Annotated in this window: 215 protein-coding genes and 14 pseudogenes (2 of these 229 cut by a window edge); 93 read left to right on the top strand and 136 right to left on the bottom strand. The window is 71.4% G+C overall.

Annotation, left to right across the window (positions count from 1 at the left end):
- The 6 genes and pseudogenes from ACQEV2_RS39265 to ACQEV2_RS39240 all read right to left on the bottom strand — a co-directional run.
- On the bottom strand, positions 1–321 hold the 5' portion of the coding sequence (locus ACQEV2_RS39265; protein ID WP_433053012.1) for a GTP-binding protein. It extends 285 nt beyond the left edge of the window; the window shows 321 of its 606 coding nt (coding positions 1–321); it begins with the start codon at positions 319–321; its stop codon lies beyond the left edge, outside the window.
- Entirely contained in the window at positions 302–673 is a 372-nt protein-coding gene (locus ACQEV2_RS39260) for a DUF742 domain-containing protein (RefSeq protein ID WP_433053009.1), read from the bottom strand. Before ACQEV2_RS39260 ends, ACQEV2_RS39265 begins: the two co-directional genes overlap by 20 nt.
- Entirely contained in the window at positions 670–1080 is a 411-nt protein-coding gene (locus tag ACQEV2_RS39255) for a roadblock/LC7 domain-containing protein (RefSeq protein ID WP_433053006.1), read from the bottom strand. The genes ACQEV2_RS39260 and ACQEV2_RS39255 overlap by 4 nt, the downstream gene beginning before the upstream one ends.
- Before the next feature lie 3 nt (positions 1081–1083).
- On the bottom strand, positions 1084–2808 hold the full coding sequence (locus ACQEV2_RS39250) for an ATP-binding protein (RefSeq protein WP_433053003.1): 1725 nt from the start codon (positions 2806–2808) through the stop codon (positions 1084–1086).
- A gap of 263 nt (positions 2809–3071) precedes the next feature.
- Positions 3072–3516: pseudogene (locus ACQEV2_RS39245) on the bottom strand (hypothetical protein); the annotation flags it as partial.
- 125 nt (positions 3517–3641) lie between these two features.
- The gene (locus ACQEV2_RS39240) at positions 3642–4616 is read right to left on the bottom strand and encodes a GlxA family transcriptional regulator (RefSeq protein ID WP_433053000.1); all 975 of its coding nucleotides are present in this window, start codon (positions 4614–4616) and stop codon (positions 3642–3644) included.
- A gap of 71 nt (positions 4617–4687) precedes the next feature.
- Between ACQEV2_RS39240 and ACQEV2_RS39235 the strand changes: the two genes are divergently transcribed.
- Positions 4688–5638 (top strand): NADP-dependent oxidoreductase, encoded by a 951-nt coding sequence (locus ACQEV2_RS39235; protein WP_433052997.1) that lies wholly within the window; start codon positions 4688–4690, stop codon positions 5636–5638.
- A gap of 1 nt (position 5639) precedes the next feature.
- On the opposite strand, the gene ACQEV2_RS39230 is transcribed toward ACQEV2_RS39235, so the two are convergent.
- Both ACQEV2_RS39230 and ACQEV2_RS39225 read right to left on the bottom strand, forming a co-directional pair.
- On the bottom strand, positions 5640–6746 hold the full coding sequence (locus tag ACQEV2_RS39230) for an NAD(P)-dependent alcohol dehydrogenase (RefSeq protein WP_433052994.1): 1107 nt from the start codon (positions 6744–6746) through the stop codon (positions 5640–5642).
- A gap of 25 nt (positions 6747–6771) precedes the next feature.
- Entirely contained in the window at positions 6772–8223 is a 1452-nt protein-coding gene (locus tag ACQEV2_RS39225; protein ID WP_433052991.1) for an aldehyde dehydrogenase family protein, read from the bottom strand.
- A 103-nt stretch (positions 8224–8326) separates the two neighbouring features.
- On the opposite strand from ACQEV2_RS39225, the gene ACQEV2_RS39220 reads away from it, so the two are divergent.
- Together ACQEV2_RS39220 and ACQEV2_RS39215 are read left to right on the top strand one after the other, a co-directional pair.
- A complete protein-coding gene (locus ACQEV2_RS39220) occupies positions 8327–8764 on the top strand; it encodes a MarR family winged helix-turn-helix transcriptional regulator (RefSeq protein ID WP_433052988.1) in 438 nt (145 codons plus the stop codon).
- 170 nt (positions 8765–8934) lie between these two features.
- Positions 8935–9315, top strand: coding sequence for an anti-sigma factor antagonist (locus ACQEV2_RS39215; protein ID WP_433052986.1), 381 nt, complete (start codon positions 8935–8937; stop codon positions 9313–9315).
- Between the two features lie 26 nt (positions 9316–9341).
- Here the strand turns inward: ACQEV2_RS39215 and tuf are convergent, their stop codons facing one another.
- From tuf to ACQEV2_RS39200, 3 genes are all read right to left on the bottom strand, one after another.
- Positions 9342–10535, bottom strand: a complete 1194-nt coding sequence (gene tuf, locus ACQEV2_RS39210; RefSeq protein ID WP_433052983.1) for an elongation factor Tu — start codon at positions 10533–10535, stop codon at positions 9342–9344.
- A 77-nt stretch (positions 10536–10612) separates the two neighbouring features.
- Positions 10613–11566, bottom strand: a complete 954-nt coding sequence (locus ACQEV2_RS39205) for a ribose-phosphate diphosphokinase (protein ID WP_433052980.1) — start codon at positions 11564–11566, stop codon at positions 10613–10615.
- A gap of 101 nt (positions 11567–11667) precedes the next feature.
- A complete protein-coding gene (locus ACQEV2_RS39200) occupies positions 11668–12858 on the bottom strand; it encodes a cytochrome P450 (protein ID WP_433052977.1) in 1191 nt (396 codons plus the stop codon).
- Positions 12859–13002: 144 nt separating this feature from the next.
- Between ACQEV2_RS39200 and ACQEV2_RS39195 the strand changes: the two genes are divergently transcribed.
- Complete coding sequence (locus tag ACQEV2_RS39195; RefSeq protein WP_433052974.1) at positions 13003–13665, top strand: DUF4230 domain-containing protein; 663 nt, start codon at positions 13003–13005, stop codon at positions 13663–13665.
- Positions 13666–13680: 15 nt separating this feature from the next.
- On the opposite strand, the gene ACQEV2_RS39190 is transcribed toward ACQEV2_RS39195, so the two are convergent.
- From ACQEV2_RS39190 to ACQEV2_RS39165, 6 genes are read right to left on the bottom strand one after another with little or no spacing between them, the layout of a single operon-like run.
- Positions 13681–15441 (bottom strand): complex I subunit 5 family protein, encoded by a 1761-nt coding sequence (locus ACQEV2_RS39190; protein WP_433052971.1) that lies wholly within the window; start codon positions 15439–15441, stop codon positions 13681–13683.
- On the bottom strand, positions 15441–15788 hold the full coding sequence (locus ACQEV2_RS39185) for a sodium:proton antiporter (protein WP_433055139.1): 348 nt from the start codon (positions 15786–15788) through the stop codon (positions 15441–15443). Before ACQEV2_RS39185 ends, ACQEV2_RS39190 begins: the two co-directional genes overlap by 1 nt.
- 10 nt (positions 15789–15798) lie before the next feature.
- A complete protein-coding gene (locus tag ACQEV2_RS39180; protein ID WP_433052968.1) occupies positions 15799–16539 on the bottom strand; it encodes an MnhB domain-containing protein in 741 nt (246 codons plus the stop codon).
- Positions 16536–16787 carry a Na(+)/H(+) antiporter subunit B gene (locus tag ACQEV2_RS39175; protein ID WP_433052965.1) on the bottom strand — a complete coding sequence of 84 codons (252 nt, stop codon included), beginning with the start codon at positions 16785–16787 and terminating at the stop codon, positions 16536–16538. The genes ACQEV2_RS39180 and ACQEV2_RS39175 overlap by 4 nt, the downstream gene beginning before the upstream one ends.
- Positions 16780–17232, bottom strand: a complete 453-nt coding sequence (locus ACQEV2_RS39170; protein WP_433052962.1) for a monovalent cation/H+ antiporter complex subunit F — start codon at positions 17230–17232, stop codon at positions 16780–16782. The genes ACQEV2_RS39175 and ACQEV2_RS39170 overlap by 8 nt, the downstream gene beginning before the upstream one ends.
- Positions 17229–17411: a hypothetical protein gene (locus ACQEV2_RS39165; protein WP_433052959.1), complete on the bottom strand. Its 183-nt coding sequence runs from the start codon at positions 17409–17411 to the stop codon at positions 17229–17231. Before ACQEV2_RS39165 ends, ACQEV2_RS39170 begins: the two co-directional genes overlap by 4 nt.
- Positions 17412–17636: 225 nt before the next feature.
- On the opposite strand from ACQEV2_RS39165, the gene ACQEV2_RS39160 reads away from it, so the two are divergent.
- Positions 17637–18170 (top strand): VanZ family protein, encoded by a 534-nt coding sequence (locus ACQEV2_RS39160; RefSeq protein WP_433052956.1) that lies wholly within the window; start codon positions 17637–17639, stop codon positions 18168–18170.
- Here the strand turns inward: ACQEV2_RS39160 and ACQEV2_RS39155 are convergent.
- Positions 18167–18943 carry a sulfite exporter TauE/SafE family protein gene (locus ACQEV2_RS39155; RefSeq protein ID WP_433052953.1) on the bottom strand — a complete coding sequence of 259 codons (777 nt, stop codon included), beginning with the start codon at positions 18941–18943 and terminating at the stop codon, positions 18167–18169. The two genes, ACQEV2_RS39160 and ACQEV2_RS39155, sit on opposite strands and share 4 nt — an antisense overlap.
- A 199-nt stretch (positions 18944–19142) precedes the next feature.
- On the opposite strand from ACQEV2_RS39155, the gene ACQEV2_RS39150 reads away from it, so the two are divergent.
- Entirely contained in the window at positions 19143–20372 is a 1230-nt protein-coding gene (locus ACQEV2_RS39150; RefSeq protein WP_433052950.1) for a ricin-type beta-trefoil lectin domain protein, read from the top strand.
- 9 nt (positions 20373–20381) lie between these two features.
- On the opposite strand, the gene ACQEV2_RS39145 is transcribed toward ACQEV2_RS39150, so the two are convergent.
- Positions 20382–20618: a hypothetical protein gene (locus ACQEV2_RS39145; protein ID WP_433052947.1), complete on the bottom strand. Its 237-nt coding sequence runs from the start codon at positions 20616–20618 to the stop codon at positions 20382–20384.
- 263 nt (positions 20619–20881) lie between these two features.
- Between ACQEV2_RS39145 and ACQEV2_RS39140 the strand changes: the two genes are divergently transcribed.
- From ACQEV2_RS39140 to ACQEV2_RS39130, 3 genes are all read left to right on the top strand, one after another.
- The gene (locus tag ACQEV2_RS39140) at positions 20882–21892 is read left to right on the top strand and encodes a PHP domain-containing protein (protein WP_433055136.1); all 1011 of its coding nucleotides are present in this window, start codon (positions 20882–20884) and stop codon (positions 21890–21892) included.
- Between the two features lie 334 nt (positions 21893–22226).
- A complete protein-coding gene (locus ACQEV2_RS39135) occupies positions 22227–23189 on the top strand; it encodes an SDR family NAD(P)-dependent oxidoreductase (protein ID WP_433052944.1) in 963 nt (320 codons plus the stop codon).
- A gap of 90 nt (positions 23190–23279) precedes the next feature.
- The gene (locus ACQEV2_RS39130; RefSeq protein WP_433052941.1) at positions 23280–24308 is read left to right on the top strand and encodes an SDR family oxidoreductase; all 1029 of its coding nucleotides are present in this window, start codon (positions 23280–23282) and stop codon (positions 24306–24308) included.
- Positions 24309–24407: 99 nt separating this feature from the next.
- On the opposite strand, the gene ACQEV2_RS39125 is transcribed toward ACQEV2_RS39130, so the two are convergent.
- The 4 genes and pseudogenes from ACQEV2_RS39125 to ACQEV2_RS39110 form a co-directional block, all read right to left on the bottom strand.
- Positions 24408–24647 carry a hypothetical protein gene (locus ACQEV2_RS39125; RefSeq protein ID WP_433052938.1) on the bottom strand — a complete coding sequence of 80 codons (240 nt, stop codon included), beginning with the start codon at positions 24645–24647 and terminating at the stop codon, positions 24408–24410.
- A 62-nt stretch (positions 24648–24709) separates the two neighbouring features.
- A complete protein-coding gene (locus ACQEV2_RS39120) occupies positions 24710–25999 on the bottom strand; it encodes an ROK family protein (protein WP_433052935.1) in 1290 nt (429 codons plus the stop codon).
- Between the two features lie 56 nt (positions 26000–26055).
- Positions 26056–27030, bottom strand: a complete 975-nt coding sequence (locus ACQEV2_RS39115) for a phosphotransferase family protein (protein ID WP_433052932.1) — start codon at positions 27028–27030, stop codon at positions 26056–26058.
- Between the two features lie 25 nt (positions 27031–27055).
- Positions 27056–27239 (bottom strand): annotated as a pseudogene (locus tag ACQEV2_RS39110) (hypothetical protein); the annotation flags it as partial.
- A 46-nt stretch (positions 27240–27285) separates the two neighbouring features.
- Between ACQEV2_RS39110 and ACQEV2_RS39105 the strand changes: the two are divergent.
- A pseudogene (locus tag ACQEV2_RS39105) lies at positions 27286–27473 on the top strand (diguanylate cyclase); the annotation flags it as partial.
- On the opposite strand, the gene ACQEV2_RS39100 reads toward ACQEV2_RS39105, so the two are convergent.
- The gene (locus ACQEV2_RS39100) at positions 27404–28336 is read right to left on the bottom strand and encodes a DUF3626 domain-containing protein (RefSeq protein ID WP_433052929.1); all 933 of its coding nucleotides are present in this window, start codon (positions 28334–28336) and stop codon (positions 27404–27406) included. The pseudogene ACQEV2_RS39105 and the gene ACQEV2_RS39100 sit on opposite strands and share 70 nt — an antisense overlap.
- Positions 28337–28428: 92 nt before the next feature.
- Here ACQEV2_RS39100 and ACQEV2_RS39095 point away from each other — a divergent pair, with 92 nt between their 5' ends.
- Complete coding sequence (locus tag ACQEV2_RS39095) at positions 28429–28923, top strand: FBP domain-containing protein (RefSeq protein WP_433052926.1); 495 nt, start codon at positions 28429–28431, stop codon at positions 28921–28923.
- A gap of 4 nt (positions 28924–28927) precedes the next feature.
- Here ACQEV2_RS39095 and ACQEV2_RS39090 read toward each other — a convergent pair whose 3' ends face one another.
- Positions 28928–30259, bottom strand: a complete 1332-nt coding sequence (locus ACQEV2_RS39090) for an erythromycin esterase family protein (RefSeq protein ID WP_433052923.1) — start codon at positions 30257–30259, stop codon at positions 28928–28930.
- Between the two features lie 264 nt (positions 30260–30523).
- Between ACQEV2_RS39090 and ACQEV2_RS39085 the strand changes: the two genes are divergently transcribed.
- From ACQEV2_RS39085 to ACQEV2_RS39075, 3 genes are all read left to right on the top strand, one after another.
- A complete protein-coding gene (locus tag ACQEV2_RS39085) occupies positions 30524–31777 on the top strand; it encodes an FUSC family protein (protein ID WP_433052920.1) in 1254 nt (417 codons plus the stop codon).
- Positions 31778–31823: 46 nt separating this feature from the next.
- The gene (locus ACQEV2_RS39080) at positions 31824–32882 is read left to right on the top strand and encodes a hypothetical protein (protein ID WP_433052917.1); all 1059 of its coding nucleotides are present in this window, start codon (positions 31824–31826) and stop codon (positions 32880–32882) included.
- Between the two features lie 134 nt (positions 32883–33016).
- On the top strand, positions 33017–34243 hold the full coding sequence (locus tag ACQEV2_RS39075; protein WP_433052914.1) for a lactonase family protein: 1227 nt from the start codon (positions 33017–33019) through the stop codon (positions 34241–34243).
- Here the strand turns inward: ACQEV2_RS39075 and ACQEV2_RS39070 are convergent.
- Positions 34211–34936 (bottom strand): DUF2470 domain-containing protein, encoded by a 726-nt coding sequence (locus tag ACQEV2_RS39070; protein WP_433052911.1) that lies wholly within the window; start codon positions 34934–34936, stop codon positions 34211–34213. The genes ACQEV2_RS39075 and ACQEV2_RS39070 overlap by 33 nt on opposite strands.
- 103 nt (positions 34937–35039) lie before the next feature.
- Complete coding sequence (locus ACQEV2_RS39065; RefSeq protein ID WP_433052908.1) at positions 35040–35648, bottom strand: TetR/AcrR family transcriptional regulator; 609 nt, start codon at positions 35646–35648, stop codon at positions 35040–35042.
- A 107-nt stretch (positions 35649–35755) separates the two neighbouring features.
- Between ACQEV2_RS39065 and ACQEV2_RS39060 the strand changes: the two genes are divergently transcribed.
- Positions 35756–37279: a cytochrome P450 gene (locus ACQEV2_RS39060; protein ID WP_433052905.1), complete on the top strand. Its 1524-nt coding sequence runs from the start codon at positions 35756–35758 to the stop codon at positions 37277–37279.
- Here ACQEV2_RS39060 and ACQEV2_RS39055 read toward each other — a convergent pair.
- A complete protein-coding gene (locus ACQEV2_RS39055) occupies positions 37241–38071 on the bottom strand; it encodes a pentapeptide repeat-containing protein (protein WP_433052902.1) in 831 nt (276 codons plus the stop codon). The genes ACQEV2_RS39060 and ACQEV2_RS39055 overlap by 39 nt on opposite strands.
- A 169-nt stretch (positions 38072–38240) precedes the next feature.
- Here ACQEV2_RS39055 and ACQEV2_RS39050 point away from each other — a divergent pair, with 169 nt between their 5' ends.
- Positions 38241–38441 (top strand): DUF5999 family protein, encoded by a 201-nt coding sequence (locus ACQEV2_RS39050; protein WP_433052899.1) that lies wholly within the window; start codon positions 38241–38243, stop codon positions 38439–38441.
- 1 nt (position 38442) lies between these two features.
- Here ACQEV2_RS39050 and sigJ read toward each other — a convergent pair whose 3' ends face one another.
- From sigJ to ACQEV2_RS39000, 10 genes are all read right to left on the bottom strand, one after another.
- A complete protein-coding gene (gene sigJ, locus ACQEV2_RS39045) occupies positions 38443–39345 on the bottom strand; it encodes an RNA polymerase sigma factor SigJ (protein WP_433052896.1) in 903 nt (300 codons plus the stop codon).
- A 31-nt stretch (positions 39346–39376) separates the two neighbouring features.
- A complete protein-coding gene (locus ACQEV2_RS39040; RefSeq protein ID WP_433052893.1) occupies positions 39377–40120 on the bottom strand; it encodes a PIG-L deacetylase family protein in 744 nt (247 codons plus the stop codon).
- A 28-nt stretch (positions 40121–40148) separates the two neighbouring features.
- The gene (locus ACQEV2_RS39035; RefSeq protein WP_433055133.1) at positions 40149–41450 is read right to left on the bottom strand and encodes an alpha/beta fold hydrolase; all 1302 of its coding nucleotides are present in this window, start codon (positions 41448–41450) and stop codon (positions 40149–40151) included.
- A 101-nt stretch (positions 41451–41551) separates the two neighbouring features.
- Complete coding sequence (locus ACQEV2_RS39030) at positions 41552–42577, bottom strand: LacI family DNA-binding transcriptional regulator (RefSeq protein ID WP_433052890.1); 1026 nt, start codon at positions 42575–42577, stop codon at positions 41552–41554.
- 87 nt (positions 42578–42664) lie between these two features.
- Positions 42665–44095, bottom strand: coding sequence for a BNR repeat-containing protein (locus tag ACQEV2_RS39025; RefSeq protein WP_433052887.1), 1431 nt, complete (start codon positions 44093–44095; stop codon positions 42665–42667).
- A gap of 69 nt (positions 44096–44164) precedes the next feature.
- A complete protein-coding gene (locus ACQEV2_RS39020) occupies positions 44165–44485 on the bottom strand; it encodes an L-rhamnose mutarotase (protein WP_128435934.1) in 321 nt (106 codons plus the stop codon).
- A gap of 17 nt (positions 44486–44502) precedes the next feature.
- Positions 44503–45585: a rhamnose ABC transporter substrate-binding protein gene (gene rhaS / locus ACQEV2_RS39015; RefSeq protein WP_433052884.1), complete on the bottom strand. Its 1083-nt coding sequence runs from the start codon at positions 45583–45585 to the stop codon at positions 44503–44505.
- Positions 45586–45710: 125 nt separating this feature from the next.
- Positions 45711–46697, bottom strand: a complete 987-nt coding sequence (locus ACQEV2_RS39010) for an ABC transporter permease (RefSeq protein WP_433052881.1) — start codon at positions 46695–46697, stop codon at positions 45711–45713.
- Positions 46690–47730, bottom strand: a complete 1041-nt coding sequence (locus tag ACQEV2_RS39005; RefSeq protein WP_433052878.1) for an ABC transporter permease — start codon at positions 47728–47730, stop codon at positions 46690–46692. Before ACQEV2_RS39005 ends, ACQEV2_RS39010 begins: the two co-directional genes overlap by 8 nt.
- Positions 47727–49244, bottom strand: a complete 1518-nt coding sequence (locus ACQEV2_RS39000; protein WP_433052875.1) for a sugar ABC transporter ATP-binding protein — start codon at positions 49242–49244, stop codon at positions 47727–47729. Before ACQEV2_RS39000 ends, ACQEV2_RS39005 begins: the two co-directional genes overlap by 4 nt.
- A gap of 283 nt (positions 49245–49527) precedes the next feature.
- On the opposite strand from ACQEV2_RS39000, the gene rhaI reads away from it, so the two are divergent.
- From rhaI to ACQEV2_RS38970, 6 genes are all read left to right on the top strand, one after another.
- Positions 49528–50688: an L-rhamnose isomerase gene (rhaI, locus tag ACQEV2_RS38995; RefSeq protein WP_433052872.1), complete on the top strand. Its 1161-nt coding sequence runs from the start codon at positions 49528–49530 to the stop codon at positions 50686–50688.
- Between the two features lie 113 nt (positions 50689–50801).
- Entirely contained in the window at positions 50802–52841 is a 2040-nt protein-coding gene (locus tag ACQEV2_RS38990; protein ID WP_433052869.1) for a bifunctional aldolase/short-chain dehydrogenase, read from the top strand.
- Positions 52842–52849: 8 nt separating this feature from the next.
- A complete protein-coding gene (locus ACQEV2_RS38985; protein WP_433055130.1) occupies positions 52850–54301 on the top strand; it encodes a rhamnulokinase in 1452 nt (483 codons plus the stop codon).
- A 122-nt stretch (positions 54302–54423) separates the two neighbouring features.
- Positions 54424–55179, top strand: a complete 756-nt coding sequence (locus ACQEV2_RS38980; RefSeq protein WP_433052866.1) for a (Fe-S)-binding protein — start codon at positions 54424–54426, stop codon at positions 55177–55179.
- On the top strand, positions 55176–56654 hold the full coding sequence (locus tag ACQEV2_RS38975) for a LutB/LldF family L-lactate oxidation iron-sulfur protein (protein WP_433052863.1): 1479 nt from the start codon (positions 55176–55178) through the stop codon (positions 56652–56654). The genes ACQEV2_RS38980 and ACQEV2_RS38975 overlap by 4 nt, the downstream gene beginning before the upstream one ends.
- Positions 56651–57337, top strand: coding sequence for a LutC/YkgG family protein (locus ACQEV2_RS38970; RefSeq protein WP_433052860.1), 687 nt, complete (start codon positions 56651–56653; stop codon positions 57335–57337). The genes ACQEV2_RS38975 and ACQEV2_RS38970 overlap by 4 nt, the downstream gene beginning before the upstream one ends.
- On the opposite strand, the gene ACQEV2_RS38965 is transcribed toward ACQEV2_RS38970, so the two are convergent.
- The 3 genes from ACQEV2_RS38965 to ACQEV2_RS38955 form a co-directional block, all read right to left on the bottom strand.
- A complete protein-coding gene (locus ACQEV2_RS38965) occupies positions 57310–60444 on the bottom strand; it encodes a family 78 glycoside hydrolase catalytic domain (RefSeq protein ID WP_433052857.1) in 3135 nt (1044 codons plus the stop codon). The two genes, ACQEV2_RS38970 and ACQEV2_RS38965, sit on opposite strands and share 28 nt — an antisense overlap.
- 169 nt (positions 60445–60613) lie before the next feature.
- Entirely contained in the window at positions 60614–61540 is a 927-nt protein-coding gene (locus ACQEV2_RS38960) for a hypothetical protein (protein WP_433052854.1), read from the bottom strand.
- Positions 61541–61634: 94 nt separating this feature from the next.
- The gene (locus ACQEV2_RS38955) at positions 61635–62225 is read right to left on the bottom strand and encodes a hypothetical protein (RefSeq protein WP_433052851.1); all 591 of its coding nucleotides are present in this window, start codon (positions 62223–62225) and stop codon (positions 61635–61637) included.
- A gap of 172 nt (positions 62226–62397) precedes the next feature.
- Here ACQEV2_RS38955 and ACQEV2_RS38950 point away from each other — a divergent pair, with 172 nt between their 5' ends.
- On the top strand, positions 62398–63183 hold the full coding sequence (locus tag ACQEV2_RS38950; RefSeq protein WP_433055127.1) for an ABC transporter ATP-binding protein: 786 nt from the start codon (positions 62398–62400) through the stop codon (positions 63181–63183).
- Between the two features lie 3 nt (positions 63184–63186).
- The gene (locus ACQEV2_RS38945; RefSeq protein ID WP_433052848.1) at positions 63187–64497 is read left to right on the top strand and encodes an FtsX-like permease family protein; all 1311 of its coding nucleotides are present in this window, start codon (positions 63187–63189) and stop codon (positions 64495–64497) included.
- A 145-nt stretch (positions 64498–64642) separates the two neighbouring features.
- Here ACQEV2_RS38945 and ACQEV2_RS38940 read toward each other — a convergent pair whose 3' ends face one another.
- Complete coding sequence (locus ACQEV2_RS38940) at positions 64643–65212, bottom strand: TetR/AcrR family transcriptional regulator (RefSeq protein ID WP_433052845.1); 570 nt, start codon at positions 65210–65212, stop codon at positions 64643–64645.
- A gap of 149 nt (positions 65213–65361) precedes the next feature.
- Between ACQEV2_RS38940 and ACQEV2_RS38935 the strand changes: the two genes are divergently transcribed.
- Positions 65362–66219, top strand: a complete 858-nt coding sequence (locus ACQEV2_RS38935) for an AAA family ATPase (protein WP_433052842.1) — start codon at positions 65362–65364, stop codon at positions 66217–66219.
- Positions 66216–67574, top strand: coding sequence for a vWA domain-containing protein (locus ACQEV2_RS38930; RefSeq protein ID WP_433052839.1), 1359 nt, complete (start codon positions 66216–66218; stop codon positions 67572–67574). The genes ACQEV2_RS38935 and ACQEV2_RS38930 overlap by 4 nt, the downstream gene beginning before the upstream one ends.
- Positions 67575–67601: 27 nt before the next feature.
- Here the strand turns inward: ACQEV2_RS38930 and ACQEV2_RS38925 are convergent, their stop codons facing one another.
- Positions 67602–68303 carry an SDR family oxidoreductase gene (locus tag ACQEV2_RS38925; RefSeq protein WP_433052836.1) on the bottom strand — a complete coding sequence of 234 codons (702 nt, stop codon included), beginning with the start codon at positions 68301–68303 and terminating at the stop codon, positions 67602–67604.
- A gap of 184 nt (positions 68304–68487) precedes the next feature.
- On the opposite strand from ACQEV2_RS38925, the gene ACQEV2_RS38920 reads away from it, so the two are divergent.
- Positions 68488–69462 carry an NAD(P)-dependent alcohol dehydrogenase gene (locus ACQEV2_RS38920; RefSeq protein ID WP_433052833.1) on the top strand — a complete coding sequence of 325 codons (975 nt, stop codon included), beginning with the start codon at positions 68488–68490 and terminating at the stop codon, positions 69460–69462.
- Between the two features lie 24 nt (positions 69463–69486).
- Here ACQEV2_RS38920 and ACQEV2_RS38915 read toward each other — a convergent pair whose 3' ends face one another.
- The 3 genes from ACQEV2_RS38915 to ACQEV2_RS38905 all read right to left on the bottom strand — a co-directional run bounded on the left by ACQEV2_RS38915 (position 69487) and on the right by ACQEV2_RS38905 (position 71677).
- The gene (locus tag ACQEV2_RS38915) at positions 69487–69843 is read right to left on the bottom strand and encodes a cupin domain-containing protein (protein ID WP_433055124.1); all 357 of its coding nucleotides are present in this window, start codon (positions 69841–69843) and stop codon (positions 69487–69489) included.
- A 143-nt stretch (positions 69844–69986) separates the two neighbouring features.
- The gene (locus ACQEV2_RS38910) at positions 69987–70964 is read right to left on the bottom strand and encodes a pyridoxal-phosphate dependent enzyme (protein ID WP_433052830.1); all 978 of its coding nucleotides are present in this window, start codon (positions 70962–70964) and stop codon (positions 69987–69989) included.
- A complete protein-coding gene (locus tag ACQEV2_RS38905; RefSeq protein WP_433052827.1) occupies positions 70961–71677 on the bottom strand; it encodes a helix-turn-helix transcriptional regulator in 717 nt (238 codons plus the stop codon). Before ACQEV2_RS38905 ends, ACQEV2_RS38910 begins: the two co-directional genes overlap by 4 nt.
- 237 nt (positions 71678–71914) lie before the next feature.
- Between ACQEV2_RS38905 and ACQEV2_RS38900 the strand changes: the two genes are divergently transcribed.
- The 3 genes from ACQEV2_RS38900 to ACQEV2_RS38890 all read left to right on the top strand — a co-directional run bounded on the left by ACQEV2_RS38900 (position 71915) and on the right by ACQEV2_RS38890 (position 76355).
- The gene (locus tag ACQEV2_RS38900) at positions 71915–73087 is read left to right on the top strand and encodes an MFS transporter (RefSeq protein ID WP_433052824.1); all 1173 of its coding nucleotides are present in this window, start codon (positions 71915–71917) and stop codon (positions 73085–73087) included.
- Positions 73088–73175: 88 nt separating this feature from the next.
- On the top strand, positions 73176–74942 hold the full coding sequence (locus ACQEV2_RS38895) for a glycoside hydrolase family 35 protein (RefSeq protein ID WP_433052821.1): 1767 nt from the start codon (positions 73176–73178) through the stop codon (positions 74940–74942).
- Between the two features lie 345 nt (positions 74943–75287).
- The gene (locus ACQEV2_RS38890) at positions 75288–76355 is read left to right on the top strand and encodes a LacI family DNA-binding transcriptional regulator (protein ID WP_433052818.1); all 1068 of its coding nucleotides are present in this window, start codon (positions 75288–75290) and stop codon (positions 76353–76355) included.
- 243 nt (positions 76356–76598) lie between these two features.
- On the opposite strand, the gene ACQEV2_RS38885 is transcribed toward ACQEV2_RS38890, so the two are convergent.
- The 10 genes and pseudogenes from ACQEV2_RS38885 to ACQEV2_RS38840 form a co-directional block, all read right to left on the bottom strand.
- Positions 76599–78575 (bottom strand): heavy metal translocating P-type ATPase, encoded by a 1977-nt coding sequence (locus tag ACQEV2_RS38885; protein WP_433052815.1) that lies wholly within the window; start codon positions 78573–78575, stop codon positions 76599–76601.
- Positions 78576–78621: 46 nt separating this feature from the next.
- Positions 78622–78924, bottom strand: a pseudogene (locus ACQEV2_RS38880) (metal ABC transporter permease); the annotation flags it as partial.
- Positions 78923–79531 (bottom strand): annotated as a pseudogene (locus ACQEV2_RS38875) (metal ABC transporter substrate-binding protein); the annotation flags it as partial. The pseudogenes ACQEV2_RS38880 and ACQEV2_RS38875, both read right to left, overlap by 2 nt.
- A gap of 127 nt (positions 79532–79658) precedes the next feature.
- Positions 79659–80417: an SOS response-associated peptidase gene (locus ACQEV2_RS38870; protein WP_433052812.1), complete on the bottom strand. Its 759-nt coding sequence runs from the start codon at positions 80415–80417 to the stop codon at positions 79659–79661.
- Positions 80418–80451: 34 nt separating this feature from the next.
- A pseudogene (locus tag ACQEV2_RS38865) lies at positions 80452–80632 on the bottom strand (hypothetical protein); the annotation flags it as partial.
- Between the two features lie 180 nt (positions 80633–80812).
- Positions 80813–81508, bottom strand: a complete 696-nt coding sequence (locus tag ACQEV2_RS38860; protein WP_433052809.1) for a DUF6766 family protein — start codon at positions 81506–81508, stop codon at positions 80813–80815.
- Positions 81509–81595: 87 nt separating this feature from the next.
- Positions 81596–82003: a hypothetical protein gene (locus ACQEV2_RS38855; RefSeq protein ID WP_433052806.1), complete on the bottom strand. Its 408-nt coding sequence runs from the start codon at positions 82001–82003 to the stop codon at positions 81596–81598.
- Positions 82004–82301: 298 nt separating this feature from the next.
- Positions 82302–82721 (bottom strand): arsenate reductase ArsC, encoded by a 420-nt coding sequence (locus ACQEV2_RS38850; protein ID WP_433052803.1) that lies wholly within the window; start codon positions 82719–82721, stop codon positions 82302–82304.
- Positions 82722–82746: 25 nt separating this feature from the next.
- The gene (locus ACQEV2_RS38845; protein ID WP_433052800.1) at positions 82747–83481 is read right to left on the bottom strand and encodes an aquaporin; all 735 of its coding nucleotides are present in this window, start codon (positions 83479–83481) and stop codon (positions 82747–82749) included.
- On the bottom strand, positions 83478–83873 hold the full coding sequence (locus ACQEV2_RS38840) for an ArsR/SmtB family transcription factor (protein WP_433052797.1): 396 nt from the start codon (positions 83871–83873) through the stop codon (positions 83478–83480). The genes ACQEV2_RS38845 and ACQEV2_RS38840 overlap by 4 nt, the downstream gene beginning before the upstream one ends.
- Before the next feature lie 106 nt (positions 83874–83979).
- On the opposite strand from ACQEV2_RS38840, the pseudogene arsM reads away from it, so the two are divergent.
- The 3 genes and pseudogenes from arsM to ACQEV2_RS38825 all read left to right on the top strand — a co-directional run.
- Positions 83980–84726 (top strand): annotated as a pseudogene (gene arsM / locus ACQEV2_RS38835) (arsenite methyltransferase); the annotation flags it as partial.
- A 330-nt stretch (positions 84727–85056) separates the two neighbouring features.
- A complete protein-coding gene (locus ACQEV2_RS38830; protein WP_433052794.1) occupies positions 85057–85392 on the top strand; it encodes an ArsR/SmtB family transcription factor in 336 nt (111 codons plus the stop codon).
- Positions 85392–86126 carry a cation transporter gene (locus ACQEV2_RS38825; protein WP_433052792.1) on the top strand — a complete coding sequence of 245 codons (735 nt, stop codon included), beginning with the start codon at positions 85392–85394 and terminating at the stop codon, positions 86124–86126. Before ACQEV2_RS38830 ends, ACQEV2_RS38825 begins: the two co-directional genes overlap by 1 nt.
- Positions 86127–86261: 135 nt before the next feature.
- Here ACQEV2_RS38825 and ACQEV2_RS38820 read toward each other — a convergent pair whose 3' ends face one another.
- Entirely contained in the window at positions 86262–86831 is a 570-nt protein-coding gene (locus ACQEV2_RS38820) for a DM13 domain-containing protein (RefSeq protein WP_433052789.1), read from the bottom strand.
- Positions 86832–86976: 145 nt separating this feature from the next.
- Between ACQEV2_RS38820 and ACQEV2_RS38815 the strand changes: the two are divergent.
- Positions 86977–87233 (top strand): annotated as a pseudogene (locus ACQEV2_RS38815) (transcriptional regulator); the annotation flags it as partial.
- A gap of 406 nt (positions 87234–87639) precedes the next feature.
- On the opposite strand, the gene ACQEV2_RS38810 reads toward ACQEV2_RS38815, so the two are convergent.
- Together ACQEV2_RS38810 and ACQEV2_RS38805 are read right to left on the bottom strand one after the other, a co-directional pair.
- The gene (locus ACQEV2_RS38810) at positions 87640–88071 is read right to left on the bottom strand and encodes a DUF4240 domain-containing protein (protein ID WP_433052787.1); all 432 of its coding nucleotides are present in this window, start codon (positions 88069–88071) and stop codon (positions 87640–87642) included.
- 300 nt (positions 88072–88371) lie between these two features.
- Complete coding sequence (locus ACQEV2_RS38805) at positions 88372–89388, bottom strand: zinc-dependent alcohol dehydrogenase family protein (protein ID WP_433052784.1); 1017 nt, start codon at positions 89386–89388, stop codon at positions 88372–88374.
- A gap of 391 nt (positions 89389–89779) precedes the next feature.
- Between ACQEV2_RS38805 and ACQEV2_RS38800 the strand changes: the two are divergent.
- Positions 89780–90057: pseudogene (locus ACQEV2_RS38800) on the top strand (ABC transporter substrate-binding protein); the annotation flags it as partial.
- 227 nt (positions 90058–90284) lie between these two features.
- On the opposite strand, the gene ACQEV2_RS38795 reads toward ACQEV2_RS38800, so the two are convergent.
- Entirely contained in the window at positions 90285–90773 is a 489-nt protein-coding gene (locus ACQEV2_RS38795) for a flavin reductase family protein (RefSeq protein ID WP_433052781.1), read from the bottom strand.
- A gap of 592 nt (positions 90774–91365) precedes the next feature.
- Positions 91366–92562 carry a transaldolase gene (gene tal, locus ACQEV2_RS38790; protein ID WP_433052778.1) on the bottom strand — a complete coding sequence of 399 codons (1197 nt, stop codon included), beginning with the start codon at positions 92560–92562 and terminating at the stop codon, positions 91366–91368.
- An 844-nt stretch (positions 92563–93406) separates the two neighbouring features.
- Between tal and ACQEV2_RS38785 the strand changes: the two genes are divergently transcribed.
- From ACQEV2_RS38785 to ACQEV2_RS38760, 6 genes are all read left to right on the top strand, one after another.
- Positions 93407–94579: a 3-deoxy-7-phosphoheptulonate synthase gene (locus ACQEV2_RS38785; protein WP_433052775.1), complete on the top strand. Its 1173-nt coding sequence runs from the start codon at positions 93407–93409 to the stop codon at positions 94577–94579.
- A gap of 73 nt (positions 94580–94652) precedes the next feature.
- On the top strand, positions 94653–95423 hold the full coding sequence (locus ACQEV2_RS38780; protein WP_433052772.1) for a 2,3-dihydro-2,3-dihydroxybenzoate dehydrogenase: 771 nt from the start codon (positions 94653–94655) through the stop codon (positions 95421–95423).
- 38 nt (positions 95424–95461) lie between these two features.
- A complete protein-coding gene (locus ACQEV2_RS38775; protein ID WP_433052769.1) occupies positions 95462–96085 on the top strand; it encodes an isochorismatase family protein in 624 nt (207 codons plus the stop codon).
- On the top strand, positions 96082–98025 hold the full coding sequence (locus tag ACQEV2_RS38770) for an anthranilate synthase family protein (RefSeq protein ID WP_433052766.1): 1944 nt from the start codon (positions 96082–96084) through the stop codon (positions 98023–98025). Before ACQEV2_RS38775 ends, ACQEV2_RS38770 begins: the two co-directional genes overlap by 4 nt.
- A complete protein-coding gene (gene aroC, locus ACQEV2_RS38765; RefSeq protein WP_433052763.1) occupies positions 97994–99178 on the top strand; it encodes a chorismate synthase in 1185 nt (394 codons plus the stop codon). The genes ACQEV2_RS38770 and aroC overlap by 32 nt, the downstream gene beginning before the upstream one ends.
- On the top strand, positions 99175–99696 hold the full coding sequence (locus ACQEV2_RS38760) for a shikimate kinase (RefSeq protein WP_433052760.1): 522 nt from the start codon (positions 99175–99177) through the stop codon (positions 99694–99696). Before aroC ends, ACQEV2_RS38760 begins: the two co-directional genes overlap by 4 nt.
- 109 nt (positions 99697–99805) lie before the next feature.
- Here the strand turns inward: ACQEV2_RS38760 and ACQEV2_RS38755 are convergent, their stop codons facing one another.
- The 11 genes from ACQEV2_RS38755 to ACQEV2_RS38705 all read right to left on the bottom strand — a co-directional run bounded on the left by ACQEV2_RS38755 (position 99806) and on the right by ACQEV2_RS38705 (position 116767).
- Positions 99806–100663, bottom strand: coding sequence for an arylamine N-acetyltransferase family protein (locus ACQEV2_RS38755; protein WP_433052757.1), 858 nt, complete (start codon positions 100661–100663; stop codon positions 99806–99808).
- Positions 100664–100763: 100 nt separating this feature from the next.
- Positions 100764–102617 carry an asparagine synthase (glutamine-hydrolyzing) gene (asnB, locus tag ACQEV2_RS38750; RefSeq protein ID WP_433052754.1) on the bottom strand — a complete coding sequence of 618 codons (1854 nt, stop codon included), beginning with the start codon at positions 102615–102617 and terminating at the stop codon, positions 100764–100766.
- A 155-nt stretch (positions 102618–102772) separates the two neighbouring features.
- The gene (locus ACQEV2_RS38745; protein WP_433052751.1) at positions 102773–104239 is read right to left on the bottom strand and encodes a carboxylesterase family protein; all 1467 of its coding nucleotides are present in this window, start codon (positions 104237–104239) and stop codon (positions 102773–102775) included.
- A gap of 126 nt (positions 104240–104365) precedes the next feature.
- Entirely contained in the window at positions 104366–105628 is a 1263-nt protein-coding gene (locus tag ACQEV2_RS38740) for an FAD-dependent oxidoreductase (RefSeq protein WP_433052748.1), read from the bottom strand.
- Positions 105625–107016 (bottom strand): FAD-dependent oxidoreductase, encoded by a 1392-nt coding sequence (locus ACQEV2_RS38735; RefSeq protein WP_433052745.1) that lies wholly within the window; start codon positions 107014–107016, stop codon positions 105625–105627. Before ACQEV2_RS38735 ends, ACQEV2_RS38740 begins: the two co-directional genes overlap by 4 nt.
- An 8-nt stretch (positions 107017–107024) precedes the next feature.
- Positions 107025–109118: a molybdopterin oxidoreductase family protein gene (locus tag ACQEV2_RS38730; RefSeq protein WP_433052742.1), complete on the bottom strand. Its 2094-nt coding sequence runs from the start codon at positions 109116–109118 to the stop codon at positions 107025–107027.
- Positions 109111–110514 (bottom strand): nitrate/nitrite transporter, encoded by a 1404-nt coding sequence (locus ACQEV2_RS38725; RefSeq protein WP_433052739.1) that lies wholly within the window; start codon positions 110512–110514, stop codon positions 109111–109113. The genes ACQEV2_RS38730 and ACQEV2_RS38725 overlap by 8 nt, the downstream gene beginning before the upstream one ends.
- A gap of 133 nt (positions 110515–110647) precedes the next feature.
- Entirely contained in the window at positions 110648–112216 is a 1569-nt protein-coding gene (locus ACQEV2_RS38720) for a class I adenylate-forming enzyme family protein (protein WP_433052736.1), read from the bottom strand.
- A 154-nt stretch (positions 112217–112370) separates the two neighbouring features.
- The gene (locus ACQEV2_RS38715) at positions 112371–112913 is read right to left on the bottom strand and encodes an SRPBCC family protein (RefSeq protein WP_433052733.1); all 543 of its coding nucleotides are present in this window, start codon (positions 112911–112913) and stop codon (positions 112371–112373) included.
- 106 nt (positions 112914–113019) lie between these two features.
- On the bottom strand, positions 113020–114003 hold the full coding sequence (locus ACQEV2_RS38710; RefSeq protein ID WP_433055121.1) for an NADPH:quinone reductase: 984 nt from the start codon (positions 114001–114003) through the stop codon (positions 113020–113022).
- Positions 114004–114133: 130 nt separating this feature from the next.
- Complete coding sequence (locus tag ACQEV2_RS38705) at positions 114134–116767, bottom strand: ATP-binding protein (RefSeq protein ID WP_433052730.1); 2634 nt, start codon at positions 116765–116767, stop codon at positions 114134–114136.
- Positions 116768–116913: 146 nt separating this feature from the next.
- Between ACQEV2_RS38705 and ACQEV2_RS38700 the strand changes: the two genes are divergently transcribed.
- From ACQEV2_RS38700 to ACQEV2_RS38690, 3 genes are all read left to right on the top strand, one after another.
- Positions 116914–117987 carry an alkene reductase gene (locus tag ACQEV2_RS38700; RefSeq protein ID WP_433052727.1) on the top strand — a complete coding sequence of 358 codons (1074 nt, stop codon included), beginning with the start codon at positions 116914–116916 and terminating at the stop codon, positions 117985–117987.
- Positions 117988–118157: 170 nt separating this feature from the next.
- Positions 118158–119408: an MFS transporter gene (locus ACQEV2_RS38695; protein ID WP_433052725.1), complete on the top strand. Its 1251-nt coding sequence runs from the start codon at positions 118158–118160 to the stop codon at positions 119406–119408.
- Positions 119409–119855: 447 nt separating this feature from the next.
- Entirely contained in the window at positions 119856–121820 is a 1965-nt protein-coding gene (locus ACQEV2_RS38690) for a helix-turn-helix domain-containing protein (RefSeq protein WP_433052722.1), read from the top strand.
- On the opposite strand, the gene ACQEV2_RS38685 is transcribed toward ACQEV2_RS38690, so the two are convergent.
- On the bottom strand, positions 121808–123022 hold the full coding sequence (locus tag ACQEV2_RS38685; RefSeq protein ID WP_433052719.1) for an IS701 family transposase: 1215 nt from the start codon (positions 123020–123022) through the stop codon (positions 121808–121810). The two genes, ACQEV2_RS38690 and ACQEV2_RS38685, sit on opposite strands and share 13 nt — an antisense overlap.
- Before the next feature lie 359 nt (positions 123023–123381).
- On the opposite strand from ACQEV2_RS38685, the gene ACQEV2_RS38680 reads away from it, so the two are divergent.
- Both ACQEV2_RS38680 and ACQEV2_RS38675 read left to right on the top strand, forming a co-directional pair.
- On the top strand, positions 123382–124089 hold the full coding sequence (locus tag ACQEV2_RS38680) for a DsbA family oxidoreductase (protein ID WP_433052716.1): 708 nt from the start codon (positions 123382–123384) through the stop codon (positions 124087–124089).
- Entirely contained in the window at positions 124082–124300 is a 219-nt protein-coding gene (locus tag ACQEV2_RS38675; RefSeq protein WP_433052713.1) for a hypothetical protein, read from the top strand. Before ACQEV2_RS38680 ends, ACQEV2_RS38675 begins: the two co-directional genes overlap by 8 nt.
- 224 nt (positions 124301–124524) lie before the next feature.
- Here the strand turns inward: ACQEV2_RS38675 and ACQEV2_RS38670 are convergent.
- Positions 124525–124691: pseudogene (locus ACQEV2_RS38670) on the bottom strand (pirin family protein); the annotation flags it as partial.
- 489 nt (positions 124692–125180) lie between these two features.
- Positions 125181–125756 carry a hemerythrin domain-containing protein gene (locus tag ACQEV2_RS38665; RefSeq protein ID WP_433055118.1) on the bottom strand — a complete coding sequence of 192 codons (576 nt, stop codon included), beginning with the start codon at positions 125754–125756 and terminating at the stop codon, positions 125181–125183.
- 253 nt (positions 125757–126009) lie between these two features.
- Here ACQEV2_RS38665 and ACQEV2_RS38660 point away from each other — a divergent pair, with 253 nt between their 5' ends.
- The 8 genes from ACQEV2_RS38660 to ACQEV2_RS38625 all read left to right on the top strand — a co-directional run bounded on the left by ACQEV2_RS38660 (position 126010) and on the right by ACQEV2_RS38625 (position 132586).
- Positions 126010–127671 carry a RecQ family ATP-dependent DNA helicase gene (locus ACQEV2_RS38660; protein ID WP_433052710.1) on the top strand — a complete coding sequence of 554 codons (1662 nt, stop codon included), beginning with the start codon at positions 126010–126012 and terminating at the stop codon, positions 127669–127671.
- Positions 127672–127933: 262 nt separating this feature from the next.
- A complete protein-coding gene (locus ACQEV2_RS38655; RefSeq protein WP_433052707.1) occupies positions 127934–128146 on the top strand; it encodes a hypothetical protein in 213 nt (70 codons plus the stop codon).
- A gap of 396 nt (positions 128147–128542) precedes the next feature.
- Positions 128543–129034: a DUF2243 domain-containing protein gene (locus ACQEV2_RS38650; protein ID WP_433052704.1), complete on the top strand. Its 492-nt coding sequence runs from the start codon at positions 128543–128545 to the stop codon at positions 129032–129034.
- A complete protein-coding gene (locus ACQEV2_RS38645; protein WP_433052701.1) occupies positions 129031–129987 on the top strand; it encodes a cytochrome c oxidase assembly protein in 957 nt (318 codons plus the stop codon). The genes ACQEV2_RS38650 and ACQEV2_RS38645 overlap by 4 nt, the downstream gene beginning before the upstream one ends.
- Positions 129988–130030: 43 nt before the next feature.
- A complete protein-coding gene (locus tag ACQEV2_RS38640; protein ID WP_433052698.1) occupies positions 130031–130486 on the top strand; it encodes a hypothetical protein in 456 nt (151 codons plus the stop codon).
- The gene (locus ACQEV2_RS38635) at positions 130483–130731 is read left to right on the top strand and encodes a hypothetical protein (RefSeq protein ID WP_433052695.1); all 249 of its coding nucleotides are present in this window, start codon (positions 130483–130485) and stop codon (positions 130729–130731) included. The genes ACQEV2_RS38640 and ACQEV2_RS38635 overlap by 4 nt, the downstream gene beginning before the upstream one ends.
- Positions 130732–130812: 81 nt before the next feature.
- Positions 130813–132015 (top strand): hypothetical protein, encoded by a 1203-nt coding sequence (locus tag ACQEV2_RS38630; RefSeq protein ID WP_433052692.1) that lies wholly within the window; start codon positions 130813–130815, stop codon positions 132013–132015.
- A gap of 1 nt (position 132016) precedes the next feature.
- Positions 132017–132586 carry a hemerythrin domain-containing protein gene (locus tag ACQEV2_RS38625; RefSeq protein WP_433052689.1) on the top strand — a complete coding sequence of 190 codons (570 nt, stop codon included), beginning with the start codon at positions 132017–132019 and terminating at the stop codon, positions 132584–132586.
- A 698-nt stretch (positions 132587–133284) separates the two neighbouring features.
- Here the strand turns inward: ACQEV2_RS38625 and ACQEV2_RS38620 are convergent.
- Positions 133285–133833: a phosphatase PAP2 family protein gene (locus ACQEV2_RS38620; protein WP_433052686.1), complete on the bottom strand. Its 549-nt coding sequence runs from the start codon at positions 133831–133833 to the stop codon at positions 133285–133287.
- Between the two features lie 52 nt (positions 133834–133885).
- Positions 133886–134864, bottom strand: a pseudogene (locus ACQEV2_RS38615) (YihY/virulence factor BrkB family protein).
- Between the two features lie 494 nt (positions 134865–135358).
- Between ACQEV2_RS38615 and ACQEV2_RS38610 the strand changes: the two are divergent.
- The 4 genes from ACQEV2_RS38610 (at position 135359) to ACQEV2_RS38595 (ending at position 137166) form a co-directional block, all read left to right on the top strand.
- On the top strand, positions 135359–135643 hold the full coding sequence (locus tag ACQEV2_RS38610) for an ANTAR domain-containing protein (RefSeq protein ID WP_433052683.1): 285 nt from the start codon (positions 135359–135361) through the stop codon (positions 135641–135643).
- 428 nt (positions 135644–136071) lie between these two features.
- The gene (locus tag ACQEV2_RS38605) at positions 136072–136443 is read left to right on the top strand and encodes a phage holin family protein (protein ID WP_433055115.1); all 372 of its coding nucleotides are present in this window, start codon (positions 136072–136074) and stop codon (positions 136441–136443) included.
- On the top strand, positions 136440–136895 hold the full coding sequence (locus tag ACQEV2_RS38600; protein WP_433052680.1) for a DUF3618 domain-containing protein: 456 nt from the start codon (positions 136440–136442) through the stop codon (positions 136893–136895). The genes ACQEV2_RS38605 and ACQEV2_RS38600 overlap by 4 nt, the downstream gene beginning before the upstream one ends.
- 4 nt (positions 136896–136899) lie before the next feature.
- Positions 136900–137166 (top strand): DUF4235 domain-containing protein, encoded by a 267-nt coding sequence (locus tag ACQEV2_RS38595; RefSeq protein WP_433052677.1) that lies wholly within the window; start codon positions 136900–136902, stop codon positions 137164–137166.
- A gap of 306 nt (positions 137167–137472) precedes the next feature.
- On the opposite strand, the gene ACQEV2_RS38590 is transcribed toward ACQEV2_RS38595, so the two are convergent.
- Together ACQEV2_RS38590 and ACQEV2_RS38585 are read right to left on the bottom strand one after the other, a co-directional pair.
- Positions 137473–137676, bottom strand: a complete 204-nt coding sequence (locus ACQEV2_RS38590; protein ID WP_433052674.1) for a transposase — start codon at positions 137674–137676, stop codon at positions 137473–137475.
- Between the two features lie 299 nt (positions 137677–137975).
- Positions 137976–138620, bottom strand: a complete 645-nt coding sequence (locus tag ACQEV2_RS38585; protein WP_433052671.1) for a hypothetical protein — start codon at positions 138618–138620, stop codon at positions 137976–137978.
- 208 nt (positions 138621–138828) lie between these two features.
- Between ACQEV2_RS38585 and ACQEV2_RS38580 the strand changes: the two genes are divergently transcribed.
- On the top strand, positions 138829–139362 hold the full coding sequence (locus ACQEV2_RS38580; protein ID WP_433052668.1) for a hypothetical protein: 534 nt from the start codon (positions 138829–138831) through the stop codon (positions 139360–139362).
- Positions 139363–139548: 186 nt separating this feature from the next.
- On the opposite strand, the pseudogene ACQEV2_RS38575 reads toward ACQEV2_RS38580, so the two are convergent.
- The 6 genes and pseudogenes from ACQEV2_RS38575 to ctaD form a co-directional block, all read right to left on the bottom strand.
- Positions 139549–139741: pseudogene (locus tag ACQEV2_RS38575) on the bottom strand (cytochrome c oxidase subunit II); the annotation flags it as partial.
- Positions 139742–139820: 79 nt separating this feature from the next.
- Positions 139821–140225: a hypothetical protein gene (locus ACQEV2_RS38570; protein WP_433052665.1), complete on the bottom strand. Its 405-nt coding sequence runs from the start codon at positions 140223–140225 to the stop codon at positions 139821–139823.
- 47 nt (positions 140226–140272) lie between these two features.
- Entirely contained in the window at positions 140273–140902 is a 630-nt protein-coding gene (locus ACQEV2_RS38565; RefSeq protein WP_433052662.1) for a hypothetical protein, read from the bottom strand.
- 13 nt (positions 140903–140915) lie between these two features.
- Positions 140916–141650 (bottom strand): YqjF family protein, encoded by a 735-nt coding sequence (locus ACQEV2_RS38560; RefSeq protein ID WP_433052659.1) that lies wholly within the window; start codon positions 141648–141650, stop codon positions 140916–140918.
- Between the two features lie 215 nt (positions 141651–141865).
- On the bottom strand, positions 141866–142231 hold the full coding sequence (locus ACQEV2_RS38555) for a hypothetical protein (protein ID WP_433052657.1): 366 nt from the start codon (positions 142229–142231) through the stop codon (positions 141866–141868).
- Positions 142228–143943, bottom strand: a complete 1716-nt coding sequence (gene ctaD / locus ACQEV2_RS38550) for an aa3-type cytochrome oxidase subunit I (protein WP_433052654.1) — start codon at positions 143941–143943, stop codon at positions 142228–142230. Before ctaD ends, ACQEV2_RS38555 begins: the two co-directional genes overlap by 4 nt.
- 204 nt (positions 143944–144147) lie before the next feature.
- Here ctaD and ACQEV2_RS38545 point away from each other — a divergent pair, with 204 nt between their 5' ends.
- Positions 144148–144423 carry a hypothetical protein gene (locus tag ACQEV2_RS38545; RefSeq protein WP_433052651.1) on the top strand — a complete coding sequence of 92 codons (276 nt, stop codon included), beginning with the start codon at positions 144148–144150 and terminating at the stop codon, positions 144421–144423.
- 15 nt (positions 144424–144438) lie between these two features.
- Here ACQEV2_RS38545 and ACQEV2_RS38540 read toward each other — a convergent pair whose 3' ends face one another.
- From ACQEV2_RS38540 to ACQEV2_RS38530, 3 genes are read right to left on the bottom strand one after another with little or no spacing between them, the layout of a single operon-like run.
- On the bottom strand, positions 144439–144696 hold the full coding sequence (locus tag ACQEV2_RS38540; RefSeq protein ID WP_433052648.1) for a hypothetical protein: 258 nt from the start codon (positions 144694–144696) through the stop codon (positions 144439–144441).
- A 32-nt stretch (positions 144697–144728) separates the two neighbouring features.
- On the bottom strand, positions 144729–145205 hold the full coding sequence (locus ACQEV2_RS38535) for an N-acetyltransferase family protein (protein ID WP_433055112.1): 477 nt from the start codon (positions 145203–145205) through the stop codon (positions 144729–144731).
- A gap of 45 nt (positions 145206–145250) precedes the next feature.
- Positions 145251–145457, bottom strand: a complete 207-nt coding sequence (locus ACQEV2_RS38530; RefSeq protein ID WP_433052645.1) for a hypothetical protein — start codon at positions 145455–145457, stop codon at positions 145251–145253.
- A gap of 420 nt (positions 145458–145877) precedes the next feature.
- Here ACQEV2_RS38530 and ACQEV2_RS38525 point away from each other — a divergent pair, with 420 nt between their 5' ends.
- Together ACQEV2_RS38525 and ACQEV2_RS38520 are read left to right on the top strand one after the other, a co-directional pair.
- Positions 145878–146834: a Rieske 2Fe-2S domain-containing protein gene (locus ACQEV2_RS38525; protein WP_433055109.1), complete on the top strand. Its 957-nt coding sequence runs from the start codon at positions 145878–145880 to the stop codon at positions 146832–146834.
- 16 nt (positions 146835–146850) lie between these two features.
- Positions 146851–147411 (top strand): DUF1360 domain-containing protein, encoded by a 561-nt coding sequence (locus tag ACQEV2_RS38520; protein ID WP_433055106.1) that lies wholly within the window; start codon positions 146851–146853, stop codon positions 147409–147411.
- 24 nt (positions 147412–147435) lie between these two features.
- On the opposite strand, the pseudogene ACQEV2_RS38515 reads toward ACQEV2_RS38520, so the two are convergent.
- Positions 147436–147637: pseudogene (locus ACQEV2_RS38515) on the bottom strand (alpha/beta hydrolase family protein); the annotation flags it as partial.
- Between the two features lie 686 nt (positions 147638–148323).
- Positions 148324–149289 carry a pirin family protein gene (locus tag ACQEV2_RS38510; RefSeq protein WP_433052642.1) on the bottom strand — a complete coding sequence of 322 codons (966 nt, stop codon included), beginning with the start codon at positions 149287–149289 and terminating at the stop codon, positions 148324–148326.
- Positions 149290–149402: 113 nt separating this feature from the next.
- Here ACQEV2_RS38510 and ACQEV2_RS38505 point away from each other — a divergent pair, with 113 nt between their 5' ends.
- The 3 genes from ACQEV2_RS38505 to ACQEV2_RS38495 all read left to right on the top strand — a co-directional run bounded on the left by ACQEV2_RS38505 (position 149403) and on the right by ACQEV2_RS38495 (position 150772).
- A complete protein-coding gene (locus tag ACQEV2_RS38505) occupies positions 149403–149894 on the top strand; it encodes a MarR family winged helix-turn-helix transcriptional regulator (RefSeq protein ID WP_433052639.1) in 492 nt (163 codons plus the stop codon).
- On the top strand, positions 149891–150337 hold the full coding sequence (locus ACQEV2_RS38500; RefSeq protein WP_433052636.1) for a MarR family transcriptional regulator: 447 nt from the start codon (positions 149891–149893) through the stop codon (positions 150335–150337). The genes ACQEV2_RS38505 and ACQEV2_RS38500 overlap by 4 nt, the downstream gene beginning before the upstream one ends.
- A gap of 87 nt (positions 150338–150424) precedes the next feature.
- Positions 150425–150772, top strand: coding sequence for a tetratricopeptide repeat protein (locus ACQEV2_RS38495; protein ID WP_433052633.1), 348 nt, complete (start codon positions 150425–150427; stop codon positions 150770–150772).
- Between the two features lie 89 nt (positions 150773–150861).
- Here ACQEV2_RS38495 and ACQEV2_RS38490 read toward each other — a convergent pair whose 3' ends face one another.
- Positions 150862–152265 carry a PepSY-associated TM helix domain-containing protein gene (locus ACQEV2_RS38490; protein ID WP_433052630.1) on the bottom strand — a complete coding sequence of 468 codons (1404 nt, stop codon included), beginning with the start codon at positions 152263–152265 and terminating at the stop codon, positions 150862–150864.
- Positions 152266–152427: 162 nt separating this feature from the next.
- Between ACQEV2_RS38490 and ACQEV2_RS38485 the strand changes: the two genes are divergently transcribed.
- Positions 152428–153075, top strand: a complete 648-nt coding sequence (locus ACQEV2_RS38485) for a peptide deformylase (RefSeq protein ID WP_433052627.1) — start codon at positions 152428–152430, stop codon at positions 153073–153075.
- Positions 153076–153129: 54 nt separating this feature from the next.
- Here ACQEV2_RS38485 and ACQEV2_RS38480 read toward each other — a convergent pair whose 3' ends face one another.
- Entirely contained in the window at positions 153130–154563 is a 1434-nt protein-coding gene (locus ACQEV2_RS38480; RefSeq protein WP_433052624.1) for a dihydrolipoyl dehydrogenase family protein, read from the bottom strand.
- A gap of 131 nt (positions 154564–154694) precedes the next feature.
- On the opposite strand from ACQEV2_RS38480, the gene trxA reads away from it, so the two are divergent.
- On the top strand, positions 154695–155081 hold the full coding sequence (gene trxA / locus ACQEV2_RS38475) for a thioredoxin (protein ID WP_433052621.1): 387 nt from the start codon (positions 154695–154697) through the stop codon (positions 155079–155081).
- Positions 155082–155117: 36 nt separating this feature from the next.
- On the opposite strand, the gene ACQEV2_RS38470 is transcribed toward trxA, so the two are convergent.
- Genes ACQEV2_RS38470 through ACQEV2_RS38455 form a run of 4 tightly spaced genes read right to left on the bottom strand, consistent with a single transcriptional unit; the run spans position 155118 to position 159585 of the window.
- Entirely contained in the window at positions 155118–156554 is a 1437-nt protein-coding gene (locus ACQEV2_RS38470; RefSeq protein WP_433052618.1) for a benzaldehyde dehydrogenase, read from the bottom strand.
- A gap of 30 nt (positions 156555–156584) precedes the next feature.
- Positions 156585–157763, bottom strand: a complete 1179-nt coding sequence (locus ACQEV2_RS38465; RefSeq protein WP_433052615.1) for a 4-hydroxybenzoate 3-monooxygenase — start codon at positions 157761–157763, stop codon at positions 156585–156587.
- Between the two features lie 54 nt (positions 157764–157817).
- Positions 157818–158864, bottom strand: coding sequence for a LacI family DNA-binding transcriptional regulator (locus ACQEV2_RS38460; RefSeq protein ID WP_433052612.1), 1047 nt, complete (start codon positions 158862–158864; stop codon positions 157818–157820).
- A 46-nt stretch (positions 158865–158910) separates the two neighbouring features.
- Positions 158911–159585, bottom strand: coding sequence for a TetR/AcrR family transcriptional regulator (locus tag ACQEV2_RS38455; RefSeq protein ID WP_433052609.1), 675 nt, complete (start codon positions 159583–159585; stop codon positions 158911–158913).
- Positions 159586–159684: 99 nt separating this feature from the next.
- On the opposite strand from ACQEV2_RS38455, the gene ACQEV2_RS38450 reads away from it, so the two are divergent.
- Positions 159685–160248, top strand: coding sequence for an NAD(P)H-dependent oxidoreductase (locus ACQEV2_RS38450; protein ID WP_433052606.1), 564 nt, complete (start codon positions 159685–159687; stop codon positions 160246–160248).
- 63 nt (positions 160249–160311) lie between these two features.
- Here ACQEV2_RS38450 and ACQEV2_RS38445 read toward each other — a convergent pair whose 3' ends face one another.
- Positions 160312–161217 carry a LysR family transcriptional regulator gene (locus tag ACQEV2_RS38445; RefSeq protein ID WP_433055103.1) on the bottom strand — a complete coding sequence of 302 codons (906 nt, stop codon included), beginning with the start codon at positions 161215–161217 and terminating at the stop codon, positions 160312–160314.
- 116 nt (positions 161218–161333) lie between these two features.
- On the opposite strand from ACQEV2_RS38445, the gene ACQEV2_RS38440 reads away from it, so the two are divergent.
- Entirely contained in the window at positions 161334–161552 is a 219-nt protein-coding gene (locus ACQEV2_RS38440; RefSeq protein WP_433052603.1) for a hypothetical protein, read from the top strand.
- Here ACQEV2_RS38440 and ACQEV2_RS38435 read toward each other — a convergent pair.
- On the bottom strand, positions 161528–162409 hold the full coding sequence (locus ACQEV2_RS38435) for an LLM class F420-dependent oxidoreductase (RefSeq protein WP_433052600.1): 882 nt from the start codon (positions 162407–162409) through the stop codon (positions 161528–161530). The two genes, ACQEV2_RS38440 and ACQEV2_RS38435, sit on opposite strands and share 25 nt — an antisense overlap.
- 199 nt (positions 162410–162608) lie before the next feature.
- Positions 162609–163622: a TerC/Alx family metal homeostasis membrane protein gene (locus ACQEV2_RS38430; protein WP_433052597.1), complete on the bottom strand. Its 1014-nt coding sequence runs from the start codon at positions 163620–163622 to the stop codon at positions 162609–162611.
- A gap of 234 nt (positions 163623–163856) precedes the next feature.
- Between ACQEV2_RS38430 and ACQEV2_RS38425 the strand changes: the two genes are divergently transcribed.
- Positions 163857–164831 (top strand): alpha/beta hydrolase, encoded by a 975-nt coding sequence (locus tag ACQEV2_RS38425; protein ID WP_433052594.1) that lies wholly within the window; start codon positions 163857–163859, stop codon positions 164829–164831.
- 161 nt (positions 164832–164992) lie between these two features.
- Positions 164993–165985: a helix-turn-helix domain-containing protein gene (locus ACQEV2_RS38420; protein WP_433052591.1), complete on the top strand. Its 993-nt coding sequence runs from the start codon at positions 164993–164995 to the stop codon at positions 165983–165985.
- Positions 165986–166003: 18 nt separating this feature from the next.
- Here ACQEV2_RS38420 and ACQEV2_RS38415 read toward each other — a convergent pair whose 3' ends face one another.
- Positions 166004–166357, bottom strand: coding sequence for a hypothetical protein (locus ACQEV2_RS38415; protein WP_433052588.1), 354 nt, complete (start codon positions 166355–166357; stop codon positions 166004–166006).
- 145 nt (positions 166358–166502) lie between these two features.
- On the opposite strand from ACQEV2_RS38415, the gene ACQEV2_RS38410 reads away from it, so the two are divergent.
- Both ACQEV2_RS38410 and ACQEV2_RS38405 read left to right on the top strand, forming a co-directional pair.
- Entirely contained in the window at positions 166503–166961 is a 459-nt protein-coding gene (locus ACQEV2_RS38410; RefSeq protein ID WP_433043597.1) for a MarR family winged helix-turn-helix transcriptional regulator, read from the top strand.
- A 93-nt stretch (positions 166962–167054) separates the two neighbouring features.
- The gene (locus ACQEV2_RS38405; protein ID WP_433052585.1) at positions 167055–168248 is read left to right on the top strand and encodes a CaiB/BaiF CoA transferase family protein; all 1194 of its coding nucleotides are present in this window, start codon (positions 167055–167057) and stop codon (positions 168246–168248) included.
- Positions 168249–168276: 28 nt separating this feature from the next.
- On the opposite strand, the gene ACQEV2_RS38400 is transcribed toward ACQEV2_RS38405, so the two are convergent.
- On the bottom strand, positions 168277–168984 hold the full coding sequence (locus ACQEV2_RS38400) for an SDR family oxidoreductase (protein WP_433052582.1): 708 nt from the start codon (positions 168982–168984) through the stop codon (positions 168277–168279).
- Positions 168985–169087: 103 nt separating this feature from the next.
- Here ACQEV2_RS38400 and ACQEV2_RS38395 point away from each other — a divergent pair, with 103 nt between their 5' ends.
- On the top strand, positions 169088–169924 hold the full coding sequence (locus ACQEV2_RS38395) for a helix-turn-helix transcriptional regulator (RefSeq protein WP_433052579.1): 837 nt from the start codon (positions 169088–169090) through the stop codon (positions 169922–169924).
- A 91-nt stretch (positions 169925–170015) separates the two neighbouring features.
- The gene (locus ACQEV2_RS38390; RefSeq protein ID WP_433052576.1) at positions 170016–170879 is read left to right on the top strand and encodes a hypothetical protein; all 864 of its coding nucleotides are present in this window, start codon (positions 170016–170018) and stop codon (positions 170877–170879) included.
- A 36-nt stretch (positions 170880–170915) separates the two neighbouring features.
- On the opposite strand, the gene ACQEV2_RS38385 is transcribed toward ACQEV2_RS38390, so the two are convergent.
- From ACQEV2_RS38385 to ACQEV2_RS38365, 5 genes are all read right to left on the bottom strand, one after another.
- A complete protein-coding gene (locus ACQEV2_RS38385; RefSeq protein ID WP_433052573.1) occupies positions 170916–172067 on the bottom strand; it encodes a low temperature requirement protein A in 1152 nt (383 codons plus the stop codon).
- A 73-nt stretch (positions 172068–172140) separates the two neighbouring features.
- Positions 172141–173007, bottom strand: coding sequence for a fructosamine kinase family protein (locus ACQEV2_RS38380; protein ID WP_433052570.1), 867 nt, complete (start codon positions 173005–173007; stop codon positions 172141–172143).
- 37 nt (positions 173008–173044) lie between these two features.
- A complete protein-coding gene (locus ACQEV2_RS38375; RefSeq protein WP_433052567.1) occupies positions 173045–173500 on the bottom strand; it encodes a (2Fe-2S)-binding protein in 456 nt (151 codons plus the stop codon).
- Between the two features lie 42 nt (positions 173501–173542).
- Positions 173543–175645, bottom strand: coding sequence for a molybdopterin cofactor-binding domain-containing protein (locus tag ACQEV2_RS38370; RefSeq protein WP_433055100.1), 2103 nt, complete (start codon positions 175643–175645; stop codon positions 173543–173545).
- A gap of 120 nt (positions 175646–175765) precedes the next feature.
- Positions 175766–176938 (bottom strand): FAD-dependent oxidoreductase, encoded by a 1173-nt coding sequence (locus tag ACQEV2_RS38365; protein ID WP_433052564.1) that lies wholly within the window; start codon positions 176936–176938, stop codon positions 175766–175768.
- A gap of 225 nt (positions 176939–177163) precedes the next feature.
- Here ACQEV2_RS38365 and ACQEV2_RS38360 point away from each other — a divergent pair, with 225 nt between their 5' ends.
- The gene (locus ACQEV2_RS38360) at positions 177164–177748 is read left to right on the top strand and encodes an AMIN-like domain-containing (lipo)protein (RefSeq protein WP_433052561.1); all 585 of its coding nucleotides are present in this window, start codon (positions 177164–177166) and stop codon (positions 177746–177748) included.
- A gap of 86 nt (positions 177749–177834) precedes the next feature.
- Here the strand turns inward: ACQEV2_RS38360 and ACQEV2_RS38355 are convergent, their stop codons facing one another.
- Positions 177835–179550 carry a helix-turn-helix domain-containing protein gene (locus ACQEV2_RS38355; protein ID WP_433052558.1) on the bottom strand — a complete coding sequence of 572 codons (1716 nt, stop codon included), beginning with the start codon at positions 179548–179550 and terminating at the stop codon, positions 177835–177837.
- 199 nt (positions 179551–179749) lie between these two features.
- Here ACQEV2_RS38355 and ACQEV2_RS38350 point away from each other — a divergent pair, with 199 nt between their 5' ends.
- The 5 genes from ACQEV2_RS38350 to ACQEV2_RS38330 all read left to right on the top strand — a co-directional run bounded on the left by ACQEV2_RS38350 (position 179750) and on the right by ACQEV2_RS38330 (position 184914).
- Positions 179750–181489, top strand: coding sequence for an FAD-dependent oxidoreductase (locus ACQEV2_RS38350; RefSeq protein ID WP_433052555.1), 1740 nt, complete (start codon positions 179750–179752; stop codon positions 181487–181489).
- A 65-nt stretch (positions 181490–181554) separates the two neighbouring features.
- The gene (locus ACQEV2_RS38345; RefSeq protein ID WP_433052552.1) at positions 181555–182412 is read left to right on the top strand and encodes an intradiol ring-cleavage dioxygenase; all 858 of its coding nucleotides are present in this window, start codon (positions 181555–181557) and stop codon (positions 182410–182412) included.
- Complete coding sequence (locus ACQEV2_RS38340) at positions 182409–183491, top strand: maleylacetate reductase (RefSeq protein WP_433052549.1); 1083 nt, start codon at positions 182409–182411, stop codon at positions 183489–183491. The genes ACQEV2_RS38345 and ACQEV2_RS38340 overlap by 4 nt, the downstream gene beginning before the upstream one ends.
- Before the next feature lie 52 nt (positions 183492–183543).
- Entirely contained in the window at positions 183544–184446 is a 903-nt protein-coding gene (locus tag ACQEV2_RS38335) for a YceI family protein (protein WP_433052546.1), read from the top strand.
- Positions 184447–184533: 87 nt separating this feature from the next.
- A complete protein-coding gene (locus tag ACQEV2_RS38330) occupies positions 184534–184914 on the top strand; it encodes a luciferase family protein (RefSeq protein WP_433052543.1) in 381 nt (126 codons plus the stop codon).
- Between the two features lie 9 nt (positions 184915–184923).
- Here ACQEV2_RS38330 and ppk2 read toward each other — a convergent pair.
- From ppk2 to ACQEV2_RS38310, 4 genes and pseudogenes are all read right to left on the bottom strand, one after another.
- Positions 184924–185818 (bottom strand): annotated as a pseudogene (ppk2, locus tag ACQEV2_RS38325) (polyphosphate kinase 2).
- Positions 185819–185869: 51 nt separating this feature from the next.
- Positions 185870–186814: a pectate lyase gene (locus tag ACQEV2_RS38320; RefSeq protein ID WP_433052540.1), complete on the bottom strand. Its 945-nt coding sequence runs from the start codon at positions 186812–186814 to the stop codon at positions 185870–185872.
- A 97-nt stretch (positions 186815–186911) separates the two neighbouring features.
- On the bottom strand, positions 186912–187376 hold the full coding sequence (locus tag ACQEV2_RS38315; RefSeq protein ID WP_433052537.1) for an SRPBCC domain-containing protein: 465 nt from the start codon (positions 187374–187376) through the stop codon (positions 186912–186914).
- A 69-nt stretch (positions 187377–187445) separates the two neighbouring features.
- Positions 187446–187874, bottom strand: coding sequence for a MarR family winged helix-turn-helix transcriptional regulator (locus tag ACQEV2_RS38310; RefSeq protein WP_433052534.1), 429 nt, complete (start codon positions 187872–187874; stop codon positions 187446–187448).
- A gap of 70 nt (positions 187875–187944) precedes the next feature.
- Here ACQEV2_RS38310 and ACQEV2_RS38305 point away from each other — a divergent pair, with 70 nt between their 5' ends.
- Entirely contained in the window at positions 187945–188391 is a 447-nt protein-coding gene (locus ACQEV2_RS38305; RefSeq protein ID WP_433052531.1) for a PaaI family thioesterase, read from the top strand.
- Between the two features lie 189 nt (positions 188392–188580).
- Positions 188581–188916 carry an amidohydrolase family protein gene (locus tag ACQEV2_RS38300; RefSeq protein ID WP_433052528.1) on the top strand — a complete coding sequence of 112 codons (336 nt, stop codon included), beginning with the start codon at positions 188581–188583 and terminating at the stop codon, positions 188914–188916.
- A 166-nt stretch (positions 188917–189082) separates the two neighbouring features.
- Here ACQEV2_RS38300 and ACQEV2_RS38295 read toward each other — a convergent pair whose 3' ends face one another.
- From ACQEV2_RS38295 to ACQEV2_RS38285, 3 genes are all read right to left on the bottom strand, one after another.
- Positions 189083–190411, bottom strand: coding sequence for an enolase C-terminal domain-like protein (locus ACQEV2_RS38295; RefSeq protein WP_433052525.1), 1329 nt, complete (start codon positions 190409–190411; stop codon positions 189083–189085).
- 63 nt (positions 190412–190474) lie between these two features.
- On the bottom strand, positions 190475–191812 hold the full coding sequence (locus tag ACQEV2_RS38290) for a gluconate:H+ symporter (RefSeq protein ID WP_433052522.1): 1338 nt from the start codon (positions 191810–191812) through the stop codon (positions 190475–190477).
- A gap of 185 nt (positions 191813–191997) precedes the next feature.
- On the bottom strand, positions 191998–192444 hold the full coding sequence (locus ACQEV2_RS38285) for a TIGR03668 family PPOX class F420-dependent oxidoreductase (RefSeq protein ID WP_433052519.1): 447 nt from the start codon (positions 192442–192444) through the stop codon (positions 191998–192000).
- A 78-nt stretch (positions 192445–192522) separates the two neighbouring features.
- On the opposite strand from ACQEV2_RS38285, the gene ACQEV2_RS38280 reads away from it, so the two are divergent.
- Complete coding sequence (locus ACQEV2_RS38280) at positions 192523–192828, top strand: hypothetical protein (RefSeq protein ID WP_433052516.1); 306 nt, start codon at positions 192523–192525, stop codon at positions 192826–192828.
- Positions 192829–192856: 28 nt separating this feature from the next.
- The gene (locus tag ACQEV2_RS38275; protein ID WP_433052513.1) at positions 192857–193312 is read left to right on the top strand and encodes an archease; all 456 of its coding nucleotides are present in this window, start codon (positions 192857–192859) and stop codon (positions 193310–193312) included.
- A 171-nt stretch (positions 193313–193483) separates the two neighbouring features.
- On the opposite strand, the gene ACQEV2_RS38270 is transcribed toward ACQEV2_RS38275, so the two are convergent.
- A complete protein-coding gene (locus tag ACQEV2_RS38270) occupies positions 193484–194896 on the bottom strand; it encodes an RtcB family protein (RefSeq protein ID WP_433052510.1) in 1413 nt (470 codons plus the stop codon).
- A gap of 154 nt (positions 194897–195050) precedes the next feature.
- Here ACQEV2_RS38270 and ACQEV2_RS38265 point away from each other — a divergent pair, with 154 nt between their 5' ends.
- Both ACQEV2_RS38265 and ACQEV2_RS38260 read left to right on the top strand, forming a co-directional pair.
- Positions 195051–196175 carry a CapA family protein gene (locus tag ACQEV2_RS38265; protein ID WP_433052508.1) on the top strand — a complete coding sequence of 375 codons (1125 nt, stop codon included), beginning with the start codon at positions 195051–195053 and terminating at the stop codon, positions 196173–196175.
- Positions 196172–196804, top strand: a complete 633-nt coding sequence (locus ACQEV2_RS38260) for a hypothetical protein (RefSeq protein ID WP_433052505.1) — start codon at positions 196172–196174, stop codon at positions 196802–196804. Before ACQEV2_RS38265 ends, ACQEV2_RS38260 begins: the two co-directional genes overlap by 4 nt.
- 33 nt (positions 196805–196837) lie before the next feature.
- Here ACQEV2_RS38260 and ACQEV2_RS38255 read toward each other — a convergent pair whose 3' ends face one another.
- Positions 196838–197479, bottom strand: a complete 642-nt coding sequence (locus tag ACQEV2_RS38255) for a phosphoribosyltransferase (RefSeq protein WP_433052502.1) — start codon at positions 197477–197479, stop codon at positions 196838–196840.
- A gap of 118 nt (positions 197480–197597) precedes the next feature.
- Between ACQEV2_RS38255 and ACQEV2_RS38250 the strand changes: the two genes are divergently transcribed.
- Positions 197598–197810 (top strand): hypothetical protein, encoded by a 213-nt coding sequence (locus tag ACQEV2_RS38250; protein WP_433052499.1) that lies wholly within the window; start codon positions 197598–197600, stop codon positions 197808–197810.
- Here the strand turns inward: ACQEV2_RS38250 and ACQEV2_RS38245 are convergent.
- The 5 genes from ACQEV2_RS38245 to ACQEV2_RS38225 form a co-directional block, all read right to left on the bottom strand.
- The gene (locus ACQEV2_RS38245; protein ID WP_433052496.1) at positions 197768–198121 is read right to left on the bottom strand and encodes a hypothetical protein; all 354 of its coding nucleotides are present in this window, start codon (positions 198119–198121) and stop codon (positions 197768–197770) included. The two genes, ACQEV2_RS38250 and ACQEV2_RS38245, sit on opposite strands and share 43 nt — an antisense overlap.
- Positions 198122–198240: 119 nt before the next feature.
- Positions 198241–198531, bottom strand: coding sequence for a hypothetical protein (locus ACQEV2_RS38240; RefSeq protein WP_433052493.1), 291 nt, complete (start codon positions 198529–198531; stop codon positions 198241–198243).
- A gap of 591 nt (positions 198532–199122) precedes the next feature.
- Positions 199123–199575 carry a YbhB/YbcL family Raf kinase inhibitor-like protein gene (locus ACQEV2_RS38235; RefSeq protein ID WP_433052490.1) on the bottom strand — a complete coding sequence of 151 codons (453 nt, stop codon included), beginning with the start codon at positions 199573–199575 and terminating at the stop codon, positions 199123–199125.
- A gap of 99 nt (positions 199576–199674) precedes the next feature.
- Entirely contained in the window at positions 199675–200565 is an 891-nt protein-coding gene (locus ACQEV2_RS38230; RefSeq protein WP_433052487.1) for an SDR family oxidoreductase, read from the bottom strand.
- Positions 200566–200684: 119 nt separating this feature from the next.
- A complete protein-coding gene (locus ACQEV2_RS38225; RefSeq protein WP_433052484.1) occupies positions 200685–201080 on the bottom strand; it encodes an SseB family protein in 396 nt (131 codons plus the stop codon).
- Between the two features lie 196 nt (positions 201081–201276).
- On the opposite strand from ACQEV2_RS38225, the gene ACQEV2_RS38220 reads away from it, so the two are divergent.
- Positions 201277–201930: a phosphoribosyltransferase gene (locus ACQEV2_RS38220; protein WP_433052481.1), complete on the top strand. Its 654-nt coding sequence runs from the start codon at positions 201277–201279 to the stop codon at positions 201928–201930.
- Positions 201931–201945: 15 nt separating this feature from the next.
- Here the strand turns inward: ACQEV2_RS38220 and ACQEV2_RS38215 are convergent, their stop codons facing one another.
- Both ACQEV2_RS38215 and ACQEV2_RS38210 read right to left on the bottom strand, forming a co-directional pair.
- Positions 201946–202965 carry a sigma-70 family RNA polymerase sigma factor gene (locus ACQEV2_RS38215; protein ID WP_433052478.1) on the bottom strand — a complete coding sequence of 340 codons (1020 nt, stop codon included), beginning with the start codon at positions 202963–202965 and terminating at the stop codon, positions 201946–201948.
- A gap of 115 nt (positions 202966–203080) precedes the next feature.
- A complete protein-coding gene (locus ACQEV2_RS38210) occupies positions 203081–203515 on the bottom strand; it encodes a PPC domain-containing DNA-binding protein (protein ID WP_433052475.1) in 435 nt (144 codons plus the stop codon).
- A 69-nt stretch (positions 203516–203584) separates the two neighbouring features.
- On the opposite strand from ACQEV2_RS38210, the gene ACQEV2_RS38205 reads away from it, so the two are divergent.
- Positions 203585–204157 (top strand): GNAT family N-acetyltransferase, encoded by a 573-nt coding sequence (locus ACQEV2_RS38205; RefSeq protein WP_433052473.1) that lies wholly within the window; start codon positions 203585–203587, stop codon positions 204155–204157.
- Positions 204158–204171: 14 nt separating this feature from the next.
- Here the strand turns inward: ACQEV2_RS38205 and ACQEV2_RS38200 are convergent, their stop codons facing one another.
- The 3 genes from ACQEV2_RS38200 to ACQEV2_RS38190 form a co-directional block, all read right to left on the bottom strand.
- Positions 204172–204951: an SDR family NAD(P)-dependent oxidoreductase gene (locus tag ACQEV2_RS38200; protein ID WP_433052471.1), complete on the bottom strand. Its 780-nt coding sequence runs from the start codon at positions 204949–204951 to the stop codon at positions 204172–204174.
- Between the two features lie 262 nt (positions 204952–205213).
- Positions 205214–206665: an FAD-dependent oxidoreductase gene (locus tag ACQEV2_RS38195; RefSeq protein WP_433052468.1), complete on the bottom strand. Its 1452-nt coding sequence runs from the start codon at positions 206663–206665 to the stop codon at positions 205214–205216.
- Positions 206666–206740: 75 nt separating this feature from the next.
- Positions 206741–207976, bottom strand: coding sequence for a polysaccharide pyruvyl transferase family protein (locus ACQEV2_RS38190; protein ID WP_433052465.1), 1236 nt, complete (start codon positions 207974–207976; stop codon positions 206741–206743).
- 343 nt (positions 207977–208319) lie between these two features.
- On the opposite strand from ACQEV2_RS38190, the gene ACQEV2_RS38185 reads away from it, so the two are divergent.
- Complete coding sequence (locus ACQEV2_RS38185; RefSeq protein ID WP_433052462.1) at positions 208320–208514, top strand: hypothetical protein; 195 nt, start codon at positions 208320–208322, stop codon at positions 208512–208514.
- A gap of 361 nt (positions 208515–208875) precedes the next feature.
- On the opposite strand, the gene ACQEV2_RS38180 is transcribed toward ACQEV2_RS38185, so the two are convergent.
- The 10 genes from ACQEV2_RS38180 to ACQEV2_RS38135 all read right to left on the bottom strand — a co-directional run bounded on the left by ACQEV2_RS38180 (position 208876) and on the right by ACQEV2_RS38135 (position 219595).
- Positions 208876–209856, bottom strand: a complete 981-nt coding sequence (locus ACQEV2_RS38180; RefSeq protein WP_433052459.1) for a glycosyltransferase family 9 protein — start codon at positions 209854–209856, stop codon at positions 208876–208878.
- A 115-nt stretch (positions 209857–209971) separates the two neighbouring features.
- A complete protein-coding gene (gene rfaE2, locus ACQEV2_RS38175) occupies positions 209972–211426 on the bottom strand; it encodes a D-glycero-beta-D-manno-heptose 1-phosphate adenylyltransferase (RefSeq protein ID WP_433052457.1) in 1455 nt (484 codons plus the stop codon).
- Positions 211423–212178: a D-sedoheptulose-7-phosphate isomerase gene (locus ACQEV2_RS38170; protein ID WP_433052454.1), complete on the bottom strand. Its 756-nt coding sequence runs from the start codon at positions 212176–212178 to the stop codon at positions 211423–211425. Before ACQEV2_RS38170 ends, rfaE2 begins: the two co-directional genes overlap by 4 nt.
- On the bottom strand, positions 212175–213410 hold the full coding sequence (locus ACQEV2_RS38165; protein ID WP_433052452.1) for a glycosyltransferase: 1236 nt from the start codon (positions 213408–213410) through the stop codon (positions 212175–212177). The genes ACQEV2_RS38170 and ACQEV2_RS38165 overlap by 4 nt, the downstream gene beginning before the upstream one ends.
- Complete coding sequence (locus ACQEV2_RS38160) at positions 213407–214369, bottom strand: glycosyltransferase (protein WP_433052449.1); 963 nt, start codon at positions 214367–214369, stop codon at positions 213407–213409. The genes ACQEV2_RS38165 and ACQEV2_RS38160 overlap by 4 nt, the downstream gene beginning before the upstream one ends.
- Positions 214366–215373 (bottom strand): glycosyltransferase family 9 protein, encoded by a 1008-nt coding sequence (locus ACQEV2_RS38155; protein WP_433052446.1) that lies wholly within the window; start codon positions 215371–215373, stop codon positions 214366–214368. The genes ACQEV2_RS38160 and ACQEV2_RS38155 overlap by 4 nt, the downstream gene beginning before the upstream one ends.
- The gene (locus ACQEV2_RS38150) at positions 215370–215951 is read right to left on the bottom strand and encodes a D-glycero-alpha-D-manno-heptose-1,7-bisphosphate 7-phosphatase (protein WP_433052444.1); all 582 of its coding nucleotides are present in this window, start codon (positions 215949–215951) and stop codon (positions 215370–215372) included. Before ACQEV2_RS38150 ends, ACQEV2_RS38155 begins: the two co-directional genes overlap by 4 nt.
- The gene (locus ACQEV2_RS38145) at positions 215948–216937 is read right to left on the bottom strand and encodes a glycosyltransferase family 2 protein (protein ID WP_433052441.1); all 990 of its coding nucleotides are present in this window, start codon (positions 216935–216937) and stop codon (positions 215948–215950) included. The genes ACQEV2_RS38150 and ACQEV2_RS38145 overlap by 4 nt, the downstream gene beginning before the upstream one ends.
- Positions 216934–218568 carry a carbamoyltransferase family protein gene (locus ACQEV2_RS38140; protein WP_433052438.1) on the bottom strand — a complete coding sequence of 545 codons (1635 nt, stop codon included), beginning with the start codon at positions 218566–218568 and terminating at the stop codon, positions 216934–216936. The genes ACQEV2_RS38145 and ACQEV2_RS38140 overlap by 4 nt, the downstream gene beginning before the upstream one ends.
- A 40-nt stretch (positions 218569–218608) precedes the next feature.
- Positions 218609–219595 carry an NAD-dependent epimerase/dehydratase family protein gene (locus ACQEV2_RS38135; RefSeq protein WP_433052435.1) on the bottom strand — a complete coding sequence of 329 codons (987 nt, stop codon included), beginning with the start codon at positions 219593–219595 and terminating at the stop codon, positions 218609–218611.
- 357 nt (positions 219596–219952) lie between these two features.
- Here ACQEV2_RS38135 and ACQEV2_RS38130 point away from each other — a divergent pair, with 357 nt between their 5' ends.
- On the top strand, positions 219953–220516 hold the full coding sequence (locus ACQEV2_RS38130) for a hemerythrin domain-containing protein (protein ID WP_433052432.1): 564 nt from the start codon (positions 219953–219955) through the stop codon (positions 220514–220516).
- A 367-nt stretch (positions 220517–220883) separates the two neighbouring features.
- On the top strand, positions 220884–221773 hold the 5' portion of the coding sequence (locus ACQEV2_RS38125; protein WP_433055097.1) for an MFS transporter. The gene runs 373 nt beyond the window's last position; 890 of the gene's 1263 nt are visible here — the first part of the coding sequence; its start codon is at positions 220884–220886; the stop codon falls past the right edge of the window.

The raw sequence follows: 221773 nt of genomic DNA, 5'->3' as shown, positions 1-221773 counted from the left end.
CTTGAACAGGCCGTTCCACAGGAACCAGAACCGCTCCTGGCCCGGGGTGCCGAACAGGTACAGCATCAGGCTGTCGTTGATGCTGATCTTGCCGAAGTCGAGACTGACGGTGGTCTCGGTCTTGTCGGCCACACCGATCAGGTGGTCGACGTCGGCGCTCGCCTGGGTGAGGGTCTCCTCGGTGGTGAGCGGCTTGATGTCGCTCACCGAGCGGACCATGGTGGTCTTCCCGGTGCCGAACCCGCCGGCGATCATCACCTTCACCGAGCGGGTGCCACCGGAGGCCGGCCCACCCTGGTGGTCAAAGCCTTTCAAGTCCACTGAGTACCTCCTCAAGGAGCGCGAGGTCGGGCCCGCGGCCGGCGCCGTGCACCGGGATGGGGTCACGGGCTTCGACGCGGCCTGCCTCGAGCAGATCCGCCAGCAGCACCGCGAGAATGTTGAAGGGCAATCCGAGATGGGCACCGAGTTCGGCCACCGACAGCGGATCGCGGCAGCGCCGGAGGATCTCCTCGTGCTCGTGCTGCATGCCCGGTAAGGGCGTCGTGAGGGACACGATGAGGGTCGCCACGTCGAGGCTCGACGCCGAACCGCCCGGTCCGCTGCGCCCCTTGGTGAGGACGTAGTAGCGCTCGAGACCGGACGGGTCCGTGGGCCGGCGGGGAGCACTCATCCAGAGTGCTCCTCCAGGCGCGGAGTGGTGCCGAGCAACTCGCCCATCCTGCGCGCCAGGTCCCTCATCTGATGGCCGAGCAGGCCCTGGTCGAGGCCCTCCCGGGCGAGGACGCCGAGATAGGTCTCGACACCGGCCCGTACGACGAAGAGGTGACCGCCGTCGACCTCGATCATCGCCAGCCTGAGCTGCCCCGCGTACTTGGGGAACTGCTCGGCGACCGGCTGGGCCAGCGCCTGCAGTCCGGCCACCACGGCGGCGAAGCGGTCCACGTCGTCGGGGTCCTCGGCGCCGAAGGCGGTGATGGCCTTGCCGTCACTGGAGGCCACGAGGGCGAAGTTGATCTCCGGGATACTCTCCACCAGGTCGCGGAGCGCCCAGCTCACGTCGGTTCCCTGTTGCGTCATGGACTAGTCGCTCTCTTCGGTGCGGTGCTGCTCGGTGGACTCGCGGCCGTCGCCCGTCGTGCCGTCCTCGCCGGGCTCGCGGCCCGCGGTGGCGAAGGCGGCCAGACCGGCGAAGGACGCGTCGGGCGGAACGGCGGAGACGGACGTCGTCTCCTCGCTCCGCTCCGGACGCGGGGCCGGCTCGTGGCGTGCCGCCTCGTGCCGCTTGCTGCGGCGCCGGGGCAGGCCGCCGGGCGTGGTGTCCACGGCGTCGTCGGTGTCGGCCGGGGCCGCCGCCGCGACGCGCTGCTCGCGGGCCGGGGCGGACGCGGTGGCCGGGGCCGTCGGTGCGGTCGCCGCCGGGCTGGCGGAGGCGGCGGGCAGCGGGCTGAAGTACTTGTGCGGGACCACGACCACCACCGAGGTGCCCAGCCACGGCGAGTCCGCGAAGGTGACGCGGATGCCGTACCGGCGGGCCAGGATGCCGACGACGCGCAGACCGATGTTCGCGTCCTCCGAGATGCCGCCGAGGCCCGCGCCGGGGGCGGTGCCGGCGAGGGCGTGCTCGGCCTCGCGCTTCTTCTCCTCGCTCAGGCCCTTGCCGGAGTCCTGGATCTCGATGCCGACACCGTTGGGGACCTCCTTGCCGGAGACGAGGACCGGCTCGGTGGGCGGCGAGTAGCGGGCAGCATTGTCCAGCAGATGCGCGAAGATCAGCGTGAGGTGGTCCACCAGGCCGCCGTCGACGCCGAGTTCAGGCAGATGGCGTACGTCGATCCGGTGGAAGTCCTTGATCCGGCCGATGCCGCCGCGGACCACGCTGAGCAGGCGCTGCGGCTCCTGCCACTGCCGGCCGGGCCGGTCCGAGCCGCCGAGGACGCTGATGCTGGCGGCGAGACAGTCGGCGGGGCCGATCGCCTGGTCGAGCTCCATCAGGCCGCGGGCGACGGCGGGCAGCCGGCCGTGCTCGCCCTGGAGTTCGTGCAGTCGGCCGCGCAGCTTGCTGGTCAGCACGTGGATACGGTTGCCGATACCGACCACGGCCTGCTCGGCGGAGGTGGAGCGGTTGAACTCCTCCTCGACGCCGATCAGCGCGGTACGCAGGACCTTGCGAAGGTTGGCCTGGAGTTCGGCGCTGACCTTCGCGCACTGGTTGACCGCCGGCAGGACGTCGTCGATGGCCTCGCCCTCGCGCAACCGGCGCAGCGCGTCGGGCAGTTGATCGTCGGCGAGCCGGGTGACGGCGGCCAGCTGGTGGGACAGCTGCTCCTGCCAGATCTCGGCCTGGTCGGCGAGCTGTGCTTCGTAGGACGTGGCCTGGGCGGCGATCCGCTCCTCGTAGGAGGTGCTCGCCTCGGCGATCCGCTCCTCGTACGCCCGGGCCTGCTCGACCAGTCGGCTCTCGTAGGCGCCGGACTGCTCGGCGAGGCGGCTCTCCAGGGCGGCGCGCTCGGCACTGAACTTCCGCTCCAGGCCCGCCACATGCTGCTGCCACTGCTGCGAGTGCTCGGCCTGCGAGGTGCGGAACTCACCCTCGGACTTGGTCAGTTGCACCCGGGTACGCAACAGGAGGCGTACGCACACGGCGCTGGCCGCGGTCGCCGCGACACCGGCGACGCCTGCGGTTATTCGCTCCGAGCTCATGAACGTGGCGGCAACCGTCCCACCTCCTAAAGCCAGTGGCATCAGCCACCAGCTGTACCAGGCGACAGGGGGCCGCGCCGCCGGCGGCGGAGTGGCGAGTTCCATCTGCATCCTTCGAGGCAACGATCGATCAAGGGGGGGTGTGCAAGGCGATCGCACTCATGAGTACGCACCGCAAGATGACCGATCCGGATCGAGTCAACTCGCAGCGCCGAACGGGAGCTTATCGGGTTTGAACGCAAAAGGATCAAACTCGCAGCTCGGCGGAAGTGAGGGTTCCATCACTCTCCGCCAGGAGCACAAACATCGACAAATACCCTTACTGACCTGCGGAGTTGGAGAAAACGACGCCGGGGTTCACTCAGGGTTCACTTGCAGCCGACGCCGTCCTTCACGCGGGGCCAGGCCTCGACACCGTCGGGCGTGCGGACAAACGCCATCGACTTGTCATCTGTCAGCCACAACCGCCAGTCACCGCGCCGGTATCCGGTGTCGTGCGCGTCGCCGGGCATGGGTACGTCGCCGTCGTACGGGGCGTTCAGCATGCCGGGTTCGAGGACACCGTCGGGATCGCAGGCGTACATCGTGCGCTCCCGATACTCGCCGATTTCGAGGAAGTGGGCCTTCTGCCAGTCGCAGTGGGCCGCTCCCACGGAGCTGCTGATCTCGGTGACCGGCACGCGGCGGCCGTTCCGGTCGGTCCAGAGCCGGGCGGTCCTCACGGTCCTTGGCGACGACGACCGCGACCTTGGTGCACCCGTCGACGTCGTAGGAGAACAGGACGCGGCCGTTCCCCTCCCGCTCCACGCGGTAGCGCATCCCATGGCCGCCGTCGCCACGAGCACCGCCACGGCCACAAGCCCTCTGCGCATTCCTGCCCCCCTGTTCCCTTTGCTGTGTTGATCCTTTGACGCGACGGTGGGCAGGAACCTTCGCGCCTAACGGGCGGCAGCCGCCTGGAACGTGCGCCGGTACGCCTGCGGCGACACCCCGATCGCGGCATGCAGATGCTGGCGCAGGGAGGCTCCCGTGGCGAAGCCGACCTGTCCGGCGATCTGGTCCACCGACAGGTCGCTGGACTCCAGCAGATGCCGGGCGCGGGCGACGCGCTGCTGGATCAGCCAGCGGCCGGGGCTGAGGCCGACCTCGTCGTTGAAGCGGCGGGCGAAGGTGCGCAGACTCATCCGGGCGTGGGCGGCGAGGTCGGTCAGGGTGAGGGGCTCGTCGAGGTGCTCCAGGGCCCAGGCGCGGGTGGCCGCCGTGCCGGCGGCCCCGCTCTCGGGGACCGGCTGCTCGATGTACTGGGCCTGGCCGCCGTCCCGGAAAGGCGGCACGACGCAGCGCCGGGCCACCGCGTTGGCGAGTTCATGGCCGTGGTCGGTGCGGACGATGTGCAGGCAGACGTCGACTCCGGAGGCGGCGCCGGCCGAGGTGAGGATGCGGCCGTCGTGGACGAAGAGGACGTCCGGGTCCAGGTCGACGTGCGGGTAGCGGCGCCGGAACCAGTCGGTCACCTGCCAGTGCGTGGTGGCCCTGCGGCCGTCGAGGAGGCCCGCCGCGGCGAGGACGAAGGCAGCGGTGCAGATCGACACGATGCGTGCGTCCGGACGGATCAGCGCGAGCGCGGCGGCGACCTCGTCCGGCAGCTCCGTGGGGATGTACGGGACGGCCATGGAGGCGACCACCACGGTGTCGGCCGTGGCGAGGATCTCCGGGCCGTGCTGGACGCCGATCGTGAAGTCGGCGTTGCTGCGCACTGGGCGGCCGTCGACACTGCAGGTCAGGACCTCGTAGTGGCCGTCGGCCGCCCCGAAGATCCGGCTGGGGATGCCCAGCTCGAAGGGGTAGACGCCGTCCAGGGCCAGCACCACGACCCGTTCCACCTGTCGCGCGCCGCTTCGCTCTCCGCTCATGGCACGATCCTATCGAATGTTGGCCATCGTGCCATTTCCCCGGGCGACGGCTCCCGGCAGGCTGTTTCACCATGAGCACTGTGAACACGATGCGAGCCATCAGCCAGGACGTCCTCGGCGGCCCCGAGGTCCTCAAGGAAGTGGAAGTCGAGCGCCCGGCCCCGCGCACGAACGAGGTACTGGTCCGCGTCCGCGCCGCGGGCGTCAACCCGACCGACTGGAAGCACCGCGCGACCGGCGGCTTCCTGGGGAAGCCGCCCTTCGTCCTGGGCTGGGACGTCTCCGGTGTGGTCGAGGCGGTCGGGATCGGCGTCGCCCGGTTCAAGCCCGGCGACGAGGTCTTCGGCATGCTGTCCTATCCGTTCGGGCACGGCTCGCACGCCGAGTACGTCACCGCGCCGGCCCGCGCCTTCGCGCACAAGCCGGCCTCGATCGACCACGTTCAGGCGGGCGCGCTGCCGCTGGTGTCCCTCACCGCCTGGCAGGCCCTGGTCGAGTACGCCGACCTCCAGCCCGGGCAGCGCGTGCTGATCCACGCCGCCGCCGGCGGAGTCGGGCACGTGGCCGTGCAGATCGCCAAGGCGCGGGGCGCGTATGTGATCGGCACGGCGAGCGCGGGCAAGCACGACTTCCTGCGCGGAATCGGCGTGGACGAGGCGATCGACTACCGGGAGACGGACTTCGCCGAGGCCGTGAAGGACGTCGACGTCGTCCTGGACACGATCGGCGGCGAGACCTCGACGCGCTCGCTGCGGGTGCTGCGTCCCGGTGGGCTCGTCGTCTCGATCCTGCCGGTCGGTTCGGACGACTTCTACGAGGAGGCCGAGCGGCTCGGTGTCCGGGCGCTGCGGATGCTCGTCGACGCCTCGCACAGCGGCATGCAGGCGATCGCGGAGCTGGTCGAGGCGGGGAAGCTGCGCGCCACGATCGCCGGTATCTTCCCGCTGGCCGATGCCGCCGAGGCACATGCGCTGGGCGACACCGGCCGGACGACGGGGAAGCTGGTCCTGACGGTCGACTGACTCAGAACGTCAGGACGGGCTTGATCGCCTTGCCCGCACCCATGTCCCGTACCGCCTGGTCGATGTCCGCGAACGGATAGGTGCTGACCAGGCGGTGCAGCGGGAGCCGCCCCTCCTTCACCAGCCGGACCAGGGAAGGGATGAACGTCTGCGTCTCGGCGTCCCCGAGGGTGAGGCCGACGACCTGCTTGCCGCCGAGCAACCCGTTGACGTCCAGGGCGACTTCGGTGCCGAAGGGCGGGGCGCCGACGACGACCAGGGTGCCGCGGGCGGCGAGCGCGTCGACGCCCTGGCGCAGGACGGCCACGTTGCCCGTGGTCTCCACTACGCCGTCGGCGCCCTGGCCGCCGGTGATCACGGCGAGCGCGTCGCCGAGATCGGCCTCGGCGGCGTTGACGGTGTGGGTGGCGCCCAACTCCTTTGCCAGCGACAGGCGTTCGCCGACCCGGTCGACGGCCACGATCGTGGTCGCGGGGGTGAGGGCGGCCGCCATCACCGCGGACAGGCCGACGGCTCCGGCGCCGAGCACGACGACCGTGCTGCCGGTGACCGGCTTCAGTACGTTCCAGACGGCGCCGACTCCGGTCTGCACCCCGCAGCCCAGCGGGGCGATCGACGCGAGCGGCACCTCCGGGTCGACCTTCACCAGGCTGCGCTCGTCCACCAGCGCCCGCTCGGCGAAGGAGGACTGCCCGAAGAAGTGACCGCCGAGGGCCTCGCCGTCCCGGCTGAGGGTGCTGGTGCCGTCGGCCCGGCGTCCGCCGATGAGGTTCAGCGGCAGCCAGGTCGCGCAGTACGCGGGGTGGCCGCCCCGGCAGTTGCGGCAGTCCCCGCAGGAGGTGAAGGACAGCACGACGTGGTCGCCCGGCGCGACGCAGGTCACGGACGGACCGACGGCCTCGACGACGCCCGCGCCCTCGTGGCCGAGGACGCCGGGGAGGGGGAAGGGCAGTCCGCCGCTCGCCACGCCGAGGTCCGTGTGGCACAGGCCGGTCGCCACCATGCGGACGACGGCCTCGTGCGGTCCGGGCTCGTCGAGCTCGACGTCGGAGAGGGTGAAGGGTGCTCCGCCGGACTCGACGACGGCTGCACGGGTGGGGATGGACATCTGACGGATCTCCTTCGCAGTGCGCTCAGTCGAGCGAGACGACGACGGACTTGGTGGTGGTGTAGGCGTCGAGCGCCTCGGGCCCGTACTCGCGGCCGAAGCCGGAGTCCTTGACGCCGCCGAAGGGGACCGCGGGGTCGAGCATCGCCCAGTCGTTGACCCAGACGATGCCGGCCGCCAGCCGGTCGGCGACACGATGCGCGCGGGCCAGGTTGCCGGTCTGGACGCCCGAGGCCAGGCCGTACGGCGTGGAGTTGGCGAGCTCGACGGCCTCGTCCTCGGAGTCGAAGGGCTGGACGGTGAGGACCGGGCCGAAGATCTCCTCCTGGACCACCCGGGAGTCGTTCGCGAGGTCGGCGATCACCGTCGGCCTGTAGTAGTAGCCGCCGTCCAGGTCGAGCCGCTCACCGCCGCAGACGATGCGGCCACCCTCCTTGCGGGCCAGGTCGACGTACTCCTCGACCTTGCGCAGGTGCCGCTCCCCCGCCATCGGGCCGACGACGGTCTCGGGCTTGCGCGGGTCGCCCAGCGGGACGCCGGGCACGGCGTCGGCGAGGATGCCGAGCACGGTGCTGTAGACCTGCCGGGCCACCAGCAGCCGCGGTCCGCCCATGCAGAACTGTCCGGTGTTGAAGACGAAGCCCTTGATGATCGCGCCAACGGCCTTCTCCAGGTCGGCGTCCTCGAAGACGAGGTGGGCCGCGTTGCCGCCGAGTTCCATGGTGACCGGCTTGAGCGACTCCCCGGCGATGGCCGCGACCTTCCGGCCGACCGTGGTCGAGCCGGTGAAGGCGACCTTGTCGACACCGGAGTGCCGCAGCAGTGCCTCGCCGGCCGCGGGACCGCCGGTGACGACGTTGACCACGCCGTCGGGGACCCCGGCCCGCTTGAAGAGATCGGCCATGTAGAGGGCGCTGAGCGGAGTCTCCTCGGCCGGCTTGTGCACCACCGTGTTGCCCGCCGCGAGCGCCGGGGCGATCTTCGAGCCGGCCAGGATCAGCGGGAAGTTGTACGGCGTGATCGCCGCGACCACGCCGATCGGCCGGCGCCGCACGTAGGCGAGGGCGTTCATGGGGGTGTCGCGGACGGAGCCGTCCAGGGAGTGGGCGAGGGCGGCGAAGTGCTCGTAGTCGTTGGCCGCGTTGGTGACGTCGACGGCGTGGGCGAGGGTGATCGGCTTGCCGACGTCACGGCTCTCCACCTCGGCGATGGTGTCGGCGTTCTCCCGGATCAGCTCGGCGATACGGTGCAGCACCCTGCCGCGCTCGCGGCCGCTCAGCCCGGACCAGGCACCGTCGTCGAAGGCGTCCCGCGCGGCGCGCACGGCCGCGTCCACATCGGCGGCACCGGCGTCCGCGACGGTCGTGACGACCGCGCCCCGGGACGGGTCGACCACCTCGGTGCGGGCTCCGTCGGCGGCCTCGCGCCACTGGCCCCCGATGAACAACCGACCGGGTTCGATCTCGAAGGTGGTCATCGCCACTCCTCAGCCTCATTGCCAAGATTTCAATCAACAGGATTCCTGTTTGTCCGCAGTCTCATTACAGACAGGATTCCTGTCAATGCTCTAGGCTGAACTCATGCTCGACGCCCAGGCAACCAAGGCACCACCGTCGCTTCTCTACATGGTGAAGCAGGTGGAGCTCGTGGTGCGCTCCCACCTGGACGAGCTGGTCAGACCGTCCGGGATCACCGCGCTGCAGTACACCGCGCTCACCGTGCTGCAGCGGCACGACGGACTGTCGGCCGCCCAGCTGGCGCGCGACTCCTTCGTCACGGCGCAGTCGATCGCCGATCTCGTACGGAGCCTGGAGACCCGCGGACTCGTCCGCCGGGAGCGCAACCCGCGCAACCGCCGCGAGCTGCTGATCCTGCTGACCGACGCGGGCCGCGAGCTGCTCGCACAGTACGAGCAGTCCGTGCGGGAGCTGGAGGAGCGGATGGTGCGTGACCTCACGGCCCATCAGACCGAGCAGTTCCGCCAGGCACTCTCCAAGGCCTGGCACGCCCTGTCGTAGCCACGTTCCGCTCGTGGCCGAGTCCCGCGCGTCACGCGAAACCTCTGTCGCAATTCAAAGACATATGTCAATCGAACATGCTCAGATTCGCTCAATCGAGGGTAACTTGCAGTGCGGGGGCCGCATTTGGGCACCCCGCCGCAAGTGAACAGGTTGGAGGCGATGTCGTCGTGCAGCAGGATCCTGCGCCGTTCAGCCGGCATCTGCGCGTCCACCGGCACCGGGACCACACGGTGCTGGAGTTCCGCGGCGAGATCGACATCGCGGCGGCGGTGGAGATCGCCCCGTACCTGGACCGGGTCACGACCCGCCCCGACGCCCGGATCGTCATCGACCTCAGGAGCGTCGAGTTCTTCGACTGCTCCGGACTGCGTCTGCTGTACCGGGCCCGCAGCCGGGTCCTCGACCACGGCGGGCAGCTGCACCTGGTCTGCACCCACCCGCTCACCCTGCGCGTGCTCAGGATCACCGGCCTGTCCCGGCTGCTGCCCCCGCATCCGACGCCGGACGCGGCCCTGGACCAGCCCGAGACCACGTCCGGCACCTTATGACGCCGTCAACCGCCTTGTGAGGGCGGCTACTTGAGGATTCTGGTGACCTGACCGGCCCCCACCGTCCGGCCGCCCTCGCGGATGGCGAACTTCAGCCCCTCCTCCATGGCGATGGGCTGGATCAGCTGGACGTGCATGCCGGTGTTGTCGCCCGGCATGACCATCTCGGTGCCCTTCGGCAGGGTCACCACGCCCGTCACATCCGTCGTACGGAAGTAGAACTGGGGGCGGTAGTTCTGGAAGAACGGCGTGTGCCGGCCGCCCTCGTCCTTCGACAGGATGTACGCCTGCGCCTCGAACTCCGTGTGCGGGGTGACCGATCCGGGCTTGATGACGACCTGGCCGCGCTCGACGTCCTCCCGCTTCACGCCCCGCAGCAGCAGACCGACGTTCTCGCCGGCACGGCCCTCGTCGAGGAGCTTGCGGAACATCTCGATGCCGGTGACCGTGGTCTTGGTCTTCTGGTCGTGGATGCCGATGATCTCGACCTCGCTGTTCACGAGCAGCCGGCCGCGCTCGATCCGGCCGGTGACGACCGTGCCGCGACCGGTGATGGTGAACACGTCCTCGATGGGCATGAGGAACGGCTTGTCGACATCGCGCTCCGGCTCCGGGACGGCCGTGTCGACGGCCTCCAGCAGATCCAGCACCGACCGGGCCCACTCCGGGTCCCCCTCCAGCGCCTTGAGCGCGGAGACCCTGATCACCGGGACGTCGTCGCCCGGGAACTCGTAGTCGGTCAGCAGCTCGCGCACCTCCAGCTCGACGAGCTCCAGGATCTCCTCGTCGTCGACCATGTCGGCCTTGTTGAGCGCGACGACGATGTACGGCACTCCCACCTGCCGCGCCAGCAGCACATGCTCCTTGGTCTGCGGCATCGGCCCGTCGGTGGCGGCGACGACCAGGATCGCGCCGTCCATCTGGGCCGCGCCGGTGATCATGTTCTTGATGTAGTCCGCGTGCCCCGGGCAGTCGACGTGCGCGTAGTGCCGGCGCTCGGTCTGGTACTCGACGTGCGCGATGGAGATGGTGATTCCGCGCTGCCGCTCTTCGGGCGCCTTGTCGATCATGTCGAACGGCGTGAACGGGTTCAGGTCGGGATACCTGTCGTGCAGCACCTTCGTGATGGCCGCCGTGAGCGTGGTCTTCCCATGGTCGATGTGACCGATGGTCCCGATGTTCACATGCGGCTTGGTCCGTTCGAACTTCGCCTTCGCCATGGCGAGCCCTCCTGAGCATCCGGTGATGCCGAGCCGTGCATCCGGGTCGTGCCGAGCGTTGCTCCGCTCCCTCCTGTCTATTCGGTTCCCGGCGCGTCGAACAGGGCGCTGACGGACTCCCCGTTGTGAATGCGGCGCACGGCCTCGGCGAGCGCGGGGGCGATGGAGAGGATCCGCAGCTTCTCGGTGCGCTCCTCCGCCGGGACCGGCACGGTGTTGGTGCACACGATCTCCAGTACGTCGGGCTGCTCACCGATCCGCTTCAGCGCCCCGGACGCGAACAGGCCGTGCGTACAGGCGACCCGGATCGAGCGCGGCCCCAGCTCCCGCAATCGGTCGAGGAGTTCGAGGACGGTACTGCCCTTGGCGATCTCGTCGTCCAGGATGATGACGTCCCGCCCGGTCACCTCGCCGATGACGGTGTTGATGCTGACCCGGTCGTCCGCGAACCGCTGCTTGGCGCCTGCGGCCACCTGGGCGCCGAGCATCCGGGCGAACGCTGCGGCCTCCTTGGCGTTGCCGAGGTCCGGCGAGACGACGGTCGTACGGGACAGGTCGTACTGCCGGAAGTGCGCGGCGAGCTCACGCAGCGCGTGCAGGTGGTCGACCGGCACCGTGAAGAAGCCGTGCACCTGGGGCGCGTGCAGGGTCATGGCGAGGACGCGGCTCGCGCCGGCCGCCACCATCAGGTCGGCGACGAGGCGTCCGCCGAGGGAGATACGGGGTGCGTCCTTCTTGTCGGAGCGGGCGTAGGAGTAGTGCGGCATGACGACGGTGATCCGGCGTGCGGACGCGCCGCGCGCGGCGTCGCACATCAGCAGCAGCTCGACGAGGTGCTCCTGCACCGGTCGGACCAGCGGCTGGATCAGGAAGACGTCCCGTTCGCGGCAGTTGGCCTGCAGCTGCACCTCCAGGCAGTCGTTGGCGAACCGGCTGACCCGGCTGGGGCTGAGCGGCACCCCGAGGTGAGCGCAGACCTCCGCCGCCAGTTCGGGGTGGGCACTACCGCTGAACACGGCGATCTCTCGCACGAACCGCTCCTCGCATGATCATTCCGGGTGGCGGACTCATGCTACTGACCTCGGCAGAAACGTTGCGGCTCAGACGAGGACGCGGAGGTGTGGCGAGGGCCTCACCAGGACACGGGCAACCGCCGCGGGCTCCGCGTCATCCGCCCCTCCCGCCACTCGATGGTCTCCGGTGTGAACTCGGCACACAGGCGCGGGAAGCGGACGGCGAGGCGGTGCAGGGCGAGTTCGAGTTCCAGGCGGGCGAGCCAGGCGCCCAGGCAGTGGTGGGGTCCGGCGCCGAAGGCGATGCTGGGCGAGGTCAGGGGGGCGAAGAGGTCGGGGTCGCCGGGCGGGAAGACGTCCGGGTCGCGGCCGGCGGAGTTGGTCTGGACGGCGACGACGCTGCCCGCCGGGATCAGCACGCCGCCGACCTCGGCGTCCTCGACGGCGCGGCGGATCAGGCCGGGCAGGACGCGGCCCTCGCTGAGCGGGATGGTCCGCAGCAGCTGCTCGGCAGCGGTGGCCGCCGCCTCTACGTCCTCGGCGAGTCCCTTCCAGGCGGCCCGCCCGTCGGTGAGGAGATAGACGACGGCGTTGCCGAGGGCCGTCATGGTGGTCTCGTGCCCGGCGACGACCAGGCCGCAGACCAGGGTGACCAGTCGGCGCTCGTCGATCCCGAGGTCGTCTCCCGCCGCGACCAGCCCGCTCACCAGGTCGTCGGCCGGCGACTTCCGGCGTTCGGCGACCAGTTCACCGGCGAACTCGCCGAACTCGCGCATCGCCGCGCGGACTTCCTCGGCGGTGTGGGCGCCACCGGACAAGGCGTGGTCGGCCCAGTGCCGGATGCGGTCGCGATCCACGTGCTCCAGGCCCATCAGGCGGCAGATCACCGAGACGGGCAAAGGGCGCGTGAAGCCTTCGATGATGTCGGCGGGCCGGTCCTGTCCGGCGAAGTCGTCGAGGAGTGATTCGACGACCGTGGCCACCCAGGGCCGCCACCGGGCGATCGCCCGGGGCGTGAACGCTCGCTGGACCGTGCCGCGCAGCCGCTGGTGGTCGGCGCCGTCCTGGTTGATGAGCCCGTCGGGGGCGTCGAGCAGGTTCGGTACGACGAGCAGCGGCGGGGCATCCGGAGCGTGCAGCGCACTGCGGTTGAACCGGGGGTCCATGAGCACCTGCCGCGCCTCGGCGTACCGGGTCACGATCCACACCGGGGTGCCGGTGGCGAGGGTGCCGAGCCGGGGCGGCCCGGGCTCGGGGAGGGTGATGCGGTGCATGGGGCGAAGCGGCCGGGAGGTGCTGTCTGCGCTCATCCGGGTCTCCAGACGCGCCGGTACGGACGGTTTCCCACGCTAGTGCGCCGCCCCTGCCCCAGTCAGGGGCGGCAATCGGCCAACGGACAGGTCCGGCAAGGGATTTGGGGGTACTTGGTTGAACAGGGAAGGAGGAACGTCGACATGACGACTCCCATCAAGCGCATCAACAAGCGCATGCCCGGCTGGGCGAAGGCGGTGAGCGCCCTCGTGCTGGTGCTCGTCGTCTTCTTCGCCGGGATCCGGCTGAGCGTGCTCCCCGGCCTGAAGGACCTGTTCGGCACCGAGACCGAGGACCGCTCGGGTCCCGCGCTGCTCCAGTCCATCCAGGACATGAGCCGCTACGACGCCGCCTCCGGCAACTTCCAGATCGTCGTGGATCTGGAGAAGGACGCCAAGTTCCTGCCCGACGCGATCCGCGGCAGCCGCACCCTGTACGTCGGCGCGGGCACCGTGGACGCCTATGTCGACCTCGGAAGGGTCGATAAGGACGACGTCACGGTCAACGACGACCGTACGTCCGCCACGCTCCGCCTGCCGCACGCCGTCCTCGGCAAACCGTCCCTGGACCCCGACCGCTCCTACGCCGTGTCCAAGCAGCGCGGTCTCCTCGACCGCCTCGGCGATCTCTTCTCCGACAACCCGAACAGCGAACAGGCCGTGCAGAAGCTCGCGGTGAAGCACATCGGCGAGGCGGCCAAGGACAGCGAACTGACCGCGCGCGCCGAGACCAACACCACCGACATGCTCGAAGGCCTGCTCCACTCCCTCGGTTTCAAGGAGGTGAAGGTGATGTACGGGTCCTGACCCGCCAGAGCCGGCCTACGAACGCAGGCCTGGCAGGGCCAGCGCCCCGAGCACGGTGGCGCCCACCAGCACCCAGGCCACGTAGTCCCCGACGTGCCCGGACTGCAGGCGCCGCAGCGGCAGCGCCCGGTCCGGGGCGGCGAGGAGCCTCGGCCGGGTGACGGCCAGGGCCGCGAGGCCCAGGGCCAGCGCGGTCGAGGCGAGGTCCAGCAGCACACCGGCCGGGCTCCAGTGCGGTGCGGCGACCACCGCACCGCCGGACCCGGCCTCGTTGACGGCTCGCGCCACCACCTCACCGAAGCCGGGGGCCACGCCGACGGCGAGGGAGCCCGCGAGCAGCAGGGCGGGGACGGCGGTCATGGTGTCGGGGATCCGGCGGAGCCGGTGCCGGGTCTCGGGCCGCTCGCCGGCGCCGGTCGTCTCGTATCCCGCCTTGTCGTACGGCCTGGGCCCGAGCCCGAGGAACACCCGCGCGGCGACCCGCAGCACCGCTCCGGCGGTGACCGCGGTCGCCGCGACGTACAGCACGGTGAGCGGGCCGCCCACGGCCTCCTCCGTGACCGCCTTGCCGAAGGCCGTACCGAAGGGCGGCAGTCCCGCGAGCGCCAGCCCGGCCACGGCGAACAGCACGGCGACGCCCCGCAGTTCCCGGGCGCGTCCGTGCAGCGCGTGTTCGTCGACGCTGCCGTACCGGTCGAGGAGGATGCCCGTGCAGGCGAACAGGGCGGCCTTCACGCCGGCGTGGCCGAGGACGTACAGGGCGATCCCGTCGTCGGCCTCGGGTGTCAGGGCACCGATGCCGATGAGGAACAGCCCTGTGTGGGCGACGGTCGAGTACGCCAGCAGCCGTTTGATGTGCCGCTGGTACCAGCACATGACCGCGCCGATCAGCGCCGTCACCGCGCCGAGCACGAGGAGCACCCGCTCCAGGTCGGCCGCCGGGATGCCGCCGGGTCCGGCGAAGACCGTGCCGTACACCCGCCAGACGCCGTACGCGCCGAGTTCGACCATGACGCCCGACAGCAGCATGCACACCGGGGTGGGTGCGACGGCGTGCGCGTCCGGGAGCCAGAAGTGGAAGGGAACCGCGGCCGCCTTGACCAGCAGGCCGGTCAGGAGGAGGACGAAGGCGGCGAGGACCAGCGCGTCCGGCGGGCCCTGCGCGTCGAGGCCGCGGCCGATCTGGGCCATGGCGAGCTCGCCGGTGCGGGCGTAGAGCAGGCCGATGCCCATCAGCATGGCGTACGCGCCGAGGGAGGTGACGACCCCGAAGGTCAGCGCGCCCTGTACGGCCTTGGCCTCCTCGACCCGGGTGCCGGTCAGGGCGTAGGCGACGACGCTCATCAGCTCGAACCACACGAACGCGTTGAACAGGTCGCCCGCGACCGCGAACCCGCACATGCCGGCCTGGAAGAGCAGTATCAGTGCGGGGAACGAGCCGGCGTGCCGGCGCGGGGGCTCGTCGAAGTAGTGCCAGGAGTACGCCAGCGCCGCCAGGGTCAGCAGGGAGGCGAGCGCGGCCATGCCCAGGCCCGGGCCGTCCCCGACCAGGACGATGCCGACGCTGCGGCCGTCGACGGGCGTCCAGCCGCCGACCCACTCGGTCATCGGTGGCGAGGAGTTCAGCAGCAGCACGATCGCGAGTCCGGCCGTGCCCGCCGAGACGGCACAGCCCACGGACTCGGCGAGGACGCGGGGCACCCGGCGTCCGCCCGCGACCAGGAGGGCGGCCCCGAGGAGCGGTACGGCGACGAGCAGCGGCAGCAGGTCGTTCATCAGCCGCGCAGCTCGGAGAGTTCGTCTGGGTCGACCGTCCCGTGCCGTTTGGAGACCTGGATGACGAGCGCCAGGAGGAGGGCGGTGACCGTGGCGCCGACGACGACGTCCGTCAGGGCCAGGGCCTGCACGACCGGGTCGACGACGGGGCGGGAGCCGGGGTCGATGTCGGAGAACACGGGCGCGGTGGCGCCGTCGCGGTAGCCGACGGCCAGCAGCAGGACGTACGTCGCGGACTGGCAGACGGAGAGGCAGCCGACGGCGTGGATGAGATTGCGGCTGGTGGCGAGGCCGTAGCAGCCGGCCAGGAAGATCCAGGCGGAGACCAGGTAGGGCAGTACATCCATCACGGCGCTCTCACTTCCCGTTCTCCTCCTCGATCTCGACGGCCTGGTCCAGGAAGCGGGCGAGCAGCACGACGACCGCGCAGGTGACCTCCATGCCGATGGCCGCGTTCAGCAGCGGCACGGTGCCGCCGGAGGACAGCGTGTTGAACGTGCCGTACGGCAGCAGGGTGTTGGCGAGGAACGCGGTGCCGCCGATGAGGCCCGCGAGGCCGGTGACGAGGTAGGCGGAGGCGGACAGGGCGTCGCCGACCTCGTACAGGCCGACCGGGCGGATGCGTTCCAGGGCGCGGTAGTCGGCGCCGAGGTAGAGCAGGTGCAGGGAGGTCGCGGCGACGACGCCGCCCTGGAAGCCGCCGCCCGGGCTCAACTGGCCGTGCGCGATGACGTACAGGCCCGTGGCCAGGGCGACCGGCAGGACGATCAGGGCGTACCGGCGTACGGGCGGGTCCACGTCGGCGGGTGCGGGCCGGGCGCGGTGTTCGTCGCGGGTCTGCCGCAGCAGGACGACACAGCCGACGACGGCCGCGAACAGGATGGTCATCTCGCCGAGGGTGTCGAAGGCGCGCTGGTCGAAGTTGACGGAGGCGACGGTGTTGGCGGTGTGCCGGGTGAGGGACGCGTGCACGGCGCGGTCGCCGTACGGGTGGCGGTCGCCGCCGAAGCCGGGCAGGCTCAGGCAGGCGGCGACGAGGAGCGCGGCGAGGCCGGCGCCGCCGACCGCGACGAGCCAGAGCCGGGTGCGCGGGCTCATCCGTCACGTCCCTTGCGGCGCTTGACCTTGCGGACCGACAGGAGCAGCAGCAGCGGGGTGAGGGCGCCGCCGACGGCCAGTTGCGACAGGGCAACGTCGGGAGCCTGCACCACGGTGAACAGGACGGCGAGGACGACGCCGAGGACGGCCAGCACGAGGGCCTGGCGCACGGGGTCGCGGACCAGTACCGCCAGGGTCGCGGCGAAGGCGACCAGCAGCAGCGCGACGACGATCACCGCGTCAGCCACCGCGCACCCCCGCCAAACCGCCGGACAGCGCGCGGGAGGCGACGATGTTCCCGCCGATCAGCAGCGCGCCCGTGACCAGGAGCTTCACCATGGCCCGGCTCGGCCCGACCGCCACGCACAGCACCAGGACCACCGCCGCGCCGAGCCCCGCGGCCGCCCAGGTCACGCCCCAGGCGCGCGGCCGGTCATCGGCCAGCTCGTCGCTGAGCAGGCGGGCGAAGACGAGGGTGCCGACCGGACCGAGCAGGGCCAGGACCAGGGCGAGATCGACGTAGGACGGGCGGTCGTATCCCTGCGCGAGCAGCAGCAGTCCGGGGCAGGCCAGCGCGGTGGACAGGTTCTGCGCCACGACCCGGCGCCGCAGCGGTCCGGTGGCGACGCCCCAGAGGGTGGCGCCCACTCCCCCGCCGAGCACGACGGTCGCCGCGAGGAGCCAGCCGTTCACCGTCCGGTCACCGCCCGTCGTGCGGCGACCGCCGCGAGCGCGGCCACGCCGGCGACGCCCGCGCCGACCGCGAGCTCCAGGGTGTCCACGGCGCTGATGAGGACCAGCCACAGCAGGGCGAGCGCGGCCCACCAGGCCAGGAACTCGGCCGCCGCGAGAAGCGTCGTAGGCCGGTTCATGCGCCACCTCCGCGGGCCAGTTATCCGTTACGTCCGTTCCGCGTCATCCAAACACCACCCGTGATGACAGGGGCGGCGGCGCGCGCGGGCCTCCGGCCGGAGTGCCCCGACAGCGTGAAGGGAAACCGGGCGCGGCCACGGCCGGATGCGGCCCGCGGCGGCATCGCAACGCCGTGCGGGGGTAACCCGCTTACTACGAAGGGAAGTTGAAGACTGGAGGACCGCATGGCCCGTGGAACCTCACGTTCGCGTGCCGCGTCACACCCCGGCACTTCCAAGCCCACCCCGCGATCCGAGCGACGTCCGCTGCGCGTCCTCGCCCGCCTCCTGGCGATGCTGTGCGCCTTCGCGTTCATGGTCGCCTTCGCCGTCGTCCTGGCGAAGCTCACCCTGCAGCCCTCCCCCGCGTCGGAGGCCCTGACGCACACCAACCTGCATCCGGGCCGCTCCCTGCGGGCCTATCTGGACCAGCCCGAACTGCGCGACGCCGTCCGGCAGATCGGCGGGAACCTGCTGCTCGGCGTGCCGTTCGGCATCCTGGTTCCCGTCCTCGCCCCGCGGACGCGCGGCATCCTCCGGGTGCTTCTGCTGACGGCGACCGTCATGCTGCTCGTCGAGTTCGCGCAGGGTGCGCTGGTGCGGGGGCGCGCTTTCGACATCGACGACGTCATCCTCAACACGACCGGCGCCCTGATCGGTTACCTCCTGCTGGGGCGGCGGCTGAGCCGGGCCGTGCACGCGAAGGAGCGTCGCTCCTAGCGCAGCACCAGCTGGACGATGGCCACCGTGCCGACCACGACGATGAGCCCACGCAGGACAGCGGGAGGAAGACGGCGGCCCGTCCTGGCTCCGAGGTGGCCGCCGGCCGCGGAGCCGGCGGCGAGGAGGGCGACGGCCGTCCAGTCGAAGTGCGCCACGACGAGGAAGAAGAGCGCGGCGACGGAGTTGACCACGGCGACGAGCACGTTCTTGACCGCGGTGAGGCGTTGCAGGCCGTCGTCGAGGAGCATGCCCATCAGGGCGACGTAGATGATGCCCTGGGCGGCGGAGAAGTAGCCGCCGTAGACGCTGGCCAGGGTCAGTCCGGCGAGCAGCAGGGGGCCGCCGTCGGGGCGCGCGGATCTGCCCTTCCGGGCGCGGCGGCTGCGCAGCCTCCTGCTGATCAGCGGCTGGAGAACGACCAGCACGAGGGCGAGCCCCACCAGGACCGGCACGATCCGTTCGAACGCCGAGGCGGGCAGGGCCAGCAGCAGCGTGGCACCGGTGAGTCCGCCGAGCAGGGCACCGGCGCTCCACTTCAGGATGCGCCGGCGCTGCCCGCGCAGTTCCCCGCGATACCCGAGGGCACCGCTGATCGAGCCGGGGATCAGGCCGAGCGCGTTGGAGACCGCGGCGGTGACGGGCGGCAGGCCGGTCGCGAGCAGGACCGGGAACGTGATCAGCGTCCCCGAGCCGACTACCGCGTTGACCGCGCCGGCGGCGATGCCCGCGCCCAGGACGGCGAGCAGCTCACCGAGGTGTGCGGCGTTCATGGCGACGAGCCTAGGAACCGAACGCTTCGGCGGCGGCCGCATCATGCCGGGCGGGGGCGATGGAGCCCAGTCAACTTCTGGTCCGTACCAAGGTATTGACGGCCTCTTATCTCACTCCTTAAATCAAGTGGCGACACCTTCACCCCCCACCTCGGTCGGCACACCCCGTCCCCCGGGTCGCCGTACGGAAGGGAGCACGATGGCTTCCCCACGCCTGCTCCGCACCGCTCTCCTCGCCGCTCTGTCGGCGGTCCTGGTCGCCTCCGCCGCGATCGGCCCCGCACAGGCCGGACCACCGGACGTCACGGCCGCCGCGGTGACGTTCTCCGACAGCTTCGACGGGCCCGCCGGTGCCGCGGTCGACGCGTCGAAGTGGCAGATCGAGACCGGCGACAATGTCAACAACCACGAGCGGCAGTACTACACGTCCGGCAACAAGAACGCGGCGCTGGACGGCCAGGGCCACCTGGTGATCACGGCCCGGCGCGAGAACCCGGCCAACTACCAGTGCTGGTACGGCACCTGTCAGTACACCTCGGCCCGGCTGAACACGGCCGGGAAGTTCACCGCCCAGTACGGGCACGTCGAGGCACGGATGAAGGTGCCGCGCGGGCAGGGCATGTGGCCCGCGTTCTGGATGCTCGGCACACCGGTCAACTGGCCCGACTCGGGCGAGATCGACATCATGGAGAACGTCGGCTTCGAGCCCTCGACGGTGCACGGCACGATCCACGGTCCCGGCTACTCCGGCTCCGGCGGCATAGGCGCCGCCTACTCCCTCCCGAACGGGCAGGCCTTCGCCGACGCCTTCCACACCTTCGCCATCGACTGGGCGCCCGACTCGATCACCTGGTCCGTGGACGGGAACGTCTACCAGCGGCGGACGCCTGCCGACCTGGGTGGCCGGCAGTGGGTGTTCAACAAGCCGTTCTTCCTGATCCTCAACCTCGCGGTCGGCGGCTACTGGCCCGGCGACCCGGACGGCTCCACCGTCTTCCCGCAGCAGCTGGTGGTGGACCACGTCTCGGTGACCACCGGCGACAGCCCCACCGGTGGGGCGATCAGGGGGCTCGCCGGAAAGTGCGTGGACGTGGCCGGGGCGAGCTCCGCCAACGGCACACCCGTGCAGCTCTACGACTGCAACGGCACCGCCGCCCAGCAGTGGACCGCCGGCTCCGACGGCACCCTGCGCGCGCTCGGCAAGTGCCTGGACGCCACCGGCAACGGCACCGCGGACGGCACGACCGTCCAGCTGTGGGACTGCACGGGCGGCCCCAACCAGAAATGGACGGTCACCGCGGCGCGCGACATCGTCAACCCGCAGGCCGACAAGTGCCTGGACGTGACCGGCAACAACCCGGCCAACGGCACCCGGCTGCAGATCTGGACCTGCACGGGCGGCGCCAACCAGAAATGGACGGTCGGCTGACCCGGCCGGCTAGCGGTGGTGCCAGGTGAACTTGTCGCCGCCCACCCAGCGGACCACGTCCGGGTCGTCCAGGTCGTGGACCGTGATGCCGAAGGCGGCGGCGGTCTCCAGGACGTCGGTGATGGTCCTCGCCTCACCGACGACCACACCGTCGATCTCCATGATGCGGAACGGAGGCGTGCCCGGCTGAACCCCGAGCACCATGATCCGCGGGTGTGAGATGTGCGGGCTCGCGATTTCGGTCATGAATAGAGCGTAGAGCGCAACCCGCGTCAACGGATCCTTCCGGGCAAACAGGTACTTCGGGCCATCTGCCGACGCCTGGCGGCGGGGTGTCCCGGGCACCCCGGGTGGGTCCGCCTGCCGCTGCCGATCGGGAAGAGGCGCGGATGCGGACGAGGTGCCCGGGAGCGGTGAGGTCCTGCCGTCCAGGTCCAGGTAGCAAACCGTCCACCACCGTGCGAGGGCGGCGGGGCCGGGGAACCCTGGAGCTGGAGGTGGAGGTGGTGATGGATCCCGTCGAGGCCCTGAACCGGATCGCCTTTCTGCTGGAGCGGTCCCTGGCGCCGACGTATCGCGTACGGGCCTTCCGTACGGCCGCCCGGGCGCTGTCCGAGCTGCCCGCGGAGGAGGTGCGGGCGCGGGCGGAGGCCGGGACGCTGGAGTCGCTGCGGGGCGTCGGCCCGAAGACGGCCCAGGTGGTGCGCGAGGCGCTGGCCGGTCAGGTGCCCGGCTATCTGACGGACCTGGAGGGCCGGCCCGCGGCCTCACCACCCGAGGCGGGCCGGCGGTTGTGGGAGCTGCTGCGCGGGGACTGTCATCTGCACTCCGACTGGTCGGACGGCGGCAGCCCGATCGAGGAGATGGGCCGCACGGCGGCCGAGCTCGGTCACGAATGGGCGGTGCTGACCGACCACTCGCCACGGCTGACCGTCGCACGGGGGCTGTCGGCCGACCGGCTGCGGGAGCAGCTGGAGGTGGTGGCCGAGCTGAATACGACGTGGGCGCCGTTCCGGCTGCTCACCGGCATCGAGTGCGACATCCTCGAGGACGGCTCGCTCGACCAGGAGCCCGAGCTGCTGGAGCGGCTCGACGTCGTGGTGGTGTCCGTGCACTCCAAGCTGCGGATGGACGCCCGCACGATGACCCGCCGTATGGTCGCCGCCGTACGCAATCCGCACGCGGACATCCTCGGTCACTGCACCGGCAGGCTGATCACCGGGCGTGGCCGGCCGGAGTCGGAGTTCGACGCGGACGAGGTGTTCGCCGCGTGCGCCGAGTCCGGTACGGCGGTGGAGATCAACAGCCGGCCCGAGCGGCTGGACCCGCCCCGGCGGCTGCTGCGCCGGGCCGTGGAGGCGGGCGTGCTGTTCTCCATCGACACCGACGCGCATGCGCCCGGCCAGCTCGACTGGCAGCGGTACGGCTGTGCGCGGGCGGAGGAGTGCGGGGTGCCGGCCGAGCGGGTGGTCACCACCTGGAGCGTGGACGAACTGCTGTCATGGACGCGCAACAAGTGAAGGCCATCGGGGCATGAGAGGGGTGAAATCCAAGGTGCGTGATGCAGATCACCTCACATCGTGGCAAACCCAGGAACACTCGCAGGTGGTTTCCCGTTGAACCAGCCGTGGGTGCGGATGGGACAGTGTCCCCGGGCCTCACCTTTTGCCCACAGGGACGATCGTTCGGCTGAAGCCCTGTGGAGCCTTTCGCCGAGAGGCGACCGCCATCCGCGCCCACCACTGACCGCCCCGATCGCGAATCCCCCGTCGCGGTCGGGGCTTTTCTCTGCCCCCCTCGCTGCGCGAGTGTCTTCTTGACTTCGAGAGCGCTCCAATTCGTAGCGTGCCGCGCATGACCACTGCACAGCACAAGATCGGCTCCGGTTTCGGGGCCACCACCACCGCCGACGACGTCCTGCACGGCATCGACCTGACCGGCAGGCTCGCGATCGTCACCGGCGGCTACTCGGGCATCGGTCTGGAGACCACCAGGGCACTCACCAACGCGGGCGCCCACGTGGTCGTCCCAGCCCGCCGCCCGGCCACCGCCGAGGCGGCGCTGTCCGGCCTGGTCGGCGTCGAGGTGGATGAGCTTGACCTCGGCGACCTGGAGAGCGTGCGCGGCTTCGCCGAGCGGTTCCTCGCCTCCGGCCGCACCATCGACTTCCTGATCAACAGCGCCGGAATCATGGCCTGCCCGGAGACCCGGGTGGGGCCCGGCTGGGAGGCACAGTTCGCGACCAACCACCTCGGTCACTTCGCCCTCGTCAACCGTCTCTGGCCGGCTCTCGCACCGGGCGGCGCACGGGTCGTCTCCGTCTCCTCCGGCGGACACCATCTGAGCGGCATGCGCTGGGACGACGTCCAGTGGCAGCGGGGCTACGACAAGTGGGCGGCGTACGGGCAGGCCAAAACCGCGAACGTACTGTTCGCCGTGCACCTGGACCGGCTCGCCCAGAGCTCCGGCGTGCGCGCCTTCGCCCTGCACCCCGGCGCCATCCTCACCCCCCTCCAGCGGCACATGGCCAAGGAGGAGATGGTGGAGCGCGGCTGGATCGACGAGAACGGCACCCCGCTGAACCCCGAGGGCTTCAAGAACCCGCAGCAGGGTGCGGCCACCCAGGTCTGGGCGGCGACTTCGCCCCAGCTGGACGGCCTGGGCGGCCTGTACCTGGAGGACTGCGAGGTCGCCGAGCCCGCTCCGGCCGACGGTGCGATGCGCGGGGTGAAGGACTGGGCGGTCGACCCTGAGCAGGCCGCGCGCCTGTGGCAGCTGTCGGCGGAGCTGACGGGCGTGAACGCGTTCGCCACGTAGTGCGGGCCCGGGTAGTGCGGTTCCGGAGGGTGCGCGTGCCTTGGACGGGTACTCGGACGTGCCCGTCCCCCCTCCCGAAAGGAGCCGCAGGTGAGCAGCGAACCGGACCGCAGGATCGTGGTCACCGGGGCCACGGGCAATGTCGGTACGAGTGTGGTGCGGCTCCTCTCGGAGGATCCGGAGGTGGGTTCCGTGCTGGGGCTGGCCCGCCGGACTCCCGAGTGGTCGCCGCCGAAGACGGACTGGGCCGAGGTCGATCTGGCGTCCGAGGAGGCCGGTCTCGTCGACCTCTTCGAGGGCGCCGCCGCCGTCGTCCATCTGGCCTGGGCGTTCCAGCCCACCCATGATCCGGCGGTGACGTGGCGGACGAACGTGCTGGGCGGCATCCGTGTGTTCGAGGCGGTGGCCGCCGCGAGGGTGCCCACGCTGGTGCACGCGTCGTCGGTCGGCGCGTACTCGCCGGGGCCGAAGGACGAGGCCGTGGACGAGTCGTGGCCGACGCACGGCTGGCCCGACGCCGCGTACTGCCGGGAGAAGGCCTACCTGGAGCGGGCACTGGACACCTTCGAGGGGCTGCACCCCTCGGTCCGTGTGGTGCGGATGCGGCCCGCCTTCCTGTTCAAGCGGGAGTCGGCGAGCGAGCAGCGCCGTATCTTCGGCGGCCGCTTCCTGCCGGGGCCGCTGGCGCGTCCCGAACTGCTGCCGTTCCTGCCCGACATCCCGGGACTGCGGGTGCAGGCCCTGCACACCGACGACGCGGCCGCGGCGTTTCGGCTCGCCGTGAAGTCCGACGCCCGCGGCGCGTTCAACCTCGCGGCGGAACCGCCGGTCGACGCGGCACTGCTGGGCGAGATGCTGGGTGCCCGCCCGGTCCGGCTGCCGCGTGCGGCGGCCCGGTCGGCGATCGCCGCCGCGTGGGGGCTGCACCTGCTGCCAGCTTCGCCGCATCTCTTCGACGCGGTCCTCAGGCTGCCGCTGATGGACTGCAGCCGCGCGCACACAGAACTGGGCTGGCGCCCGGAGCGTACGGCGCCCGAGGTGCTGGAGGAGTTCCTCCAGGGCCTCCAGCACGGGGAAGGCGCGGCGACGGAGCCACTGCGGGGCCGCAAGGTGGGCTGACCCGGCCGGAGGGTGGCCTGGCCCGACCGCTGACGTGACCTGCGCCCTGCCTCTGTGGCCCTCGCCCGCCTACAGCCCTCGTCCTGCCTGCGGCCTGTCTCAGCCGGTCGGCTCCTCGGGTTCCGGGTGTTCGGGATGGACCGTGCCCGACTGCGGTGCCCCCTGCCGGCCCGTGCCCGCCTCGTCCACGTCCGGGACGTCGTCCGCCTCGGTGGTGTCGTCCACGGGCTCGACGGGCACCTCCCACGGGTCCTCCCCCGCGTCCGCCTGCTGGTCCGGCAGGTCCCTCGGTACCGGCTCGCCGGTCTGGTCCGGCGCCTCGCGACGGTCCTGGGCCATGGTGCACCTCCTTCGCGTCGTCCGAGCGCACCGCGAGTACCGCCTGCCTCACCGGCGAAACCTCAGGGCACCACCCGCTCCGCCAGGGCTGTGCGCCAGGCCGGTGCCGGGTCCTCGGGGCCCGGTTCGGCGCGGCGGCCGCCGCAGGCGAAGAAGTCGTTGAGCGGCAGGACCGCGGCGCCGACGGTGACCGCGTCGGGGCCGAGCCTGCCAAGGTCGACGGTGACCTTCCGGGCCGGATGCCGCAGTGCGTACGAGGCCGCGTGGCGGCGTACGGCGGGCAGGAACCGGGCGCCGAGCTGGAGCCCCGCCCAGCCGCCGATCAGGATGCGCTCGGGCTGGAAGAGGTTGATCAGGTCGGACAGCCCCGCACCCACGTACTCGGCCGTCTCCTCCAGTACGGCGAGCGCCCCCGGGTCGGCCGCCCGGCCCTCGGCCGCATACGCGCCGGCCAGCATCGCCGCGAGCGCGGTCTCCTCGTCGGCGCTCTCCGGCACGCGCCCGCCCTCCTCGCCCCAGCGTTCCAGCAGCGCCTCCGCGCCCGCGTAGGCCTCCAGGCAGCCGAGCGCACCGCACCGGCAGCGGCGCCCCCGCACTCGGACCGTCAAGTGCCCCCACTCGACCGCCCGCCCGTGCTCCACGTCCGGGGTGACCAGGCAGGCGCCGACGCCGGAGCCGAAGAGCACGACGACCGCGCTGCGGGCGCCGCGTCCGCCGCCGAACCACATCTCGGCCTGGCCCATGGTCTTGGCACCGTTGTCGATGAAGTACGGGACGGTGTCCGGGAGCGGGGAGCCGTCGCGCAGGAGCTGCTCCAGCGGTACCGCGTCCCAGCCGATCGTCTGCCCATGCACCACGGCACCGTCCTGCGGCGTGTGCTCGACGATGCCGGGGACGCCGATGCCGACGCCGAGGAGCCGCTCGGGCCCGATGCCGGCGCCCGTGAGCACCTCGCCGATGCCGTCGCGGACATGGCCGACGATGCCGTCCACCTCGTAGCGCTGCTGCTCCAGGGGCCGTTCCGCGCGGGCGAGTTCGGTGAGGGTCAGGTCGAACAGCCCGATCCGCACCCGGGTCTCCCCGACGTCGACGCCGATCATGTGGCCACTGCCGGGAACCACCCGCAACAGGATGCGCGGGCGGCCGCCGTCGGAGTCGACGCTGCCGGCCTCCTCGACCAGCCCGTCGGCGATCAGTTCGGCGACGACGTTGCTGACGGAACCGGAGCTCAGCCCGGTCGCCGGGCCGAGCTCGAAGCGGCTGAGGGGGCCGTCGAAGTAGAGGCGCCGCAGTACGGCCGTACGGTTGCCCCGCCTGAGGTCCCGTACCGTGCGCCCGTTCCGCCCCGCCATGTGGCTCCCTTCGGACCAGCCCTGTTCCCCACCTGTTCGAACGCCCCCATTGTGGACTACGCCGTGAGGTCCTCGACCTCGGCCAGCGCCGCCACCAGCTCAGGGGCGACCGTCTCCTGCACCCAGCGGTCCTGTGCGGGGTCGACGGCCCGCGGGATCGTCTCCGTGAGCATGATCAGGTAGAGGTAGCACCGGTAGAGGGCCAGCCGCAGGAGTGCCGGTACGTCGAAGTCGGCGCTCCCTCCGGCCTCCCGGTACCCCGCCAGGAACGCCTCGTCCTTCTTGATGTCGCCGAGCAGCGCCAGGGAGACGAAGTCGGCCAGCGGGTCGCCCCAGAACATGCGCTCCCCGTCGATGAGCCCGCCGATCCGGACCTCCCCCTCCCCCGGCCCCGACGCGCGGTCCACCAGGATGTTGCCCGGCCACAGGTCGAAGTGGACCAGGCACGGGACGGTGACCTCGTCGAGCGCGTCGTAGCCGGCCCGCAGCGTCCGGGCGACGGCGTCCGCGGGGCGGGGCAGCCGGGCCCCGTACCCTCGGGCGTCGTCGAGGACGGCGTCGAGCATCCCGGTGAACGCGGTGCGCCAGTTGGGGGCGAGCGGGCCGAGGGCGCCGGACGGATAGCCGAAGCCCGGTCCGGTGATGGTGTGCAGTCGGGCGACCTGACGGCCCAGCTCCGCGCGCAGGGACGTCTTCTCGGTGTCGGTGAGCGAGCCGTTCCAGGCGTCGCCCGGGACGGCGGTCATCAGCAGGTTGCTCCCCAGGGCCACGACGCGCGGCGCGGGGACGTCCGCCTGCGCGGCCGCCCGGTAGAACTCGGCCTCGGACACGAGGAGGTTGCTCTCGTGCGTCAGGCCGGGGACGGTCGGCGCGGGCGGCACCTTGAGCACGTACCGGCGGCCGTCGGTGAGGAGCAGTTCCTCCACCGTGTTGTAGGTGCCGCCCGACAGCGGGCGCAGGGTGGCGAGGTGTCCCGGCGGTATGCCGGCCTCCTCCAGGACCTGCCGCGCCCGTTCCCAGGAGTCCACCACCGTGCGCCCACCCCTCCCCAACGGTTCAGCCGGCCGCGTAGACGTCCTCGACGTAACGGCCGTCCGCGATCAGCCCATTCGAGCCACCGCCCGGCCACCGCGTCGTCGGCGCCCGGCGTGCGTTCGCGGTACAGCGTACGGAACGCCTCCCGAACGCCCGGCGCCATCCGGGAACCGTCGCCGCAGACGTACACCCGGGCGCCCGCGCCGTGCGGTTCGCCGCCGAAGCAGCAGAGGACCGGGGCGAGTTCGACGGCGCCGGCCGCGAGGGCCGCCCGGGAGACCGGGCTTACGGCGGACGGCGTCAACTACCATCTGCGCCGCCTGTCGGTGTGGTGAGTGCGGCGAACCGTGCGGAACTGGTCGCCCGCGCCTATGCGCTGGGCGTGCTCGCTGCCGGGGTGTGGCCGCCGTGGCCCGCCTCCTCGGACGAGCCGGAGTAGGCGGAGCAGGCCGTGCCCGCGCCCTCGGGGGCGCCGAAGCGGGCGAGCGTGTGCCACACCATCTTCAGGTCCTGGAGTTCGTAGCGGCCCGTGCGCGCGGCGTCCCCGATGACGCGCGGGTCGATGCGGCCGTCCTCGGCGATCCGGGCGCCCAGGTCGGCGTACTCCCGACCGCGGTAGTCCGCGTGGCGGCGCAGTTCGGGCACGGTGAGCCGGTAGCCGGGGTGCCACTCGACGGGGCAGGGCAGCAGGCGGGCCGCGGTCTCGACCGGCGTGCCGCGGTAACAGGCGTCCAGGACGACGGCCTCCACGTCGCGGGCGAGGACGACCCCGCCGTGGACCTGGGCCTCGATGTAGTCGTTGAGGGCGTCCTGCTCGTCGGATTCGGCGAGCGCGACGAGGTGCATGCCTGCCGCGACGCCGAAGTCGGTCGGCTCTGCGGCGCTGTCGGGGTAGCAGAAGGTGGCGCGCGCGAGTGCGGCGCCGGTCAGGCGGAAGTGCGAGGAGCCGAACCGCGGGGCGGCGCCGACGACTTGGCGCCGGAAGTTCAGCGCACCGTACACGGGCCGCTCGTGGGCGGACGCGTCGTCGTACACCTCGCCGAAGATCCGGCTCTCCCAGCGCCAGCGGTCGCCGCCGGGGTGGGCGGTGAGGCCGCCGTTGCTGGTGCCGGTGACGAACTGCGAGTGGTACGTGCCGTCCTCGGCCAGCGCACGCAGGATCGGCACGCCCCGCACCAGCCGGTCGGGGTGGAAGTTGAGGGTGATGCGTAGGTCGGGATCGAGGGCCGGTCCTCTGGAGGAAGCCGCGACATGCCGCAGTGCCGCCCGGGCCCTGGGTGACCCGTCCTCGCCGAAATTCACTGGCTTCCCTTCCTCAAGCTTCCTACCCTAGGCATAAACCTAGGGCTCCTAGGTTTGTCCTAGCGCCGATCGACTCCGCAGGAGACTCACCCATGAGGTCACTCACCGAGCAGGACATCCGCAACTCTTTTATCAACTGCTCGAAAGGCGAGGCCAAGCGCCTGTCCCTGCCCCGCGATCTCGCCGAACGCCCTTGGGACGACCTGGACTTCCTCGGCTGGCGGGATCCCGGGGCACCGGACCGCAGCTATCTGGTCACCGAACGGGACGGGCAACCGGTCGGCGTCACCCTGCGCTTCCCGTCCTCGCAGCGCAGCCTCCTGCGCTACAGCATGTGCTCGCTGTGCCTGACCTCCCATCCACGCGGGGGCGTCTCCTTGATGACGGCCCGCAAGGCGGGCCCTGCGGGCCGTGAGGGCAACTCGGTAGGCCTGTACATGTGCACCGACCTCGCCTGCTCCCTCTACCTCCGCGGCAAGAAGACCCCGGAGACGGGCCCACGGATCGAGGAGAGCCTGACGCTGGAGGAGCAGATCGCGCGGACGCGGGGCAATCTGACGGCGTTCCTGGACCAGCTGTACGCCTGACCGGTCAGCGGTCCCGCAGCCGGGCCGCCTCCACCCGGTGCAGATGGATCAAAACGTCGTGGCTCCGGGCGAGGGCGATGTCGTGCTCCGGCTCCGGGTACGCCGTGCCGATGCTGCGCGTCGGCCTCGCCTCCCTCAGCCAGGGACGGGCCGGTGACGGCGCGGTCCGCAGGTCGACGACGTAGTCACGAGGGCGTACGCGGTCCAGCGTCCTCTCGTTGCTGCCGGGACCTGCCGGGCCCAGGGTGAACTCCCGCACGTGTCCGTCGGGTGCGGTGGCGTTGAACGAACCGCGGTAGAAGGTGAAGCCGACGCTGACGTACGCGTCACCGAGCCGGTCGCGCAGGAAGGCGCCCTGCATCTTCGGGTAGTGGGCGGGGTCGTCCGGCACATAGGCGACATGTGCGTTGTGCGCCGACAGCACGACCTTGGTGCCGGTGTGCTCCGTCCACCAGGCCACGTTGTCGGCCATGACCGAGTCGCGGTAGCGCATGGCGGCCCTGAGCTGCTGCTCGTCCTCGAAGTCGAAGGCGTACCCACGGGCGGTCTGGTCGATCGCCGTGGCCTGCTGGACCGCCCGGTCATGCGCCTCCCGGTCGGCGCCCGGCGGCTGTTCCCGCAACAGCTTCAGGGCCTCACCGGTCCGGGCCGCCATGAGCTTGCGTTCGGCGTACGGCTTGTTCATGTACTGCTCGATGTATGCGCCCGTAGCCGTCGTGGGCCGCAGCCCCCGGTACAGCTCGGTGAAACGGGCCAGGAGGCCGGGGTGCGTCCGGGCCACGTAGTCCGTGACCTCGTCGTACAGCTCGGGGCCGGCCCAGGCGAAGTCGTCGCCCATGAACCGGACCGGGTCATCCGGATGCTGCCGGTTGTAGGCGCGCATCCATTCCACGAGTCGCAGATGGTCGGTGGTGTTCCACCACAGGTAGTCCCGCTGGAACTCCTCGCGCATGATCCGCCGGGGTTCGCCCTTGCCGTACAGCACGTAGTCGTTGAGGCGCAGGCCGGTGCTCCAGGGTGCCTCCAGGGCGAAGGTGCGGAAGCCCTTCTTCTCGACGAGGTGGCGGAAGACGCGGTCCTTGAGGGCGAAGAAGTCGTGCGAGCTGTGGGTGGCCTCCCCGACGCCGACGACCCGTGCGTCTGCGATCATCCGGTCCAGGGGTCGCAGATCGCGGGTGTCACCGCCCGGCTCGACGGTGCGCAGCGTGTGGGCGGCGTGGTCGAGTGCCTCGACGACCGTGGTGGAAGTCGGTGCCGCCGTGGCCGGGATGCCGGTCGTCAGGGCGGCGAGGATGATGAGCAGAGTCAGCGATAATCCGGTCCGATGCCGTTTCATGATCCAAGGCTTGCCGTTCCGGGCCGGTGGGGGCCATCCGGCGGTCCCCCCTCTCCGGGTGTACACAACCAGAAGGTGACGGCGGGGGTTTTCCCGAACCGCGGACCCGATCGGCCGTCCGCCGCCTTGCGCGGGTGTCGATCATCACCACACCGGCCCCTTGCCGTGCTCCGGCCGTTGCGATCAATCTGGGGGTCCATGCGGACGGTTACCGTCCGCATTAACTGTGTGTGGGAAGCATCTGTGAAAGGGAACAGCCCAGGGATGCGAGAGGTACGTGAGGAGACGGCGTTCCAGGAGCGGCTCGGGAAGCTGCGCCGGGACCCCGTGGTGGTGCAGACGCTGCGGTCGGCGGCCGCGGCGACGATCGCGTACGTCATCGCGCTGCGCGTGAGTCCGGAGGCCGCTCCGCTGACCGCGCCCCTTACCGCCCTGCTGGTCGTGCAGGTCACCCTGTACGCCACGCTGACCAACGGCATCCGCCGGGTGAACTCCGTGGTGGCCGGCGTCCTCGTCGCCATCGCCTTCAGCCTGATCGTCGGCCTCACGTGGTGGAGCCTCGCGCTGCTGATCGTGGCCTCGTTGGCCGTCGGGCATCTGGTGCGGGTCGACGAGTACGTGCCCGAGGTGGCGATCAGCGCGATGCTGGTCCTCGGCGTCACGACCATCGGCGATACGGCGTGGTCACGGGTGCTGGAGACGCTGATCGGCGCGGTGGTCGGGCTCGGTTTCAATCTGCTGCTCGCGCCGCCGGTGTGGGTGGAAGAGGCCGGCGAGTCGATGGACGGACTGGCTCGCCGGCTGCGGCAGTTGATGCTGCGCATCGGCGAGGAGGCCGCCGGCCGGCAACCGTTCGAGCAGGCCGCGGCCCGGCTGCACGAGGCGCGCCGGCTGGACCACGACATCGTCGAGGTGGACGCGGCGCTGCGGCAGGCCGAGGACAGCCTGCGGCTCAATCCGCGCGTGCGTGACAGCGTGTTGCACCGGGTGGTGCTGCGTACCGGACTGGACACGCTGGAGATCTGCACGGTGGTCCTGCGGGTGCTCGCGCGCACCCTCACCGACCTCGCGAAGGAGCGTGAGCCCGAACCGCTTTTCGCCAAGGAGACCGGCGTCGTCGTGGAGCAGTTGCTGTCGGAGATCGCCGACGCGGTGGTCAGCTTCGCGGTGCTGGTCACCACCCACGTCAGCAGCAACGCCGACGCGGCGGAGTCCCGGCTGTCCGCGGAGTTGCGCACGGCGGCGGGCACCCGCGACAAGCTTGCCCTGCTGCTGCGCGAGGAGGCCGAGAGCGAGACACAGCACTGGCAGCTGCTCGGCGCCGTCCTGACCGAGGTGAACCGCATCCTGGACGAGCTCGACACCGAGCACCGCTCGCGTCGCCTGCTGGAGGAACTGGACCGGGTGTCGGCGGAGCAGCGGGCCCGGATGCCACGCCTGACCCGGCTGCGCGAGCGCATGGGCGTTCAGGAGAAGCTGTGGCGGAACCGCACCGGGATCGGCGGGCGTTCTTGGTGAAGGAACGCCGGGACGGGGCCGGCGCCGGATGCGAGGGAGCGGGCCGATGACTGACGACACCGTGCGGATCGACGGAAACACCCTGCGGCTGCCGGGCGGTGTGGCGGTGCGGTTCATCCGCACGCTGCGACTGCCCGAGAAGGGCACGCATCCGCTGCCGCCGGGGCTCGGCGAGTTCCCGGTGCGCCGGGTGGCGGACCACGCGGACACCGTTCCCGAAGCGTGGCGGGCGCGCGGCGGTGTGATGCTCCCGGTGTATCTGCGCGAGGCGATGTGGCTGAGTTTCGGCGGTACGACCGAACCGGCCGCCCTGCAGGTCGGGGTGGGCAAGGTGTGCGCGGTCTCGGGGAAGCCGTGGAGCGACCGGCTGTCCCGCAAGCCGCAGAACTACGTCGTACTGCCCCGGCAGCCCTGGCTGGACGGCATCAACTCCGGGAAGGGCACGGTCCGCCAGTTCGTGGCGGTGCCGCTGGGGCTGGGCGCGACCGTCGAGGGGCAGGTCACCGGCGAGGAGGTCTGGGGCGGCGTACAGCTGCAGTCCTTCGCGCTGAAGGAGCCGCAGCTGGCGAAGTGGCGTGAGGAGGAGCGGCACCGGGCGGAGCAGGCGCGGGCGATGCCGCAGTTCGGCGGCTACGGAGCCGCCATGCCGATGGCCGCGCCGCCCGCCCCCGGCTCGGGCCCGGCGCCCGCGGCTGCTCCGGCGGGCGGGCCGCGACGGGCCGCCGCGGCCATGGGTCTGGGCGTCGGCGGTTCGATGCGTCAGGAGGTCTACGAGGACGACCGCCCGCTGTCGGACTGGGCCGACCACCCCGGCGGCCGGGTCTTCGTCCACCTCGTGACACCTCCGGAGTGGCGCCGCATCACCGGCGAGGCTCCCCCGCCGTCGCCGGTGGACCGGGCGGCGTACACGCGTGCGGGGCTGCCCTGGTTCGACTACTACGACCAGGACGCGGAGGATCTCGCCCCGACGGACACGTTGGAGGCGGTGAAGCCGGTCGGCGACTGGCTGGGCGACGACCACGAGCCCTGGCAGGCGCCCTCGCCGGGCCAGGTGAAGCCGCTGAAGGACGCGCAGGGCAAGCCGGTGGAGGACGGGGACTGGTAACCGCCCGAAGCGCCCGCAAAGTACACCTTGTCGTTGCAGAGCACGCAACGCACGTTGCTGTTCTTGCGCTCGGCGGCTGATCCACGCCAAGGTGGCTGTCGCTACCGCGACGACCGACGACCTGAGGTGTGGACATGGGCAGTGGTGGGCTGAGCAGGCGCCGATTCGTCGGAACTCTCGCCGGAACGGCCGCCGGGGCGACACTCCCCGCGGCCACGGCGTGCGACGACGCGCCCGGCCCCGCGGACACACCCGACACCGCGGCCCCCGAGGCGACCGTCCCTTCGACCCGTCCGAGCGCCCAGACCGAGAGCCGCAAGCCGTCCGGCCCCCGCCCGCTCTACCTCGGCACCTACACCTCCGTCGAGGGCGGCGGCACGGGCATCGGTCTAGCCACGTACGACCCGGCCACGGGCCGTATCACCGGCACCGGCACCGGCACGCTCAAGGACGTCGGCGACCCGTCGTATCTGGCGCTGCACCCGAACGGCCGGACGCTGTACGCGGTCGACGAGCGCGAGGACGGCGCCGTGACCGCCGTGCGCCTCGCGGATCGCCGGATTCTGGGGAGCCGCAGCACCGGCGGGGCGGCGCCGTGCCATCTGTCGGTGCATCCGAGCGGACGCTGGCTGCTGAGCGCCAACTACGGCACCGGCAGCGTGGCCGTGCACCCGATCGACGCCTCGGGGGCGCTCGGTGAGCGCACCGAACTGGTCACGCACTCCAGCCCGTCCCCCGGTCCGGGGCAGGAGGGTCCGCACGCCCACCAGTTCATCACGAGCCCCGACGGCGGCCATGTCCTCGCCGTCGACCTGGGCACGGACACGGTGTACACCTACCGCCTCGACCAGAAGGCGGGCACGCTCAGCGAGGTAGCGCGGGCACAGACCGAGCCGGGTGCGGGGCCGCGTCATCTCACCTTCCACCCGGGCGGCCGGTACGCGTATCTGGCCAACGAGGTCGACAACACCGTCGCGGTCTGCGCGTACGACCCCGGCACGGGCCGGCTGAGCATCGGCGAGGAGCAGTCCACGGGCACGGGCTCGGGGACCAGCTATCCGGCGCAGATCGTGGTGACGCCGAACGGCCGTTACGCCTATCTCGCCAACCGGGGCCACAACAGCCTCGCGCGCTATGCGGTGGAGTCGGACGGCGCCCGACTCAGGCTGCTCGACACGGTGCCGGTGTCCGGGGACTTTCCGCGGCAGATCGCCCTCTCGCCGGACGGCACGCTGCTGTTCGCCGCGAACCAGCGCTCCAGCACGGTCAGCGTCTTCCATGTCGACGAGGACAGCGGTGAACTGCGGCTCGCGGGCGAGCCGTTCGCGTCACCCGTCGCTGTCTGTGCGCTGCCGCTGTAGGGCGCGCGGGCAGGACGCGGCGCTGGCCTGGGAGAGCAGGACGTGCATGCGTTCGGTGAGCTGTCCGACGTCGTCGGCGGGCCGGTGGAACGGCAGTCGTACGTCGGCCTGGGCGCGGGCGCGCTCGATGCGCAGTGTCAGTCCGTGCCGGTCGACGGCGAGGGGCTGGACGCGGACGACGCCGTGCAGGCTGTCGGAGGCGACGAGGCGGGTGAGCCGCTCGACGGCGTCCGGGTGGCAGTCGGCGAGGTGGGTGAGCAGCCGGGCCTCGGCGGTGGTCAGCGGGTCGGGCGCGGCGGCGGCGAACTCGTCGAGGTCGACGACCACGGCACCGGTCGGCTGCCGCAGCACCACACGCGTGGCGTGGAAGGCGAGTCTGCCCTCTTCGGGGGTGAACCAGCCGGACAGCCAGAGCCGGGCGCGGATCCGCTTGCGCACGGGCACGGGGGCGACGTCGGCGAACTCCAGGACGGCGGACGGCTCGCCGCGGGGCGCGCAGATCGCCGCCGTGACGAGCACGCTGTCCTCCGGCACGTCAAGCAGGACCCGTCCGTCCTCGGTCACGGTGTGCGCGCCGACGAGTTCCTCGCGGCAGCCCTCCGCGGTCACCGCGACGGACCACGCGGCGGCGAGCACCGACCGGGCCCGTTCCGCAGCGGACGGCGCGGCGGCCCAGGTTTGGCTGTCATCCATCCCGTACCTCCTTAGGTAAGCCTCACCTAACCTATCGAAGATCGAGCCGCACGCCAACCAGCGCGTCGATGCTGTGCGATCTCGTTCCTGGCCCAGGAGGCGATCAGGGTGCGATGACACCCAGCAGCGCGCGTGCGCACAGGTCGCGCACCTGCTCGCGGGAGAGGTCCGCGCCCCGCAGCCACTCCAGGCAGACGGCGGTGGTGAACGCCAGCCAGCCCCGTACGGCGAGCCGGACATCGGGCCGCTCCTCGAAGACCGGGCCGAATTCGGGATCCGCCGCCATCGCCGCCAGGATCTGCTGCTCCTGCGCGGCCAGGGCGCGTTGGTAGACCTTGCGCACGGCCTGGTCGCCGGCCGCGTCGGCACGGTGGAAGGCGCGGTAGCCGTGGGCGTGGGCCTGGACGTACTCCAGGTAGGTGTCGAGGCCCGCGGAGAGCTGCTCGCGCACCGGAACTCCGGGTACGGCGGCCGTCATCCGCAGCATGCGCTCGCTCTCCCGCTCGACGACGGCCGCGAAGAAGTCCCGCTTGGTCGGGAAGTAGTGATAGAGCAGCCCGCGCGAGACACCGGCGATCTCGGCGACCTGCTCGATCCACACGTCGTCGTACGGACTCTCCGAGAACAGCCGCGCCCCGACCGACAGGAGTTGCTCACGGCGCTCCTCGGTGCTGAGCCGGCGGCGTGTGCGCTCGCCCTGGTTCGCGGCCATGCCCGCACTCTACTTGACGTGGATTCAACAGCGGGATCAGACTGAGCGCGTTATTGAACCCACGTACAACGAGCTCAATCTGCCGCTGGATCAAGGGAGATCGCGTCATGGCGGAGACGACGACCGGGAACGGACTCCCCAAGGGGTTCCGCAGCGCAGAACAGGGCTGGCCGGAGCTGCACCGCATACCGCATCCCCCGCACCGGCTCCCCCTGCTCGGCGATGTCCTCGGCGCCAGCCCGCGCACCCCCTTGCAGGACTCCCTGCGCTACGCCCAGGAGTTGGGGCCGATCTTCCGGCGCCGGGCGTTCAACCGGGAGTTCGTGTTCCTCTGGGGTGCCGAACTCGCGGCCGACATGGCGGACGAGTCGCGCTTCGCCAAGCATGTCGGGCTCGGCATAGCCAATCTTCGGCCGGTCGTCGGGGACGGCCTGTTCACGGCGTACAACCACGAGCCGAACTGGCAGTTGGCGCACGACGTGCTGGCCCCGGGGTTCAGCCGGGAGGCCATGGCGGGCTACCACCCGATGATGCTGGCCGTGGCCGGCCGGCTCATGGAGCACTGGGACCGCGCGGTGGCGGCGGGCCGGGCGGTGGACGTGCCCGGCGACATGACCAAGCTGACCCTGGAGACCATCGCACGCACCGGGTTCGGCCATGACTTCGGCTCCTTCGAGCGCTCCCGTCCGCATCCCTTCGTGACGGCGATGGTCGGCACGCTCACCTACGCGCAGCGGCTCAACACCGTGCCCGCACCGTTCCTGCTCCGGCGTGCCGCGCGTCGCAACGAGGCCGACATCGCCTACCTCAACCGCACGGTCGACGACCTGGTCCGCGCCCGTACGGCGAACGGGCCGGGCGACGGGGATCTGCTGGACCGGATGCTGGAGACGGCTCATCCGGAGACGGGCGAGCGGCTCTCCCCGCAGAACGTCCGCCGTCAGGTGATCACCTTCCTGGTGGCCGGCCACGAGACCACCTCGGGCGCGCTCTCCTTCGCCCTGCACTACCTCTCCCGGCACCCGGACGTCGCGGCCCGCGCCCGGGCCGAGGTGGACCGTGTCTGGGGCGCCACGGCGGTGCCCGCCTACGACCAGGTGGCGAGGCTGCGGTATGTGCGCCGGATACTCGACGAGTCCCTGCGGCTGTGGCCGACGGCGCCCGCCTTCGCCCGGGAGGCCCGCGAGGACACCGTGCTCGGCGGGGTCCATCCGATGCGCCGGGGCGCCTGGGCGCTGGTGCTCACGGCGATGCTGCACCGCGATCGCGAGGTCTGGGGCGCGGACGCCGAGCGGTTCGATCCGGACCGCTTCGAGCCGGGGGCCGTACGGACGCGTCCGCCGCACACCTTCAAGCCGTTCGGGACGGGGGCGCGGGCGTGCATCGGGCGCCAGTTCGCGCTGCACGAGGCCACGCTGGTGCTGGGTCTGCTGCTGCGCCGGTACGAGTTCAGGAGCGACCCGGCGTATCGGCTGCGGGTGACGGAGCGGTTGACGCTGATGCCGGAGGGGTTGCGGCTGCGGCTGGAGCGGCGGGCGGCCGCCCCTTCATCTGCGGCGCCCGCTTCGTCCGGCGCGGACGAGGACGCGCCGTCAGAGCTCCGCTGTCCAGTGCACCGGGCGGCTGACTGAGGCGGGCAGCCGCGTGCCCGCGCTGCCCCGGGCCGCGTTCAGCTGGGGCTGGGTCAGGAAGAAGGCGTCCGTCAGATCGGCGTCCGTGAGGTCGGTGTCCCGCAGGTCGGCACCGATGAGGTCCGCCCCGCGCAGGTCGGCGCCGGTGAGGTCGGCGGCTATGAGGTAGGCGCCGCGCAGGTTCGCGCCTCGCAGGTCGGCGCCCTTCAGCCGGGCGCCGATCAGGTCCGCGCCGCGCCGGTCCTTCTTGCGGCCGCGTACACCCGCCCGCGCCAGCTCGCTGGTCTTCAGCAGGAGTGCGTTGACCTGCTGCCGGTGAGCGGCCACGTCCAGTGCGCCCAGTTCTTCCGGGGTCCGCCGTGTGAGCTCCTCGGTGGTTTCCCTGATCGTGCGCAGCTCGGCCCGGAGGGGACGGGCGGCGGGCAGGGTGAGCGCCTCGGTCAGGTACCAGAGCAGTTCATGGAGCTGGCGGACGACCGGGAAGACGTCGAACATCCGCCGGCCGTGTTCGCGGGAGCCGGTGCGCCAGTCCTGGCCCGCGAAGGTGATCTGCGAGACCTTCTGTCCGGCGCCGAAGCAGTCGTAGACCGTGCAGCCGGTGAAGCCCTGCTGCCGGAGCCGGGCGTGGATGCCGCAGCGGTGGTCGTCCTGGAGGTTCCGGCAGGGCGTCCCGGCGTCCTTGTCGAGGGCGAAGTCCGCCGAGGCGGCGAAGGGCAGCGCGACACAGCACAGCCCGAAGCAGTTCGCGCAGTCTCCGCGCAGGTCGATGAGGTCGCCGGGGTGATCTTGCATGCCACCAAGCCTAATGTCCGGCTCAAAACGAAACCTCACCGATGAGATTCCGCCGGTGTGGGGGTCTTCTCATCCAGCGGAAAACAACCTCGGCTACCACTGGATACGAGCCGACGGAATCAGGAGCAGCGCCCCGAAGAGGAACCGAAAAGACCGAGGGAGAGCGATCATGTGCAGCCACCAGCCCGCGTGCCCCACCGCCGACAGCCCGGACCATCACGCCGCCGTCATCGTGTCGGCCCACCCCGAACAGGGCTGGAGCCTGCTGTGCAACGGCACCATCGTCTTCGACGACACCGGTGAACTCCTGCCGGACGGGCGGGTCGTGGACCCGCACCGCACCGTCGGCACGCTCGCTGTGGCCGCCTGACTCAGCCGTCGAGCTCCGGCAGATCGAGGGCGGCCAGCCGCTCGGGGTCGGCCAGGATGTACATCTCGGTGATCCGGCCGTCGGCAACGGTGACGCCCATGACCGAGATCGGGCGCCCTTCGGGGGCGTTGAGGACACCGACCGTGCCGTTGACGAGTACGAGCTGGAGGGACTGGGCGGACCGCGCCAACTGCCGGAACAGCAGCGCCTGTTCGGCCACCGGTTTCGCACCGCGCACCACCTTGGACGCCGCCACCCCACGGACCAGCGGCCCGGAGTCGGCCCGCAGCACCACGTCGGGGTCGAGGACGGCGAGGAGCGCCTCGAAGTCGCCGGCGCGGGCGGCCGCCATGAAGGCGTCGAGGACCTGCCGCTGTCTGCCGAGGTCGGGCTCGGCCGACGGCGTGGCCCCCTTCACCCGGCGCCGGGCGCGGCTGGCCAGCTGCCGCGTCGCGGCCGAACTGCGTTCCACGATCGGGGCGATGTCGTCGAACGGCACCGCGAACATGTCGTGCAGCACGAACGCGATCCGCTCGGCGGGCTCCAACGCCTCCAGCACCACCAGCAGGGCCAGGCCCACCGAGTCGGCCTGGAGCACCTCCTGTTCCGGGTCGATCGTCGACAGCGGGCGGATCACGGGGTCCGGGACGAAGGTGTCGTCCAGCGGCTCCTCGTGGCGCCGCGTACGCGAGCGCAGCATGTCCAGGCAGACCCGGCCGACCACGGTGGTCAGCCAGCCGCCCAGGTTCTCGATGTCGTCCGCGTCGCTGCGGCTCAGCTTCAGCCAGGCCTCCTGGACGGCGTCCTCCGCCTCGGCCAGGGAGCCGAGCATGCGGTAGGCGACCGCCTTGAGATGGCCGCGGTGCTCCTCGAAGCGGTCCGCCAGCAGATCCGTCCCGTTCACGTCTCCCCCTCCGTGACGATCTTCGCGCAGGCTAGCGGCTGAACAGTTCGAACGCCACGGCCGGCTTCCCGCCGAACCGCTCCCCCGTCGCCTCCGCGTGCGAGCTGAGGAAGCCGCGGGCGTACGTCTCCGGGTCCTCGTCCGTCAACGCCTCGATGTAGCTGCGGTGTTCGAGCAGCGAGCGCACCGCGCGCTCCAGCCCCGCCGTCGCGTCGACCGCGTGCGTCGGCGTGCTGGATCCGGCGACGGCGACCCAGCGGACGCCGTTCCACGGCTGAAGGCCCTGCTCGGCGAGTTCGGGGAAGATCCAGCGGTTGCCCGCGTCCCCGGCCGCGTCCAGCGTGGCGCGGCCCACCGCCACATGGTCCGGGGTGTTCCAGGCGACGCCGCCCCAGGTGTCCCGGTGGTTCAGCGTGATCACCAGTTCGGGCCGGTGCCGGCGGATCGCGGCGGCGATGTCGCGGCGCAGGGCGGTGCCGTACTCGATCACGCCGTCCTTGTGGTCGAGGAACTCCACCTCCGACACTCCCACGACGGCCGCGCTGGCCCGCTGCTCGCGCTCGCGCAGCGGACCGCACTGCGCGGGCTCCAGCGTGTCGATGCCGGCCTCGCCCCGCGTGGCCAGGACGTAGGCGACCTCGCGGCCGGCGTCGGTCCAGGCGGCGATCGCCGCCGAGCAGCCGTACTCGAGGTCGTCCGGATGCGCGACGACGGCGAGCGCGCGCTGCCAGTCGTCGGGCATGGGCTTCAGCTGAGTGATCGTCGGCTCGGTCATGCCCGCACCCTAACGCGTGACACCGACATCACGCTTCGTCACGGGTGAGCGCGAGCAGCCGGTCCAGGACACGGGGGCCGCCCGACCGTACGCCGTCGTGCTCGAACTCGTCGGTGACCCAGGTGCGCAAGCCCCGGACGGCGCGGGCGGTGGCGAGGGAGTGGGCGGTGTCGACGTACATGTCGTCGTGGTAGACGGCCGCGGCGACCGGCACCTCGTTGGCGGCGAGGCGCGTGGAGTCGTACAGGGGCTTCCAGTCGGTGCGGGCGGCGAGGAGTTCGGCGGTCTCGCGCAGGGGGCGCAGCGCCGGGTCGCAGTCGAACATCCAGGGGTGGATGGTCTCGCCGGTGAACAGCAGCGGTCCGTCGCCCGCGAGGGTCTTGGCCGCGTCGAACTGCGGGAACTCGGCGCGGACGCGCTCGGCGGACCAGGCGGTGGGCCGCGCGTCCTGGCCGTAGATCGCCTCGTGGATGAGGGCGTACAGCGGGTGGCTCGCGTACGACAGCAGGCCCTGCGCCTGCTCCTGGAACTCGTCGGAGAGTTCCGGGCCGTGCGGGGTACGGACGAAGGCGTTCTCCAGGAGGTAGTGCAGGCGGTGGCTGCCCTCGCTGCCGCCGAGGAGGATGCCGAGGGACTGGAAGGCCTCGGCGGTGAGACGGTAGCCGTTCGGCAGGGCCACGTCGTGCGCGAGGAGGTGGTCGGCGATACGGCGGGCGCGCTCGACGTCCTGCGGGTAGCGGGCGTAGTGGGCGGCGACCTTGCGCTCGATGCGCGGGTAGGCGGCGCGGTAGACGTCGTCGGCGTGCGCGTCGAGGGAGGGCAGGCCGCCGGTGATGACGGCGGCGGTCAGGCCCTCGGGGGCGGTGGAGAGGTAGTTGACCGTGCAGAAGCCGCCGAAGCTCTGGCCGAGGACGGTCCAGGGGGCGCCGCCGGTCACCTCGCGGCGGATCGCCTCGCAGTCGCGGACGATCGAGTCGGCGCGGAAGTGCGTGAGGTAGTCGGCCTGTGCGGTGGGGCCGCCGCGCAGCGGGAGTGTCTGGCGGTTGGCGGGCGTGGAGTGGCCGGTGCCGCGTTGGTCCAGGAGCAGGACACGGAACTCCTTCAGCGCGCGGCCGAGCCAGGCGCCTTTGCCGACGAAGCGGTTCGCGCCGAAGCCGGGGCCGCCCTGGAGGTAGACCAGCCACGGCAGTTCCTGGTGCGCCTTGTCGCTCGCGACGACCTCACGGGCGTAGAGCTCGATCGTCTCCCCCGCCGGGGCGTCGTGGTCGAGGGGCACGGTGAAGTGGCGGTCGGTGAGGACGACGCCGGGCTGGCGGTAGGTCGCGGTCAACAGGTCTCCCGGGACGAAGGGCTTGCGGGCCGCGTCCCAGTTCAGCACATGTTCGTCCGCCGACCGAGCCCCAGGATCATGAAATCTTACTGAACGACGGATCAGCGGGCCGACAGGCTGGACCGCCGCACCACCAGCTCGGGCTGGAGCACGACACGCCGGTGCTCGTGCTTCTTCGCCCCGGTCTCCTCCTCCGTCTCCTCCAGCAGCATCTCCGCGGCGAGGGTGCCCATGGTGACCGCGGGCTGCCGTACGGAGGTCAGGGGGACGGCCGCGGCGGCCGCGAACTCGATGTCGTCGTAGCCGACGATCGCGAGGTCGTCGGGGATGCCGACGCCCGCGGCGTACATGGCCTGAAGGACGCCGAGGGCGAGCAGGTCGTTGGCGCAGAAGACGGCGGTCGGGCGCTCGGCGAGACCGAGCAGGCGGGCGCCGGCGTCGCGGCCCGCGGCGACGTCGAGCCGTTCGGTGGGCAGTTCGCGCAGGTGCTCGGGGCCGAGGCCGGCCTCCTCCAGCGCCTTCAGGGCGCCCGTGCGGCGGTCGCGGACCTGGTTGAGGCCGGGCGGGCCGCTGACGTACGCGATGGAGCGGTGCCCGGCGTCGACGAGATGCCGTACGGCGAGCGCGCCGCCCGCGACGTCGTCGACGGAGACCGAGCACTCGGTGGTGCCCTCGGCGACCCGGTCGACGAGGACGAAGGGGATGTTGTGCCGCCGGAACGTCTCGATGTTGCGGCCGGTGGCGTCGGCGGGGGTCAGCAGGACGCCGCGCACCCGCTGCTCGGCGAAGAGCGACAGGTAGTCGGCCTCCTCGCTCGCGCTCTGGGCGCTGTTGCAGACCATCACGCCGAGCCCGGCCTCGCGCGCGGCCCGCTCGGCGCCGCGCGCCACGTCGACGAAGAAGGGGTTGCCCATGTCGAGGACGAGCAGCCCCATGATCCGGCTGCGGCCCGCGCGCAGCTGGCGCGCGGACTCGCTGCGGACGTAGCCCAGCCGGTCTATCGCGGACTGCACCCGCGCCCGGGTCTCGGTCGCGACCGTGTCCGGACGGTTGATGACGTTCGAGACCGTGCCGACGGAGACTCCGGCGGCGCGGGCGACGTCCTTGATACCCACCGACTGGGCCATCGGGCAGAGACCTCCAGGAAGACGTGTACGACGTGGGGCGGCGGGAAGGCCTTCACATTACCGTCAAGCCGCCCACAACGGCTGCGATCAGGCAGGCAGGCGGAAGTTGAGGTTACGCAGCGCCGACGGCGTGGTACCGCTGGACCTCTCCTGGTACATGATCGACAGGAAGTCGTCCTGCCCGACGCGCGTCTCGTCGATCACGACCTCGCCGAAGGCGTTCAGCCCGGCGGTGACGCCGTCGTACAGCACGGTCCAGTCCGTGTACCCGGAGGACTTGGAGGCGCCGGCGATCCGGCAGTACGGGAAGATCGCGTAGGCGTTGTCGTACTTGTCCAGGATCAGCTTGGTGCGCTGGCTGGAGTTCAGCGGAACCGGGATCTCCGTCTTCTGCCAGGCGCCGGAGGAGTTCTTGCGGACGTGGAAGGCGCGGCCGTTGGCGGTGCGGTCGGCGACGTAGTTCGTGGTGCACTGGCCGAAACGGCCGGGTACGTAGCTGATGATCGCGTGCGGCAGGCCCGCGGAGTCGGTGAACTGGCTCTCCTGGTTCATCAGGGAGTGGTCCGGGTTGAGCGCGTCGATCACCAGTCCGCTGTCGGTGACGGCGACCTTGTCGGAGCCGCCGGTGGTGCCGACGACGGTGCCGGCGTTGTTGCGCCAGGTGCGGCCGCGGTCGTCTGAGTAGACGTAGCCGGTGTCGTGGTTGGTGATGCCGCCGGACGAGCACATCACGGCGCCGTTCTGCTCGCGCCAGGTGAAGAAGGAGTGCAGGCGCCCGTTCTTGTCGTAGTCGATGCCGTGCAGGTACATGTTGCGGGCCGTGGAGGAGCCGTGCTCGCTGGTGTACGTGCCGGTGGAGCTGCTCCACTCGCCGAGGTTGGTCCAGGTCGAACCGTCGTACTCGGCGAGGGCGTTGCGGCCGTTGCCGGAGACGGCGACCCGGTAGCTGAGCTGGAGCTTGCCGTCGGGGGTGGAAATGAACTGCGGGTAGGTGAACTGCGAGGTGAGCGCGAGGCCGTCCAGGGTGGACTGGGGGGCGCCGAAGCGGCTCGCGGTCCAGCTCAGCCCGGCGGGGTTGTCCATCAGCCCGGCGACCGACTTGACGTAGGTGAAGCCGTCGCTGTGCGAGTCCATGTTGAGGTGGAGGCGGCCGTCCACCTTCGAGATGCCCATCGAGATGACGTTGTGGGAGTCGTTGTAGCGGAGCGTGTGCCCGACCTTGACGGTGGACCAGGTGCTGGAGCCGAGGAGACGGCGGCCTACGACGGCGTTGCGGTCGGCGGTGTACCAGACGGCGTACTGGTAGCCCTTGTAGGTCAGCAGGCCGTTCTTCTGGAACGAGTTGTTGTTGACCAGTCCGTCGTACGACACGAAGTAGATGGCCTGCGTGTCGAGCGTGGTCGTGCCGGTCAGGGTGACCGAGGGGCCGGGGTCGGCGGCCCGGGCGGTGCCGGAGGCGAGAAAGGGGATCATCACTGCTCCGGTGAGGGCGGCGCCCAGCAGGGTGCGTCTCTTCATCTCGGGGACTCCATTGTCGGCGAGGAGCGGGGGCGAGGAGCGGGGAGGGCAAGGGTGGTGCGGGGAGTGTCAGGCGAGGTGGAACACCTCGGTGAGCGGTTTCATGGCCTCGTCGGGCCGGGCGCCGTCCAACGACTCGAAGAACGGCGCCATCTCCGCCTGCCAGCGGGCGTTGACATCGGTGGCTTCCATACCGGCCACGGCGGCGGCGAAGTCCTCGGTCTCCAGGTAGCCGACGAGCAGGCCGTCGTCACGCAGGAAGAGCGAGTAGTTGTGCCAGCCGGTGGCCGAGAGCGCTTCGAGCATCTCGGGCCACACGGCGGCGTGCCGCTCGCGGTACTCGTCGAGGCGGTCCGCCCTGACCTTCAGCAGGAAGCACACGCGCTGCATCAACACCCCTCCGGATGTCAGAAGTTGTAGTGGTCGATGTTCTTGGCGTCGAAGACGGTCGGCTTGCCGAGGCTGATCACGCCGTCCTTGCCGATGGTGTACTCGCCCATGTCGCCGGCCTTGAACGTCTCGCCCTCCTTGCCGGTGATCTGGCCCGAGACCAGCGCCACGGCCGTACGGGCGGCCAGCTCGCCGAGCTTCGCCGGGTCCCACAGCTCGAACGCCTCGACGGTGCCGTTCTTGACGTACTTGCGCATGTCGTTCGGGGTGCCGAGGCCGGTCAGCTTGACCTTGCCCTTGTACTTGGAGCCCGACAGGTACTGGGCGGCGGCCTTGATGCCGACGGTGGTCGGGGAGATGATCCCCTTCAGGTTCGGGTACTCCTGGAGCAGGCCCTGGGTCTGCTGGAAGGACTTCTGCGCGTCGTCGTCACCGTAGGCGACCTTGACGAGCTTGACGTCCTTGTACTTCGGGTCCTTCAGCTCCTCCTTCATGAAGTCGATCCAGACGTTCTGGTTCGTCGCGGTCTGCGCGGCCGACAGGATCGCGATCTCGCCCTTGTAGCCGATCTGCTCGGCGAGCAGCTGCACCTCGGTGCGGCCGAGGTCCTCCGCGGAGGCCTGCGAGACGAAGGCGTTGCGGCAGTCGGCGGTGGTGTCGGAGTCGTAGGTGACGACCTTGATGCCGTTCTTCATGGCCTGCTTGAGCGCGGTGCACAGGGCGCCCGGGTCCTGCGCGGAGACGGCCATCGCGTCGACCTGCTGCTGGGTGAGCGTGTTGACGTAGGAGACCTGGCCGGCGGTGTCCGTGGCGCTGGACGGGCCGACCTCCTTGTAGCTGGAGCCCAGTTCCTTCAGGGCCGCCTCGCCGCCCTTGTCGGCGGAGGTGAAGTAGGGGTTGTTGACCTGCTTGGGCAGGAAGCCGACGGTCAGGCCCTTCTTCAGCTCGGCGTTCGGGTCGGCCTTGCCGGCGGTGGCGGCGGAGGCGCCCTCGCTCTTGACGTCCTCCTTGGTGGTGCCGCCGCAGGCGGTTGCGGCCAGAGCGAGCGAGGTGACGGCGGCGAGGGCCGCGCAGGTACGGCGGAGGGATGACTTGCGCATGGCGGAATCCTTTTGACGAGGGTGAGCTGGAGCGCCCCGAAAGGGGCGCGGGTCTGTATCGGTGTGCGGCGCCGCCGCGTGGGCGCGACCAGCCACAGACGACCGGCAGGTTGAAGACGGCCTTGCTAGCGCAGCGCTTGCGCTCTACGACCCGCTCTCGCGACGGCGATCTGCCGCGCAACCCGAGGGCCGAGAACCGAGAGGACAAGCAGTACGCCGGTGACGACGATCTGCGACTGGGCGGAGACGTCCTGCAGGCTCATGACGTTCTGCAGCGCGCCCAGCAGGAACACCCCGGCGATCGCACCGCCCAACGTGCCCTTGCCGCCGTCGAAGTCGATCCCACCGAGCAACACGGCGGCCACGACGGAGAGTTCCAGCCCCGTGGCGTTGTCGTAGCGGGCGCTGGCGTAGTGCAGCGCCCAGAAGATCCCGGTGAGCGAGGCCATCAGCCCGGTCACCGTGAACAGGATCAGCTTCTGCCGCTTCACGCGGATGCCGGCGAACCTCGCGGCCTCCTCGCTCGCGCCGGTCGCGAAGACCGACCGGCCGAACGGGGTGGCGTGCAGGACGATCACGGCGATCGCGAGGAGCACCAGGAAGGGCAGGAAGGCGTACGGGATGAAGGTGTCGCCGATGCGTCCGGCAGCGAAGTCCAGGTACTGGGTGGGGAAGTCGGTCACCGCGTCCGAGCCGAGCACGATCTGCGCGATGCCCCGATAGGCGGCGAGCGTGCCGATGGTGACGGCGAGGGACGGCAGGCCCAGCTTGGTCACCAGCAGACCGTTGATCAGTCCGCACACCACGCCGAGCAGCAGGCAGATCGGAATGATCGTTTCGATCGTCATGCCCTGGTTCCACAGGGCGCCCATCACCGCGCCGGAGAGCCCGGCGGTGGAAGCGACCGAGAGATCGATCTCGCCCGAGACGACCAGGAGTGTCATCGGCAGGGCGATCAAAGCGATCGGAAGGGTGTTTCCGATCAGGAACGACAGGTTGAGAGCGTTTCCGAAACCATCGACCGTTCCGAAGGACAGCAGGAGCACGACGATCAGAAGCGCACCGACGACCGTGTCCCAGCGGATCGCTCGGCTCAGGGAGAAGTCAGCCATGGCGGGCGTTCCTCTTCTTCAGGGCGGAGGCCACGCGCACCGCGACGATCCGGTCGACCGCGATGGCGAGGAGGAGCAGGATGCCGTTGATCGCGAGCACCCAGACGGAGCTGACACCGAGGGCGGGCAGCACGCTGTTGATGGAGGTCAGCAGCAGCGCGCCGAGCGCCGCGCCGTAGACGCTGCCGGAGCCGCCGGTGAAGACGACGCCGCCGACGACGACCGCGCTGACGACGGTGAGTTCGTAGCCGTTGCCGGTGCCGGAGTCGACGTTGCCGAAGCGGGCGAGGTACATCGCGCCGGCGAGTCCGGCGAGGGCACCGCAGAAGGTGTACGCGGCGAGGATCCGCTTGCGCACCGGGATGCCGGCGAGGCGCGCGGCCTCCGGGTTGGAGCCGAGGGCGTACAGCTCGCGGCCACTGCCGAAGTGCTTGAGGTAGTACGCGGTCGCCACCAGGACGGCGAGGGCGATCAACGCCGACCACGGCACCGCGGAGATGCCGCCTGAGCCGAACTCGACGAAGCCGTCCGGGAGGTCGGCCGCCGTGATCTGTCGGGAGCCGACCCAGATGGAGTCGATGCCGCGGATGATGTAGAGCGTGCCCAGGGTCACCACGAGCGCGGGCACCTGGCCGAGGCTGACGAGGAGGCCGTTCAGCAGGCCGAAGCCGATGCCCATCAGGACCGCGAGGAGCACGGCGACGACCGGGTTCCCGCCGCCCTGGAGATACGTGCCTGCGGCGAAGGCGCTGACGCCGAGTGTGGAGCCGACGGACAGGTCGACGTTCCTCGTGATCACCACCAGGGACTGGCCCGTGGCGACCAGGACGAGGATCGTCGCATTGAGGAGAAGGTCCTTGATGCCCTGCTCGGTGAGGAACTCGCTGTTGCCGAGCTGGGTGACGACGATCATCACCACGAAGACGACCAGGATGGCGAGCTCGCGCATCTTGAAGACGCGGTCGACCAGGCGGGTGCCGCTGGACTTGGGCACCTCGGCGACGGAGGCTTGGTTCGGGGTGGTCACCGTCATGCAGCGGCCCTCCCGGTGGCTGCGGCCATCACGGTTTCCTCGGTGGCTTCGGAGCGCGGGATCTCGGCGGTGAGGCGGCCCTCGTGCATCACGAGCACGCGGTCGGCCATGCCGAGGATCTCGGGCAGGTCGGAGGAGATCATCAGGACGGCCACGCCGTCGGCGGCCAGCTCGCTGAGCAGCCGGTGCACCTCGGCCTTGGTGCCGACGTCGATCCCTCGGGTCGGCTCGTCGACGATCAGCACCTTGGGGCCGGTGGCCAGCCACTTGGCGAGGACGACCTTCTGCTGGTTGCCGCCGGACAGTGTCGACACGGCGTCGGCGATCCGGGCGTACTTGACCTGGAGCTTGACGGCCCAGTCGAGGGAGCGGCTGCGTTCGGCGCCGCGGTCCATCAGGCCGGCCTTGACGGTCGTACGCAGTCCGGTGAGGCCGATGTTGCGCTCGATGGACATGTCCATCACCAGGCCCTGGGCGCGCCGGTCCTCGGGGACGAGGGCGAGGCCGGAGGCCATGGCGGTGGACGGGGCCCCGTTGATCAGGGCCTTGCCGTCGACGGAGACGTCGCCGGCGTCCCAGCGGTCGATGCCGAACACGGCCCGCGCGACCTCGGTGCGGCCCGCGCCGACGAGTCCCGCGAGGCCGACGATCTCTCCGCGCCGTACGTCGAAGGAGACGTCGGTGAAGACGCCCTCGCGGGTCAACCGGCGCACGCTCAGGGCGACTTCGCCCGGCTTCACGTCCTGCTTGGGGTACAGCTCGTCGAGGTCGCGGCCGACCATGCGGCGTACGAGGTCGTCCTCGGTCATGCCGTCCAGCGGTTCGCTGGCGATCCAGGCGCCGTCGCGCAGCGTCGTGACCCGCCGGCAGATCTGGAAGATCTCCTCCAGCCGGTGGGAGATGAACAGGACGGCGGCGCCCTGTTCGCGCAGGGTGCGGACGACGCCGAAGAGGCGGGCGACCTCGCTGCCGGTGAGGGCGGCGGTCGGTTCGTCCATGATCAGGACGCGGGCGTCGAAGGAGAGCGCCTTGGCGATCTCGACGATCTGCTGGTCGGCGATGGACAGGCCGCGCGCGGGGCGGTCGGGGTCGAGCTCGACGCCGAGGCGCTGCATCAGGGCCAGGGTCGCCTCATGGGTGGCCTTGTGGTCGATGCGGCCGAGGGCGCGGCGCGGCTGGCGGCCCATGAAGATGTTCTCGGCGATCGACAGGTCGGGGAAGAGGGTCGGCTCCTGGTAGATCACGGCGATGCCGGCGTCGCGGGCGTCACCGGGGCCGTGGAAGACGACGGGCGCTCCGTCGAGCAGCACCTGGCCCGCGTCGGGCCGGTGCACGCCGGCGAGCGTCTTGATCAGGGTCGACTTGCCCGCGCCGTTCTCGCCGGCGAGGGCGTGCACCTCCCCGGGAAACAGCTCCAGGGAGACGTCCCGCAGGGCGCGGACCGCGCCGAAGGACTTCGAGATGTCCCTCAGCGCAAGAACCGGGGCCGGACCCGTGGTGGACGGGTGGGTCATGGGGGCTCCTCGACGACGCCGGCGGGAGGGCCCTCTCGGCGTCGTGAAAGGTTTCAACTTGGTTGCCGGGACGTTAGGCACGGAGCGCATGTCACGTCAATGGGTCCGTGTCGAAAATCTTTCGATGAATGAAGGTCACGGCGGAGTCACGAGAAAGAGCCTTGGTCGCGGGACTTGACACCCCTCCGGGCGGCTCATACGTTCCCGTCTTGAATCGTTTCATAGCGAAGCGCTTTCCGAAGACTTCCGTCTGATCTCCGTTCCGACGTCACAGGAGCCCTCAGTGACCGAGCTCGCCGCGGTGAAGGCCGCACTCAAGACCCAGGCAGTCGAAACGCCGTCGTGGGCGTACGGGAACTCGGGGACGCGGTTCAAGGTGTTCGCCCAGCAGGGCGTTCCACGCACGCCGCAGGAGAAGTTGGAGGACGCGGCGCAGGTGCATGCGTTCACCGGCGTCGCGCCCACCGTCGCCCTGCACATTCCGTGGGACAAGGTCGACGACTATGCGGCGCTGGCGAAGTTCGCCGAGGAGCGGGGCGTGCAGCTCGGGGCGATCAACTCCAACACGTTCCAGGACGACGACTACAAGCTGGGCAGCATCTGTCATCCGGATGCGGCGGTGCGGCGCAAGGCCGTCGATCATCTGCTGGAGTGCGTCGACATCATGGACGCCACGGGGTCCCGGGATCTGAAGCTGTGGTTCGCGGACGGCACGAACTATCCCGGTCAGGATGATGTGCGCTCGCGGCAGGATCGGCTGGCCGAGGGGCTGGCCGAGGTGTACGAGCGGCTCGGGGACGGGCAGCGGATGCTGCTGGAGTACAAGTTCTTCGAGCCGGCCTTCTACACGACGGACGTTCCGGACTGGGGGACGGCGTACGCGCACTGCCTGAAGCTCGGGGAGAAGGCGCAGGTCGTTGTCGACACCGGGCATCACGCTCCCGGCACCAACATCGAGTTCATCGTCGCGACGCTGCTCAGGGAGGGGAAGCTCGGCGGGTTCGACTTCAACTCCCGGTTCTATGCCGACGATGACCTGATGGTGGGGGCCGCGGATCCGTTCCAGCTGTTCCGGATCATGTACGAGGTCGTGCGTGGGGGTGGGTTCTCGTCCGAGGTCGCGTTCATGCTCGACCAGTGCCACAACATCGAGGCGAAGATTCCGGCGATCATCCGGTCGGTGATGAACGTGCAGGAGGCTACGGCCAAGGCGCTGCTCGTCGATGCGTCGGCGTTGGGTGAGGCGCAGAGGTCGGGAGACGTGCTCGGGGCCAATGCCGTGCTGATGGATGCGTACAACACGGACGTTCGGCCGCTGCTTGCCGAGGTGCGCGAGGAGATGGGTCTCGATGCCGATCCGATCGCAGCGTATGCCCGGTCCGGGTGGGCCGAGAAGATCGTGGCCGAGCGGGTTGGTGGCCAGCAGGCCGGGTGGGGGGCGTAAGCGTCTGCCGGGTTCTGTTGTCTTCGGACTGCGGGCCGTCTGTGGCTGGTCGCGCAGTTCCCCGCGCCCCTAAGGGCGTATCCGCACCCTCTCTCAGATAGGACTCAATGATCATGGCTCCCCATCCCGAAGCCGCCGCCCTCCTCGCCCGGTCCCACCGGCTCGGCTCCGACCCCCGCAACACCAACTACGCCGGCGGCAACGCCTCCGCCAAGGGCACCGACATCGACCCCGTCACCGGTGGTGACGTGGAGCTGATGTGGGTCAAGGGGTCCGGGGGCGACCTCGGCACTCTCACCGAGGGCGGGCTGGCCGTGCTGCGGCTGGACCGTATGCGGGCGCTCGTCGGCGTCTATCCGGGCGTCGAGCGTGAGGACGAGATGGTCGCCGCCTTCGATTACTGCCTGCACGGCAAGGGCGGGGCCGCTCCCTCGATCGACACCGCCATGCACGGGCTCGTAGAGGCCGCCCACGTCGATCATCTGCACCCCGACTCCGGTATCGCGCTCGCCTGTGCTGCCGATGGGGAGAAGCTGACCGCCGAGTGTTTCGGGGACAGCGTGGTGTGGGTGCCGTGGCGGCGGCCCGGGTTTCAGCTGGGGCTCGACATCGCCGCCGTGAAGGCCGCCAATCCGCAGGCCGTCGGGTGCGTTCTCGGCGGGCACGGGATCACCGCCTGGGGTGACACCTCCGAGGAGTGCGAGCGCAACTCGCTGCACATCATCCGGACCGCCGAGGCGTTCCTGGCGGAGAAGGGGAAGGCCGAGCCGTTCGGGGCCGTCATCGAGGGGTACGAGGCGCTGCCCGACGGGGAGCGTCGGGAGCGGGCCGCCGCCCTGGCGCCGTACATCCGGGCGATCACCTCTCAGGACAAGCCCCAGGTCGGGCACTTCAACGACTCCGAGATCGTGCTCGACTTCCTCGCGCGGGCCGAGCACCCGCGGCTCGCCGCGCTCGGCACCTCGTGCCCGGATCACTTCCTGCGGACCAAGGTGCGGCCGCTCGTCCTCGATCTGCCGCCGACCGCTCCGCTGGACGAGGCCATCGCCCGGCTCAAGGAGCTGCACGCCGAGTACCGCGAGGAGTACGCCGCCTACTACCGGCGGCACGCCCTGCCCGAATCCCCCGCCATGCGCGGCGCCGACCCGGCGATCGTGCTCGTGCCGGGAGTCGGCATGTTCAGCTTCGGCAAGGACAAGCAGACCGCCCGGGTCGCGGGTGAGTTCTACGTCAACGCCATCAATGTGATGCGCGGGGCGGAGGCTGTGTCCACGTACGCGCCGATCGAGGAGTCCGAGAAGTTCCGGATCGAGTACTGGGCGCTCGAGGAGGCCAAGCTTCAGCGGATGCCGAAGCCGAAGCCGCTGGCGACCCGGGTGGCCCTGGTGACCGGTGCCGGAAGCGGGATCGGGAAGGCCATCGCGCATCGGCTCGTCGGCGAGGGTGCCTGTGTGGTCGTGGCCGACCTCAACGGTGACAACGCCCAGGTCGTCGCCGAGGAGCTCGGCGGGCCCGACAAGGCCGTCGCCGTGACGGTCGACGTCACCTCCGAGGAGCAGATAGCCGACGCCTTCAAGGCGGCCGTGCTGGCCTTCGGCGGGGTTGACCTCGTCGTCAACAACGCCGGGATCTCCATCTCCAAGCCGCTGCTGGAGACCTCTGCCAAGGACTGGGACCTCCAGCACGACATCATGGCGCGCGGTTCCTTCCTCGTGTCGAGGGAAGCGGCGCGCGTGATGATCGCGCAGGAGCTGGGCGGCGACATCGTCTACATCGCCTCCAAGAACGCCGTCTTCGCCGGGCCCAACAACATCGCCTACTCGGCGACCAAGGCCGACCAGGCCCATCAGGTACGGCTGCTGGCCGCCGAGCTCGGCGAGCACGGCGTCCGTGTCAACGGGGTCAACCCGGACGGAGTCGTGCGCGGGTCGGGGATCTTCGCCGGTGGGTGGGGTGCCCAGCGCGCCGCCGTGTACGGGGTCGAGGAGGAGAAGCTCGGCGAGTTCTACGCCCAGCGGACCATCCTCAAGCGCGAGGTGCTCCCGGAGCATGTCGCCAATGCCGTCTTCGCGCTGACCGGCGGGGACCTCACCCACACCACCGGGCTGCACATCCCGGTCGACGCCGGCGTCGCGGCCGCCTTCCTGCGGTGAGCGCGGCCGTGAAGTCGTACGCCGCGGTCGACCTCGGCGCGTCCAGCGGGCGTGTCATGGTCGGCCGTGTCGGCCCGGACTCGCTGGTGCTGAGTGAGGCGCACCGCTTCCCGAACCGGCCCGTTCGGGTGCCGGAAGGTCTGCGCTGGGACGTGCTCTCGCTGTACGCGGGTGTCCTGGACGGGCTCAAGGCAGCCGGTGCCCACTGCGGTGGACGGCTAGACTCCGTCGGCATCGACAGCTGGGCCGTGGACTACGGCCTGCTGGACGCCGACGGGGCGCTGCTGGGCAACCCCGTGCACTACCGGGACTCCCGTACCGAGGGCATCGCGGAGAAGGTGTGGGCGACCGTACCGGCCGCCGAACTGTACGCGGCGACGGGCTTGCAGTACGCCCCCTTCAACACCCTCTACCAGCTGACGGCCGCCCGTGAGACACAGCAACTGGCCCACGCCCGGCGGCTGTTGCTGATCCCCGACCTGCTGACGTACTGGCTCACCGGCGAGCAGGGCACCGAGCTCACCAACGCCTCCACCACCCAGCTCATCGATCCCCGGACGCGCGAGTGGTCGTACGGCATCGCCTCCCGGCTGGGCATCGACCTGGACCTGTTCGCTCCGCTCCGGCGACCCGGCGATCCCGCGGGGCCGCTGCGCGACGAGGTGCTGGAGGAGACCGGGCTCGCCGGTCCCGTGCCGGTGACGGCGGTCGGATCGCACGACACCGCCTCCGCCGTGGCCGCGGTCCCGGCGGACGGCGAGCGGTTCGCGTACATCTGCACCGGGACCTGGTCGCTGGCGGGACTGGAGCTGGACGCGCCGGTGCTGACCGAGGAGAGCCGGGCCGCCAATTTCACCAATGAGCTGGGACTGGACGGCACGGTCCGGTATCTGCGGAACATCATGGGGTTGTGGCTGCTCCAGGAGTGCGTACGGGCCTGGGGAGGCCCTGACCTGGGCGGGCTGCTGCTCGACGCGTCCAAGGTGCCGGCGCTGCGGTCGGTCGTGGACGCGGGGGACGCGGCGTTCCTGGCGCCAGGGCGGATGCCGGAGCGGATCGCCGAGGCGTGCCGGGCGTCGGGCCAGCCGGTGCCCGAGTCGCCCCCCGAGATCACGCGCTGCATCCTCGACTCACTCGCCCTCGCGCACCGCAGGGCGATCGCGGACGCGCAGCGGCTGGCCGACCATCCCGTCGACGTCGTGCATGTCGTCGGCGGGGGGACCCGCAACGCCCTGCTGTGCCAGCTGACCGCCGACGCCTGTGGGCTGCCGGTGGTGGCCGGCCCGACCGAGGCCGCCGCCCTCGGGAACGTCCTCGTCCAGGCCCGGGCCCACGGGCTGGTCGGCGACCTCGCCGACGGGCGGCGCCTGCTCACCCGTACGCAGCCATTGACGCGGTACGAGCCGCGGGGGGACGCGGCACGCTGGGACGAGGCGGAGGCCCGGCTCACCCGACGGTGAATCTCACGGCATGGTGAACCTCACCGCACGGTGAACCTCACCCGACGGTGAGCGGGGTCTCCCCCGGGCCGCCCGCCCGCACTACGCTGCACTCATCCGATGATCGATCACAAGGAGCCGCGATGCGTGTCGCCCTGTTCCTGACCTGTGTCAACGACACGCTCTATCCGGACACCGGGCGCGCCGTGGTGAAACTGCTGACCAGGCTGGGCGTCGAGGTCGACTTCCCGATGGCGCAGACCTGTTGCGGGCAGGCGCACTACAACACCGGATACCGGCACGAGGCCGAGCCGCTCGCCCGGCATTTCTCCGATGTCTTCGGGGAGTACGAGGCGATCGTCACGCCGTCCGGTTCGTGCGGGGCGATGGTGCGGGAGCTGTATCCGCGGATGGGTGAGCGGGCGCGGGCCGAGGGGCGTGGCGACACGCTCGCGGCGACTCTCGCGCCGGTGGTGCCGAAGACGTACGAGCTCACGGAGTTCCTGGTGGATGTGCTGGGCGTGACGGACGTGGGTGCCTACTACCCGCACAAGGTGACGTACCACCCGACCTGTCACGGGCTGCGCGGGCTCGGCCTCGGCGACCGGCCCCGGCGGCTCCTCCAGGCCGTCAAGGGGCTGGAGTTGGTCGAGCTGCCGGGGGCCGAGGAGTGCTGCGGGTTCGGTGGCACCTTCGCGCTGAAGAACTCCGATGTCTCGGCGGCCATGGGCGCGGACAAGGTGCGCAATGCCGAGGCGACGGGCGCCGAGGTGCTGTGCGCGGCCGACAACTCCTGTCTGATGCACATCGGCGGGACCATGGCCCGGCTCAGTACGGGCATGCGGCCTGTGCACATCGCGGAGATCCTGGCGAGCACGGAGGAGGAGCCGGCGGTATGAGTGGGACGTTCGTCGGGATGCCGGCGTTTCCGAAGGCCGCGCACGAGGCCGTGCACGACGCGACCCTGCGCGGCAACCTCCGCCACGCCACGCACACCATCCGCGCCAAGCGGGCGAAGGCCGTCGCGGAAGTGTCGGACTGGGCGGCACTGCGCGAGGCCGGGAAGCGGATCAAGGACCACACGCTGCGTCACCTCGACCGCTGTCTCGTGCAGTTGGAGGAGTCGGTGACGGCGGCGGGCGGCACCGTCCACTGGGCCGCCGACGCCGACGAGGCCAACCGGATCGTGGCCGACCTGGTCAAGGCGACCGGTGAGTCGGAGGTGGTCAAGGTCAAGTCGATGGCCACGCAGGAGATCGGGCTCAACGAGGCCCTCGAAGCGGAGGGCATCCGCGCCTACGAGACCGACCTCGCCGAGCTGATCGTGCAGTTGGGCAAGGACCGGCCCTCGCACATCCTCGTCCCGGCGATCCACCGCAACCGGGGCGAGATCCGGGACATCTTCCGCAAGGAGATGAGCGAGTGGGGCCGTCCGGCGCCCGAGGGTCTGACGGACACACCCGCCGAACTCGCCGAGGCGGCCCGACTCCACCTCCGCGAGAAGTTCCTGCGGGCCAAGGTCGGCATCTCCGGCGCCAACTTCATGGTCGCCGAGACCGGCACGCTGGTGGTCGTGGAGTCCGAGGGCAACGGGCGGATGTGCCTGACCCTCCCCGAGACGCTGATCTCGGTCGTCGGCATCGAGAAGATCGTGCCGACCTGGCAGGACCTGGAGGTGTTCCTCCAGACGCTCCCCCGCTCCTCGACCGCCGAGCGCATGAATCCGTACACCACCACCTGGACCGGTACGACCGACGGGGACGGGCCGCAGAACTTCCACCTGGTCCTCCTCGACAACGGCCGTACCGACACCCTCGCCGACGAGGTCGGCCGCCAGGCCCTGCGCTGCATCCGCTGCTCGGCGTGCCTGAACGTGTGCCCGGTGTACGAGCGGGCCGGCGGGCACGCGTACGGCTCGGTCTATCCGGGGCCGATCGGCGCCATCCTCAGCCCTCAACTCCGGGGCGTGACGAGCGAGATCGACGCCTCGCTGCCGTACGCGTCGTCGCTGTGCGGCGCCTGCTACGACGTCTGCCCGGTGGCCATCGACATCCCCGAGGTGCTCGTGCATCTGCGGGAACGGGTCGTGGAGGGCGGTCAAGTGACCGCGCGGGGCAACAAGGTGGTGCTGAAGCCCGCGAAGGGGCATGCCGCCGAGCGGGCCGCGATGCGGGCGGCGCGCTGGGCGTTCAGCCACCCGGCCGCCCTGCGCGCGGGGCAGCGGCTCGCCTCGCGCACCCGCCGACTGCATCCACGGTCCCTCCCGGGGCCGGGCAAGGCGTGGAGCGAGACCCGTGATCTGCCGACCGTGCCCAAGGAGCCGTTCCGGGACTGGTGGCAGCGGACGAACGGCGGGAAGGACGGCGCCAAGTGAGCAGCAGGGAACGGATTCTGGGCCGGGTGCGGCGCGCCCTCGCCGACGTACCGGATGTACGGCAGGACGACACGCCGTACGAGCAGGCGGTTCCTCGGGACTATCTGCGGGAGCACGGATCGCGGAGTGTCGCGGAGACGGTCGATCTGCTGGCCGAGAACCTGGCGGACTACCGGGCGATCGTGCACCGCTGCACCGAGGCCGATCTGCCCGCCACCATCGCCGGGATGCTCGCCGCGCGCGGCTCGAAGACGGTGCTCGTGCCGCCGGGCCTGGAGGTGGAGTGGCTCGCGGCGAGCGACGCCGAGCGGATCGCGGACCGGGCGGAGAGCACCCCGCACGAACTGGACCAGGTCGACAGCGTGGTCACGGCGTGTGCGGTCGCCATCGCCGAGACCGGCACCATCGTCCTGGACGGCTCTCCCGACCAGGGCCGTCGCCGCATCACCCTCGTCCCCGACCACCACATCTGTGTCGTACGGGTCCCGGACCAGGTCGTCTCCTCCGTCCCGCAGGCCCTTGAACGCCTCGACCCGGCCCGCCCGTTGACATGGATCTCCGGTCCGTCGGCGACCAGCGACATCGAGCTGGACCGGGTCGAGGGGGTGCACGGTCCGCGCACCCTTGAGGTGGTGCTGGTGGACGATCAGGACGGTCAGGCGAGCGCGGACGTCACCTCGTAGCGGCCGGACGGGAGTCGGTAGGAGGCGGTGCCCTCCGTGAAGCCCAGGTACTCGACGCCGTCGACCCGGGACAGGGGGGTCCTGCCTTCGCGGACCGTCGACGGGTCGGTGGTGGGGATGCGGAGGGTCGCGGTCGTGTTCGCTGGCACCGCGGCCCGGTAGGTGAGCTTGCGGCCGTCCGCCTTCCACTCGCTGACGATCTCGCCGTACGGCGAGAGATGCGACCCGGCCACCCGTGTGACCTTGCCGGTCGCGTCGAGGTGCGGCCTGAGGAAGAAGTGCCGGAAGCCGGGGTGGGCCGGGTCCTTGGCGATGCCGGCCATGCCTTCGTACATCCACTCCATGATCGCGCCGTAGGAGTAGTGGTTGAACGAGTTCATGTCGACCGGGCCGAAGCCGTCCTCCTTCGAGTACGAGTTCCAGCGCTCCCAGATCGTGGTGGCGCCGTTGCGCACCGAGTACAGCCAGGACGGCATGGCGTCCTGGTGCAGCAGCTTGTACGCCAGGTCGACGCGGCCCTCGTCGGTGAGGACGGGTGCGAGGACGTTCACGCCGAGGAAGCCGACGGAGAGGGTGTTCTCGGCGTACTTCACGCGCGTGCTGTCGGGGTGGGCCTCCTTGTAGGCCTCGTCGTTGCCGATGTTCTCGGCGAGCAGGTCGACGAGGCGGCGGCGCTGGGCCTCGGTGTCGTAGAGGCGGAGCTTGAGGACCCAGAGCAGGGCCGTCTGGCTGTTGTCCTCGGGCTTGCCGCCGATCCACGGCGGTGCCTCGCCCAGGCTGGAGCGGACGGTGACCTCGCCCGTGGTGGGGTCGGTGACGAGGTACTTGGTGATGAAGGCCCGCTTGATGCGGGCGAAGAGCTCGTCGTAGGTGCGGGACTCGGCGTCGCGGCCGGTGGCGCGGGCCATGTCCGCCATGAGGCGGGCGCTGTAGCCGTAGTAGACGTCGCTGATGAGCTGGGTGCTGGTGTCCTGGAAGGCCAGCCAGTCGCCGAAGATCGCGCCCTGTCCGGCGTAGGTGTCACCGGTGCGCTGCCGGATCCAGTCCATGTACTTGGTCATCGCGGCCCAGCTGCGGTCGACGACGGTGGTGTCGCCGGACATCTGCCACACCGTCCAGGGCACGACCACCCCGCAGTCGGCCCAACCGCTCGCCGGGATCGGCTGGTTGTAGCGGGCGCCGGGTGCGATCCAGGTGAACTGGGCTGCGTCCGCGCCGTAGGTGCGCTGCGAGTCGATAAGGGTGTCCTGGAAGTGGCTGAGGAAGTTCACCGCGTCGGCGTTGTAGAGGCCGGTCTGGGAGAAGAGCTGGGTGTCGCCGGTCCAGCCGCAGCGTTCGTCGCGTTGGGGGCAGTCGGTGGGGACCCACAGGTAGTTGCCGCGCTGGCCCCAACGGACGTTGCTGATGAGCTGGTTGACGTCGGCGTCGTCGGTGGTGATGGTGCCGATGTCGCGGAGGGCGGAGGTGGCGACCTTGCCGGTGAACTCGGTGAGGGTGACCGTGTCGGTGGTGGTGACGGAGACGTAGCGGAAGCCGTAGAAGGTCAGCGAGTCCTGGTGTGTCTCGCCGTCGGGGGCGCCCTTGAGGATGTAGGTGCTGGTGGCCTTGGCGGAGCGGAGGTTGGCGCGGTAGACCGAGCCGACGGGGCCGTCGGCGCCCGCACTGTCGTCGTTGAGCATCTCGCCGGGTTTGAAGGCGACTTGGGCGCCTGCCGGGCCGCGCAGGGTGTAGCGGGGGACGCCGACCATGTTCTGGCCGAGGTCGATCACGGCGGTGTCGCCGGGGCGCAGGGTCACGGCGGCGGTGGCCGCGGCCGGCGGGTCGGTGATCGTGCGGGCGGGGTCGACGACGATGCGGCCCTTGCCGTTCGGGCTGCCCTTCTGGCCCGTGACGCCGGTGTAGACGGTGATGGAGCGTGGCCTGCGGTCCCAGTCCGGCATCAGGCGGGCGCTCTCGCCGGGATAGGCGACCAGTTTCGCGTCGGGGAACCTGGAGGTGAAGTCGTGCTCGGTCACACCGGCCCAGCCGGACGTGTCGAATCCGTTCGCCGTCCAGCCCGGGAGCTCGCGGCGGGCGTCGTAGGTCTGGCCGTCGTAGATGTCGTCGGCGCGGTAGGGGCCGGTGTCCGTGGCCTTCCAGTCGTCGCCGGGTGCGGTGACGATCGTCTGCTCGGATCCGTCGGCGTGCCGGACGAGGAGCTTGGCCTTGAGGGCCAGGCGGTTGCCGTCGGCCGAGTAGTAGGTGCTGTTGTCGGAGATACGGCCGTTGTACCAGCCGTTGCCGAGGACGGCCGCGAGGGTGATGTGCCCTTCGTGCCACTCCCCCGCGACCAGGTCCGTGACGTCGTAGGTGAAGTAGTTGACGGTGGTGTCGTAGTTGGTCCAGCCCGGCGTCAGCAGCTCGAGGGTGGTTCCCTCGCCCTGTGGCACGGTGACCCGGTGGCCGTTGACGTAGGCGTCGTACACGCCCAGGGCGGAGATGTAGAGGCGGGCGTCGCGCACTTGACGGCCTGTGAGCCGGGCCTGTCGGCGTAGCAGAGGGGCGCCGGGGGTGTTGGGTTGCTTGCCCGCCATGGTGATCCACCGGGCGCCGTTCCAGCCTGTGCTGCCGTCGGTACTGAGCAGGCCGGTCTCGAAGTGGGCGGTCGGGGCGGCGGGGATCGCGCGGCCGGTCTCGTCCCAGGCCGTCACCGTCCAGTGGTAGCGGGTGGCGGCGTGCAGGGCGGGGCCCGCGTAGCGCACGGCGACCGAGTCGGGTGAGGTGACGCGGCCGCTGTTCCAGACGTCCGCCCGGGAGGGGGTCAGGCGGTCGGATGCGGTCGCCACCAGGATCCGGTACGCCGACTGGCGGCGGCCTCGTACCGAGGACGCCATGCGCCAGCCGAACCTCGGGTGGGTGGCGTCCACGCCGAGCGGGTTCGTTCTGTGCTCGACCGTCAGGCCCTCGACGGCCGTGCGGTGCGCGGTCGGTGCGGCCGCCGCGGGCCCGCCTCTCGCGATCCCGCCCGCCATGGCCAGCGGTGCGGCGCCGAGTGCCGTGGTGAACAGCGTCCTTCGGCGCACGCCGCCGTTGCCGTCGCCCTTCGTGCTGTCGACTCCGTCGTTCATGCCGTAGTCCCTTTCGACTGCTCAGAGTTGGAACGATTCAGCTCGAACGACGGTTGAAGCTAGTGGCAGTAGTGACAAGTGTCCATGGCTCGATCAGGACGAATACCCCGCAGATTCCAACAGAACTCCCCAGCCTCAGAGGCTGTGTTGAAACCGTTCAAAAACGGAGTCAGGAACTCTTGCCCGGTCGCCTCGTCGAGTCGCGGCTCAGGATGCCGAAGGCCCACCGCTCGTTGAAGCCTGCCACGAAGCCGATGGCGCACCAGAAGCCCCAGAGCTCGGTGCCGGCGGCGGCCGATGCCGGCCCCCCGGCCGCGCAGATCTGGGCCGGGGTGGCGGGCGGCTCGAAGACGGTCACGATGCCGCCGCTGAGCAGGAAGTACACGGCGAGGGCGAGGATCCAGCCGACGAACACCCGGTAGACGCCCTCGTGGCGCATGCTGCGGGCCATCTGGCCGGGGACCACGATGCCCTCGCGGCCGTTGGTCTGACGGCGCGCCAGCTGGTCCGCGCTGCCCCGCAGCCGTACCAGCACACTGAGCACGGCCCCGAACGCGCCGACGCCACCGCACACGAACGCGCCCAGCAGGCTCCAGCGGTTGGTGCAGCTCAGCATCACGCCCAGGGCACCGAGCAGGTCGGCTCCCCAGAGCAGCGGAACCGCGAGCAGCGCGAGGCTGGCGGCCGATCCCATGGCGAGTCCGATGTTGAGCCCCCGGCTGACGGCGGTCGCGCTGTCCTGCGCGAGCCGGCCCCGCAAGTCGGCGATCTCCTGGTCGAGGTACTCGGTCAGGTGCTCGTTCGGCTTGGGATCGCCCAGCCGAGGGTCACTCAGCGCGTTGCCGAGCACCCGCACCACGGTGACCCGCGCCGATACGCGCGTCCTGCGCTCGAAGGCGCGCTGCGAGGCGCCGTAGAGAAGCTGCAACTGCAGCTGCTGCTCGGGATAAAGATCCACGAACAGCACATAGACACGCTCGAAACCAGCCGGCACGACTTCCGTCAGCCCTTCGGGCCACAACTCGGTGTCCGCCCCCTGGACCGACTCCCGCAATACCCGCCACCACGCATGGCGGCGTCCCCCGCTGTCCGTCATGAGCTACCTGTACCGCCGGCGTGCCCACCCGGGGAAGCCACCCGAGGCACCAGTACGGTCACCGACGTCACGGAGCCGTGACCTCCGCTCACCGTCAGCTGTAGACGATCGGGCAGCCACGCCGTATCGAGTGCTGGGCGGCGCGCAGATACAACGCCACGTAGAAGGCCGTGTCGAGGTCGTCGCTCCACGGCCCCGGCCGGGTCGCGGCGGTGTCGTTCGCCTGCCCGTCCAGGAACCAGCCGGTCAGCTCGAGGTTGTCGGACGTCGCGGGTATGCCGTCGGACGGCAGCTCGACGGCCGCCGCCAGTCGCTCGGCGAGCGCGAGAACCTGCGGGGCACCGGCGACCGTCGTCGTCAGGTCGTAGGCGGACTCGACGGGCAAGCGGATCTCCTCGTCGAGCGACAGCGGCACGAGTACCGTCCAGCCCAAGAGCAGCTCCTGTGCCGCTCTCGACAGGTGCGTCCGGCACAGCGCGGCGAAGCCGTCCATGGGCGGGACGAGCTTCTCCTCGAAGGCCGTCCCGGAGCCCCGAACGAACTCCGCCTCCTCGGGAACGCTCGTGTACGGCGGAAGCCCGCGCCGCCCCAACTCCTCGTTCAGCGCCGCGGCGACGTCCCCCCGCCCGTCCTCCCCTTCGCCGAACCACTCCTGCGCGCCGACGCTCACCAGATAGATCCCCATGTCCGCAACGTACAGCTCACCACTGACATCGCCCTCGGTCCCGGGCCTGCCCCCCGTCGAGGGTGTCGCTGAGTACACCGGGCGATACGGGTTCTGCGCCCAATGTGGTCAAGTCGCCGTCTCCGTAGCTTCTTCGGCAGGCACAGGGAGTGCCGGACGGAGAGTGATGACGATGTTTCGCGCAGGCTCGCGACGTACGCACGACAAGGGACCCGCCGCCGAAGCGCTCCGGCTGGTCAAGGTCACCAAGACCTACGGGGCGCACGACAGTGCCGTGACCGCGCTGGACGGGATCACGCTGGGTCTGGGGCGGGGCACCTTCACCGCCGTGATGGGGCCGTCGGGTTCGGGCAAGACCACGCTGCTGCACTGCGCGGCGGGTCTCGACCGGCCCGACAGTGGCATCGTGCGGGTGGACGGCACGGAGCTGACCGGGGGCGGCGAAGCGGAGTTGACCAAGTTCCGGCGTGGGCGGATCGGGTTCGTGTTCCAGCAGTACAACCTGCTGGAGACGCTGACCGTCGCGCAGAACACCGTGCTGCCGCTCAAGCTGGCCGGGCAGCGCGTCGACCGCAGGCGGGTCAGGGAGGTCCTGGCGTCCGTCGGTCTCGGTGACCGGCTCGGGCACCGCCCCGACCAGCTTTCCGGCGGTCAGCGGCAGCGCGTCGCGATCGCCCGGGCCCTGGTGACGGAGCCCCGGGTGATCTTCGCGGACGAGCCGACGGGCGCCCTGGACACGCGCAGCGCACGCGATGTGCTGCGGCTGCTCCAGCAGGCGGTGCGGGTGCACGGCCGGACCGTGGTGATGGTGACCCACGACCCGGTCGCCGCCTCCTACGCCGACTCGGTGCTGTTCCTCGCGGACGGCCGGCTGGCGGGCCGGATGGACGCGCCGACCCCGGACGCGGTGGCCGAGCGGCTGGCGCACCTCGGCGACGACGTGGCGCTGGGGGTGTGAGCGATGTTCCTGCTGGCCATGCGGTCGATACGGCACCGTCCCGGGCGGTTTCTCGCCACCCTGCTGTGCGCGTTCCTGGGCGCGGCGATCATCATGACGTTCAACTCGCTGCACGACACGGCTGCACAGGACGGCGTCGACGCGACCAGCGCGGAGACCCTGTCCACGGCGGCCGGCGTCGTCGGCGGCTACGGCACCCTGCTGGTGTTCTTCGCCGTCGCCTCCGCCCTGACGGTCAACGTCCGTCAGCGCACCGCCGAGTTGGCCCTGTTGCGCTGCTCGGGGGCGACTCCGGCGCAGCTCAAGCGGATGGTCGTGGGTGAGGCGGTGGCCGTGGCCCTGGTGGGCGCGGCGCTGGCGATCGGCCCGGCGATGCTGGGCGGTCGGGCACTGCTGGAGGTGTTCCAGGACAGCGGCCAGGTCGCGGAGTCCGTCGACCACTCCTTCGGCCCGATCGCGCTCATGACGGGCATCGACATCACGCTGCTCGCGTCGGCGGGCGCCGCCTTCCTCGCCGTACGGCGGGCGGCACGTGGGCACGAACGGCGGGGTGGGGCCCGGAAGTTCCTCGCGTACGCCGCCCTGCTCACCGGTGCGGTGTCCGTCTCCTCCACCTTCGTCTTCTCGGCGGCGGACGCGGCCTTGATGGCGCCGCCCGCCTATGGGGCGATCCTGCTCTCGGTGGGCTTCGCGCTGATGGCGCCGCGGCTGCTGGAGGGCGTACTGGACCGGCTGCCGCTGAACGGGGCGAGCGGCTGGCTGGCGGTGCGGAATCTGCGGGAGCGGGCCGGTCATCTGGCCGGGATCCTGATGTCGCTGATCCTTTTCACCGCGGTGGCCACGGCCACGCTCACCATGCAGGCGGTGGAGAGCGACGCCGTCGAGGCCTCGGGGCTGACGAAGTCGATCGACGCCAAGAACCTCGAGACGCTCAACTTCACAGTCGTCGGCATCATCGTGGTGTTCGTCTGTGTGATGCTGGTCAACTCGCTGTACGCGGCGACGAGTTACCGCGCCCGGGAGTTCGGGCAGCAGCGCCTGGCCGGGGCGACTGCGGGCCAGGTGCTCGGGACGGTCGGCGCCGAGACGCTGATCCTGACCGTCACCGGAGTGCTCTTCGGGATGGTGGCCGCGCTGGCGGGGATCGTCCCCTTCACCGCGGTCCGTAGTGACGGGGTGCTGCCGGGCGAGTTCTACGGCATCGGGGTCGCGGTCGTCACGATCGCGGCGGCGGTGACGCTGGGCACGAGCCTGGTCACGGCCCGGCGGATGCTGCGCACACCGGCGGTCGGGGCGGTCGCGGTGGCTTCATGAGGAGTCCGAGGACCGGGGGGCGGCTGCTTCGGCGGCCGCCCCCTCATGTGACGCCGGCCGTATCGGGGAGCGCCGCCTCATTTGACGTCGGCCGCATCCAGGAGCGCCGGCTCACTTGGCGTCGGCCGCATCCAGGAGCGCCGGCTCACCTCACGTCGGCAGCGTCCAGGAGCGCCGTCACGGTTGCCGTGGTCAGGCCGTCCAGCGTCTCGATCCCGGCGCCCGCGCGCGCACTGGCGCCGTCGAAGACCAGCATCAGCTGGCGCGCCAGCAGTTCGGGATCGCGCACCCCGCCCTTCTCGGCCTGGGCACGGAAGAAGCCCTTCAGCCACTCCTTCGCCCCACGGGCGACCACACTCGCCGGATGTTCGAGATCCTTCAGCTCGACCAGCGCTGCGAGATAGGGGCAGCCCTGGTAGGCGGGCTCGGTGGACGCCTTCTCCAGTCGTGCGAAGACCTGGAGGATCCGCTCGCGAGGCGTGCCGGACTCCTGCGCGGCGGGCATCAGCTGGGCCCCGTACTCCGGAAGCCGGCGCTCCAGACTGGCCGCGAGGACCTCGTCCTTGCTCGCGAACAGCTGGTACATCGACCGCTTCGAGACCCCCGCGGTGCGGCACAGCGCCTCCACGCCGATGGAGACGCCCTCGCGGTAGAACAGCTCGGCCGCGGCGTCGAGAAGCCGGTCCCTGGTGGACGCCTTGTCTGATGTGGCCATACGGGCGAGGTTACCTCGCCGCGCAGCGCGAGGAAACCGATCGGTCTACCGCCTTCCGGTGCACGCAATCCCCGTGGCATCATCACCTGAACAAGCGCTTAGACAGGTGCCTGAGCGTCCCGACTGCCACCGCCGAGCTGGAGGCCCCGTTGTTCACATCCGTCGACGACGTCTCCGCACGTTTGGCCGAGACCGGCTATCTCGCCTCGCCCGCGGTCGCCACGACCGTCTTCCTCGCCGACCGTCTCGGCAAGCCGCTCCTGGTGGAGGGCCCGGCGGGAGTGGGCAAGACGGAGCTCGCCAAAGCCGTCGCCGAGGTCGCCGGGGCGCGGCTCGTGCGTCTGCAGTGCTACGAGGGCGTCGACGAGTCCCGGGCGCTGTACGAGTGGAACCACGCCAAGCAGCTCCTGCGCATCAGCGCGGGCCGCGACGAGACGTGGGACGAGGCGCGCACGGACATCTTCAGCGAGGAGTTCCTGCTCACGCGCCCGCTCCTGACGGCCATCCGCGGCGACGACCCCAAGGTGCTGCTCATCGACGAGACCGACAAGGCGGACGTCGAGGTGGAGGGCCTGCTCCTGGAGGTGCTCAGCGACTTCCAGGTCACCGTCCCGGAACTGGGCACCATCACCGCGACGCGCCGCCCCTTCGTCGTCCTCACCTCCAACGCGAGCCGCGAGCTGTCCGAGGCGCTGCGCCGCCGCTGTCTCTTCCTGCACATCGGCTTCCCGGACGAGGAGCTGGAGCGCCGGATCGTACGGCTGAAGGTGCCGGGGCTCGACGAGGCGCTGGCCCGCTCCGTCGTGCGGGTCGTGGGCGCGCTGCGGGCGATGGACCTGCGGAAGGTGCCGTCGGTCGCCGAGACCATCGACTGGGCGCGCACCCTGCTCGCGCTCGGCGCCGACACGCTGGACGAGACGGTCGTGCAGGCCAGCCTCGGAGTGCTCCTCAAGCATCAGGACGACGTGCTCAAGGCGACCGCCAAGCTCGACCTGGACGCCCTGTGACCACGCCTTCGGGCGTCGCGGAGCGGCTGACGTCCCTCGTGGGAGCCCTGCGCGCGCACGGCTTCCGGATCGGCACGAGCGAGACGGTGGACGCGGCGCGGGCGATGGAGGCGCTCGGCCTCACGGACCGGGAGCGGTTGCGCGAGGGGCTGGCGGCGACGCTGTTGCACGGCCCCGAGGGGCGGCAGGTGTTCGATCCGGTCTTCGACCTGTACTTTCCGCGCGGCGTAGGCGCACCGGAGCAGCGGGCCGCGGGGCGGGAGGCGCTGCGCGACCGGTTGGCGGCCGCGCTCGCCGCGGACGACCGGGCGATGCTGGGGCGGTTGGCGGTCGAGGCGGTCGACGGCTTCGGTGGCTACGGTTCCTCACCGGAGTCGGACGGCTGGTCGTCGTACCAGACGCTCGAACGGCTGCGCCCGCAGACCCTGCTCGCCCGCGTCCGCGACAACCTCCGTGCACAGGGCGGGAGTTCGGGGTTCGCCGACCGGCTGCTGGAGGACGAGATCCGCCGGCGCATCGAGGCGTTCCGGGCACTGGTGGCCGCGGAGGCACGGCGCCGGGTCGCCGAGCGGCGCGGACGGGACGAGATCGCCCGGCGGGCGGTGACCCCGACCGCCGACCGGGTCGACTTCCTGTTCGCCGGGAAGGCCCAGCTCGCCGAACTGCGCAGGGCGGTCCAGCCCCTCGCCCGCAAGCTCGCGACCCGGCTCGCGGCCCGTCGTCGCCGCGCCTCCCGGGGCTCGATCGATCTACGGCGGACCCTGCGCGGTTCGCTGTCGACGGGCGGGGTGCCTATGAAGCCGGTGCTGCGCCGGCGGCGCCCCATGCGCCCCGAACTGGTGCTGCTGTGCGACGTGTCGGGCTCGGTGTCCGGCTTCTCGGACTTCACGATGCTGCTGGTGCAGGCGCTGCACGACCAGTTCAGCAAGGTGCGGGTGTTCGCCTTCGTCAACCGGATCGACGAGGTGACGGGGCTGCTCGAGCGCGGCACGGCCGACCCGGAAGGGCTCAGTGCTCGCATCGAGGCGGAGGCGACGCTCACGGGCTATCACGGCAGCAGCGACTACGGCATGGCGCTGGGCGAGTTCGCGGAGCGATACGGTGACGCGGTCGGCCCGCGCACGACCGTGTTCGTGCTCGGCGACGCCCGCACCAACATGAGCGATCCGAACCTGCCGGCCGTGCGGCAGATCGCCGAACGGGCGCGCCGTGTCTACTGGTTGAACCCCGAGCAGGGCTCCCGCTGGGGCACGGGCGACTCCGTCGCGCCGGCGTACGCCGAGCTGGTCGAGATGCACGAGTGCCGCACCGCCCGGCAGCTCAGCGCGCTGGTGGCGCGGCTGCTGCCGGTGTGACCGGGCGGCGGGCGGCGGATCCGCCGCTCAGGCGGCGAGCTGCGGGTAGAGGGCGGCCGGATCGGCCGACAGCCCGGCCTTGACCTGCCGCGAGATGTCGTCCGCCAAGACCTCGTAGGCACCCGACGCGATCCCGTCGAGGGCCTGGGCCGCGACGCTCTCGGCCGTGGACTTCGGCGCGTCGATACCGGCGGTCAGGTCGGTGTCGACGTACCCGACGTGCAGGCCGGTGACGTCGATGCCGCGCGGCTTCAGGTCGAGGCGCAGGGAGTTGGTCTGCGACCAGAAGGCGGCCTTGGAGGCGCTGTAGGAGCCGGCGAGGCCGATCCACGACAGCACGGAGTGGACGTTGAGGATGTGGCCGCCGCCGTTGCGCTCGATCACGGGGACGAAGGCCCGGGTGACCAGGAGCGGTCCGTAGAAGTTGGTCTCGAACTCGCGGCGGACGTCCTCGACGGGCGAGTCGAGGAAGTTCGCGTTCACCGACGCGCCCGCGTTGTTGATCAGCAGGGTGACGTCCTGCGCCTGCCCGGCGGCCGCCGCGACCGAGGCGGGGTCGGTCACCTCCAGGGCGAGCGGCACCGCGTCGGGGTTGGTGACGGTGCGCGGGTCACGGGCGGTGGCGTACACCTTCTTCGCGCCCCGCTCGTACAGGTCGGCGACCAGCGCGCGACCGATGCCGCGGCTGCCGCCGGTGACCAGGGCTACGGAGCCTTCGATGGTGGTCATGAGTCTCTCCCGGTTGTGCCGAATCAAAGGAAACCGATCGGTTTCCATCGGACTGGGGACCAGGGTAAACCGATCGGTTTCCTCGGGGCAAGGTAAGGGCCCGTCCGGGGCAGAATCAGGGTTCGTCCCCGATATGCGGGCCTGCGTGCATTCCGTACGCTCGCCACAACCAGAGGGGGACGCCATGAAGGCGGTTGTTCAGGACCGGTACGGCTCGGCGGACACGCTGGAGTTCAGGGACATCGACAGGCCGGTGCCGGCTGCCGACGAGGTGCTGGTGCGGGTGCACGCGGCATCCGTCAACGCCTACGACTGGCACTACATGCACGGCGACCCGAAGCTCGCGCGCGCGGTGTTCGGGCTGAGCAGGCCGAAGGCGCGTGTCCGGGGCAGGGATTTCGCCGGGCGCGTGGAGGCGGTGGGCAGTGGGGTCACCGGGCTCAAGCCGGGTGACGAGGTGTACGGGGAGGCCGATGGCGCGTTCGCGGAGTTCGTGTGCGCCAAGGACGGCATGGTGGGCCCGAAGCCGGCCAACCTGACCTTCGAGCAGGCCGCCGCGATACCGCTGGCGGGGAACACCGCCCTGATCGGCCTGCGTGACGTGGCCCGGGTACAGCCCGGCCAGACGGTCCTGGTCAACGGCGCGTCGGGCGGTGTGGGCACGTTCGCCGTGCAGCTCGCCAAGGAGTACGGCGCGGACGTGACCGCGGTGTGCAGCACGAGGAACGTCGACCTGGTCCGCTCCCTCGGCGCGGACCACGTCATCGACTACACGCGCGAGGACTTCACCCGGGTCGGCCGACGCTACGACGTCGTACTGGACCTGGTGGGCAACCACTCGCTGGCCGACTTCCGCCGCGCGGTCGCTCCCACCGGAGCGCTCGTGCTGTCCGGCGGAGGGGTGTACGAGGGCGGCAGCGTCATCGGACCGATGGCGCTCTTCTTCCGCAGGCAGCTGGCGGCACCCTTCACCCGCCAGCGGCTGCTCGAACTGGCGGCCAGGCAGAGCAAGGCGACCCTCGCGGCACTGCGCGAACTCGCCGAGTCCGGCAAGATGGCCCCGGTCGTCGAGCGGACGTATCCGCTCAGCGAGGCGGCCGAGGCCATCCGGTACCTGGAGGTGGAGCACGCGCGCGCGAAGATCGTCGTCACCGTGTGACGAGCCGGCGCGGGACGGCCGGCGCTACTTCTTCGCGTACTCCCTCGCCGTCTGCCCCTGGAAGTCGTAGACCACGCACTGCTCGTCGCCCACGACCCAGGCGTCGTGTCCGGGCGAGCAGACGAAGACGTCGCCGGGGCCGACTTCCTGTTCGCCGCCGTCGTCCATGCGGATGTGCATGCGGCCCTGGACCACATAGCAGTTGTGGTGCATCTGACAGCTCTCGGTACCGGCGATCGGGGCCACGGACTCGGTCCAGCGCCAGCCGGGCTCGAAGGTCGCCACAGCGAAGTCGAGATCCGTCATGTGGACGGCTTCGAGGTGGCCGCGGGGGAAATCACGTCGCTCGTCGGGCTTCTCGAGCGGCTTCACTTCCAACACCATGACGCGCTCCCTTCCGGCCGCGGTTCATCGCGGCCGGGGCCGGTCTCCCCGGCGACCCTGTGCACCGCCGTCGGCGGCCGACCCCCTACCAGTCCATCGTCCGCCCGGCCACCCGGGGCCGCCATTCGGGGAACGGCCGCTCAGCCCTGGTCACCGCAGAGTTCGGCGAAGCGCGCCGCGTCGATGTTGCCGCCGGAGATGATCACGCCGACCCGGCGCGGCAGGGGTCCCGCCCGGCCGGTGAGGAGGGCTGCCAGCGGGGTGGCGCCGCTCGGCTCGACGACGATCTTCAGGCGTTCGAAGGCGAACCGCATCGCGTCCCGGATCTCGTCGTCGCCGACCAGCGCGATCTCGTCGACGAGTCGCCGGTTGACGGAGAAGGTGAGTTCGCCCGGCGTGTGCAGGGCCTGTCCGTCGGCAATGGTGTGCGGCACCGGGATGCTGATGCGCCGCCCCGCCTCCAGGGATCGCTTGGTGTCGTCGCCGGCCGTCGGCTCCACGCCGATCACCCGGGCACCGGGGTGCAGGCCCTTGACGACGGTGGCGCTGCCCGCGATCAGCCCGCCACCCCCGACAGGAGTGATCAGCGCACCCAGCTCCCCCACCTCTTCGAGGAGTTCGAGGGCCGCGGTGCCCTGCCCCGCCATCACATGGGGATGCTCGTAGGGCGGGATCAGGGCGAGGCCGCGCTCGGCGGCCAGGGCCTCCCCGATCGCGACACGGTCGCCGGTGTAGCGGTCGTAGGTGACGATCTCCGCGCCGTAGCCGAGGGTGGCGGCCCGCTTGGACGGCGGGGCGTCCTCGGGCATGACGATCACCGCGCTGGTGCCGAGTTCCCGGGCGGCCAGGGCGACGGCCTGGGCGTGGTTGCCGGAGGAGTAGGCGGCGATGCCCCGGGCCAGCTGCTCCGGGCTCAGCCGGGACGCCGCGTTGTAGGCGCCGCGGAACTTGAAGGCGCCCACCCGCTGGAAGTTCTCGCACTTGAGGAAGACCTCGGCCCCGACGAGGGCGTCGAGCGTGCGGGAGCGCAGCACCGGCGTGCGGTGCGCGACGCCCTTGAGCCGCGCGGCGGCATCACGGACGTCGTCGAGGGTGATCGGCGGGGTGGTGGTCGTCACGCGTGTCCTCCACTGGATGTCTGGTCGGTCGCGGCACGGCCCGGCGCCGTCCCGGTCTGGGCGCGCGCCTGTGACAGATAGCTGTAGGCGGATGCGCGGGAGATGCCGAGCCGTGCCGCGACCTGTTCGATCGCGCGCCGCACGGCGAAGACGCCCCGCTCGTCGAGGCCACGGAACAGCTCCAGGCGCTGGGCCCGGTCGAGGGCGGCCCAGCTGCCGTTCTGCCGGAGCTGGTGGGCGTCGAGGATGGCGTCGACGACGGAGTCGATGTCGTTGCCGAAGGTGGTGACCGGTACGTCGGCGGGAGTGCCGCCGAGGCCGGCGAGGGCGCCGAGCAGGGCATGGGCGTCCCCCACGGCGGTGACGTCCAGGTTGACGCAGAGGGCGCCGAAGACGGTGCCCGTGGAGTCCCTCAGCACCATCGTGGACGCCTTGACGAGCTTGCCGTTCCGGGTCCGGGTGACGTAGTTCAGCTCGTCGCCCGCCTCGTCGCCGCGCGCCATGATCCGCATGCCGATCTCGCTCATCGCCCCGCCCACGGTCCGCCCGGTGACCGAACCGGCCACGGCGACCACGGACTTCTCGGGTCGCCGGTAGTCGTGCAGGACCACTTCGCACATCGGCCCGAACGTCGCCGCGAGCCCGTCGACGACCGGCCTCAGCGCGGCGACGATCGCGTCCCGCTCGGATTCCAGCGCCCGCTCGGCCGCCATCGCACCCTCCTGTCCGCCCTGGCCTCGGGCGCTCTGTCCCCGAGCCCGACTTCTAGACTACATGTCCAAGCCCTGTACCTATAGTCCAAACAGGCCGGGAAGCGTTGCACCGACCGCCCTCAACAGCAACGAACCCCCGTTCCGGCGAAGTTGAGCGCGCACAACGCACGGAAACCCCTCCGCGAGCGCGGCACAGATCTTGACGAGCCGCGTGATGTTACCGGTAACATCCGCCTCATGACAGTGACGTCGGCACCCCCGCACCCACGGCTCTTCAGCCCTGCCGCAGTGGTCGCCTCCTGCGTCGGCTTCATACTCATCGGTGCCCTGCAGGCCCTGTACGGCCCGGCGATCCCCGCCTTCCGCGAGGAGTTCGGCCTGTCGCCGTCGGCCGCGGGTCTCGGGCTGAGCGCGCACTTCGTCGGCGGGGTGGCCGGCGTGCTGCTCTTCGACCGGCTCTACGGCCGGATCGGCAACCGGCGCATCCTCGGCACCTCGTACCTGCTGATGGCCGTCGGCGCGGCCGGCTTCGCGCTGGCACCCAACTGGCCGGCCGCGCTCGCCATGGCGCTCCTGGCCGGGCTCGGCTTCGGCGGGATCGACTACGGCCTCAACCAGCTGTTCGCCGTCGGCTTCGGCCACCGCTCGACCGCCATGCTGAACATCCTCAACGCCCACTTCGGCATCGGCGCGATCCTCGGCCCGGCGCTGATCGGCACGGTCGGCGCCGCGCACTACCCCGCGGTCTTCCTCGGCTTCGCGCTGGCCACCCTGCCACTGCTGCTGTGCCTGCGCGGCGTACGCGACCGGGCGCCGCAGCCGACCCAGGCGGCCACCGAGTCGTACGGCGGCCAGGTCCTCGCCCGCAGTCTCGGCTCGGTGCTCGCCGTGTTCGTCGCCCTGTATGTCCTGCACGTCGGCATCGAGGCCGGGGTCGGCGGCTGGGAACCGACCCATCTGGAGACCGTCGGCTACGGTGCCGGAGCCGCTGCCACCGCCACGTCCGTGTACTGGCTGATGATGACCGTCGGCCGCTTCCTGGTCGCCCCGGTCGCGCTGCGTTTCTCGGCCCAGGCCATCATCACGGTCTCCTGCGCGGGCATGACGGTCTGTCTGCTGCTCGCCACGGTCCCGGCGCTCGCCCCGTACGCGTATGCCGGTGTCGGCCTGTTCATCGCGCCGATCTTCCCGACCGGTCTGCCGTGGCTCAACCGGGCGGCCCCGCGGGCCCGCAGAGCCGGAGCGGTGGTCATCGCCGCCTCCATGGCCGGCGGCGTGGTGGCGGGCCCGGCGCTGGGCAAGGCCATCGAGTGGTCCGGTGTCCGCAGTGTCCCGCTCCTCCTGGGCGCCGTCTCGGCGCTGTGCCTGACGGCGACGCTCTGGCTGATCCGCGCCACCCGGCCCCGCTGACCTGCACCCAGGCCCCGCCGACCCGTTGCCCGGCCCCGCCGACTTGCACTCCCGCCCCCGCCCATCCGCACCGAAGGGAAGTCTCCGCATGTCCGCTCTCACAGTGTCGTCCGACGGTTTCCTGCTCCACGGCGAGCCGTTCCGGATCATCTCCGGCGCCATGCACTACTTCCGGATCCACCCCGACCAGTGGACCGACCGGCTGCGCAAGGCACGGCTGATGGGCCTCAACACGGTGGAGACGTACGTGCCGTGGAACGCCCACCAGCCCGACCCCGACGGGCCCCTCGTCCTCGACGGATTCCTCGACCTGCCCCGGTATCTGAGCCTCGCCCGCGACGAGGGCCTGCATGTCCTGCTGCGCCCGGGTCCGTTCATCTGCGCCGAATGGGACGACGGCGGCCTGCCGTCCTGGCTCCTGGCGGCCCCCGACATCCGGCTGCGCTCCAGTGATCCGCGTTTCACGCAGGCGATCGACCGCTACTTCGACGCTCTGCTGCCCGAGCTGCTGCCGTACATGGCCGCGGTGGGCGGCCCGGTCATCGCCGTGCAGGTGGAGAACGAGTACGGCGCCTACGGCGACGACACGGCGTACCTGAAACACCTCGAACAGGCCTTCCGGACCAGGGGCGTCGAGGAGCTGCTCTTCACCTGCGACCAGGCCAACCCCGAGCACCTGGCCACCGGAAGCCTGCCCGGTGTCCTCGCGACCGCCACCTTCGGCAGCCGGGTCGACCAGAACCTGGCGGAGCTGCGCAGGCACCAGCCCGACGGCCCCTTGATGTGCGCGGAGTTCTGGATCGGCTGGTTCGACCACTGGGGCGGTCCCCACCATGTGCGGGACGCGGCCGACGCCGCCGCCGACCTGGACCGCCTGCTGTCCGCGGGCGCCTCCGTGAACATCTACATGTTCCACGGCGGCACCAACTTCGGCTTCACCAACGGCGCCAACCACAAGTACGCCTACGAGCCCACGGTCACGTCGTACGACTACGACGCGGCCCTCACCGAGTGCGGTGATCCCGGCCCCAAGTACCACGCCTTCCGCGACGTCATCGCCCGCCACGCCCCGGCCCCCGACGGACCCGTGCCCGCACCGGCTCCCAAACTCCCGTTCACCGCCGTCGAGTTGGACCGTCGGGCCGCGCTCATGGCTCATGTCGGCAGGCTCGCAGAGCCGGTCCGCACCGAGGCCCCGGCGACGATGAACGACCTGGGCCTGCACGCGGGGTACGCGCTCTACCGCACGACCTTCGACACGGCGGGCGACGGCCTGCTGCACTTCACGGGCGGTGTCGGCGACCGCGCCCAGGTCTTCGTCGACGGCGCCCCCGTCGGCGTACTGGAACGGGAACGCCACGACGAGACCCTGCCGGTACGTGTCCCGCACCCCGGCGCCACGCTGGAGGTCCTCGTCGAGAACATGGGCGGCGTCAATTACGGCCCCCGCATCGGCGCCCCCAAGGGCCTCCTCGGCCCCGTCACCTTCAACGGCAGCCCGCTGCACGGCTGGGACTGCCACCCCCTGCCGCTGGACGACCTGGACGCCGTGCCGTTCGCCCCGTCCGACGCGTCCACAGCCGCGGAACCCGCCTTCCACCGCGGCACGTTCGAGGTGGACGCCCCGGCCGACACCTTCCTCGCTCTGCCCGGCTGGACCAAGGGCCAGGCCTGGATCAACGGCTTCCACCTCGGCCGCTACTGGAACCGCGGCCCGCAGCACACCCTGTACGTCCCCGCCCCGGTCCTGCGCCCGGGCACCAACCACCTCGTCGTCCTGGAACTGCAGGCCACGACCGCCACCCGCGCCCAGCTCACCGACACCGCCGGCCTCGGACCGGAGAACACCTGGTGACCCACCCACCCCGCCTGCGCGTCCCCGCACCCGCCACTCCCCCCGCCGACCGGCCACCGCCCCTTCACCGACGCACCGGGCGGGCCCGCGGACGAGTACTTCGACACGGTGGCCGCCGAGTACCGCATCGACGTACCGGAAGCTCTCCCGGAGGGGACTCTTCTGCGGAGGCACTGGGCGGTACGGCTGTCGTGTCGCGTGCCGAGTGGGTCCGGAGCCGTACCTGGACGGTGCGGTCGGGCTGAGCCGGACGCCCATCGGGGATTCCGCCCCCTCGCCCTGCCTATGCTGGGGTCCTGCCGGGGCGGAACACCACCGCCGTACCGACGTCGAGGAAAAGCGATCATGACCCGAAGCTCCGCCGACGGCTCCGCTCCGAGAGGGCGCAGCAGACGGAACTTCGCGGGCGCGCGCCCGGTGATGGACGACGTGGCCCGGCTGGCCGGGGTCTCCAAGCAGACCGTCTCCCGTGTCCTCAACGACCATCCGTCGGTGCGGCCCGAGACCCGTGAGACGGTCCTGGCCGCCATGCGGACGCTCGGCTACCGGCCGAGCCGCAGTGCCAGGTCACTGGCCAGCGGGCGGACCCGCATGGTCGGCGTGATCTCCTTCGACGCGGCCCGCTACGGGCCCGCCGCCATCCTGACCGCGATCAACACCGCGGCGCAGGAGGCGGGTTACCTGCTGAGTTCGATCGCGCTGGACACGGCCGAGCCGGACACCGTGGTCGCGGCGGTGAACCGGCTGTCGGCCGAGGGCGCGGACGGCGTGATCGCGATCGCCCCGCAGCTGTGGGTGGGCAAGGCCCTTGCGGACACCCGCCTCGACACCCCTCTGGTCGTACTGGAGAACGGCCTCGACGCCGACACCCAGCAGGTCACCGGCGACTCCCGGACCGGCGCCCGCAAGGCCGTAGAGCATCTGCTGGGCCTGGGACACCGCACCGTGTGGCATATCGCCGGCCCGACCGGCTGGACGTCCGCCGACCACCGGCTGGGCAGCTGGCAGGCCTGTCTGGAGGCGGCGGGCGCCGAAGTCCCGGACCCGCTGATCGGCGACTGGAGCGCCGACTCCGGCTATGAGCTGGGCCGACGCCTGGCCGCCCGCCCGGACGTCACGGCCGTGTTCGCCTCCAACGACCAGATGGCCCTCGGCCTGCTGCACGCCCTGCACGAAGCCGGCCGCTCCGTCCCCGGCGACGTCAGCGTCGTGGGCTACGACGACATCCCCGAGGCCGCGCACTTCCTTCCCCCGCTGACCACCGTGCGCACGGACTTCGCCGAGATCGGCACGCGGTCACTGCGCCTGCTCCTCGACCGGCTCGACGGCACCGCCGAGTCGCCCCGGGTCGACTCGCTGGTCCCGGTCGACCTGGTGGTCCGCCGCAGCAGCGGCCCGGCGCCCGGACGCTGACGGCCTCTTCCCGACGACGGCCGAAGATCATCAGAGGACGCCCAGGCGGTCGCCGAGCCCGATTGCGGGCGGCCAGGTGGTGTGGCTGGACTCGACGACCGGCATCACCGATGCTGGACCCCGCGCTCGCCGACAGGACGCTGTGACTGACCCAAATAGCCGACCAGCAGGGGCGGTTGGCCCGCTCGTGAGTTACCGCGCGGCTCGACGGCCCTTGCTCCATGAGCCGACGGCCGTCGACCGTCAGCCGGTCCCGTCGGCCGCCGCCCGCTGCCAGGCCGCGTCCCGCAGCAGGCGCAGCCCGTTCAGGCCGACGAGGACCGTGGAGCCCTCGTGGCCCGCGACGCCGAGTGGCAGCGGCAGGGTGCCGAGCAGGTCCCAGGTGACGAGGCCGGCGATGAACACCCCGGCGATGACGAGGTTCTGGACGACCAGTTTCCGGGCGCGACGGGAGAGGGCGACGGTGGCGGGGACGGCGGCGAGTTCGTCGCGGACGATCACCGCGTCGGCGGTCTCCAGGGCCAGGTCCGAGCCGGCGCGGCCCATGGCGACGCCGATGTGGGCGGCGGCCAGGGCGGGCGCGTCGTTGACGCCGTCCCCGACGACCATCACCTTGCGGCCCGCGCCCTCCAGCTCCTTGACCGCGGCCATCTTGTCCTGCGGCAACAGCCCCGCGCGCACGTCCTCGATGCCGGCCTCGGCGGCCAGGTGGGCGGCGGCCCGGGGGTTGTCGCCGGTGAGCAGGATCGGGGCGGTGCCGGTGAGCCTGGTCAGGGAGGCGACGGTGGTCGCGGCGTCGGCGCGCAGCCGGTCAGCGATGACCAGCACTCCGGCGGGGGTGCTGTCGACGGCCACGAGGACGGCGGTACGGCCGGACGCCTCGAGTTCCTCGGCAAGTGCCACGACCGCGGGGCCGGGGTCGTCGAGCACGCGGGCTGGGGCGCCCACCTCGACCGTGCGGCCGTCGACGAGGGCCTTCACCCCGACGCCGGACGCGGACGTGAAGTCCTGCGCGGTGGGCAGGTGGAGGCGCCGGTCGCGCGCGGCGTCCACCACCGCCCGGGCCAGCGGGTGTTCACTGGGGTGCTCGGCCGCCGCGGCGAGCGTCAGCAACTCGTCCGCGTCGAGCCCGGATCGGGACAGCGGTCGTACGTCGACGACGCGCGGTGTGCCCTCGGTGAGCGTGCCGGTCTTGTCGAGCGCGACGGCGCCGACCTGTCCGAGGCGTTCCATCACCACCGCCGACTTCACCCGCACACCGTGCCGGCCGGCGTTGGCGATGGCCGACAGCAGGGGTGGCATGGTGGCCAGGACGACCGCGCACGGCGAGGCGACGATCATGAACGTCATGGCGCGCAGCAGCGCCTCGGAGAACGCCTCGCCGAACGCGAGCGGGACACCGAACACGGCGAGCGTCGCGGCCACCATGCCCAGCGAGTAGCGCTGTTCGACCTTCTCGATGAAGAGCTGGGTGGGCGCCTTGGTCTCGGAGGCTTCCTCCACCATCCGTACGATCCGGGCGATCACGGAGTCGGAGGCGTCGCGTTCGACCCGGACGCGCAGCGCGCCGGTGCCGTTGAGGGTGCCGGCGAACACATCGTCGCCCGGTCCCTTCGCCGCGAGGAGTGGTTCTCCCGTGATGCTCGCCTGGTCGACGTCACTGGTTCCGTCCAGCACCCGGCCGTCGGCTCCGACCCGCTCGCCGGGCCGTACGAGGATGATGTCGCCGACCGCCAACTCCTCGACGGCAACTGCCTGTTCGGTGCCGTCGGTCGCGATCCGGGTGGCCGTCGCGGGGGCCAGGTCGAGCAGGCCGCGCACCGAGTCGGCGGTGCGGGCGGTGGCGAGGGCCTCCAGGGCGCCCGAGGTCGCGAAGATGACGATCAGCAGGGCGCCGTCCATGATCTGCCCGATGGAGGCGGCGCCGAGCGCGGCGACGACCATCAGCAGATCGACGTCGAGGGTCTTGTCCTTGAGCGCCTTGAGCCCCTCCCAGCCCGGCTCCCAGCCGCCCGTGGCGTACGACAGCGCGTACAGCGGGCCCCAGGTCCAGACGGGTGCTCCGGCGAGCTGGAGGGGCAGCGCGAGCAGGAACAGTGCCGTGGCCGCGGCGGCCCAGCGGACCTCCGGCAGCGCGAACAGCCGGGTGCGCCGACGAGACACAGCCGCGGCACGCGACACGGCCTGGTCGGCCGACGGCGACGTGAGCGTGGAAGTCATGCGCTCACGATACAGGAACAGATGAACACCCCTTCATGTCTTCATGTCACTGGGATCGCGCGTCTCCCCACCGCCGAGTCCGGTAGGCGCCCAGGAGCCTGCACACGGCGTAGATGGTGACCGAGATGGTGGTGACGTACGGGCTGATGGGAATGCTGCTGCCCAGGGCCAGCAGGATGCCGCCCTCGATGGAGGCCACCGCGAAGAGCACGCTGAGTGCGGGCAGCAGGACCGGTGAGGCCGTGATCCGGGCCGCGGCCGCAGCGGGTGTGACGACGAGGGTGAGGACCAGCAGCGCGCCGACGATCTGCACGGACAGGGCGACCGCGAGGCCCAGCACGAGCATGAAGTGCCTCGCCGCCGTGGTCGGCCTTGATCCGGGCTTCCCTCTCCTCCAGGGACTCCAGCTTCTCCTTGAGGTCCTTGGCCTTGGCGGTGAAGGTGACGGCGTCGTCCGGGTCGGCCTTGGCCAGGGCGGCGGCGATGGTGTCGGCGAGCTTGGCGACCGTGGGGAAGTCGTACCAGACGTGCTCGTTGAGCTCTCCGCCCGCCGGGGCTGCCTTGCCGGAGACTTTGACCGCGTTGATCACGTCGGCGGACGAGTGGCCGCTGCTGAGCATGCGGTCGATGAAGTCGTCGTAGCCGCCACCGTTCTCGATGACGACCTTGGCTTTGGTCAGCGCCAACTGGTTCTGCGTGTTGTTCTCGTAGGAATGCGGGTCCTGGTCCGGGTCGCTGATGATCGAGGTGACCGCGACCTTCCCGCCGCCTCTCCGCTCGGCCATGTCCCCGTAGACGTTCGTCGAGGCCACGACCGGGACGGCGGAGGCCGCGGCGGGGCTCTGCGAGGCACGTGTGCCGCTGCCCGAATCCGACGAGCTTCCGCAGCCCGCAAGGAAGATCAGGCAGGTGCCGGTTATCAGCGGCGCGAGACGCCGGGGCGAGGACGCGGGCATGGATCCCTCCGGGGCAAGGCGAATGGTGTGCCGAGCTCCATCCGTCCCGGCTTCGGATCCACGCTAAATGAAAACGGATGTCACAAGCGTCTCTCGGGCTTTCCCTTGGGCAACCCTTACCGAGAACTCACTTTCCGTGGTCAGGGGGCGGGACCTCGTCCAGCAGCTGGGGGCCGTTGTTGCGGACGCTGTTGACGGCGGGCGAGACGGGCCGGGCGTCCAGGTGGCCGCCTGCCGGTGGGGTGAGCAGGTCGCGCAGGTCGTCGGTGGACTGGTGGTGGGGGTCGAGCCAGGCGTCGTAGTGGTCGGGGGTGAGCGCCAGGGGCATGCGGGGGTGGATACGGCCGGCGGCGTCGGTGGCCTCGGTGGTGATGATGGTGCAGGTCATCAGCCAGGCGGCGGGGTCGCCGTCGTCCTTGATCTCCGGATCGCGCCAGTACTCGTACAGGCCGGCGAGGGCCATCACCTGCCCGTCCTCCGGGTGGATGTAGTACGGCTGCTTGCGCACCTTGCCCGACTTCCCGTCCTTGACCTCGTCCCACTCGTAGAAGCCGTCGGCGGGCAGCAGGCAGCGGCGTTTGACGAAGGCACGGCGGAAGGCGGGCTTCTCGTGCACCGTCTCCACGCGCGCGTTGATCAACCTCGCGCCGATCTTCACGTCCTTCGCCCAGGAGGGCACCAGGCCCCAGCGCAGTGGCCGCAGCCGGCGCCGGGCCGGCGCGTCCTCGTCGGCGCCGCGTGGGGTGCGCTCCAGGACGGCGTACACCTCGTCGGTCGGGGCCACGTTCCAGCTCGGTGCCAGGGTTTCCTCCGGATGCCACTCGGACACCTGGAACAGCTGGGCGAGGTCCTCCGGACTGCGGGTGGAGGTATAGCGGCCGCACATACGGCCACTGTGCCACGGCTCGGTGAGCCGGTCCTCACAAGCTGGTCAGCACCTGGGGCGACAGATTCTTGATCACGGTGTTGGTCCAGCGCGGCTGCCGCAGGGTCTGCGGGTGGCATTCGGCGGCCAGAGCGAGGAGCTTGGCGTCCTTGGATGGCCTGGGCGAGCATCTCCCAGTACAGGGATTTCCCGGCGGCGTCGAGATGCAGCCGGCGGGGACTGCTCGTTGCACGGCCACTGGATGGCGGTGCCGCCGCGCAGGCGGTCGTAGGTGAGGCCGGTGCAGTCGCATGGGCGGCCGGCACTGCACCCGTAACCCCTTGCCATCCCTGCCCAACGCCTTGCCGCGGCTGCCCGAGCCGCCAGTCCCCCGCGGCGCTGCCGCTCGGCGCGTGTCAGCCTTCGACGCCGGTCGCGGTGTGGGCGGAGCCGACCGGCTTGGATTCGGGCGAGCCGCGCTGGCGCAGGTAGATAGACAGGACGACCATCGAGGCGACCGCCAGCAGCTCGGACTGCCAGTTCTGCAGGGTGCGGTTCCAGAAGTCGGCCGAGGTGAGGTACTGCCCCCAGCTGATGGGGGCCTGGAGGTCGCGCAACTGCTGTTCGTTGTGGGCGGCGGTACCGGTGACGGACTGGGCCAGCCAGGACAGCAGGAACAGGCCGCCCATCACCAGGCCAAGGGACCGGGAGTACACCGCCTGACGCCAGCCCCGGGCACGCGCCCAGCGGGGCGCGTCGGCGGGGGCGTGCTCACCCACGAGCTGGTCCTTGTCGGACTCACGGCCCGCCTTGTGCAGTTCCTTGGACTCCGGCGAGCCGCGCTGGAGCAGCCAGACGGTGACGAAGATGTACAGGAAGAACTGCAAGTATTCGGACTGCCAGTTCTCCGTGACGTCGACGGCGAAGTCGGACGAGGTCAGGTAGGGGCCGAGATCGATCGGCTCCATTCCGTCGCTGATCAGCCGGTTGTTGAAGTCCGCGTGGCCTGCGATCGCCTGTCCGGCCAGGGACAGCAGAAAGCCGATGCCGAACGCCAGGCTGAGGCCGTTCTCGTGCAGGAACCGGCGCACGCCGGTGTCACGCCCTGTCATCGGTGCATCAGCCCCAGCGTCAGGAAGTAGGCCAGGCCGCCGAGCACGAGTACGAGGCACAGAGTGAACATGGTCCGCATCGGTGCCTCACCCGCCCTTCACCCTGCAGTCGTACGGCTGCTCGGGACGGGGCGTGCATCCGGCGGCTGTCACCTTCCAGCCGGTCGGGAAATGGGCCAGGAACAGGGTGTCGTCGGTGAGGACGACCCGGGCCTGATTGCCGTACACGTCCACTTTCCGGACCGAGTCACCGGCCGGGAGCTGTTCCTGGGTCACCGCTTGATCGCATGCCGTCTGCTCGGACTTCTCCAGCTCTTCGAGCGTGTTCGGGGCCAGCAGAGCGCAGGCCTGCCTGCCGTTCCCCTGTCGCAACGCGTCCGTGAAGCCGGTCGCGGCGGCGGAAGCGCCCTCGGTGCGCTCGCCCGGAGCACCGCAGCCGGTCGTCACGGCGAGGGCGGCCACCAGGGCGCTGCTGCACCATCTGCTGATCGACATCGCGCTTCGCTTCCGCTCGCGTCGTCATTTCTGTGACGTGGAGGACCAGGATCCGCGACGCGCCGCCGGGGCGCACGGTGACGCGCCCCGGGTGGGTGACCGGGCCCTGGATCGAGCGGACGACCCCGTTCGGTAGGTGGGTGACGCCGAGGTTGACGGGCTGCTCGTCACTGGGAGGGGAGCGCCGGCGTGCCAGGTCGCAAACCTCGTCGGCGACGCCCCGGTCACGCACAAGGAACGAGGGGCCGGCTGCCGCGGGCTCTCCCGCCGCCGGCCCGTCGTCGGCCCATCGTCGGGGTCACGCCGCCGGGATGCCGAGTTCGGTGAGCAGGGCGCGTACGCGCTGTTCGATGTCGTCCCGGATCGGCCGTACGGCCTCGACTCCCTGGCCCGCCGGGTCGTCCAGCTGCCAGTCCAGGTAGCGCTTGCCGGGGAAGAAGGGGCAGGCGTCGCCGCAGCCCATCGTGATGACCACGTCCGAGGACTGCACCGCCTCGGTCGTGAGGACCTTCGGTGTCTCGGCGGAGATGTCGATGCCGACCTCCGCCATGGCCTTGACGACGGCTGGGTTGACCGCGTCGGCGGGCGCGGAGCCGGCCGAGCGGACCTCCACCCGGTCGCCGCCGAGGTGGGTGAGGAAGGCGGCGCCCATCTGGGAGCGGCCGGCGTTGTGGACGCAGACGAACAGGACCGAGGGGCGTGCGGTGGAGGTGCTCATGGCGGGCGTCTTTCCGGGAGGCGATTCAGGAGGAGGCGAGTTCGGGTTCGCCCTGCAGGTCGGCGATCCGGTCCGTGGCGGGGGCGGGACGGCCGTACACCACGGCGACGGCACCGAGCCCGAGCACGGCTCCGGCCAGCTGGGCGGCGATGAACGGCACGACGGAGGCCGGGGCGATGCCGGCGAAGGTGTCGGTGAAGGCCCGGCCGATGGTCACCGCCGGGTTCGCGAACGAGGTCGATGAGGTGAACCAGTAGGCGGCGCCGATGTACGCGGCCACCGCAGCCGGCGCGAGAGAAGCGCGGTGGATGCGGCCGAGGCCGAGGATCAGCAGGATCAGCCCGGCCGTGGCGACCAGCTCGCCGAGCCAGAGGTGCGCTGAAGACCGGTCGTGCGTGGACCAGTCGACCAGCGGCTTGGCGAACATCGCGTCGGCCAGGACCGCCCCGCCGATCGCTCCCGCTGTCTGGGCGGGGACGTACGCGGCCACGTCCCGCAAGGTGAGGCCGTCGGCGTCGCGACGGCCGGTGAACCACGCGGCCAGCGTGACGACGGGGTTGAAATGCGCGCCCGAGACCGGCCCGAACAGCAGGATGAGGATGCCGAGGCCGAAGACGGTGGCCAGGGAGTTGGCGAGCAGTTGCACGCCCACGTCGTGCGACAGCTCGGTGGCCTGGATGCCGGAGCCGACGACCACCGCCACGAGCAGGGCGGTGCCGATCGCCTCGGCGGCCACGCGGCGGCCGAGCGACGCGCTCACGCGCCGGCTCCGGCGGTCTGCGGCGTGGTGAGGAAGGAGGCGAGCCGGTCCAGGACACCGGGCAGCACCCAGTAGTAGACCCAGGTGCCGCGGCGCTCACAGTCGATGAGACCGGCCTGCCGCAGCAGCTTGAGGTGGTGGGAGATCGTCGGCTGGGACAGCTCGAAGGCAGGGGTCAGCTCGCAGACACAGACCTCGCCGCCTTCTCCGCGCGAGGCGATCATCGACATCAGGCGCAGCCGGACCGGGTCGCCCAGGGCCTTGAAGACCTTCGCCAGCTCGGTCGCCTGCTCCTCGTCCAGCGGGGCGGCAGCCAGGCCCGCGCAGCAGGCGGGATCCTCCTGTCCGATCACCTCGAGCTGACCGATCACCTCAAGCTCTTGTTTCGACATGCCTCTATGTTGACGTTTTTCGATCCAAGGCGCAAGCTTGCATCAACGAACTTCAATACAGGCCGTTCCGGGGCGCCGCCAAGCCCCGTCACAAGGGAGTGAAGTCATGCGCGAGCAGTCCACCGACCTGCGTGAAACCGTCCGCCAGCGCTATGCGGCGGCAGCCGTGAAGGTCACCGAGGGCGGTACCGCCTGTTGCGGGCCCGAGCCGATCGAGGTCGACGAGAACTTCGGCTCCACCCTGTACGCCGCCGACGAACGCGACACCCTGCCCGCCGAGGCCCTCGCTGCCTCCCTCGGCTGCGGCAACCCCACCGCCGTGGCGGAACTCCGCGAGGGCGAGCGCGTCCTCGACCTCGGCTCCGGCGGCGGGATCGACGTCCTGCTCTCCGCACGTCGCGTCGGGCCGACAGGGAAGGCGTATGGCCTGGACATGACCGACGAGATGCTCGAACTCGCCCTGGCCAACGCCGCGAAGGCGGGCGCCACGAACGTCGAGTTCCTCAAGGGCACCATCGAGGCCATCCCCCTGCCCGCGAGCACGATCGACGTCGTCATCTCCAACTGCGTCGTCAACCTGTCCGTCGACAAGCCCGCCGTCTTCGCCGAGACCTTCCGCGTCCTGAAGCCCGGCGGCCGTATCGGCATCTCCGACGTCGTCGCCGACGACAGCCTCACAGCGGAGCAGCGGGGCGAGCGCGGTGACTACGTCGGCTGTATCGCGGGGGCCTTGTCCTTCGCGGAGTATCGGGCCGGTCTGGAGGCCGCGGGTTTCCACGACGTGGAGATCACCCCGACGCACTCGGTCGCCGACGGCATGCACTCCGCGATCGTCCGCGCAAGGAAGCCGGTGACGGCCCACGCCACTGCCGCAGCCTCAGCCGCTGCCACTGCCAGTGCCAGTGCTCCTGCCTCCGCCGCTGCTGGGCAGGCTTCCGAGCAGGCGGAGTCGGCCGACGTGTGCTGCGGCGTGAGCGGCTGCTGCACCTCGGTCGAGACCTCCGCCGACCCGGCGCTCACGGCCACGCAGGCGAAGACCGCGTCAGGATGCGGCTGCGTCGACTGACCCCCATCCCCCCGACAGCCGGGCCAGGGTGTGGGGTGTGGGCACCTCCGCGAAGGTGCCCACACCCCACGATGATCCACGTTTCCATGAATTCAGGAATCCGTGTACCGTCGAGCCGTGCTGACCATCGCCTCCGACGTCGACGCCCTGGCCCGCTTCGGGCGCGCGCTCGCCGACCCGATCCGCTGCCGCATCCTGCTCGCCCTGCGGGAGGCCCCCGCCCACCCGGCCGACCTGGCCGAGAAGCTGGGTGTCTCCCGCACCCGGCTGTCGAACCATCTCGCCTGTCTACGCGACTGCGGCATCGTCGTCGCCGTCCCCGAGGGCCGGCGCGTGCGTTACGAGCTCGCCGACGCCCGCCTGGGCCATGCCCTGGACGACCTGCGCGGTGCCGTCCTCGCCGTCGAGGCCGACCGGACCTGTGCCGAGGCCGACGAGAAGGACTGCTGCTGATGACGGCCGCGCTGTCCCTGGGCCCGTCCTCACGGCGTCGCACTCAACTGGCCCGGCGAATACGGCTGCTGGTGGCCGCCACCATCACGTACAACGTGATCGAGGCGATCGTGGCCCTCACCGCCGGCACGCTCGCCTCCTCCACGGCGCTGATCGGCTTCGGCCTCGACTCGGTCATCGAGGTCTCCTCGGCCGCGGCCGTCGCCTGGCAGTTCTCCGCCGCCGACGACGCCGCACGCGAGGCGCGGGAGAAGAGCGCGCTGCGGATCATCGCGGTGTCCTTCTTCGCGCTCGCCGCCTACGTCACGGTGGACTCCGTCCGCGCCCTGACCGGCACCGGCGAGGCGGAGCACTCCACCCCCGGGATCGTGCTGGCCGCGCTGTCCCTGCTCGTGATGCCGTTCGTGTCGGCTGCACAGCGCCGAGCCGGGCGCGAACTGGGCTCCGCCTCGGCGGTCGCGGACTCCAAGCAGACCCTGCTGTGCACCTACCTGTCCGCCGTCGTCCTGACCGGGCTGCTCGCCAACTCGCTGTTCGACTGGACTTGGGCCGATCCGATCGCCGCCCTGGTGATCGCCGCCGTCGCGGTCAAGGAGGGCCGGGAGGCGTGGCGGGGTGACAGCTGCTGTGCGGTGCCGCTCGGCGTCGACACGCAGGCTGGACAGGAGGGACAGGCGGGGCACGGCTGCGGTGCGGGGTGTGGCTGCTGCGGTCCTCAGAGCGGAACCACCTGACGGAACTGATCCACTACCTCGCAAGGCACGGACACTGACACGCAGACGCCTTCGTCACGGACGTCCTGACGTCGCGAATTACTCAAAGACGTCGCGAATTGCTCAAAGGTGAAGCCTCGCAAGCGGACTTACGCTTCAGCGACGGGCGAGTTCCGCGGCGCCGAAGGAGACGTCGAAGCGGTCGCACCAGATGCTGACGCTGCCGTACCGGGCCGGATCCACATCTGCGGGCACGGTGTAGTTCTGGCTGCCCTTGTTGCCCTTCAGCTTGCCGAGACCGACATGCTCCCCGTCGTCGAACACGTGCCAGCCGGCCCGGCCTTCCTCGACCGGTGCGTCGGTCAGCAGTACGCGCAGGTCAGGGCCGTTGCTGGTGTCAAGGTTCTCCAGCCGCACGATGTGGGAGCCATCGGCCAGCCGCAGGAGCTTCACCGTGCCGGACGTCGCATGCTCGTGGCTGATCAGCTCGCCCCTGGCCACCGTCACCGGTCGTGCCGGAGCCGGCGCGCCGGATGCCCCCGACGACGGCGCCCCGGCGGGCGCCTTGGAGGCGTCCACGGTCACGGGCAGCGCCTCCTGCACCGTCTCGTCCTGCCACAGCTTCCACGGCTGGAACCAGTACAGCCCGAAGCCGACCCCGGCGACCGCCACCACCAGCACGCCGACGATCCACGGCCTGACCCGAGTACGTCGTCCCTGCCCCATACGCCCCACCTCCCGGAAGTCACTGCTCTCACCCCCATTCAACGGGTGGAGCGGCCATCTCGGGCTGCACGGCCGATGACGAAACCCTTACGTCCCCGTCGCCCACGACGGTGCGGATGATCGCGTCGGTCGGGCGGCTGATCCTCGGTACCCCGACGACCCCCGCCTGATCGAGCTCGTCGGTGAACTGTCCACGCGCGACAAGCAGTTCGCCCATCCGGTCGTCGGCGAACTCGTCCTGGACTGGACACCCTGACCGCCTACACCGACCCCGACCAGCACCTGACCGTCTGGACCGCCGCCCCCGGCTCCCCCACCCACGAGCGCCTGCGCATCTTCGCCTCCTGGGCCGCCGACCAGCATCTGTCGGCCTCCTCCTCCCTCACCGACTCCAGCCACTGACGCCCGCCGTCTCACCTGATGTCCGCGCGTCAGTGTGAGCGCGGTCAGCGGCACGCAGGTGGCCCCGCGAAACGTACAACCAGCGTGCCGAGCACCGGAGTTGCTGCGAACGCGGCCACACCCATGAGCGCACGTCGGCCGGGAACAGCGGCGGCGCTTCCCGCAACGGCACCCTGCGCCCAGACCGTGCTCATCGACGCGGGCTGCCGCCTCACCGGGCGGCCACGAAGATTCAGTGCGCGGCCCCCAGCGCGGAGCGCCCCGTCCCGGTGGATACGGCCCGACAGGCTGGACAGGGGCAGGTCGTGGAGCGCCCAGACGGGCGGGGATCGGTCTCTTGGCGCAACGTGTCTCCGAAGAAAGCGCTAAGACGCCGCTTCTCTTGGTGTGACTGGGGCTGCTGGGGCTATATGTCGGCCCATCCCGCCGCGTTCGAGTAGGACTCGTAGGAGTAGCGGGTGCTGCGGTCCCACTCGTCACCGGTGATGCGCCTGTATGCCTCGTCCGGCACGTAGAGCAGGCTCTCTGCCCACATCAGATCTCGGGCGTAGGGAGCAAAGAGCTGCGAATCGCGGAGCGTTGCTTCGTAGGTTTCACGGCCGGCGGCCACGATGGCTGCGCGGGTGTAGAGGAAGCTGTCGCTCGACAGGTCGTGTCCGTACTCCTTGCGATCCAGCCGGTAGAGCGCCCATGACAGCTGTTCGGCAAACCCGATGACAGTCGCCAGCGGTCCAGCGGAGAGACGGCTCGTCAATGCCGCGGCCAGTTGTTCGGCGTCCGGGTCGGGCGTGGACGGTGTGCAGTCGTCGATGAGCTGCCAGAAGGCGTTCTCGTTCATGGGCAGAGCATGACGGACCGCTGTGACAGCGGCGGGGTCCTGGCCCGCGCACGGTCCCGGCTCCACTGGGCGAAAGTGCTTCGCGGTCACCTGCTCGAGCTCGCCCACCGCCCTGAGGGCGTGACCTCGGAAGGCTGCGCTACCCCGGGAACAGCACCCACAGCTCGTCTGGAACCAGCCGCTCAACCAGGCCTCCACGAACCACTCAACGACCCGCAGGCATGAAAAGAAGCGGTGTCCAAGACCAAGAGGCCATCACTCGGTCGGGACCGCGCTGGAACGCCACGAACCCGTACGAGGTCAGGGCGTCAGGAGGGCCTTGATGGCGCGGCGTTCGTCCATGGCCTTGTAGCCCTCGGCGACCTGTTCCAGGGTCAGGGTGAGGTCGAAGACCTTGCCCGGGTCGATACGGCCGGTCAGGACCCGGTCGATCAGGTCGGGCAGATATCCGCGCACGGGAGCCGGGCCGCCGCGCAGGCCGACGTGGGAGTAGAACAGCTCCTCGCCGTCGAGCGCGACGTCGTGCGGGACGCCGACGAAGCCGACGTTGCCGCCGGGGCGGGTGGCGTGCAGGGCCTGCCGCATGGCTTCGGGGGTGCCGACGCACTCCAGGACCGAGTCGGCGCCGATGCCGCCGGTGAGGTCCTTGACACGGGCGATGCCTTCCTCGCCGCGTTCGGTGACGATGTCGGTGGCGCCGAACTCCAGGGCCAGCCGCTGCCGGGAGGCGTGGCGGCTCATGGCGATGATCCGCTCGGCGCCGAGCTCCCTGGCGGCGATGACACCGCACAGACCGACCGCGCCGTCACCTACGACGACGACGGTCGAGCCGGGCTTCACCTCGGCGGCCCGGGCGGCGTACCAGCCGGTGCCCATCACGTCGGACAGAGCCAGCAGGCTAGGCAGGAACTCGTCGGCGGGCCGCTCGGGAGTGGCGACGAGCGTGCCGTGGGCGTTGGGGATGCGGACGTACTCGGCCTGGCAGGTGCTCATGAACTCCCGGCGCAGGCAGTTGGACTGATAGCCGTTCAGGCAGTTCGGGCAGCTGTTGTCCGACGTGGCGAAGGAGCCGACGACGAACTGTCCTGGCCTGACCGAAGTGACATCGCTGCCGACCTCCTCGACGATGCCGACGTACTCGTGGCCCATCGGATGAGGCTCCTCGACGGGATTCAGGCCACGGAAGTCCCACAGGTCCGAGCCGCACACGCAGGTGGCCACGGTACGGATGACGGCATCGGTCGGCTTGATGATCTTCGGGTCGTCGAGCCTCTCGAAACGGACGTCGCCGGGGGCGTGGATGACTGCGCCGCGCATACGAGTGCTTCTTTCGTTGCGGTGTCTGCTCGGGGTCTGCTCTGGGTCGAGCCTCACACGCGACGGCGGGGAGGGAAAGCGGAGAGGTCATCACGGGGGAACGAACAGCTGGGAGAAGTTCCCTCAACCCTTTGAAGGGCAACTCCCGGGCCCGCGCCGACGCGGTCCACTTCTCGCCCGCTGCCCGCACGGCTGGCACTCCCACGGTCGTGGCCAGACCTTCTACATGGTCGAGGGCATCGCCCTGGTCCAGTTCCGCGGCGGCGAGAGCATCGAGGCGCACTCCGGTGACGTGATCGGGACCCCGCCAGACGAAGTCTGCGTCGACAGCGGGGCAGGGGACGAGGTCTGGGACGGCCCAGGGCTCCGTCCGGGCGACGCGAAGTCCCGGAAGCAGCAGGGCCGGCTGATGCACTACAGGCCCGCCGGATTCTCGAAGCTGTACGACGGGTTCAGGGACCGCAGGGTGCCGGGGTCGCCGTTGCCGCGATCGCCTTCAGCTTCCTGTACGACACCGTGGCCGTGGACTCGGACGCGCCCCGCAACCCACTCGACCTGGTCGACCCGAAGTGGAAGGGCAAGATCGCCTCGTCGTACCCGCACGACGACGACGCCGTCCTTTACCCCTACGCGCTGTTCGCCCGCACCTACGGCACCGCAAGAGTCGCCACCGCTCTGTGGCGGCTGCGCGGGCCAACCGTGGGAGCTTGCAGGCACATTGGTCCGCGACCGATGCGTGCAATTCCCGTCTCAGGGAGCTGGCGTGGTCGATCTGCGCGAGTCAAAGGGAGATTGTGAACCACAGCCGGATGTAGCCCCTCCGCCCCCGGCGCCGGCTTCACACCCCCCGGCCCGGCCCAGGCACCGCCCGGAGTTCGGGACGCCCGGTGGCTCGGTCAGTCCACCGGGTGACCGGGCGAGATGGAGCGGGCGTCGTCAAGGCGCAGCAGTGGCCCGTCGTACGACGCGCGCTCGCCCCACTCGGCCGGGTCGAGGACGAAGCCGACGTGGTCGCCGCCGCCGATGCGTGTGACGATCCGGCCGATGAACCAGGCCGGCGCGTCCTGAAGCACGATGGCCCCGCCGTGCCCCTCCCGCCAGCGGACGTGCCGGAACTTGTCCTCCCGGTCGCCGGTGCGCCCGCCGAACAACTCGGCCAGGGCACGCTGTTCGCGGGTCAGCAGGTGCACGCCCAGGACCTGCGCGGACTGTGCCACCCGGAAGGTGTGGTTGGCCTCCGAGAGCCACACCACGAACCGCACCGGCCGGATGGAGCACTGCGAGGCGAACCCGACCAGGCAGCCGGCCCGTTCGCCGCCCGCCGCGGCCGTGACCACACACATGTCGGGGTTCAGCCGTCCGATGAACTCGTCCATGTCCGCCATGCCCAAGCCGCTTTCGTCGCCCGTGACTAGCCTCTCGTCATCACCTCACCACGCAGCGCAGGCCCATGCCACCCAGCGGGCTCAGCCGCCGCCGCGCGGTCGGTGCCCATGGCCTCGGGCGACGTCGGGTCAGCCGGGCAGGGCGTGCGGCGCAGGAGCACCGACGCGACAACCGCACGGTCCAGGCGCTTGTCGAACCGCGGAGGGGGCACCGGCGATCGGATCTCGGACCAGATCCGAACCTGCCGGACACGAACCCCGACGAGACCTGGTGATACGTCAGTACACCGGGCTTGCAGCACTCCCAGCCGCCCTTCCCCACGTGATGGAAGGGCGGAGGCAACGCAGGCAGCCAAGTCGCCCACCCGTCGCCGACCAACCAGCCATTTTCGCAGGTCAGCGAAGTCTCCCTCGTGGCCCGTCCCTTCCATCCGGGTCTCTTCACCAGCGCGTTCCCCGGGCCCGCGCCGGCTGCGCCCGCGTCGGTCGCCGCGGGCCAGGAGGCGTCGTCGTAGCCGGGCGCCTCCCAGTTCACCTTGCCGGCGGCGTTACGTGGGGAGCTGAGGCGGGCGACCCACGGCAGCCGGGCACGTCAGCAGGTCGACAAGGGTTTCTCCGTGGAGTTCCCGGTGCACCCTCGCCGCCTGGTTGACTGCGTCCGATGGGCCGTGTGTCGCCCCGCGTCCACCGCCGCGTACAGGTCGCTCCACGCGGCGGCCAGCCGTTTCATGCTCTCCGCTTCCAGCTTTCGGGCGATCTCGTCGCCGTTGATGCCCAGGCGCTCCAGTCGACTCCACACCTCGTGGGCCGCGCGGTGGTGCCCCATGAGGGTGTCGCCGCACAGGGCGAGGCGGCGGGCGGCGGCATCCAGGGTGGGGAGGGTCATCGTGCTGATCGTGCCCCAGGTGACGAGCCGTTCCACGTATCGGGTGGGGGACGACGACGGGTCCGTCACGGTGGTGGCCGTCCACATCAGTCGTTGCGGATGGCCCCCCGCGGCGGCCAAAGCGCGCCACTGGGTGTCGCCGAACCAGTCGTCGTGGATCTGGTAGAAGTGTCGGGCACGTGCCACGGCGGCCTCGCCGCGCAGGGCGAGGGCGTCCGGGGTACCCAGCTCCTCCAGCCGGGCGTCGACCTCGGCGTCCAGCAGGCCCACGGGCAGTGAGACCACCGAGGAGAGCGTGGAGAGCCGTCGGCCGCCGGCCAGGGCACGCTGGATGCCTTCCACGTAGGCCTCGAGGGCCTGACGGTAGCGTGACACGGAGAAGACTGCGGTGACGTGGACGGGGATGCCCTCGCCGATGCACTCCCTGATCGCGGCGATCCCCTCGGCAGTGGCCGGCAGCTTGACCATCGCGTTCGGCCGGCTCACCGCGCGCAGCGCCCGTTCCGCCTCCGCGACGGCTGACTCGACGTCGCACGCGAGGCTCGGATCCAGATCCATCGACACCATGCCGTCCAGTCCACGCGTGGCCCGGTACACCGGCCGGAGTTCGTCGCAGGCCCAGCGGACGTCGTACGCGGACACCGCTCGCACCGCGTCGGCGGCGCAGATGTCGTCGGAGGCAAGGCCGGCGAGCTGTTCACGGTAGGCGTCTTCGGTCTCGACCGCCGCGGCCAGGGCGGCCGGGTCCGATGTGGCGCCCCGGACTCCCGTGTGCGCGACGAGACGGGTCAGGCATCCGGAGGCCAAGTGGCCGCGGCTGAGTCCGTCCAGCCATGGCGAGACACCCTCCGCGACCAGTTCGTCCAGCTCCAGCACACCTGGTGGCCCCAGCCGGTCCGACATGACGGATCGTCACTCCTTGGTGCATCACTCACGAGTTCAAGTGTCGGTATCGAGGCTATTCGCATGTACCCGGGGTGAACTACGGGTGATGTGCCACATTGGCGCAAAGTGGTTCTCACATCGACTTGATGAAGTACCGGCTATTTGACGAAGTGCGTCGATCACCATTGGGCAAACCTTCACTCTCGACTCAGGATCGGTGCAAACAGTTGGCCGGAGGTCCGGCACGGCCACTCCGTCTGCCGAGGGAGCATCACGTGCATGACCCACACCGCCGTCCTCGACGGCCCGTCCACCAGAAATGTCCGCAACCCATGCGCCGACAGGCGTCCGGTCACCCGCCACCTGGGCGAACGACCTTTTTTTCAAGCCCCGCCCGGTCAGTGGGCCACCCGGAACGCCGCTCGAACGGCCCCTCGACTCCCCGGCGCAATAGGGCCACGAACGGGCCCATGACGGTCGTTTCGGTTTCTCTGCCCATGGCCGACGCCGACTGAACGGGAAAACGTCTTACCGGAGCCAGTAACACATCTTGGGCGGGCGCCATTGCGCGCTGCCGCCGACGCCGAAGCGGTTCGCCTTGAAGCGGGCAATTGTCGCCCGCGCGTTCCCTCGACGTATCCGCGACCGGACCTATTACGTGTGCCGATTACGTGTGCCGAACAATCCGGCAGCCGTCGCACTCCGGCGCACGCGGATCGGCACCACCCGCCCGAGCCGCGGTAGCGCCTCTCGCGCGGCCGCCGGCCCACGTCCGAGACCCGCACGGCTGCGCACGTCACGGAGTTCGCCTGCCCCGGCGACGGCGCACCGGAGTCATGCCCTTCGCCAAAGGAGACAACCAGTGGACGACGCTCTGCTCGACATCCAGGACAAACCGGCCAGGCAACAGCCCGAGTGGGGTGACGCATCACGGGTGCACCAGGTCAGGGACACGTTGACCCGCTGTCCGGCGCTCGTCGACGCAAGGGACGTCGATACCCTGCGTTCGTTGTTGGCCCGGGTCGCCTCGGGAGAGGCCCTGGTCGTCCAGTCCGGCGACTGCGCCGAGGACCCCGCCGAGTGCACGCCCGGTTACGTCGCCCGCAAGACCGCCGTGCTGGACCTGCTGGTCGGCGCGCTGAAGATGATCACGCACAAGCCGGTGATCCGGGTGGGCCGTATAGCGGGTCAGTTCGGCAAACCCCGCTCCAGCCCCACCGAACTGGTGGGTGGGATGGAACTGCCCTCCTACCGGGGCCACATGGTCAACGGGCCGGAGCCCGACCCCGAGAGCCGGCGGCCGGAGCCTCAGCGCATCCTGGCCTGCTACCAAGCGGCCCACGAGATCATGACCCACCTCGGCTGGCGGGACGCCGTACGGCGGCAGTGGATGGAGCCGCCCGTGTGGACCAGCCACGAGGCCTTGATCCTGGACTACGAACTGCCCATGGTCCGGCGGGACGAGCAGGGACGGCTCGTCCTCACCTCCACGCACTGGCCCTGGATCGGCGAGCGCACCCGCCAGCTCGACGGCGCCCACGTCGCCCTGCTGTCCCGGGTCGCCAACCCGGTCGCCTGCAAGATCGGGCCCAAGGTGACGACCGACGAACTCCTCGGACTGTGCGAACGGCTCGATCCGCAGCGGGAGAAGGGCCGCCTGACCCTCATCGCCCGCATGGGAGCCGCCACCGTCGGCGACCGCCTGCCGAAGCTCGTCGCCGCGGCACGCGAGGCCGGGCACCCGGTGATCTGGCTGACCGACGCCATGCACGGCAACACCGTCACCCTGCCGGGCGGCCTCAAGACGCGCTTCGTGGAGACGATCGAGCGGGAGATCCAGGAGTTCCAGGAGGCCGTCCGCTCCGAGGGCGGCATCGTCGGCGGGCTGCACCTGGAGACCACCCCGGACGACGTCACCGAGTGCGTCCCCAACGACTCCTGCGTCGATCACGTGGCGGACAAGTACACGTCCTACTGCGATCCGCGCCTCAACCCGAGCCAGGCGGTCGCCGTGGCCTCGGCCTGGCTCGGATGACACCTCGACCCACCCACCCTGATCAGCACGCGCACGGCCGGCAGGCAGACACGCAGAGGAGGAGGTCCTGAAGATGGACGGGAAGGTCGCACTCGTCACCGGAGCGGCGGGCGGCATCGGCGAGGCGGTGGCCCGCGCCCTCGGCGAACGCGGCGCGGTGGTGGCCGCCGTGGACCGGGACGCCGACCGGTTGCGGCGGGTGGTGGAGAAGCTGCGCGCGGACGGCCTGGAGGCGCAGGCGCTCCCCGCCGACGTCACCAGCGGCCCGGACGTCGAAGCCGTGGTCGAGGAGGCCGAGAAGCGCCTCGGCCCGCTGGAGTACCTGGTCAACGGCGCCGGTGTGCTGCGTCTCGGTAGCGTGCGCAACTTTACCGACGAGGACTGGACGACGACGTTCGCCGTCAACGCCACCGGTGTCTTCCGGATGTCGCGGGCCGTCGTCAACCGGATGCTGCCGCGCCGGCGCGGCGCGATCGTCACCGTCGCGTCCAACGCCGCCGCCACCCCGCGGATGCAGATGGCGGCCTACGCCGCGTCCAAGGCGGCGGCGACGATGTTCACCAAGAGCCTGGGCCTGGAGGTCGCCCGGGACGGCATCCGCTGCAACGTCGTGGCACCGGGCTCCACCAGCACTCCGATGCTCACGTCCATGTGGCTCGACGAGTCCGGCCCGAGGCACACGGTCGAAGGGCAGCTGGACGCCTTCCGGGTGGGCATCCCGCTGGGCAAGCTGGCCCGCCCCTCGGACGTCGCGGGCGCCGTCGTCTTCCTGCTGTCCGACGAGGCCTCCCACATCACCCTGCACGAACTCACCGTCGACGGCGGCGCCGCCCTCGGCGCCTAGGCCCCCCACAGACGTCAGGCGACCAGGAGAAGAAGTCCATGGCAGGCATACCCGAGATCTCCCCCTACCCGATGCCGACGGCGGGCGATCTGCCCGGCAACGTCGCCCACTGGTCCATCGACCCGGGCCGCGCTGTGCTGCTGGTCCACGACATGCAGCGCTTCTTCCTGCGGCCCCTCCCCGAGGACTTGCGCGAGGAACTCGTAAGCAATGCCCGGCTGGTCCGCGAACACTGCGCCGGGCTCGGCATGCCGGTGGCGTACACGGCGCAGCCCGGCGGCATGACCGACGAGCAGCGGGGCCTGCTCAAGGACTTCTGGGGCCCGGGCATGCGCACCGCCCCCGCCGACCGGCAGGTGGTCGACGAACTGGCCCCGGCCGCCGGCGACTGGCAGCTCACCAAGTGGCGCTACAGCGCCTTCTTCCGCTCCGACCTGCTGGAGCGGATGCGCGCCGCGGGCCGCGACCAGCTGGTGCTGTGCGGGGTGTACGCCCACGTGGGCGTGCTGATGACCGCCGTCGAGGCGTTCACCCACGACATCCAGCCGTTCTTGGTGGCCGACGCGGTGGCCGACTTCTCGCAGTACCACCACCGGCTGGCCCTGGAGTACGCGGCGCAGCGCTGCGCCGTCGTCGTCACCACCAAGGAGGTCCTGGCATGACCGGCACCCCGAGCGGCGACCTGCTCGGCCGGATCCTGGGCGAACGGCCCCCGGCCGCGTACGCCCTGCTCCACCGCCCCGAGACGACGGGCCCGGGAGTCCTGGACGTCGTCGTCGGTGAGGCGGCCGAGCTGCGCACCCTCGCCGAACTGCCCCTGCCCGACGCCCCGGAGACGGGTGACGGCCCCCGCCACGAGGTCCTGGCCCTCGTGCCCTACCGGCAGATCGCCGAGCGCGGATTCGCCTCCCCCGACGACGGCACGCCGCTGCTCGCCATGACCGTCAGCGGTCAGGCCACCGTGCCCGTCACCGAGGTGCTGACCCGGATCCCCGACCTGCCCGTGGAGCTGTCCGGCGGCCGCTTCGACGTCCCGGACGAGGAGTACGCCGACACCGTCCGCCGGGTCGTCACGGACGAGATCGGCACCGGGGAGGGCTCCAACTTCGTCATCAAGCGCACCTACACCGCCGACATCACCGGCTACACGCCGCACCACGCCCTGGCCGTCTTCCGGCGCCTACTGCAGCGCGAAACCGGCGCCTACTGGACGTTCCTGGTGCACACCGGCTCCCGTACCCTCGTCGGCGCCACCCCCGAGCGGCACATCAGCCTGCGCGAGGGCACGGCGGTGATGAACCCCATCAGCGGCACCTACCGTTACCCGTCCACGGGCCCGACCCTGCCCCAGGTGCTGGACTTCCTCGCCGACCGCAAGGAGGCCGACGAGCTGTACATGGTCGTCGACGAGGAACTGAAGATGATGGCCCGGATCTGCGAGTCCGGCGGCCGGGTGGTCGGGCCGTACCTGAAGGAGATGGCCCGCCTCGCGCACACCGAGTACTTCATCGAGGGCCGCAGCACGCGGGACCCGCGCGACATCCTGCGCGAGACGCTCTTCGCGCCGACCGTCACCGGCAGCCCGCTGGAGAACGCCTGCCGGGTCATCAGCCGTTACGAACCCGAGGGCCGCGGCTACTACAGCGGCGTCGTCGCGCTCATCGGCCGTGACGAGCGCGGCGGCCGGACCCTGGACTCCTCCATCCTGATCCGCACCGCCGACATCGACGACGCCGGCCGGCTGCGGATCGGGGTCGGCGCCACGCTCGTGCGGCACTCCGACCCGGCGAGCGAGGTCGCCGAGACCGCGGCGAAGGCGGCGGGACTGCTCACGGCCATCGAGTCCGACGGGCCCTCCCGCTTCGCGGACCACCCGCTGGTCCGCGAGGCCCTGGAACAGCGCAACGCCACCCTCGCCGGCTTCTGGCTGGCCGGGAACGGCCAGGGATCGCGGCCCGATCCGGCGCTGATCGGCCGACGGGTGCTGGTCGTGGACGCCGAGGACACGTTCACGTCGATGCTCGACCACCAACTGCGCTCCATGGGGCTGCGGGTGACGGTCCGCCGGTTCGACGAGCCGTATTCGCTGGACGGATACGACCTCGTCGTGATGGGGCCCGGTCCGGGCGACCCCCGCGACACCGACCACCCCAAGATCGCCCACCTGCGGACCGCGGTGCGCACCCTGCTCGACGAGCGGCGCCCGTTCCTCGCCGTCTGCCTGAGCCACCAGACGCTCTGCACGCTGCTCGGCTTCCCCCTGGTCCGCCGGGTGGTCCCCAACCAGGGTGTGCAGAAGGAGATCGACTTGTTCGGCGCCCGGGAACGGGTCGGCTTCTACAACACGTTCGCCGCCCGCAGCCAAGGGGACAAGGCCGACTGCGAGAGCGTGGGCATCGTCGAGGTCAGCCGCGACCCCGACACCGGCGAGGTGCACGCGCTGCGCGGCCCGCACTTCGCGTCGATGCAGTTCCACGCCGAGTCGGTGCTCACCCAGGACGGCGTCCGCATCGTCGGCGACCTGATCAAGGAGATCCTCCCCGGCGCGATGGGAAAGGAGCACGGCGCCATTGAGCAGGTTGCGCTGGCTGACCGCGGGTGAGTCCCACGGTCCCGCACTCGTGGCGACGCTGGAGGGCCTTCCCGCCGGCGTGGCCGTCACCACGGACATGGTGGCGGACCATCTGGCGAGGCGGCGGCTGGGCTACGGGCGCGGTGCGCGGATGAAGTTCGAGCGGGACGAGGTCACCTTCCTCGGCGGGGTACGGCACGGGCTGACCCTGGGCTCACCGGTCGCGATCATGGTGGGCAACACCGAGTGGCCGAAGTGGGAGCAGGTCATGGCGGCCGACCCGGTGGATCCGCAGGTGCTGGCGGGCCTGGCCCGCAACGCCCCGCTGACCCGCCCCCGCCCCGGCCACGCCGACCTGGCCGGCATGCAGAAGTACGGCTTCGACGAGGCCCGCCCCGTGCTGGAGCGGGCCTCCGCCCGGGAGACCGCGGCGCGGGTGGCGCTGGGGGCGGTGGCACGGTCGTATCTGAAGGAGACCACCGGCATCCAGATCGTGTCGCACGTGGTGGAGCTGGCGGGTGCTAAGGCGCCGTACGGGGTCTACCCCACGCCCGCCGACGTGGAGAAGCTGGACGCCGATCCGGTGCGCTGCCTGGACGCGGACGCGTCGAAGGCGATGGTCGCGGAGATCGACCAGGCGCACAAGGACGGCGACACCCTGGGTGGGGTCGTCGAGGTGCTCGCCTACGGCGTCCCGGTCGGCCTCGGCTCGCACGTGCACTGGGACCGCAGGCTCGACGCCCGTCTGGCCGCCGCCCTCATGGGCATCCAGGCGATCAAGGGCGTGGAGGTCGGCGACGGCTTCGAGTTGGCGCGGGTGCCGGGCTCCCGGGCGCACGACGAGATCGTGGCCTCGCCCACGGGCATCGGGCGTGCGTCCGGTCGGTCGGGCGGTACGGAGGGCGGATTGACGACGGGTGAGCTGCTGCGGGTGCGGGCGGCGATGAAGCCGATCGCGACCGTGCCGCGGGCGCTGCGGACCGTGGACGTGACCACGGGCGAGCCCGCCCAGGCGCACCACCAGCGCTCCGACGTGTGCGCGGTTCCGGCGGCCGGGATCGTCGCCGAGGCGATGGTCGCGCTGGTGCTGGCGGACGCGGTGGCGGAGAAGTTCGGCGGCGACTCGGTGACCGAGACCCGCCGCAACGTCCGGTCGTACCTCGACCACCTGGCCATCCGATGAGCACCCCGTTGATCGTCCTGGTCGGCCCGATGGGCGTGGGCAAGTCCACCGTCGGCCGGATGCTCGCCGAGCGCCTCGGGGTCGGCTACCGCGACACCGACGACGACATCGTCGCCGAGCAGGGGCGTTCGATCGCGGACATCTTCGCCGACGAGGGCGAGCCCGCCTTCCGGGCCATCGAACAGCGGGCGGTGGCCCGCGCGCTCGCCGAGCACGACGGCGTTCTCGCGCTGGGCGGTGGGGCGGTCCTCGCTCCGCGGACGCGGGCGTTGCTGTCCGGGCTGCCGGTGGTCTTCCTCGACGTCGACGCCGCCGAGGCGATCCGGCGGGTCGGGCGGGGCACGGGCCGGCCGCTGCTGGCCGGCGATCCGCACCGGGAGTGGCGCACGCTGATGGAGGCGCGACGTCCGCTCTACACGGAGGTCGCCCGCGCGGTGGTCGACACCAGCGGGCTCACCCCGGAAGGCGTCGTGGAGGCCGTCGTGGCGGCGCCGGCCCGGCAAGAGGCGAGGGCCTGAACGTGCGGAGGGCCTGAACGGACGGAACGCCTGAACGGGCGGACAACGGAACTCCCCGCCTCGCGCGAACACCGTGCGGGGCGGGGAGTTCTCGTGCGCGGCCCGGCCGTCACCGCCGGGCGGCGAGGAAGTCACGCAGCAGGCGGGTCTCCTCGGCGGTGAGCGGGAGCCCGAAGGTGGTCCGCACGACGTCCACGGCCTCGTCGGGGGCGAGGAGGCGCAGGCGCTGCTCGCCGCTGCGGTACTCGGTCATGAGCTCGTTGTTCTTGAGCCGGTACCGCTCCTCGTCGGTGGCCCGCTGGACGACGAGCTGTCCGACGAAGGGCGAGCCGGGGCGGGTGGAGCTGACCCAGTGGGCGGCCTCGAAGTCGACGGCGTACTGGGGTTCCGTGCGGAAGGCGTAGATGTCGAACCAGTCCTCGGGCCGCCGGTACTGGAGCAGCCAGTGGCTGTCCTCGGCGGCCAGCCGCCACGACCAGCCGGCGACGGTGCTCTCGGCTCCGGGCTGGAGGGCGAGGGGTTCGATGAGCGCGGCGTAGCCGTAGCCGGGGTCGGCCAGCCACACGGTGTCGTCCGCCCGGACCAGCAGGGCCGTGTGGGAGCGGAACCGGCGCTTGCTGCTGCCCTCGCGGATGCGGACCAGCAGCCGGGTGACCGGGAAGCCGAAGCGGTCCAGGGCGGCCGCGAACAGCAGGTTGGTCTCGTAGCAGTATCCGCCGCGGCCGGCCTGGACGATCTTGCGCTGGACGGAGTCGATGTCGATGGAGACCTTGCGGCCCAGGGCGATGTCGACGTTCTCGAAGCAGACGGAGTCCCGGTGGCAGCGGTGGAGTCCCCGGAGCGCTTCGAGCGAGGTGTCGCGGGGGCCCCGGTAGCCGATGCGGGCGAGGTAGGCGTCGAGGTCGAGCCGTTTGCTGCCCCATTCCGGGGAGTCGTCGACCACGAGCGGCAGACCTGAGGTGTCCATGGGCGTCCTTCTCGCGGGTGTGTGATGAGGGGGTACGGGGGATCCAATGCCGGTGCGGCGCGCGGCACCCGACGGGTCCACGCGCCGCACTGAGGGAGGGTCACCACTCCACGCGGACGTCGTACTCCTTCACCCACGCGTCGAACTCGACCAGGCGCTCCATGACGGCCCGCATGCCCCACAGGCCGCCCAGCCCGGCGTAGGACTCGACGGGCTTGTCCAGCAGCTTGCGGATGCCCTCGGCCGGCACGAGGTCGAGCACGGGGGAACCGTCGAGCAGGGCCTCGACCTTGGCGCGCAGGGCCCGCACGTACTCCACGTCCTGGGTGGAGGGGTAGGGGCTCTTCTTGCGCTCCAGCACCGACTCGGGCAGGACGTGGCTCGCGGCGGCGCGCAGCAGGCTCTTCTCACGGCCGTCGAAGGTCTTCATGGCCCAGGGGACGTTGAAGACGTACTCCACGAGGCGGTGGTCGGTGAACGGTACGCGGACCTCCAGGCTCGCGGCCATGCTGATGCGGTCCTTGCGGTCCAGCAGGAAGTTCTCCCAGCGGCTGATGTTGAGGTACAGCAGCTCCCGCATCCGTGCCTCGTGGGCGGACTCGCCCTCCAGCCGCGGCACTTCGGCGAGCGCCTCGGCGTACCGCTTGGCGACGTACTCGTCGAGGCCGAGCCGGTCCCAGAGGCCGATCTCCTTCATGGTGTCCAGACCGCCCAGCCGGCGCCAGGCGTCGTACCAGGGGAAGGTGTCGCCCTCCACGGCCTCCTTGTCGAAGAACCAGTTGTAGCCGCCGAAGAGTTCGTCCGCGGTCTCGCCGGACAGGGCGACGGTCACCTGCTCCTTGAGCGCCTTGCAGAGGTGGTACAGGGAGTGCTCCATATCACCGGTGGAGATGGGCAGGTCCTGGGCGCGCAGGACCCGCATGCGCACGTCCTCGTCGAGGACGTGGTGGTTCTCCAGCTGGACGATGACGTGCTCGGCCCCGGAGTGCCGGGCGACGTCGATCGCGTACGGGGTGTCGGGGTCCATCCAGATGCCGTTGCCGCGGAAGGTCTCCTCGTTGTTCTTGAAGTCCACGGAGAAGGCCTTGATGCGCTCCTGCTTGCCCTGGTCGCGGAAGACCTTGGCGGCGAGCGCGGTGATGGCGCTGGAGTCGAGGCCGCCGGACAGCAGGGTGCCCACCTTGACGTCGGCGATGAGCTGGCGTTCGACGATGTCCTCGAGGAGTTCGCGGATGTGCGTGATGGTGGTGTCGAGGTCGTCGGTGTGCGGGCGGGCCTCCAACTGCCAGTAGGGGCGGGTGGTGCGGCCGCCGCGGTGGAAGCGGACGACGGTGCCGGGCACGACCTCGTGCATGCCCTTGAAGATGGCGTGGCCGGGGGTGTTGATGATGGCGAAGATCTCCGCCAGGCCCTCGGCGTCGACGACCGCCTCGGCGTCGGGGTGGGCCAGGATGGCCTTGGCTTCGGAGCCGAACAGCACGCCGTCGGGCGTCGGGTAGTAGAAGAGGGGCTTGACGCCCATACGGTCGCGGACCAGCAGCAGTTCCTGGCTGCGCGGGTCCCACAGCGCGAGGGCGTACATGCCGTTGAGGCGTTCGGCGAAGTGCTCGCCCCACTCCAGGTAGGCGTGCAGGACGACCTCGGTGTCGCTGGAGGTGCGGAAGGAGTGGCCGAGGCCGGTGAGTTCCTCCTTCAGCTCGCGGTAGTTGTAGACCTCGCCGGTGTAGACGATGACGGGAAGGCCGTCGTCCTCGCCGGTGACGTGCATGGGCTGGCGTCCGCCCTCCAGGTCGATGATGGAGAGCCGGCGGTGGCCGAGGATCGCGTGCGGCGAGATCCACACGCCCCGGTCGTCGGGTCCCCTGCATGCCAGCGTCTCCGTCATGGCCGACGCCGTTTCGCCGTGCGCCGACAGATCGTGGTCGTAGGCGACCCAGCCTGCGAGTCCGCACATCGAAGTCACAGTCCTTTCGTGTCAGTGGTGGTGAAGGCCCGTGCGAGGGGATGGGGTTCAGGGCCGCGGCACCCAGCCGGCGCGATCCCAGTACGACAGGTGGAGCTGAGCCGACACCGTGCCGATCCGCGCCACCCGCTCGCCGCCGAGGACCATCACGGTGGGCCGGTCCGGGGTGAACACCGGCCAGGCGGGCGCGTGCACGCTGCTCGGGGTCCCCCGCGGGCGAAGGAGGCCACCAGGTCGATCAGCGTGTCGGAGATCCGTCGCTCCAGTGGGCCGTCCCCGTAGGCGGGCGCGTTGACCGGCAGCGTGAACGTGCCGAAGAGGAACTTCGCGACGGCCTCGTGCGGGGTGGTGCCGGCGTACGGTGGCTTGAGCGGGTGGGCGAACTCCATCAGGAATTGCGGAGATGCGACGGCGTCGCGCTCGCGGGCGTGCCGCTCGGCGAGCCGGACGATCTGGTACCGGAACAGCCCGTCACCCCACACCTGCGTCCACACCGACACCGGGTCGCGCGGCAGGCCCTCCGCCTCGGACGCCCGCCGGTAGTGGGCGATGCAGTCGTCCACCTGCTCGTCGGTGACCTTGACGGCGCCCTTTTCCAGGACCTCGCGAACCGCCGCGCGCAGTCCGGCGTCGTCTGCCGGGTGCGGGCCGGTATACGGGTATCCGGGCCCCGTGGTGAAGAACGAGCCCTCGGTACGGCAGTAGATGGGCATCATGGGGATCCGGGGCGTGGACAGCGCGTGGTCGTAGCCGCGCATCCACCGCCCGTCGACGACCGGCCCGCGGTATTCGCGCCCGCCCTGCACGAACCGCTCGGTGGGACTGCCCGCGTACACCTCGTCCCAGGCGTCGCGCAGTTCGGCGGCCGGTACGGCGCGCAGGCCCGGCACGGTCGTGCCGAAGCGGCGCGCGAGGTGCTCGTAGACCTCGCGGGACTCCTCGGGGGTGGCGGAACTGGCGGGTTCCCACACGTGCTTGACGCTGATCGGGACGATCCTGCTGATGATGCCGCGCAGTTCGGGCAGGAGGGCGAGCTGCCAGGTGCTGGAGCCGCCCGCGGAGGTGCCTGCGACGGTGATGTTGCCGGGGTCGCCGCCGAACGCGGCGGCGTTGTCGCGGACCCAGCGCACGAGCGCCGCCTGGTCCTGAAGGCCCCAGTTGGCGAAGGCGCCCGTACGCGGGTCGGTGAACTCCTCGTGCAGTCCCCAGCCGAACGCGCCGAGGCGGTAGTTGAAGTTGACGACGACCATCCGGCCGTGGACGGCGGTGCGGGCGCCGTCGTAGTCGGGCTCGCTGCCCGCGCCGAGCATCCAGCCGCCGCCGTGGATGTAGACGAGGACCGGCAGACGGCCTTCCACGTCCGGGGTCCACACGTTGGCGTACAGGCTGTCCTCGCTGCTGTCCGGCAGGTAGTCGCCCTGCACCGAGGGCGCGGCGAAGGCGGTGGCGTCCCGCACGCCCTGCCACGGCTCGGGGGGCCGGGGCGAGGAGAACCGCAGCGGGCCCACCGGCGGCGCCGCGTAGGGCACGCCCCGGAAGACGGTGAGTCCGTCGGATCGCTCTCCCGCCACTCGTCCCGCCGTCGTCCGGACGACCACTGTGCGACTGGACATCTGGCAAACCTCACTTCCCGCCTGGGCGTTGTCATGGGCGGCGCGGCGCGCACCGGGGAGGGGAGCACAGTGATCGTCGCTCCCCTGCCGAAAGAGCCGCCAACTGCCGATCACTACTCCGTCAAGTCATGCCGCGGCCGGTTCGCGCGCCTGCGGCGGCGGGCCGCCGAGGGCCGGGCCGGACAGCAACCTGTCGGGGGAAGCGGTCAGTTCGCGGCCGACGAGGGCGCGCAGCGTGCGGTAGGCGGAGGCGTCGCCAGCGAGCACGCCGCCGAGCAGGACCCGCCCGTCCGGGCCGAGGACGACCTTGGCGTATGTGCCTGCCGTGTCGTCGCGCAGGACGTACTCCAGGGCGCCCTCGGTCTCGGCGTGGGCATCGCCGAAGCTGGCCACGTCGACGCCGAGGAGTTTGAGCTTGGCGGAGGTGTCGGGGTCGGCGAAGCGGGTGCCGGGGCGGCCGAGCAGCTGGTCGGCGACCAGTTCGGCCATGCGGTAGCCGGGCGCGACGAGCCCGTAGGTGCGGCCCCGGACGGCCGCGCACTCGCCGACGGCCCAGATGCGCGGGTCCTCGGTGCGGCACCGGTCGTCGACGAGGAAGCCGCCGCGTTCGCCCGTCGCGAGCCCGGCCGGCCCGGCCAGTTCGTCGCGGGGGCGCACCCCGGCGGAGAACACCACCAGTTCGGCGTCGAGGGCGCTGCCGTCGGTGAGGGTGACTCCGCAGGTCCGGCCGTCGGTTCGGGTGCGCACGGCCTGGACGGCGGTGCCGCAGTGCACCCGCAGTCCAAGGTCGCCGACGAGCCGGGCGAGCACCCGTGCTCCGCCTTCGTCGAGTTGCAGCGGCATCAGGCGCGGCGCGAGTTCCACGACGTGGGGCCGCACCCCGAGCAGCCGGAGGGCGTTGGCGGCCTCCAAGCCGAGCAGCCCGCCGCCGACCACGACGCCGGGGCGTCCCTCGCGTGCCGCCTCCCGGATGGCGTCGAGGTCGTCGAAGGTGCGGTAGACGAAGCAGCCGGGCAGGTCGTGTCCGGGTACGGGCGGCACGAACGGCCGTGACCCGGTGGCGAGCACCAGGGCGTCGTAGCCGACGAGCGTGCCGTCGGCGGTAGTGACGGTCCGGGCGTCCCGGTCGACGCCGGTCACCGGGGCGGCCAGGCGCAGGTCCACCAAGGGGTCGCTGAGGAACTCATGGCCGGCGAGGGAGAGGTCGGCGGCGCTCTTGCCCTCCAGGTAGGACGACAGGGCGACCCGGTTGTAGGCGGGGCGGGGCTCCTCGGCCAGGACGACGACATGCCAGGTGCCGTGCCGGTCGTGGGCGCGCAGGTGTTCCACGAGGCGGTGGCCGACCATGCCGTGTCCGACGACCACCAGGGTGCGCGGTATGCGGGTCATGGGTCGCTGTTCCCTCCGGTCGCGGATGCGAGGACCCGCCGCACGTCGTCCGCGCAGCCCCCGCAGCCGGTGGCGGCCCGGGTCGCCGCGGCGATCTGCGGCAGGTCACGGGCTCCGGCGCGCCACGCGCGGAGCAGGTCGCCCTTGGTGACGTGGTTGCAGTGGCACAGCACGGCCTCGTCGGGCAGTTCGACGGAGGCGGGCCGTTCGGTGGCCGCGGTGCCCAGCAGGAGCCCGAGCCGGTCGGACGGCACCGGCAGGCCGCTTTCGTACAGCCGGCTGACGGCGGCGGTGGCGCGCGGCAGGCCGATGAGGACCGCGCCGAGGATCCGGTCGCCGGACAGGGCGAGCCTGGCGTAGCGGCTCCGGGCGGGGTCGGACAGCGTGACGTGCCGGGTTGCGTGCGGCGGGTCGGGCGGGCCGAGGCAGGCCAGGTCGATGTCGGGCGCCTTCAGCCGAACGACGGGCCGGCCGGTGCGGTGGTGCGCCTCCTCGCCGCTGAGGATCCGGGCGAGGGTCTCCGCCTGTTCCCAGGCGGTGGTGACGAGTCCGGGCGGTTCGCCGTCGAATTCAGCGCAGTCCCCGAGCGCATGGACGCGCGGGTCGCTGGTGCGCAGGTGCCGATCGACGACCACGCCCGTGCGGACGGCCAGTCCGGCCCGCCGGGCGAGTGCGGTCTCGGGTTCGATGCCCGTGCACAGCACCAGCGCGTCGGCCCGGAGGACCTCCCCGTCGTCGAGGGCCAGTTTGCCGGGCCGGTACTCCACGGCGGTGCGTCCCAGTCGCAGACGGGCGCCGCGGGAGCGGAGGTGGTCGGCCAGCAGGGCGCCGGCCGTGTCGTCGAGCCGGTCCTCCATGGGGTGCGGTCCGGGGTGTACGAGGGTGACGTCGCGGCCGGCGCGCAGCAGCGCGAGCGTGGTCTCCGTGCCGAGGACGCCGCCGCCGAGCACCACCACCGGGCCGTTCGCGAGCCGTTCGCAGTCGGCGAGGGTGCGCAGGGCGGTGGCGCCCTCGGTGAGTGCGCCGTCCGCGGCGAGCAGGCCGGGCAGGTGCGGGATCCGGGGCCGGGCGCCGGTGGCCAGCACCAGGTGGTCGTAGGGGTGGGTCTCCCCGGTGTCGGTGCGGACCAGGCGGCAGGCACGGTCCACGGCGGTGGCGGTGACGCCCGTCCTGACGCGCGCGCCGTCCGGGGGGTCGGGCAGCTTCAGGTCCTCAGCGGTGAGGGTGCCGTCGAGGAGGGACGTCAGGAGCACGCGGTTGTAGGCCGGCCGCGGCTCCGCGCCGAGCACCGTGACCGGGCCCCGGTGCCCGTGGTGGCACAGGCGTTCGACGAGCCGGTGCGCCGCGGGGCCGTGGCCGATGACGAGGACGTGGTTCGAGGCGGGCATGTCGGGCCTCACGACGCTTCCGTGCCGGGTTCGATCCGCACGGCGCAGACCTTGAACTCGGGCATCCTGCTGCAGGGGTCGAGGGCGGTGCTGGTGATCAGGTTGGCCCGGCCGGGGCCGGGATAGTGGAACGGCACGAACACCGTGTCCGTGCGCATGCCGCCGACCAGCCGCACGCGCGCGACGGTGGTGCCGCGGGCCGAGGTGATGCGGGCCGGTTCGCCCTCGCGCAGCCCGGCGCGTTCGGCGGTGTCGGGGTGGATCTCGACGAACGGTTCGGGCGCGGCCTCGTGGAGTTCGGCCACGCGGCGGGTCTGCGCGCCGGACTGGTAGTGCGCGAGCAGGCGCCCTGTCGTCGCGTACAGGGGGTGTTCGGCGTCCGGGGTTTCGGCGGGGTCGCGGTGGTCGACCTCGGCGAACCGGGCGCGCCCGTCCGGGTGCGCGAAGCCGTCGAGGAACAGGCGGGGCGTACCGGGGTGCGGTTCCCCGCCGGGGGTCTGCGGGCAGGGCCAGTGCAGGGTCTCCCCCGCGTCCAGGCGGTCGTAAGTGATGCCGGAGTAGTCCGCCGTGCCACCGCGGGAGGCGCGTCGCAGTTCCTCGAAGACCTCGCGCGGCGAGGTCGGGTAGCGTTCCGCCGGTTCGCCGAGCCGGACCGCGAGGCCGTGCAGGACCGCCAGGTCGGTGCGCACGCCCTCCGGTGGGGGGTGCAGCCGGCGGCGGCGCAGCACCCGGCCCTCCAGGTTGGTCATGGTGCCCTCCTCCTCGGCCCACTGGGCGACCGGGAGGACCACGTCGGCCATCCGCGCGGTCTCCGACGGCACGAAGTCGGCCACCACCAGCAGGTCGAGGGAGGCCAGCCGTTCGCAGACGTGGGCGGCGTGCGGCGCGGACACGGCGGGGTTGGAGCCGAACACCAGCAGGGCGCGTGGGCCGCCCTCGGTGCCGAGCGCGTCGAGCAGTTCGTAGGCGCTGCGGCCGGGGCCGGGCAGGCTGTCCGGGTCCGTGCCCCAGACGCGCGCCACGTGGGCCCGCGCCGCCGGGTCGGTGATCATGCGGTAGCCGGGGAGCTGGTCGGCCTTCTGGCCGTGCTCACGGCCGCCCTGCCCGTTGCCCTGGCCGGTCAGGCAGCCGTAGCCGCTGCCGGCGACCCCGGGGAGTCCCAGGGCGAGCGCGAGGTTGATGAAGGCGGCGGCCGTGTCGGCGCCCTTGCTGTGCTGCTCGGCGCCGCGGCCGGTCAGCACATACGCCCGCCGCGCCTCGCCCAGCATCCGTACGGCGGCGCGCTGTTCGGCGACGGGTACGCCGGTGACGCGTTCTACGCGCTCGGGCCACCAGGTCACGGCGCGCCGCCAGGCCGCGTCGAAGCCGGTGGTGCGCTCCTGGACGTACTCCTTGTCGCACCAGCCGTCGCTCACGGCGATGTGCAGCAGCCCCAGCGCCAGCGCCAGGTCGGTGCCCGGCACCGGTTGCAGGTGCAGGGTGGCGCGCTCGACGGTCTTGGTGCGGCGCGGGTCGACGACGATCAGCTCGGCGCCCTCCAGGTGCCGCATCAGCGGGGGCATCGTCTCGGCGGGGTTGGCGCCGGCGAGCAGGATCGCGTCCGCCGCGCCGAGGTCGGCCACGGGGAACGGCAGTCCGCGGTCCAGGCCGAAGGCCGCCGTGCCGGCCGCGGCGGCCGAGGACATGCAGAACCGGCCGTTGTAGTCGATCTGGCTGGTTCGCAGGGCGAGCCGGGCGAACTTGCCGAGCAGGTACGCCTTTTCGTTGGTCAGGCCGCCGCCGCCGAACACGGCGAGCGCGTCCGGGCCGTGTTCCTCGCGGATCCGCAGCAGCCTTCCGGCGACGGTGTCCAGGGCGGTGTCCCAGTCGGCCGGCACGAGACGGCCGTCCGCGTCGCGGACCAGCGGGTGGCGCAGCCGGTCGGTGACGTCGAGCAGGGCGGGAGCGGTCCAGCCCTTCTGGCACAGCCTGCCGTTGTTGACGGGGAAGTCGGAGGGCTCCACCACGGTCCCCCGGGCGTCGTGGCCGACGCGGGTGCCGCACTGCAGGGCGCAGTAGGGGCAGTGGGTGGCCACGCTCGTCGTCGGCGCGGTGTCAGGCACGGGTGGCCTCCGACGACTTGGCGGCGCCGCGCCCGGTCCGCCGCGGGTCCTGCGCGTCGTCCGGCGAGGTGCTGTGCGGGGCGCGCAGGTAGACCAGGCGGGTGACGGTCACGCACACCCCGTAGAAGGCCAGGAAGGACCAGAAGGCGGGCTCGCCGGTCCCCTGGCTGCCGTAGGACGCCCGGAAGGCCAGGTTGACGGCGACGCCGCCGAGCGCGCCGACGGCACCGGCCATGCCGATGACCGCGCCGGTCAGCCGCCGGGCGCGGGCGAAGGCCTCGGTCGCGTCGTGACCGGCGGTGACGGCGGCCTCCGCCTGTCCGGCGAAGACCACCGGGATCAGCTTGTACGTCGACCCGTTGCCGAGTCCGCTGAGCACGAACAGCACCGTGAACACGGCGACGAACAGCGCGAGGGAGTGGTGTGCCGAGGCCACCAGGAGCAGGCCGGTTCCCGCGCCCATGGCGAGGAAGTTCCAGAACGTGACCCGCGCTCCGCCCCACCGGTCGGCGAGCCGGCCGCCGAGCGGCCGGGACAGCGAGCCGAGCAGCGGCCCCAGGAAGGTGTAGCCGGCCGCCTCCAGCGGTGTGGAGCCGAACTGGTTCTGCAGGACGAGGCCGAAGGCGAAGCCGTAGCCGATGAACGAGCCGAACGTGCCGAGGTAGAGCAGCGAGATCCACCAGGTGTGCTGGTTGACCGCCGCCTCGCGCAGCGCGCCCGGCCGCGCGGGGCCGGTGTCGACGTTGTCCATACCGAGCGCCGCGAGCAGGGCGGCGAGGGCGATCAGCGGCAGGTAGGCGGCGATCACGTAGGCGGGGTGGGTGTCACCCGCGGTGGCGATCACCAGCAGTCCCACCAACTGGATCACCGCGACGCCCAGGTTGCCGCCGCCGGCGTTGAGGCCGAGCGCCCAGCCCTGGTGACGTCGGGGGAAGAAGTAGGCGATGTTGGTCGTGGAGGAGGCGAAGTTGCCGCCGCCGACGCCCGCCGTCGCGGCGACGACCAGGAACACCCACAGGGGTGTGCCCGGCCGTTGGACGAAGTACAGCGCGAGCAGCGCCGGCACCAGCAGGAGGGTGGAGCTGAAGACGGTCCAGTTCCGCCCGCCGAACCGGGTCACCGCGTGGCTGTACGGCAGCCGCAGCAGCGCCCCCACCAGGGTGGGGGTGACCACCAGCAGGAACTTCTCGCTCGGGGCGAAGCCCAAGCCGATGGCCGGGGACATCAACAGCACCAGGACCGACCACATGCTCCAGATCGAGAACCCGATGTGCTCGCAGAAGATCGACAGGATGAGGTTGCGTCGTGCGACGTGCTTCCCGGTGCGCTCCCAGAACGCTTCGTCCTCCGGATCCCAGTGCTCGATCCGGCGTCGGGAGGCGCGCAGTGCCGTCATCGGGGCAACTCCTCGGCTGGGGACGGCGGCCCGGCGCGTGGCGCCGGGCCGCCGTGCGGGGGGTGACGGGGGCGCGGGCCCACGGGGGGCGATGGGCCCGCGCCCGGAGGAGGAGGCGGCGCGGGGCCGGGGCTTACGCGCCCGTCCGCTCCGCCTTCAGCAGCCGGGCCAGCTCCAGCCGCTTGATCTTGGTGGTGGCGGTCTGCGGCAGGTCGTCGAGCTTCCACTGCACGGGCTCCGCCATCGCGGGCAGACCGGCCACCGCGGACGTCCAGGCCGCGAGGTCGAGCGGCTTGTCGTCGCGGGTGCACACCACGGGCACGGGCTTGCCGTCGTCGTCCGGGACGATGATGACCTCGACGAGTTCGGGCATCCGCGCGAAGAGGGTGTCCTCGATCTCCAGGGTGCTGTCGATGCCCTGGATCTTGTCGACCTCCCGGTCGAGCAGGTGCAGGCAGCCCCATTTGGTGCGGTAGCCCAGGTCGCCCATGCGCCACCACTCGCCGTCGGCCTGCTTCTCCCAGCGCTCGTGCTCACCGAGGTAGGTGACGATCCGTCCGTCGGAACGCACCTCGATGTATCCGGGGTTCGACTTGGTGGGCCGCTTGCCGTCCCGGCTGACCACGCGGATGCCCGTCATGCCGGGGAACGGGGAGCCCACGCAGCGGCCGTCGGCGTCCGCGCCGCGCTTCTTGGAGTAGGTGCGGCCGGCGATCGGGCCGACCTCGCTCTGCCCGTACATCTGGACGAACTTCGGCGACTCGCGCCGTGAGGCGGTGAGCATCAGGTGCACGGTGCGCGGGTGGATGGCGTCGAAGGTGCTGCTGAAGTACTTCACGTTCGCCAGCGGCCGGCGCGGGTCGTCGACCAGCACCTCCCAGCGCAGGAACGTGTTCGGGTGGGCCTCGATCAGGCCGGGCGGGGCCTGCTGGAACACCTCGGCCACGACCTCCGGGTCGTCGTCCCGGAGGATGATCAGCGGGTGCCCCTGGAGGATCGTGATGGGCATGGCGGTGAACATCCGCGAGTGCACGAAGGACACGTGGATGGCGATCGGCTCGCTACGGCCCACCAGGGACGCCACCGTGCCCTGGGGGCGGTAACGCGCCTGGAACGTACGCCCGGTGTGCACCGCCAGCTTCGGTGTTCCGGTGGTCCCGGAGGTGTGGGTGACCAGCGTCGGGTGGTCCGGGGACATGGTCACCGGAGCGACCCGGGCGGAGCCGGCCAGGGAGGCGAGTTCGACGGCCCCCTCGTGGCTGCCCGAGGTCAGGAGCACCTGCCGGGCCAGGCCGAAGACCTCGGCGGGCAGATGGTGGTCCAGCTTGTCCTGGTCGGTCACCAGGTGCGGCCGGTCCACGCGGCGCACCAGCTCGCACACGGTGGCGCCGTCCAGCTTCGGGGACAGCAGGACCGGGACGGCGCCGATCCTGGCTGTGGAGCAGGCGAGGAGCGTGATGTCGAACCCGTTGGTCTTGTGGACGACCACGCGTTCCCCGGGACGGACGTTCGCCGCCCACAGCCGGGAGGCGAGGTCGTCGACGAGGTCGGCGACCTCCGTCAGCGTCATACGGCGCCCGCGCTCCGGGGCGACGTCGAGCTCATGGTCGAGGATCACGGGATTCGCCGGGTGCCGGGCCGCGGCCCGGTCGAACAGCGTGCCCAGCCGAATTCCCTTGTTTCCGATGCGCTGGAGAAACATCTGCCCACCCTCTCGTCCGCGCGACTTTTTCTCAGTCGTGCGGCAGGCTGTCCGAATTTCAGTCTCCGGTAGGGATCCGCATCTTTTCGCGCCGGGAACAGGGGCACGACGGAGTTGTTTCACCGGAAGTCGATGCGGTCACCGGGAGGGAATGTCACCGCTTTTCGATGACATCCTTGATGCGCTTCAGCGTGGCGTCGAGGTCCTGCTCGAGCTTGGCGGTCCAGTCGGCGACAAACCGCTTGCGGTCGTCCTCGTCCAGCTCGGCGACGATCTTGTGGATGCCCGCGGTCGCCCGGCCCATGCGGAAGTGGTGGGTGAGCACGCAGCCGTCCTCGGCGGGCGCCATGTCGAAGCCCCAGACGCTCTCCTGGTCCTCGCGGGCGTGGGTGAGCATCATCCACCGGAAGGTGCGGCCGGGCTCGGCGGCGGTGATGCGGCACTCGGTGTGCCACACACCGCGCACCAGGGGCGCCCAGGCGACCACGTCCTCGCTGCGGAGGTTCTCGCCGCGGAAGATGGCCCCGACGGTCGAGGGTTCGCCGGACACCCATTCGCCGCCCCGGCATTCGGGGCTCCATTCGGCGCTGCGCGGCAGATCACTGACGACGGAGTAGACCTCGAGAGGGGTCGCGGAAATGTGGATGTCGGCCCTGAGATCGAACAGCGGCGAGGTGTCGATGATTGACTGATTCATGTGCAGAATTCTGTCAGAGGGCACCCGGCGCCGGTCAAAGAGCCGCTTTCTCATTTGTCAGGTCGGAATTCCCGCATTTCACCGGCACCGGTCTGCCGCGACCGTTTCAGCCCTTGGCGTCCGTGCTCAGCACGAGCTTTCCGCGCACCTTGCCCTCCTCCAGCCGGCGGTGCGCCTCGGCGGCGTCGCTCAGGTGCAGCCGGTCAACCGCCCGGGGCCGGAGGCTGCCGTCGGCGACCAGCCGGTTGATGGCGCTGGCGGCCTCGGCGAGTTCACCGGCGGTGGCGTGGGAGATGGCGAAGCCCAGGACGGAACGGTCCCTCAGGTAGAGCGGCCCCACGGGCAGCACCGGCCTGGAGCGCAGGCCGGCGAGCAGCACGATCCGCCCCCGCCCGGCGAGCAGGTCCACCGCGGTCTCGAGGTCGTTCGTACCGGAGGCATCGAGGTAGAGGTCGGCGCCCGCCGGGACGGCGGCGCGTATGCGTCCGGGCACGTCGGGATCCCGGTAGTCGATGACGTGATCGGCGCCGATACCGCGCAAGTACTCGGCGTCCCGCGCGGAGGCGACGGCGATGACCCGGGCACCCGCGGCGGCGGCCATCACCACCAGGGCGCTTCCCACGTTCCCGGCCGCGCCGACCACGACGACGGTCTCGCCGGCCCGGAGCCGCCCGTGGGTGAACAGGCCGAGGTAGGCGGTCGCGCCCGGATGCGCCAGCGCCACGGTCTCGTACGGATCGGCGCCCTCCGGCAGGCGGTACAACCGGTCGACGGGCACCACCACCTGCTCGGCGGCCGCCCCCTGACGGCCGTCGTGACCGAGGCTGTTGCACCACACCCGGTCGCCGGGCCGGAACCGGTGCACGCCCGCGCCGACCGCGGCGACGGTGCCGGTCAGGTCCCGGCCGATCACGAAGGGGAAGGTCAGCGGGGTGCGCCAGGCCCCCGAGCGTACGAAGGTGTCGACGTGGTTGACGGAGACGGCCGTGACGTCCACCAGCACGTCGGTCGGCCCCGGTTCCGGCGTGGGCAGATCGCCGTAGCGGATGACGTCCGGAGATCCGAGCTGTTCGATGTAGGCAGCACGCATCATGGTCAAGGATTCTGGCAAAGACGCCCGGTACTCGTCCGCGTACGACCCGGACTCCGTCGCGGATCTGTCAGATCGGAACCGCATCTGTCAGATCCGACCCCCCTGACTCAGCTCAGGTTCACCCGACTCAGGTCAGGTTCAGACGGGCCAGCTCCCGCCGGGAGCCCACGCCCAGCTTGGGATACGCCTTGTACAGATGGTGCTCGACGGTCCTGCGGCTGAGGAACAGCTGCGCCGCGATCTCCCGGCTGCTGTTGCCGCCGGCCGCCAGCCGGACCACCTGCAGCTCCTGCGGGGTCAGCCGGTCGAGGACGTTCTCCGCGGTCGCCTTGGCGACCGTCGTCGCGTCACCCGCCGCCCGCAGCTCCGTCCGTACCCGCTCCGTCCAGGGCACGGCACGGAGCCGCTCGAAGATCTCCAGGGCCGATCGGAGCGACGCGCGGGCTTCGCTGCGCCGACGGGCCCGGCGCAGCCACTCCCCATACAGCAGCTCGGTTCGGGCCCGCTCGAAGGGCCGCCCGCCCTGCCCGTGCAGGCGGACCGCCTGTACGTAGTCCTCTTCACGCCCGTCGACCAGGGCCCGGCACCGGTGGGCCACCGCCCGCGCCCACGGTTGACCACCGGCCTGCGCCCAGGCCTCGAAGGCGCGCATCGGCCCCTCGGCGCGCTCCTGGTCCCCGAGCCGTACGGCCGCCTCCACCTGGTCGGCGACGGCGGCCATCGCCATCGCCGTGTGGCGATGCGGCCCCGGACCGATGGCGGCCTCCAGCCTGCCGAGCGCCGCCTCATAGTCGCCCCGCGTCAGTTCGAGCAGGCTCAGGGCGCTTTCCGCGGCCACCCTGCCGACGTCGGGAACGTCCTGCGTGAGGCTGCGGCAGCGCTGTTCGTCGCCCTCGATCGCGGCGATCCGCGCCGGGACGCCGTTGAGCCAGGCGACGCGCTGCCGCAGCCCCGTGTCGCGGGCGATCTCCACGGCCTCGGCCACCGATGCCTCGGCGTCCCTGTGCGCCCCGGCCAGCACCTGGCGTTCCGCCAGCAGGTGCAGGGCCTGCGGCAGGGCGCCGATGAGTCCCTGCGCACGGCAGCGCGCCACCTCCGCGGCGGCCAGTTCCATGGCCGTGGCGTCGTCGCCGACGAGGATCGCGCTGAGCAGGGCGCGCGTCCGCGCCGCGTCTCCCCCGTCCTGGCGGGCGGCCACGGCGCGCTCCAGCAGAGGCAGGCCGCGGGCGTAGTCGTCGTCGACGAGATACGCCATGCCCTCCACCATCGGGTCCGCTTCCCCGAGAGCCGCCAGCCGCCGGGCGGCCTCCCGCACCGAGTCCGCGTCACCGGCGAACCAACCGTACGTGGCGCCGGTGCGGAGCATGCCCCGGCCCAGTTCGGGATCGGCCGAGTGCGTCCGCCGCAGCAGCAGGCGGGCGGCCTCCCGCTGGTTCCCCAGTTCGAACATCACGGCGGCACGCACGGGGGCCAGCCGAGCCAGGTCCTCCGGTTCGTCGGTCGACCGCTCGGCCTGCAAGGCCAGGTCCTCGGCCTGACCGGCGTGTCCGGCGTTCAGCGCGAGGGCCGCGGCGTCCGTGAGCCGGTGGACCTGTTCGCGGCGGTCGGGGGTGAGCCGGGCGGCCTGCTGGTGCAGGAGCGAGGCGGCGGCATAGGCGCTGCGGTCCGCGGCCCGGTCGGCGGCCGCCACCAGTTCGGCCGCGACCGCGTCGTCGGGTGACGTCGTGGCCAGCGGGAGGTGCCGGGCCCGGCAGTCGGGGTCCTCGGCCGCGTCGGCCAGCGCCTGGTGGACGGCGATCCGCCGGGCCAGTACGGCCCCCTGGTAGGCGGCGGTCCCGATCAGCGGATGGCGGAACGCGACGGTGCTCTCGGTCACCTGGATCAGGCCCGCCTGCTCGGCGTCCTCCAGGTCCTCCAGGTCGACGCCCAGCGTCCGGGCCGCCTTCATCTGCAGGGGCAGGTCGCCCCGCCCCTCGGCCGCCGCGACCAGCAGGGCCAGCCGTGTCCTCTCGGGCAGCCTGGCGATCTGGGCACGGTATGACGACAGCACCCGGTCGGCGACCGTCACGGGCGTGAACCTGCCGGGGTCGTCGCGGCGGGCGGCCCCGAACTCGATGAGCGCCAGCGGGTTCCCGGCGGACTCGGCGATCACCTGGTCCCGCAGGGCAGGGGCCAGCCCCAGGTCGGCGAGCAGACGCACCGCGTCGCCGGTGTCCAGCCGGGAGGGCCGCAGTTCGGTGAGCCCGGGCGCGGCGAACCCCTCCTCGCGGGTCGCGAAGACCATCGCCACCTGCTCGGCGGACAGCCGGCGCGCGGCGAAGAGCAGCGCGTCCGCGGTGGCCTGATCCAGCCACTGGGCGTCGTCCACCAGGCAGAGCAACGGCCCCTGCTCGGCCAGGTCCGCCAGGAGCGTGAGCACGGCCAGCCCGGTCAGGAACCTGTCCTGCGTCCTGGTGCGGCCCGTGCCGAGCACCGCCCGCAGCGCGTCCGCCTGCGGTTCGGGCAGGGCGTCCAGCCGGTCCTGAACCGGCCACAGCAGCTGCACCAGCCCGCCGAACGCGAGATCCGCCTCCGGCTCGACACCGGTGACCCGCAGCACCCGCATACCGGACGCCGACGCCGACTGAGCCGCCCGGTCGAGCAGGGCCGTCTTCCCGATGCCCGCCTCACCCCGCAGGACGAGGGCACCGCTTCGTCCCCCACGAGCCCGTGCGACCAGATCCTCAAGCGCCGCCAGCTCGGTGGACCTGCCGTACAGCACGTAAGTGCCCTCGCTTCCCCGTGATGCGGCCCACCGGTAAGTAGGCCGTGCCGAAGTACGTACCCGGTTTCAGAAACCTTACTGATTCGGCGGGGACGCCCCCTTCCTACCGTGTGGAACAAGCCGGTTCCCCGACGGAGGAGATCGTGAGTCACCTTTTCGAACCGCTGCCCCTGGGAAAGCTGACCCTGCCCAACCGGCTGGTCATGGCGCCGATGACGCGCAGCCGGGCCCGGGACGGCGTGCAGACCCCGCTGGCCGCCGAGTACTACGCGCAGCGCGCCGGAGCGGGTCTCATCATCACCGAGGGCACGCAGCCCTGCGTGATCGGGCAGGGATACATCGACACACCGGGCCTGCACACGCCGCAGCAGGTGGAGGCGTGGCGTCGGGTGACCGACGCGGTCCATGAGAAGCAGGGCCGGATCTTCGTGCAGTTGATGCACTCCGGCCGGATCGGTCACCCGAGCCTCTACCCGGACGGCGCGCTGCCGCTGGCGCCCTCGGCGATCGCTTCGGGCGGCAAGATGTACACCCCGGAGGGCTTGCTGGACCATCCCACGCCCCGGGAGATGACCCTGGACGACATCGCGCGGGCGGTCGAGGACCACATCGCGGCCGCGAAGTACGCGCTGGACGCCGGGTTCGACGGTGTGGAACTGCACGGCGCCAACGGCTACCTGATCCACCAGTTCCTCGCCGACAACACCAACCGGCGTATCGACGCCTACGGCGGCAGCATCGACAACCGCGTCCGTTTCGCCGTCGAAGTCGCCCAGGCGGTGAGCGACGCGATCGGCCCGGAGCGCGTCGGCATCCGCCTGTCCCCCGCCAACACGACCAACGGCATAGAGGAACGCGACCCGGCCGCGCTGTACGAGGCCCTGATCCAGGCCCTGGCGCCCGTCAACCTGGCCTACGTCCACCTGATGGAGTTCGGCGGCCGTGACATCACGCAGCTGATCCGGAAGGAATGGCCGGGCGTACTGATCCTCAATCCGCACGCCACGGGCGAAGAGGCCTCCGTGACGCCCGAGTCCGCCGAGGCGGTGCTGGAGGAGGGCCTGTGCGACGCGGTGAGCATCGGCTCGCTGTGGCTGGCCAACCCGGACCTCCCCGCGCGGATCAAGGCGGGCGGCCCGTTCAACACCCCTGACCCGGACACCTTCTACGGAGGCGACCACCGGGGCTACACCGACTACCCGACGCTGGACGGCTGATCCACCGGGCAGGCGGCAGGGGCACGCGGTCGGCACCCGGCCCGCGCACCCCGCTTCCGTCCCGCCCGGTGTTCGACTCCCTGGCCCGGCCGGCACCTTCTCCCGAAGGGCTGCGCGGCCGGTCCGGGCCAGGGTGATCCAGCTTTCGAACGACCGCTCAGGGAGCCCAGATGAGCAACTCACTCGCCGAGCCCGACGCCCCGGGTCCCGCCGCGCCGGGCAGGAAACTCCACGAAACCGATGCCCGCGGTCCGTTCCGCGGGCTCGCGGCCTTCTGGCTGGCCCTCATGGCCGGCCCGTTGTCCTTCGGCATAGCAGGCCCCGCCCTGATCCTGGACGAGGCCGCGAGGGACCTCGGCGTCTCGACCGGGGCGATGACCTGGACGGTGACCGCGTTCGGCTGGGGCATAGCGGTCGGCACGCCCCTGCTGGCCGGGCTGCTGGACCGCCGGGGACCACGCGCCGCGCTGACGGTGTGCGGCCTGCTCGTCCTGCTGGGGGCGGGCCTGGTGGCCGGCATACCCGTCCTGCCGGTCCTCGTCCTCGGTACCGCTCTGCAGGGCCTCGGCACGGCCGGCCTCACGGCGACGGCGATGAGTCTCGCCGACTCGCCCCGCGTCATGGGACTGGTCACCGCCTCGCTCGCCGTGGTGGGTTCGACGGCTCCACTGGCCGGTTCCCTCGTCAACGACCTGCTGTCCTGGCAGGCCACCCTCGCCCTGCCGGTGCTGAGCGCGGTCGCCGTTCCCTTCGCCGCGGCCCGGTGCGCGAACAGCGCTCCGGCCACCCGCGAGCCGTTCGACCCCGTGGGCACCGCGCTGCTGACCGCGCTGGTCACCGCGCTCGTGTTCGTGCCGCATCAGCCGCTGATCGCCGGTGTGTGCTCCGTCGCCGCCGCGGCGCTGCTGGCGGCCCATATGCGCGCACGGCCGCGGGGATTCGTACCCGCCGCCCTGATCCGCACCCCGAGCTTCCTGGTCTCGGCGGGGCTCGCGTTCTGCCTGGCGGTGGTCAACTTCGGCATGATGTACGCGATTCCTGAGCGGCTGGAGGACCACACGTCGTGGTCCTCCAGCGAGATCGGGGTCGCCATGGTGTGGCCACTGCTGCTGGGCGGCACCCTGTCGTGGTTCGTCGTGGCGGTCTCGGCACGGACGGGACGCCGGCCCGTGATCACCACGCTCGTCACCCTTGCGGTCCTGGGACCGGTGCTGGCGGCCCTCAGCACCGCCGCTCCGCTCCTGCTGGCCGCTCAGGCCCTGACGTCGATCGCGGCGGCATCGGGTCAGGGTGCGTTCGCCGTCCACGCCACCGCGGCCGTCGCCGACGACCAACGGCCCCCGGCGATCGGCCTGTTCAACCTGTCGTATCTCCTCGGTGCGGCATTCGGTCCCGCCATCGTCTCGCTCCTGGCGCTCTGACCGCCGGCGGTCCGATCCGTGTGCGCCGTCACACCGTACGTGTGTGACGGCGCACAACGTGCTTTCAGAGCGCCGGCGGAGCCATCTCGCGTTCGTCAACTGGCATAATCGGCAAGGCAGTCTGTGAGGAATGGCAGTGAGACGAGCACCGGTCCGGCGTTCCCGCCACGGGTCGGACGGAGGCCGGAAATCAACGGTGTGTTTCACGCCACCACGGGTAGGGAGCCCACTCGGTCGTCGGCCGCCGACCAGTCCGGTCCGCAGGCCGCCAAGTGACGTGTGTGGGGGAAGGGGGGCCGTGGTCTTCTCTGTTCACAGCCCCTGGGCACGGCTCGTGGAACACACGCCGGTGTCCTCCCGTTGCGCCGGTGGAGCCGTGGTCCGTGCGACTCGGGCTTCGCGCTCCGCCACTGTCGGCGGTTGGGGAACGAGACACCGGAGGGCCGCGTGTCGCAGAAGAAGGACGAAGCGTTGGCCGCCGTACTGGCCATGCTGGACCTGCTCGCCGGCGAAGGCCCGGCGAGCCGCTTCGAGGCGCCGGTCGAGGAGGCCTGCAGACAGGGCGTGACCGGGGCCGACCTGCGCATGGTGACACAGGTCAAACGGCTGGCCCTGGCCATCCATGCCCGGCTGGAGCGGCCTCAGCAGTGGAGCGCCGCCCTCACCACGCTCGTCGACACAGCCTGCGAGCTGGTGACCCCGCACACCGTCGAGGACACCCTCAAGATCATCACGCGCCGGGCGCGGCTGCTGCTCGGCACCGACGTCTCCTGGGTCACCCTGCCCGCCGCCGACGACGACCGGGTGTTCCGGCTGCACGCCCTCGACGGTCACGTCACGATGCTGAACACCCGGCTGCGATTAACGAGGGAAGCCGGGCTCGCGGCCGCCGTACTGGCCCATCGTGCGCCGCTGTGGACATCCGACTACCTGACGGACGACACCTTCCGGCACGCCGACGAGCCCGATCAGTGGGTCAGGGCCGAAGGGCTCCACGCCGTCCTCGCCGTGCCGTTGAGCCGGGGCGCCGGCTCCCCGGGATCACTGCACGTGGCCGAACGCAGTGTGCGCCACTTCTCCGCCGACGAGATAGCGCTGATGAACATGCTCGCCGAAGTCGGCGGTGTGGCCCTGGAGCGGGCCCTGCACCTGGCCGAGACGCGTGAGGACATGTCGGTCCTGCGGGAGCAGGTGCTGCGCACCGAGGCGGAGCTCGCCGACGCGCGACGACTGGCCGTGACGCAGGGGGCGCTGCTCGACCTGGTGCTCGGCGGCTGCGATCCGCACACGCTGGTCGAAGAGGTCCACTCCATGCTGGGCGCCCCCGTGCTGCTGTGCGGTCCGCACGGCACGGCGATCGCCACGGCCGGAGACATGCCGGAGCGCACACAGGAGGAGTTCACTCGCACCGCGAAGGACGGCGGGATGCCGCGGGATCTGACACCGACCCCTCTGGACGGCGGCATCTGGTCCGTGCCGATCCTCGCCCGCGGTCACTACCTGGGCGCCTTATACGTCCATGCCGGCCCTTCGCTCACCGACGACACGGCGGACCTGCTCCGGCACGCCGGGCGAGTGGCCGCAGTGCTGCTGTTCCTTCAGGAGGGCGGTACCGCGGTCGCGGAGGAGCAGCTCCGGGACGAACTGCTCGACGATCTGCTGATCAGTGTGCCCCGGCCCCGGGACCAGTTGGAGCGGCGCGCCCGCCGACTGGGCATCGGCCTGGATCAGCCGCACGTGGTCGTGATCGCCCGTCCGGAGGGAGGTGCGCAGGAGCAGGCGGTCACCCGGGCGTCCTCCTGCGCGCGTCGCATGAACGGGCTGCAGACGACGCACGAGGGCAACATCGTGCTGCTGCTGCCGGGCACCGACCCGGGCGCCGCCGCCCGGACGGTGCACGACGAGCTGTCGTCCCTGCCCGGCGATCCGGCCACGGTGAGCGGCTCCGGTCCCGTGTCGGACCCGGGTTCGGTCCTCCCCGGGTACCGGGAAGCAGCGCGCTGCCTAGATGCGATGACCGCCCTGGGCGCTGTCGGAACATCGGCGTCGACCCACGAGATGGGGTTCGTGGGTCTCCTGCTGTCGGACCAGCTGGACGCCGAGAGGTTCATCAAGAGCACCATAGGTGCCGTACTCGACTACGACGAGCAGCGGCTGACGGAGCTGAGCCGCACGCTGGAGGCCTATTTCGACACCGGTGGGAGCCCCACGTACGCCGCCGAGAAACTCCACGTACACCCCAATACCGTGGCCCGCCGTCTGGAACGCATCGGTGGTCTGATCGGCTCCGACTGGCAGAAGCCGGAGCGGGCCCTCGAGATCCAGCTCGCGCTCCGGATGTCCCGGATACGGCGCGTGCTGAAGGAGCGCAAGGAGCCGGCCGGGAACTCTGCCGGGGATCAGGACGCGTAGTCGAGTTCGCCGTCGTCGGCGTCGCTCAGCGCCGCCAGGACATACGCGGCGGACGCGAGGGTGACGTGCCGGTGCCAGCCGCGGTAGGAGCGTCCGGCGAAGTCGCGGATGCCCACCTGGTCGGCCCCCCTGGCGAAGTCCTGGTCGACCCGGTGGACCATGCCACGCAGCCGCATCAAGGACGCGGGCGGAACCTGCGTCAGGTCGGTCAGCCACACCTCCCGCGGCCAGCGCCGATCGTTGTTCCCCACCCCGAGCAGGAGAAGGTCACTGCGCCTGGTTCCCCCACGCAGGCTTCGCGCGGCGGGCAGCGTCACCCGTACGGCGGCGACGAGCCCGGACCGCACGACCGTCCCCCCGCTTGTACTGGGCCACAGCACCGGCCGTCGCAGGGCCCGGCTCGCACTCATGATCTGGCGCACCGACCTGGGGGCGGCGTCGAAGCCCGGCAGCACCGGGTCCACCACCGACAGCCGCAGGGAGTCGTCCACCCTGAGCATCAGCGGCATTCCCCTGTTGAAGATCCTCGACACGGTGGAAGCGACGTCCCATCCGCGGGCGTCCATCACCACGGGGCGGGACGGCAGTCCCCACGCCGCCGTCTCCAGGTAGGCCTGCACCGAGCATTCGCCGAGGGACTCCGCGCAGGCGTCGTCCGGTATCGACGCGCGCCGCCGGCGGTCCTCGGCGATCCAGCCCGGGGAGAGTTGCAGCCGCCAGTTGACCGGTACGCTCATCTCCTCCGCGACCGCCCACACACCCACGGCCTGCTGGGCGTTGAGCATCTGGCCGTGCTCCGGGAAGAAGCGCCGCTCCACTCCCACGGAGTGCCGCCCGGCCTTCGGGATGACCATGGGCCGCACCACCCACGCCTGTGGCGGAACCACACTCACCGCGTACCGGGCCAGTGCCCGGCGCACCGGCGCCCACTCCCAGCTCGAGTCGCTGATGAAGTGATGCAGGCTCTGCTCCGTCGCCTGTCCCCCGACCAGCGCGGCTATGTTGCGTATCGACTTGCGTCCCCGCACCTCCAACAGACCTCGTATGTAATCCATGCCCTTGCGGCGTTGGTCACTGCGCGGCAAGGAGGCGAAAAGAAGTGAGCACATCTCCGGCAACGACGCGTTGCACGCAGGTGCGTACGACGGCTCGCACATGGTCGGACTCTGCGCTTGGTCAGGGCTCAGCGCGACCACACTCATGAAACGGACCCTCCATCAAAGGTAGACGGGAGACGATCCGAAGGGCTGCCCCTCCAATGTGCGGTAGGTCTGATGCCGGTCCCAGGTACACAGAGCACAGGACTTGCGTCGGGGGGCGGTGGCCGGACCAGCATTGCGGCTCTCCCGCCCCGGCTGTCCCGTCCGGAGCACGGTCGTCGGAGTGTGTCCGCACCACCTCCCCGATCGGCGGACACGCCTCCTGTGGCCGCTTCACAGCGACTTGACAGAGTGTCACCGGCGCTGGCCGCCGGGTTCCGCGGGCGCGTCACCATGGAATTCCGCGCCGCGACACACACGACAGGGACCCTGTGGTGGTCCCGGTACCGAGGAGGATCACCATGAGCGCTGCCCCGGAGCCAGGGCCCGTCACCGTCTGGTCGGATCTGGGGTGCCCCTGGGCCACCCTCGCCCTGCACACGCTCCGCAGTACCGCCCGCGAACGCGGGCAGGACCTCCTGATCGACCACCGGGCGTTCCCGCTGGAGTTGTTCAACAACCAGCCCACGCCCAAGTACATCGTGGAGCCCGAGATCGTGGTGATCTCCGCACACCGTCCCGAACTCGGCTGGCGCCTGTGGGCGGGGCGGGAGTACGACTACCCCTCGACCATGCTGCCGGCGATGGAAGCGGTCCAGGCCGCGAAGGATCCGTCCATCGGTGGCCTGCGCGGCAGCGACGAACTGGACGCCGGCCTGCGTCACGCCTTCTACGTCGAGAGCCGGTGCATCAGCATCCCCGCGGAGATCCTCGACGTCGCCGCCAAGTGCGAGAACGTGGACGAACAGGCCCTGGCCCGCGCCCTGGAGCGTGGCGCCGGCCGCGCCGAGATCTACGCACAGTGGCGGATCGCTCAGGGCCCCGACGTCCAGGGAAGCCCTCACCTGTTCGCACCCGGCGGGTACGCGGCCCACAACCCCGGCGCGCAAGTCGAATGGACCGGAGACCCCAACGAGGGTGGCGTGCCCCGTCTCGACCGCTACGACCCGTCGTGGGCCGAGGACCTGCTCGACCGGCTGGCGGAGGGGAGGCGGTCCACCGGTGGCTGAGACGGACCTCAGGATCTCGACGGCCGCGTACGACCGCTTTGCGGCGGCGGCTGCGGCCGAGGGGGTGTCCGTGCGCGAGTACGTGGAGCGGATTGCCGAGGGGTTGCCCGAGCAGCGTGAAGAACGCGCTGTGGTCAGGGCGGAAACCGACCTGCGACTGGTGCTGCTGGGGATCGGCAACTCGGAGTCCGGCTCGCGCACGGAGCGCTAAGGCGGTGATCAAGAGGCCGCATCGGTTTGCCCCGATACGGCCTCCGACCTGCTGCTACGCAAGTCGGGACGACAGAATGTGAACCTGCGACCTCTTGCCCCCCAGTAGCTGATGCTGAAGGACAAGGCCACACACGCGGCCCACGCGGTGCAGGACAAGACCCCCGCGCCGGTACGCGCCAAGGCCGGCCACCGAACAAGCCAACGCTGACGCGTCCCCGCAGTTCAGCGCACCCTTCCCCGCGGTTTCAACGGCACCGGCGGCAGTTCCGGTGCGGGCAGGGGGGGACCGTCGTACCCCTTCACCTCCCGAACCGGGAGCCTTCCATCCGCATCCAGTCCTGACGCGCCTGCACGATCTCCTCCTGCGACCGTCCGATCCAGTTCCAGAACTATTGCATCGGTCGACGTTTCTGCAGGTCAAAAGCCTGTGAGTCCAGCAAAGTCAGTAAAAGTCAGCATCCGAGCACTCAGACGCAGAGGCGATCGCGAAGGCTTCGGATGTTCCAGAACTCGGCTGCAGGGGACCCAGCATCCCGCCGCCGCCCGCACTCGCTGCAGCGCTCCACGATCGCGAGAATCCAGGGACGGTCACATCCTCGGATGCTCAGGTACGACGGGTGAGCAGCGCCCCGGGCGATAAGGCCCATGCAGGCGATCAGGCCCATGCAGAAGGGAGCACGGGTGCGCGCGGTCATGGTGGGCCTTCTCTCTCGGAGCGCATCGCGGTGCGCGGCGAGTACCCCGACTCAGGCGGGCAGTCTCCGCGACGTCCGATACTCACGTCATGCCGATCCGCCGGCCGTCGTCCATGCCCGGGACGAGCGCGACGCCTAGCCGCTCAGGCCCGAGCCGGTGTGGACCACTCTGTGCCGGCCTGATCAGCTGTCCTTGCCCATCGCCTTGCGGACGGCGTCACGAGTCCGGTCGATCACGGCTGCCACGGGTCCGACGGCGACATTCTCCGCCGCCGTCTCCACTCCTGGATGCGGGCGGGTGGGTGCCATGGCCTCGGCAGCCCGGACAGCCGTGGCCATCATGGCGAGCTGCTGCGCTCCGGCCTTCCCGCGCAGCGCGGGGAACTCGTACTGTTCCTCCGAAGCCGCGTGCTGGAGCACGTCGGCGCGCAGTTCCCGCAAGGCGGGCAGGAACGCGGGGTCGTCGGGGTTCATGTCATCGAGTCGGCTCAGCTTCTCCTTCGCGGCCCTCTCCTCCTCGAGACGGTCGTCGACCACCTGCTCACCGTCCTGCAGGAGACGGCGGACCGCAGGGTGGACCACTTCCTCCTCGGCGGTCTCGTGGACGGCCAGCAGGCGGACGAGCCTGCGGAATGCCTCCGCCCGGTCGTCGGCAGTGGCGTTCTCGACCTGGGCGAAGAGGCCACGGATGTGGTTGTGCTGCTGCATCAGCAGTGCGACGACGTCGTCATTCTCGCCGGCGTCGTCGAGGTGGGGCATGGCGTCGGTCAAGAGAGTCTCCTTTGCGGTGCAATCGCGAAGCGGCGTCCGCCCGCGGACAGCGGGCACCTGAGCTTCGTCCAGGTTCTCCCTGGTGACCGGCGGCCGCGACCGCGCGCGGCCGAACGGCGCAGGTGATGACCCAGGGCGAGCAGCCGGGATCTCGACCTCGTACGACTGCCGGGCGCCGCTCCGCATCGCGGCCGACCACGAGGGGTACCCGGGCGTGCCGGGCCGTGAAGGAGGCGTCGCGATGGGCGTGCACGACCGGATCGCCGAGCTGCGCCGCGTCGCCCGGGAACGGTTCGGGTGGAACGACTTGGCCGCCGAGCAGACGGAGGCGATGGAAGCACTGCTCGACGGCCGCGACGTGCTGGTCGTCATGCCCACCGGTTCCGGCAAGTCGGCGATCTATCAGGTGCCGACCGTCCTGCTCGGTGGTCCCGCCGTCGTGGTGTCGCCACTGATCGCCCTGCAGCGCGACCAGGTCGCCGGCCTGCGGGAGAGCGGGGCACCGGACGCCGTGGCCGTGAACTCCGCACAACCCCGGTCGGCCGCCGACAGGGGCTGGCGGGCGATCCGGGGCGGTGATGCCGAGTACCTGTTCCTATCCCCCGAGCAGCTGACCAAGGACAGCGTCGTGGAACAGCTGCGGGAACTGGGCCCCTCACTGTTCGTCGTCGACGAGGCCCACTGCGTCTCCACCTGGGGACACGACTTCCGTCCCGACTACCTGAACCTGGGCGAGGCCGCCGAACGGCTGGGCCGCCCGCCGGTACTCGCTCTGACGGCGACGGCCGCAGCCCCCGTAAGGGCGGACATCGTCGAGCACCTGAACATGCGCGAGGCCCACGTCGTGACGACCGGGACTGACCGGCCCACCATCCATCTGGCGGTGCGCACCTTCACCGACGACCCCGCCAAACGCGAGACAGTCGCACGCTGGACGGCCCGGGCGCGCGCCCCGGGCATCCTCTACACCGCCACCCGCAAGGACGCCGAGACGTACGCGGGGCGGCTTCGGCAGGACGGCGTGGACGCCGAGGCGTACCACGCGGGCATGAGGGCAGCCGACCGCCGCCGGATCCACGACGGCTTCATGGCCGGTGCTCCCGCCGTGGTGGTGGCCACCTCCGCGTTCGGGATGGGCATCGACAAGGCGGACGTACGGTTCGTCGCCCACGCGTCCGTCCCGGAGTCCCTGGACTCCTACTACCAGGAGATCGGACGCGCCGGCCGGGACGGGGAGCCGGCCCGCGCGGTGCTGTTCTACCGCCCCGAGGACCTGGGACTGCAGAAGTTCCTCACGGCCCGAGCCCTGGACGCCGACGCACTGCGCGGGATCATGACCACGCTGCTCGGCCTGGACGCCCCGCAGAGCCGTAGCCGGACCGCGCAGCTGTGCGGCCTGTCGCGCCGGAAGACCAGCGATCTGCTGAACCTGCTGGAAGAGGCGGGAGTGGTGACCGTCGAGGGCAGGCGCCGCGCAGTCCGGGCTCTGCCCGGCCGCACGGCGGACGAGGCCGCCGAAGAGGCGGCACGGGTCTTCGAGCGGCGGCGCCGCATCGACCGCTCGCGCATCGAGATGATGCGCGGCTACGCCGAGACGCCCACCTGCCGCCGCCAGTACCTTCTGGGCTACTTCGGCGAGCAGCTGGAGACACCGTGCGGACGGTGCGACGTGTGCGACCGCGACGAGCACCCCGCCACCGGAGGCGGGCACCGGGACGCCGCTACCCCGCACGGGCACAGCGGGCCCTATGAGCCGAATGACCGGGTGCGCCACGCGGAGTGGGGTGCGGGCACCGTGATGCGCACCGAGGAGGACCGCCTCGTCGTGCTGTTCGAGCAGGTCGGCTACAAGACGCTGTCCCTGACAGCAGTACAGGAGGGCGACTTCTTCACCGGCGCCTGATGTGCCGGCGACCGGGCCGAGCAGCAGGTGAGAACACCACAAGCGGTGTGCCGCGCGCGTCGGGGTACCCGCCACCGGACGCTGTCGGAAGCCGCTGCGGCGGACGGGCGTTGCGGCCGGTTCGTGCAGAGGAGGGATCCGTGCCCGAGACGATCAAAGAGCAGACGGTTGAGCAACTGGGCGGCCCGAGCAGCGTGCTGGCCCGGCAACGCCGTGATCATGCCGAGATGGACAGGTTGATGGACGCACGGCATGGGACACGGTGCGACGCAGCGCGCCCACCCACCCCCACCCCGTCATCCCGCGGCGCCCGCCCGGCAACGCGGTCCTGGGGGCGCCGCTCGGTCTCTACGACCGCATGCGCGATGCCTTCGGACTGAGCACGCCCATGGGCGTGGCCAAGAAGGTGTTCACCAGGCTCGCCGGGCTCCTGGTGCTGGTTGCGGCCGTCGCGATGCGCCGCAAGCGACGTTGAACCAACTGGGTGCAGCGTGCTGAGGGCACCGCGGGCACGCCGTCGACGTCAGCACGCACCCGCTGATCGGGAGCCATCATGTCCGTGTGGTCATGGGTCCGCTAACACCTGGGGAGCGCACGACCGAGCCCTTCTCAGAGGTCCCATCGACGTAGGGGATACACCACCGCTCCGGTGATCGCCCAGCGGGCCTCCCGGCCGGACGACTGGCCGTCCGGGTGCCGCATCCGCCCGTGTCCTCGCTGTGCCGCCGACTGAGTGACCACCGCGATGCCGGTTGGCTCGGGAACCGGGCTCCGGCTCCTGCGACGTCGAACATGGGCGGCGTTCCCTCCTCCCTCTCCCCCGGCGTCGGCATCCCCAGCCGACGTCCTCGTACGGCAGTAAGGAAGAGCCATGAGCGACTCCGTCCGGTCCGACACCACACCGGGCACCGGCTCCGCGACCCGCAGGTCCATGGCCGTCTGCGCGCTGATCGGGGCGGCGGTCATGGCCTCGGTCGACGAGATCGTCTTCCATCAGATCCTGGGGTGGCACCACTTCTACGACGGTTCCACCTCCGGCGTGGGACTGCTGTCCGACGGACTGCTGCACACCGCCGAACTGCTGGCTCTGGTCGCGGGGTTCTTCCTCTACGCCGATCTGCGCCGCCGCAGGGCCCTGGCGTCGGCCCACGCTTGGTCGGGCTTCTTCCTCGGGCTGGGCGTGTTCCAGCTGTTCGACGGGATCGTGGATCACAAGCTGCTGCGTCTGCACCAGATCCGTTACGGGGTGGATGTCACTCCGTACGACTGGGCGTGGAACATCGCCGGTCTGGTCCTGCTGCTCATAGGCGTGATCCTGGCCCTGCGTGCGGCGCGCCGCAGCGGGGCGGGGCCGGCGTCGTGACACTGGCCCATGTCCACCCCGGCCCGGCCACCGGACCCGGGACGGGCCGGCTGCTCACCGTCGTGGCCGCGCTGCTGGCAGCGGCGGCGTATCTGCTGGCCGCGGGGCGTCTACGGCGCCGCGGGGATGCCTGGCCCCGGTGGCGGGATGTGTCGTTCACCGCCGGGGGCGTCGGTACGGCCTGGGCGTCGGGGGGAGCTGTGCCGGGAGGACCGTTCACCGGGCACATGATCCAGCACCTCGTCGTGGGCATGGCCGCCCCGCTGCTTTTCGTCGTGGCCCGTCCCCTCACCCTCGCCCTGCGAGCCCTCAGACCCGGCCGGGCACGACGACACCTGCTGATGCTCGCGCGATCTTGTCCCGTCGGCTGGCTCATCCTCCCGCCGCTGGCGGCTCTGCTGAACGTGGGCGGCCTCTGGCTGCTGTATCGGACGGAGCTGTTCGCGGCCATGCGGCACCAGCCGTTGCTGCACGGCGTGGTGCACGCGCACATGCTGACGGCAGGGCTCGTGTTCACCTTCGCCGTGTGCCAGCTCGATCCGGTGCGCCGTCGCTGGAGTGTCGCCGTACGCGGCGCCACCTTGCTGGCCGCCGGAGCCGGGCACGCGGTGCTCGCCAAGACCCTGTACACACTGCCGCCGCCCGGCACCGACTTCACCCCTGCCGACCTGCACAGCGGCGCCCAATGGATGTACTACGGCGGCGACGTGGTGGACGCGGCCTTGGCGGTGGTGCTGGGTGTGTGCTGGTACACGGCCGGCGGACGTGCCCGCGCCCGTCGCACGGGACGTGGAGCTGCCCCAACCAGCTCGAAACAGAGGTTGACCGGCGCAGCCGGGGCACTCGGTGACCGTCGGAAGCTACGAGACCCCGAGGGACGTGATGAGCGTGACAGCACCAGGGACCGGCGACAGCCGGATGCAGCAAAGAAGGCTGGACATCTTTCTCAATGATCACCTGGCCGGTGGGACGGCCGGTGCAGAGCTTGCCCGGCGCATGGTTCACGAGCACGGAGATTCGCCGTACGGCGACGAACTGAGGACGCTGGCGGCAGAGATCTCGCAGGACCGGCAGGCCCTGCTGCGGCTCCTCGCGGACCTCGGCGTATCCGTCAAGCGCTACAAGCTCTACGGGGCATGGCTGGGCGAGAAGGTCGGGCGGGTGAAGCCCAACGGCCGCCTGCTTCGCCGCTCCGGCCTCTCCTTGTTGGTCGAGCTGGAAGCGCTGCGGCTGGGGACGCAGGGCAAGGCGCTGCTCTGGCGTGCGCTGCTTGCCGCGGCGCCGCAGGACGCCCGACTGGACCGGGGACGCTTGGACCAGCTGCTGCACAGGGCCCGGCAGCAGAGCGAGACGCTGGATTCCCTGCATGACAGAGCCGCGGCAGGGCTGCTGTCCGCCCCACCGCGGGGAGCGACATCGGTGACCGCCACCGGGAAGGAGACACCCTCATGATCCGTCCTGAGCACGTGGAGGCGCTGCTCGGATCCGACGCCGATGACGCCACACTGATCGTCACCGCCGGCAGCCTCGTGGTCGTTCCGGCGTCGGCGCTGGACAGCGAGCGATACCGAGGGGCCCTGGAGATCATCTCCCGGCACGATCTCCTCACCCGGCTCGGCACCGGCGTACCGTCCCGGCGTGACCTCGAGGAGACCGCCGCTCGTCTGGACACCGCTGTCACACAGCTCGGCGCCTGAGACGGCCGTCGGCGGTTGGCCCCGGGACGGCAGGGTACCCGGCGTCGGCCCGGTTCCGGCCGTCCGCCGAGGAGACCCCCCATGGGCTTCAACCCTCTCGAACACCAAGGCATCCCCCTCGACCGCCAGCTGCGCAACTGGCGAGAGCTGAACGTCGAGCCCGTCGACCCCGACAAGAGCGACCCGTACACCCGCTGCCGGATCATCACGATGAACGGCATCGAGGTCGAGGCGATCCTCTTCAGCCACCAGTTCGCCCGCCGCTGCCCCGACCCGGAGGTCAAACGGCAGCTGGCGGAGGTCCGTTACATCGAGCACCAGCAGCAGAAAGCGGTCAACTGGCTGCTGCCCGGCCTCGCTTCTGTGCTGGAGACGACCATCGCCTACGAGCAGGTGGCGGTCGACCTGACCGGCTGGGTCGCCCGCCATGAGCCGGACCCGTATCTGAGGCAAGCGTACGAGTTCGGCGTGCTCGAGGACTTCGACCATCTGTACCGGTACGCCAACCTCTACGAGATGGTCGAGCACCGCAAGGCCGAGTCGATCGTCGACGGCCTGACCGAGGTGATGCCGGGCCGGCCGACGAAGTTCCACCACCGCCACGCGGCCGACAACGTGCGCGAGCCGTACGACCGTACGAGCGCCAACCCGCTGTCCAAGCTGCACGCGCTGACGATCATGTCGGCGGAGCAGCAGACCATGAACTTCTACATGAACGTCGGCCCGCAGTACATGGAGCCGATCGCCCGCCAGCTGTACCAGGAGATCGGGCTGATCGAGGAGGAGCACGTCACGCACTACGAGTCGCTCGTCGACCCGGGCGAGACGTGGTGGGAGCAGCTCGTCAACCACGAGTACAACGAGTGCTACCTCTACCACTCCTTCATGCAGCAGGAGTCCGACCCGAAGGTGAAGGCCGTCTGGGAGCTGCACCTGAACATGGAGCTGGAGCACCTCCGTATCGCCTGCGACCTGATGCGCCGCCATGACGGGCGGGAGCCGCAGGAGATCCTGGCGCCGGAGCTGCCGAACGTGCTCACCTTCGAGGAGAACAAGCAGTTCGTCCGCGGCCTCCTCGACACCCAGATGGACCTGACCACGCTCGGCACCGGCTACGTCCGCGATGCGCACGAACGGTTCGAGCGGATGCAGGATCAGATCCACGGCGGCGAGGAGCCGCCCAGCGAGCGCGTCATGGCCCAGCACCGCGAGCTGCTCGGTGGCGAATACCGGCACCAGACGGAGGGCCCGCACCCCGACGTCGCTTCGCGGGAGAGGAGCTGACATGGCCGGCATCGCCGCATCCGACGCCGACGTCGTGGCCCTGCTCATGCGCCAGCACGGCGACATCCGCAATCTGTTCGACGAGGTGGAGAAGACCACCGGGGATGAGCGGCGGGCCGCTTTCCGCCGCCTCGTCCGCCTGCTCGCCGTGCACGAGACGGCCGAGGAGGAGGTGGTCCATCCCTTCACCCGCCGGACAGGGCCGGGCGGCGAGAAGGTGGTCGAGGAACGGCTGCGTGAGGAACGCGAGGCCAAGGAGCTGTTGTCCCGCCTGGACGGGATGGACACCGACGACCCGCAGTTCCTTCCCGAGCTCCAGGTGCTGCGCCTCGATGTGATGCGGCACGCCCGGGCCGAGGAGCGTTACGAGTTCAACCACATCCGCCGCCATGCGGACAAGGCCCGCCTGGCCTCCATGGCCACGGCGCTGCGTGCCGCGGAGGCCATGGCCCCGACCCACCCGCACCCCGGCACCGAGTCCGCGGCGAAGAACCTGACCCTGGGCCCCCTCGCCGCCCTCGTCGACCGCACCCGGGACACCGTACGTAAGGCCATGGGCAAGGACGGATAGTCGACCCAACCCGTCACGGTGAACCATGAACGCAAACGACAGCACCCTCCTGGCCCGGTGTCCGTGGCGCTCAGGTGACAAACGGCCCGGTGGTGCTCCAACGTGCCGGGGCAGGGGATTCGCCGTGTTCCAGTCGGCGGGGACCTCTTCCTGGACGTTGGGCTGAGGGGGCCGCCGACTCCCCCGATGGGCAGCGGAGCTGGGGAGGGAGCTACTGCGGCACTGCACCGACGACCGTGGTTACGCGGAGTTCTTCGTCGACGATCACCTGGGCTGCAGTGAGCATCGACCACGACACCAGCGGTAGGCCCGGCAAGGTGGGCGCTACGCCGAGAACGGTCTGGTGGACTGAGCGACGAAGTCCTCGACATCACCATCAAGACAGTCCGCTGCTCGCCGGAGGCCAAGGGCTTCGTCGTGCTCCCGCGCAGGCGGGCAGTGGAACGGCCCTGCTCGTGGATCATGAGGGCCCGCCGGCACTGCCACGACCGCGAACGCCTGCCCGAGATGAGCGAGTCCCTGATCACGTGGGCTGCCACCACCCTGATGACCCGACGGCTGGCCCGCCGAACGGCTCGTCCCACCGAACGTCGTGAGGTCGCCCGCGGTTAGGTGCTGCCGCAAGCCGCCTGACAGTAGATGTCTTTCATCCTCCTAGGACGCGGGTAGGTCCTCGGGCCGTGACCGGCCGAGGCTGTCTAGTGCCAGTGGTGCAGCAGCAGGCGTGGGGCGTGCCGGGTGAGCCAGGCGCCGGCCAGGCCGATGGCCGCGCCGGTGGCTACGTCGCTGGGGTAGTGGGCGCCGCTTTGCACCCGCTCCACGGCGATCATGGTGGCCGGGACCGCGCACAGGGCGCCGGCCGCCGGCCATGAGGGGGCGACGGCGGCGGTGAAGGCCACGGCCGCGGCGGTGTGCCCGGAGGGGAAGGAGGAGGAGTCGGGGCGGTCGTCGACCTCGTCGTGCGGGACCCATTCCTTGGGTGGCCGGGAGCGGTGGGTCAGCTGTTTGCACACGCCGTTGGAGGCCAGCTGCGCCACCACCAGGGCCGTCAGGCCGGCGGCCGCGGCCTTGCGCCCACGCCATCCGCCCATGCCGGCCATGACCGTCGCGGCTGCGCACCACAGTTTGGTGCTCTCGGCGGCCTCCTCCACCGCCGACAGCGCGGTGGCGATGAGCGGTGGAATGCCGGCGGCAGCCCGCTTCGTCAGCCGCCGGTCAGCATCACGAACCCCTGCCAGCAACCCCATGCACAGCAGGTACCCCAGTTACCGTCGTGCATCCAAGATCCAGTGTGCGCGGTCAGGGCTTGTCCAGGCGGCGCCGGTCCTGCTCGTCCCACTTACGGGTGTCGCCCGGCTGGGTGCAGGGCTCGGCCTCGGGGGGATGGCCGCCGGCGATGGCCCGCTGCCGGGTGGTCTCCGCGTCGAATTCCAGGCCCAGCAGGATGGCCAGGTTGGTGATCCACGGCCAGACCAGGAAGACGATGACGCCGGCCATCGTGCCGCACGTCTTGTTCCGGGAGGCGAAGTTGGCGACGTAGAGCGCGAATCCTGCGGAGGCGATCATCCAGATCAGCAGGGCCAGGAAGCTGCCCCGGGGTGATCCACCGAAATCCCTTCACCCGGGCGTTGGGCGTCGCCCAGTACAGGATCGCGATCATGACGGTGACCAGTACGACCAGGACGGGCCACTTGGCGATCGACCACACCGTCACCGCCGTGTCCCCGGCCCCGAGGACCTTTCCGTCTGGCGGGCCAGGCCGCAGGTGAACACCACGATGAGCGCGCTGATCGTGGCCAGCACCATGAGCACGACGGTCACCCCGACCCGCACGGGCAGGACCTTCCACACCGGCCGGCCCTCGGGCATGTCGTACACGGCGTTCGCGGCGCGGATGAACGCCGCCACGTAGCCGGATGCGCACCACACCGCCAGCACCAGGCCAGCGATCGCCATGATCGACCCGATACCGGCATTGCCCTGCAACTGCTCCACGGCCCGGGTGATGATGCTGCGGGCGGAGCCAGGGGCGAGCTGCTGGATGTTGTCCAGCACCTTGTCGGTGGTCGACCTGCCGGTCAGGCCCAGCAAAGAGACCAGTGCCAGCAGCGCCGGGAACAGCGCCAGCACGCCGTAGTAGGTCAGTGCCCCACGACCCCTTGGGCAGCTTGGTCGGCGCGTCCGGCGCCCTGCGCTCGACCTATGGTCCGGGCCCCGCCTCGGCCGACGCCGGCGCCTCCCCACTGGTGTGGTGACTTTTTCGCCCTGGAAGATGCAGGTCATGCGCGCCGGGTATCCCTCTCGCACCGCTTGACGAGGCCGCCTCGCCGGGTGAGCTGCGCGCGCGTGCCGAACGAGGGCAGCAGTTGGGCAGGCCGCATCCATGTCCCGGTCCGCGGTGCGGCGATCGGTGGACGGCCGGCCCTCGCCATGGATGAGGCGCAGACGGTGGCCACGCGCATGGCGGGCTGCCTGCGGCGCGTTGAACAGGCGGTCCTCCAGCCCCGCGAGGTCTGCTCCACCGACGCAGCCTCGCGAGGCGGAAGGACCGTGAGGGCCAGTGTCTGAAGTCCTGGTCGCTCTTGGTGCGGTGGTCGGTGATGGTTTCCGGCTGGGGGAACGATGCCTGTAAGCGGTATGCAGGGTGGGCGTCTTGGGCAGGCGTTCGATATGCGACCTCCCCAGCGCCAGGTTCGGTACGGCCGCGATCCACGTGAGAGCAGCCAGGCATCGGTGAGTGCGGGTGAGGACGGCCTAGCGCCGGAGGAGGCCGTGGAGCTGTTGCATGAGAAGGAGCAGCTCAAGCAGGCGATGGAGAGCCGGCCGGTCATCGACATGGCCCGCGGGGTGCTGATGGCGGGCTTTGCCTGTCAGCCGGAGGACGCCTGGGAGATCCTGGTGACCGTCTCCCAGCATGCCAACGTCAAGCTGAGAGAAGTCGCCGAGGCGGTCACGGTGGCCGCGACCGGCAAGCCGATGCCGGCCGCGTTGCAGGAGCATCTGGCGACGGCCGTGCAGGCTTGGCAGGCCGGAGGGGAGCGCGGTGCGTCCGGGTAGCCGCAACGTGCCTGCCGGGACGGGCCGTCACGGCCCTCCAACAGCACCAAAGTCGGGCCGGAATCGGCGAGCCTCCAGCGCCGGCAACGACCCAACCGCCGGACAGCGCCCCGTCCGCTGGGCGTCCGACCAAGCCGCTCGCTGCAGGCCGGGCCGCAGCAGACACCAGCCCGCCCCGTCACCCTCGGCCGCCCTGCCAGGCCAGACCCGCCACGAGATCACCTCGGCACCGTGGAGAAACCAAGCATCCGCCGAGCCCGTCCAGCACCCGGCTGATTGTGGGTACTCGCATGCCCGGCAGACGCCCGGCCGACCGCCATGGCGCGGCCGGCCCGTGCGAACGAAGCAGACGGGAGGTGAGCACCGTGTCGCACACGCAGCACTACGCCGGCCCCGGCAAGGACACCCGCGGCTCCGGCACGGAGCCGGTGAGTGAGCTGGTGCAGCGGGCCTCGCAGCAGCTGACGGACCTGGTGCGAGGGGAGCTGAAGCTGGCCCAGGTGGAGATGAAGGAGAAGGGCAAGCGCTACGGCAAGGGCGGCGGTCTGTTCGGCGGTGCCGGCCTGGTCGGCTTCCTGATGCTGCAGGCTCTGGTGGCCACGGCGATCGCCGCGCTGGCGGTGCCCCTGCCGGTGTGGGCCGCGGCGCTGATCGTGACCGCGGCGCTGGGTGTGATCGCCGTGGTGATGGCCCTGACGGGGAAGAAGCAGGTCGACCAGGCCGGACCCCCCACACCCGAGCAGACCGTCGACAGCGTCAAGGCCGACGTGGCCGAGATCAAGGGGAGTGCACAGCGATGACCCAGCCGCACAACGAACAGGATGAGCAGACTCCCTCCACTCCGGAGGAACTGCGCGAGCAGGTCGAACAGACCCGCGAAGAACTCGGGGAGACGGTCCAGGCGTTGGCGGGCAGGACAGACGTCAAGGCGCGCGCCCGCGAGAAGGCCACCGAGGCCCGGCACCAGGCCACCGTCAAGGCCGGCCAATTGAAGACCAAGGCAGCCGACGTCGCACACCAGGTGCAGGACAGGCTGCCCGACCCGGTGAAGGACAAGGCGGCCCACGCCGCCGAACAGGCCCGCACCAGGGCCACCCAGGCCGGTCACCTCCTGCAGGAGAAGGCACCCGAACCGGTGCGGCACACGGCAGCCCAGGGAGCGCAGGCAGCACGGGACAACCGCTCCCTGCTGCTGGCCGCGGCAGCGGGCGCCGTCATGGTGTGGCTGGCGTGCCGCCGCCGCAAGGAGTGAGCCGATGAAGGCCTCGAAAATCGCCTACAAGCCAGTCGGTCTGGCCCTGGGAGCCGTCAGCGGCATGCTCGCCGGAGCACTGTTCAAACAGGCATGGAAGATCCTCGGCCACGAAGAGGATGCCCCCGACGCCACCGACGAGGAGCGCACCTGGAACGAGGTTCTGCTCGCCGCCACCCTGCAAGGCGCGATCTTCGCAGCAGTCAAAGCCGCCGTCGACCGCGTCGGCGCCACCACCACCCGCAGCCTGACCGGCACCTGGCCTGGCTGAGTGCCCCTTTGAACCGAGCCTCACCCGTTCCGTTCGGCTGTGAAGTGGAGACCGAGGAGCGTCGGCGGGGACGTCCGATGCCTGCGCATGAGCGTGCTCGAGGTGGGACTGGAGCGCGTCGAAGCCACCGTCTGGAGGGCTTGGAGGCAGACTCCGGGATTGCGGCGTGGAGTGCCCGGAGCCTGTCCACCGGCCAGTACCGGAGAGGAAGCGGCCTGCGCCAGGACGGGAGAGCAGAACGCGAGGCCGCGGCATTTCCGATCATGCCCGCTCCTGCCAGATGGTGATGAGGATCTCCGGTATTCCTCATCGCCCATCAAACGGGAGTCGGGGGCAATGGCTACCGACGCCGTGGATCGCCAGGGCCGCCGATGGGCGGAAGTCGGCCGGCACGCTGTGATGGAAGCCGGGGTCGTTCAGCTTCATGGCCATGGCGTACTTGAAGTCGATGCGGCAGCGGACTGCCTCGGCGGCCTGCCGGTCCGACAGACCGTAAGAACTGCAGGACACAGACGGTGGCCAGTTGAGCAGGGACCAGGACGCCCGTCACGCGGGTATCAGTCGGCGAAGTCCTCGTCGCACGACAGCCCATCCAGTCGGTCACGCACGCGGGCGAAGGGAATAGTCCGGGAACCCGATCTGACGGAGTGCCCAGGCCGTGAGAGCACGTCATGCGGACAACGGGGAGGCATCTCGGTAGGAGTGATGTCAAGCCACGCGGCACGCTGGCCGTCTGGTGGTGCCAGTGCCTCGCGGCACCGCACGTTGTGAGCGGCGCCGCGTCCACCGGTCGTCAACGAGCCAGCGCCTCAGCCAGGGGTTATCGCCGCACGGCGTTGATCAGCGGTGGTGTCGGGCGAACCGTCCGGTTCAGCGAGACGGCGGTTCCACCAGCCGGGGCGGGCTGCCGCGATCGCCTTCAGCCGGCGGTGTTCCGCATGCTGGGCGGCGACGAGGAGGGGCACCAGCGGAGGAGTCAGCAGCGGCAGGCGTCGCGGAGCGGAGTCGTTCTCCAGGAGCAGGGCTGCCACGGCCGCGGTACCGGAGACATAGAGGATCGGGTTGTAGTACGGCATGAGCCCCGGGCCGAGCCTTGGAGACCTCCTGGGACGCCTCTGACGTTCCAGACGTCCTGCCCCGCCTCCAGCAGGCGTCGTCGCGCTGGGCGGTGACGTGGGGTACCCCTCGCCGGCGTCGCTCGAGCCCATCTGCTCGGCCAGCCGACCCAGTAGCTGTTCCGTCTCGCGGCACTCCTTCGCGGACAGCTCGAAGTACGGGGTGCCCTTGAACTCCTCGGCAGCGTCCGCGCTCGCGCGCAGAACGGTGCGGGTCGCCTCGATGATCGCCATCGTCGTCGGCGCGTCGTATCCCGTCTGGCGGGCCAGGATCCGGGCCGCGACCGTACACAGGTCGGCACAGTCGTTGTCCAGGCGCACGCACTTGATGGACATCACGATCCTCTCCGGGTCCTGCTCAGCGGCAGCCGCGTCGGCGCAGGTGAGGCAGACGCCGGCGCGTGTGCCGGGCCCGGGCGGCGTGGGCGAGGTAGGGCGAGGTAGGGCGACACGGCCGGGGTTCTCTCCGCGCACCGGCGCTTACCGGGACGCCGACTGCTGCCCAACCGGGTGGGTGAAGGCGGTCGTACCGGGTACCCGGCAGGGCATGATCAAGCGCGCGCTGTGGCAGGGACTGCTCGCCGGTACCGCCGGAGGCGTCGTGATGACCCTCGGCGAGAAGATGGAGCAGGCCGTCACCGGCCGACCCGACTCCCATGTGCCCGCACAGGTCCTGCAGCGGCTGACCGGTCTGCCCGAACGACTCAGCCCCCAGCCGCTGCCGCTCAATTGGGGCATGCACTACGGCCAGGCCGCCCTCCTCGGGGTGCTCCGGTCGGTCATGGCCCAGGCCGGACTGCGCGGACCGGTCGCGTCCGCCAAGTTCGCCGTCGTCCGCCTCACCAACGACCAGATCCTGGAGAACGCGACCGGCGTCGGCGCCCCACCGCAGACCTGGCCCCGCAAGGAACTCGTCGTGGACCTGCTGCACAAAGCTGTTTACGCCTTTGCCACTGGTGCCGTCGCCGACGCCCTGGCCGCCCGAGGCGGCCCGGGCCCCGGACAGCACCACGCCGCTGCTCGCCCCGGCCGCCACGCCCACGTCGGCCCCCTGCCCCGCAGGCACGCCTACGGCGCGTGAATCCAGCGGCCCGAGTGACGGGGGTTCAGAGTGCTACTGGCCGAGTCGGGATCGTGATGCGGCCGGGATGCGCTGCCCCTGGTCGGACAACTGCCTCAGGTGCTGTCAGAGGATGAAGCGGGCCTTCTCTCGCTGGGCAGCCACATCGTCGGCCGGGGTCGCCGTTCCCCCGCGTTGCGGATGCGGGGAGATGACCCGCGGCGCCTCGTCGGTGACCGGGGTCGGTAGGCCGAGGCGGGGGAAATCCCGCCAGGTGTACGCGCAACCAGAAGCGGTCGCAACCAGAAGCGGTCGTCAGAACGAGATCCGCGGTCAGCCCCCGCAGCAGCCTCCGCCGCATCGGACGCCGCGGCGGGCTGCCAGTGCCGTTTGGACTCACGTAACGCCTTCGGGCAGTCTCGGCCCGCGGGGCGGAGGTAAAACACATATCGGGGCCACATTGTGACGGAGCCGCACGTTCACCGGCGGCCGCTCCTGACGTCCCCCGTACTGCGCGCGGGGGAAGAACGCAGCCAGGCGGCGATCCATCCGGTCTGCATCGCGGCATCGAGGAGGTACGTCGGCCGGATCCGCCCCTTGGGTACGTAGACCAGATCGACGGCCAGCAGGGTCAGGGCGGTGCCCAGCCCGATGCTGCGGGCGTGTACCGGGCCCCGCGCGTCCCCGGCCGCCGCGAGCTGGGCGGCGCCGGCGGAGGCAAGCAGCCCGCCCGTTGTCATCTGCAGCCACACGTCGGTCTTCGGACCGAAGACCCACTCGAAGCTGCGCAGGTGCAGCAGGGGCCACAGTCCGCCCAAGATGTTGAAGGCACCGTGCGCGACCGCGAGCGTGTGGGCAGGCCCTCGCACTCCGGTTCTGTCCAAGGGACATCCCTCCGTGGGTTCCGGCCGGGTACCCCTGCCAGGCGTCCTCATTCCGGGCCGAGTTCGACGGTCGTCGTGACCCGGGTGGCGGAGGGGTTCCTCGGCGCCGAACCGAACCCGAAGCGCACGGGCGGCTCGACCGGTGCCATCGCCCCGAGGTCCGCGCCCTCGTAGGCGGCCGAGACGGCACGGATCGGCAGCAGGTCCCGGGCGCCGTACCACTCCCGGCGGCCCCGGCCGGCGCTGCCGCGAGTGCGCACGCCGGACAGCAGCAGGCGGGCGGGCCGGTCCGTCAGCGCGCTCCATGCCGGACGGCGGGCGAGCGGGCCGGGAACGGCCCGCAGCGCACAGCCCAGAAGCCGCCGTCGGCCGGTGGTGAAGCGCAGGTCGAGTGGTCCGGCGGTGACGGTCCAGGTGTCGTCCGTGACGCTCACCTCGACCGGGACGACACGGACCGTGTCGAAGACGTAGGTGCTGCTGACGAAGTCCGCCGTCTCCCGTGTGGGGGCCAGCAGCAGCCTGTTCCCGTCGGCCCGCTCCAGCATCAGGTCACTGAACGCTCCGAAGGGGGAGCGCTGCCAATGACCCAGCACGATCCGTGTGCCGGAGGAAGTGCCCATGCCCGCGATCCAGCCGTCGAAGCGCACCCGCGGGCATCGCCTGAGGGCGTTGGACATGCGGCGAGGAGAGTCAAGGAGGCTGGGAGGCGCTCTCCTGGGCGCACGGCCTGGAGGGCCCGAGCCGTACATGCCTGACTCCTTCCGAGAAGTGCACCAGGGGCTCACCGAGGGGGGCTTCCCGCAGGCCCGCCGCGGCGGTCAGCGTCTCCTCCAGCACGTCGACGCCGGCGGCGGCCAGCGGCCACGGCTCGTGCTCGACGGGCGTCTCCCAGATCATGCCGAGACTGCGGGTGTACGCCCGCCAGCGCGAGGTCAACCAGGCGTCTCGCTCGGTCGGCTCGATCGGGTCGCCGGCGCGTACGACCACGCGGTAGGAGGCGTCACCCATCCATCGGGAACCGGAGTACGAGACCGTGTTCCCGTCCGTCGACACGCGGAGGGTGCCCGGGTTGTACGGTGCGCCGACGGCACGGGCCGCCACCATCGGGGGGAAGGCGACCTCGATGGACAGGAACCAGAGCCCGTCCCGGCCGTCACGGTGGCGGACGTACGTGCGCAGATTGGTCTCAGCGAACGTCGGCAGGCCGGGCAGCGAGGCGGGGACGCCGGGTGGTCGCACATCCGCCATGACGAAGGGGGTGAGCCCCACCCACGCAGCCCCCTCGTACTCGTCCACGACCAGGCTCCCCGGCAGGAGCGCCTGGACCGCCTCCGGCCGGAACGGCCAGTGGACGAACGTCTGCGTCAGCCAGCCCGCCCGCAACGCCGGCAGGCGCACCCGCTGCTCTGCACCGTATGCCACCACGGGCGTCGGGTCCCCCGCGCACGATCGAGGGAAACCACCGGGTCGGGCACGGCGGCGGGACCGGCTTGCCGCCCCGGCCGGAAGCCTCGGGGCCTCCCCCTCTCGGCCGGTCCTCCGACGGTCGCGCGTCGTCCGGGCGGTCACATCGGTGGAACTCGTCGTCATCGATGCGCAGTCAATGCGCGATCACTGTGCGAGTTCCCCCATGGACACCCCTACCGCCCCAGGAGGCAGACAGCGGCATTGATGCCCGCCGAGCCGACCACCACCACGCAGGCCACGGCGGCGTGGGTCCTGAGCAGGTCACGCCGCAGCTGTCGGTAGCGCGTCTCGTACTGCTCGCGCAGCTCGTCGATGTGGCAGACCAGGGTTAGCCGGGTGTGACGGAGGCGCTGTTGGATGTAGTGGTGGGTCACCTCCTGGGCTTGTGCGGTGGTCAACCACGGCATTGCCGAGCGCAGCGTCTCCGCTTCGCGGCGTGCCTCGAGGTAGTGGGTGCGGGCCTTGAGGTAGCCCTCGGCTTCGCCGACGAGGGCCAGTCCCTCGTCGGCGTGCGCACGGCTCCGGCGGCCGTTGATCATGACCGTTCGCCCTTGTGGCCCTCGGCCTCCAGCACATCGCGCCGCCCGGTGTTCTCCGCCTGGTCCAACTGTGCGATGTCCGGGTGGTGCAGATCGAAGGCCGGGGACTCGGAGCGGACGCGGGGCAGGGTGACGAAGTTGTGCCGCGGCGGCGGGCATGACGTCGCCCACTCGAGCGAACGGCCGTACCCCCAGGGGTCGTCGACCTCGACCTTCTTGCCGGTTTTCGCGGTCTTCCACACGTTGTAGAGGAACGGCAGGGTCGACAGGCCCAGCAGGAACGCGCCGATCGACGAGATCGTGTTCAGCCAGGTGAACCCGTCGGCGGCCAGGTAGTCGGCGTAGCGGCGGGGCATGCCCTCCGCGCCGAGCCAGTGCTGGACCAGGAACGTCATGTGGAAGCCGACGAACAGCGTCCAGAAGTGGACCTTCTCCACTCGTTCGTCGAGCATGGTGCCGGTCATCTTCGGCCACCAGAAGCTGAAGCCGGCGAACATCGCGAAGACGATCGTGCCGAACAGCACGTAGTGGAAGTGTGCGACGACGAAGTAGGTGTCGGTGACGTGCCAGTCCAGCGGCGGGGAGCCGAGGATGACGCCGGTCAGACCGCCGAAGAGGAAGGTGACCAGGAATCCCGCCGCCCACAGCATGGGGGGCTCGAAGGACAGGGAGCCCTTCCACATCGTGCCGATCCAGTTGAAGAACTTCACCCCGGTCGGCACGGCGATCAGATATGTCATGAAGGAGAAGAACGGCAGCAGCACCGCCCCAGTGGCGAACATGTGGTGCGCCCACACCACGACCGACAGACCGGTGATCGCCATCGTCGCGCCGACCAGCCCCATGTAACCGAAGATCGGCGTTCGCGAGAAAACGGGGATGACCTCGGTGATCACGCCGAAGAACGGCAGGGCGAGGATGTAGACCTCGGGGTGGCCGAAGAACCAGAACAGGTGCTGCCACAGGATCGCTCCGCCGTTCTCCGGGTCGAAGATGTGCGCGCCGAACTTGCGGTCCGCCTCCAGCGCGAAGAGGGCGGCCGCCAGGACCGGGAAGGCCAGCAGGACCAGGACCGAGGTGAGCAGCACGTTCCACGTGAAGATGGGCAACCGGAACATGGTCATGCCGGGGGCACGCATGCAGATGATCGTGGTGATGAAGTTGACGGCGCCGAGGATCGTGCCGAACCCGGCCAGCGCCAGGCCCATGATCCACAGGTCACCGCCCAGCTGAGTGGTGCGCTCGCCGCCGCTCAGGGGCGTGTAGGCGGTCCAGCCGAAGTCGGCGGCACCCTCGGGGGTCATGAAGCTGCTGAGCACGATCAGGCCGCCGAACAGGAACAGCCAGTAGGAGAACATGTTGAGCCGCGGGAAGGCGACGTCCGGGGAACCGATCTGCAAGGGCATGATCGCGTTGGCGAATCCGGCGAATGTCGGCGTCGCGAACAGCAGCAGCATGATCGTGCCGTGCAACGTGAACGCCTGGTTGTACTGCTCGCTGGAGAGGATCTGCAGCCCCGGCCTGGCCAGCTCCGCGCGGATCGCCATCGCGAGGGCGCCGCCGATCAGGAAGAACACGAACGACGTGATCAGGTAGAGGTGCCCGATCTTCTTGTGGTCGGTCGTGGTGATCCAGGTGATGATCACCTGGCCCTTGCCGCGGCGTTCCACCGCCGGCACCGGTGAGACTGGCTCAGTCACATGTGTCGCCATCAGCGTCCTTAGTCATTAACCGAAATACAGCGGTTCCGGCAGCAGTTGGGCGCCCTCAGCTCTCTCCGACGGGCAGCGCGTAACCCGTTGCATGGAACCTAGTCCTGCTGTATTGACCGTCGCTGGACACAGAAGGACGGTATGAAGCCAAATGGCAGGTTTTTCTATCCATCCGAGTGCATTGCCGGGGTTGTTGATTCACGGGTGGACGCCGCTTCCGCCGGCCGCTTTGCATGCCGACGGCTCTGGGGGTACGCCGTCGGCGTCGGCGCCCACCTCCTCATCGGGGAGCCCTCCTCGCCTGTCGGCCGTATGCCGGAGGGCAAGGCCGCGGACCAGCGCAGCACGACGGGAACGACACCCGACGACGTGTTCGTGGGCCGGGTCGCCGGTGACGATCCCGGCTACCTGGCGACGGGTACCGACAAGCGCGCCGAACCGGATGACGAGCCCGGCGGTGACGGCCGGGCGTCCGGGTGAGACGCCTCGCCCGGCTCAGGGGAGGTAGTAGGTCTGCCGCAGGAACGCGGCCATGTCCCGCAGGGCCTGGGTGTAGCCCGCCTTGTAGCGCGCGTCCGTGTCGGTGCGCCCGCTTTCGGCCTCCGCCCACTGGTCGAGGTGCAGGGCGATGTCGAGGTGGTTGCGATAGAGCGTGCCGTGTTCGCCGTCGAGCGCCGCTCGTGCGCGCTCCTCGTCCCAGTACTCCAGCTCGCCGGTGTCGAAATCCAGCAGTTCCGTATCAGGCCGCTGCACGGTTTCCTCCTGCGGAATCGGCCCCGTCCCTCCTACGTACCCGTCGTCGGCTCCCGGTCGCGTCTGATGACCGGCTTCTGGTCGACGGACCTCCGGTCGACGGACAGGAAGTAGCGCCGCTTCTCCTTCGGCAGGGCGCCCAGCCGGTCGTAGAACCTGATCGCATCGCCGTTCCAGGGCGGGGTCTGCCACTGCACCTGGCTGAGGTCGAGCGCGCGCGCTTCGGCCAGCACGGCCTCCACCAGCATCGGGCCCACTCCGCGCCCCCGGTGGCCGTCCCTCAGGAAGAGGCAGTCCATGTGGAGGTACTCCGCACCGTCCCAGGTGGACAACTCCGGCGCGCACGAGGCATACCCGATGATCTCGTCACCGAGCTCGGCGACGAAGCAGCGCAGCCGAGGAGCCTCCGGACCGAACAGCAGTGACGCCAACCGCTGGGACAGGCCGGCAGCCGGCGGCGCGGCCCCCTCGTAGGCGGCGTGCTCCGCCGCCGGCTGGGCGACGTGCAGCAGATCGGCGGGACCGCCGCACCAGCACTGTCCCTGGCCCCTTCATCACACCTCGCCTTCCAGCGTGTCGTCACGCCATGCGGCCAGCCGCTCCGCGAGCAGACCGTCCGCGTCCAGCACATGCCGACTGAACGCGTCCCGCTCGTGGGCCAGTACCGCCGCTTCCCACACGCACGGAGCGAGACCCGACCGGCCGGGCCGCAGTGCGCCGGCATCGCCGGCCGGGCCCGCGAAGACCGCGAGATCGGACATGTAGCCCTCGATCCACGGTGAACCAGCACGTAGTGACCGTCTCCACCGGCATGCACCAGCAGCACGGCAAGCCCCAGGGAGCCCCGCAGATAAGCCGACGACAGATGGTCTGCCGCGATGCGCAACGCCACCTGAACGTCCTTGTCCGCCACGGTCCGCCCGGGCGCCTCGATCGCATAGGGCTTCACCAGGTGGCCGGCGACCTCCACGCCGCTCAACGGACGGACCGTCCGCGCCTGGTGGCCATCGCTCAGGGCGAGCAAGCCTCGCCGGCGATCAGAAGCGAGAGACGGTATGGACGGAGTTCCCGTCAGGATTACCCATGCGATCATGGTGCCGGGTGAATCCGGCCCCGTCGGCCGTTTGCGGTTTGCGCAGGTGGGGACCCGGCTGCGCATGACCACGACGCCACGCCGTCGGATGCGGCAGAACCGGGTCCTGTGGCTGCTGGACCGCGTAGCACGAGACCCCCGGGCCGACGCCGCGATCGACGCGATCGGCCGGGGCGTGCGGACCCTGCCGCTCGGGCGCGCCCGGGACGCGCTGCACGGCAGGTGGCTAGGCCACCCCGTGCATCCGCTGATGGTGCAGGTGCCGATCGGCAGCTGGCTGTCCGCGGCCCTGCTCGATCTGCGTCCCGGCCGTTCCCGTGAAGCGCAAGTGCTCATCGGCGTCGGCTTGAGCGCCGCCGCCCCCGCGGCCCTGGCAGGCTGGGTCGACTGGGCGGAACTGCACCGCCAGCAGCAACGCGTCGGCCTGGTGCACGCCCTGAGCAACGTGACAGCCGTCGCCCTGTACGCCACCTCACTCGGCTACCGCCTCAGGGGACGGCACGCGGCCGGCCGAGCCTACGGTCTGCTCGGGCTGACGGCAGTCGCGGTCGGCGGCACGCTGGGCGGTCACCTGGCCTACCGCCAGGCATCCGGCGCCAACCACGCCGAGGAAGTCCCTCACGTGGTCACGGAGGGCTGGCACCGGATCGGGACCGTGGACGAGTTCCCGGCCGGGCGGCCCGTGCGGCGCAGCGTGGACGACGTACCGGTCCTGGTGGTGCGCGAGACCGGCGGCACCCTCCACGCACTGGCCGACCGTTGCAGCCACCTCGCCGGTCCGCTGTCCGAGGGGAGCGTCGCCGACGGGTGCGTCCAGTGCCCCTGGCACGGCAGCGTCTTCCGCCTCTCCGACGGCTGGAACGTACGCGGTCCCGCCACCGCTCCCCAGCCCGCCTTCGACACCCGGATCACCGACGGCCACGTCGAGATACGGCTGCGCCGGCACAACCGGGCCGAGGACACGGACAACAGCCGCGAGACGGAGCGGCGATCGGGCACGGTGGAGGAGCGTGCGACCCATGGATCCCCTGGACAGCACGGCTGACACCACGACTGACGCGATGGGTGACATCACGCCCGACGCCACGCCGGACAACCCCCTGGCACGACGTCTGCGCGAGCTGGCCCGGCGCACCGGACGGCGGTACTCCGCAGGGCACGATCGGCCGCTGGGCGGCTATCTCGCGGCAATGACGGTATTCGGGGCGTACACGGCGGCCTGGGCGACGGCCGTACGGCTGCGCGGACGCCCCCTGCCGGACCGGCCCCAGCCCTGGGACGTCGTCCTGACCTCCGTCGCCACCTTCCGGCTCAGCAGGCTGCTGAGCAAGGCGTCCGTCACCAGTCCGCTGCGCGCGCCGTTCACCCGGTACGTCGGCCCACAAGGCCCCGCAGAGCTGCACGAGGAGGCCGAGGCGGAGGACGGCAGGGACACCGTCGGCGAGCTGGTGACGTGCCCGTTCTGCACAAGCGTGTGGGTGGTGTCCACGCTGACCGCCGGGCAGATGCTGTGGCCGCGGGCGACACGCACCGCCATGGGAGCACTCGCGGCACTGGCCGGCGCGGACGCGCTGCAACTGGCGTACGGCGGGCTGATGAGCCGGACCACCGGGGGCGACTGACCGGGGCCGCCACCGGACCCGCCGGGCCCGCGCCCTGCGGAACAGCCGCCGATTGTCCGCGCGCAGAAAGTCGTGACCCTCGTTGCGCAGGGTCAGCAACTCGGCGTGAACGCCCCGTTCCCGTGCTGCCCGTACGAACTGCTGAGACTCCCATCGGTGACAGGGCCCTCAGCAACTCGCGGTCGCGCTCCGGGTAGCCGTATTTGTGCGCCGCCGATTCCGCGATCAGGGTGTAGGCGACACCGACGATCAGGTTGTCGACCGCCGACACCGAAAGGTTGTTGAACCGCACTATCCACGGGGGAGGCCGCCAGATGTACGCCACTGAGCAGAGCCAGTGTCTCGATGGCCTGGGCCCAGGGGTGCTGGCGGCGCGCTCCGCCATCTCACTCATGACGATTGCGCATGTGGATGATGTCGGGATGGGTTTCCATCGACAACCTCGGAGAGGCGGTCCCTCCCCCTACGTCCGAAAGCTCAGCCGGACTGGTGCCGCCCACGAGACCGGACACGACCGGCGCTGCTGACAGACCGCGGTGACACCGGAAACGTGTGGAATCTCCACAAGGCGGCAGTGTGAGCGACGCCGTCCCTCCGCAACGCCTGACTCGACCGCCAGCCAGGTCAGCATCGGTCCGGACACCACCGAACCTGCAAACGCCTTCGCAAGCCCCGAAGCTGGGAAAAGAGTCCCCCCCCACCCGAACCTGACGAGGCGTCAGAAAAGTCAGCATTAGGTCAGCAAGAGTCCTGCCACACCCGCCCACAGACAGCCAAACCGTGAAATCGCCAACCGCACCGGCCTGAGCCAGCCGGCCGCTCGGACGCCTCCCGCCAAGCAGGTGGAAGACAGTGAGAATTACCCGACCACCTTCCGCCCTGCGCCCACCAACGCTGACACGTATCCGCAGGTCAGCGCACCCTTCCCCGCGGCTTCAACGGCACCGGTGGCAGCTCCGGTGCGGGCAGTGGAGCCCCGTCGTACCCCTTCACTTCCCCGAACCGGGAGCCTTCCATCCAGTCTTGACGGGCCTGTACGATCTCTTCCTGAGATCGCCCGATCCAGTTCCAGAACATGATCAGCTCCTCCTCGAACGGCTCACCCCCGAGGAGCATCAGGCCCGCGTCCGACTCCGCGCGCAGCGGCAGTTCGGTGCGGCCACAGCCGAGGTAGAGCATCGATCCGGGCAGTACCGGCACGCCGTCCACACGGGCCTCGCCGGACATGGACAGGACGGCGTACTCGAAATCGGGTTCGAGGGGGAGGCGTACGTCGGCTCCGCGCGCGAGAGCCAAGTCGGCGCCGACGATCGGGGTGTACGCCGTCCCGGGTGAGGTCGCTCCGTCGAGGTCGCCGAGGATCAGCGTGGCGTGCAGGCCCGGTGCCGTGACGACCGGCAGTTCGGCGTGGTGCTCGAACCTCGGGTCCGTGTGGCGGTGGCCGTCCGGGAGGGCTACCCACAGCTGGGCCCCGTGCAGGAAGCGGGCGTGGGACTTCGGGCTTTCCTCTGAGTGGCTGATCGCCCGGCCGGAAGTCATCAGGCCCAACTCGCGCGGGCGGATCATCTGGAGGCTGCCCGTCGAGTCACGGTGCAGCACCTCGCCCTCGTGCAGCCAGCTCACCGTCTGCAGCCCCATGTGCGGGTGCGGCGGCACCTGCATGCCGGGCTCGTCGGCGATGTCGTCGGGGCCGTAGTGATCGACGAAGCACCAGGCTCCGACCATGCGCCGGCCCAGGTTGGGCAGCAGTCGACGGACTTCGCTGGACTCGCCGAGCTTGACGTGGCGAGGGCTGAGAAGTTCGCGTACAGGCTCCGCCACGACGAAACCTCGGCCGCCGCAGATGGCGGGCACCGCCTCGCGATCAAGATTGCTCATGGCGCCCAAACTAGCCCCGCGGGGGTCGCCGCGTCAGTCCGTCATCCGGGCCTGTCTCGATGCAGTCCAGAAAATAGTAGCCATGGATATAGTAGCCATGTACTGTATCCACCATGAGCAAGGGTTCCGAGAACGTCTCGCCGGGTTTCCTGGTGTGGCGCCTGTCCACGAAGTGGCGGGTCGCGGTCGACCGGGCTGTGACCCCGCTGGGGCTCACCCATGCGCAGTACGCGCTGGTGGCCTCGCTGTACGGCCTGCAGCGCCGCGGAGAGCGCCCCAGTCAGCGGCGCCTCGCCGACCACACCGGGCTCGAACCGCTGTACGTCTCCAAGCTGGCCCGATCCCTGGAGACCGCCGGCCTCCTCGAACGCACCCGGGATCCCCGCGACCCGCGCGCGGTGCAGCTGGCACTGACCGAGCAGGGCCGTGAGCGGACCCTGCAGGCCATCAAGGTCGTCCAGGGACTCCTGCAGCAGCTGCTGTCCCCGCTCGGCGGCCTGGACAGCACCCGCACCCGGGAGTTCACCCGCGACCTCGCGACCCTGCTCGACGCACCTCTCGACCCTCTTGCCGCCGACCGTGAGCCCGACAAGGAGCAGCCATGACCACCACCACTCCCCCGCTCAACCCCCGAGTCATAGCCCTGGCCCACTATGCGAGCCGAGCGCTTCTCGAGAACGTGCTGACCCGCCACGGCGCGACCTTCCAGCAGTCCGTCACCCTCCGGCTCGTCGCCGTCGCCGACGAACCGGTCGAGAGGGAGCGCCTCGTCGACGGTGTGGTCGGTGCGCTCAAGATCGACGCCGCGGAGGCGCACTCCGTGGTCGACGAGCTGATCGCCGCAGGGCTGCTGGCCCCTGAGGGGCCGTCTCGGGTGCGGATCACGGCCGCCGGGCGGGAGCAGTACGACACGACTTCCGCCGCGACCGCCCCCATCACCGCCCGGATCTACGCCGGCATCCCGACGGAGGAGCTGGCCGCCGCCGGGCGAGTGCTGACCCTCATCACCGAGCGGGCCAACACCGAGCTCGCCGCCATGACCAAGTAGCGGCCGCACAGAGCGGCAAGGCAGCAGCAAGAAGTAGTGGAATATTGAACCACCACGCTCCGTTGACAGCGCCGAAGGAGGTCACGAGTGGACACGACGTACTACGACCACGGAACACCGGCCGAGCGCTGGGAGCGCGCGCAGATGTTCTTCGACGCCAAGGACTACGCCGCCGCCGCACGCGTCCTCGGCCGGCTGGTCGAGGAGGTGCCGGAGCAGACCGGACCGCGGCTGCTGCTGGCGCGCGCCTACTACCACTCGGCCCAACTGCGCCGTGCGGAGACGGAGTTGCGCGTCATCGTCGAACGCGACCCGGTCGAGCACTACGCCCGGCTGATGCTGGGCCGCACCCTGCAGCGGCAGGGACGGCACGAGGAGGCGGAGCCGCATATGCGCCTCGCCTCGGCGCTGGCGGGCGACTTCGAGCAGCTCTGAGCAGTGCCTGGGGCCCGGTTCCCCCCGAAACCGGGCCCCAAGTCTCTTCACTGTCCGCGTAGTTGGACGCCCCCTAAGTGAACGTCCCCCTACTCGACGTCGGCGGGCGTCCGCTTCCCCCGCCGATGGGCGATCTCGCCCAGGACCACGTCCACGACGATGAACACGGCCAGCGAGATGCCGAGGAGCGGTACGAAGTAGCCGAGCACGGCGACGACCGCCACCAGCGGGACCAGGATCTGCGGGGGCACCTGCTGCCAGGCGCCGCGTGGCAGGGGCCGGCCGAAGGCGGAGCCGCGGCCGCGCTGCCACCACATGCGGTAACCCCACACGATCAGCAGGATCAGCGACAGCGCGAGCAGCATCAGGGCGATCTGGTTCACCAGGCCGAAGAGGACGCCCGTGTGCAGGTCGATGCCCCAGCGGGTCAGCTTGGCCAGCACCGGGTAGTCGGCGAACCGCAGCACATCGGTGACCTCACCGGTCGCCGGGTCGATCGCGACCGAGTCCTGCTTCGTCGGCCAGCTGCGCTGCACTTGCTTCACCACGTACGCGGAGGAGTCGTCGGCGGGCGGCACGATCTCCACGGGATCGCCCAAACCCTCGGATCGCGCGGCCGCCAGGACCTTGTCGAGGCCGACGCCGTGCTCGCCGCTGCCCCCGGTGCCCGCGGCGGCGCCGTGACCTCCGTGGTCGCCGCCCGCCGAGGCCGACACGGCCGGAGTGGCCTGGCCGAGGGAGGTGCGCAGTTCGTCGATGTTGGCACCGGCGTACGCCGACCAGGTCAGGCCGGTCGCCGAGAGGAAGAAGAACCCGGCCGCGGCCCAGACGCCGACGGTGCCGTGCAGGCCGAGCGTGCGGCGCCGCCCGCTGGTGCCGCGGACCTTGCGCAGGGCGCGGCGGCGGGAGAACCACAGCACCAGGCCGCCGCCCGCGATGACCCACAGCCAGCTGGCCGCCAGCTCGCTGTAGAGGCGGCCGGTTTCACCGAGGTGCAGATCGCGGTGGAACTCGTCGATCCAGGTGCGCAGCGGCAACGCACCGGTCGAGCCGTACTGTTCGAGGGCGCCGCGTACCTCGGCGGTGTACGGGTCGACGAACACGGCCAGCGTGTGGTCGGCGCCGACGCCCTTGACGCCGGACAGCAGCACCCTGGTGGACGCGTCGTCCTCCGGAGAGGGCCGGATCGCCGAGACCGTGCCCTCGGGGTGGGCCTTGCGTGCGGCGGCGACCTGCTGGGATATCGGCAGCTTCTCGTCACCGACCGGGACGGTCATCTCATGGGCGTACACGAACTTCTCGGCCTGGAAGGCCCCGGCGTACAGAAAGCCGGTGGCCGCGGCGACGAGCAGGAACGGCGCGACGAGCACTCCGGCGTAGAAGTGCAGACGCAGGATCAGCGGGCGCAGCGGCGCCCATCCGCCGCGGGGCGGTGACGCCGGGGCGTCGGGTTGCGACGCCTCCTCCGTGGTGGTCGAGGGAGCGGTGGACATCGACGGCATCTCCGGGGCGTGGGACGGGCGGTGGGGACGTTTCTCTTGCTGCTGTAGCGGTCCAGTAGTCGGATGAAAGGTCCGTCGAGTTCCAGACTCGTTAAGTGGCGTAGGTCACAAAGGAGTCGGTGGCTCCCCTGGACGCCATGGCATGCTGGCGCGATGGCAACTCCGAGCGATCGCGGACCCCTGGCCGAGCAGGTCGAGCAACTCCTGGCGACCGACGGCCCCTTGACCATCGTGGCGGCCGGTGACCCGGTGCTACGGCGCCCCAGCGAGCGCTTCGAGGGCCAGCTGGCCCCCGCGTTGCTGGCCCGCTTCGTCGAGGCTCTCCGCATCACGATGCACGCGGCACCGGGCGTCGGCCTCGCGGCACCGCAGGTCGGCGTGCCGCTGCGGATCGCGGTGATCGAGGACCCGGCTCCGGTGCCGGAGGAGGTACGGCTGGCGCGCGGGCGGGTGCCGCAGCCGTTCCGGGTGCTGGTGAACCCGTCGTACGAGCCCGTCGGGACCGCCCGGGCCGCGTTCTTCGAGGGGTGTCTGAGCGTCCCGGGCTATCAGGCGGTGGTGGCGCGGCCCGCCGAGGTGCGGCTGACCTGCCAGGACGAGCACGGGCAGGCGGTCGACGAGGTGTTCACTGGGTGGCCCGCCCGTATCGTGCAGCACGAGACGGACCACCTCGACGGCATGCTCTACCTGGACCGGGCCGAGCTGCGCTCGCTGTCCTCGAACCAGGCGGTGGCCGAGCACTGGGCCCAGCCGTCCCCGGGCGAGGCGGCGAGGGCCCTGGGCTTCGAACTGCCGGACTGAGTACGGCCGTTGGGCCTACGTCAGTCGTCGTCGTATCTCAGCCGTGGTCGTCCGTCAGTTGTCGCGATACGACTCCAGCAACCGCAACCACACCTCACTGATCGTCGGATACGACGGAACCGCGTGCCACAGCCGGCTGATCGGCACCTGGCCGGCGACCGCGACCGTCGCCGAGTGGATGAGTTCGCCGACGCCGGGGCCGACGAAGGTGACGCCGAGGAGGATCTCGCGTTCCAGGTCGACGACCATGCGGGCCCGGCCGCGGTAGCCGTCGCCGTACAGCGACGCCCCCGCCACCGAGGCGAGGTCGTAGTCGACGGCGCGGACGCGGTGGCCGGCCTGTTCCGCTTCCGCCAGGGAGAGGCCCACGGCGGCGGCCTCGGGGTCGGTGAAGACGACCTGGGGGACGGCGGCGTGGTCGGCGGTGGCGGCGTGGGCGCCCCAGGGGTCGGATTCGAGGACGGAGACGCCGGAGGCGCGGGCGGCGATGGCGGCGCCCGCTATGCGGGCCTGGTACTTGCCCTGGTGGGTGAGGAGGGCGCGGTGGTTGACGTCGCCGACCGCGTACAGCCACTCGTTGCCGGCGACGCGCAGGCTGTCGTCGACCTGCAGCCAGGAACCGGGTTCCAGGCCGACCGTGTCCAGGCCGATGTCGTCGGTGCGCGGGGCGCGCCCGGTCGCGAAGAGGATCTCGTCGGCCTCGATGCGGTCGCCGCGGTCGGTGAGGACCACGACCCGGCCGTTCTCGCGGGTCACCGACTCGACCGAGGTCCCGGTGCGGACGTCGGCGCCGGCCTCGCTGAGCGCTTCGGCGACGAGTTCGCCGGCGAAGGGCTCCATGCGGTTGAGCAGGCCCTTGCCGCGGACGAGCAGCGTGACGCGAGTGCCGAGGGCCTGGTAGGCCGTGGCCATCTCGGTGGCGACCACTCCCCCGCCGACCACGACGAGCCGGCCGGGCACGCTCTGCGCGCCGGTGGCCTCGCGGCTGGTCCACGGCTTGACGTCGGCGAGGCCGGGCAGGTCGGGCAGGACGGCCCGGCTGCCGGTGCATACGGCGACCGCGTGCCGGGCGGTCAGCACGTGCCGTACGCCGTCGGGGCCGGTCACCTCCAGGGTGCGGGGGCCGGTGAGGCGGCCGTGGCCGCGGTAGAGGTCGGCACCGATGCCGCTCAGCCACCGCACCTGGCCGTCGTCGTGCCAGTTCGAGGTGTACTCGTTGCGCCGGGCGAGGACAGCGGCTGCGTCGAGGGGGCCCTGCACGGACTGGCTGAGGCCGGGCAGGCGGCGGGCGTCGGCCTGGGCGATGGCCGGGCGCAGCAGCGCCTTGCTGGGCATGCACGCCCAGTACGAGCACTCGCCGCCGACCAGCTCGCTCTCCACGACCGCGGTGGAGAGGCCGGCCGCGCGGGTGCGGTCGGCCACGTTCTCCCCCACGGGCCCGGCCCCGAGCACCACGACGTCGTACGCGTTGGAATCCGTTTCCGTCATGGGGTCAGTCTTACGGGTGGTGTGCGGCGTGGCCACACGGGTACGCGCGCGGAAATACGACGGAATACGCGGCCGCACGGCCATGTTGTCGACGACGGCTTCGCCCCGATACCAGGAAGAGGGAATACGCCATGAGCAGCACCGTGGAGCTCACCAAGGAGAACTTCGACCAGACGGTCACGGACAACGAGTTCGTCCTGATCGACTTCTGGGCGTCCTGGTGCGGGCCGTGCCGTCAGTTCGCCCCGGTCTACGAGAAGGCGGCCGAGGACAACCCGGACCTTGTGTTCGGCAAGGTCGACACCGAGGCGCAGCCGGAGCTGGCTCAGGCCTTCGGTATCCAGTCGATCCCGACGTTGATGATCGTCCGTGACCGTGTCGCCGTGTTCGCGCAGCCGGGTGCCCTGCCCGAGGCCGCCCTGGCGGACGTCATCGGGCAGGCCCGGAAGCTCGACATGGACGAGGTCCGCCAGGCCGTGGCCGCTCAGCAGGCGCAGGCCGAGGAGAACGGCCAGTAGGACCCGATCCGGGCGAACGGCCGGGAGGACCGTGCTCTAGAAGGGGTACGCCGCCACGTCGCCGCGCACTGTCGTCCAGCGGACGTCGGTGAACGCCTCCAGGTTGGCCTCGCCGCCGAACCGGGCGCCGGTGCCGGAGGCGGCGATGCCGCCGAAGGGCGCGACGGCCTCGTCGTTCACGGTCTGGTCGTTGATGTGCACGATGCCGGTCGGGATGCGCTCGGCCAGGTCGAGGCCGCGGGCGGCGTCCCGGGTGACGATGCCGAGAGACAGGCCGTAGGAGCTGGCCGCGGCCAGGGCGGCGGCCTCGTCGGCGGTGGTGAAGGGGCGTACGGGCGCGACCGGGCCGAAGACCTCCTCGGTGTACGCGGGGGTCTGGTCGTCGACGCCGGCGAGCACGGTCGGCCGGTAGAAGAGCTGCTCGTGGGTGCCGCCCGCGGCCAGCTTGGCGCCCCGTGAGGCGCTGGCCTCCACCAGGCCGTGCACCTTGTCCAGCTGGCCGGCGTCGATGAGCGGGCCGAGGTGCACCTGGGTGCGGTGCGGGTCGCCGACGGCCAGGGAGTCGGCTTTGGCCGCGAGGCGCTCGACGTACTCGTCGTACAGGGACTGGTGGACGAGGTGCCGTCCGGTCGTCATGCAGATCTGGCCCTGGTGGAAGAAGGAGCCCCAGGCGGCGGTGGAGATCACCGCGTCGAGGTCGGCGTCCTCCATGACGATCAGGGCGGAGTTGCCTCCCAACTCCAGGTGGGCGCGCTTGAGATGACGTCCGGCGGCCTCGCCGACGGCCCGGCCCGCGGCCGTGGAGCCGGTGAAGGAGATGACGGGCACGCGCGGGTCGGCGACCAGCGCCTGGCCCACCTCCGGGCCGCCCGGCAGGACGTGCAGCAGTCCCTCGGGCAGACCGGCCTCCGCGAAGACGGCAGCGAGCGACAGTCCGCCGCACACCGCCGTGCGCGGGTCGGGCTTCAGCACGACCGCGTTGCCGAGCGCGAGCGCCGGGGCGACCGAGCGGATGGAGAGGATCAGCGGCGCGTTGAACGGGGAGATCACGCCGACGACGCCGACGGGGACGCGGCGCGTGTACGACAGCCGGGGCGCCTCGCTGGGGAGAACCTGCCCGGCCGGGCGGGAGGCGAGCGCGGCGGCCTCGTAGCACTCCTGGGCGGCCACGTGCAGCTCGAACTCGGCCTTGCCGGGGATCGAGCCCGACTCGCGGACGATCCACTCCCGCAGTTCCTCGGTGTGCGCGGCGAACAGGTCACCGGCCTTGCGCAGCACTGCGGCGCGCACGAAGTGCGGGGCACGGGCCCACTCGCTCTGGGCGGCGCGGGCGGCCTCGGCGGCCGTACCGACGTCCTGTGCGCCGGCCAGGGTGACGCTGCCGAGCGTGTCGCCGGTGGCGGGCTCGGTGACGGCGTACTCGTCTCCCGAGAGGGAGTGGGACTGCCAGGTCTTGGGGTCGAGCAACGGCATTGCGACTCTCCGTTCGATCACCGGCGGGACTCACACGGGGAGCGGTAGTCCCGAGTAGTTCGCCGCCAGTTCGGCGGCCGCGTGGCGGGATGCGGTGATCCGGCGCAGACGTGCCAGCTGCATCCGGTGGTCGAACGCATCACCGTCTGGTTGAACGTGCAACATCCTAGTCATGTCGTCCGAGAAACGGGTGGCCTGCCACACACGCTGAAGGCACAACTCCGAGTACCTGTCGAGCAGCTGTCCGCCCCCTGTGCGGTAGTGCTCGGCGAGGGCGCGGGCCAGGACCCGTACGTCCGACACCGCGAGGTTGAGGCCCTTGGCGCCGGTCGGCGGGACGATGTGGGCGGCGTCCCCGGCCAGCAGGAGCCGGCCGTGGCGCATCGGTTCGTGGACGTAACTGCGCATCGACGTCACGGACTTGGCGGTGATGGGCCCGCGCTGCAAGGTCCAGTCGGCGTCGATGGCGAAGCGGGCGGCGAGTTCGTCCCAGATACGGTCGTCGGGCCAGGCGGCGGGGTCGGTGCCGGTCGGCACCTGGAGGTAGAGGCGGGAGACGGCCGCTGAGCGCATGCTGTGCAGGGCGAAGCCGCGTTCGCCGCGCGCGTAGATCAACTCGTCGCCGGACGGCGGCACTTCGGCCAGGATGCCGAGCCAGGAGTACGGGTAGTCGTGCGCGTACGAGCGGCCGGCGCCGGCCGGGAAGGCGTCGCGGGAGATGCCGTGGAAGCCGTCGCAGCCGGCGACCCAGTCGCAGGTCAGCGTCTGCTCGCGGCCCTCGTGCAGGAACCGCACGACGGGCGTCTCGCTCTCCGGCTTCTCGACGGCGAGTGCCTCTGCCTCGAACAACAGCGGTGGCCCGTCGGCGAGTTGGAGGGCGACAAGGTCCTTCACGATCTCGGTCTGGGCGTAGATCGTCACCGTACGGCCGCCGGTCAGCGCCGGGAAGTCGATGTGGTGGCGCTCCCGGTCGAAGCGCAGCTCGATGCCCTGGTGCACCAGGCCCTCCGCGTCCAGGCGCTCGGCGGCGTCGGCCTCGCGCAACGCGTCGACCGTGCCTTGCTCCAGCATCCCGGCGCGCTGGCGCTGCTCGACGTACTCCCGCGTCCGGCTCTCCAGGACCACGCAGTCGATGCCCGCGCGGTGCAGGAAGCGGGCGAGCAGCAGACCGGCGGGGCCGCCGCCGATGATGCCGACCCTCGTGCGCATGCCACGCCTCCCTGGCCTAGGGGGTGTCGGTGCGCCGGCCGGACTCCCGGTGCCTCAGCTGGACTCGCGGTGTACGACCGTCGCCCCCAGCACCTTGTGCGTCTCGGGTGCGGCGCCGGGGGTCTGCACCGCGCGGTCGACCAGTTCCGCGAGGTCGCGGCCGGACGGCAGCTCTATGTGGACCGTGCTCAGCCTAGGCCGCAGCAGCCGTCCGAGCATCAGGTCGTCGGCGCCGATGACGGCCGTGTCGGCGGGGATGCCGAGGCCCTCGTCCTGCAGGGCGCGCATCAGCAGCATCGCGTACTCGTCGTTGTAGGCGAACACGGCGTCCAGGCCCAGGTCGCGCCAGCGGGCGGCGAGCCGCGCGGCGGACTCCTCCTCGTAGGCCAGGGGCAAGGGGGTCACGGTGGCGTCCGTGCCGTGCAGGGCGCGGCGCACGCCTTCGAGGCGAGGGGTGGAGAAGGACTCCAGGCCTTCCTCCTCCGGCACGACGACGCCGATACGGCGCCGACCGCGGTCGTACAGATGACCGCCCGCGCAGTACCCGACGGCCTCGTGGTCCATGAGCAGGGCGTGCGCGCCGTCGACGGACTCGGGGCCGAGCGTGACCACGGCCCGCGCGCCGGACCGCTTGAGCACCGTCACCCCCTTGGGGTCGAGCCCGGAGCCCGGCACCAGGACGGCGACCGGGCGCAGCTCGGCCCAGGCCCGGGCAGCCTCGTCGCCGTGCAGTCCGACGCCGCCGTGCTGCACGACGGTGTAGTCGAGGCGGCCGAGCGCGGCCTGGAGGTCGCTGAGGAACCGGCTGTAGAGCGGTCCGACGGGAAAGCTCGGCGCGGGCATCAGGACCATGCGGCTGTGCCCGGCACGCAGGCTGCGCGCGGCCGCGTGCGGGACGTACCCCAGCTCCTTCGCGGCCTCGTGGACGCGGCGGCGGGTGGGCTCGCTGATCCGGACGGCGCTGGTGTTGTTGAGGACGTAGGAGACGGTCGCGCGCGAGACGCCGGCCAGGCGGGCCACATCGGCGCTCGTGGGTACCGAGCGCGGTGCGGGGGAGGCGGGCGCGGGCGTTTTCGGTATCTGCACCATGACGTACGGCATCTTTGCAGAACCTGTGAGTGAGGCTCAGGTCAGGGCCGTCGCCCGTTCACACCCCTGTTCCCGTCACGCGGTCGACCAGGGCGAGCCAGCCCTTCTCCAGCCGCTCCATGGGCATACCGCACTGCCTGGTCAGGTGGTTGATCAGGGCGGGGTCGAGAGACGCCATGAGCGTCTGGGCGAGGAGGTCGCAGTCGGCGTCCGGCAGGATCTGCCGCAGCAGCATCGTGACGTGGGTGTGCAGCGCCCGGACCGAGGGGTGGGAGAACCGGCGGGTCGGATCGGGCTGGGCGGCCAGTCGCAGGTCCAGCTGCTCGGCCGTGCGGTACAGGACCGCCACGCCGAACGCCCGCAGCCGCTCGACCGGCGGCGCCCCGGGGCCCAGCGGCGGCGGGCCGCCGAGGAAGTCGGCCTGCAACGTGCGCGCGGAGTGGTCCAGCAGGGCCGTCAGCAGGCCGGTGCGGTCGCCGAAGCGGCGGAAGACCGTCCCCTTGCCCACCCCGGCCTCCGCGGCCACCGCCTCCATGGTGACCCCGGCCACTCCGTGCTCCGCAATCAGCCGGGTGGCGGCCTCCAGCAGCCGGGCGCGGTTGCGGGCCGCGTCGGCGCGCAGGCAGGGCTCGTCGACGGCGGAGCCGACCGTCAGCAACTGTGGCGTGTCGACGGGCTCCTCGGAGTTCGGAAGGGGCGGCAGGTCGGCGGACATGAAGCCAGCGTAAAGCATCGGGAATGAAACTGGACCGCGGTCCGGTTAGGGTGCTAGAAATTAAAACGGACCCCGGTCCGGATCGTAACGGCAGTGTTTCAGCATCTTGGAGTTCGCATGTCTGTTCGCATCCTCGCGCTCGTCGGCAGCCTTCGCGCCGGTTCGCACAACCGTCAGCTGGCCGAGGCGGCCGTCAAGCTCGCTCCCGAGGGCGCCGAGGTCGTGCTCTTCGAGGGCCTGGCCGACATCCCCTTCTACAACGAGGACATCGACGTCGAGGGCAGCGTCCCCGCCGCCGCCGCCAAGCTGCGTGAGGCCGCCCAGGCCTCCGACGCGTTCCTGCTCTTCTCCCCGGAGTACAACGGCACCATCCCGGCCGTGCTGAAGAACGCCATCGACTGGCTGTCCCGCCCGTACGGCGCCGGTGCCTTCGGCGGCAAGCCGGTCGCCGTGGTCGGCACCGCCTTCGGCCAGTACGGCGGCGTGTGGGCGCAGGACGAGACCCGCAAGGCCGTCGGCATCGCGGGCGGCAAGGTGCTGGAGGACGTCAAGCTGTCCATCCCCGGCTCGGTGACCCGCTTCGCCGAGACGCACCCGGCCGACGACGCCGAGGTCGCCGCGCAGCTGACCGAGGTCATCGCGCGCGTCCACGGTCACGCGGGCGAGCCGGTCGCCGCCTGATCAGCGGCAGCGCAGGCCCTGCAGGGGGCCGGAGCAGACCCGCTCCGGCCCCCCTCGCATGCGCTACGCCACCGCTGTCGGCGCCAGTTCCCGCAGCTCCCGCAGCGCCGCCGCCACCGCCGGGCGTTCCCGGCAGCCCCGGCGCGTACAGGTGAGCACCTTGCGGTGCGGGTCGCCCGCGCACCGGACGCGGGTGATCGGCAGGTGCGGGGGCAGCTGGGCCAGCCGTGGCACGAGGGCGACGCCTAGCCGGTGGGCGATCAGGTGGGCGGTGACGTTCCAGTCCACCGCGTGATGGATCACGTCGGGTGTGAAGCCGGCCGCGCCGCACGCCGACATCACATGCGGGCGGCACGGACTCTCCGGCACCGGCGCGATCCACTCCTCGTGCGCCGTCTCCGCCAGGTCGACGCACTCACGTCCGGCCAGCGGATGGTCGTCGTGGACGACGAGGTCGTACGAGTCGTCCAGCAGCGGCCGCTGGTCGAAGCGCGCGTCGCTCAGCGGCGGGTTGTGCGGCGTCACCTCCACGACGGCCAGGTCGATCTTCCCCTCGAAGAGCAGGTCGAAGCACTCCGGCACGCCCGTCTCCTGGATCCGCACGGTAAGCCGCGGATGCCGCTCCCGCAGGCGTACGGCCATCGGCGCGAGCAGCACCGACGCGGCCGTGGAAAAGCCGCTGACGCGCAACTGCCCGGCGGGGGCGCTGTATTCGGCCCGCAGATCGAGCTCGGCCTCCTCCCACCGCGCCGCGATGGCGTCCGCGTGCGCGAGCAGGCTCTCGGCGGCCGCGGTGAGGCGCACCCCGCGACCCTGCGGTTCCAGCAGGTCGACGCCCAGATCGCGGGCCAGCTGACGGATCTGCTGGGAGGCGGCGGAGGGCGTGAAGTGCAGGGCGCGGGCGGCCGCGGTGACCGTGCCGTAGTGGGCGACCGCCCTGAGGACGTGCAGTCGGCGCAGGTCAATCATGTAGCCCACGCTTCAAGATGAGGTCCGGAAAGTCAACCTGGACCTGTACGGAGGCGCACCGCACCCTTGGTGATGTCGCGACGGCCGCATCAGCCCACGAGGTACGAGGAGTTGCCATGACCAGCCCGACCGGCACCGTTTGCCCGCACTGCGGATGGCCCGACGGCGCCGACCCCTTCCAGGTGCTCTCCCGGCACAGCACCACGGCCGGTCACACGGTGTGGACGCGCTGCGGCTGCGGGTCGCTGCAGATGCGGGTGGTCGACGGCTGCGGGACGCGTGTCGTCTCCCGCAGCCGTCCGCCCGTGACTCAGTCGAGTCCGGCCAGCCGCTGAACCGCCGGAGCCACGAAGCTCTCCATCCAGCCGGACGTCTCACTCAGGCGCGGGGAGAGGATCACGGTGTCGATCCCGAGCTTGGTGTAGCCCGAGATGTCCCGGGTGAACGCGTCGAGGTCGCTCTGGGTGGCCGGGTCTCCGCTGTAGGCGACGGTCTTGCGGATCGTGTCGTAGTCGCGGCCCTCGGTGTCGCAGTGGCCGCGCAGCACGTCGAGCTTGTGCCTGACCTCCTCCGGCGAGGTGGTGAACAGGTTGCACGCGTCGCCGTACCGGGCCACCAGCCGGAGCGTCTTCTTCTCCCCGCCCCCGCCGATCATGATCTCGGGGTGCGGGGCGCTGACCGGGGCCGGTACGCAGAGGGTCTCGGTCAGCCGGTAGTGCTTGCCCTCGAAGGGGCCGTTGTTCTGCGGGTCCCACATCTGGAGGCAGATCCGCAGGGTCTCCTCCAGCCGCTCGAAGCGCTCGGCGACCGGCGGGAACAGCACACCGAGCCCCTCGTGTTCGCGGCCGTACCAGGCGGCGCCGATCCCGAGGGTGGCCCGGCCGCCGGACAGCACGTCGAGCGTGGTGGCGATCTTGGCGAGCAAGCCGGGGTGACGGTACGTCACACCGGTCACCAGGGCGCCGAGGCGGACCGTGGAGGTGTGGGCGGCAAGGTAGCCGAGGGTCGTGTATGCCTCCAGCATGGGGTCCTCGGCGCGGTCGTTGAACTCCATCTGGAAGTAGTGGTCCATCACCGACAGCCAGCTCACGCCGGCCGCCTCGGCGGCGGCACCCGCGGCGGCGAGTTCGGCGCCGAGCGCGGGGCCTCCCCCGGAATGGTCGAACCGGTTGATGTGCACACCGACCCGCATGGTCTGTCTCCGTTCGCCCGGACCGTCACCGACCCTGCCGACGCTAGTTCTTGGAGCGCTCTCGAAGTCAAGCGTGACCGGCGAGCCGGTCGCCCAGTGGGATGCGCCGCCTACTTCGACGGCACGGTCGGCTCCTGGCTGGGCGGCCGCATCCACGGCCGCTTCGGCCGGACCGGCGTGTGCGCTCTGGTCGTGACGCTCACCGCCGTGGGACTCCACCACCGCGGTGGGGCTCGTTCGCCGGCTGTCGCCCGCGACGCGCCGCTTCCTGCTCCTGCTGCTTCGAAGCCCGCAGGCTGGTCACCGTCGTCACCGCCAGGACGAGCACGATGAAGCCGAGCGAGAAGGGGATGCTGATCTCGGGGACATGGACGCCGGACTCGTGCAGCGCGTGCAGCACGAGCTTCACGCCGATGAAGCCCAGGATGATCGACAGACCGTAGCTGAGGTGGACCAGCTTCTTCAGCAGGCCGCCGATCAGGAAGTACAGCTGCCTGAGGCCCATCAGCGCGAAGGCGTTCGCGGTGAAGACGATGTACAGGTCCTGGGTCAGCCCGTAGATGGCCGGGATGGAGTCGAGGGCGAACAGTACGTCGGTGGAGCCGATCGCCAGCATCACGACCAGCATCGGGGTCATGATCCGCTTGCCGTTCTCCGTGATGAACAGCTTCGTCCCGTGGTAGCGGTCGGCCACGCCGAAGCGCTCCTCCGCCATCTTCAGCAGCTTGTTCTCCTGGTACTCCTCCTCGTGCTCCTCCTTGCGGGCGTCCTGGACCAGCTTCCAGGCGGTCCAGATCAGGAAGGCGCCGAAGAGGTAGAACACCCATGAGAACGCGGAGATGATCGCCGCGCCCGCCGCGATGAAGCCCGCGCGCAGCACCAGAGCCATGATCACGCCGACCATCAGGACGCGCTGCTGGTACGGCGAGGGCACCGCGAACTTCCCCATGATCAGGACGAAGACGAAGAGGTTGTCGACGCTGAGCGACTTCTCGGTGATGTACCCGGCGAAGAACTCGCCCGTCGGCCCGCCGCCGCCGAAGTAGAACAGGCCGAGCCCGAACAGACAGGCCAGGACTACCCAGACGACCGTCCACGTGCCCGCTTCCCTGATGGACACGTCGTGGGGTTTGCGACCGATGAAGAAGTCCACGGCGACGAGGGCGCACAGGGCCACGACGGTCAGCAGCCAGACGGAGAGGGAGACGTTCACTGGTATTGCTCCTGGTGCAGGTGGGGCCTTGACAGCGTTGTCGCGACTGGTGATGACTTCCACCCATGGCAGGTGAACAGCGGGTCATGTCCTGGCAATCTCCGGGCCACGGGGGTGCCACCCGCCGTACGGCGGGCAGGTTCCGCCGATCGGCGGCCCTCCGGTCAGCGCCGGGACACAGATCATGACCGCAGAGCCGCCGGGCACTCAGGTGCCCCCGTGTGAGGAGCAGCCATGACCCAGGTGCCACCCCCGTTCGACCCCGAGCTCGCCGCCGCCCTGGAGCTCATCAAGGACGTGATCTCGCCCGGCATGACGATGGACCAGATAGCCGAGATCCGTCAGGGTGCCGGGATCCAGATGCTCGCCGAGCTGGACCTGACCATGGACGGCTTCTTCGAGGTCGAGGACCGGGCGGTGTCCGGCCCCGACGGCGCGCCCGAGATCTCCCTGCTGATCTGCCGGCCGACCGCATCGTCCGAGGCGGGTCCGCGACCCGTGATCTACCACGTCCACGGCGGCGGCATGGTCCTCGGCAACAACCGCGTCGGCGTCGACGCCGCCCTGGCCTGGGCGAAGGAGCTGGACGCGGTCGTGGTGTCCGTGGAGTACCGCCTCGCGCCCGAGCACCCGTACCCGGCGCAGATCGAGGACGTGTACGCCGGTCTGGAATGGACGGCGAAGCACGCCGCCGAGCTCGGTGGCGACCCGCAGCGGATCGTTGTCGCAGGTGCGAGCGCCGGCGGCGGGCTGTCCGCGGCGCTGGCCCTGCTCGTCCGGGACCGCAAGGGGCCGGAGCTGATCGGGCAGCTGCTGATGTGCCCGATGCTGGACGACCGCAATGACACGCCGTCCGTCCATCAGATGGCGGGCCTCGGTGTCTGGGACCGTACGGCCAATGAGACCGGGTGGACGGCGCTGCTCGGTGAGCGCCGGGGTGGTCCCGACGTGCCCGCGTATGCGGCGCCTGCCCGTGCCGAGGATCTGTCAGGGCTGCCTCCGGCCTTCCTCGACGTCGGCTCTGCGGAGACCTTCCGCGATGAGGTCGTCGCCTATGCGTCGCGGATCTGGCAGGCCGGTGGGGTGGCCGAGTTGCATGTGTGGCCCGGTGGGTTCCATGGGTTCGACGGGTTCGCGCCTCAGGCGGTGTTGTCGCAGGCGTGTCGGGGGGCGCATCTGGCTTGGTTGAAGAGGCTGTTGGGTGAGTGAAGCGTCGCCTGTTCGGCTGCCGGGTTCTGTGATTGTGCGAGCGCGGGTTGCTTGTGGCCGTTCGAGCGGTTCCCCGGGCGCCCCTTCAGGGAACGTCCACCTGCCCGGCGTTCTCATGCCCGGCCTCCCCGCCGCTTGACCTCGTACCGCACTATGGGCCCATGAAGGAGCTGGCTGGACGTCTGACCGCGCTGGATCCGGACGCCGGCGCCGCCGTTCGTGTCATCGCCTACTTCGATCGGCTCGCCGAGTCGCGGGCCGGGTTGGAGGCGCTCGTGCGCGGGGCTGCCGTGCTGGCCGGGGTGCCGGCCCGGCTGGTGGACGTGGAGCGGCGGGTGCATGTGCGGGTCGAGGCGGACGGGACACGCCGGGAGAACGACCTGCCGCCGGATGCCGCCTGGCCGTCCGCCGCGCTGACGCCGGGCGGCGCTCCGGCGCTGTGGCTGGAGCGGGCCGAGGCGGCGGAGCCCAGTGTCGTCGACGCGGTGATCCTGGAGCGGGCCGCCGGTGCCGTACGGCTCGTGCTCGACCGGACGCGTGGACGGGCGCCGGCCGATGATCCGGCGCTGGTCGAGACCGTCCTCGACGCCGCGGCTCCGGAGGCGGCGCGGCTGCACGCGGCCCGCCGGCTGGGGCTCGATCCTGCCGCACCGGCCCGCGTCCTCGCCCCGCTGGACGGCCGGCCCCACATCGTCCCCGCGCACGCGGACGCCGAGCCGCCCGTCGGCCGCGTCGGCGTGGGCCCCGCCGTTCCGGTGCTCGACCTGCCGCGCTCCTGGTCGCAGGCCCGCATCGCGCTCCGGTTCACCGCCGAGGGCACCGCCCAGGACCCCGGTCCGGGCGTCGTCCACGCCGACGACCTCGGCGGCATCGCCCTCCTCGCGGACCTCGTCGTACCGGGCGCCGAACCGCCGCCCGACGTCCAGGCCCTGGAGGCGGCAGCGGCGGCCGCGCCCTGGCTGCCGGCCACGTTGCACGCCGTCGCCTCGACGGTGAGCCTGCGGGCGGCGGCGGCCGAGATCAACGTCCACCACTCCACGCTCCAGGAACGGCTGGCGCACGCCGAGCACCTGCTGGGCTGGCCGCTGCGTACTCCGCAGGGCAGGTTCAGGCTGGGCGTGGCGCTGACGATGCGGCACCTGGCCCGGCCCTAGAGGTGGTGGCCGCCGCGGTCAGCGGAACTCGTGGACGACCTCGATCGTGCCGACGATGTGGGCGTTGAACTCGTCGAGCTCCTCGGCGGGCACCCACAGCTCGAGAATCGTCTCGCCGCCCGCCTGCTGGACGGGGTACCCGCTCAGGAACTCCGAGTCGACCTCGAACCGGGTCACGAATCCGGCGCCGTCGTGCTTGACGTTCCAGTCCCGGGCGATCCTCACGGCGTAGTCCTCGTTGAGCACCGGGTAGAAGATCGGCTGCTCGGGCAGTCTCGGCGGCCAGGCACGCCAGTTGAGCTCGCGGACGAGGTCCAGCTCCTTGGGGCCGGTGGGACGCCACAGCGTGGTGGTCGGGCGCTGGCTGATCATGGACCTGACGGTACGCGGGCCGTCGCCCCGGCGGCCACGGAGTTTGCACCATTGCTTGCAGGCGCGCTCTACACGCATCCGCTGGAAATTTCACGGATGCCCTATCCTGGATGTTCTTCACCTCGGGACGGAGGACACCCGCGCCATGACCGCCACGGATCCCGCGCTCACTGCTCTCGCCCAGGGCTGGTGCGCCCTCTCCCTGCTGCACGGGAGGATCGAGGCGCACATCGAGCGCGCCCTGCAGACCGGGCACGACCTCAGCGTGCGCGAGTACTCCCTGCTCGACGTGCTCAGCCGCCAGCACAACGGCGAAGGCGGCCACCTGCAGATGAAACAGGTCGCCGACGCCGTCGTCCTCAGCCAGAGCGCAACCACCCGCCTCGTCACCCGCCTCGAGGACCGCGGCCTGCTCTCCCGCTACCTCTGCCCCACCGACCGCCGCGGCATCTACACCGACGTCACCGACGCCGGCCTCAAACTGCTGGAAGAAGCCCGCCCCACCAACCAGGCCGCACTGCGCGAAGCCCTCGACGAAGCCGCGAAGAATCCCGAACTGGCCCCCCTGGTCAGGGCCGTGGAGACACTACGCGTCCCCGCCTGAGACCGTCGGACACCTCGCCAACCGGAGTATCCAGCCCAGGCCGTCCGGCGGCCCGTTGACGGACCCTCGAACAGCCACGTACTAATGGCCCGCATGAGCGCGCCGCATCTCCCCTTGTCCGGCATCACCGTGGTCAGCCTGGAACAGGCCGTGGCCGCCCCTTACGCCACCCGGCAGCTCGCCGACCTCGGCGCGCGTGTGATCAAGGTCGAGCGGCCCGGGGGCGGGGACTTCGCGCGCCGGTACGACACCACCGTGCACGGCCAGTCCAGCTATTTCGTCTGGCTCAACCGCTCCAAGGAATCCCTCACGCTGGACTTGAAGGCTTCGGAGGGCCGTGCGATCCTGCACCAACTCCTCGACGGTGCCGACGTGTTCGTCCAGAACCTGGCGCCCGGCGCCGCCAACCGCCTCGGCCTGGATGTCGAGGCGCTCCGCGAGCGGTGGCCACGGCTGATCCCGTGCACGATCTCCGGGTACGGCACGTCCGGGCCGTGGGCCGACCGGAAGTCGTACGACCTGCTGGTGCAGTGCCAGACCGGCCTGGTGTCGCTGACCGGGACCCCCGAGGACACCGCGCGGGTCGGCATCTCCGTCGCCGACATCGCGGCCGGGATGTACGCGTACAGCGGCATCCTCACCGCCCTGTACACACGCGCCACCACCGGAACGGCCCACCCGGTGGAGATCTCCCTGTTCGAGGCGCTGGCGGAGTGGATGGGCCAGCCCGCCTACTACACGCGGTACGGCGGCGCCCAGCCCTCGCGCCTGGGCACCCAGCACCCCACCCTCGCTCCGTACGGCGCCTTCACCGCCGCCGACGGCCGCCAGGTGCTGTTCTCCATCCAGAACGAGCGCGAGTGGGCCGTGCTGTGCGCCGAGTTCCTGGGCCGGCCGGAGCTGACCGACGACCCGCGTTTCGCCACGAGCTCCGCCCGCGTGGCCCACCGCGCGGAGGTGAACGCCGTCGTCGCCGAGCGCTGCGCCCGCTCCGACGCCGAGGAGATCCTCAAGGACCTGGAGTCCATCAAGATCGCCTGCGCCGGGGTCAACGACGTCGCCGCCTTCCTGGACCACCCGGTGCTGGCCGCCCGCGGCCGCTGGCAGGACGTTGCGATCCCCGGCGGCGCGACGGTGCAGGCCCTGCTCCCGCCGGCCGACCTCGCGGGGCTGCCCGCGCGCATGGACCCGGTGCCGCAGGTGGGCGAGCACACCGGGGCGATCCTCGCCGAACTCGGCCGTACCGGCGAGGAGATCGAAGCCTTGCGCGCGGACGCCGTCATCTGAGGGGGCTCGGGAACGTCGGCGGCCGAGGTCACCAGGGCAGCGGCCCGCCCACGTCGAAGTAGCCTCCGGTCGGGCCGTCCGGACCGAGCTGTGCCATGCGTACGATGATCTCGGCGCCCTCCTCCACGGTCTGCGTGCCGGTGCGCCCATTGAGGTCCGTGGCGGTGAAGCCGGGCTCGACCGCGTTGATCCGCATCTCCGGGAAGGCCTTCGCGAACTGCACGGTGAGCATGTTCACGGTGGCCTTCGAGGCGGGGTACGCGACGCCCGGGTAGTGGTACGCCGGGTGATCCGGGTCGGAGACGTGGGTGACCGAGCCGAGGCCGCTGCTGACGTTGACCAAGACCGGCGCGGCCGACTTCCGCAGCAGTGGCAGGAAGGCGTGGGTGACGCGGACGACTCCGAAGACGTTCGTCTCGAACAGCGTGCGCATGTCGTCGGCGGTCAGGTCCGCGGCGCCGGGCACGCCGTTGTTCTCGCCCCGGTATTCGATGCCCGCGTTGTTGACGAGGACGTCGAGCCCGCCGTCGGCCTCGACGGTCTTCACCGCGGCGTGGACGGAACTGTCGTCGGTGACGTCGAGTTGCACGTACCGTGCGCCGAGCCGTTCGGCGGCGCGGCGTCCACGCTCGGCGTCCCGGGCGCCGATGTAGACGGTGTGGCCCGCTGCGACGAGCCGGCGGGCGGACTCGAATCCCAGCCCCTTGTTGGCTCCGGTGATCAGTGTTGTCGTCATGCCCTCCACGGTGCCGCGCGGCCGGGCCGGCAGCCAGGAGTCCCTTCTTCCTGGGACTCGCAGTACCAGGCACATCCACGAAAGGCGGTGTTCACTGGAGGGCATGACGGGGACGGAACTGGGACGGGCGCTGCGCCGCTGGCGCGACCGGGTTCCGCCCGAGGCGGCGGGGCTGTCGGCGGGCGGGCATCGGCGGGCGGCCGGGCTGCGCCGTGAGGAGCTGGCGATGCTGGCCGGAATCTCGGTCGACTACGTCACCCGCCTCGAACAGGGCAGGGCAAACGGCCCCTCCGGGCAGGTCGTCGAGGCCCTGGCCCGGGCGCTGCGGCTGTCGGGCCACGAGCGGGCCTATCTGTTCCAGCTCGCCGGGCTTGCACCGCCGGGCCCCGACACCGTCCCCGCGTACATCACCCCCAGTGTCCAGCGCCTGCTGGACCGGCTGGTGGACACACCCGTCGCCGTCACCGACGCGGCACACACCCTGCTGCTGGCCAACCCGATGTACGCGGCCCTGATGGGCGACCCCCACGGCCTGCGGGGCTTCGAACGCAACGGGGCTTGGCGCAACTTCCTCGGTGCGCCGAGCCGGGTCCGGCACACGCCCGAGGAACGGCGGGCCTTCGAGGTCGGCATGGTCGCCGAGCTGCGCGCGACCGCCGCCAGGTATCCCGCCGACCGTCAACTGCGGCGTCTGATCGGCGAGTTGCGTGCGGGCAGCGAGCGGTTCACGGAGCTGTGGGACGCGGGCGTCGTCGGCCGGCTGGAGGCCTCGCGCAAGACGATCGAGCATCCGCAGGTGGGCCTGCTGACCCTGGACTGCGACCTGCTCCGCGTCGAGGGCAACGACCTGCATATCCTCGTGTACTCGGCCGAGCCGGGCACCGAGGCGGCCGAGAAGCTGGAGCTGATCGCGGTCCTCGGCACCCAGTCACTGGTGTGACCGAACGCGGCGCGCCTTCCGTGCGTCACAGTGTCGGGACGGCCACGGCACCGTCCCTGCCGCGTCCGTCGCCGTCCGATCAGGGGGATTCATGGCCACGCCCACCGCACGCACCGTCCCGTTGCTGACCGCGCTCGGCCTGCTCGTCGCCGGATGCGGTGCCGAGGCCCTCGGCGGCTCCGACTCGGCACCGGAGACCCGGACTCGAGCCCGCGAGGTCGCCGAGGCCTGGGACGGCTCACCGGCCGCCGAGACATGGCGCGAGGGCTACTACCCGATGGCGGACACGGTCCAGCTTCCCGAGGGTGCCTTCCACAACGAGGCCGACAAGGAGGCGTACATGACCGACAGCTACGTGCTGCGTGGCGACCTCCCCGACACGCCTCAGAAGGACGGCAAGGTGACCTGGCGGGACGGTGGATCGCTGACCATGCCGCTCATGGGGGCGCGGGAGGCGTTCGACGGGCTGGGGGGCAACGGCGGCCCCGGACCGCATCTCACCGTGACCGGGGTGAAGCTGGGCGAGACGGCGCTGGCCACCAGTCGCGGCCCGGCCACGGTCCCGGCCTGGCTGTTCACCCTCAAGGGATACGACACCCCGCTCAAGCGCGTCGCCCTCAGCCCTTCGAAACCCCCCAAGCCCCCCATCGGGCCGGCTCGGGACACCCCCACCGACGATCTGTGGGACCTCGGCCGGCTGGTCGACGTGGCCGAGGACGGCCGGTCCGTCACCGTGCAGGCCTATCACGGCTCCTGCGACGACGGTCCCGGCGTGGACGTGCTGGAGACGGACGGCAGCGTGGTTCTGTCCGGCTACGTTCGCGGCTCGAACGACGGTCTTTGCACATCCGACCTGCGGGCCGAGGAAGTGACGGTGGAACTGGACCGCCCGCTCGGCAAGCGGGTCCTTCTGGACGCGTTCACCGGGCGCCCCGTGCCGAACGGGGAGTCCTGACGGGCCCTCGCCCGGTTGAAGCCGACCGGCGCGCCGTCAACTGCGCAGTGCCCGGCGGTGGTCGATGGCCGCCACGGTCGTCAGGACCGCCACGACCGCGATCATGGCGAACCAGCCGGCGAACGACGCCGCGACCCCCAACGGCACCGCGCACACCGCTCCCACCAGGCGGTCCGCGAGCCGCCCGCTGTTGAGCAGTCCCCGGTACAGCGCGTGCCCGAGCAGGAAGACGGCGGTGCCGCAGCCCAGCCACCACCGGTCGGTGTGGCCGCCGAGGTGGTGGATGGCGTCGGTGATGCCCGCGGCGACCAGGACGACGCCGATGATCATCACGAGGTGGGCGCCGGTGAACGCGTAGTAGGCGAGCATCTGACGCCGCTGTTCGGTCGCCTTCTCGAACTCCGCCTCGGCCCGTGCCTCGTCGCCGTCGAAGTACACCCACCACAGTCCCGTCGCCACGGCGATGCCCAGCACCACCCCGAACGCCAGGGAGGCGTCCACCGCGTGGCTCTCCGAGCTCTCGGCACCGATCCCGATGGCCACCACCGATTCGCCCAGCGCGACGATGAGGAGCAGCGCGTGGCGCTCCACGAAGTGGTGGGGTTCGATGACGAAGCCGCGGATGCGGCCGAGGAAGGGCGAGAGGTAGAGGAGGGGCACGGCGGCCGCCCAGCACACCCAGCCCCAGACATCCGGCAGGTGCGGGGCGACGAGGACGAGGACGCCGGCCGCGGCGTTGAACGGCATGTTGCGGACGATGGCCTGGCGCGCCGACGGAGCGTCCGCCGTGAGGTAGACCAGGCCGTGGATGGCGACCACGGCCAGGTAGGCGAGCGGGAAGGCCCAGCCGTCGGGTTCGAAGGCGTAGGGCACGTCGAGGCCCATGATGAAGAAGCACATCATGGCGAGCGTCAGCAGCAGCCGCACCGGCACGGCGTCGGGGCGTACGGCGTTGGTCAGCCAGCCGAACCCGCTGAACATCCACCACACGACGACCAGCGGGAACAGCGCCTTGAGGAGGCCCTCCCAGCCGGGGTGCGTCTCGACCGCGTGCGTGACCTGGGTGACGACGAAGACGAACACCAGGTCGAAGAAGAGCTCTGCCGGTGTGACCCGGCCGCGGCTGCTCTCCGAGAGCCACAGCCGCCGGCGCGTGGGGGCGGCCCCGCTGCGTCCGTTCCTTGTCATGGCTGGTCGCTTCTCCTCGTCGGAACGGGCGGGGAGCCTCCTCGCGACGCGGGACGGTCGGCCTCGGGGCGGGTCACCCCGTCAAGGCCGCCCTGGCTGCCGCGAGGGCCTGTTCAGCGTAGCCGCGGCCGAACAGAACGGCGTGCACCAAGAGGGGGAACAGCTGGTGGAGGCCGATCCGGTCGCTCCAGCCGTCGGCGAGGGGCGCGGCCTCCTGATAACCGTCCAGGATCCGGTCCAGGTGGGGGCAGCCGAAGAGGTGGAGCATGGCCAGGTCGGTCTCGCGGTGGCCGCCGTGCGCCGCCGGGTCGATCAGCCGGGCGTGTCCGTCGGCGCCCCACAGGACATTGCCGTTCCAGAGGTCGCCGTGCAGCCGGGCGGGCGGCTCGGCGGGGCCCGCCAGTTCGGGGAGCCGCTCGCAGACCTGCTCGAGGACGGGCGCCTCCGAGCTGCGGAGCGTGCCGTCGTCGACGGCGCGGCGCAGATACGGCAGCACCCGGTGCTCGGCGTACCAGCGGGGCCAGTCGGGGCCGGTGGCGTTGCGCATGGGGGCGAGGCCGATGTAGGCGTCCTCGGGGCCGCCGGGCGGTGGGGCGCCGAACGCGGGTGCGCCGGCGGCGTGCAGGGCGGCCAGTTCGCGGCCCAGCCGCTGCGCCGCCCCGGCACTCGGCCGGCCGGTCGCCACCCGGTCGGTGACCAGCCACTGCGCGTCGTGGCCGTGCACGGCGGGAATGCGGACCGTGCCGGCGTCGGCCAGCCAGCGCAGCCCGGCCGCCTCGGCCCGGGCGGCACCGTCCCCGTCGGCGCGCTTGACCATCACCACCTGGCCGCCGTCGAGGGTGACTTCGGAGAGCGTCCCGGAGAGCCGACGCTCGCCGGTCACCGCAAGCCCGGTGAACCGCGCCGCCGTGGCGCCCGGGCCCTCGAAGGAGTTCTGCACGGCCCTCAGGGTACGGCCGCCTCCGGCGGTGCTGAAGTCAGCTGCCGGCGGCGGCCTTCTTGATCGCCTCGCGGATCCGGGTGTAGGTGCCGCAGCGGCAGACGTTCTCGATCCGGTCGATGTCGGCGTCCGTGGGCCGGGGTGTCTTCTTCAGGAGCGCGGCCGTGGCCATGATCTGGCCCGGCTGGCAGAAGCCGCACTGGGCGACGTCGCAGTCGAGCCAGGCCTGCTGCACGGGGTGCAGCTTGTCGCCATCGGCCAGGCCCTCGATGGTGGTGATCTCACGGCCCGCGCAGTCGGCGACCGGTACGACGCAGGGCTGGATCTCGTCGCCGTCGAGATGGCTGGTGCAGGCGCGGCAGGCGCCGACGCCGCAGCCGTACTTGGGGCCGGTGACGTTCAGCAGGTCGCGCAGCACCCACAGCAGGGGCATGTCGGCGGGCGCCTCGACGGTGACGCGTTTCCCGTTGAGGGTGAAGGAGTAGGAGGGCATCGGTACCTTCTCGGGCGGCGATCAGAGGGGCTTGATCGGGGGTCAGAAGTCGATCGGGAAACGGCGCGGCTTCGTGCCGGTCGCGCGGGCGTAGGCGTTGGCGACGGCGCCGGCCGCGGCCGGGACGCCGAGTTCGCCGGCTCCGCCGGGATCGCGCCTGGAGGGCATGATGTGCGCCTCGAAGTGCTGTGGGGCGTGCCGCTGGCGCGCGTAGTGGAAGTCGGCGAAGCTGCTCTCGCGGACGGCGCCCCGGTCGATGTGCAGGCCGGCCCGCAGCACGGTGGAGATCCCGTCGACGGCGGTGCCCATGAGCTGGGCCTCGAGTCCGCGCGGGTTGACGGCTGTTCCGACGTCGGCCGCCATCACCACCTTGGTCACCCGGGGGTTCTTCGGATCGGTGGCGTCGATCTCGACCAGGCAGGCCACGCAGGAGCCGTACTCCTCGTGGACGGCGACCCCCTGGGCTTGGCCCTGCGGCATGGTCCGGCCCCACTTTCCGGCGGTCGCGACCTTGTCCAGTACGGCCTTGACGGCCTTGCTCCGCAGGGTCGTACGGCGGAAGGCGACCGGGTCCTTGCCGAGGCTGCGGGCGACCTCGTCGACGACGATCTCCTCGGCGGTGCGCATCGTGCCGGAGTCCACCGATCGCCAGGCGCCGAGCGGCATCGCCAGGTCGACCGAGCCCGAGTCCCCGGACAGGCGCCCGAAGTTGTAGAGGCCGCTGTCGCTGGGGAGCGGGGCAGCCGCGGGGGCGCGTAGGGCTGCGGTGCGCACGCCGCCCTGAGGGGACAGGCCCTGCTTGCCGAGGGACTCGTTGACCGAGGCCGTCGCATGGGCGAAGGCCACCACCCTGCCCCGGTCATGGCTGGCCCGGATCCGGTGGTGGGAGGCCGGGCGCATTCTGCCGTGCCGGATGTCGTCGGTCCGGCTCCACATCAGCTTCACCGGCCGGCCCGCCTTCTTGGAGATCTGTGCGGCCTCGATCGCGGCGTCGTAGTTCAGGCGGCGCCCGAACGAGCCGCCACCGCGCAGGACATGGACCCGGACCTTGGACGCCGGCAGGCCGATCGTGGAGGCGATGTCCTCGCGTGCCGACTGCGGTGTCTGGGAGGAGAACCAGATCTCGGCACGCCGGTCGCGTACGTCCGCGACCGCGGTCAGCACCTCCATCGGCGCATGACTGACGAAGGCGAATTCGAACTCGGCCTCGGTCTGCGCCGATCCGCGCGGCGGGTCGGTCAGCTTGGGGACCGCGGCGCGCAGCCGGGAGCGGATCTCTTTGTCGGAGAGGTTCGCCAGCGGGCCCGGTGCCCACTTGATCCGGAGCGCGTCCCGGGCCTGGAAGGCGTGGTGGAAGGTCTCCGCGACCACGGCGACACCTCCGTCGATCCGGACGACCGCGTGCACGCCGGGCATGGCGCGTGCGGCCTGGGAGTCGACCGAGACGACCTTCCCGCCGATGGTCGGCGGCCGGGCCACCACCGTCGGCTTCGCTCCGGCCACCGCGAGGTCTCCGGTGTACTCGGCCTTGCCGGTGATGATGTCGCGGGCGTCGATGCGGGTCGTCGGCCGTCCGATCACCCGGTGCTTGGAGGCGGGCTTGGGTGCGGTCGACACCGCCGACCGCGTGATCCGGGCGGCACTCCTGCTCAGCGATCCGAAGGTGGCCGTGCGCCCGTCCGGTGCGAAGACCCGGGTGCCCCGGGTGCGCAGGGTCCGCGCGGGGACGTGCCAGCGCCGTGCGGCGGCGGTGATGAGTTTGGCGCGGGCGGTGGCGGCCAGATGCCGGGCCGGGCCGTACAGCGAACTGACCGAGTTCGAGCCGCCGGTGAACTGGCTGCCCTTGGTGCGGGCGTCCGCGAGCGGGATGTCGACGTCGGCGAGCCGGGCGTCCAACTCCTCGGCGATCATCATGGCGACGGCCGTGGTGACGCCCTGGCCGACCTCGACGCGCGGCAGCCGTACGACGACCCTGTTGGCCGGGGTGACCTCCAGGACCAGCATCTCCTCGTCGGTGCCGGTGGCCACGACGTCGGACGACCGGCGGGCACCGTCCGCGGCTGCCTCGGCGCCTTCCGCGGTCGAGCCGTCGCAGCCGAGCGGTGCCGCGACGGTCAGGGTGGTCGCCGCGAGCGAATAGACCACGAACTGTCGACGGGACAACTGACGGGCCACCAGACGCTCCTCTCCGAGAACCCGGGATGGTTCGACCTGTATGAGGGGCGGGTGCACGCCGGGGTTGCGCCGGTTGGTCACTCCATCGATCTACGGCATGAGTCGCCGGAGGTCGGTGCCCCACTCCAGGTGGCGTATGAGCTCGTCGTCGCCCGGCCGGTTCCCTCCCCCGGCCCGCGGGCCGGGGCCTGACGGGGTGTGGGTGCCGCGGGATATGCCGCCGCTGACGGTGATGTTGTGTTCCACGCGGGGGCGGCGGAGGGTCTCGTACAGGGAGAGCGCTTCGTCGGTGTCCGGCGCGTCCCGCAGGGACTTGGCGAGGACCACGGCGTCCTCCAGCGCCATCGACGCTCCCTGCCCGGTGGCGGGGGACGCCGCGTGGGCCGCGTCGCCGATGACCAGGGCGCGGCCGGAGCGCCAGGGCGTCCCGGTGGGGAGTTCGGTGGCGTTGGTGACCATGAGGTGGTCGGGGGTGGCCGCGACGAGGTCCGCGGCCGGGGTGGTGTCCTTGCGCAGCAGCGGCAGCAGCAGGTCGCGCCATCGGGTGGGGGTGCCGTGAGCGATGTCGTCGGCGGCCAGGGGCGTGTCGGAGACACGCGCGAACCAGTACGTCTCCCCCGTGGGCGACACCGCGTACCCGAAGGCGACGGTGCTACCGCGCACCATGGTGATGGTCTCCCCCTCGGCGGACTCGGGGGCGGCGCCGGTGCAGCCGTAGAAGACGTACTGTCCGGCGTAACCCGGGCGCGCGTCGGGGGCGATGAGCCGGCGGACGGTGGAGGTCAGGCCGTCGGCCCCGATGAGCAGGTCGCCGGTGGCCGTGCTGCCGTCGGCGAAGTGGGCGGTGACGCCGTCCGGGCCTTCCTCGATGCCCACGAGGCGCGCACCGTGCCGGATGCCGACGCCCCGGCGCGTGACTTCGGCCTGCAAGGCGGCGTTGAGGTCACCGCGCCGCAGGCACCGGTACTGCAGATGCGGGGTGCCGGCCTCGCCGAGCGGCACGTGGGCCACCTCGGCGCCCGTGTCGTCGACGACGCGCATCGAGGTGAGGGGGAAGCCGATCGCGGTGACCGTGGGCGAGGCGTCGAGCTCCGCGAGGGCGCGCATGCCGTTGCTCGCGAGGGTGAGGAACGCGCCGATGTCCTCGGCGGAGTCGGGGTGCGCCTCGTACACGGCGACGTCGAACCCGGCCTTGTGCAGGGCAAGAGCCGCTGCCGCACCGGCGATCCCGCCCCCTACGACAAGCACTCGCAACCGCGTCACATCGCCCCCCTGGGTACGCGCACGGCCCCCGCGAGACGAGTCGCCGCTGTCCTTCGTGGAACGTCCCAGGTCCGATCCGGGTTCCCGAGCGGGCCGCACAGCCGCCGTACCGGTCCGGATGGCCGAAACAGAACGGAGCAAACACCGATGCGGAATGAGTGCAACCATTCCGTCAACCCGAATGTCTCACCTAATATCAGACACACCACCCTTCCGGGGGATGAAATGGGACGAAACAGAATCGCATGGGCGTCGACAGTCGCGCTCATGGCCGCCACGCTGGGTGTGGCGGCGGTCCCGGCCGACGCCACCACGGCCACCACCACCCAGACCACCGCCTGCCCCACCGGCTGGGGCAGTCTGGCCAAGACCCGCTCCGCCGCCACGACGGAGTCGGTGACGAACATCAGGACCGGCCGGCACGCCTGCTTCGACCGCATGGTCGTCGACGTCCCCGGGGCGGGCACCCGCGGCCTCGGCTACTCCGTCAGGTATGTCAGCCGCCTCTACCAGGACGGTTCGGGTCACTACATCCCCGTCGGCGGCGGAGCCGTTCTCGAGGTACGGGTGGCCGCGCCCGCCTACGACCCCGACACCGGGAAGCCCACCTACCCGGCCCGGGCGGGTCAGCGCCTGACCGGCGTGGACCTCACGGGTTACCGCACCTTCCGGGACGCACGGTTCGCCGGCAGCTTCGAAGGGGACACGCAGATCGGGCTCGGCGTCCGGGCAAAGCTGCCGTTCCGGGTGTGGGTGGCGACCGACCGGGTCGTGGTCGACGTCGCACACAACTGGACCGGGGCACGCTGAGGCCCTCAGGGCTCGAGGTTCTCAGAGCCCAAGGTCGTCAGAGCTCAAGGTCCTCAGGATTCAAGGTTCTCAGGGCTTCGGGGCGCTCAGGGCGTCCCGGAGCCCTGGTACTCCCGCAACTTGCGGTAGAGGGTTGCCCTGGCGATCCCCAACGCCGCCGCGGCGCGTGCCTTGTTGCCGCCGTGGCGGCGCAACGCCTCCAGGATCGCCGACCGTTCGGCGAGCTCCATCGGGCTGAGGCTCCGCCCCGCCGGACCTTCGCGAACGGGGTCCGGCAGTTCGTTCCGCCGCACCGGTCCGCAGGCCCGGCGCCCGCTCGCGAGCGCCCGCACGAGGTGGGCCAGTTCGGTGACGTTCCCGGGCCAGGGATGCTGTTCCAGCGCCCGCAGCGCGTCCAGCGTCCAGGTCAGCGGCGGGCAGCCGGCGGCAGGCCTGGGCGCGAGAGCGGGAAGCAACTCCCGGATGTCTTCCGGGCGTTCCCGCAGGGCCGGCACGGTCACCGAGCGGGCCGCGAGGGTGTCGAGGAAGCGCTGGAGGCAGGGGCCCGGCGAGGTTCCGGGGGTGTAGGTGGCCACCAGGTGGACGTCCGGGCGCTCCTCCAGGAGGGAGTTGAGGGCGGCGATGTCCGGCTGGGCCAGCCGTTCGGCGTGGCGCAGCAGCAGCGGGCGATCGCCGACCCACGTGTCGTCCTTGAGGTCGACTGAGGCTGACTCGGCGGCGTCCACGACCAAGGCGGCCGTACCGTCGAGGAGTTCGAGAGCGAGCGTGGTCTTGCCCGTGCCCCGTTCGCCCACGACCAGGAGGGGGCCTGCCGTACGGACCAGCCCCGCTGCTCGTGCGAGCGCGTGCCGCCACGGCACCGAGCTCCCCACCAGCGAGCTCGCCGGACGCGGCGGCGCCGGCTCCCCAGGATGTGGGGCGAGTACGGCGACCAGGCCGAGGGCGCGGCCTTCGTGCCGTACCGGAGTGACCTCGACCGTGCACCCGGCGCCGTCGGGGAGAGAGATGGCGTACGACTCTCCGGTCCCCCTCGCCCACGCCCGCGCACCCCGCTCCAACGCCTCCAGCACCTGCGGCGAGGCCAGACGCACCGCCGCCTCGCTGACCAGGCGGTTACGGCCGTCCAGCGCGACGACCGCCCGCTCGCGACCCCGCGCCGCCCGCTCGTAGGCGTCGAGAAGGACGCGTTCCGCGGCACGCGCGCGTGCCCGCAGTTCCGCCTCCACCGCCATGGCGGCCGCCTCGGCGAGGGCCGCGCCGGGGTGCGGTCGGCAGCCGGCGCACAGGGCGGAGGCGACCGTCACCGTACCGAGGGGCTGCCCCGTGTCCGGGGAGAGCAGCGGCACGCTGACCGCGGACACGTCCTGCCACACGTCGAGGAAGTGCTCGGGGCCGTGCACCTCCGCCCGGCGCCTGGTGCGCAGGGCGAGCGCGGCGCTGTTGTGGCCGACCTCCCGCTCGGACAGGTCACGGCAGGCGTCGTCGCCGGGCGCGCTGCCGGCCGACCACAGCACCCTCAGCCGCTCGTCGGTGAGGACCAGTGCCGACCGTCCGCTGTCGAGGGCCGGGGCGAGGCGGGCGAGTACCGGACGCGCCGCCTGAAGCAGGGGCGAGTCGACAGGGCGGTCCGCCGACTCCCGTGCCGGGCCTTCGAGATCGGGCCGTACGCCGAAGAAGCGAGCGCGCCGCCAGGCGGCGACTACGTCGTCCGGCACGCCGTCGGGGAGCGGACGCCCCTTCAGGAATCGCTGGCGGGCCTGGCGGAGAGGGGCGAGGGCAGGGGGATGTTCCGCGGTGGTCATAGCGTCCCTCACCGTATCTGGGCGGCGCCCCCCGGGCGACGGTGGACTGTGACGTGGACGGTGGACTGTCTCTTGGGCGGTGGACTGTCTCGTAATGAGACACCCACGGCCGACCGCACCGCTCCATGATCTTGAAAGGCCTGGAGTCCGTTCTCGCCTCCTGGCTCCTCTCCTGACTCATCCCCTGGAGCGTTCTGTCGTGCACACCGATGTCGAGACCGACGTACTGATCGTGGGCAGCGGCCCGGCGGGCGCCTCGGCCGCGCTCGCGCTGAGCACCTACGGCGTGCGCAACCTCGTCGTGACCCGGTACGCGAGCCTCGCCGACACGCCCCGCGCGCACATCACCAACCAGCGGACCATGGAGGTGCTGCGCGATCTGGGCGTCGAGGAGGACGTGATCGACCGGGCTACGCCCCAGCATCTGATGGGCAACACGACGTTCTGCACCAGCCTGGCCGGCGAGGAGCTGGGCCGGGTGCGCTCCTGGGGCAACGATCCGCTCGTGCAGGCGGCGCACGACCTGGCCAGCCCGACCCGCATGTGCGACATGCCGCAGCACCTGATGGAACCGGTGCTGGTGAACGCGGCGATCGCGCGCGGCACCGACTTCCGGTTCAGCACGGTCTACAACTCCTTCGTCCAGGACGGGGGCGGCGTCACGGTCACCGTCGAGGACCGGCTGCGCGGCGACGAGTACACCATCCGCGCCAAGTACCTCATCGGTGCCGACGGCGGCCGCTCCAAGGTCGCCGAGGACGCCGACCTGCCGATGGGCGGGCAGATGGGCGTCGCGGGCAGCATCAACATCGTCTTCGACGCGGATCTGTCGAAGTACACCGCGCACCGGCCCTCCACCCTCTACTGGGTGCTCGCGCCCGGCGCCACGGTCGGCGGCATCGGCGCGGGCCTGGTGCGCTGTGTCCGCCCCTGGAACGAGTGGCTGATCGTGTGGGGCTACGACGTGACCGCGGGCGCCCCCGACCTCACCGAGGAGTACGCCCTGTCCGTCGTACGGCAGCTGGTCGGCGACGACGAGATACCGGTGACGATCAAGTCGTCGTCGGCGTGGACGGTCAACGAGATGTACGCGGAGACCTACGCGAACGGCCGCGTCTTCTGCGCCGGGGACGCCGTGCACCGCCATCCGCCGTCCAACGGACTCGGCTCCAACACCTCCATCCAGGACTCCTACAACCTGGCCTGGAAACTGAAGCTCGTCCTCGACGGCGTCGCCTCGCCGAAGCTCCTCGACACCTACGACGCCGAGCGGGCTCCGGTCGGCAAGCAGATCGTCACCCGCGCCAACAAGTCCATCGCCGAGACGGCCCCGATCTTCGAGGCGCTCGACGGGCTCTCGCCGCAGACGCCCGAGCAGCTGTGGGCCAACATCGCCGCCCGCAAGGACGCCACCGAGGCGGCCGAGAAGCAGCGGGCCGCGCTGCGCGAGGCGATCGCGTTCAAGGTGTACGAGTTCAACGCGCACGGCGTCGACCTCAACCAGCGCTACACGTCCGACGCTGTCGTCCCGGACGGCACGCCCGACCCCGGCTTCACCCGCGACCCCGAGCTCCACCACCAGCCCACCTCCCGCCCCGGCGCCAAGCTCCCGCACGCCTGGATCACCTCCGGGACCCGGACCCTGTCCACCCTCGACACCGTCGGCAAGGGCCGCTTCACGCTGCTCACCGGCATCGGCGGCGACGCCTGGGTGCGGGCCGCCGCGGCCCAGCCCCTCGACATCGCCACGGTGGTGATCGGGCCGGGGCAGGAGTACGAGGACCCGTACGGCGACTGGGCGAACCTCAGGGAGATCTCCGACGCGGGCGCCCTCCTCGTACGCCCCGACGGGTATGTGGCGTTCCGGCACGCCGGCGCGGCCGAGGACGCCGAACGGTTGCTCACGGACGCGCTGCGGCGGATTCTCGGGCACGGTTGAGAGGGCACGGTTGCGATGTGCGCCCAGGAAGCCGGGAAGGACAGGAAGCCGGGGAAGGAGCCGACATGACCGGCGAGCCGACAGTCACCGACGAGGCCGTCGCCAGTCTGGGCGGGACCGCCGATCCACGCCTGCGGGAGCTGCTGACCGGCCTGATCCGGCATCTGCACGCCTTCGCGCGCGAGACACGGCTGACCCAAGCGGAGTGGGAGCGGGCGATCGGGTTCCTGACGGCGACCGGGCAGGCGTGCACGGACACCCGGCAGGAGTTCATCCTGCTGTCGGACGTGCTCGGGCTGTCGATGCTCGTCGAGACCCTCAACGAGCGGCAGGGCCCGGGCGCCACCGAGTCGACGGTGCTGGGCCCCTTCCACATGACCGAGTCCCCGGTGCGTGAGCTCGGCGCGAGCATCGACCTGGTCGGTGATGGCGAGCCGTGCGTGGTCAGCGGCCGGGTGCTGTCCCGGGACGGCGGCCCGCTGCCCGGCGCGGTGATCGACGTGTGGCAGGCCGACGCGCACGGCTTCTACGACGTGCAGCGCCCGGACGTGCAGCCGCCGGGCAACGGCCGGGGCCTGTTCACGGCGGACGCCGAGGGCCGCTTCTGGTTCCGTACGTGTGTGCCGAGCCCGTACCCGATCCCGACGGACGGGCCGGTCGGCGACCTGCTCCGGGCCACCGGACGGCACCCTTACCGCCCGGCCCACATCCACTTCATCGCCTCGGCCGCCGGCCACACGCCGGTGACGACGCACATCTTCGTGGCGGGCAGCGCCTACCTGGACTCCGACGCGGTGTTCGCCGTCAAGCCGAGCCTGGTGCAGGACTTCGCGCAGACCGACGATCCGTCCCTGGCGCAGGAGTTCGGCGTCGGGAACCCCTTCCGGTACGCGCGCTTCGACCTCGTACTGGAGCAGGCGTGAAGGACCTCCTCGACTTCTCGTACGAGACCCGGCCGGTGCGGGTCGTGTTCCGGCCCGGTGCCGCGGTGTCGGCGACGCCCGATGAGGCCGAACGCCTCGGCCTGCGGCGGCTGTTGGTGGTGTGCGGTGCGCGCGGGGCGGACACCGCCCGGGCGGTCGCTGAGGCGCTGGGCCCGGCCTGTGCGGGTCTGCACGACGGGGCCCGGATGCATGTGCCCGTCGAGGTCGCCGACCGGGCCGTCGAGGTGGCGCGGGCCGCGGGTGCCGACGGGTGCGTGGCGGTCGGCGGGGGCTCGTCCATCGGGCTGGGCAAGGCGATCGCCCTGCGCACCGGAGTGCCGCTGATCGCGGTGCCGTCCACCTACTCCGGCTCGGAGATGACCCCGGTCTGGGGCCTGACCGAGCACGGCGCCAAGCGCACCGGCCGCGATCCGAAGGTGCTGCCGCGCAGCGTGGTCTACGACCCCGAGCTCACCCTCTCCCTGCCCGTGCCGCTCTCCGTGACCAGCGGCGTCAACGCGATCGCGCACGCCGTGGAGGCGCTGTACGCCCCCGACACCTCGCCTCTGGTGGCGCTGATGGCGGAGGAGGGCGTACGGGCGATGGCGCGGGCGCTGCCCGACGCGGCCGCCGAACCGGCGTCGCTCCAGGCGCGTGGCCGTGCGCTGTACGGCGCCTGGCTGTGCGGGTCCTGCCTGGGCGCCACCACCATGGGCCTGCACCACAAGCTCTGCCATGTCCTGGGCGGCACCTTCGGCCTGCCGCACGCCGAGACGCACACGGTGGTCCTGCCGTACGCCCTGGCCCACAACGCGCCCGCCGCACCGGACGCGGCCGCCGCCGTGGCCCGCGCCCTGGACGCGGACGACGCGCCGACGGCCCTGTGGGACCTGGCCGGACGCCTCGGCGCTCCCCGCTCGCTCGCCGAACTCGGCCTCACCGAGGTCGACTTGGCGACAGCGGCTGCCCAGACCGCGGGCGCGGCGTACGCCAACCCGCGCCCGGTCACGGCCGACGGCGTGCTCGCCCTGCTCCGGGCGGCCTACGACGGCGCACCGCCGACGGCTGCCGCCCGGTAGACCCCCTCGTTCCTCACTCGCACTCCCCTCCCCCCGAAGAAAGGTGATGGTCATGCCCCTCGGACTGCTCAGGAGTCGACGCTCCCGAGGGGCGCCCAGTGCCGGGTTTCCCGTACCCTCCGGCGCCGGTGGCGTGGGGCGTGAGGTCGTGGATCCGGTGGGGCTGCCCATGCGAGGCGCCGACGTGACGGTGACGGCGATGGACTCCCACGAGGTCGTGGTGCGGGGCACCACGGATCCGTACGGGCTGTTCTTCGCCGCGCTTCCGCCGGGCCGCTACGGTCTGCGGATCACGGCCGAGGGCCTCACACCGCACCAGGAGACCCTGGACGTCATCGGTGGCACGACGCCTCCCACCATGCGGGTCCAGCTGGTGTCGGGACGCCGGCTGGATCTCCCGGTTCCCGGCACCTGGCTCTTCGACCCGCCGCACACGGCGATCCGGTTCATCGCCAAGCACGTCGGCATGGCCCACGTCCACGGCCGCTTCGAGCGGTTCACGGGCGGGATACAGGTGGCCCCCGACATGGCCGACTCCCGTGTGTCGGTGCGCATCGAGGCCGCGAGCATCACGACGGGCAACCACACCCGGGACAACCACCTGCGTTCGGCCGACTTCCTGGACGTCGAGCGCTATCCGTACATCGACTTCACCAGCACGCGGTTCGCCTACCGGGGCGGCGCCAAGTGGACGCTGCACGGCACCCTCACCATGCATGGGATCAGCCGCTCGGTCGAGCTGGACACGACGTACCTGGGGTCGGTCAACGGCGGCTACGGCGAGGAGCTGCGGTGCGCGGCGCTGGCCAGGGCGGAGCTGCACCGGGAGGACTACACCCTGAACTGGCGCAGCATGCTCGCCCGTGGTATCGCGGTGGTCGGTCCGACGGTCCAGCTGGAACTGGACGTACAGGCGATGTACCGCACGCACGACACCCCGACGCCTCCCGATTAGGCCAGGGTGGCCGAGAGGTACCTCACGCCCTGGTTACGTTTTGCTCAACCTCTGGTTGCGGCACGGTGATCGGGTGACCATGGGGTCATGAAACTGGCCCAGCGCGCCATGGAACGACTGGAAGCCTGGCCCGATCTCAGTGCGGGCCCGGCCAGTTGCGGCACAGGTCGGGCCCTGCGCTCCGTCCACAGCGAGATCGTGCACTTCCACTCCGACCACGACGTGGACCTGCATCTCACCGAGGGGGCCATCGAGCGCTTTCGCGGCGACCTTCAGGAGTCGACCGCGATCCGGCTGGTCCCCGGCTCCCGTTGGGTGACCGTTCACCTCGACTGCGACACCGACGTCGATCTGCTGTTGAGCCTGGTCAGCGTCGCACTCAAGGCCCATCAGACCGGGTCCTCCCCCGTCGGCCTCCAGGCCCGGTCCGAGTGCAACTTCCGCCGCGTCACGGTGATGCCCCGCTAGCACCGGGCGTCACTGCCCATGCTCCGAGTCGTCCTCCCCCGCCTCCAGCAGGCCCGCCGCCGCGCCGACGATCCGGGGGTCGGGGGGTGCCGACGACCTCCTCGTCCTTGTCGGTGTAGTCGAAGCGGGCCAGCACGCTGCGCATGGCCTCGACGCGGGCCCGCTTCTTGTCGTTGCTCTTCACCACGGTCCAGGGCGCGTGCTCGGTGTCCGTCTCGCGGAACATGGCGACCTTGGCCGCGGTGTAGTCGTCCCAGCGGTCCAGCGACGCCAGGTCCATGGGGCTCAGCTTCCACTGCCGTACGGGGTCGACCTGTCGGATGGTGAACCGGGTGCGCTGCTCGCCCTGGGACACCGAGAACCAGAACTTGACCAGGTCCACCCCGTCGTCCACCAGCATCCGCTCGAAGGCGGGCGCCTGCCGCATGAAGCGCCGGTACTCGTCGTCGGTGCAGAAGCCCATCACCCGCTCCACACCGGCCCGGTTGTACCAGGACCGGTCGAACAGCACGATCTCACCCGCGGTCGGCAGATGCTGCACGTACCGCTGGAAGTACCAATGTCCGCGCTCGCGCTCGGTCGGCTTCTCCAGCGCCACCACGCGGGCGCCGCGCGGGTTGAGGTGCTCGGTGAAGCGCTTGATCGTGCCGCCCTTGCCGGCCGCGTCCCGCCCTTCGAAGACGATGGCGAGACGCCGGCCGGTCTCCTTGATCCAGCTCTGCAGCTTCAGCAGTTCGATCTGCTGAAGCCGCTTGTGCCACTCGTACTCCGGGCGCTCCATCCGCTGCTGGTACGGGTAGTTCTCACGCCAGGTGTCCACCGGGCTGCCGTCCGGCCGGATCAGCACGGGGTCGTCCTGGTCGGTGTAGTCGACGCGCAGCCCTGACAGCAGTTCGGTGTCCATGCACCGATGCAAGCGAGCGCTTTCGTACGTCCGGCGAACCCCAGGCAAAGATCAGCTATAGGTGACGTCCGAGGGGCTGTACCGGCAGTACGTGCCGTCGGGTCCGCTGCCGGTCTCGCTCGGCTCGTCGCCGCTGTCGTTGCCCTGGAAGCGGTCGCAGACAGTGATGTCCCTGCCGCCGTCGCCGCTGATCGTCACGCCCGAAAGGGTGGCCGTGTCGCCGTAGTTGGCGTTGATCCCGGCGATGGCGTTGCCGGGGCCGGTCACCAACACGCCGCTGATGACGACGTGGCGCTCGTACTGGGTGTCGCAGTTGCCGCACGAGCGGTAGAGCTTGCCGGAGTCCGAGACCTGGAAGTCGGTGATGGTCACCGTCCCGGCGCCGTTGTGCTGGAAGACCTTGTCGTCCGCGTGCCGCGCGCCGCCACCGAGGACGCGGCACGTCGCCGACGCGGACTCACCCTTGAAGGTCGCCGCGTCCTCGCCGACGTCCTGCCACCACACGTTCCGCAGGGTGCAACTGCCCAGGCAGTGCACTCCGTCGGCGGCCGGGGCGCCCAGGAGGACGTTCTTCAGGGTCGCGCCGTCGGCGAGTTCGAAGAGGGGACCCTGGTCCTCGTCCTGGCCGTCGCTGCCGAGGGCTCCGGCGCCGTGGAACCGCTTGAGCCCGCCGTCGTAGCTGCCGGAGACCTCGATGGTGGCGGTCACCGGCCGGTCGGCGGTGGGGGTGGGCCAGGTGGCGAAGCCGGTCGCGGAGCGGGGGGCGGAGGACGGCTTCGCGGACGCGGTGGCGCCCTTGCGGGGCGACGCTTTCGACGGGGACGGGGACGCCGACGACTTGGACGGCGACGGGGAGGCGGAGGTGGCCGTCGAGGACGGCGTCGGGCGGGCGCCGCTCGCCTGGTGGAGCGTCGAGCTCTCGCCCTTCGCCGTGTCCGCCCCGGAGTCGGGCCTGCCCGTCAGCAGTACGGCGACCACGACCACGGTGATCGTCAACGTGCAGGTCAGACCGATCAGCAGGGGACGGCGGTCGGGTCTCTTACGGTTCCCGACTTTCCCGTCTTTCCTGTCTCTCCGTCTCTCCCCGGCGAGATCACCGAGACGCGCCCTCGACGAGCCGGGCGAGGTTGGTCAGCGCCATCCGCGTGCCGGTCTCGTTGTCCTTCGCGGGAACGGCGTCGGGAAGCCCCTCGTGCAGGACGACGACGTCCGTGCCGCCGTCGGCGTCGGTGAGGGTGGTGGTCATCGTCATGGTGCCGCGCAGGGCCGGGTCGCCGGTCTCGAACTCGACCTCTTCGACGACCTGCTCGTCCGGCACCAGTCGCACGAAGCGACCGTGGTAGGTGTCGGTGCGCGGGCCCGACTTGCCGGTGCCGGTCGGCGCGTCGTACGTGAGCGAGACCCGGAACGCCCCACCCTCTCTGCCGTCGAACTCGTGCACCCGCGCGGTCATGCCGTCGGGGACCCGCCACCGGGCGACGGCGTCCGCGTCCAGCAGTGCTCGGTAGACGGCCGCGCGGGGGGCGTTCACCTGCCGGGAGACCCGCGTCGAGTGCATGGCCTCACGATAGTGGCGGGGGCGGGGAACGGCAGCCGGACGGGACGAAGGGCCGGGCTCATGCCGGTGTCAGGGGGACTCCCAGTGAGCCAGTGCGCGCATCGCCTCGGCGGTCCGCGTGAACCCGTCCTCGCCCAGCAGTGCCCGCGCCTCGGCGTTGAATCGGTCGACCTCCGGTTGCGCGGCGTCGAGCGCGGCGCCCCCCTCCCCGGTCAACTCCAGCACCACGGCCCGGTGTTCGCGCGGATGCGCCCGCTTGACGACGAGCCCGGCCGCGGAGAGGCGCCCGACCAGCCCGGTGACGGCGGACTCGCGCAGCCCGAGGACGCGGGCCAGCCCCTGCTGGGTGATGCCCGGCTCGTCACGGACCGCATACAGCGCGCCGAGCTGGGCCGTGGTGATCCCGGCGGCGGCCAGCAGCCGCCGGTCGGAGGCGGTGCGCAGCTGGTGCGCCGCCCGCTGGAGCAGGAAGAACAGACGCTGATCGGGCTCGGGCATGGACCGATGTTGACAGACGTCGCCGGGCGGCGCCATGCTCACTTCACTAGTGAAGTGAGAGGTGCACGACGTGAGCGAGACCCTCGATCTGGACCTGGCCCGCAAGGTGCTGGCGGCCCAGCCCTTCAGTGTTCTGCTGGGTGCCAGGCTGACGGCCTTCGGCGACGGCGAGGCGACACTCGAACTGGACCTTCGCGAGGAGTTGCTGCAGCAGCACGGCTTCGCCCACGGCGGCCTGCTCGGCTACGCGGCGGACAACGCGCTGTCCTTCGCCGCGGGCAGCGCGGTCGGCTCCGGTGTGATGACCGCCGGTTTCACCATCGAGTTCCTGCGGCCCGCCCAGGGCGAGACCCTGCGCGCCCACGCGCGGGTGATCCGGGCCGGCCGTACCCGTGCGGTGTGCCGCTGCGACCTGACGACGGTCGACGGCGACGGCGTCACGACCCTGTGCGCCGTGGCCCAGGGCACGATTGCGGTAACCGAGCCCACGCCGGAGACAGAGCGCGACGCGCCCTGATGCAACATCCGAAACCGCGCCACGCCAACCACGAGATGTTCGAGTCGCTGCGCCGCTGGACCGGCACGCAGGCACTCGACAAACCGCTGCCCGTCGAGGTCACGGTGGCGGCGCCGGCGGCCGCGGACGTGGAGATCGGCCTCGCCGCCGCCTGGTGCGGGCCGCAGGGCGCTGATCGACAACGACGAGGTGGCCGCCTTCGTCGAGCAGTCCGGGGGGCTGAGCGGAGTGGCGGGCGCCGATCTCGCCCGGCCCATGACCGCCGTACGGGAACTGCGGCGCGCTGTCGAGGAGTTGGGCTTCGTGGCGCTGCGCGTCATCCCGTGGCTGTGGGGGCTGCCGCCCACCGACCGGCTGTACTACCCGCTGTACGCGGCCTGCGGGGATCTGGTCGTGCCGTTCTGCACCCAGGTCGGCCACACCGGCCCGCTGCGGCCGTCGGAGACGGGGCGGCCCATCCCGTACATCGACCAGGTCGCGCTGGACTTCCCCGAACTCACCATCGTGTGCGGGCACATCGGCTAGCCGTGGACGACGGAGATGATCGCGGTTCGCCGACAAGCACGCCAACGTCTTCATCGACACCAGCGCGTACACCGTCCGCCGCTATCCGCCGGAACTGGTGGAGTATCTGCGCGGCCGGGGCCGTCACAAGGTCTCAGGGGTCCCCGGCGACGCCCGCTCGGCGGATTCAGCGCACGAGACAGGGCCGCTTCGCGTCGAAGGTCCAGCCGTCGATCAGGTACCGCATCGCGGCGGCGTCGTCGCGGCCCGACAGGGCCTTCTCCTGGTACAGCTCCTGCGCGGCGAGGAGCCGCTCCCTGTCCAGGCGGATTCCCAGTCCGGGCGTGTCGGGTACGGCGACCTCGCCGCCGGTGATCCGGGGTGGATCGACGGTGAGCCGTTCGCGTCCCTCCTGCCAGATCCAGTGCGTGTCCAGGGCGTTGTACTCGCCGGGGGCGGCCGCTCCGCAGTGGGCCATCATCGCCAGGGAGATGTCGAAGTGGTTGTTGGAGTGGCAGCCCCAGGTCAGCCCCATCGCGTTGCAGAGCTGGGCGACCCGCACCGAGCCCTGCATGGTCCAGAAGTGCGGGTCGGCGAGCGGGATGGACACCGACTGCAGGGCCAGGGCATGGGTCAGCTGGCGCCAGTCCGTGGCGATCATGTTGGTCGCCGTGGGCAGCCCGGTGGCCCGGCGGAACTCGGCGAGGATCTCGCGGCCCGAGTAGCCGCCCTCCGCCCCGCAGGGGTCCTCGGCGTAGGCGAGCGTGCCGCCGAGGGGGCGGCACAGTTCCACGGCCTCGCGCAGGGACCAGGCGCCGTTGGGGTCGAGGGTGATCCGCGCCTCGGGGAAGCGCTCCTTGAGTGCCCGTACGGCCTTCACCTCCTGCGCACCCGGCAGGACACCGCCCTTGAGCTTGAAGTCGCGGAAGCCGTAGTGGTCGTACGTGGCCTCGGCCTGCCGGACGATCGCCTCGGGGGTCAGGGCTTCCTCGTGGCGGATGCGGTACCACTCGACGTCCGCGTCGGGTGCGCGGACGTAGTCCAGGTCGGTGCGGTCCGGGTCGCCGACGTAGAAGAGGTAGCCGAGCACCCGTACGGCGTCGCGCTGTTTGCCGTCGCCGAGCAGGGCGGCGACGGGGAGCTCCAGGTGCTGTCCGAGCAGGTCGAGGAGCGCCGACTCCACGGCGGTGACCGCGTGCACCGTCGTCCGCAGGTCGAAGGTCTGGGCGCCGCGACCGCCCGAGTCACGGTCGGCGAAGGTCGCCTCGATCGTGCGTAGGACGCGCTTGTAGTCACCGACGCGGGCGCCGACGACCAGGGGTTCGGCGTCTCGCAGGGTCCGGGTGATCTTCTCGCCGCCGGGCACCTCGCCCAGGCCCGTGCGGCCCTCGGAGTCCTCCAGGACCACGACGTTGCGCGTGAAGTAGGGGGCGTGGGCTCCGGAGAGGTTGAGGAGCATCGAGTCGCGGCCGGCGACCGGATGGACGGAGAAGCGGGTGACGACGGGCTGACTCATGACTGGCGGGCACCGTTCTCGTGAAGGGGGTGGTCGGTCGAGGGGGTTGGCCGGTCGGATGCTTCAGATGCCGAGGGCGTCGAGGACCTGTTCCAGGACGAGGACACCACTCAGGCCGAGGATCGCGAGGACCGTCGTGTAGGTCGTACGGGCCTTGATGGCGTCCAGGACGGACAGGTTGAAGTACTCCTTGAACATCCAGAAGCCCGGGTCGTTGACGTGGGAGAAGGCGATCGACCCGCAGGACACGGCGAGCACCATCACCTCGGGCTGCACGCCACTTCCGGCGAGCAGGGGCAGCGCCACGCCGGATGCCGTGACCACGGCGACGGTCGCGGAGCCGAGGGCCACGCGGAGGATGGCGGCGATCAGCCAGGCGAGGACGATCGGGGAGATGGACCAGCCGTCGGTCGCGTTCTTGATGTAGTCGGATATCCCGCCCTCGACAAGCACGTTCTTGAAGGCGCCGCCCGCTCCGATGACGAGCAAGATCATCGCCATCGCCTGGGCGGCCTCCTTGCAGGAGACGCTGACCTCGGCCAGGCTGCGGCCGATGCGCGGGCCGAACGCCCAGATCGCCATGAGCAGGGTGAGCAGCAGGGCGATCGGTGCGGAGCCGATGAAGGCGACGAAGTGCAGCAGGCCGCTGTCTCCGGAGGCGGCCAGGTCGGTCACCGCGGCTCCGGCGATCAGCACGACGGGCAGCAGGGCGACGGACAGTGACCAGCCCATGCCGGGCATCTCGTCGTCCTCGAAGACACGCTCGCTGACCAGGCCCTTGGGGATGGCCGGGTTCATCGCCCGGACGAAGGGCAGGCGCGGCCACAGCAGGGCGATGAGCGCGCCGGCCGGGACGGCGATGAACAGGCCGTAGAACAGGGTGAGTCCGACGGAGGCGCGGAACGTGGCGGCGACCGCGGTGGGGCCGGGGTGGGGCGGCAGGAAGCTGTGCATGGTGGACAGGGCGATCGACATGGGCAGCCCGACCCACAGCAGGTTCGACCGGGTGACCCGGACGAGGGTGAACGCGATCGGCACGATGATGACGAAGGCCACCTCGTAGAACATCGTGACGCCGATGAGCATGGCGGTCAGCACCATGGCCACCTGAACCCAGCGGGGCCCGCACGCGTCCAGGAGCTTGCCGGCGATCCGCTGGGCGGCGCCGGAGTCCCCCATCACCCGGCCGACCATGGCACCGAGCCCGATGGTGAGCATGGTGTCGCCGATCTGGTCGCCGATGCCCTCGGCGAGTACGTCCGGGATCTTCTCCACCCCGATCCCCTGCACCAGGCCGACGCCCACGGCCACCAGGAGCAGGGCGGCGAAGCCGTTCAGCCTGAGCTTGGTCATCAGGACGAGCAGGACCAGGACACTGATCCCGACCACCACGAGCGGCATGTATCGGTTCTCCTTTGAACGTCGGCCGCTTCCGTTCAACCCACTGAATGGGGTCCTCACATGAAGACGTCGTCTACATATGAGGACGGAGATTATGGTGGTGGACGGTCAAGGTCAATGGGTATGCACCGGTCGAGTCACCGATCGATTCACCCGTCGTCTCGCCGGTCGTCTCGCCGGTCGCTTCACTCGGCGGTCGGCGAGGCCCGCCAGCCGTGCCAGCTCTGGACGGTGATCACGATCACCGGCCCGTCCGGCGGCTGCCGCACGTACTGGGGGTACTTCTGCCGCAGCAGCTCGACGGCGGCGGCGTATTCGTCGCGCGCGTCGCGCGCGTCGGGTGGAAGGACGTGGGCGTCGCCGTCCGCCCTGACCCACCACAGGCGGTCCCAGTCGTCGTCGTACACGTCCACCAGCAGGCAGACGGCCGGGTGGACGGCGATGTTGTGCAGCCGCCTGAGCCGCCCGGACCGCTTCGGTTTCCGGTCGACCGCCGTGACGATCTCGTCGCCGCGCAGCGCGAACACGACCGGCACCAGATGGGGCCGGCCCGCGGGATCGACCGTCGCCAGGCGTGCGACCGGCGCCCCGGCGAACCGCCTGCGTGCCTCGTCCTGCTCCATGTCCGGCATGTCGGCTCCTTCGGCCCCCGGCGATAGGCGATGCCCTGTCGCGGGTACCCGTGTCGACGTAGGACGCCTCGTGGGGAGATGACTCGGATGCTGTTCCTCGGCCTGCTCCTCCTGGTGGCCACCGGTGTCTTCACCGGGCTGGTCATCGCCGACAATCTTTCCGGCGGCCCCGAGTACACGGTGTCGGTGCTCGGTCAGGACATCGCCACCATGCACACGCTGGCCGTCTTCTGCTCGGGCCTCGCCCTGGCACTCATCTTCTGCCTGGGCCTGATCCTGGCGACGAGCCGCAGGGGTCACTCCCGCCATCGCAGGCCGCGACGGCACATGACCCGCGGCGCCTTCCCGTTCCGCCGGACGGCGGATCCCGACGCCCGCGCCTGAGCGGCCCGGCAGCCGAGAGGTGGTGCACATGGTCGGCGACACCGACGACGACATCCAGACGCGGCGGCGCGGCGGAAGCGGCCATCGGGCGGTGCCGCACACGGCCGACGTGCGGATCGAGGCCTGGGGCGTGAGCCGGGAGCGCTGTCTGGTGGAGGCCGCGCTGGGGATGGTGGAGTGCTTCGCGGACCTCACGGCGGTACGGCCCACCTCGGTGGAGCGGGTGCGGTTCGCGGAGGAGAGCGACGAGGATCTGCTGACCGCACTGCTCGACGAGGTCGTCTTCCGCCTCGACGTGGACGGCCGGGTCCCGGTCGACCTGGAGGCCGACACCACGGACGGGGACCTGGACGTGAGGCTCGCGCTCGCCGACCTGGCGGACGTGGAGGTCACCGGCGCCACACCGAAGGGCGTCTCCTGGCACGGTCTGCACATCGGGCCGGATCCGTACGGGTGGTCGTGTGCGGTGACGGTGGACGTGTGAGCGGAGCTCGTGGGCGATGATCGTGGACGTGTGCGTGGGCGATGATCGTGGGCGTGTGAGGGTTACGGCCGCACAGCCGCCGTGAGTGGCCTACGGCCGTCCCCGCGACCTCCGCCCTTGCCTACGGCCGTCCCCGGCACTCAGCCCCTCGCCTAGGGCCGTCCCCGGCACTCAGCCCTTCACCACCCCCAGCGGCACCAGCCGGGCCACCGTCCGGCACAGTCCCGCGCCCTCGCTCGCGGCCACCACCTCGCTCACGTCCTTGTACGCCTCGGGCGTCTCCTCCGCCAGGCCGCGCAGTGACCGTGGGCGCACCGCGATGCCCGCCGACTCCAGCCTGGCCCGCAGTTCCCGGCCGCCCACCGCGCGGGCGGCCTTGTGGCGGCTGAGGACCCGCCCGGCGCCGTGGCAGGTGGAGGAGAACGCGTCTCCGCCGGGCACGCCGACCAGGACGTAGGAGGCGGTGCCCATCGTCCCGGGGATCAGCACCGGCTGGCCGAACTCGCGCAGGTCGTCGGGCAGGTCCGGATGGCCGGGCGGGAAGGCGCGGGTCGCGCCCTTGCGGTGGACGCACAGGGTGCGGCGGGCTCCGTGCACCGGGTGGGTCTCGATCTTGGCGAGGTTGTGGGAGACGTCGTACACCAGCGACAGCCGGGTACCCGCGGCCCGGCGGAAGACCTTGCGGGCCGCGTCGGACAGCAACTGGCGGTTGGCGCGGCCGTAGTTGGCCGCGGCGGCCATCGCGCCGAGGTACCGCTGCCCCTCGGGCGACTCGACGGGTGTGCAGGCCAGTTGGCGGTCGGGGACGTCGATGCCGTGGCGGGACATCGCACGGTCCATCAGCCGGACGTGATCCGTGCAGATCTGGTGGCCGAGGCCGCGGGAACCGCAGTGGATCATCACGCACACCTGGCCGAGGGCGAGCCCGAACGCGGCAGCGGCCGTCTCGTCGTACACCTCGTCGACGCGCTGCACCTCCAGGAAGTGGTTGGCGGACCCGAGGCTGCCGACCTGGCCGAGGCCGCGCTCGCGGGCCCGCCCGCTCACCTGGTCGACGTCGGCGTCGGCGACCGCCCCGCCGTCCTCGCACCGCGTCAGGTCGCGTTCCTCGCCGTGGCCCTCCTGGACCGCGTAGCGGGAGCCGCCCCGCAGGATCCGCTCCAGCTGGCCGGGGCCGGTCAGGTGCCACACCCCGCCCGGCCCGGCGCCCCGCGGGATCGCCCGGTCCAGGCCGTCCATCACCGCCGGCAGTGCGGACCCCAGCCCCTTGCGGTCGGTGTCGGCGGCCAGCAGCCGTACGCCGCAGGAGATGTCGAAGCCGACCCCGCCGGGCGAGACGACCCCGCCGTCGGCGACGTCGGTCGCGGCGACACCGCCGATGGGGAAGCCGTAGCCCCAGTGGATGTCGGGCATGGCGTACGACGCCCCGACGATGCCGGGCAGCGTGGCCACGTTGACCACCTGCTCCAGTGACTTCTCGGCGTCCCGCAGCAGGCTCCGGGACGCGAACACGACACCCGGCACCCGCATCGCGCCGTGCGGGTCGATACGGAAGCGGTGGGGAGCTTCCTCGACCAGTTCCATGACAGCCTCCCGCGCCTCGGCCGACACCCCGGTCCCCCGAGCCCGGCACGCAGGTGCGGGGTACCCGCGCGCGGGGGTCCGTATCGCTCCGGGGGCCGCGGTAGGCACCGAGGGCGCCGCGGACTCGTACCGTTGGGACTCGTACCGTTGAGATATGAGCGGCGGCACCGTGACGCTGTTCGTCTGTGGCGACGTGATGCTCGGACGCGGCGTCGACCAGATCCTGGCCCGGCCCGGCGACCCCGAGCTGCGGGAGGGGTACGTCAGCGACGCCCGGTCGTACGTGAGCATGGCGGAGGCGGTGAACGGGCCGATACCGGCTCCGGTCGACCCGTCCTGGCCGTGGGGCGAGGCGCTGGGGCTGCTGGAGGCGAGGGCGCCGGACGTCCGGATCGTCAACCTGGAGACGTCCGTGACGCGCAGCGACGCGTTCGAGCCCGGCAAGGTGGTCCACTACCGCATGCATCCGGCCAACCTGCCGGCCCTCACCGTGGCTCGGCCCGATGTCTGCGTCCTGGCCAACAACCATGTGCAGGACTTCGGCCGCGCGGGCCTGGAGGAGACGCTCGAGGTGCTGCACGGAGCGGGTCTGCGGACCGCGGGCGCGGGGCGGAGCGCCGAGGAGGCGTACGCTCCCGTGGCGCTCCCGCTCCCCCACGGCGGCCGCGTGCTCGTCCTCGCCCTCGGCGCCGGCAACAGCGGCATCCCCGCGGGCTGGGCGGCGACGGCGGACGTGCCGGGCGTCGCCTATGTACCGGAGCTGTCGCCCGCCACGGCCGCCGCCGCGGTGCGGCACATACGGGAGGTGAAGCGGGCGGCCGACATCGTGGTCGTGTCTGTGCACTGGGGCTCCAACTGGGGCTATCTCGTCTCCCGCGATCAGCGCCGCTTCGCGCACGCCCTGGTGGACGGTGGCGCCGACCTCGTCCACGGCCACTCCTCGCATCACCCCCGTCCCGTCGAGGTCTACCGGGACCGGTTGATCCTGCACGGCTGCGGCGACTTCATCGACGACTACGAGGGCATCCCCGGCTACGAGGAGTACCGCGACGACCTGCGCGTCGCGTATTTCGTCACGGTGGCGGCGGACACCGGCGCACTCACCGAGCTGCACATGGTGCCGCTGCTCGCCCGCCGGATGCGGCTGGAACACCCCCCGGCGGAGGACCTCGACTGGCTGCACACCACCCTCGACCGCATCAGCCAGGGCGTCCGCATCACCCTCGGCGCGGACGGCATGCTCGCCCTGGCCGGGCCCGCCGCCCGAGCCACCCCATGAACGGCCGGCTCCGGCTGACCCTGCTCGGCGTCGGCGCGATGAACTCGCCCCGTTTCGCGCCGGCCGGTCTGCTGCTGAGCCACGCCGGACAGCGCGTGGCCTTCGACGGCGGCCCCGGCGCCGAACCGCCACCCGGGCGGCTGGCCGCCTGGCTGGTCACCGACGAGCAGGCGGAGCTGCGGTCCCAGCTGCGCAGGAGCGCGGCCGAGCGGGACGTCGTACCGCGCGCAGGTGATCTGGACGTGGGCGAGGTGCGGGTGCGCTGCCGTCCCGTGGTGCACACCTCGCACCCGGCGTACGGCTATCGCGTGGAGGCCGGTGGGCTGCTCGTGGTGTGGGCGCCGGAGTTCTGGGAGTTCCCGGCCTGGGCCGCGGTGGCGGACCTGATGTTCGCGGAGGCCGCCGCCTGGAACCGGCCGATACGGTTCCGGGGCGGCGTCGGCGGCCACGCCGATGTGCACGCCGTCGCCGAGGAGGCCGTGCGGCACGGGGTGCGGCGCCTGGTCTGGGCCCATATCGGGCGGCCCAGTATCCGGGCGATCGACGCCGGACTCGAGCCGCCGGCCGGTGAGTGGGGCGTCGAGGGCCGCACCTACTCGCTGCGGCTGCCCGGGGCCGGACCGAGCTGAGCTGCATTGCGCCTGGAGGGGCCGAGCCGGGCCTCACTCGCCGCGCAGCGCCTCCAGCACATCGGCGTCGGACAGCTGACCGAAGTCCTGGTACCACTCGCCGACCGCGCTGAACAGCCTCGGCTCGTGCAGGCAGACGAACTCGTCGACCTCCCGGCGCAGCTCCTCGGCCGCCTCCGGTGCGCACACCGGTACGGCCAGCAGCAGGCGCTCGGGGTTCCGGTTGCGTACGGCGCGCACCGCGACGCGTGCCGTGGAGCCGGTCGCGACCCCGTCGTCGACGATGATCGCGGTACGGCCGTGCAGCTCCGGAGCCGGCCGGCCCTCGCGATAGCGCTCCTCGCGCCGCCGCAGCTCCTTGCGCTCCCGCTCCACCACCGGTGCCAGATCGGCCTCGCTCAGTCCCAGCCGGTACAGCGTCTCCTCGTCGAAGAGCGGAGGGTCGTCGCCCGCGAGTGCGCCGACCCCGAACTCCTCGTGGAACGGGGCGCCGATCTTGCGTACGACGAGCACGTCCAGCGGGGCGTCCAGCTCCCGGGCGATCTCCCGGGCGACCGCGACGCCGCCCCGGGGCAGCGCGAGGACCACGGGCTGCGGAAGGTTGCCCTTGTCCTGCCGGATGCGCAGCTGCTCCGCCAGCTCCCGCCCTGCCTCCTTGCGGTCACGGAACTGCATGGCTTCCCCTTCCGTCGGTCGCCGCGTACCCCGCCCACCGGCACCGGACACACGGCGGGGCTCGCCGGACACCCCTCAGCACCCTCGGGCGGAACTGGTCTAAGTTCCCGACCGCGGCATGCCAGAGGGGACCGTCCGTGCCGCCCACGATTCGACCGTCCTGCGGGTCTTCGTGGTCGACCCGGGCATCGCCGTCGACCGGATCGTGATCGACACGGGCGGACTGCCACCGACGTATCTGGCACCGCCGGAGAGCCACCACCCGGTGTTCAACGCCGGCCCGGTCTCCTACTGGATGGTCCAGCCGACGCTGCCGACCCCGGAGCTGTAGATCGCGCACACGCCCGACGACTCGCCGTACTGCCCCGGCGCCAGTGTCACCCACTGGCCCGAGACGTCCGGGGCCCAGCCGCAGACGATCTCGGCGCGGAAGGTGATGGTGCGGTCGGTGTTGTTCTGGCAGCCCGCGATGCCGTGGTCCGGGTTGTTGTTGTGCACCCAGCCGTCGCAGTCGACGGTGCCCACGGCCGCGGGCTGCACGGACGCGGCCTGCGCCGGGCCGGCCAGACCGCCGGCGGTGAGCGCCACGGCCGCGACTGCGGTGGCCAGGCCGGTCGCGAAGGGCTTCTTGCTGCGGTTCATGTGTGTGTCCCCGTATCCCCGTGAAGTAGTGGTCCCGTTCGGGTCTTGCCGCCTTCAGTCAAGGTCAGCAGCGCTCGGACGGGAACCTCGGACTTCCGAGGGTGACGCCGGGGCCAGGCTCACTCGTTCGCCGTGTCGGGCGTGTTTGGGCTGTTCCAGTCGTAGGGCCCGCCGCCCTGCCATTCGATCAGCTCGGGGTCGTCGACGGCCCGGTCCTCGGCGGGCAGGTCGGCGCGGTGCACCAGGTCCAGCACGTCGAACAGGCTGTACGCGGTGCCCGCCGGTTTGCCGTGGATCGTCACCTGACGTCCGCCATCAGACGCCGGCGGCAGCACCACCACGGGGGACGCGTGCTCATGCCACCACCATGCGCTCTGCGCGGCCCGTACGCAGCCCGGCGTACCGGCCACAGTGGCTCGTTCGGCGCCTGCCCCTGGACCGGCCGGGTACGCGGCACGCCGATGGGTGGTCGGGTACTGGGGCGTGACCGGCTGGCAAAGATCCTGCTCACCGGCTGGTTTCAGCTTCCGCGACGGGGAGGTCACGGCGGGTGATGTGCTCGCATGAGACGGGTCCAGGACGTGCCGGCCCGGGCGGGCCTCTCGTACGACACGGTGTGGAGTCCGGAGTACGCCGCTGAGGGGCTGCACCTCGACGACGTCCGGCCGGAGGCGTACACCCATGTGGTGTTCGTGTGCGGTCCCCTGCACCGGCGATCGAGTTTGAGACGCGGCTCCCGCGACCGGCGGCTGAGCTCGACGGCCGACCAGCTGCAGTCCGTGCTGCCCCGGCTGGACTGTGTCGTCACCGACCGCCTGCACGGCCTCGTGCCCGCGGAGCGGCTGGACGCGGGTGAGCTGGACCGCTGGTGGAACGGGTGCCTCACCGACGGCCGTGCGGCGGCCCGGAGCCGTCAGCGGGAGTTCGCCGTCAGCGGGAGTTCCTCGCGGGAACGACCAGGGAGGCCACGGAGGGGCTGCTCGGCGCGCTCTGGAGCGCCGTCAGCGCTGATAGAGCCCGACGAGTGTCCCGCTCGCCAGCTGTTGCTGGTCCAGTACCCGGTGTGCTTCGTCGGCCGTGGCCTCCTCCGGGATGGAGACGGGGCCCGGGAGGGCGTAGAGACGGAAGAAGTACCGGTGCGCGTTGTCGCCTGCCGGGGGCTGCGGACCGCCCCACCCGGATTGGCCGTAGCCGTTGCGGTGCGGGTGGCTGCCCGGGGTCGTCGCGCCCGTCGGCAGCCCGTCCGTGTGCGGGTCGATACCGGTCACCAGCCAGTGGACGAAGGTCCCCGACGGGGCGTCCGGGTCCTCGCACAGCAGGGCCAGCTCCGAGGCCTCGTCGGGGACTCCGGACCAGGTCAGGGGCGGGGAGACGTTGTCCCCCTCCTTGGCGTAACGGCGCGGGATCATCGCGTGGTCGTTGAACGCGGAGCTCTTGAGTTCGATACCGGTCATGCGCGCCGCAGTACCCACCCCGGCGCGGGCCACACGCGGCGGGGTGGGCGGGCCGGGAAGATCGGCCGGTCGGGAAGGTCGCGTCCTTGGCTGCAGCCGTTACGGCAGCGGCGTGCCGCCGGTCGCGTTCAGGATTTCCGCCGTGACGAAGCTGGCTTCCTGGGAGGCGAGATAGACGTAGGCGGGGGCCAGCTCCGCGGGCTGTGCCGGGCGGCCCAGCGGGCTCTGTTTGCCGAACTCGACCGTGTCGGGCAGCGTCGCCGGGATGAGCGGCGTCCACACCGGCCCCGGCGCGACCGCGTTGACGCGGATACCGCGGTCGACGAGCATCTGGGCCAGCCCCTGGGTGAAGGTGACGATCGCGCCCTTCGTCGTCGCGTAGTCCAGCAGATGCGGACTCGGCTTGTAGGCCTGCACCGACGTGGAGTTGATGATGCTGCCGCCCTCCGGAATGTGCGGCAGGGCGAACTTCGTCAGCCAGAACATGCCGTAGAGGTTGGTGCGCATGACCCGGTCGAACTGCTCGGTGCTGATCGCCTCGATGCCGTCCGGCTGGGACATCTGGTAGGCGGCGTTGTTCACCAGGACGTCGATGCGCCCGAACTCCGCGACCGCGCGCTCGATCAGCGCCCGGCAGTTGTCCTCCTCGCGGATGTCGCAGGACACCGCGACCGCCTTGCGGCCGGCGCCCTCGACGAGCCGGGACGTCTCGCGTGCCTCGTCCGCCTCCTGTTCGAGGTAGGTGAACAGCACGTCGGCGCCCTCCCGGGCGAAGGCCAGGGCCACTGCCCGCCCGATGCCGGAGTCGCCTCCGGTGATGACGGTCTTGCGGCCCTCCAGCCGGCCGGAGCCGCGGTAACTCTCCTCACCGTGGTCGGGTGGCGGGTCCATCGGCCCGGTCCATCCGGGGTGGGGCTGGTCCTGCGCCGGAAACTCGGGGCGCGGGTGCTGGGTGGCCGGGTTCTGCTGGGTGTGCTGCGGATCGCTCACGAGGGCCTCCTGGACCGCTTGAGCCGGCACGGACCGTGACCGGGTTCCCGCCCAGCCCGGGACGAAAAGCTACCGCAGCTGTCACCGACGCATCACTGGTCCCACGCCCGTTCGCGAGGTCAGGTGTCGTCCCGGTCCAGCAGGGCCCTGACGCCGTGGGCGGTCAGAGCCAGTTGCTCGGGGGTGCCGGCGTCGATGACCAGGGACAGATCGCCGGGCCAGCCGTGGGCGAGGACACCGAGCAGCACGCTGCGGTGCCGCCGGATCCGTGGCAGGGCCTGTTCCATGCGTTCCTGTGTGGTGAAGACCGGCACCAGTTCGGTGCCGTCCTCCTGCTCGAACACGGGAAGCGTCAGCGCCTTGGGAGCGGGCCCCTCCGCGTCCGTCGCTGCGGGAAGCAGCACCTCGCTGTGGGCCAGCGTGCTCAGCGCCGCCTGGTCCGCGCCCTTCTCGACGACCGTCCGCAAGGCCTGCTGGGCCGCCAGTGCACCGCTCTCGAAGTGGGGGTCGGTCATGGTTCGTCCCGTCGCCGTGTCGTGTCCCCCCGCCGGTCCGGTGTGCGCCGGAGTCGGTCCGGTGTGCCGGACGGTTCGGGTACCCGATCCTCAGCCCGTCATGTGCGCAAGGCCCGCCCTCCCGCCTGGGGTGCCTCGTTTCGCCCGGGTCACCCCGGGCACTCGGCGGCTGCGCCGACGTGGAGGGAGAAGCGCCGTGTCATTCCGCGACCGCACCCACGCAGGCCGGGAACTCGCCCTGCGGCTGGTCGAGTGGGCCGACTCCGGCGACCTGCTCCAGGTGCTCGTGCTGGCCCTGCCGCCCGGCGGTGTGCCCGTCGCCACGCAGGTGGCCCGTGCGTTGCACGCCCCGCTGGACGTGCTGGTCACCCGCGAGGTCAGCACCCCTGTCCGGCCCGAGACGGCGATCGGCGCGATCGTCGCCGACGATCCGCCGCTGTACGACCGCCAGAGCCTGGCCATGATGCATCTGTCCGAGGACCGGCTCGGCGATGTCATCGTCCGCGAACGCAACGAGCTGCACCGCATGGAGTACGTCTACCGCGGCCGCCGCCCGCTGCCGTCCGTCAACGGCCGCACGGTCGTCCTCGTCGACGACGGCCTGGCCACCGGCCTGACCGCCACCGCGGCACTGCGCTTCCTGCGCCGCCATGGTCCGGCGCGGCTGATCCTGGCAGTGCCCGTGGGCAGCCCGCGGACGCTCGCGTCGATCCGCGGCGAGTGCGACGACGTCGTCTGCCTCGAACAGCCGCCGAACCTCCATGTGGTCGGTGAGTGGTACGAGGACTTCGGCCCGGTCTCCGACAGGCGGGTCGCGGATACGCTGCATGCGTTCCACGCCACGGCGTGACGCCGTGTGACGCGCTCAGCTCGCCCACGCCATCAGCCGCTCCCCCGTCTCCGGCGCCCGCAGCCTCGCCAGCGACTGCTTCTCCAGCTGGCGGACGCGCTCACGCGTCAGGCCCACCTGCCGGGCCACCTGTTCGAGCGTGCGCTGCTCGCCGTCGTGCAGGCCGTAGCGGAGGCTGAGGATCATGGCCTCGCGGGGCGCGAGCGTGCCGATGGCCTTCCGGAGGTCCGCCGCGAGGGCCTGGTACTCGGCGATGTCCGCGGCCTGGAGCACCTCGGTGTCGGGGATGAGGTCGCCGACCACGGTCTCCCCGGTCTCGTCGACCGGCGTGTCGAGGCTGACCGCCTGCCGGCCGACCCGGCGCAGCCAGTCGACCCGTCCCTCGGCGAAGCCGCTGTCGCGGGCGACCTCCTCGGTGGTGGGCTCGCGTCCCAGGGCGTGCTGGAGGCGCCGCTCGATCTTGCCGAGCTTGCGCAGTTCCTCGACGACGTGCATGGGCAGCCGGACGGCGCGGGCGTGCTGGGCCAGACCCCGCTCGATCGCCTGGCGGATCCACCAGGTGGCGTACGTGGAGAACTTGAAGCCTTTGGTGTGGTCGAACTTCTCCACCGCCCGGATAAGCCCGAGGTTTCCCTCCTGGATGACGTCGAGCAGGGGCACACCGCGGTGGGCGTGCCGTTTGGCCATGGCCACCACCAGCCGGAGGTTGGCCCGGATCATGTGGTCCTTGGCGGCCCGGCCGTCCCGGGCGACGGCCTCCAGTTCGCGGCGCCTGGCCGGCTCGAGGGCGGGCTCGCCCACGTCGGCCTGCTGCAGTTCCTCGGCGGCCCGCACCCCGGCCTCGATGCGCTGGGCCAGCCGTACCTCGTCCTCGGCGGTGAGCAGGGGGGTCGCCGCGATCTGGGACAAGTACTGGCCGAGTAGATCCGGTTCCTCGTCGGGCTCGGGGACCCGGCCGCGCGAGCGTGCGGTGCGCGTGGAGGTACGACGGCTCACCCGGGGGTCCACCGCGGGAGTCTGTGTCAGGGGAGGCATCCTCACGGCCCTCCGTCCGGTCCGTGGCCCCCGTCGTACAGAGCTCCCCGAGTACCCGAAGGGTGCGCGACGAACCCCGAACGAGCCCTGCCCCGCCGCAGGATCGGCCCGCTCGTCACCCCGGGTCGATCAGCGCGAGGCCGAGGTCGGGACGGTGGATCTTCGCCAGCGCCGCCGGGCTGTCCCGCACGATCACCTCGAGGGTCGGCCACACCTGCCCCTGCAGCAGATGCCCGCCGCGCGTGGTGCCGTCCGAGAGACCGAGCACGGCGTGCAGATGCGCGGTCGGCCCGTCCTCGCCGACGGCGATGTCCCCCAGCAGGGACAGGACTTCGCACTGCTCGTCGACCCCGATGTGCCGGTAGTCCTTGGCATCGCGGTCGAACCACCCCACCACGGCCCGCGCGAAGGCGCCCACGGCGGTCACCTGGGACGCCCCGAGGGCCTGCTCCCGGGCGAAGCGGGTGATCTCGGCGAGGGCCTCCTCGCCCGGAGCCAGGACCAGGACGTACACCGAATCCGGAGAGGCCTGCACCTGTTGCCACTTCATGCGCGCCGGGTACCCCGGCCCCTGCCGGCCAACCGAGCGCCGCTTCCGCCCGCGTGACATGGTGGTGCCATGACCATCGAGGTTCGCCCGGCTTCGGTCTTCGAGGACGTCCGTACGGTGATCGGCCCCAAGTCGCCCACGGCGAACGTCTGTTGGTGCCTGAGCTACCGCATCCCGTCCAAGCTCAACAACGAGCTGCGCGGACCGGCCCGCGGTGCGTACGTAGCCGAGCTGTGCCGTGCCGATCCGCCTCCGGGGGTGCTCGCCTACGACGGTGACGAGCCGGTCGGCTGGGCCGCGGTGGCTCCCCGCTCGGCCACGTCCTTCGCCCGCAACCGCAAGATCCCGCACCTGGACGACCTGCCGGTCTGGTCGCTGTGGTGCATCCGCGTCCGCCCCGGGCACCGGAAGCAGGGGATCACCCACGCCCTCATCGCCGGGGCGGTCGAGTTCGCCCGCGACCGGGGTGCGCCGGTGATCGAGGCGTATCCCCTCGACAATGGGGACGCCAGGGTCGACCTGACGATGGCGTACGCCGGGCTGCGGAAGAACTTCGAGCGGGCCGGCTTCGTCCACGCGGCCGACACGACCTCCGTCCTGGCCGGGCATCCCCGGATCCTGATGCGCCTCGACCTGCGCTGACGGACCGGCCCGGCTCAGTGAACGGACAACCCGCCGTCGACGAAGATCGCCTGTCCGGTGACATAGGCGGCGGCCCGGCTCGCGAGGAACACCGCCGCGCCGGCGAAGTCCTCGGCCAGGCCGTTGCGCCCGACCATCGTGCGTGCGGCGAGCGCCGCCACCTTGTCCGGGTCGGACGACAGGCGTGCGTTCAGGGGCGTCATGACGAACCCCGGCACGAGCGTGTTGCAGGTGACGCCGTACGGCGACCAGGCCTCCGCCTGCGAACGGGCCAGCGACTCCAGCGCGCCCTTGGAGACGCCGTAGGCGCCGCTCTGGACGAAGGCGCGGTGCGCCTGCTGGGAGGTGATGTGGATGATCCGTCCGAAGCCCCGGTCGGCCATGCCGGGCCCGAACCGCTGCCCCAGCAGATAGGGCGCCTCCAGGTTCACGGCCATCGTGGTGTCCCAGACGTCCTCGCCCAGCTCGCCCATCGGGGGCCTCAGGTTGATCCCGGCGGAGTTGACGAGGATGTCCGGCTCCCCGAACACCTGGGCCGCCTCGTCCGCGGCGCCCCGCACGCCGTCGCGCGTGCCCAGGTCGGCGCTCACCCAGGCCGCCCGGCAGCCGTGAGCCGCCAACTCGCCGACCGTCGCGGCGAGCTCCGCCTCCTTGCGCGCCACGATCACCACACGTGCCCCCGCCCGGGCGAGGGCCTCGGCGATGGCCCGGCCGATGCCGGAACTGCCGCCGGTGACCAGGGCGACGCGGCCGTCCAGGGAGAACAGTTCGGAGAGGTATGCCTGCGAGGTCATGCCCGCACCCTAGGCCGCGGGCGCACGGGGGCAGCGGTCGGGGCGTCGTCCTCGCGCCCTCGCCGGACCGGTGCACGCACGGTCGTCCTCGCGCCCCCGCCGGACCGGTGCACGCACGGTCGTGCGCACGCCCGCTACTCGGCGATCACGGAGCGCCCCTTTCGACCAAGCGCTCCTGCGCCCGCGCGGCGGAGCCACAGATCGATACAGATCGATACAGCCACGCGCCCCTTCAGGCGTTGTCGCACCATGCCTCCACAAGTCAGCGGTGCTGGGGTACGGGTTCCCTGGGTTCGAGGCGCAAGTGGGCGCCCTGGCGCCGTAGCGCGCGTTGGACCAGGTGGTACGGCACCTCGCGGGGGCTGCGGCCCAGGCGGACGGAGAGGGCCGCGCAGACTCCGGCCGCCTGGCCGGTGGCCATCGAGATGGGCATGACGCGGTAGGAGGAGTGCGCCACGTGTGAGCCGGAGATGCAGCGGCCGGCTACGAGCAGGCGGTCGGTGTCGCGGGGCAGGAGACAGCGCAGGGGGATGTCGTAGAAGTGGCCGCGCGGGACGCGTTTGAGGACGGTGCCGCTGCCCCTCGGGTTGTGGATGTCGACCGGGTAGGCGCCGTGGGCGACCGCGTCCGGGAACGAGCGCGCCGCGAGGATGTCGTGGCCGGTGAGGTGGTAGTCGCCGAGGATGCGGCGGGTCTCGCGCACGCCGATCTGGACGCCGCTCTGGGCCACGTACGACTTGTTGAAGCCCGGCACCTTGCGGCGCAGAAAGCGGTCGATCTGTTCCATCTGGCGGCGCGCGACGTACTCGGCGCGGCTGAGGTCCCAGACGTCGGTGCCCAGCGCCCTGGTGACGCGGGTGCTGTTGACGCTGACCTCGCCGGGGTGCGGGGTGCCGAAGAACAGGATGTCCTCGCGGGGCAGGCGTAGTCCGCCCGCCTCGGTGGCCTCCTGGACGAGGTCCCACAGTCCGTGCACGCCCCGCCACTGGTCCGGATGCTCGCTGACGTACTGGGAGAAGAGCGGCTGGAGGAAGTCGACGACGCGGAACATCAGCGTCATCGGCTGCACCAGTCCGTCCTCCGGCCGCCCGATCTCGTACGGCGCCCCGGCGGCCGCGGCGATGTCACCGTCCCCCGTGCCGTCCACGACGACCCCGGCGTCGATCACCACCGGCCCGGACTTGGTCTCGAAGACGACCCGCCAGCCGTCGTCCAGGGGCAGCGCGGCGGAGGCGAAGGAGTGGAACAGCATGCGCACGCCCGCCTGGTCCATCAGGTCGAGGAGGACGAGTTTGTAGATCTCCGGGTCGAAGGGCACGGTGTAGCCGGTGTCGGGGGACGGGGGGATGCAGCCGCCGCGTGCGGTGAGCCGGTCCAGCAGGAGCCACAGGAACCCGGCCACCACCGGTTCGCCCTCGCCGTGGTCGGTCGGCAGCAGCCGGCTGTTGTGCCCGCTCTCGTTGAAGACGGCCTGCTTCTGCTCGTTGTGGAACGACATCAGCGGCATCACCAGCGCGACGGTGGCGTTGCCGCCGAGGAAGCCGTAGCGCTCCACCAGTACGACGTCGGCCCCGGCGTCGGCCGCCGCATAGGCCGCGGCGGTGCCGGCCGGCCCGCCGCCGACGACCAGGACGTCCGTGCGGCCCCCGTGGCGGGCCGCACGCGGTGGCAGGGTGACGGTCGTGGCGGGGCGGGGTGGTTCCAGGATCGGCATCGCTTCTCCCGTCGACTGGGTTCGGTTGCGGACGGCGCGCTTCCGGCCGGGCCCACGGCCTGCGGCGTCCCGGCCTCACGCCCCGTGGTCGGTCAGCCCGGCCGTCCCGGACCCCGGGGTCAGAATGAGGTCGGCGTCCGCCACCCGCCGGGTGTCGTGTGCGCCGCCGTCGATGGAGTCCAGGAGGGCTCCGCAGCGGGCGCAGGTCTCCCGCGCCAGGGCCCGCAGCCCCTGGACCCGGGTGGTGAGGTCGGCCTGCCGGTGCGGGAACTCGTCCCAGAGCCGGTCCACCTCGGCGAGCAGGAGCCCGGCCTGCTCCCGCGCCACGCCGACCAGGGCGGGCGCCCCCGTACGGCGGGCGAAGTCGAAGACCTTCCCGGAGTAGGGCAGCGGCAGCACGGGCAGGCCGGACAGCGCGGCGAAGATCACGACGTGCAGGCGCATGCCGACCACCATGTCCAGGTGGCTCATGAAGCCGAGGACCTGGCCGGGGCTGTAGGAGTTGTGCAGGATGCGGCCCAGGTCCGGGGCGCTCATCCGGGACAGCACGCCGTGGGCGTGCCTCACGTCCTGGCGTTCCATCGGCACGAAGACCACGTGGGCGTCCAGGCGCCGGGCGAGGAAGTCCGCGACGTCGGCGAGCAGCGCGTGGTAGTCGTCCTCGTCGAGCTTCTCCGCCGCGCGGCCGGGCTCGCGCACGGACATCCCGACCAGCCGGGCGCCGAGGGGGAGGCCCTCCTGCCGCATCATCTGCTCGGTGAAGGGTTCCGGCGCGAGCAGCAGCGCCGGGTCGGCGGTGACGGTGAGTTCGCACTCGACGCCGACCTCCTCCAGGACGAGGCGGGACTCCTCGTCGCGCACCACGACCTCGGTCATCTCCGGCAGCACGGTGCGCACGGCCTCGCGGTCGTCCGCCTCACGCAGCGGGCCCGCGCCGACCGCGTAGGCGAAGGTGGGCACGCCGCGTTCGTGAGCCGCCTTCACCAGCCGCAGATAGCGCCGCGCCTCCCCGTCGTAGAGGATTCCGCCGCCGCCCAGCACCAGCAGGTCCAGTCCGCCGAGGGCGTCGAGGACGGGTTTCTGCGGGACGCCCTCCCAGTCGATCACCTCGTCGGCTTCCGGCTGATGGGTGCGGGTGTGCTCGGCGTTCCGGCTGAAGACGACGAGCCGCGCATGCGGCCGGTGGGCGCGCAGGCAGCTCAGAACACACATCAAAATCGCTTCGTCGCCCATGTTGCACCCGCCGTACGAGCCGAGCAGGCCGATCCGCAGATCCGGCGAGACGGGCGACGGGTGCTGGTTGATCGTCATCCGGAACTCCCGTTCGAAGGAGGCGGGCGGGACACACGAGGACGGCTCCTCGCCGAGAGACTGCGAGCCGGGGTCTGCTGAGGCCGGCAACACGCCGGTCGTGGGGTCGGGCCCGGGGTGCCCGGGCCTTTAGAGACAGTATGGGTGCTCCTGCACCACTCGTCCTTTCCGTCGCGGGGCCGCGTTGCTCCGACGGGTAACCCGCCAGGCGAGGGCGACACCGGCGGCGTCACCGTGTCACCCGTCGGCGAGGGGGGTACCCGGTGGGGCGCTCGACGGTGCCGGAACCCCTCCCCGCCCGGGAGGAGGACCGACCGGCCGCCCTGTGCGCAGGAGGACCACGATGAGCGTGAGCCACCACACCCCGTCGCAGGCCGAGGGCGAGCGCGACGAAGCCGAAACCCCCTGGGCCCACCATCCGGCTCCGGAGTACACGACGCCCTCCCAGGCCGAGGGCGAGCGCGACGACGACGCCACCGCGACGACGACCGAGGACACCGAGGTGCCGGACACCGAAGTCCCCGGCACCGGTTCCTGACGCCGCCGCACCGCTTCCCCGACGACCGCTCACCCGACGTTTCTGCGCGCCGACGACGAACGCCGCGCGCTGCAGTGCCGTCACCCGGTCCTCGATCTCCGGTGGCACCGGGCCGCGCTGCCGCAGCACCCAGGGCAGGCCGGCCGCCGCGCGGGCGAAGGCGCGGGCCGAGGCCAGGTCGTGCTGTCCCGCAGCACCGAAGCCTGGTGATGAACCGTCAGGTCCGTGCCGTAGCTCAACCGGTTGGGGCGTGACGGACGTACGGCCCGCGACCGTGACACGCCCCTCGGGGCCGTCCGCTCGACCCGGTGGCGCGTGGGGGGCGGACTGGTAGCCCGCGAACGTCATCTCCCTTGCGTGGCTACGCGGTTGTCGGAACGGGCCGCAGCAGGCTCAGCGCGGCGGTGACGACCTCGTCGGTGCCGATGCGCAGCAGCAGCGGGTCGGGGACGTCCCCGTGCGGATCGCCCGGCGGTCCGGGTTTCCACAGGGCGAGGTGGCGCTCCGCGCGAGGCGGGCCCCACAGCCGGGGCGACACCGGTCCGAAGAGCGTCACGGACGGTGCGCCGTGGGCCACCGCGAGATGCGCCAGGCCCGTGTCGCCGCTGACGACGAGCGCGGCGTGGGCGACGAGCGCCGACAGCTCGCCGAACGGCAGCCCGCCGCGCAGCAGGTCCGGGGCGGGCAGACCGGCGCGTGCGGCAACGTCGAGGACCAGGGCGTCCTCGGCGGGGCCGCCGGTGAGGACGACCCGTCGGCCGAGGGCGCGCAGCCGCCGTACGACGACGGCGTACCGCTCGGCCGGCCAGCGCCGGGCAGCGGACTCGGCCCCGGGGTGGACGACGACGGCGCCCGGAGCCGGGGACGGCGTGGCGGGCGGGGGCAGCCGTACGTCGTCGGGGTCCGCGGCGATGCCGTATGCCCCGAGGAAGCGGCACCACCGCTCACGCTCGTGCTCGTCCGGCCGCCACACGGGAGGGCGGACGGGGTCGTCAGCGGGTTCGGCGGCGTGGGCCAGCAGCCGGCGGGGGTGCAGGGCGGCCAGGGCGTCGCGGCTCTCGGGTCCGTTGCCGTGCAGGTCGATGGCGATGTCCGGCGGCGGGCCGGTCCAGTGCCCCAGCGACGGCACGCCCCGCCCCGGAGCCTCGGCCGGCAGGACGCTGTCGACCGCTCCGGTGGCCGAGGCGGCCTCGGCGAGGGCAGGGGGCAGCGCCAGCACGACGTGCTCCTGGGCGAAGGCCCGCCGGATGCCCCGCAGGGCGGGCACGCCGGCGAGCAGGTCTCCCAGCCCGAGCGCCCGCAGCACCAGGACGCGGCGGCGCCCCTCCGGCGGATCGATCACCGTCCGTCTCCTTCGGCTCGGCACTCACTCCGCCCACAGCCGCGTGGGCCGACTCGGCGCGTCCGCCGACGGCCCGCAGGCCGATGCGGTCCGGCGGTGACGCTGTGGCGGCCGGTCACCGCGACCTCCGTCCGCTTCCCGCGACCTTCGCCCGTACGCCCGCCGATCGGGGGGCCACAGCCGCCCGCTCGGCGATGCCGGTGGTGGAGCGGCCGTCGAGGTAGGGGAACAGGACGACCTGGCCGCCCCAGCTCTCCACCAGGGCCGCCTCCGGCAGGCGGGTCAGGGCGTAGTCGCCGCCCTTGGCCCAGATGTGCGGGCGCAGTTCGGCGAGGAGGCGTTCGGGTGTGTCCTCGTCGAACACGGCGACCGCGTCGACGCACTCCAGTGCGCGCAGGACACGGATCCGGTCCGCCTGGGGGACGAGCGGTCGGCCGTCGCCCTTGCGGCGGCGTACGGACGCGTCGGAGTTGACGCACACCACCAGGCAGTCCCCCGTGCGCCGGGCGGCCTGGAGCAGCGCCACGTGGCCGGCGTGCAGCAGGTCGAAGCAGCCGCCGGCGGCGACGACGGTCCCGCCCGCTGCCCGCACCCGGGCCGCCGTGCGCAGCGCGTCGTCCGTCGGCTCGTCGTCGGACGGCGCAGCCGGGGGCTCGGTCGGCGGGGTGCCCACGGCGACGGAACGCACGCCGCCCTCGGCGACGTAACGGGTGGCGGCGTGCACGGCTCCCCGTACGGCCGTCTCGACGAGCTCCCCGTCGGCCAGCAGCCCGGCGGCGGTCGCCGCGAACCGGTCCCCGGCGCCGCAGGCGTCGCCCTCCGCCGTGACCGGCGACGGCACGAGCAGCGGTGTCTCGCCGTGCGACAGCAGCGCCCCGCGCCCGCCGAGCGTCACGGCCACGGAGGCCGCGTGCCAGGCGCGGACGAGCCGGGCGGCGTCCTGTGCGGCCGCGTGCAGTTCGCTGCCGTGCCGGTCCTCCCCGGCGTCGGCGCCCCGGCTCGCGAAGGCGTGCGCCTCGGCGGCCGACGGCGTCGCAAGCCGCACCCCCGGCACCGGCGGGCGTCCCCGCGGGTGCGGGTCCCAGGCGACCGGTACCCGCGCCGACGCGTCCGCCAGTGCCTCGCGCAGCACGTCGGCGGTGCCCCGGCCGTAGTCGGCGACGAGTACGGCCCCGGCCTCGGCGATCGCCCGGCGTGCCGGCTCGGTCGCCTCTCGGGCTCTTCCCTCGCCGTCGTCCAGGCGCAGCAGGGGCCGGCCGTCGGCGAGGACGCGGGTCTTGCTGGACAGCGCCCCGGTGAGCGGGAGTTCGACCAGGTCGACCCGGTCGGCCAGCAGCTCGCGCAGCGACGCGCTGTCCGGGTCGTCGCCGAGCGCGGTGATCAGGGTGACCGGCCGGCCGTCGGCCGCGGCGAGGCAGGCGGCGAGCGCGGCACCGCCCGGGCGGGTGGTGCGCCGGGGTCCGCTGACGACCGGTACGGGCGCGTCGGGGGCGAGGCGTTCGACCCGGCCGGAGACATCGTGGTCGAGCAGGGCGTCCCCGACGACCAGCAGTGCGGCCGGGGCGGTCATGTGCCGTCCTCCTCCAGGAGAAGCGCCCAGCGCTCCCCGGGCCTTCGGCTCCTGGCTTCCTCGCGCCGTCCGTCGGACCGGTGCCGCTCCTCGGGGGCCGCCCCGGTTCCGACGGCCCAGTACCGGTCCTCCGCCGTCTCACCCCGTTCGCCTGCCAGACGCCGCCGCTGGGCCGCCTCTCGCCGTTCGACCGCCTGGTCGAAGGCCTCGCAGAGCATGTGGACGGCCACCAGGTGCAGCTCCTGCACGGTCGCGGCGGTCGCCGCCTCGACGCACAGGGCCTCGTCGGCCGCGCCCGCCAGCGGGTTCGGCGCCGGGCCGGTCAGCGCCCACACCGTCAGGCCGAGGCGGCGGGCCTCGCTCGCCGCGACGAGCAGGTTGCCGCTGGCGCCGCTGGTGGACAGCAGCATCAGGACGTCCCCGGCGCGGCCGTGCGCCGCGACCTGCCGGGCGAAGATCTCCTGGACGCCGTAGTCGTTGGCGATCGCGGTGGTGGAGGAGGTGTCGGCGTGCAGGGCGAGGGCGGAGAACGGCGGGCGGTCGTCCCGGTAGCGGCCGACCAGCTCGGCCGTCAGGTGCTGAGCCTGGGCGGCGCTGCCGCCGTTGCCCGCGACGAGGAGCCGGCACCCCGCGCCGAGCCGGGACGCGAGCAAGGTGCCCCAGCGCCGGACCACGGGCGCGGCGTAGCCGCGGAATCCTTCCAGTGCCTTCATCAGGTCGTCGCAGTGCGTGACGTCGGTGGCGAGTTTCATCGGACGGCTCCCGAAAGTGAGGGGACCGAGGAGACGGCGCTGTAGGCACGGGTCACGCCGTCGGCCACGCGGTCCCAGGTGTAGCGGGCGAGGACACGGCGGCGCCCGGCGGCGCCGTAGCGGGCGAGCAGGTCGGGGTCGGCCAGGAGGCGGCGGATGGTCCCGCTGATGTCGTGGTCGTCGTCGGGCGGGACGAGCACGCCGGTGATGCCGTCGACGACGGTGTCGAGCTGCCCGCCGACGGCGGTGGCGAGGACGGGCGCGCAGCAGGCCATGGCCTCGACCGGGACGATCCCGAACGGCTCGTAGCGGGGCAGGGAGAGCACGAGGTCGGCGCTGGACATCAGCCCCGGCATCTCCTCCCGGCCCACCCCGCCCAGCAGGGTCACCCGGTCGGCGACGCCGCACTCCTCGGCGATCGCGCGCAGCCGCTCGGCCTCGGGCTCGGCGAGGAGCAGGGCGGCCTCCGGCCCGCCGGCGATGAGGAGTTCGGCGCCGGGGACGTCGGCCAGGGCGCGGATCGCGCGGTCGAAGCCCTTGCGCGGGACGAGCCGGCCGACCGAGAGCAGCCGCCGGCGCGCGGACGCCGGGCGGCGCGGCGCGGCGACCGGGGCGAATCGCACGGGGTCCACGCCGCAGGGGACCACGGAGATGTGCCGCCGGGACAGCCCCATGGCCTCCAGTTCGGCCACCTCGTCCTTACAGGTGGCGATGATGCGGCTGCACTCGCGGCCGACGGCGGTCTCGATCGCGATGCGTTCGGGCGGGCTGGTGTCGGCAGCGCCCTGGTAGCGCCTCTTGACGGTGCCGAGCGCGTGGTAGGTCTGCACGACGGGTATGCCGAGGCCGCGCGCCCCGGCCAGGGCCGCCCATCCGGACATCCAGAAGTGGGCGTGCACCACGTCGGGTGGCTCCGCCGCCCACTGGCGGGCCAGGAAGTCCCCGAACTCCGGCATGTACGGGGGGAGTTCGTCCTTCGGTATCGGAACCGCCGGTCCGGCGGGCACAGGGACGACCTGGAACCCCTCGGGCGTGGTGACCCGCTCGGGCAGCCGGGGGTCGTCACGCCGCGTGTACACGATGACCTCGTGTCCTCGGCGGACCAGTCGCCCGGCGAGTTGCGCCACGTACACGTTCTGCCCGCCCGCGTCCGGCCCGCCGAGCGCGGCCAGCGGACTGGCGTGCTCGGAGACCATGGCGACACGGCCGGCCGAGGGGTGGCTGGTGCTCATCGGGTGACCTCCTTGATCAGGCGCTCCCAGTCGTCCCGGAAGCGCCGCTCTCCGTAGCGGGCCTGTGCCGCGGCCCTGGCGGCCTCCCCTGTCAGCCGGGCGTCCGTGGGATCCGCGAGGAATCCGCGCATGGCGTCCTTGAGTACGTCGAGCCGGTTCGAGACGACCCCGGCCCCGTCCGGGACGGCCTCGCGCACCTCGGTGGTGTCCAGGGCCACGACCGGCATCCCGAGGAACATCGCCTCCAGGAGTGACAGTCCGAGGGACGTCCACCGGATGGGGTGGAGGTACATGCGGCAGCGGGCCATCGCCGGGTGCAGACGGCTCTGCGGCAGGTCGCGCGTGCGGAGGCGGTCGGGCGGCAGCCCGAGGTGGTCGGCGAGTCCTTCGGTGCGCATGCCGAAGACGTCCAGCGGGACCGCTGCGGCGAACGCCGGCAGCAGGTCGGTTCCTGTCGTACGGCCGCGCCGTACGGGCTCGTTGACGACGACCGCGGCGCGCGGCTCCTCGCCGGTCCACAGGTGGCCGGGGTCGATGATGCCGTGCTCGATGACCGTGGTGGGGGCCCGGCCGTTGTCCCACATCAGGCGGTTGAAGTGGGTGACGTGCACGAGGGTGATGTCGGCCCGGTCGGCCAGCGGATGCCGGGTGCCGGCGGGCGTCTCGTACGGGCTGTCGTGCTCGACGTACACGGCGGGTACGTCGATGCCGGGGCGGCGGCCGGTCCACTGCCGGGCCAGTTCCAGCTCGTGCGGCCGCTGCAGCACCATCAGGTCGATGTCGGCCTCGCGCAGCTCGGCGGGGCTCAACTCCCGTACGGTGGGCGGCCATTGCCATGTCCTGGCCCGCCCCAGGCCGTCGGGGCCCCGGTCGGGGGTCACGGGGACGAGGAAGGTGTACGGGCCGTGCACGAACGACGTCAGCCAGGAGCCGTGCACATGCCAGACGAGGATCTTCATGTGGTCTCCCCCATGAGTTTCTGCACCGCGGCCACCACGTCATGGGCCGTGACCTCGTCGAGGCACGGATGGCCGGGTACGGGACAGTGCAGGGCCCTGGTGTCCGCGCACGGCGCGTTCTGGTCGCCGAGGAGCACGCTCGGCACTCCGTAGGGCGCCCAGCGCTCCGCCGGGACCACCGGAGAGAACAGGGACACGACCGGGGTGCCGACGGCCGCGGCCAGGTGGGCGGGGCCGGTGTTGCCGCACACCACGACGTCGGCGGTGCGCAGGACTCCGGCGAGGGTGCGCGGGGCGGTCCTGCCGCCGAGGTCCACGGCGGTGCCGCCGCTGACCTTCCGGGTGAGGGCGGCCTCGTCGGGGCCTCCGGTGACGACGACCCGGTGACCCGCGTCGGCGAGCAACTCGACGGCCTCGGCGCAGCGTTCGGGGCTCCAGGCGCGGGCGGGCGCGGTGGCGCCGGGGTGCAGCACGACGTACGGGCCGTTGCCGGTCAGCGCGATGGTGTCGGGCGGCGGCAGCACGCGCAGCCTGCCGTCGTCCCCGGGGTGCGGCGGGAAGCCCATGGCGACGGCGGTGTCGAGGGCGGCCTCGGCCTCGTGGCGGCCGGGGAGCCGCCGGTGCCGTACGTCGAGGAGGCGCCCGGGGTGGTCGACGCTGTCGGCGCCGATGCGGGGGACGCCGGCCAGGCGCAGCAACAGGGCGGTGGGCAGGGGGCTTTGGTGGAAGGAGGTGAGCACGAGTGCGGCGTCGAACGCCGCGTCCTTCAGGCGCCGTACGAGGCCGTCGACGTCGGCCTCCTGGACGGTGGGCGGGTCGAAGCCCTCCCAGGGGGACTCCCACACCGTCACCTCGTCGACTCCGGGCAGGAGGTGCGCGGCGGGTTCGCCGCGCGGGCCGCACAGCAGGGTGACGTGGGAGGAGTGCGCGGCGACGGCGCGGACCGCGGGTCCGGCGAGCAGCACGTCGCCGAAGCTGTCGAGGCGTACGACCAGTGATTTCACGGGCGGTCACCCCACGTCTCGATCTCGATCTCGGTCTCGGCCTCGGCGAGGAGCCGCCGGACCGCCGTGAGCAGGTCCGGGGCGGTGCTGGGTGCGGTGTCGACCTCGCCCGGCAGGGTCGCCGCGTTGGGCACCAGCACGCCCCGGGCGCCCGCGGCGCGTGCGGCCTGGACGTCGGCCGCGATGTCGCCGATCACCACGCAGTGCGCGGGGGGCACGCCCAGGCGTCGTGCGGCTTCGAGGACCAGTCCCGGGCGGGGTTTGCGGCAGGCGCAGCCGGCCTCGGGCGGATGGGGGCAGTAGACCCACATGTCGAGGCCGCCGAGCAGGGTGTTCGCGCGGTCGTTGACGCGGCGGACGTCGGTGTCCGTGAGCAGTCCGCGGCCGATGCCCGACTGGTTGCTGACCACGCCGGTCGGGATGCCGGCGGCGCGCAGCAGGTCCAGTGCCTGCCGGGCGCCGGGCAGCGGGCGTACGCGGGTGGGGTCGCCGTTGTAGGGGACGTCCTCGACGAGGGTGCCGTCGCGGTCGAAGAGGACGGCGGCGACCCGAGTGCGGTCCGTCGTCAGCGGGTTCACTGCGTGCTCCTGAGGGGCGTGACCCGGCGATGGCGGATCAGGCCGTCGAGCCAGTGCCGGATCGCCAGCGGTGGGATGACGACGCTGGTGGCGACCATGGTGGTGATCTCCTGCGGGGTGCGCGGCCCGGGCTTGATGCGGGCCAGTGCGAACTCGGCCGTGCCGAGCGCCCACAGGGCTCCGGCGAGCCCGGCCGCGCGGCGCCGGCCGGTCAGCGCGAGGGCGGGTGCCGTGAGCGCCATCGACGTCACGAGCGCGTGCCGGGGCAGTCGTCCGCGCGGTGCCTGGGCGCGCGCCCACCAGTCGGGGCCGTGCAGCCGGGTCATCAGGGCGTCGTCCGCGTTGCCCCGCTGGGCCCGCACCGACGCCCAGCGGTCGGCCTCCCGCACCGGGTGGCGTGTCGTCCTCGCTCCCCGGTGCAGCGACCACCCGGCCTCCCGCACGCGCAGCGCCAGGTCGGCGTCCTCCCGGAAGGCCCGGCCGAACCGCTCGTCGAAGCCGTCGACTTCCTCCAGTGCCGCGGTCCGGTAGGCCATGTCGGCCGTGGCCCAGGCGGCGTGCTCCAGTCCGGCCGTGCCGCGCTCCCAGTCGGTGGGCCTGCGGTCCTCCGGCAGAGGCACGCGCAGGCGTCCCTGGATGCCGCCGGTGGAGGCGCCGGCCGCGCCGAGGTCGTCCGCGAGGCGGCGGGACCAGTCGGGCAGGACCTGGACATCGTCGTCGAGGAACACGGTCCAGGGCGTACGGACCGTGCGCCAGCCGGCGTTGCGGGCGGCCGCCGGGCCACGTCCTCCGGTGCGCAAGCTCCTGACCCGCAGCCCGCCGGCCGCCTCCAAGGGCAGCGGGCCGGTGGGTTCGGGGCGGTCGTCGACCACGACGACCTCGTCGGGCGGGTGGTCGCCGGCCGCGGCGAGCGCGCGCAGGCAGTCGGCGAGGCAGGGCCGCCCGATGGTCGGGACGACGACGGAGTAGGCGGGCGCGTCCGTCATGCGAACACCTTCTTCCGCCGGATCGCGAACGGTCCGAGGGCGAGCAGGTCCACGGGAGCGGAGCCGAAGCACTCCAGGGCGTCCCGCGGATCGTCGACCATGGGCCGTCCCGCGGTGTTGAGGCTGGTGTTGACCACGACGGGCAGCCCGGTGAGACGCTCGAACCTTTCGATCATGAGCGCGACGAGGGGTTCGTCCTGCCGGTCCACGGTCTGGATCCGGGCCGTGCCGTCCACGTGGACGACGGCCGGGATACGGTCCCGCCACTCCTCGGCGACGTCGTGCACGAACAGCATGTAGGGGCTCGGCAGCGGCCCGTCGAACAGCTCCGCCGCCCGCTCGGCCAGGACCATGGGCGCGACGGGGCGGAACTCCTCCCGCCCCTTCACGGCGTTGAGGCGCTCCAGGTTGGCCGCGCGGCCGGGATGGGCGAGCAGGGAGCGATGGCCGAGTGCGCGGGGCCCGTATTCGCTGCGGCCCTGGAACCAGGCCACGATGCCGTCCCCGGCGAGTTCGGCGGCGACGGTCTCGGCGATGTCGTCGGGTTCCTCGTAGGGCACGGCCGCGCGTTCCAGCCAGGCGCGCAGGTCGTCGTCGCTCCAGCCGCGACCGAGAGCGGCCGTCGGCATGGCCTCCACGGCTTCCTTCTGGTGCGCGACATGGAGCGCGGCACCGAGGGCGGTGCCCGCGTCTCCGGCGGCGGGCTGCACCCACACGCGGCGGAAGGGTGTCTCACGGTAGATCCGGGTGTTGGCCACGCAGTTGAGCGCCACCCCGCCCGCGAGCGTCAGCACGTCCTCACCGGTCCGGTCGTGCAGCCACCGGGCGAGGCCCAGCAGGACCTCCTCCAGGCAGGCTTGCGCGCTGGCGGCGATGTCGGCGTGGTCCTGCGTCCACGCGCCCCCCGGCACCCGCGCCGGGACCAGCGTCCCCCACGGGACGGGGCGCGCCCAAAAGCCGCCGTGGCCGTCCGGGTGGACGTACTCGCGCAACTGGTCGAGGAAGCGGGGCGTGCCGTAGGACGCCAGCGCCATCACCTTGAACTCGTCGCTGCTGCGCAGGAATCCGAGGTGCTGGGTGAGGTCCTCGTAGAACAGGCCCATCGAGTCGGGCAGCGACTGCGAGCCCAGCACGGTGAGTTCGCGGTTCGCGTAGCGGCCGGCGAGGTGGGAGCCGCACTCGCCGCGGCCGTCCAGCACCAGCACGGCGCTGTCGGGATACGGGGCGGCCTGACCGGCGGAGGCGGCGTGGGCGACGTGGTGGGCGACGAAGCGCACCTTGTCCGGGTCGAGTCCGGGCAGGGCCTCGGCGAGGAACTCGGGGGCGCGACGGGCGTATTCCTGACGCAGGTGGTCCCAAGGGTCGTACAGACCCAACTGGTCTGCGGGGCGGGCGAGTTCGGGGTCGTAGGAGTAGGCGACCGCGTCCAGGTCGGACGGGGTCAGGCCGGCCCGCTCCAGGCACCATCGGGCGGACTGTTCGGGCAGTTCCCAGGCGGAGAAGGGGACGGGCCGCTTGCCGTGCTTGCGCCGGCTGAAGCGCTCCTCCTCCGCCGCTGCCACGATCCTGCCGTCCATGACGAGCGCGGCGGCGGGGTCGTGGAAGAGGGCGTTGATTCCCAGGACTCGCATGCGTTGCCTCCGTGCGGCGTACGGGATGGGGCTGTCCTGCCTACGGGGCCGGCTCACCCGCGGACTGTGCCGAGGCGAAGTAGGCGATGGTCTGCTTGATGCCCTCCTCCCAGGGCACGCGGGGCGTCCAGCCCAGCAGTTCACGGGCCAGGCCCGTGTCGGGGCGGCGGCGCTGCGGGTCGTCGGTGGGGCGGTCGACGTACACGATCCGGGAGGAGGATCCGGTCAGTTCGACGACGCGGTGGGCGATCTCGCCGACCGTGACCTCGTCGGTGCCGCCGATGTTCACGGGGCGCACCGAGTGACTCGCCGCGACCAGCAGGACACCGTCGACGGTGTCGTCCACGTAGCACAGGGACCGGGTCTGGCGGCCGTCCCCCGCTACCGTCAGCGGTTCGCCGGCCAGTGCCTGACTGACGAAGGTGGGGACGGCGCGCCCGTCGTGCGCGCGCATGCGCGGCCCGTACGTGTTGAACAGGCGGACGATGCCCGCGTCGGCGTCCCTGACGCCCACATGCGCGGTGACCAGTGCCTCGGCGAACCGTTTGGACTCGTCGTACACGCTGCGCGGACCGACCGGGTTGACGTTGCCCCAGTAGTCCTCGCGCTGCGGATGCTCCAGCGGATCGCCGTACACCTCGGACGTCGACGCGAGCAGGAAGCGGGCACTGTCACGCTCCGCGACGGCCAGCATGTTGCGGGTGCCGAGGCTGCCGACGTCGAGTGTCTCCAGTGGCAACCGCAGGTAGTCGGCGGGTGACGCGGGGCAGGCGAAGTGCAGGACCAGGTCGTACGGCCCCGGCAGCCGCTCGGGGGCGTCGGGGGCCGAGACGTCGCAGTCGACGAACCGGAAGCCGTGCCGGCCTTCGAGGTGCGCGATGTTGTCGCGCGACCCGGAGGACAGGTTGTCGGCGCATTCGACTTCGACGTCTGAATTCAGCAGCCGTTCGCACAGGTGACTGCCGAGGAAGCCGGCGCCGCCGGTCACCAGCGCGCGCCGCCATGTACATGTCGTGATAGCACTCATGGAACGTCCTTCGTCCCCGCCCGAAGGCGCCGGGGCGGTGGGCCCCGGCACACGCCGTCCGGTGCGGAACAAGGGGGATTCGGAGAGCTGCGGAAAGCTTCGACGGGCTTTCCCGAGCTATGGGCGAGAGTGAAAGAACATGTCGCGGATCGCGCTGAGCAGCAGAGCCGCTTCGGCGGGTCGCCGAGTTCCGGCGACGCACGCACGGGGTTCCCGGGTCAGTTGTTTTCACACGTTGTTCCCACTATGCGTCGATTCGGGGGCACTCGCGACTCTCCCGTGTGAGTCCGCCGACCGCGGGCACTCGGAGCCGCGGCGAGTCCGTCCGGATCGCCGCGCCAGCTGGAGGTGAAGGACATGGGTCATGGTGGGAACGTCATCGACGAGCTGATGACCGATCACCGCGAGGTCGAGGAGATCTTCGGCCGGATCGAGGGGCTCCCGGCCGGTGACAAGGTCCGCAAGGTGTACGCCGAGCAGGCCACGATGGAGCTGGTCCGGCACTCGGTGGCCGAGGAGGAGTACCTGTACCCGGCCGTGCGGGAGCACGTGGCGGGCGGGGACGCCCTGGCCGACAAGGAGATCGACGATCACTCCAAGGCCGAGCAGATCATGAAGGACCTGGAGGGGTGCGACGCCGGTGATCCCGAGTTCGACCGGCTCATCGGGATGCTGATGAGCGAGGTCCGCTCGCACATCGCCGACGAGGAGCAGAACCTCTTCCCCAAGCTGCGCGCGGCGTGTTCCGCGGACACCCTCGACGGCCTGGGCGACAAGGTGCGTCAGGCGAAGAAGATGGCCCCGACCCGCCCGCACCCGTCCGCCCCGGACAAGCCGCCGGCCAACAAGCTGCTGGCGCCGGGAGCCGGCCTCGTCGACCGGATGCGCGACGCGCTGACGGGACGCGGAAAGAAGTCCTGACCCCTTCCGGGCGGACGCCGTGCGGTGTGGCCGCCCGAGGGCTGTGAGCAACCACACTCGATCAACCAAATACGGGAGTTTCCCGGGCAGTTGGCCCCCGTGACGACGGCGCGAGCGGAGCAGGCGCCGTCGGCTCGGGGGTCCGGTCTGTCACGATGGTCCGCGCCGTGACCGACTCGGTGGAACCGCCGCGCAACGCAGCCGGTGATTTCGGTTCCCCCGGTCCCTCCTCCGACTCCTCCTGGTTGTCGAGTACCGCACTGTGTCTTCCACCACCTCTGCCCTGCCCCCGCCCGCGCCGAAAACCACCTCCGCCCCGCCCAAGGCCGCGTCCCGTTCGCCCTGGCGGTCGCTGAGGCACCGCAGCATGCGCTGGTGGTCCGTCGCCAACTTCGCGTCGAACGCCGGTACGTGGATGCAGCTCACGGTGCAGAACCTGCTGGTACTGCAGATCACCGGCTCGGCCGCGGCGACGGGGCTGTCGATGTCCGTCCAGGCCGCTCCCGCCCTGTTCATGAGCCTGCTGGGCGGCACCGCGGTGGACCGCTGGCCGCTGAAGCTGACGGCCGCCGTCAGCCAGGCGCTGCTCGGCGCGGTCGCCTTCACCACGGCCGTGCTGGTGGCGATGGACCGGCTGGACATGACATCCCTGATGGTGCTGGCCGCCGTGACCGGCGTGATCGCCACCGTCGACGGACCCGCCTGCGCCCTGCTGGGCAACGACCTCGTCCCGGTGGAGGACGTCCCCTCCGCCATCGGCGTCGGTGCGCTGGTGCACAACGCGGGGCGGCTCGTGGGCACCGCCCTGGCCGGTGTGACGGTCGGCTTCCTCGGCACGGCCTCCGCGTACGCCGCGAACGGCCTGTCGTTCCTCTTCGTGACCGCGGTCATCCCGTTCCTGCGTCCGGCGCCGGGCGCGGTGCGCCACGCCGCCCATGTGAAGGCCGCTCCACGCCCTGAGGGCGGCGCCTCGGCCCCCGACATGACCGTGCGCCAGGGCCTGAGGTTCTTCGCGCGCCGCCCCCGCCTGGTCGCGCTCGCCGCGGTCACCGGGATCAGCGCGATCTTCGGCCGCAACTACGGCCTCACCCTCGCCGTGCTCGTCACCGGGCCGCTCGCGGGCGGCGCGGGCTCCTTCGGCACGGTCTCCACGGTCCTCGCCGTCGGCGGCATCCTGGGCGCGGTCCTCGGCGCCCGGCTGCGTCGCCCCTCCGTCCGGCTCGTGGGCATGCTGGCGGCCTCGGGCGCCCTGCTGCA

The organism is Streptomyces sp. CA-251387 (assembly GCF_050936625.1).
Classification (GTDB): domain Bacteria; phylum Actinomycetota; class Actinomycetes; order Streptomycetales; family Streptomycetaceae; genus Streptomyces.
Note: the sequence above shows the minus strand (reverse complement) of the source record. Positions and strands in the feature narration are given on the sequence as shown.

Bases quoted from the DNA above. Each gene is read 5' to 3' on its own strand.
- ACQEV2_RS39260 (WP_433053009.1), bottom strand. From the start codon at position 673: ATGAGTGCTCCCCGCCGGCCCACGGACCCGTCCGGTCTCGAGCGCTAC.
- ACQEV2_RS39255 (WP_433053006.1), bottom strand. From the start codon at position 1,080: ATGACGCAACAGGGAACCGACGTGAGCTGGGCGCTCCGCGACCTGGTG.
- ACQEV2_RS39250 (WP_433053003.1), bottom strand. From the start codon at position 2,808: ATGGAACTCGCCACTCCGCCGCCGGCGGCGCGGCCCCCTGTCGCCTGG.
- ACQEV2_RS39240 (WP_433053000.1), bottom strand. From the start codon at position 4,616: ATGAGCGGAGAGCGAAGCGGCGCGCGACAGGTGGAACGGGTCGTGGTG.
- ACQEV2_RS39235 (WP_433052997.1), top strand. From the start codon at position 4,688: ATGAGCACTGTGAACACGATGCGAGCCATCAGCCAGGACGTCCTCGGC.
- ACQEV2_RS39230 (WP_433052994.1), bottom strand. From the start codon at position 6,746: ATGTCCATCCCCACCCGTGCAGCCGTCGTCGAGTCCGGCGGAGCACCC.
- ACQEV2_RS39225 (WP_433052991.1), bottom strand. From the start codon at position 8,223: ATGACCACCTTCGAGATCGAACCCGGTCGGTTGTTCATCGGGGGCCAG.
- ACQEV2_RS39220 (WP_433052988.1), top strand. From the start codon at position 8,327: ATGCTCGACGCCCAGGCAACCAAGGCACCACCGTCGCTTCTCTACATG.
- tuf (WP_433052983.1), bottom strand. From the start codon at position 10,535: ATGGCGAAGGCGAAGTTCGAACGGACCAAGCCGCATGTGAACATCGGG.
- ACQEV2_RS39200 (WP_433052977.1), bottom strand. From the start codon at position 12,858: ATGAGCGCAGACAGCACCTCCCGGCCGCTTCGCCCCATGCACCGCATC.
- ACQEV2_RS39195 (WP_433052974.1), top strand. From the start codon at position 13,003: ATGACGACTCCCATCAAGCGCATCAACAAGCGCATGCCCGGCTGGGCG.
- ACQEV2_RS39190 (WP_433052971.1), bottom strand. From the start codon at position 15,441: ATGAACGACCTGCTGCCGCTGCTCGTCGCCGTACCGCTCCTCGGGGCC.
- ACQEV2_RS39185 (WP_433055139.1), bottom strand. From the start codon at position 15,788: ATGGATGTACTGCCCTACCTGGTCTCCGCCTGGATCTTCCTGGCCGGC.
- ACQEV2_RS39180 (WP_433052968.1), bottom strand. From the start codon at position 16,539: ATGAGCCCGCGCACCCGGCTCTGGCTCGTCGCGGTCGGCGGCGCCGGC.
- ACQEV2_RS39165 (WP_433052959.1), bottom strand. From the start codon at position 17,411: ATGAACCGGCCTACGACGCTTCTCGCGGCGGCCGAGTTCCTGGCCTGG.
- ACQEV2_RS39160 (WP_433052956.1), top strand. From the start codon at position 17,637: ATGGCCCGTGGAACCTCACGTTCGCGTGCCGCGTCACACCCCGGCACT.
- ACQEV2_RS39155 (WP_433052953.1), bottom strand. From the start codon at position 18,943: ATGAACGCCGCACACCTCGGTGAGCTGCTCGCCGTCCTGGGCGCGGGC.
- ACQEV2_RS39150 (WP_433052950.1), top strand. From the start codon at position 19,143: ATGGCTTCCCCACGCCTGCTCCGCACCGCTCTCCTCGCCGCTCTGTCG.
- ACQEV2_RS39145 (WP_433052947.1), bottom strand. From the start codon at position 20,618: ATGACCGAAATCGCGAGCCCGCACATCTCACACCCGCGGATCATGGTG.
- ACQEV2_RS39140 (WP_433055136.1), top strand. From the start codon at position 20,882: ATGGATCCCGTCGAGGCCCTGAACCGGATCGCCTTTCTGCTGGAGCGG.
- ACQEV2_RS39135 (WP_433052944.1), top strand. From the start codon at position 22,227: ATGACCACTGCACAGCACAAGATCGGCTCCGGTTTCGGGGCCACCACC.
- ACQEV2_RS39125 (WP_433052938.1), bottom strand. From the start codon at position 24,647: ATGGCCCAGGACCGTCGCGAGGCGCCGGACCAGACCGGCGAGCCGGTA.
- ACQEV2_RS39120 (WP_433052935.1), bottom strand. From the start codon at position 25,999: ATGGCGGGGCGGAACGGGCGCACGGTACGGGACCTCAGGCGGGGCAAC.
- ACQEV2_RS39095 (WP_433052926.1), top strand. From the start codon at position 28,429: ATGAGGTCACTCACCGAGCAGGACATCCGCAACTCTTTTATCAACTGC.
- ACQEV2_RS39090 (WP_433052923.1), bottom strand. From the start codon at position 30,259: ATGAAACGGCATCGGACCGGATTATCGCTGACTCTGCTCATCATCCTC.
- ACQEV2_RS39085 (WP_433052920.1), top strand. From the start codon at position 30,524: ATGCGAGAGGTACGTGAGGAGACGGCGTTCCAGGAGCGGCTCGGGAAG.
- ACQEV2_RS39080 (WP_433052917.1), top strand. From the start codon at position 31,824: ATGACTGACGACACCGTGCGGATCGACGGAAACACCCTGCGGCTGCCG.
- ACQEV2_RS39075 (WP_433052914.1), top strand. From the start codon at position 33,017: ATGGGCAGTGGTGGGCTGAGCAGGCGCCGATTCGTCGGAACTCTCGCC.
- ACQEV2_RS39070 (WP_433052911.1), bottom strand. From the start codon at position 34,936: ATGGATGACAGCCAAACCTGGGCCGCCGCGCCGTCCGCTGCGGAACGG.
- ACQEV2_RS39065 (WP_433052908.1), bottom strand. From the start codon at position 35,648: ATGGCCGCGAACCAGGGCGAGCGCACACGCCGCCGGCTCAGCACCGAG.
- ACQEV2_RS39060 (WP_433052905.1), top strand. From the start codon at position 35,756: ATGGCGGAGACGACGACCGGGAACGGACTCCCCAAGGGGTTCCGCAGC.
- ACQEV2_RS39055 (WP_433052902.1), bottom strand. From the start codon at position 38,071: ATGCAAGATCACCCCGGCGACCTCATCGACCTGCGCGGAGACTGCGCG.
- ACQEV2_RS39050 (WP_433052899.1), top strand. From the start codon at position 38,241: ATGTGCAGCCACCAGCCCGCGTGCCCCACCGCCGACAGCCCGGACCAT.
- ACQEV2_RS39040 (WP_433052893.1), bottom strand. From the start codon at position 40,120: ATGACCGAGCCGACGATCACTCAGCTGAAGCCCATGCCCGACGACTGG.
- ACQEV2_RS39030 (WP_433052890.1), bottom strand. From the start codon at position 42,577: ATGGCCCAGTCGGTGGGTATCAAGGACGTCGCCCGCGCCGCCGGAGTC.
- ACQEV2_RS39025 (WP_433052887.1), bottom strand. From the start codon at position 44,095: ATGAAGAGACGCACCCTGCTGGGCGCCGCCCTCACCGGAGCAGTGATG.
- ACQEV2_RS39020 (WP_128435934.1), bottom strand. From the start codon at position 44,485: ATGCAGCGCGTGTGCTTCCTGCTGAAGGTCAGGGCGGACCGCCTCGAC.
- rhaS (WP_433052884.1), bottom strand. From the start codon at position 45,585: ATGCGCAAGTCATCCCTCCGCCGTACCTGCGCGGCCCTCGCCGCCGTC.
- ACQEV2_RS39010 (WP_433052881.1), bottom strand. From the start codon at position 46,697: ATGGCTGACTTCTCCCTGAGCCGAGCGATCCGCTGGGACACGGTCGTC.
- ACQEV2_RS39005 (WP_433052878.1), bottom strand. From the start codon at position 47,730: ATGACGGTGACCACCCCGAACCAAGCCTCCGTCGCCGAGGTGCCCAAG.
- ACQEV2_RS39000 (WP_433052875.1), bottom strand. From the start codon at position 49,244: ATGACCCACCCGTCCACCACGGGTCCGGCCCCGGTTCTTGCGCTGAGG.
- ACQEV2_RS38990 (WP_433052869.1), top strand. From the start codon at position 50,802: ATGGCTCCCCATCCCGAAGCCGCCGCCCTCCTCGCCCGGTCCCACCGG.
- ACQEV2_RS38980 (WP_433052866.1), top strand. From the start codon at position 54,424: ATGCGTGTCGCCCTGTTCCTGACCTGTGTCAACGACACGCTCTATCCG.
- ACQEV2_RS38975 (WP_433052863.1), top strand. From the start codon at position 55,176: ATGAGTGGGACGTTCGTCGGGATGCCGGCGTTTCCGAAGGCCGCGCAC.
- ACQEV2_RS38965 (WP_433052857.1), bottom strand. From the start codon at position 60,444: ATGAACGACGGAGTCGACAGCACGAAGGGCGACGGCAACGGCGGCGTG.
- ACQEV2_RS38960 (WP_433052854.1), bottom strand. From the start codon at position 61,540: ATGACGGACAGCGGGGGACGCCGCCATGCGTGGTGGCGGGTATTGCGG.
- ACQEV2_RS38955 (WP_433052851.1), bottom strand. From the start codon at position 62,225: ATGGGGATCTATCTGGTGAGCGTCGGCGCGCAGGAGTGGTTCGGCGAA.
- ACQEV2_RS38950 (WP_433055127.1), top strand. From the start codon at position 62,398: ATGTTTCGCGCAGGCTCGCGACGTACGCACGACAAGGGACCCGCCGCC.
- ACQEV2_RS38945 (WP_433052848.1), top strand. From the start codon at position 63,187: ATGTTCCTGCTGGCCATGCGGTCGATACGGCACCGTCCCGGGCGGTTT.
- ACQEV2_RS38940 (WP_433052845.1), bottom strand. From the start codon at position 65,212: ATGGCCACATCAGACAAGGCGTCCACCAGGGACCGGCTTCTCGACGCC.
- ACQEV2_RS38925 (WP_433052836.1), bottom strand. From the start codon at position 68,303: ATGACCACCATCGAAGGCTCCGTAGCCCTGGTCACCGGCGGCAGCCGC.
- ACQEV2_RS38920 (WP_433052833.1), top strand. From the start codon at position 68,488: ATGAAGGCGGTTGTTCAGGACCGGTACGGCTCGGCGGACACGCTGGAG.
- ACQEV2_RS38905 (WP_433052827.1), bottom strand. From the start codon at position 71,677: ATGGCGGCCGAGCGGGCGCTGGAATCCGAGCGGGACGCGATCGTCGCC.
- ACQEV2_RS38900 (WP_433052824.1), top strand. From the start codon at position 71,915: ATGACAGTGACGTCGGCACCCCCGCACCCACGGCTCTTCAGCCCTGCC.
- ACQEV2_RS38895 (WP_433052821.1), top strand. From the start codon at position 73,176: ATGTCCGCTCTCACAGTGTCGTCCGACGGTTTCCTGCTCCACGGCGAG.
- ACQEV2_RS38890 (WP_433052818.1), top strand. From the start codon at position 75,288: ATGACCCGAAGCTCCGCCGACGGCTCCGCTCCGAGAGGGCGCAGCAGA.
- ACQEV2_RS38885 (WP_433052815.1), bottom strand. From the start codon at position 78,575: ATGACTTCCACGCTCACGTCGCCGTCGGCCGACCAGGCCGTGTCGCGT.
- ACQEV2_RS38870 (WP_433052812.1), bottom strand. From the start codon at position 80,417: ATGTGCGGCCGCTATACCTCCACCCGCAGTCCGGAGGACCTCGCCCAG.
- ACQEV2_RS38860 (WP_433052809.1), bottom strand. From the start codon at position 81,508: ATGACAGGGCGTGACACCGGCGTGCGCCGGTTCCTGCACGAGAACGGC.
- ACQEV2_RS38855 (WP_433052806.1), bottom strand. From the start codon at position 82,003: ATGTCGATCAGCAGATGGTGCAGCAGCGCCCTGGTGGCCGCCCTCGCC.
- ACQEV2_RS38850 (WP_433052803.1), bottom strand. From the start codon at position 82,721: ATGAGCACCTCCACCGCACGCCCCTCGGTCCTGTTCGTCTGCGTCCAC.
- ACQEV2_RS38840 (WP_433052797.1), bottom strand. From the start codon at position 83,873: ATGTCGAAACAAGAGCTTGAGGTGATCGGTCAGCTCGAGGTGATCGGA.
- ACQEV2_RS38825 (WP_433052792.1), top strand. From the start codon at position 85,392: ATGACGGCCGCGCTGTCCCTGGGCCCGTCCTCACGGCGTCGCACTCAA.
- ACQEV2_RS38820 (WP_433052789.1), bottom strand. From the start codon at position 86,831: ATGGGGCAGGGACGACGTACTCGGGTCAGGCCGTGGATCGTCGGCGTG.
- ACQEV2_RS38810 (WP_433052787.1), bottom strand. From the start codon at position 88,071: ATGAACGAGAACGCCTTCTGGCAGCTCATCGACGACTGCACACCGTCC.
- ACQEV2_RS38805 (WP_433052784.1), bottom strand. From the start codon at position 89,388: ATGCGCGGCGCAGTCATCCACGCCCCCGGCGACGTCCGTTTCGAGAGG.
- ACQEV2_RS38795 (WP_433052781.1), bottom strand. From the start codon at position 90,773: ATGGCGGACATGGACGAGTTCATCGGACGGCTGAACCCCGACATGTGT.
- tal (WP_433052778.1), bottom strand. From the start codon at position 92,562: ATGTCGGACCGGCTGGGGCCACCAGGTGTGCTGGAGCTGGACGAACTG.
- ACQEV2_RS38780 (WP_433052772.1), top strand. From the start codon at position 94,653: ATGGACGGGAAGGTCGCACTCGTCACCGGAGCGGCGGGCGGCATCGGC.
- ACQEV2_RS38775 (WP_433052769.1), top strand. From the start codon at position 95,462: ATGGCAGGCATACCCGAGATCTCCCCCTACCCGATGCCGACGGCGGGC.
- ACQEV2_RS38770 (WP_433052766.1), top strand. From the start codon at position 96,082: ATGACCGGCACCCCGAGCGGCGACCTGCTCGGCCGGATCCTGGGCGAA.
- ACQEV2_RS38760 (WP_433052760.1), top strand. From the start codon at position 99,175: ATGAGCACCCCGTTGATCGTCCTGGTCGGCCCGATGGGCGTGGGCAAG.
- ACQEV2_RS38755 (WP_433052757.1), bottom strand. From the start codon at position 100,663: ATGGACACCTCAGGTCTGCCGCTCGTGGTCGACGACTCCCCGGAATGG.
- asnB (WP_433052754.1), bottom strand. From the start codon at position 102,617: ATGTGCGGACTCGCAGGCTGGGTCGCCTACGACCACGATCTGTCGGCG.
- ACQEV2_RS38745 (WP_433052751.1), bottom strand. From the start codon at position 104,239: ATGTCCAGTCGCACAGTGGTCGTCCGGACGACGGCGGGACGAGTGGCG.
- ACQEV2_RS38740 (WP_433052748.1), bottom strand. From the start codon at position 105,628: ATGACCCGCATACCGCGCACCCTGGTGGTCGTCGGACACGGCATGGTC.
- ACQEV2_RS38735 (WP_433052745.1), bottom strand. From the start codon at position 107,016: ATGCCCGCCTCGAACCACGTCCTCGTCATCGGCCACGGCCCCGCGGCG.
- ACQEV2_RS38725 (WP_433052739.1), bottom strand. From the start codon at position 110,514: ATGACGGCACTGCGCGCCTCCCGACGCCGGATCGAGCACTGGGATCCG.
- ACQEV2_RS38720 (WP_433052736.1), bottom strand. From the start codon at position 112,216: ATGTTTCTCCAGCGCATCGGAAACAAGGGAATTCGGCTGGGCACGCTG.
- ACQEV2_RS38715 (WP_433052733.1), bottom strand. From the start codon at position 112,913: ATGAATCAGTCAATCATCGACACCTCGCCGCTGTTCGATCTCAGGGCC.
- ACQEV2_RS38710 (WP_433055121.1), bottom strand. From the start codon at position 114,003: ATGCGTGCTGCCTACATCGAACAGCTCGGATCTCCGGACGTCATCCGC.
- ACQEV2_RS38695 (WP_433052725.1), top strand. From the start codon at position 118,158: ATGAGCAACTCACTCGCCGAGCCCGACGCCCCGGGTCCCGCCGCGCCG.
- ACQEV2_RS38685 (WP_433052719.1), bottom strand. From the start codon at position 123,022: ATGAGTGTGGTCGCGCTGAGCCCTGACCAAGCGCAGAGTCCGACCATG.
- ACQEV2_RS38680 (WP_433052716.1), top strand. From the start codon at position 123,382: ATGAGCGCTGCCCCGGAGCCAGGGCCCGTCACCGTCTGGTCGGATCTG.
- ACQEV2_RS38665 (WP_433055118.1), bottom strand. From the start codon at position 125,756: ATGCCCCACCTCGACGACGCCGGCGAGAATGACGACGTCGTCGCACTG.
- ACQEV2_RS38660 (WP_433052710.1), top strand. From the start codon at position 126,010: ATGGGCGTGCACGACCGGATCGCCGAGCTGCGCCGCGTCGCCCGGGAA.
- ACQEV2_RS38650 (WP_433052704.1), top strand. From the start codon at position 128,543: ATGAGCGACTCCGTCCGGTCCGACACCACACCGGGCACCGGCTCCGCG.
- ACQEV2_RS38640 (WP_433052698.1), top strand. From the start codon at position 130,031: ATGGTTCACGAGCACGGAGATTCGCCGTACGGCGACGAACTGAGGACG.
- ACQEV2_RS38635 (WP_433052695.1), top strand. From the start codon at position 130,483: ATGATCCGTCCTGAGCACGTGGAGGCGCTGCTCGGATCCGACGCCGAT.
- ACQEV2_RS38630 (WP_433052692.1), top strand. From the start codon at position 130,813: ATGGGCTTCAACCCTCTCGAACACCAAGGCATCCCCCTCGACCGCCAG.
- ACQEV2_RS38625 (WP_433052689.1), top strand. From the start codon at position 132,017: ATGGCCGGCATCGCCGCATCCGACGCCGACGTCGTGGCCCTGCTCATG.
- ACQEV2_RS38620 (WP_433052686.1), bottom strand. From the start codon at position 133,833: ATGGGGTTGCTGGCAGGGGTTCGTGATGCTGACCGGCGGCTGACGAAG.
- ACQEV2_RS38600 (WP_433052680.1), top strand. From the start codon at position 136,440: ATGACCCAGCCGCACAACGAACAGGATGAGCAGACTCCCTCCACTCCG.
- ACQEV2_RS38595 (WP_433052677.1), top strand. From the start codon at position 136,900: ATGAAGGCCTCGAAAATCGCCTACAAGCCAGTCGGTCTGGCCCTGGGA.
- ACQEV2_RS38580 (WP_433052668.1), top strand. From the start codon at position 138,829: ATGATCAAGCGCGCGCTGTGGCAGGGACTGCTCGCCGGTACCGCCGGA.
- ACQEV2_RS38565 (WP_433052662.1), bottom strand. From the start codon at position 140,902: ATGTCCAACGCCCTCAGGCGATGCCCGCGGGTGCGCTTCGACGGCTGG.
- ACQEV2_RS38555 (WP_433052657.1), bottom strand. From the start codon at position 142,231: ATGATCAACGGCCGCCGGAGCCGTGCGCACGCCGACGAGGGACTGGCC.
- ctaD (WP_433052654.1), bottom strand. From the start codon at position 143,943: ATGGCGACACATGTGACTGAGCCAGTCTCACCGGTGCCGGCGGTGGAA.
- ACQEV2_RS38530 (WP_433052645.1), bottom strand. From the start codon at position 145,457: ATGTCCGATCTCGCGGTCTTCGCGGGCCCGGCCGGCGATGCCGGCGCA.
- ACQEV2_RS38525 (WP_433055109.1), top strand. From the start codon at position 145,878: ATGCGGCAGAACCGGGTCCTGTGGCTGCTGGACCGCGTAGCACGAGAC.
- ACQEV2_RS38520 (WP_433055106.1), top strand. From the start codon at position 146,851: ATGGGTGACATCACGCCCGACGCCACGCCGGACAACCCCCTGGCACGA.
- ACQEV2_RS38510 (WP_433052642.1), bottom strand. From the start codon at position 149,289: ATGAGCAATCTTGATCGCGAGGCGGTGCCCGCCATCTGCGGCGGCCGA.
- ACQEV2_RS38505 (WP_433052639.1), top strand. From the start codon at position 149,403: ATGAGCAAGGGTTCCGAGAACGTCTCGCCGGGTTTCCTGGTGTGGCGC.
- ACQEV2_RS38500 (WP_433052636.1), top strand. From the start codon at position 149,891: ATGACCACCACCACTCCCCCGCTCAACCCCCGAGTCATAGCCCTGGCC.
- ACQEV2_RS38490 (WP_433052630.1), bottom strand. From the start codon at position 152,265: ATGTCCACCGCTCCCTCGACCACCACGGAGGAGGCGTCGCAACCCGAC.
- ACQEV2_RS38485 (WP_433052627.1), top strand. From the start codon at position 152,428: ATGGCAACTCCGAGCGATCGCGGACCCCTGGCCGAGCAGGTCGAGCAA.
- ACQEV2_RS38480 (WP_433052624.1), bottom strand. From the start codon at position 154,563: ATGACGGAAACGGATTCCAACGCGTACGACGTCGTGGTGCTCGGGGCC.
- trxA (WP_433052621.1), top strand. From the start codon at position 154,695: ATGAGCAGCACCGTGGAGCTCACCAAGGAGAACTTCGACCAGACGGTC.
- ACQEV2_RS38470 (WP_433052618.1), bottom strand. From the start codon at position 156,554: ATGCCGTTGCTCGACCCCAAGACCTGGCAGTCCCACTCCCTCTCGGGA.
- ACQEV2_RS38465 (WP_433052615.1), bottom strand. From the start codon at position 157,763: ATGCGCACGAGGGTCGGCATCATCGGCGGCGGCCCCGCCGGTCTGCTG.
- ACQEV2_RS38460 (WP_433052612.1), bottom strand. From the start codon at position 158,864: ATGCCGTACGTCATGGTGCAGATACCGAAAACGCCCGCGCCCGCCTCC.
- ACQEV2_RS38455 (WP_433052609.1), bottom strand. From the start codon at position 159,585: ATGCTTTACGCTGGCTTCATGTCCGCCGACCTGCCGCCCCTTCCGAAC.
- ACQEV2_RS38450 (WP_433052606.1), top strand. From the start codon at position 159,685: ATGTCTGTTCGCATCCTCGCGCTCGTCGGCAGCCTTCGCGCCGGTTCG.
- ACQEV2_RS38445 (WP_433055103.1), bottom strand. From the start codon at position 161,217: ATGATTGACCTGCGCCGACTGCACGTCCTCAGGGCGGTCGCCCACTAC.
- ACQEV2_RS38440 (WP_433052603.1), top strand. From the start codon at position 161,334: ATGACCAGCCCGACCGGCACCGTTTGCCCGCACTGCGGATGGCCCGAC.
- ACQEV2_RS38435 (WP_433052600.1), bottom strand. From the start codon at position 162,409: ATGCGGGTCGGTGTGCACATCAACCGGTTCGACCATTCCGGGGGAGGC.
- ACQEV2_RS38425 (WP_433052594.1), top strand. From the start codon at position 163,857: ATGACCCAGGTGCCACCCCCGTTCGACCCCGAGCTCGCCGCCGCCCTG.
- ACQEV2_RS38420 (WP_433052591.1), top strand. From the start codon at position 164,993: ATGAAGGAGCTGGCTGGACGTCTGACCGCGCTGGATCCGGACGCCGGC.
- ACQEV2_RS38415 (WP_433052588.1), bottom strand. From the start codon at position 166,357: ATGATCAGCCAGCGCCCGACCACCACGCTGTGGCGTCCCACCGGCCCC.
- ACQEV2_RS38410 (WP_433043597.1), top strand. From the start codon at position 166,503: ATGACCGCCACGGATCCCGCGCTCACTGCTCTCGCCCAGGGCTGGTGC.
- ACQEV2_RS38405 (WP_433052585.1), top strand. From the start codon at position 167,055: ATGAGCGCGCCGCATCTCCCCTTGTCCGGCATCACCGTGGTCAGCCTG.
- ACQEV2_RS38400 (WP_433052582.1), bottom strand. From the start codon at position 168,984: ATGACGACAACACTGATCACCGGAGCCAACAAGGGGCTGGGATTCGAG.
- ACQEV2_RS38395 (WP_433052579.1), top strand. From the start codon at position 169,088: ATGACGGGGACGGAACTGGGACGGGCGCTGCGCCGCTGGCGCGACCGG.
- ACQEV2_RS38390 (WP_433052576.1), top strand. From the start codon at position 170,016: ATGGCCACGCCCACCGCACGCACCGTCCCGTTGCTGACCGCGCTCGGC.
- ACQEV2_RS38385 (WP_433052573.1), bottom strand. From the start codon at position 172,067: ATGACAAGGAACGGACGCAGCGGGGCCGCCCCCACGCGCCGGCGGCTG.
- ACQEV2_RS38375 (WP_433052567.1), bottom strand. From the start codon at position 173,500: ATGCCCTCCTACTCCTTCACCCTCAACGGGAAACGCGTCACCGTCGAG.
- ACQEV2_RS38360 (WP_433052561.1), top strand. From the start codon at position 177,164: ATGGGACGAAACAGAATCGCATGGGCGTCGACAGTCGCGCTCATGGCC.
- ACQEV2_RS38355 (WP_433052558.1), bottom strand. From the start codon at position 179,550: ATGACCACCGCGGAACATCCCCCTGCCCTCGCCCCTCTCCGCCAGGCC.
- ACQEV2_RS38345 (WP_433052552.1), top strand. From the start codon at position 181,555: ATGACCGGCGAGCCGACAGTCACCGACGAGGCCGTCGCCAGTCTGGGC.
- ACQEV2_RS38335 (WP_433052546.1), top strand. From the start codon at position 183,544: ATGCCCCTCGGACTGCTCAGGAGTCGACGCTCCCGAGGGGCGCCCAGT.
- ACQEV2_RS38330 (WP_433052543.1), top strand. From the start codon at position 184,534: ATGAAACTGGCCCAGCGCGCCATGGAACGACTGGAAGCCTGGCCCGAT.
- ACQEV2_RS38315 (WP_433052537.1), bottom strand. From the start codon at position 187,376: ATGCACTCGACGCGGGTCTCCCGGCAGGTGAACGCCCCCCGCGCGGCC.
- ACQEV2_RS38310 (WP_433052534.1), bottom strand. From the start codon at position 187,874: ATGCCCGAGCCCGATCAGCGTCTGTTCTTCCTGCTCCAGCGGGCGGCG.
- ACQEV2_RS38295 (WP_433052525.1), bottom strand. From the start codon at position 190,411: ATGAGTCAGCCCGTCGTCACCCGCTTCTCCGTCCATCCGGTCGCCGGC.
- ACQEV2_RS38290 (WP_433052522.1), bottom strand. From the start codon at position 191,812: ATGCCGCTCGTGGTGGTCGGGATCAGTGTCCTGGTCCTGCTCGTCCTG.
- ACQEV2_RS38285 (WP_433052519.1), bottom strand. From the start codon at position 192,444: ATGCCGGACATGGAGCAGGACGAGGCACGCAGGCGGTTCGCCGGGGCG.
- ACQEV2_RS38280 (WP_433052516.1), top strand. From the start codon at position 192,523: ATGACTCGGATGCTGTTCCTCGGCCTGCTCCTCCTGGTGGCCACCGGT.
- ACQEV2_RS38275 (WP_433052513.1), top strand. From the start codon at position 192,857: ATGGTCGGCGACACCGACGACGACATCCAGACGCGGCGGCGCGGCGGA.
- ACQEV2_RS38270 (WP_433052510.1), bottom strand. From the start codon at position 194,896: ATGGAACTGGTCGAGGAAGCTCCCCACCGCTTCCGTATCGACCCGCAC.
- ACQEV2_RS38265 (WP_433052508.1), top strand. From the start codon at position 195,051: ATGAGCGGCGGCACCGTGACGCTGTTCGTCTGTGGCGACGTGATGCTC.
- ACQEV2_RS38260 (WP_433052505.1), top strand. From the start codon at position 196,172: ATGAACGGCCGGCTCCGGCTGACCCTGCTCGGCGTCGGCGCGATGAAC.
- ACQEV2_RS38255 (WP_433052502.1), bottom strand. From the start codon at position 197,479: ATGCAGTTCCGTGACCGCAAGGAGGCAGGGCGGGAGCTGGCGGAGCAG.
- ACQEV2_RS38250 (WP_433052499.1), top strand. From the start codon at position 197,598: ATGCCAGAGGGGACCGTCCGTGCCGCCCACGATTCGACCGTCCTGCGG.
- ACQEV2_RS38245 (WP_433052496.1), bottom strand. From the start codon at position 198,121: ATGAACCGCAGCAAGAAGCCCTTCGCGACCGGCCTGGCCACCGCAGTC.
- ACQEV2_RS38235 (WP_433052490.1), bottom strand. From the start codon at position 199,575: ATGACCGGTATCGAACTCAAGAGCTCCGCGTTCAACGACCACGCGATG.
- ACQEV2_RS38225 (WP_433052484.1), bottom strand. From the start codon at position 201,080: ATGACCGACCCCCACTTCGAGAGCGGTGCACTGGCGGCCCAGCAGGCC.
- ACQEV2_RS38215 (WP_433052478.1), bottom strand. From the start codon at position 202,965: ATGCCTCCCCTGACACAGACTCCCGCGGTGGACCCCCGGGTGAGCCGT.
- ACQEV2_RS38210 (WP_433052475.1), bottom strand. From the start codon at position 203,515: ATGAAGTGGCAACAGGTGCAGGCCTCTCCGGATTCGGTGTACGTCCTG.
- ACQEV2_RS38205 (WP_433052473.1), top strand. From the start codon at position 203,585: ATGACCATCGAGGTTCGCCCGGCTTCGGTCTTCGAGGACGTCCGTACG.
- ACQEV2_RS38200 (WP_433052471.1), bottom strand. From the start codon at position 204,951: ATGACCTCGCAGGCATACCTCTCCGAACTGTTCTCCCTGGACGGCCGC.
- ACQEV2_RS38195 (WP_433052468.1), bottom strand. From the start codon at position 206,665: ATGCCGATCCTGGAACCACCCCGCCCCGCCACGACCGTCACCCTGCCA.
- ACQEV2_RS38190 (WP_433052465.1), bottom strand. From the start codon at position 207,976: ATGACGATCAACCAGCACCCGTCGCCCGTCTCGCCGGATCTGCGGATC.
- ACQEV2_RS38185 (WP_433052462.1), top strand. From the start codon at position 208,320: ATGAGCGTGAGCCACCACACCCCGTCGCAGGCCGAGGGCGAGCGCGAC.
- rfaE2 (WP_433052457.1), bottom strand. From the start codon at position 211,426: ATGACCGCCCCGGCCGCACTGCTGGTCGTCGGGGACGCCCTGCTCGAC.
- ACQEV2_RS38170 (WP_433052454.1), bottom strand. From the start codon at position 212,178: ATGAAACTCGCCACCGACGTCACGCACTGCGACGACCTGATGAAGGCA.
- ACQEV2_RS38165 (WP_433052452.1), bottom strand. From the start codon at position 213,410: ATGAGCACCAGCCACCCCTCGGCCGGCCGTGTCGCCATGGTCTCCGAG.
- ACQEV2_RS38160 (WP_433052449.1), bottom strand. From the start codon at position 214,369: ATGAAGATCCTCGTCTGGCATGTGCACGGCTCCTGGCTGACGTCGTTC.
- ACQEV2_RS38145 (WP_433052441.1), bottom strand. From the start codon at position 216,937: ATGACGGACGCGCCCGCCTACTCCGTCGTCGTCCCGACCATCGGGCGG.
- ACQEV2_RS38140 (WP_433052438.1), bottom strand. From the start codon at position 218,568: ATGCGAGTCCTGGGAATCAACGCCCTCTTCCACGACCCCGCCGCCGCG.
- ACQEV2_RS38135 (WP_433052435.1), bottom strand. From the start codon at position 219,595: ATGAGTGCTATCACGACATGTACATGGCGGCGCGCGCTGGTGACCGGC.
- ACQEV2_RS38130 (WP_433052432.1), top strand. From the start codon at position 219,953: ATGGGTCATGGTGGGAACGTCATCGACGAGCTGATGACCGATCACCGC.